This window comes from Nocardia sp. GP40, assembly GCF_050434125.1.
In the GTDB taxonomy this organism is placed as follows: Bacteria; Actinomycetota; Actinomycetes; order Mycobacteriales; family Mycobacteriaceae; genus Nocardia; species Nocardia albiluteola.
This window is the reverse complement of the sequence record NZ_JBNPVW010000016.1, coordinates 1-230686: the sequence shown is the minus strand read 5'-3', so window position 1 is coordinate 230686 and position 230686 is coordinate 1. Positions and strand designations below refer to the sequence as shown.

178 protein-coding genes, 4 pseudogenes and 1 riboswitch (1 of these 183 cut by a window edge) are annotated in these 230686 nt (G+C 68.4%); of the genes and pseudogenes, 80 read left to right on the top strand and 102 right to left on the bottom strand.

What is annotated here, in order from left to right:
• Positions 1-400, bottom strand: the 5' portion of a protein-coding gene (deoC, locus tag ABH933_RS37165) for a deoxyribose-phosphate aldolase (RefSeq protein WP_429424711.1). The gene continues 263 nt to the left of window position 1, outside the view; only the first 400 of its 663 coding nucleotides appear in the window; the start codon lies at positions 398-400; the stop codon falls past the left edge of the window.
• A 140-nt stretch (positions 401-540) separates the two neighbouring features.
• Between deoC and ABH933_RS37160 the strand changes: the two genes are divergently transcribed.
• Entirely contained in the window at positions 541-1020 is a 480-nt protein-coding gene (locus tag ABH933_RS37160; RefSeq protein WP_429424709.1) for a GNAT family N-acetyltransferase, read from the top strand.
• Positions 1021-1075: 55 nt separating this feature from the next.
• The gene (gene purU, locus ABH933_RS37155) at positions 1076-1957 is read left to right on the top strand and encodes a formyltetrahydrofolate deformylase (RefSeq protein WP_215915572.1); all 882 of its coding nucleotides are present in this window, start codon (positions 1076-1078) and stop codon (positions 1955-1957) included.
• Positions 1958-2069: 112 nt separating this feature from the next.
• On the opposite strand, the gene ABH933_RS37150 is transcribed toward purU, so the two are convergent.
• From ABH933_RS37150 to ABH933_RS37125, 6 genes are all read right to left on the bottom strand, one after another.
• Positions 2070-3083, bottom strand: coding sequence for an alpha/beta fold hydrolase (locus ABH933_RS37150; RefSeq protein WP_429424706.1), 1014 nt, complete (start codon positions 3081-3083; stop codon positions 2070-2072).
• A gap of 343 nt (positions 3084-3426) precedes the next feature.
• The gene (locus tag ABH933_RS37145) at positions 3427-4446 is read right to left on the bottom strand and encodes an alpha/beta fold hydrolase (RefSeq protein ID WP_429424704.1); all 1020 of its coding nucleotides are present in this window, start codon (positions 4444-4446) and stop codon (positions 3427-3429) included.
• 115 nt (positions 4447-4561) lie between these two features.
• Positions 4562-4861, bottom strand: a complete 300-nt coding sequence (locus tag ABH933_RS37140; protein ID WP_429424702.1) for a DUF2516 family protein — start codon at positions 4859-4861, stop codon at positions 4562-4564.
• Positions 4862-4934: 73 nt separating this feature from the next.
• Positions 4935-5594 (bottom strand): heparin-binding hemagglutinin, encoded by a 660-nt coding sequence (locus ABH933_RS37135; RefSeq protein ID WP_429424700.1) that lies wholly within the window; start codon positions 5592-5594, stop codon positions 4935-4937.
• Positions 5591-6136, bottom strand: a complete 546-nt coding sequence (locus tag ABH933_RS37130) for a helix-turn-helix domain-containing protein (protein WP_245400259.1) — start codon at positions 6134-6136, stop codon at positions 5591-5593. The genes ABH933_RS37135 and ABH933_RS37130 overlap by 4 nt, the downstream gene beginning before the upstream one ends.
• A gap of 77 nt (positions 6137-6213) precedes the next feature.
• Positions 6214-7476, bottom strand: a complete 1263-nt coding sequence (locus ABH933_RS37125; protein WP_429424821.1) for a DUF445 domain-containing protein — start codon at positions 7474-7476, stop codon at positions 6214-6216.
• 455 nt (positions 7477-7931) lie between these two features.
• Between ABH933_RS37125 and ABH933_RS37120 the strand changes: the two genes are divergently transcribed.
• From ABH933_RS37120 to ABH933_RS37090, 7 genes are all read left to right on the top strand, one after another.
• Positions 7932-8594, top strand: a complete 663-nt coding sequence (locus tag ABH933_RS37120; RefSeq protein ID WP_308166305.1) for a TetR/AcrR family transcriptional regulator — start codon at positions 7932-7934, stop codon at positions 8592-8594.
• A gap of 169 nt (positions 8595-8763) precedes the next feature.
• Positions 8764-10197, top strand: coding sequence for an ABC1 kinase family protein (locus ABH933_RS37115; RefSeq protein ID WP_429424698.1), 1434 nt, complete (start codon positions 8764-8766; stop codon positions 10195-10197).
• A 27-nt stretch (positions 10198-10224) separates the two neighbouring features.
• Positions 10225-11469: a saccharopine dehydrogenase family protein gene (locus ABH933_RS37110; RefSeq protein WP_429424696.1), complete on the top strand. Its 1245-nt coding sequence runs from the start codon at positions 10225-10227 to the stop codon at positions 11467-11469.
• A gap of 221 nt (positions 11470-11690) precedes the next feature.
• Positions 11691-12368 (top strand): ESX secretion-associated protein EspG, encoded by a 678-nt coding sequence (locus ABH933_RS37105; protein ID WP_429424694.1) that lies wholly within the window; start codon positions 11691-11693, stop codon positions 12366-12368.
• Between the two features lie 20 nt (positions 12369-12388).
• Positions 12389-13237 (top strand): polyphosphate kinase 2 family protein, encoded by an 849-nt coding sequence (locus tag ABH933_RS37100; protein WP_429424692.1) that lies wholly within the window; start codon positions 12389-12391, stop codon positions 13235-13237.
• Between the two features lie 101 nt (positions 13238-13338).
• Complete coding sequence (locus ABH933_RS37095) at positions 13339-14145, top strand: DsbA family protein (protein WP_429455228.1); 807 nt, start codon at positions 13339-13341, stop codon at positions 14143-14145.
• The gene (locus ABH933_RS37090; RefSeq protein ID WP_429424689.1) at positions 14142-14708 is read left to right on the top strand and encodes a vitamin K epoxide reductase family protein; all 567 of its coding nucleotides are present in this window, start codon (positions 14142-14144) and stop codon (positions 14706-14708) included. The genes ABH933_RS37095 and ABH933_RS37090 overlap by 4 nt, the downstream gene beginning before the upstream one ends.
• Positions 14709-14892: 184 nt before the next feature.
• Here the strand turns inward: ABH933_RS37090 and ABH933_RS37085 are convergent, their stop codons facing one another.
• Both ABH933_RS37085 and ABH933_RS37080 read right to left on the bottom strand, forming a co-directional pair.
• Positions 14893-16185, bottom strand: coding sequence for a S1C family serine protease (locus ABH933_RS37085; RefSeq protein ID WP_429424687.1), 1293 nt, complete (start codon positions 16183-16185; stop codon positions 14893-14895).
• Between the two features lie 136 nt (positions 16186-16321).
• Positions 16322-17059 (bottom strand): ZIP family metal transporter, encoded by a 738-nt coding sequence (locus tag ABH933_RS37080; protein WP_429424685.1) that lies wholly within the window; start codon positions 17057-17059, stop codon positions 16322-16324.
• 111 nt (positions 17060-17170) lie between these two features.
• Between ABH933_RS37080 and ABH933_RS37075 the strand changes: the two are divergent.
• Positions 17171-18220: pseudogene (locus ABH933_RS37075) on the top strand (NAD(P)-dependent alcohol dehydrogenase).
• 76 nt (positions 18221-18296) lie between these two features.
• On the opposite strand, the gene ABH933_RS37070 reads toward ABH933_RS37075, so the two are convergent.
• Positions 18297-21347, bottom strand: a complete 3051-nt coding sequence (locus ABH933_RS37070; RefSeq protein ID WP_429424683.1) for a helix-turn-helix transcriptional regulator — start codon at positions 21345-21347, stop codon at positions 18297-18299.
• 123 nt (positions 21348-21470) lie between these two features.
• Here ABH933_RS37070 and ABH933_RS37065 point away from each other — a divergent pair, with 123 nt between their 5' ends.
• Positions 21471-22613, top strand: a complete 1143-nt coding sequence (locus ABH933_RS37065; RefSeq protein ID WP_429424681.1) for an epoxide hydrolase family protein — start codon at positions 21471-21473, stop codon at positions 22611-22613.
• Between the two features lie 571 nt (positions 22614-23184).
• Here ABH933_RS37065 and ABH933_RS37060 read toward each other — a convergent pair.
• A complete protein-coding gene (locus ABH933_RS37060; RefSeq protein ID WP_429455226.1) occupies positions 23185-23454 on the bottom strand; it encodes a hypothetical protein in 270 nt (89 codons plus the stop codon).
• Between ABH933_RS37060 and ABH933_RS37055 the strand changes: the two genes are divergently transcribed.
• The 3 genes from ABH933_RS37055 (at position 23438) to ABH933_RS37045 (ending at position 27162) form a co-directional block, all read left to right on the top strand.
• Complete coding sequence (locus ABH933_RS37055) at positions 23438-23824, top strand: hypothetical protein (RefSeq protein ID WP_429455224.1); 387 nt, start codon at positions 23438-23440, stop codon at positions 23822-23824. The genes ABH933_RS37060 and ABH933_RS37055 overlap by 17 nt on opposite strands.
• 402 nt (positions 23825-24226) lie before the next feature.
• Positions 24227-26380, top strand: coding sequence for a PPE domain-containing protein (locus ABH933_RS37050; protein WP_429424677.1), 2154 nt, complete (start codon positions 24227-24229; stop codon positions 26378-26380).
• Positions 26377-27162, top strand: coding sequence for an ESX secretion-associated protein EspG (locus ABH933_RS37045; RefSeq protein ID WP_429424675.1), 786 nt, complete (start codon positions 26377-26379; stop codon positions 27160-27162). The genes ABH933_RS37050 and ABH933_RS37045 overlap by 4 nt, the downstream gene beginning before the upstream one ends.
• Here the strand turns inward: ABH933_RS37045 and ABH933_RS37040 are convergent.
• The 3 genes from ABH933_RS37040 to ABH933_RS37030 all read right to left on the bottom strand — a co-directional run bounded on the left by ABH933_RS37040 (position 27140) and on the right by ABH933_RS37030 (position 29146).
• Positions 27140-28051: an alpha/beta fold hydrolase gene (locus ABH933_RS37040; RefSeq protein ID WP_429424673.1), complete on the bottom strand. Its 912-nt coding sequence runs from the start codon at positions 28049-28051 to the stop codon at positions 27140-27142. The genes ABH933_RS37045 and ABH933_RS37040 overlap by 23 nt on opposite strands.
• A gap of 137 nt (positions 28052-28188) precedes the next feature.
• Positions 28189-28416 carry an antitoxin gene (locus tag ABH933_RS37035; RefSeq protein WP_429424672.1) on the bottom strand — a complete coding sequence of 76 codons (228 nt, stop codon included), beginning with the start codon at positions 28414-28416 and terminating at the stop codon, positions 28189-28191.
• Positions 28417-28519: 103 nt separating this feature from the next.
• Positions 28520-29146: a hypothetical protein gene (locus ABH933_RS37030; RefSeq protein WP_429424670.1), complete on the bottom strand. Its 627-nt coding sequence runs from the start codon at positions 29144-29146 to the stop codon at positions 28520-28522.
• 225 nt (positions 29147-29371) lie between these two features.
• Between ABH933_RS37030 and ABH933_RS37025 the strand changes: the two genes are divergently transcribed.
• Positions 29372-30052 carry an RNA polymerase sigma factor gene (locus ABH933_RS37025; protein WP_429424668.1) on the top strand — a complete coding sequence of 227 codons (681 nt, stop codon included), beginning with the start codon at positions 29372-29374 and terminating at the stop codon, positions 30050-30052.
• Here the strand turns inward: ABH933_RS37025 and ABH933_RS37020 are convergent.
• From ABH933_RS37020 to aceA, 5 genes are all read right to left on the bottom strand, one after another.
• Positions 30009-30437: a hypothetical protein gene (locus tag ABH933_RS37020; protein WP_429424666.1), complete on the bottom strand. Its 429-nt coding sequence runs from the start codon at positions 30435-30437 to the stop codon at positions 30009-30011. The genes ABH933_RS37025 and ABH933_RS37020 overlap by 44 nt on opposite strands.
• Positions 30434-31561 (bottom strand): molybdopterin-dependent oxidoreductase, encoded by a 1128-nt coding sequence (locus tag ABH933_RS37015; RefSeq protein WP_429424819.1) that lies wholly within the window; start codon positions 31559-31561, stop codon positions 30434-30436. The genes ABH933_RS37020 and ABH933_RS37015 overlap by 4 nt, the downstream gene beginning before the upstream one ends.
• A gap of 552 nt (positions 31562-32113) precedes the next feature.
• On the bottom strand, positions 32114-34420 hold the full coding sequence (gene metE / locus ABH933_RS37010; protein ID WP_429424664.1) for a 5-methyltetrahydropteroyltriglutamate--homocysteine S-methyltransferase: 2307 nt from the start codon (positions 34418-34420) through the stop codon (positions 32114-32116).
• A 169-nt stretch (positions 34421-34589) separates the two neighbouring features.
• Entirely contained in the window at positions 34590-35462 is an 873-nt protein-coding gene (locus ABH933_RS37005; protein ID WP_429424662.1) for a 3-hydroxybutyryl-CoA dehydrogenase, read from the bottom strand.
• A gap of 281 nt (positions 35463-35743) precedes the next feature.
• Positions 35744-37033: an isocitrate lyase gene (aceA, locus tag ABH933_RS37000; protein ID WP_215915547.1), complete on the bottom strand. Its 1290-nt coding sequence runs from the start codon at positions 37031-37033 to the stop codon at positions 35744-35746.
• Positions 37034-37580: 547 nt separating this feature from the next.
• Between aceA and ABH933_RS36995 the strand changes: the two genes are divergently transcribed.
• From ABH933_RS36995 to ABH933_RS36975, 5 genes are all read left to right on the top strand, one after another.
• On the top strand, positions 37581-38711 hold the full coding sequence (locus tag ABH933_RS36995; protein WP_429424660.1) for a lipase family protein: 1131 nt from the start codon (positions 37581-37583) through the stop codon (positions 38709-38711).
• A 247-nt stretch (positions 38712-38958) separates the two neighbouring features.
• A complete protein-coding gene (locus tag ABH933_RS36990) occupies positions 38959-39279 on the top strand; it encodes a hypothetical protein (RefSeq protein WP_429424658.1) in 321 nt (106 codons plus the stop codon).
• A gap of 50 nt (positions 39280-39329) precedes the next feature.
• Entirely contained in the window at positions 39330-39842 is a 513-nt protein-coding gene (locus ABH933_RS36985; RefSeq protein WP_429424656.1) for a YbaB/EbfC family nucleoid-associated protein, read from the top strand.
• On the top strand, positions 39843-71186 hold the full coding sequence (locus ABH933_RS36980) for a hypothetical protein (protein WP_429424654.1): 31344 nt from the start codon (positions 39843-39845) through the stop codon (positions 71184-71186). It abuts the gene before it with no gap.
• A 17-nt stretch (positions 71187-71203) separates the two neighbouring features.
• On the top strand, positions 71204-71503 hold the full coding sequence (locus ABH933_RS36975) for a hypothetical protein (protein ID WP_429424652.1): 300 nt from the start codon (positions 71204-71206) through the stop codon (positions 71501-71503).
• On the opposite strand, the gene ABH933_RS36970 is transcribed toward ABH933_RS36975, so the two are convergent.
• Positions 71489-72991: a hypothetical protein gene (locus ABH933_RS36970; protein WP_429424650.1), complete on the bottom strand. Its 1503-nt coding sequence runs from the start codon at positions 72989-72991 to the stop codon at positions 71489-71491. The genes ABH933_RS36975 and ABH933_RS36970 overlap by 15 nt on opposite strands.
• A gap of 309 nt (positions 72992-73300) precedes the next feature.
• Between ABH933_RS36970 and ABH933_RS36965 the strand changes: the two genes are divergently transcribed.
• Both ABH933_RS36965 and ABH933_RS36960 read left to right on the top strand, forming a co-directional pair.
• Positions 73301-73921 carry a nucleotidyltransferase family protein gene (locus tag ABH933_RS36965; RefSeq protein WP_429424648.1) on the top strand — a complete coding sequence of 207 codons (621 nt, stop codon included), beginning with the start codon at positions 73301-73303 and terminating at the stop codon, positions 73919-73921.
• Between the two features lie 14 nt (positions 73922-73935).
• Positions 73936-74937, top strand: a complete 1002-nt coding sequence (locus ABH933_RS36960) for an XdhC family protein (RefSeq protein WP_429424646.1) — start codon at positions 73936-73938, stop codon at positions 74935-74937.
• 8 nt (positions 74938-74945) lie between these two features.
• Here the strand turns inward: ABH933_RS36960 and ABH933_RS36955 are convergent, their stop codons facing one another.
• From ABH933_RS36955 to ABH933_RS36940, 4 genes are all read right to left on the bottom strand, one after another.
• Entirely contained in the window at positions 74946-76043 is a 1098-nt protein-coding gene (locus ABH933_RS36955; RefSeq protein WP_429424644.1) for an ABC transporter substrate-binding protein, read from the bottom strand.
• Positions 76044-76128: 85 nt separating this feature from the next.
• The gene (locus ABH933_RS36950; RefSeq protein WP_429424642.1) at positions 76129-76926 is read right to left on the bottom strand and encodes an ABC transporter permease; all 798 of its coding nucleotides are present in this window, start codon (positions 76924-76926) and stop codon (positions 76129-76131) included.
• Positions 76923-77672, bottom strand: a complete 750-nt coding sequence (locus tag ABH933_RS36945) for an ABC transporter permease (protein WP_429424640.1) — start codon at positions 77670-77672, stop codon at positions 76923-76925. Before ABH933_RS36945 ends, ABH933_RS36950 begins: the two co-directional genes overlap by 4 nt.
• Positions 77669-78505: an ABC transporter ATP-binding protein gene (locus tag ABH933_RS36940; protein WP_429424638.1), complete on the bottom strand. Its 837-nt coding sequence runs from the start codon at positions 78503-78505 to the stop codon at positions 77669-77671. Before ABH933_RS36940 ends, ABH933_RS36945 begins: the two co-directional genes overlap by 4 nt.
• A 352-nt stretch (positions 78506-78857) precedes the next feature.
• Between ABH933_RS36940 and ABH933_RS36935 the strand changes: the two genes are divergently transcribed.
• Complete coding sequence (locus tag ABH933_RS36935; protein ID WP_429424636.1) at positions 78858-79169, top strand: zinc-binding dehydrogenase; 312 nt, start codon at positions 78858-78860, stop codon at positions 79167-79169.
• Positions 79170-79181: 12 nt separating this feature from the next.
• Here ABH933_RS36935 and ABH933_RS36930 read toward each other — a convergent pair whose 3' ends face one another.
• A complete protein-coding gene (locus ABH933_RS36930; protein ID WP_429424635.1) occupies positions 79182-79523 on the bottom strand; it encodes a hypothetical protein in 342 nt (113 codons plus the stop codon).
• Between the two features lie 415 nt (positions 79524-79938).
• On the opposite strand from ABH933_RS36930, the gene ABH933_RS36925 reads away from it, so the two are divergent.
• Positions 79939-80205, top strand: a complete 267-nt coding sequence (locus tag ABH933_RS36925) for a hypothetical protein (RefSeq protein WP_429424633.1) — start codon at positions 79939-79941, stop codon at positions 80203-80205.
• A 76-nt stretch (positions 80206-80281) separates the two neighbouring features.
• Positions 80282-81088, top strand: coding sequence for a COG4705 family protein (locus tag ABH933_RS36920; RefSeq protein ID WP_429424631.1), 807 nt, complete (start codon positions 80282-80284; stop codon positions 81086-81088).
• A 2-nt stretch (positions 81089-81090) separates the two neighbouring features.
• On the opposite strand, the gene ABH933_RS36915 is transcribed toward ABH933_RS36920, so the two are convergent.
• The 5 genes from ABH933_RS36915 to ABH933_RS36895 all read right to left on the bottom strand — a co-directional run bounded on the left by ABH933_RS36915 (position 81091) and on the right by ABH933_RS36895 (position 86378).
• A complete protein-coding gene (locus ABH933_RS36915; RefSeq protein WP_429424629.1) occupies positions 81091-81915 on the bottom strand; it encodes a class II fructose-bisphosphate aldolase in 825 nt (274 codons plus the stop codon).
• An 11-nt stretch (positions 81916-81926) separates the two neighbouring features.
• On the bottom strand, positions 81927-82859 hold the full coding sequence (locus ABH933_RS36910) for a hexose kinase (RefSeq protein WP_429424627.1): 933 nt from the start codon (positions 82857-82859) through the stop codon (positions 81927-81929).
• A complete protein-coding gene (locus tag ABH933_RS36905; protein WP_429424625.1) occupies positions 82856-84016 on the bottom strand; it encodes an N-acetylglucosamine-6-phosphate deacetylase in 1161 nt (386 codons plus the stop codon). Before ABH933_RS36905 ends, ABH933_RS36910 begins: the two co-directional genes overlap by 4 nt.
• Before the next feature lie 397 nt (positions 84017-84413).
• Complete coding sequence (locus ABH933_RS36900; RefSeq protein ID WP_429424623.1) at positions 84414-85463, bottom strand: ROK family protein; 1050 nt, start codon at positions 85461-85463, stop codon at positions 84414-84416.
• A 3-nt stretch (positions 85464-85466) separates the two neighbouring features.
• Positions 85467-86378 (bottom strand): SIS domain-containing protein, encoded by a 912-nt coding sequence (locus tag ABH933_RS36895; RefSeq protein WP_429424621.1) that lies wholly within the window; start codon positions 86376-86378, stop codon positions 85467-85469.
• 155 nt (positions 86379-86533) lie between these two features.
• On the opposite strand from ABH933_RS36895, the gene ABH933_RS36890 reads away from it, so the two are divergent.
• From ABH933_RS36890 to ABH933_RS36865, 6 genes are all read left to right on the top strand, one after another.
• Positions 86534-87778 (top strand): extracellular solute-binding protein, encoded by a 1245-nt coding sequence (locus tag ABH933_RS36890; RefSeq protein ID WP_429424619.1) that lies wholly within the window; start codon positions 86534-86536, stop codon positions 87776-87778.
• Complete coding sequence (locus ABH933_RS36885; protein WP_429424617.1) at positions 87775-88686, top strand: carbohydrate ABC transporter permease; 912 nt, start codon at positions 87775-87777, stop codon at positions 88684-88686. Before ABH933_RS36890 ends, ABH933_RS36885 begins: the two co-directional genes overlap by 4 nt.
• Positions 88683-89603: a carbohydrate ABC transporter permease gene (locus tag ABH933_RS36880; RefSeq protein ID WP_429424615.1), complete on the top strand. Its 921-nt coding sequence runs from the start codon at positions 88683-88685 to the stop codon at positions 89601-89603. Before ABH933_RS36885 ends, ABH933_RS36880 begins: the two co-directional genes overlap by 4 nt.
• Positions 89600-90391, top strand: a complete 792-nt coding sequence (locus ABH933_RS36875) for a DeoR/GlpR family DNA-binding transcription regulator (protein ID WP_429424613.1) — start codon at positions 89600-89602, stop codon at positions 90389-90391. The genes ABH933_RS36880 and ABH933_RS36875 overlap by 4 nt, the downstream gene beginning before the upstream one ends.
• A gap of 57 nt (positions 90392-90448) precedes the next feature.
• Entirely contained in the window at positions 90449-90892 is a 444-nt protein-coding gene (locus ABH933_RS36870; protein ID WP_429424611.1) for a DUF4254 domain-containing protein, read from the top strand.
• Positions 90893-91599: 707 nt separating this feature from the next.
• Positions 91600-92874: a lipase family protein gene (locus ABH933_RS36865; protein WP_429424609.1), complete on the top strand. Its 1275-nt coding sequence runs from the start codon at positions 91600-91602 to the stop codon at positions 92872-92874.
• On the opposite strand, the gene ABH933_RS36860 is transcribed toward ABH933_RS36865, so the two are convergent.
• Positions 92871-94409, bottom strand: a complete 1539-nt coding sequence (locus tag ABH933_RS36860; protein WP_429424607.1) for an ATP-dependent DNA ligase — start codon at positions 94407-94409, stop codon at positions 92871-92873. The genes ABH933_RS36865 and ABH933_RS36860 overlap by 4 nt on opposite strands.
• Before the next feature lie 93 nt (positions 94410-94502).
• Between ABH933_RS36860 and ramB the strand changes: the two genes are divergently transcribed.
• Positions 94503-95912 carry an acetate metabolism transcriptional regulator RamB gene (gene ramB / locus ABH933_RS36855; protein ID WP_215915527.1) on the top strand — a complete coding sequence of 470 codons (1410 nt, stop codon included), beginning with the start codon at positions 94503-94505 and terminating at the stop codon, positions 95910-95912.
• A 118-nt stretch (positions 95913-96030) separates the two neighbouring features.
• Here ramB and ABH933_RS36850 read toward each other — a convergent pair whose 3' ends face one another.
• The gene (locus tag ABH933_RS36850; protein WP_429424817.1) at positions 96031-96561 is read right to left on the bottom strand and encodes a carboxymuconolactone decarboxylase family protein; all 531 of its coding nucleotides are present in this window, start codon (positions 96559-96561) and stop codon (positions 96031-96033) included.
• A 168-nt stretch (positions 96562-96729) separates the two neighbouring features.
• A complete protein-coding gene (locus ABH933_RS36845) occupies positions 96730-97182 on the bottom strand; it encodes a MarR family winged helix-turn-helix transcriptional regulator (RefSeq protein WP_429424604.1) in 453 nt (150 codons plus the stop codon).
• Between the two features lie 50 nt (positions 97183-97232).
• On the opposite strand from ABH933_RS36845, the gene ABH933_RS36840 reads away from it, so the two are divergent.
• From ABH933_RS36840 to ABH933_RS36820, 5 genes and pseudogenes are all read left to right on the top strand, one after another.
• Positions 97233-98156: an LLM class flavin-dependent oxidoreductase gene (locus ABH933_RS36840; RefSeq protein ID WP_429424602.1), complete on the top strand. Its 924-nt coding sequence runs from the start codon at positions 97233-97235 to the stop codon at positions 98154-98156.
• Between the two features lie 55 nt (positions 98157-98211).
• A pseudogene (locus ABH933_RS36835) lies at positions 98212-98850 on the top strand (substrate-binding domain-containing protein); the annotation flags it as partial.
• A gap of 35 nt (positions 98851-98885) precedes the next feature.
• Complete coding sequence (locus ABH933_RS36830) at positions 98886-99905, top strand: ABC transporter permease (RefSeq protein ID WP_429424600.1); 1020 nt, start codon at positions 98886-98888, stop codon at positions 99903-99905.
• Positions 99902-100678 carry an ATP-binding cassette domain-containing protein gene (locus ABH933_RS36825; RefSeq protein WP_429424598.1) on the top strand — a complete coding sequence of 259 codons (777 nt, stop codon included), beginning with the start codon at positions 99902-99904 and terminating at the stop codon, positions 100676-100678. The genes ABH933_RS36830 and ABH933_RS36825 overlap by 4 nt, the downstream gene beginning before the upstream one ends.
• Positions 100679-100819: 141 nt before the next feature.
• The gene (locus ABH933_RS36820) at positions 100820-101692 is read left to right on the top strand and encodes an LLM class flavin-dependent oxidoreductase (RefSeq protein WP_429424596.1); all 873 of its coding nucleotides are present in this window, start codon (positions 100820-100822) and stop codon (positions 101690-101692) included.
• Positions 101693-101845: 153 nt separating this feature from the next.
• On the opposite strand, the gene ABH933_RS36815 is transcribed toward ABH933_RS36820, so the two are convergent.
• Positions 101846-102700: an SDR family oxidoreductase gene (locus tag ABH933_RS36815; RefSeq protein WP_429424595.1), complete on the bottom strand. Its 855-nt coding sequence runs from the start codon at positions 102698-102700 to the stop codon at positions 101846-101848.
• Positions 102701-102813: 113 nt separating this feature from the next.
• On the opposite strand from ABH933_RS36815, the gene ABH933_RS36810 reads away from it, so the two are divergent.
• Positions 102814-103263 (top strand): winged helix-turn-helix transcriptional regulator, encoded by a 450-nt coding sequence (locus tag ABH933_RS36810; protein ID WP_429424593.1) that lies wholly within the window; start codon positions 102814-102816, stop codon positions 103261-103263.
• A 95-nt stretch (positions 103264-103358) separates the two neighbouring features.
• On the opposite strand, the gene ABH933_RS36805 is transcribed toward ABH933_RS36810, so the two are convergent.
• Positions 103359-104204: a hypothetical protein gene (locus tag ABH933_RS36805; RefSeq protein ID WP_429424591.1), complete on the bottom strand. Its 846-nt coding sequence runs from the start codon at positions 104202-104204 to the stop codon at positions 103359-103361.
• 183 nt (positions 104205-104387) lie between these two features.
• Between ABH933_RS36805 and sigI the strand changes: the two genes are divergently transcribed.
• Entirely contained in the window at positions 104388-105254 is an 867-nt protein-coding gene (sigI, locus tag ABH933_RS36800) for an RNA polymerase sigma factor SigI (RefSeq protein ID WP_429424590.1), read from the top strand.
• 59 nt (positions 105255-105313) lie between these two features.
• On the opposite strand, the gene ABH933_RS36795 is transcribed toward sigI, so the two are convergent.
• On the bottom strand, positions 105314-105973 hold the full coding sequence (locus ABH933_RS36795; RefSeq protein WP_429424588.1) for a Uma2 family endonuclease: 660 nt from the start codon (positions 105971-105973) through the stop codon (positions 105314-105316).
• A gap of 246 nt (positions 105974-106219) precedes the next feature.
• Positions 106220-107623 (bottom strand): dihydrolipoyl dehydrogenase, encoded by a 1404-nt coding sequence (gene lpdA, locus ABH933_RS36790; RefSeq protein WP_215915517.1) that lies wholly within the window; start codon positions 107621-107623, stop codon positions 106220-106222.
• 112 nt (positions 107624-107735) lie between these two features.
• Between lpdA and ABH933_RS36785 the strand changes: the two genes are divergently transcribed.
• Positions 107736-109790: a prolyl oligopeptidase family serine peptidase gene (locus tag ABH933_RS36785; RefSeq protein ID WP_429424586.1), complete on the top strand. Its 2055-nt coding sequence runs from the start codon at positions 107736-107738 to the stop codon at positions 109788-109790.
• 26 nt (positions 109791-109816) lie between these two features.
• On the opposite strand, the gene ABH933_RS36780 is transcribed toward ABH933_RS36785, so the two are convergent.
• From ABH933_RS36780 to ABH933_RS36755, 6 genes are all read right to left on the bottom strand, one after another.
• Entirely contained in the window at positions 109817-110677 is an 861-nt protein-coding gene (locus ABH933_RS36780; RefSeq protein WP_215915515.1) for an alpha/beta hydrolase family protein, read from the bottom strand.
• Positions 110678-110869: 192 nt separating this feature from the next.
• The gene (locus tag ABH933_RS36775; RefSeq protein WP_429424584.1) at positions 110870-112525 is read right to left on the bottom strand and encodes an NAD-binding protein; all 1656 of its coding nucleotides are present in this window, start codon (positions 112523-112525) and stop codon (positions 110870-110872) included.
• A gap of 22 nt (positions 112526-112547) precedes the next feature.
• Positions 112548-113153: a TetR/AcrR family transcriptional regulator gene (locus tag ABH933_RS36770; protein ID WP_429424582.1), complete on the bottom strand. Its 606-nt coding sequence runs from the start codon at positions 113151-113153 to the stop codon at positions 112548-112550.
• Between the two features lie 457 nt (positions 113154-113610).
• A complete protein-coding gene (dmpG, locus tag ABH933_RS36765) occupies positions 113611-114648 on the bottom strand; it encodes a 4-hydroxy-2-oxovalerate aldolase (RefSeq protein ID WP_429424580.1) in 1038 nt (345 codons plus the stop codon).
• A gap of 12 nt (positions 114649-114660) precedes the next feature.
• The gene (locus tag ABH933_RS36760) at positions 114661-115569 is read right to left on the bottom strand and encodes an acetaldehyde dehydrogenase (acetylating) (protein ID WP_429424816.1); all 909 of its coding nucleotides are present in this window, start codon (positions 115567-115569) and stop codon (positions 114661-114663) included.
• Between the two features lie 13 nt (positions 115570-115582).
• Positions 115583-116368: a 2-keto-4-pentenoate hydratase gene (locus ABH933_RS36755; protein ID WP_429424814.1), complete on the bottom strand. Its 786-nt coding sequence runs from the start codon at positions 116366-116368 to the stop codon at positions 115583-115585.
• 139 nt (positions 116369-116507) lie between these two features.
• On the opposite strand from ABH933_RS36755, the gene kstD reads away from it, so the two are divergent.
• Positions 116508-118196, top strand: a complete 1689-nt coding sequence (gene kstD, locus ABH933_RS36750; protein WP_429424578.1) for a 3-oxosteroid 1-dehydrogenase — start codon at positions 116508-116510, stop codon at positions 118194-118196.
• 153 nt (positions 118197-118349) lie between these two features.
• The gene (locus ABH933_RS36745; protein ID WP_429424576.1) at positions 118350-119213 is read left to right on the top strand and encodes a MaoC/PaaZ C-terminal domain-containing protein; all 864 of its coding nucleotides are present in this window, start codon (positions 118350-118352) and stop codon (positions 119211-119213) included.
• A gap of 52 nt (positions 119214-119265) precedes the next feature.
• Here the strand turns inward: ABH933_RS36745 and ABH933_RS36740 are convergent, their stop codons facing one another.
• Complete coding sequence (locus ABH933_RS36740) at positions 119266-119424, bottom strand: hypothetical protein (RefSeq protein WP_429424574.1); 159 nt, start codon at positions 119422-119424, stop codon at positions 119266-119268.
• Between the two features lie 270 nt (positions 119425-119694).
• Here ABH933_RS36740 and ABH933_RS36735 point away from each other — a divergent pair, with 270 nt between their 5' ends.
• The 3 genes and pseudogenes from ABH933_RS36735 (at position 119695) to ABH933_RS36725 (ending at position 120528) form a co-directional block, all read left to right on the top strand.
• The gene (locus ABH933_RS36735) at positions 119695-119940 is read left to right on the top strand and encodes a WXG100 family type VII secretion target (RefSeq protein ID WP_429424812.1); all 246 of its coding nucleotides are present in this window, start codon (positions 119695-119697) and stop codon (positions 119938-119940) included.
• Positions 119937-120185, top strand: a pseudogene (locus ABH933_RS36730) (WXG100 family type VII secretion target); the annotation flags it as partial. The gene ABH933_RS36735 and the pseudogene ABH933_RS36730, both read left to right, overlap by 4 nt.
• Positions 120186-120249: 64 nt before the next feature.
• Positions 120250-120528, top strand: coding sequence for a pentapeptide repeat-containing protein (locus ABH933_RS36725; RefSeq protein ID WP_429455222.1), 279 nt, complete (start codon positions 120250-120252; stop codon positions 120526-120528).
• Between the two features lie 140 nt (positions 120529-120668).
• Here ABH933_RS36725 and ABH933_RS36720 read toward each other — a convergent pair whose 3' ends face one another.
• The 7 genes from ABH933_RS36720 to zapE all read right to left on the bottom strand — a co-directional run bounded on the left by ABH933_RS36720 (position 120669) and on the right by zapE (position 126496).
• The gene (locus tag ABH933_RS36720; protein ID WP_429424572.1) at positions 120669-121118 is read right to left on the bottom strand and encodes a hypothetical protein; all 450 of its coding nucleotides are present in this window, start codon (positions 121116-121118) and stop codon (positions 120669-120671) included.
• Positions 121115-122389 carry a DUF58 domain-containing protein gene (locus ABH933_RS36715; protein ID WP_429424570.1) on the bottom strand — a complete coding sequence of 425 codons (1275 nt, stop codon included), beginning with the start codon at positions 122387-122389 and terminating at the stop codon, positions 121115-121117. The genes ABH933_RS36720 and ABH933_RS36715 overlap by 4 nt, the downstream gene beginning before the upstream one ends.
• Positions 122386-122637 (bottom strand): hypothetical protein, encoded by a 252-nt coding sequence (locus ABH933_RS36710; protein ID WP_429424568.1) that lies wholly within the window; start codon positions 122635-122637, stop codon positions 122386-122388. Before ABH933_RS36710 ends, ABH933_RS36715 begins: the two co-directional genes overlap by 4 nt.
• Positions 122634-123596: an AAA family ATPase gene (locus ABH933_RS36705; RefSeq protein WP_429424566.1), complete on the bottom strand. Its 963-nt coding sequence runs from the start codon at positions 123594-123596 to the stop codon at positions 122634-122636. Before ABH933_RS36705 ends, ABH933_RS36710 begins: the two co-directional genes overlap by 4 nt.
• Before the next feature lie 23 nt (positions 123597-123619).
• Entirely contained in the window at positions 123620-124141 is a 522-nt protein-coding gene (locus tag ABH933_RS36700) for a hypothetical protein (protein WP_429424565.1), read from the bottom strand.
• Positions 124138-125082 (bottom strand): DUF4129 domain-containing protein, encoded by a 945-nt coding sequence (locus ABH933_RS36695; protein WP_429424563.1) that lies wholly within the window; start codon positions 125080-125082, stop codon positions 124138-124140. The genes ABH933_RS36700 and ABH933_RS36695 overlap by 4 nt, the downstream gene beginning before the upstream one ends.
• 466 nt (positions 125083-125548) lie before the next feature.
• On the bottom strand, positions 125549-126496 hold the full coding sequence (gene zapE / locus ABH933_RS36690; protein WP_429424561.1) for a cell division protein ZapE: 948 nt from the start codon (positions 126494-126496) through the stop codon (positions 125549-125551).
• 81 nt (positions 126497-126577) lie between these two features.
• Here zapE and ABH933_RS36685 point away from each other — a divergent pair, with 81 nt between their 5' ends.
• Together ABH933_RS36685 and ABH933_RS36680 are read left to right on the top strand one after the other, a co-directional pair.
• Positions 126578-127150 (top strand): TetR/AcrR family transcriptional regulator, encoded by a 573-nt coding sequence (locus ABH933_RS36685; RefSeq protein WP_429424559.1) that lies wholly within the window; start codon positions 126578-126580, stop codon positions 127148-127150.
• Between the two features lie 213 nt (positions 127151-127363).
• Positions 127364-128305 carry an LppU/SCO3897 family protein gene (locus tag ABH933_RS36680; RefSeq protein WP_429424557.1) on the top strand — a complete coding sequence of 314 codons (942 nt, stop codon included), beginning with the start codon at positions 127364-127366 and terminating at the stop codon, positions 128303-128305.
• A 138-nt stretch (positions 128306-128443) separates the two neighbouring features.
• On the opposite strand, the gene ABH933_RS36675 is transcribed toward ABH933_RS36680, so the two are convergent.
• From ABH933_RS36675 to ABH933_RS36650, 6 genes are read right to left on the bottom strand one after another with little or no spacing between them, the layout of a single operon-like run.
• The gene (locus tag ABH933_RS36675) at positions 128444-129616 is read right to left on the bottom strand and encodes a lipid-transfer protein (RefSeq protein WP_429424555.1); all 1173 of its coding nucleotides are present in this window, start codon (positions 129614-129616) and stop codon (positions 128444-128446) included.
• Entirely contained in the window at positions 129613-130029 is a 417-nt protein-coding gene (locus ABH933_RS36670; RefSeq protein WP_429424553.1) for a MaoC family dehydratase, read from the bottom strand. The genes ABH933_RS36675 and ABH933_RS36670 overlap by 4 nt, the downstream gene beginning before the upstream one ends.
• Positions 130026-130970: a bifunctional MaoC family dehydratase N-terminal/OB-fold nucleic acid binding domain-containing protein gene (locus tag ABH933_RS36665; protein WP_429424551.1), complete on the bottom strand. Its 945-nt coding sequence runs from the start codon at positions 130968-130970 to the stop codon at positions 130026-130028. Before ABH933_RS36665 ends, ABH933_RS36670 begins: the two co-directional genes overlap by 4 nt.
• A gap of 10 nt (positions 130971-130980) precedes the next feature.
• The gene (locus ABH933_RS36660) at positions 130981-132150 is read right to left on the bottom strand and encodes an acyl-CoA dehydrogenase family protein (RefSeq protein ID WP_429424549.1); all 1170 of its coding nucleotides are present in this window, start codon (positions 132148-132150) and stop codon (positions 130981-130983) included.
• On the bottom strand, positions 132135-133199 hold the full coding sequence (locus ABH933_RS36655; protein ID WP_429424547.1) for an acyl-CoA dehydrogenase family protein: 1065 nt from the start codon (positions 133197-133199) through the stop codon (positions 132135-132137). The genes ABH933_RS36660 and ABH933_RS36655 overlap by 16 nt, the downstream gene beginning before the upstream one ends.
• 27 nt (positions 133200-133226) lie before the next feature.
• Entirely contained in the window at positions 133227-135470 is a 2244-nt protein-coding gene (locus ABH933_RS36650; protein ID WP_429424545.1) for an acyl-CoA dehydrogenase family protein, read from the bottom strand.
• Positions 135471-135620: 150 nt separating this feature from the next.
• Here ABH933_RS36650 and kstR point away from each other — a divergent pair, with 150 nt between their 5' ends.
• The 6 genes from kstR to ABH933_RS36620 all read left to right on the top strand — a co-directional run bounded on the left by kstR (position 135621) and on the right by ABH933_RS36620 (position 142504).
• Positions 135621-136292 (top strand): cholesterol catabolism transcriptional regulator KstR, encoded by a 672-nt coding sequence (gene kstR, locus ABH933_RS36645; protein ID WP_215915488.1) that lies wholly within the window; start codon positions 135621-135623, stop codon positions 136290-136292.
• Between the two features lie 295 nt (positions 136293-136587).
• The gene (gene otsB / locus ABH933_RS36640; RefSeq protein WP_429424543.1) at positions 136588-139161 is read left to right on the top strand and encodes a trehalose-phosphatase; all 2574 of its coding nucleotides are present in this window, start codon (positions 136588-136590) and stop codon (positions 139159-139161) included.
• 202 nt (positions 139162-139363) lie between these two features.
• Positions 139364-140272, top strand: coding sequence for a metal ABC transporter solute-binding protein, Zn/Mn family (locus ABH933_RS36635; RefSeq protein ID WP_429424541.1), 909 nt, complete (start codon positions 139364-139366; stop codon positions 140270-140272).
• Between the two features lie 446 nt (positions 140273-140718).
• Positions 140719-141492, top strand: coding sequence for a metal ABC transporter ATP-binding protein (locus tag ABH933_RS36630; protein ID WP_429424809.1), 774 nt, complete (start codon positions 140719-140721; stop codon positions 141490-141492).
• Positions 141489-141626, top strand: coding sequence for a hypothetical protein (locus ABH933_RS36625; RefSeq protein WP_429424539.1), 138 nt, complete (start codon positions 141489-141491; stop codon positions 141624-141626). Before ABH933_RS36630 ends, ABH933_RS36625 begins: the two co-directional genes overlap by 4 nt.
• Positions 141623-142504, top strand: a complete 882-nt coding sequence (locus ABH933_RS36620; RefSeq protein ID WP_429424537.1) for a metal ABC transporter permease — start codon at positions 141623-141625, stop codon at positions 142502-142504. The genes ABH933_RS36625 and ABH933_RS36620 overlap by 4 nt, the downstream gene beginning before the upstream one ends.
• Positions 142505-142636: 132 nt before the next feature.
• On the opposite strand, the gene ABH933_RS36615 is transcribed toward ABH933_RS36620, so the two are convergent.
• The gene (locus ABH933_RS36615; protein WP_429424535.1) at positions 142637-143554 is read right to left on the bottom strand and encodes an A/G-specific adenine glycosylase; all 918 of its coding nucleotides are present in this window, start codon (positions 143552-143554) and stop codon (positions 142637-142639) included.
• 347 nt (positions 143555-143901) lie between these two features.
• Between ABH933_RS36615 and ABH933_RS36610 the strand changes: the two genes are divergently transcribed.
• Both ABH933_RS36610 and ABH933_RS36605 read left to right on the top strand, forming a co-directional pair.
• Positions 143902-144525 (top strand): carbonic anhydrase, encoded by a 624-nt coding sequence (locus ABH933_RS36610; protein WP_429424533.1) that lies wholly within the window; start codon positions 143902-143904, stop codon positions 144523-144525.
• A gap of 139 nt (positions 144526-144664) precedes the next feature.
• The gene (locus tag ABH933_RS36605) at positions 144665-145345 is read left to right on the top strand and encodes a hypothetical protein (protein WP_429424531.1); all 681 of its coding nucleotides are present in this window, start codon (positions 144665-144667) and stop codon (positions 145343-145345) included.
• On the opposite strand, the gene disA is transcribed toward ABH933_RS36605, so the two are convergent.
• The 3 genes from disA to ABH933_RS36590 all read right to left on the bottom strand — a co-directional run bounded on the left by disA (position 145332) and on the right by ABH933_RS36590 (position 148687).
• Entirely contained in the window at positions 145332-146489 is a 1158-nt protein-coding gene (disA, locus tag ABH933_RS36600) for a DNA integrity scanning diadenylate cyclase DisA (protein WP_429424529.1), read from the bottom strand. The genes ABH933_RS36605 and disA overlap by 14 nt on opposite strands.
• Positions 146486-147880 carry a DNA repair protein RadA gene (gene radA / locus ABH933_RS36595; protein ID WP_429424527.1) on the bottom strand — a complete coding sequence of 465 codons (1395 nt, stop codon included), beginning with the start codon at positions 147878-147880 and terminating at the stop codon, positions 146486-146488. The genes disA and radA overlap by 4 nt, the downstream gene beginning before the upstream one ends.
• 81 nt (positions 147881-147961) lie before the next feature.
• Positions 147962-148687 (bottom strand): hypothetical protein, encoded by a 726-nt coding sequence (locus ABH933_RS36590; protein WP_308166289.1) that lies wholly within the window; start codon positions 148685-148687, stop codon positions 147962-147964.
• A 283-nt stretch (positions 148688-148970) separates the two neighbouring features.
• Here ABH933_RS36590 and carD point away from each other — a divergent pair, with 283 nt between their 5' ends.
• The 6 genes from carD (at position 148971) to ABH933_RS36560 (ending at position 153524) form a co-directional block, all read left to right on the top strand.
• Positions 148971-149459 (top strand): RNA polymerase-binding transcription factor CarD, encoded by a 489-nt coding sequence (gene carD / locus ABH933_RS36585; protein WP_019931623.1) that lies wholly within the window; start codon positions 148971-148973, stop codon positions 149457-149459.
• Between the two features lie 2 nt (positions 149460-149461).
• Complete coding sequence (gene ispD, locus ABH933_RS36580) at positions 149462-150202, top strand: 2-C-methyl-D-erythritol 4-phosphate cytidylyltransferase (RefSeq protein ID WP_429424524.1); 741 nt, start codon at positions 149462-149464, stop codon at positions 150200-150202.
• Between the two features lie 14 nt (positions 150203-150216).
• Positions 150217-150681: a 2-C-methyl-D-erythritol 2,4-cyclodiphosphate synthase gene (ispF, locus tag ABH933_RS36575; protein WP_215915934.1), complete on the top strand. Its 465-nt coding sequence runs from the start codon at positions 150217-150219 to the stop codon at positions 150679-150681.
• Between the two features lie 102 nt (positions 150682-150783).
• The gene (gene cysS / locus ABH933_RS36570) at positions 150784-152190 is read left to right on the top strand and encodes a cysteine--tRNA ligase (protein ID WP_215915478.1); all 1407 of its coding nucleotides are present in this window, start codon (positions 150784-150786) and stop codon (positions 152188-152190) included.
• Entirely contained in the window at positions 152190-153164 is a 975-nt protein-coding gene (gene rlmB / locus ABH933_RS36565; protein WP_429424521.1) for a 23S rRNA (guanosine(2251)-2'-O)-methyltransferase RlmB, read from the top strand. The genes cysS and rlmB overlap by 1 nt, the downstream gene beginning before the upstream one ends.
• Positions 153165-153221: 57 nt before the next feature.
• Positions 153222-153524 (top strand): DUF4190 domain-containing protein, encoded by a 303-nt coding sequence (locus ABH933_RS36560; protein ID WP_429424806.1) that lies wholly within the window; start codon positions 153222-153224, stop codon positions 153522-153524.
• Between the two features lie 2 nt (positions 153525-153526).
• Here the strand turns inward: ABH933_RS36560 and ABH933_RS36555 are convergent, their stop codons facing one another.
• Positions 153527-154336 (bottom strand): enoyl-CoA hydratase/isomerase family protein, encoded by an 810-nt coding sequence (locus ABH933_RS36555; RefSeq protein WP_429424519.1) that lies wholly within the window; start codon positions 154334-154336, stop codon positions 153527-153529.
• 114 nt (positions 154337-154450) lie between these two features.
• On the opposite strand from ABH933_RS36555, the gene ABH933_RS36550 reads away from it, so the two are divergent.
• A complete protein-coding gene (locus tag ABH933_RS36550) occupies positions 154451-155194 on the top strand; it encodes an alpha/beta fold hydrolase (protein ID WP_429424517.1) in 744 nt (247 codons plus the stop codon).
• A gap of 224 nt (positions 155195-155418) precedes the next feature.
• Positions 155419-156591 (top strand): acyl-CoA dehydrogenase family protein, encoded by a 1173-nt coding sequence (locus tag ABH933_RS36545; protein ID WP_429424515.1) that lies wholly within the window; start codon positions 155419-155421, stop codon positions 156589-156591.
• 36 nt (positions 156592-156627) lie between these two features.
• Here ABH933_RS36545 and ABH933_RS36540 read toward each other — a convergent pair whose 3' ends face one another.
• Together ABH933_RS36540 and ABH933_RS36535 are read right to left on the bottom strand one after the other, a co-directional pair.
• Entirely contained in the window at positions 156628-157338 is a 711-nt protein-coding gene (locus ABH933_RS36540; RefSeq protein ID WP_429424513.1) for a DUF6875 domain-containing protein, read from the bottom strand.
• A 3-nt stretch (positions 157339-157341) separates the two neighbouring features.
• A complete protein-coding gene (locus ABH933_RS36535; RefSeq protein ID WP_429424511.1) occupies positions 157342-163128 on the bottom strand; it encodes an amino acid adenylation domain-containing protein in 5787 nt (1928 codons plus the stop codon).
• A 277-nt stretch (positions 163129-163405) separates the two neighbouring features.
• Between ABH933_RS36535 and ABH933_RS36530 the strand changes: the two genes are divergently transcribed.
• Complete coding sequence (locus ABH933_RS36530) at positions 163406-163720, top strand: antibiotic biosynthesis monooxygenase family protein (RefSeq protein WP_215915471.1); 315 nt, start codon at positions 163406-163408, stop codon at positions 163718-163720.
• 158 nt (positions 163721-163878) lie between these two features.
• Here the strand turns inward: ABH933_RS36530 and ABH933_RS36525 are convergent, their stop codons facing one another.
• The 4 genes from ABH933_RS36525 to ABH933_RS36510 all read right to left on the bottom strand — a co-directional run bounded on the left by ABH933_RS36525 (position 163879) and on the right by ABH933_RS36510 (position 166680).
• Positions 163879-164322, bottom strand: coding sequence for an OsmC family peroxiredoxin (locus ABH933_RS36525; RefSeq protein ID WP_429424509.1), 444 nt, complete (start codon positions 164320-164322; stop codon positions 163879-163881).
• Between the two features lie 91 nt (positions 164323-164413).
• Complete coding sequence (locus ABH933_RS36520) at positions 164414-164866, bottom strand: SRPBCC family protein (RefSeq protein WP_429424507.1); 453 nt, start codon at positions 164864-164866, stop codon at positions 164414-164416.
• 90 nt (positions 164867-164956) lie between these two features.
• Positions 164957-165805 (bottom strand): ABC transporter permease, encoded by an 849-nt coding sequence (locus ABH933_RS36515; protein ID WP_429424505.1) that lies wholly within the window; start codon positions 165803-165805, stop codon positions 164957-164959.
• 47 nt (positions 165806-165852) lie between these two features.
• Entirely contained in the window at positions 165853-166680 is an 828-nt protein-coding gene (locus tag ABH933_RS36510; RefSeq protein WP_429424804.1) for an ABC transporter ATP-binding protein, read from the bottom strand.
• A 261-nt stretch (positions 166681-166941) separates the two neighbouring features.
• On the opposite strand from ABH933_RS36510, the gene ABH933_RS36505 reads away from it, so the two are divergent.
• Positions 166942-168135: a sensor histidine kinase gene (locus ABH933_RS36505; RefSeq protein WP_429424503.1), complete on the top strand. Its 1194-nt coding sequence runs from the start codon at positions 166942-166944 to the stop codon at positions 168133-168135.
• On the top strand, positions 168135-168797 hold the full coding sequence (locus ABH933_RS36500) for a response regulator transcription factor (protein WP_215915466.1): 663 nt from the start codon (positions 168135-168137) through the stop codon (positions 168795-168797). Before ABH933_RS36505 ends, ABH933_RS36500 begins: the two co-directional genes overlap by 1 nt.
• Positions 168798-168868: 71 nt before the next feature.
• Here ABH933_RS36500 and ABH933_RS36495 read toward each other — a convergent pair whose 3' ends face one another.
• From ABH933_RS36495 to ftsH, 20 genes are all read right to left on the bottom strand, one after another.
• Entirely contained in the window at positions 168869-169513 is a 645-nt protein-coding gene (locus ABH933_RS36495) for a VWA domain-containing protein (RefSeq protein WP_429424500.1), read from the bottom strand.
• A 126-nt stretch (positions 169514-169639) separates the two neighbouring features.
• Positions 169640-170416, bottom strand: a complete 777-nt coding sequence (locus ABH933_RS36490) for a phytanoyl-CoA dioxygenase family protein (RefSeq protein WP_429424499.1) — start codon at positions 170414-170416, stop codon at positions 169640-169642.
• A 146-nt stretch (positions 170417-170562) separates the two neighbouring features.
• Positions 170563-173109, bottom strand: a complete 2547-nt coding sequence (locus ABH933_RS36485; protein WP_429424497.1) for an ATP-dependent Clp protease ATP-binding subunit — start codon at positions 173107-173109, stop codon at positions 170563-170565.
• A 254-nt stretch (positions 173110-173363) separates the two neighbouring features.
• On the bottom strand, positions 173364-174326 hold the full coding sequence (locus ABH933_RS36480) for an esterase/lipase family protein (RefSeq protein WP_429424495.1): 963 nt from the start codon (positions 174324-174326) through the stop codon (positions 173364-173366).
• A gap of 90 nt (positions 174327-174416) precedes the next feature.
• On the bottom strand, positions 174417-174977 hold the full coding sequence (locus tag ABH933_RS36475; RefSeq protein WP_429424802.1) for an FHA domain-containing protein: 561 nt from the start codon (positions 174975-174977) through the stop codon (positions 174417-174419).
• A 304-nt stretch (positions 174978-175281) separates the two neighbouring features.
• Positions 175282-175650 (bottom strand): histone-like nucleoid-structuring protein Lsr2, encoded by a 369-nt coding sequence (locus ABH933_RS36470; protein ID WP_429424493.1) that lies wholly within the window; start codon positions 175648-175650, stop codon positions 175282-175284.
• A gap of 117 nt (positions 175651-175767) precedes the next feature.
• Positions 175768-177234 (bottom strand): lysine--tRNA ligase, encoded by a 1467-nt coding sequence (gene lysS / locus ABH933_RS36465; protein WP_429424801.1) that lies wholly within the window; start codon positions 177232-177234, stop codon positions 175768-175770.
• A gap of 297 nt (positions 177235-177531) precedes the next feature.
• On the bottom strand, positions 177532-177963 hold the full coding sequence (locus ABH933_RS36460) for a rhodanese-like domain-containing protein (protein WP_429424491.1): 432 nt from the start codon (positions 177961-177963) through the stop codon (positions 177532-177534).
• Complete coding sequence (locus ABH933_RS36455) at positions 177960-178577, bottom strand: cysteine dioxygenase (protein WP_215915459.1); 618 nt, start codon at positions 178575-178577, stop codon at positions 177960-177962. The genes ABH933_RS36460 and ABH933_RS36455 overlap by 4 nt, the downstream gene beginning before the upstream one ends.
• 227 nt (positions 178578-178804) lie before the next feature.
• Positions 178805-179599 carry a type III pantothenate kinase gene (locus ABH933_RS36450; RefSeq protein WP_215915458.1) on the bottom strand — a complete coding sequence of 265 codons (795 nt, stop codon included), beginning with the start codon at positions 179597-179599 and terminating at the stop codon, positions 178805-178807.
• 49 nt (positions 179600-179648) lie between these two features.
• Positions 179649-180068: an aspartate 1-decarboxylase gene (gene panD / locus ABH933_RS36445; RefSeq protein ID WP_429424489.1), complete on the bottom strand. Its 420-nt coding sequence runs from the start codon at positions 180066-180068 to the stop codon at positions 179649-179651.
• A gap of 55 nt (positions 180069-180123) precedes the next feature.
• The gene (panC, locus tag ABH933_RS36440) at positions 180124-181122 is read right to left on the bottom strand and encodes a pantoate--beta-alanine ligase (RefSeq protein WP_429424488.1); all 999 of its coding nucleotides are present in this window, start codon (positions 181120-181122) and stop codon (positions 180124-180126) included.
• Complete coding sequence (locus tag ABH933_RS36435; protein ID WP_429424799.1) at positions 181122-182078, bottom strand: Rossmann-like and DUF2520 domain-containing protein; 957 nt, start codon at positions 182076-182078, stop codon at positions 181122-181124. The genes panC and ABH933_RS36435 overlap by 1 nt, the downstream gene beginning before the upstream one ends.
• Before the next feature lie 323 nt (positions 182079-182401).
• On the bottom strand, positions 182402-183346 hold the full coding sequence (locus ABH933_RS36430; protein WP_429424486.1) for a DUF6779 domain-containing protein: 945 nt from the start codon (positions 183344-183346) through the stop codon (positions 182402-182404).
• A 73-nt stretch (positions 183347-183419) separates the two neighbouring features.
• Positions 183420-183887, bottom strand: a complete 468-nt coding sequence (locus ABH933_RS36425; protein ID WP_429424797.1) for a DUF3180 domain-containing protein — start codon at positions 183885-183887, stop codon at positions 183420-183422.
• A 19-nt stretch (positions 183888-183906) separates the two neighbouring features.
• Positions 183907-184443: a 2-amino-4-hydroxy-6-hydroxymethyldihydropteridine diphosphokinase gene (gene folK, locus ABH933_RS36420; protein ID WP_215915454.1), complete on the bottom strand. Its 537-nt coding sequence runs from the start codon at positions 184441-184443 to the stop codon at positions 183907-183909.
• A 150-nt stretch (positions 184444-184593) separates the two neighbouring features.
• Entirely contained in the window at positions 184594-184992 is a 399-nt protein-coding gene (gene folB / locus ABH933_RS36415; protein ID WP_429424795.1) for a dihydroneopterin aldolase, read from the bottom strand.
• A gap of 44 nt (positions 184993-185036) precedes the next feature.
• Complete coding sequence (gene folP / locus ABH933_RS36410) at positions 185037-185978, bottom strand: dihydropteroate synthase (protein ID WP_429424793.1); 942 nt, start codon at positions 185976-185978, stop codon at positions 185037-185039.
• 86 nt (positions 185979-186064) lie between these two features.
• Entirely contained in the window at positions 186065-186619 is a 555-nt protein-coding gene (folE, locus tag ABH933_RS36405) for a GTP cyclohydrolase I FolE (protein ID WP_429424791.1), read from the bottom strand.
• Positions 186620-186804: 185 nt separating this feature from the next.
• Positions 186805-189180, bottom strand: a complete 2376-nt coding sequence (gene ftsH / locus ABH933_RS36400; protein ID WP_429424483.1) for an ATP-dependent zinc metalloprotease FtsH — start codon at positions 189178-189180, stop codon at positions 186805-186807.
• 359 nt (positions 189181-189539) lie between these two features.
• On the opposite strand from ftsH, the gene ABH933_RS36395 reads away from it, so the two are divergent.
• A complete protein-coding gene (locus ABH933_RS36395; RefSeq protein ID WP_215915451.1) occupies positions 189540-190475 on the top strand; it encodes a hypothetical protein in 936 nt (311 codons plus the stop codon).
• 73 nt (positions 190476-190548) lie between these two features.
• Here the strand turns inward: ABH933_RS36395 and ABH933_RS36390 are convergent, their stop codons facing one another.
• Positions 190549-191370 (bottom strand): DUF1266 domain-containing protein, encoded by an 822-nt coding sequence (locus ABH933_RS36390; protein ID WP_429424481.1) that lies wholly within the window; start codon positions 191368-191370, stop codon positions 190549-190551.
• Between the two features lie 161 nt (positions 191371-191531).
• Between ABH933_RS36390 and ABH933_RS36385 the strand changes: the two genes are divergently transcribed.
• The 4 genes from ABH933_RS36385 (at position 191532) to ABH933_RS36370 (ending at position 195314) form a co-directional block, all read left to right on the top strand.
• Positions 191532-191783 carry a DUF2277 domain-containing protein gene (locus ABH933_RS36385; protein WP_429424479.1) on the top strand — a complete coding sequence of 84 codons (252 nt, stop codon included), beginning with the start codon at positions 191532-191534 and terminating at the stop codon, positions 191781-191783.
• A gap of 153 nt (positions 191784-191936) precedes the next feature.
• On the top strand, positions 191937-193538 hold the full coding sequence (locus tag ABH933_RS36380) for an aldehyde dehydrogenase family protein (protein ID WP_429424789.1): 1602 nt from the start codon (positions 191937-191939) through the stop codon (positions 193536-193538).
• Positions 193535-194365: an SDR family oxidoreductase gene (locus tag ABH933_RS36375; protein WP_429424477.1), complete on the top strand. Its 831-nt coding sequence runs from the start codon at positions 193535-193537 to the stop codon at positions 194363-194365. The genes ABH933_RS36380 and ABH933_RS36375 overlap by 4 nt, the downstream gene beginning before the upstream one ends.
• Positions 194366-194420: 55 nt before the next feature.
• Positions 194421-195314: a PfkB family carbohydrate kinase gene (locus ABH933_RS36370; RefSeq protein ID WP_429424475.1), complete on the top strand. Its 894-nt coding sequence runs from the start codon at positions 194421-194423 to the stop codon at positions 195312-195314.
• A gap of 75 nt (positions 195315-195389) precedes the next feature.
• Here the strand turns inward: ABH933_RS36370 and ABH933_RS36365 are convergent, their stop codons facing one another.
• Both ABH933_RS36365 and ABH933_RS36360 read right to left on the bottom strand, forming a co-directional pair.
• A complete protein-coding gene (locus ABH933_RS36365; protein WP_429424473.1) occupies positions 195390-196109 on the bottom strand; it encodes a nucleoside/nucleotide kinase family protein in 720 nt (239 codons plus the stop codon).
• 23 nt (positions 196110-196132) lie between these two features.
• Entirely contained in the window at positions 196133-198505 is a 2373-nt protein-coding gene (locus tag ABH933_RS36360; protein WP_429424471.1) for a serine/threonine-protein kinase, read from the bottom strand.
• Between the two features lie 215 nt (positions 198506-198720).
• Here ABH933_RS36360 and ABH933_RS36355 point away from each other — a divergent pair, with 215 nt between their 5' ends.
• A complete protein-coding gene (locus tag ABH933_RS36355; protein ID WP_429424469.1) occupies positions 198721-200091 on the top strand; it encodes an amidase in 1371 nt (456 codons plus the stop codon).
• 83 nt (positions 200092-200174) lie between these two features.
• Here ABH933_RS36355 and ABH933_RS36350 read toward each other — a convergent pair whose 3' ends face one another.
• The 5 genes from ABH933_RS36350 to dacB form a co-directional block, all read right to left on the bottom strand.
• Positions 200175-201050 (bottom strand): LysR family transcriptional regulator, encoded by an 876-nt coding sequence (locus tag ABH933_RS36350; protein ID WP_215915444.1) that lies wholly within the window; start codon positions 201048-201050, stop codon positions 200175-200177.
• A 627-nt stretch (positions 201051-201677) separates the two neighbouring features.
• On the bottom strand, positions 201678-202232 hold the full coding sequence (gene hpt, locus ABH933_RS36345; RefSeq protein WP_429424787.1) for a hypoxanthine phosphoribosyltransferase: 555 nt from the start codon (positions 202230-202232) through the stop codon (positions 201678-201680).
• Between the two features lie 49 nt (positions 202233-202281).
• Positions 202282-203259 carry a tRNA lysidine(34) synthetase TilS gene (gene tilS, locus ABH933_RS36340; RefSeq protein ID WP_429424466.1) on the bottom strand — a complete coding sequence of 326 codons (978 nt, stop codon included), beginning with the start codon at positions 203257-203259 and terminating at the stop codon, positions 202282-202284.
• Between the two features lie 137 nt (positions 203260-203396).
• Positions 203397-204515 (bottom strand): zinc-dependent metalloprotease, encoded by a 1119-nt coding sequence (locus tag ABH933_RS36335; RefSeq protein ID WP_429424464.1) that lies wholly within the window; start codon positions 204513-204515, stop codon positions 203397-203399.
• 14 nt (positions 204516-204529) lie between these two features.
• Positions 204530-206008, bottom strand: a complete 1479-nt coding sequence (dacB, locus tag ABH933_RS36330) for a D-alanyl-D-alanine carboxypeptidase/D-alanyl-D-alanine endopeptidase (protein WP_429424462.1) — start codon at positions 206006-206008, stop codon at positions 204530-204532.
• Between the two features lie 210 nt (positions 206009-206218).
• On the opposite strand from dacB, the gene ppa reads away from it, so the two are divergent.
• Entirely contained in the window at positions 206219-206710 is a 492-nt protein-coding gene (gene ppa, locus ABH933_RS36325; protein WP_215915440.1) for an inorganic diphosphatase, read from the top strand.
• A gap of 62 nt (positions 206711-206772) precedes the next feature.
• On the opposite strand, the gene ABH933_RS36320 is transcribed toward ppa, so the two are convergent.
• On the bottom strand, positions 206773-207645 hold the full coding sequence (locus ABH933_RS36320) for a crotonase/enoyl-CoA hydratase family protein (protein ID WP_429424460.1): 873 nt from the start codon (positions 207643-207645) through the stop codon (positions 206773-206775).
• Positions 207646-207820: 175 nt separating this feature from the next.
• Here ABH933_RS36320 and ABH933_RS36315 point away from each other — a divergent pair, with 175 nt between their 5' ends.
• From ABH933_RS36315 to ABH933_RS36305, 3 genes are all read left to right on the top strand, one after another.
• A complete protein-coding gene (locus ABH933_RS36315; protein WP_215915438.1) occupies positions 207821-208141 on the top strand; it encodes a 2-oxo-4-hydroxy-4-carboxy-5-ureidoimidazoline decarboxylase in 321 nt (106 codons plus the stop codon).
• Between the two features lie 40 nt (positions 208142-208181).
• The gene (locus ABH933_RS36310) at positions 208182-208655 is read left to right on the top strand and encodes a YbaK/EbsC family protein (protein ID WP_215915437.1); all 474 of its coding nucleotides are present in this window, start codon (positions 208182-208184) and stop codon (positions 208653-208655) included.
• A gap of 106 nt (positions 208656-208761) precedes the next feature.
• Positions 208762-209226, top strand: a complete 465-nt coding sequence (locus ABH933_RS36305) for a flavin reductase family protein (RefSeq protein ID WP_429424785.1) — start codon at positions 208762-208764, stop codon at positions 209224-209226.
• Between the two features lies 1 nt (position 209227).
• On the opposite strand, the gene ABH933_RS36300 is transcribed toward ABH933_RS36305, so the two are convergent.
• Positions 209228-209890 carry a LysE family translocator gene (locus tag ABH933_RS36300; protein WP_429424458.1) on the bottom strand — a complete coding sequence of 221 codons (663 nt, stop codon included), beginning with the start codon at positions 209888-209890 and terminating at the stop codon, positions 209228-209230.
• Positions 209891-209984: 94 nt separating this feature from the next.
• Positions 209985-210098: riboswitch (SAM riboswitch) on the top strand.
• A 47-nt stretch (positions 210099-210145) separates the two neighbouring features.
• On the opposite strand from ABH933_RS36300, the gene ABH933_RS36295 reads away from it, so the two are divergent.
• Positions 210146-211465, top strand: coding sequence for an aminotransferase class V-fold PLP-dependent enzyme (locus ABH933_RS36295; protein ID WP_429424456.1), 1320 nt, complete (start codon positions 210146-210148; stop codon positions 211463-211465).
• 269 nt (positions 211466-211734) lie between these two features.
• Here the strand turns inward: ABH933_RS36295 and ABH933_RS36290 are convergent, their stop codons facing one another.
• The 4 genes from ABH933_RS36290 to ABH933_RS36275 all read right to left on the bottom strand — a co-directional run bounded on the left by ABH933_RS36290 (position 211735) and on the right by ABH933_RS36275 (position 213975).
• Positions 211735-211923 carry a hypothetical protein gene (locus ABH933_RS36290; RefSeq protein WP_215915434.1) on the bottom strand — a complete coding sequence of 63 codons (189 nt, stop codon included), beginning with the start codon at positions 211921-211923 and terminating at the stop codon, positions 211735-211737.
• A 57-nt stretch (positions 211924-211980) separates the two neighbouring features.
• Positions 211981-212811, bottom strand: coding sequence for a DUF2752 domain-containing protein (locus tag ABH933_RS36285; protein ID WP_429424454.1), 831 nt, complete (start codon positions 212809-212811; stop codon positions 211981-211983).
• A gap of 113 nt (positions 212812-212924) precedes the next feature.
• Entirely contained in the window at positions 212925-213302 is a 378-nt protein-coding gene (locus ABH933_RS36280; protein WP_429424452.1) for a glyoxalase superfamily protein, read from the bottom strand.
• 40 nt (positions 213303-213342) lie between these two features.
• Entirely contained in the window at positions 213343-213975 is a 633-nt protein-coding gene (locus ABH933_RS36275) for a TetR family transcriptional regulator (protein WP_429424450.1), read from the bottom strand.
• 108 nt (positions 213976-214083) lie between these two features.
• On the opposite strand from ABH933_RS36275, the gene ABH933_RS36270 reads away from it, so the two are divergent.
• The 3 genes and pseudogenes from ABH933_RS36270 to ABH933_RS36260 form a co-directional block, all read left to right on the top strand.
• On the top strand, positions 214084-214872 hold the full coding sequence (locus tag ABH933_RS36270) for an SDR family oxidoreductase (RefSeq protein WP_215915431.1): 789 nt from the start codon (positions 214084-214086) through the stop codon (positions 214870-214872).
• Between the two features lie 10 nt (positions 214873-214882).
• Positions 214883-215947 (top strand): NAD(P)H-dependent amine dehydrogenase family protein, encoded by a 1065-nt coding sequence (locus tag ABH933_RS36265; protein WP_429424448.1) that lies wholly within the window; start codon positions 214883-214885, stop codon positions 215945-215947.
• A gap of 540 nt (positions 215948-216487) precedes the next feature.
• Positions 216488-230686 (top strand): annotated as a pseudogene (locus ABH933_RS36260) (hypothetical protein); the annotation flags it as partial.

The following is a 230686-nucleotide window of genomic DNA, read 5'->3' as shown; positions in this document are numbered from 1 at the left end:
TCAGGGCCGCCGCCTCGATGATCACCTTCAGCAGCGCCCGATCCCCGATCGCCTCGCGCACGGTGACGATGTCGGACAGCACGGCGTTGTAGTCCCCGGCCAGCGCCGCGCCGACATCGATGACCATGTCGACCTCGGCCGCGCCCTGATCCACAGCCAGGCGCGCCTCGCTGCCCTTGACCAGCGAGTGATGCTTGCCCGACGGGAATCCGGCCACGGTGGCCACCACCAGTCCGGGCGCGCGGACCGGAAGCATCGAGGGCGACAGGCACACCGCGAAGACGCCCAGCTCGCGGGCCTCGGCGATGGTCGCGGCGACCTCGTCCGGGGTCGCGGTCGGTGCCAGGAGGGTGTGGTCGATCATCGCCGCCACGTCCGCACGGGTGAGCACGTCAGCCATGAGCACAGAGTGTGGCACACCGGCGGTGCCCGGACCGAATGTCGTTGCGTCGTCGTCGGCTCGTCCCGCACACTCGTTGTGGTCGGTATGACGGCGGTGTCCTTACCTCGAGCCGCAGCCTCCCCGGAAGGTGTGCCACCGTGCTGATCCGCCGTGAACGGCCCGGCGACATCCCCGCGATCGACGCGGTCCATCGGGCCGCCTTCGCCCTCGAATACGCGAACGGCACCGACCCGCGGCCGGAGGTCCCGGACGCCTCGGCCGATCCGCCCGAGGTCGCGCTGGTCCATCGGCTGCGCAGCGATTCCGGCTGGATGCCGACGCTGTCGCTGGTGGCGCAGGACCACGAGCGCGTGGTCGGGCACGTGTGCCTCACCCGCGCGGGTGTGGGCCCGTTTCCGGTGCTGGCGCTGGGCCCGATCGGCGTGCTGCCCGAGCGGCAGGGTACGGGCGTCGGCGCGGGCCTGATGCACGCCGCGCTCGGCGCCGCCGACGCCCTCGACGAGCCGCTGGTCGGCCTGCTCGGCTGGGCTTCCCACTTCCAGGTCCGCACGCTGACCGCCTACGAGCCCGGCATCACCGGCGGGTTCCGCTACTGCGAGTCGTTCTACGGCGTCTGACGATTGTCCCCATCCCCTCGGACCGGCAGCGCCGCCACCTGGGAGGATGTCCGGCATGAATGTTGCTTCCGATGACCGGCGATTCGTGCTGACCCTGGGATGTCCGGACCGTCCGGGCATCATCGCCCGGATCACCTCGTTCATCGCGGGCTTCGGGGGTTCGATCATGGAGGCCGGGTACCACTCCGACATCGACTCCGGCTGGTTCTTCACCCGGCAGGCGATCACGGCCTCGACGGTTCCGTTCGGCCTGGACGAGTTGCGCGCCCGGTTCGCCGAGGTGGCCGCGGAGCTGGGACCCGAGACCGAATGGCAGCTGCTCGATTCCGGTGCCCGGCGCCGCGCGGTGCTGCTGGTCAGCCGGGACGGTCACTGCCTGCACGACCTGCTGGGCCGCGCCGCCTCCGGCGAGCTGCCCGCGACGATCGAGGCGGTGATCAGCAACCACCCGGACCTGGGCGAGATGACCCGGGCGCACGGGGTGCCGTTCCACCACGTGCCGTTCCCGAAGGATCCCGCCGAGCGCGGCCCGGCCTTCGAGCAGGTGCGCGAACTGGTCGACGCCCACGACCCGGATGCGGTGGTACTGGCCCGATTCATGCAGGTGATGCCCCCCGAGCTGTGCGGCCACTGGTCGGGCCGGGTGATCAACATCCACCACAGCTTCCTGCCCTCGTTCGTCGGCGCCCGCCCGTATCACCAGGCGTTCGCCCGGGGCGTGAAGCTGATCGGCGCCACCTGCCACTACGTGACCGCCGAGTTGGACGCGGGACCGATCATCGAGCAGGACGTCATCCGCATCGACCACGGCGACGAGGTCCGCGACATGGTCCGCCAGGGCCGCGACATCGAGCGCGTCGTGCTGGCCCGCGGGCTGCGCTGGCATCTCGAGGGCCGGGTCCTGGTGCACGGCCGCCGCACGGTGGTGTTCTCGTAAGAGGCAGAAGACACAGCAGCGGCGGGGCCAAGACCGGGCGCCCTTGACCGGCCTTGGCGAGCGACACGACACCGGCCGTGTCGCCGTCCTCCCCCGCGGCTAGCTCGGTGAGCTAGCTGGCAACCGCCCCGCGCCGACGCGCGAGGCGAATCATGCGATGCAGTTCGGCATTGAATTCCCGGGGCGCCTCGATGTTCACCAGGTGGCCCGTGGGCAGCACCGTGAAACGGTCCAGGTGGCCGGATCCGGCGAGCAGATCGGCGATTTCGCGCGAATGCACCGGAGGCAGCAGCTTGTCCTGCGCACCGGCGATCACGCTGGTGGGCACCGTGATGCTGGCCGCCGCGGTACCGAGGTCGAGCGTGGCGAGATCGCGGGCGACCGCGCCGCGCACCCCGGGGCGGCAGGAGCGGACGATGGACAGGCTGAAATCCGCACGGTCCGAGTCGGTCTCGGGGCTCATGATGCGCGATTTGAACAGCATGCGCGCCGGAGCCAGGCCCGGCAGCGGCACCGGGGCGCCGAATACGGTCTGCGCCAGCCATACCGGCGTCGGGAGGAAGTCACCGAGAACCGGAATGACCTTGGCACGGGCCGGAATCTGCCGCGCGGCGGTGGTCGCCAGCAGCACCGCGGACGCCCGGCGGACCACCTGATCCGCGTAGAGCTGCGCCCAGGCCTGAATTGTCATGCCGCCCATGCTGTGACCGACCAGGACCGCCCGCTGCCCGGGCCGCAGCACCGCGTCGAGCACCTCGGACAGATCGTCGGCCATCTGGTCCGGGCCGAATTTCCGCGTGCCGAGCCCACTTTCGCCGTGGCCGCGCTGATCGTAGGCGATCACGCGGTATTCGCCGGAGAAGGCGTTGATCTGCTGATTCCAGTATTCGATGCAGCACGACCAGCCGTGGATCAGCACGATCACCTCCCCGTGCTCGGGCCCGTAGGCGTGCACCCGCAGGCGCGCACCGTCGGCGGTGACGACCGGCACGACCTCGGGTGCGGGGTCGGCATTGAGCGAAGCGGTCCGATAGGTCCGGATGCGCAGCTGCGCGCGTTGGGTCTCGGTCAGCGCGTCGGCGGCGGAGAGTAATCCGGTCACCGACCTGGGCAGCTTTGCCAGCATGAGCACTCCTTTGTGTCCAATCGCACACTACCGCGCTAACCGCAGCGCTTGCTAGTGCAAGCAAGCAACCGACCGGTCGGAGACATCGTCGCCTTTGAGACATCCCACGGCGACCGGTCGGCACTGCAGCTCGCCGAGGTCGAATACCCACTCCGCCGCAACAACATTCATCCCCCTGACAACAGCCGGGCCCTGTGCAATACACATCGCCGCCGATCCCGCGGCAGATACCGATTCCCCCGTAACGAATTGCGAACGATCGGACGAACACGGCAACTCGACGCGAGAGCAGCAAGCACCTGCCCGTAACCCGCTGGCGCACAGCGGATTACCATGGATGGACCTACGCGGTGGCCCGCTGGGCGGTGAACGCGGTGGCCAGCACCCGGGACAGCTCGGCATTGAACGCCTCGACGGCCTCCAGATTGCCCAGATGCCCGGTGGGCAGGACCACGAACCGGTCGAGCACGCCGGCCCCGGTCAGCATCGCGGCAATGCGCTCGGCCTGCACGACCGGGGTCAGATCGTCGTTCTCACCCGCGATGACGGTGGTCGGTACGGTCAGCCCGGCCGCCGCGCGGCCCAGCTCGAGCGCCGCGAGCAGCACGCCGAAGCGGGCCCGCACCGTCCCGGGACAGGCCCGCACGATGTTGAACGCGAAGTCCGCGACATCGCCGGTCGACGCGAGGGTCATGACCCCGCGACGGAACCCCCACCGCACCGGCGCGATCGGCGGGAATGGCCCCGGCGCACCCAGGATGGCCCGGCCGATGGGCAGCCGCAGCGGCAACGGCAGCCGCCGCAGCGGAGGAATGACGGTGGTCTCGGCGATCAGGTCCCCCGCCGCGGTGTTGGTGAGCACCACGGCTGCCGCGCGCTCGGAGACGGGGACGCGGGTCCGCGCGGCCCACGCCTGGATCGTCATGCCGCCCAGGCTGTGCCCGACCAGCACGGCCCGCTGCCCGGGCCGCAGGACGGCATCCAGCACAGCCGACAGGTCGTCGGCCAGCAGATCGGTGCCGAGCGGGACGTTGCCCAGCTCGCTCTCGCCGTGCCCGCGCTGGTCGTAGGCGATGACGCGATAGCGCCCCGCCAGGGCGTTGATCTGCGGATTCCAGTATTCGATGCAGCACGTCCAGCCGTGCGCGAACACGATGACGTCGCCGTTTTCCGGACCGTACGAGTGCACTCGCAGGGTGGCGCCGTCGGACGTGATCACCGGGACGACCACGGGCGCTACGCGCGGCGGATCGAACCTGGCATCGGCGTAGTTCCTGGCGCGAAGCCCGGCGCGGCGCGCGCGCCGCAGGGCACCGACGAGATCGAGCAGACCCGTCATCCGGGCAGGCAGCATCGCATGCATCCGAACACTCCTTTGTGTGTTACCTAGAAATACGGTAACTCGGAGTATCAGGAACTGGCCAGAGCCGGGGAGTGTGACCGGCGCTACATCCGCGGATCGATGCGAATCGGCTTACCTACCAGCGCGGACCGCGCTGAATCTCGTCCACCTTGGGTCGCACGTCAGCCAGGTACACGCCGGTGGCGACCACACCCGCGATGAGCCCGATCATCCCCAGGCTGAACAGGCGCAGCATCGGTAAACCCAGCAGGAGCGCGGCGACGACCAGGATCGTGACCCAGATCGGCTTGGTGAGCTTGTCCACCGCGGTGAATGCGTCACGACGCTGCCGAACGGCATGCACGAGAGCGAAGAGGCAGGCCGCCAGCGCGGCGAGCTGAATCAGCAGCCAGAGAAGGCCGGACAGGGAGGACACACCTCAATGATATAGAGCGAAGCCCCCGCGCAGCCGGACAGCGCGCGGGGCCTTCGGTGATGCGGAGAAGCGGTTACTTCTTGACCTCGGCGGTGGCCTTCTTGGCCGGCGCCTTCTTCGCGGGGGCCTTCTTGGCGGGAGCCGCCGGCTCGACCTCGTCAACGGGGGCGGCCTCGGTGGTCACCTGCACGACCTCGGCGTCGACGACCGGGGCCGCCTCGGCCTCGGTGGCCTCCTCGCCGTTGCCCAGCAGACCGCGGGCCTGCTCGGACACCTTGCCGAACACGTCCTCGGCGCGGGTGACGACGTCGGAGTAGATGCCCTCGACGCGGTCGAAGCCCTCACCGAAGGAGGGGTTCGAGCGCAGGCGTTCGACGGTCTCCTCACCGCGCGCGGCCAGGTCCTGGTAGAGGTCCACCAGCTGGTGGTAGTACTGGTCGACGAGCTTGCGCAGCTCCTCGGAGGTCAGCTTCTCACGCAACTCGGCCAGGTCATCCGGCAGCTCGGCGGGCAGGCCCGTGAGGCGGTGACGCAGCGACTCGAACTGCCCCTGGGCGTCCGAGGGCAGGTTGGCCAGGCGCTCGCGCGCCTCGTCCACCCGGCCGTGGACATCGACGGTGGCGGTGCGCTCGCGCACCTTGCCGACCAGATCGTTGACGGCGGTGTAGAGGGCATCTCCGGCACCGACGGTGGCGTAGAGCGGTTTGGTTACGGTGGCGGTGGGCTCGGTCATAGTGTTTCGTTCTCCTGGCGTGGCGGAACTTCGGCAGTAGTGCGCGGAACCTCGTTGTCCCTGTCTCCCCCGGGAACGCCCCCTGTGGATTCGGATTCCGTTGCGTCCCCTCCGAAGTCGTTCCCCGCGTTTTCTCGGCGGAACGATTCGTAGATGTCCAGTAGCACCTGCTTCTGCCGTTCGGTGATCTCCAAATCGGTCAGCAGGGCGTCCCGGACCGGGCTGTGCGGCCTCTGTTCGAGGTACCCGGCCCGCATGTACAAGACCTCCGAGGAGACCCGCAGACCCTTGGCGATCTGCGCGAGAACCTCGGCGGACGGGTTTCGCAGTCCGCGCTCGATCTGGCTGAGATACGGATTGCTCACCCCCGCCAGCTGCGCGAGCTGTCGCAGCGAGACTTGCGCGGCCTCTCGCTGTGACCGGATGAAGCTTCCGATGTCGTGGGCCGCGCTGGCTACGCGGGCCACCTTGTCACCGAGATCCGCGGACGTCTCCACGGGTCCGTTGGTGGTCTGTTCGGAAACCTCGGGCTCCTGAGCCATGCAGTGCTCACCTTCCGGCGGTTGTGCGGTCAATTCTAGAACAGGGTGCTAACTATTGCAAGCACCCCAGTTAGCACTTATCCCAAGGCTCCCGGGAAGAGCAGGTGGGACGCGGCGTAGATCACCAGCCCGGCCAGCGATCCGACGACGGTTCCGTTGATGCGAATGAATTGCAGATCCCGTCCGGCCTGCAATTCGATCTTGCGACTCGCCTCGTCGGCATCCCACCGCGCAACGGTATCGCTGATCAGGGTCGCAATCTCGGAACCGTAGTTCGACACCAGATATCGGACGCCTCTTTCTACCCAAGCGTCCACTTTGTTTCGCATCTCCGGTTCGTTCACCAAACGCTGCCCGAGCTGCTGAACGTTCTCGGTGAGCTTGCGGCGTAGCGTGCTGTCCGGATCGTCGGCGGACTCCAGAATGAGCCGCTTCGCGGCGCGCCATGTCGCCCGGGCCATTCCGGTGATTTCCTCGCGGCCCATGATCTCAGCCTTGATCCGTTCCGCTTTCGCGATCATGGCCGGGTCGTGCTGCAGATCGTCGGCGAATTCGTCCAGAAATCGATTGGCCGCCAGCCGCACCTCGTGGTCGGGCTGCGAGCGGATCTTCCAGGTAAATTCGACCAACTCCCGGTAAATACGCTCCGACAGCAGGGTGCTGGCGAATTTCGGCGCCCACGACGGCGCATCGCGCAGCACGATCCGGTCGAGTGTCTCCTGACTGCCCAGCGCCCACTGATGGGCACGTTCGGCCAGCAGATCCAGCAGCGGCGCCTGCCGGTTCTCGGCCAGTAGCTCGGACAGTACCCGCCCGATCGGCGGACCCCACTGCGGTTCGGCGATCCGCCTGACGATGGTCTGGTCGATCACCTGCTCGACGTCTTCGTCGCGCAGCGCGTCGATGACCGCCCGCAGCATCGTCGAGGATTCCTCCGAGACCCGCGCCGCATGCTGCGCATCGGCCATCCAGCGACCCAGCCGGAACGAGATCTGCGCCGAATTCACCTTCTCCACAACGGTGTCGGGCGAAAGGAAATTGGTGCGCACGAAATTGCCGAGGCTCTCCCCCAGCTGATCCTTCTTCTTGCGGATGATCGCGGTGTGCGGAATGGGCAGTCCCAGCGGATGCCGGAACAGCGCGGTCACCGCGAACCAGTCCGCGAGCGCGCCGACCATGCCCGCCTCGGACGCCGCGCGCACGTACCCCACCCAGCCCGCGCCCCACCCGCGCGAGGCGATCCAGCAGCACACCAGATAGACCACCGTCGCGGCGGCCAGGAAGCCGGTCGCGACGAGCTTCATCCGGCGCAGATCGCGGCGCTTGCCCGACTCGTCCATCAGGTCCGCGAACGAGGTGGGCGGCTCGCGCCGGGGCGGTTCGCCTGTGTTGTTCCCCACTGCGAGCGCCGGCGCCGGGCCCGGATATCCATTGGTTCCGGGGGGACCCGCGGGTGGGGCAGACGGCCTGCCGGGGACGGCCCGCGTCATCGGATCCGGCCCCGTGGACACCGCATTGACCTCGCGGGAGGCCGCGCGGGAGGTGCTGCCGGGCGATTGCTCCATATTTCCATTCTGATACCCGCTCGTCGGGGAACCGCTCGCCACACCAGCCTAAGGGCAGGCCCGGCAGGCGGCTCCTGCGGCGCGTGCGTGGCAGGGACGACACACGCGGCCTCGGCGAAGTCGGAGCACCGCCGATCCGCAGGCCCTAAGCTGGAGTGGCCCCGGCCCCCACCTGAGGAGTCACCCTGTCCACCGAAGCCGCCCTCGAGTCCACCGCGCGCACTGGCCAGGTGGACGGTCGCAAGCGGCGCTGGCATCAGCACAAGATCGACCGGCGCGAGGAATTGGTCGACGGCACCCTGGCCGCGATCCGCAAGCGCGGCGGCGATGTCGGCATGGACGAGATCGCGGGCGAGATCGGCGTGTCCAAAACCGTTCTCTACCGATACTTCTCCGACAAGAACGATCTGACCCGCGCCACCATGGAGCGGTTCATCGAGACCACCCTGATGCCCCGCATCTACGAGGCCATCAGCAACGACCTCGACGAATATCAGCTGGTCCGCAATACCCTGGCCGCCTATGTGCACACCGTGGACGCCGATACCGACGTGTACCGGTTCATCATGGGATACGGCTCGTCCACCGATAAATCCACACTCGCCGATTTCGAGAAGCTGTTCGCCGACATCGTCGCCGCGGTGCTGCGCGACAAGGCGTTCAGCCGCGGCGTCGAGACCGAGGGCGTCGAGCTCTACGCGTATGTGCTCGTCGGCGGCGTCCAGTTGGCCACGGACTGGTGGATCAGCAACCGCGCCATGTCGGCGGACACGATGCTCGACCACCTGACGATGATGGCGTGGAGCGCGATCGACGGCATGGTCCGTGCGGGCGGATCGCCCGAGAAATTCAATTCCACCCCCCATCACCTGCCCGAGCCCGGCAAGAGCTGAGATACCCGCCCGTCGTCCTACCGGCGGGTACGCGCCGAAGGTATACCCCGGCAGGAGAGGCACGGTATACCCCAGCAGGATGGGCCGGATCGGCCCGGTTCGTTACCCTGAACTCGACGGGGCCCGGGAGTTCCACCGTCGCGCATGTCGGCACCAATGGAGGTATTTCATGGCCAAGGAGCTGCCGACATCACGGCTCGCCCGGGGGACCAAGCTCGGTGCCGTCGTCGCGGGAAATGTCCTGCGCGCCCAGAAGACTCGGCGCTCGATGCGCGGCCGCTCCGAGGAGGTGCGCGCCCGGATGGCCGAGGAATCGACGATCCGCGCCACCGAGCAGATGGTCATGGTGCTGGGCACCATGAAGGGCGTAGCGATGAAGCTGGGCCAGATCCTGTCGGTGCTGGATCTGGACATCGTGCCGCCCGCGCATCGCGAACGCTTCCAGCACCGGCTGGCGGTCCTGCGCGACAGCGCACCCCAGGTGTCCTTCGAGACCATGCGCGAGGTCGTCGAGCAGGATTTCGGCCGCCCGGCGGCCGAGCTGTTCGCCGAATTCGAGCCCGAGCCGATCGCCGCGGCCTCCATCGGCCAGGTGTACCGGGCGCGGCTGCACGACGGCCGCGCGGTCGCGGTGAAGGTGCAGTACCCGGGCATCGACGCGGCGGTGCGCGCGGATCTGAAGAATCTGGCGATGTTCCGCCGGATCCTGGCGACCGCGATGCCGTGGGTGACCCCGGCGGTACTGGACGAGCTGCGGCTGCACCTGGAGAGCGAGCTCGACTACGTCACCGAGGCCGCCACCCAGCGCCAGATCGCCGACCTCTACGCCGACCATCCGTTCATCGTCGTCCCGGCCAGCATGCCCGAGCTGTCGAGCACCCGGGTGCTGGTCTCGGAGTACTTCCCCGGCCGCAGCTTCACCCAGATCCGCGAACTGCCCGCCGCCGAGCGCAACCGGGTCGGGGAGATCATCTATCGCTTCTACGTGGGTTCGCTCTACAACTTCGGCGAGTTCTGCGGCGACCCGCATCCGGGCAACATCCTGCTCGGCGAGGACGGGCGGGTGGCGTTCCTGGACTTCGGGCTCTACAACCGGATGAGCTCGGACGATGTGCGGTTCGAGCTCACCTGCATCCGGGCCGCGGCTGAGGACCGCGCGGACGATCTGCGCCAGTTGATGATCGACCGCGGCATCATCGACTCGCCCGAGGAGGTGTCCGCCGAGGAATGCCTCGAGTACTGCCTGTCCGCGATCGAATGGGCGCTGCTGGACGAGGAATTGACGATAACCCCCGAATTGGCAAGCGGCGCAGCGGTATTGGCGATCGACCCGCGCGCCACCGAATACGCAGGCATGAAGCAGCAGTCGCTGCCGCCGGAGCACCTGTTCTCCCGCCGTGCGGATTTCATGACCTTCGGGGTGCTCGGGCAGCTCGAGTCCACCAACAACTGGCATCGCATCGCACGCGAATGGATCTACGGGGATGCGCCGGTCACCGAATTGGGCAAGGCCCACCAGGCCTGGCTGGCTCAACGTCCCGCGCCGCGACCGACCACCGCGGGCGCACGCAAGAAATCCGGAAAACGGCGTAGCAAAGCGTGATTCGGTTCACGGGATAGGAAGCATCAGATGGCGAAGGACACGACGGACCGGGAGTTCGATCTTGTGCTGTTCGGCGCGACGGGTTTCGTCGGCGTGCTGACCGCGCAGTATCTGCGGGGCGCGGCCCCCGAGGGCGCGCGGATCGCGCTGGCGGGACGGTCGGAGGCGAAGCTGGCGGCGGTGCGCGACGAACTCGGCGTGGATTGGCCTGTGCTGGTGGCGGATTCGTCCGATCAAGCGGCGCTGGATGCCATGGCCGCGCGCACCCGGGTCGTCGTCACGACTGTCGGGCCGTACCTGCGCTACGGCGTGCCGCTGGTGCGGGCCTGCGCCGCGGCGGGCACCCATTACGCGGATCTGACCGGCGAGCCGCTGTTCATCCGCGACTGCATCGACCGGTTCCAGGACGACGCGGTGCGTACCGGGGCGAAGATCGTGAATTCCTGTGGCTACGACTCGATTCCGTCGGATCTGAGCGTGTATCAGCTGTACCGCCGCAGCGTCGAGGACAACGCCGGCGAGCTCACCGACACCACCCTCGTGGCGTATCTCAAGGGCGGCGCGAGCGGGGGCACCATCGATTCCGGCCGGGCGATGATGGAGGCGATCGCCGCCGACTCGTCCAAGGCCTCGATCCTGGCCCACCCGTATTCGCTGAGCCCGGACAAGTCGATGGACCCGGACGTGGGGCGCCAGACCGATCAGGCGCTGCAGCGGGCCTCGACCATCGACGCCAGCCTCGAGGGCTGGGTCACGACGTTCATCATGGCCAGCCACAACACCAAGATCGTGCGCCGCAGCAACGGGCTGCTGGGCTGGGTGTACGGCAAGAACTTCCGGTATCGCGAGGTGATGAACGCAGGGAAATCGCCTGCCGCACCGCTGATCGCCGCCGGCATGGCGGGCGGCATCGCGGCCACCATGGTCACCGGCGCGCTGCTCTCGCGCGTCGCGGTGGGGCGGCGGCTGCTGGATCGGATGCTGCCCAAGCCGGGCACCGGTCCGAGCGAAAGCGCCCGGCGCAGTGGATGGTTCACGATGAGGACGTTCGCGGCCACCACCTCCGGCGCGAAGTACGTCTGCACCTTCGCCGGGCAGGGGGACCCGGGCTATCAGGCAACCTTGGTCATGCTGGGACAGGCGGGACTGTGCCTGGCATTCGACGATCTACCGGACCTCGCGGGCATCCTCACCCCGGCCGCCGCGATGGGCGATGCCCTCACCGAGCGGCTGCGCGGCGCGGACATCACCATCGAGGTCGCGCGGGCATGAGCATCCAAGAGCAGGTCCACGGCCTGCGGCAGTACGTGAGCGCCACCCGCCCGGCCCCTCCTGAGGCACCCGCAACAGAGGAAACCTCTCGGTCATCCGTCCAAAACACGCGTGTACCAGCTCTTGGGTAGCATTTCGCACAGACAGCCGGAGCGAAGCGAGGCAGGCATTACAACTCACGCGATCCCGCCCCGGCACGGGGGCCGCGCCTAGTGCAATGGGTGTTGACCCCGGACGAATTCGTGCACGTCTGGGCCACAGAAACCGGATTGGACTATCGTCCTTACCCCATAAATGGGCTGCGACCAAGCGACACCGACGCGCGACGGCCGCAGCGCATCAACACCGATCCCGATCTGACCGCCGCGCTGATGCTGTGCGCACGCCCCGACGCCACCACGCTCACCGTCTCGGGCGAGCGGGGTGAGGACGAACTCATCCTCGCCTTCGCCGCGGTCGCGCAGCAGCACGGCGTGATCCTGGTCGCGCGCGCCGAGTCGATGGCGGTGCAGCTCTGCCATGCGCAGGCGGTCGGCGAGCGACTGGTCGAGGTCATCGGTTCGGCGCCCGCCGGACGGCGCGGCGCGATGCGCGAGGCGACCGACGCGGTGCTCGACCAGGAACCGACCGCCGATCGGGACGAGCCCGGCCACCGCAGCCCACCGGACAGCGCGGCCCGGTTCCAGCGCGCGCTGCGCGCCCCGGTCGACTCCCGCGGCATCGTCACGGTGACGACCGCCCCGAACAACCCGGCCACGCCGCCGACCCGCCACCGCACCTGGCTCGACGTCGCGGGCGACGGACGCTACCTGCTCACCACCGCCGACCAGCTCGTCCTGACCCCGGTCGACGACGACGCGTTCGCGGATCACCTGATGCGCCTGGCCGGACTGATCTGAACCGCGAGTCATACTGCGGTATGCCCAATTCCCTCTGGTCGGTTCCGGTCACCACCGCGCTGCACGCCGAGGGCGTGAAGGTCGCGGGCCTCGACACGAACGCCACCCCCGGATTCCGCGGCGACAAGAAGGCCGGGGAGCTGCTGCTCGAGCAGCGCCGCGCGGAGCTGTCACGGCTGCAGGAAAAGCTTTACGCGAACGGCCGCTCCGGCGATCCGCGCAACATTCTGCTCGTGCTGCAGGGGATGGACACCGCGGGCAAGGGCGGGATCGTGCGGCACGTGATCGGCTCGGTCGATCCGCAGGGCGTCGACCATGCGGCGTTCGGGGTGCCCAGCGCCGAGGAACGCAAGCATCACTATCTGTGGCGGATCCGGCGGCAACTGCCGCGCGGCGGTCAGCTCGGCGTGTTCGATCGCTCGCACTACGAGGATGTGCTGGTGGTGCGGGTTCACGACCTGGTGCCGCCGGACGTGTGGGGCAAGCGCTACGACGAGATCAACCGGTTCGAGCGCGAACTCGCCGAGGCGGGCACCATCGTGATCAAGGTGGCAATGTTCGTCTCGCTGGACGAGCAGCGCAAGCGCCTGGCCGAGCGGCTCGACCGACCCGACAAACACTGGAAGTTCAATCCCGCCGACATCGACGAGCGCGCCTTCTGGCCCGCCTACCAGGACGCATATCAGGCGATGCTGGACCGCACCACCACCGAGCACGCGCCCTGGTATGTCATACCGGCCGACCGGAAGTGGTTCGCGCGGCTCGCGGTCACCGAACTGCTGATCGACGCCCTGAACAGCCTGCAGCTGGATTGGCCCACGGCCCAGTTCGATGTGGCCGAACAGCGCCGCCGCCTCGACGAGAGCTGATCTTCTCGAGCAGATCTCAGGTTCACCCGCGATCATGTGGTCCGGACACCCGGATTCCGGCGTCTGCCCGTACGATCGGGGCGGCACGGGTGTCGGACTACATGAAAGGCGTGGTTTCCAAGGTGAGCAACAACCCGCGTGGAAAGAACTCGCTGGCGGCAGTGAAGGGTACCGATCGCACCCGCACAATCCTCATCCAGGTGGGTGTCGCCGTGGTGCTTCTCGCGCTCATCGCCGCCATCGGGATCAGCATCGCGGTCAAGCACTCGAAGAAGACCAGCGACGCCAATGCGCGCCCCACGATCGCCGCGACCGCGCCCACCGGCCCGGGCGGCGTAGCCGGCTCGATCACCAGCAACGGGTCGATCCGCATCGGCAAGCCCGACGCCAAGGTGACCGTGCGCGTGGTCGCCGACCTGCAGTGCCCGGTCTGCCAGGGCTTCGAGGCCGCCAACGGCCAGACCCTCGAGGACGAGGTGAACAACGGCACCGCCGCGGTCGAGTACAACCTGATCGCCTTCCTGGACGAGTCCTCGATGGGCGCCCGCTACTCCTCGCGCGCTGCCAATGCCGCCTACTGCGTGGCCACCGCCGATCCCTCGAAGTTCCAGAACTGGGTCGCCTCGATGTACCAGCAGCAGCCGCAGGAGGGCACCACCGGCCTGCCGGACGGCAAGATCATCCAGATCACGACGGCCGCCGGATACACCGACCCCTCGGTCGCCCAGTGCATCACCTCCGACAAGTACGACGGTTTCGTGCAGAAGACCACGCAGGAGGTCATCAACAGCGGCATCCACGCCACGCCGACGGTCTTCGTGAACGGTAAGCAGGTCGACTCGAACGACCGCGCGACCCTGTTCAACCCCGGTGGGATCAAGGCCACGATCGAGGCCGCCGCAAAGTGATCGCCGCGCCCGCTCGTTCCGCGTGGACGCTGCTCGTCGGCAGCCTCGCGGGTTGGATCTCCGCGGTCATCCTGACCGTCGAGGATTTCAAGCTGCTGATGAATCCGGCCTACAAGCCGTCCTGCAACCTGAACCCGATCATCGCCTGCGGTTCGGTGATGGCCACCCACCAGGCCCGCGTCTTCGGATTCCCCAATCCGATCATCGGCGTGGTCGGCTTCTCGGTGGCGGTGACCATCGCGGTGCTGGCCGTGGCCGGGATCGCGCTGCCGAAGTGGTTCTGGGGCGGGCTGTGGCTCGGGCTGGTGCTGGGCATCGTGTTCATCTGCTGGCTGATCTTCCAGACGCTGTACCGGATCGGCGCGCTGTGCCCGTACTGCATGGTGGTGTGGGTGTTCACGCCGATTCTGCTGGCCGTGGTCACCGATCAGATCTGGGGTAATGCGCGCGGGTTCGTGCGCATTCTGGTGGAGTGGCGCTGGACGCTGGTGGTCGTGTTCTACGCGATCGTGCTGGTGATGGTGTTCCTGCGCTTCCAGACGTACTGGATGAGCCTGGTCTGAGTAGTCTCGCATCGAGGATGCCCCGTTCCGCCAGATCTCCTGGCCGAGCGGGGCATTCGCCGTTCGGGGCGTCGGAAGTGCACTCCCGCCGGACGATCTTCGGGCCGCGGATGCCGAACGAAATCTCGATCATCGCCTCGAAAGCGCTTGCAGAGAAGGTGTATTCGATCCGTCGCGCACGGTGTCAGTTGGGCGGCCCGGAGGCGAGGACAACGGCGACCTGACGCTTGGAACCGTCGGGATCACTGAGGCTCAGGGTGATCATGTCGTCGGGCTTGCGGATGTTCAAGGCGGCCTTCAGGGATTGGGTCGAGGAGATCGGGCGACCGTCGACGGCGGTGATCACTTCGCCCGCAAGAAGTCCGGCCGCGAAGGCGGGCATGCCGTAGACGCTCACGTCGATGCGGGCGCCGCCGGTGCTCGCGTCCGAGGTGAGCACGCCCAGCGTCGCGGTGGGCCCGATGTGCACGGCGTCCGTCGATGTGCCGGAACGGATTTGGCGCACGATGTCCATTGCCGTATTGATCGGGACGGCATAGCCGCTGGCGTCCCCGAGCGTTCTGCTGAGCTCTCCCGAGGCGGCGGTGACCACGCCGACGACGTCGCCGGACCGGTCGGCCAGCGCCCCGCCGGACTGGCCCGCCTGCACCGGCGCGCGCACCTCCAGCATTCCGGTCAGCGTCTTGGTACTCAGATCCGCGGCATCGCGGGCCACGATCGCGGTGTTCAGCGAGGTCACGGTTCCCGGGGTGGCGGTGGGCTGTCCGGTGCCCCCGGCATTTCCGATGGCCATGATCTCATCGCCCGGCCGCAGCGCCGACGAGTCGCCGATCCGCGCGGTCGGTAGGCCGGCGGCGGCGGTCAGCGACAGCAACGCGATATCGGCGGCGGAGTCGTAGCCCAGCACGGTGGCTGGGAACTGTGCCCCGGTGCCGATGTCGCCGACGGTGATCACGTCCGCACCCTTGACCACGTGATGGCTGGTCAGCACCTGTCCGCCGCCGGTGAGCACGATGCCCGAGCCCGCCGCGCCCAGCCCGGAGGGCTCGATCGTGACGGTGATGTTCACCAGCTCGGGCTCCACGGTCTTGGCGACCAGGACCGGATTCAGCGGCGGGGGTGGGGGCGGTATATCGAGCGCATCGCCGGAACCGGACACCCAGCGCGGCAGCCCGCCCTGGATTCCCAGGATCACGACCACCACGACCAGGACGGCCAGCAACCCGGCGCCGGTACGGGCGATCGGGCCGACGCGGCTTGCGCTGGTGGTGTCGGGCCGATCTTCCGGATACTGCCCGGTGCCGGGCGCATCGAGTCCTGTGCCGGATGCACCGAGCCCCGTGTAGGACGCACCGAGCCCGGAGTCGGACGTGCCAAGCCCTGCGCTGGACGCACCGAGGCCCGGGTTGGGCGTGCCAAGCCCGGTGTTGGGCGTGCCGCACCCGGTGTCGGACGTACTGAGCCTCTTGTCGTCCATGAGCACTCCCGCCTCCTGCGCCGCCCGCGGGCGTCGGCGATTGCACTTCATGTGTACCAAAATTCGGGCGTATCAACGCGTGAATCGTGTCGACGAGCTGCGCACGAGATCGTTGACGATGGTGCGAGCACTTCCGTCAGCCCTCGTGGTTCAGGACCGCGATCCCGAACATGAACGCACTGCCCGCGACCGTGCAGAGCAGGGTCAGGCGAGAGGGATGCCCGGCGTGCGCCTCCGGCAGGATGTCGGAGGTCGCCAGGTACAGCAGGAACCCCGCGAAGTAGCCCAGATACAGGCCCGTCGCCTCGGGGGGCACGCGAATCAGCGTGCCGATGATCGCGCCTGCGACCGGCGCGAGGGCGTCCAGGACGAGCAGCAGCAGCGCGCGCCGCCGGGCATTGCCGTACAGGGTGCTGATGGTGAAGGTGTTGAAACCGTCGGCGAAATCGTGGCAGATCACCGCGATCGCCACCGCGATGCCGACGCCGGACCCGGCTTGGAAACTGACCCCGATACCGACGCCGTCCAGGGTGCTGTGGAAGATCAGCCCGCCCGCCGCGACGACGCCCACCGATTCGAAACCGTGTGTGTGCGGGCCGTATTCGTCCTCGTGCCCGGTATGGATGGCGACCGCGCGCTCGATGACGTGGATGGTCAGGAAACCGATCGCCCCGGCCACCAGCGCGACCGGGATTCCGGCCACCTCCCACGACGACTGTTCCAGCGCCTCGGGCAGCAGATCGAACGGAACCACCCCGAGCATCACCCCCGCCGCGAGTCCGAGGATGGCGTGCCTGCGGTCGCCGATGCGCACCGCCATGAACCCGCCCACCAGCGTCGAACACATCGACACCAGTGCCAACAGAATCGCCATCGGTCCAGCATCTGACACCATTGAGAAGGCTCCGGACACATCGGACCGGCGAGTTGAAGTGCGCTCCGAGTACCTTTGCAAAGCAAACGATGCGAGAGTAGGCAGATATCCATGACCACTGCTGCGGCCTATTCCATCTCCGCCCCCGACGGCGGCTTCGAGACGACGATCGAGCGCCGTGAACTCGGCCCGCACGATGTGCTCATCGACGTCAAATAGGCGGGCATCTGCGACTCCGACATCCACACCGCACGAAACGAATGGCGCGGCACCCAGTATCCGTGCGTGCCGGGTCACGAGATCGCGGGCCTCGTCGCCGCGGTCGGGCCCGAGGTGACCAGGCACAAGGTCGGAGACCGGGTCGGCGTCGGCTGCATGGTCGACTCGTGCGGCAGTTGCGAGGCGTGCCTGGCCGGTGAGGAGTCGTACTGCACCGGCGGCGTCACCTGGACCTACAACTCCGCGTTGTCCGAGGAGATCCAGCCGGGGGGCGTCACCCTCGGCGGATACTCCACCCAGGTCGTCGTGACCGAGAACTTCGTGCTGTCGATCCCCGAGGGCATCGGACTGGACGTCGCCGCGCCGCTGCTGTGCGCGGGCATCACGCTGTTCTCCCCGCTGCGGCACTGGAACGCCGGACCCGGCAAGCGCGTCGCGATCATCGGCATGGGCGGGCTCGGGCACATCGGGGTGAAGATCGCCGCGGCCCTGGGTGCCGAGGTGACCGTGCTGAGCCATTCGCTGAGCAAGCGGGAGGACGGGCTGCGCCTGGGCGCGCAGCACTACTACGCCACCAGCGACAAGCAGACCTTCAAGGATCTGCGCGGCACCTTCGACCTGATCATCAACACCGTCTCGGCCAACCTGCCCATGGACGACTACATGCGGCTGCTGCGCCTGGACGGCTCCCTGGTGATCCTCGGTCTGCCCGACAAACCCCTTGCGGTGCAACCGTTCACGATCGCCACGCAACGGCGCTCGCTGGCCGGATCGATGATCGGCGGCATCGCGCAGACCCAGGAGATGCTGAACTTCTGCGCCGAACACGGCATCGGCGCGGAGATCGAGGTCATCTCGGCCGACGGGATCGATGCCGCCTACGAGCGCGTGCTGGCCAGTGACGTGCGCTACCGCTTCGTTATCGACGCGGCCAGCATGTAGCGAATTGCCCTGCCGGGCACGGCATCCCAGCGGTGTCGCCGATGCCGTGCCCGAGGCGACCGGAACGGCCTGCACATCACGGGTTTCCCGAGGTGAGCAGGCCGTGCTCGTGCGCGAAGGCGGCGGCCTCGGTGCGGGATGCCACACCGAGCTTGGTGAGGATGCGGGAGACGTGCACACCCGCGGTATTGGCGCTGATGAACAGTTCGGCGCCGATACCCCGGTTGCTCAGGCCGCGGGCGATCAAGCCCAGCACATCGAGCTCACGACGGGTCAGGCCGAAGGTCCGGGCGGGAGGTTCGCTCCAATCACGTTCGGCGGCAACGCTCTCGGAGAGAACCAGCCGGGCCCGCGCGGCGACCTGATCGATCGCGGCGGTCAGCGGTCCGGCACCGAGCCGCCCGGAAATCGCCCGCGCCTCTCGCAGCGCCGAACTCGCCACACCCCGATCCCCCTGCACCAGAACAACACTCGCCGCCTCCACCAGCGACTGCGCCAATTCGTACGGCCGCCCCAGCGCACGCCAGGCGCGCACCGCCCCACCCCATACTCCCAACGCCTCGTCGACGGGATGCACCGACCCATCCCCGGCGCGCTCGGTATCCACGTGGTCGGGCACGACCCTCCCAGGGGTACCCGCGGCCTCGCCCGGGCCACGCCCACACTTACCCCGATCACGCACAACCTGTCCGCTATCACCCGCGACCTCGACCGCGCCGGGCCGGCGCTCACCCCGGTCGCGCGCGGGCTCGTACTGATCGCGCGCGACCTCTTCGGCAGGGGCGTCGACCACGCCGAGGCGCGCACGGAGGGTTGCTCGGTAAGCGGCGTCGACCGGGGAGGCATGCGTGAGCGTGCTGGTCAATTCATCGAGGCCCGGCAGGTGATCGGGGAGGCGGGCGGCCAGGGCCAGTAACGGCCAGGCGTCGTGTGGGTGCGCGCGCAGGGCGGGGGCGTTCGTGGCGAACAGGTCGGCGAGAATGGCCGTTGCGGTGGATGATTCGGAGTGTTCGAGAGCCAGCAGGCATTCCAGTTCGCGCAGTTGCAGGCGGTAGGGGCGGGCCCACTCGCCCTCGCCGAGCAGGCCGGCGGATTCGGCGGTGAGTTTACCCGCCTCGGCGGAATCACCCTGGGCCAGAGCGATTTTCGCGTGGCACAACTGCAGCGCGGCCCGGCTCAGCGGCGGCATCGCGGCGAAGCGCGCCTCCTGCGCCAGCACCAGCACGTCGGGCCAGCGCCCCAGCGCGTGCAGTGCTTGCGCATATTTGACCAGCAGGATCGGCGCGGATTCGGCGAATCGAAATGTCTCGTGAGCCGTGCGCAGACCCTGCTGGACGACCTCCACCGCGGTCTCGTACCCGCCGGCAGCCACCAGCGCCGAGGACTCCCACACCGCGACATCGAGCAGCATCCGCGGATCCCCGGCCTCCCGGGCGGCCGCCCGCGCCCGGGCAAAGGACTCCATCGCGGCGCTCGAGTCGTCGGCCTCGGCAAGTCCGAGGTAGGCGTGGGCGCGCGCGGCGAGCGCCAGGGAGCCGAATCGCTGCGCCACCGCCAGCGATTCCCGGGCCGCCGCCGCTGCCCCCACCGGATCACCGTCGAAGACCCGGTTCAGCGCGAGCTCGGCCAGCACCTCGCCGCGCTCTAGGCCCGGCGGATCGGACGGCAGCAGGCGCAGCGCGTGATTCAGGTCCGCCCCCGGCCCGGCCCCGGTCGAACCGCGCAGACAGGCCCGTCGATAGTGCATGCGCGCGGAATGCAGCGGATCGATCGAATCGACCTGTGCGAGTGCGGTATCGGCGACCGCGATACCCCGTTCGATCGCGCCGGAGTCGGCACACGCGCGCACGAGCTGTTCCAGCACGGTCGATTTCGTCGTATCGGGCAGCACCTCGGCCGGCACCCGGTCCCACAGCTCGAGCACCCGTTCGAGCTCGCGCATGCGCACATCCGCACTCGTGGCCGCCGTCGCGGCCCGCCACGAAGCAGCCAGCGCGCACGGCAGATCGCCCGCGCACAGGGCGTGCAGCGCCAGCTCGCTGTCGCGGCGGTCGGCGGGCAGCAGCTCCGGGCGCGCCCGCAGCGCCGCGGCCAGCACGGCATGCAGCCGGGCCCGTTCCGCCGGCAGCACATCCTCGTAGACGGCCTGCCGGATCAGCACATGCCGGAACTCGTATGCGCTGCCCGCGGTTTCGAGCAGACGGCGCGCAATCAGTTCCCGCACGGCATCGTCCAGCTCCGTCGAATCCAATTCGACTGCCGTGGACAGCAATTCATGATGAACAGGAGATCCGATCACGGCGGCCCCCCGCAGCGCGGCCAGCGAAGCGGGCCGCAGCCCGGAGGTGAACCCCAGCAGCAACTCGGTCAGCCCGTCCGGAATGCGGCCCCGCGACCCGCTCAGCGCCTCGACGAACAGCGGGTTGCCCTGGCTGCGTTCGAAGACCCGGGAGATCAGCTCCGTATCGGCTTCCGCGCCCAGCAGCGCGGCGAGCTGCCGGCCGACCTCGTATCGGGTCAGGGGCTGTGGAAGAAGCTGCCGCACAGCGGGATTGCGGCCGAGCTCGGCCAGGAGCTCACGCAACCGCCCGGACTCCGCGGGGCGATGCGTTCCCACCAGCAGCACCCCGGCCTCGGCCAGATTGGTGATCAGGAACGACAGCAGGTCCAGGCTCGCGCGGTCGGCCCAGTGCAGATCCTCCAGCACCACGACGACGGGCCGGACCAGGGCGGTGAGTTCCAGTACGGTGAGGATCTCGCCGAACAGCCGGACCCGATCGGATTCAGCCGCGGGCGTACCGGCGCGGGCGGCCAGCGCCGGATGCCAGTGCGCCAGCGCGGGCCCCGGGGGCAGCAGCGCGACGAGCTCGTCGATCCCGATGCCGCGCACCAGATCTCGCACCACGCCCAGGAACGGCGCGAACGGCACCGAGTCGCTGCCGAATTCGGGACACCGTCCGGCCAGCACCAGCACGGTGCCGCCCAACCGGCTGGTGAACTCCCCGACCAGCCTCGACTTGCCGATCCCGGCGTCACCGCCGATCAGCACGGTGCTGGTGCGCTCGTCGGTCACCGCCTCCAGCAGGGTCGTCAGCTCGCCGGCCCGGCCGACGAGCACGTCACTCACGGGAAACCTCACCCCGTAGATACTGCCGGATGCCGCGCCTTTACCGGAACCACCTGCGGGAACGCCGGAAATAACGAGTTCTCGTGATTCGCCGGCCCCCTCTTTACCGGAAATGTCTTTCTCATGAGCGACAACGACATCACCCCCTTCCGCATCAGCATCCCGCAGGCCGACCTGGACGATCTGCACGAGCGGCTGGCCCGCACCCGCTGGATCGACGAGCTGCCCGGCGCCGGCTGGGAGCGCGGCGTGCCCACGAGCTACCTGCGCGAACTGGCCGGGTACTGGTCCGAGACATTCGATTGGCGCGCTATCGAATCCAGGATCAACGAGTACCCGCAGTTCACCACCGTCATCGACGGCCAGAACGTGCACTTCCTGCATATCCGCTCCGCCCGGCCCGGCGCCACGCCCCTGCTCCTGCTGCACGGCTGGCCCGGCACCGTGGCCGACTTCCTCGACATGATCGGCCCCCTGACCGCTCCCGATCCCGAATTGCCCGCGTTCCACCTGGTCATCCCCTCCCTCCCCGGACACGGATTCTCCGGTCCGATCACCGAGTCCGGCTGGAACGACGGCCGGATGGCCGCGGCGCTGGCCGAGCTCATGGACCGCCTGGGCTATGCGCGGTACGGCGTGCACGGCGGCGATCACGGTGCGTTCCTCGGCCCGAAGCTGGGCCGGATCGCCGGCGAGCACGTGCTGGGTGTGCACGCGAACGCGCTGGTGACCTTCCCCACCGGCGATCCGGCCGACATGGCGGCGCTGACCGAGACCGAGCGCCGGCGCCTGGGCGAGATGAAGCAGTTCCAGGACGACGGGTCGGCCTATATGCAGCTGGCCGGTTCGCGCCCGAATACGCTGGCGCAGTTGCTCGCCGATTCGCCCGCCGGTCAATTGGGATGGATCGTAGAGAAATTCAAGGAATGGACCGATCGCGGCCACGACCTGCCCGACAAGGCCATCGATCGGGATCGGATGCTGGCCACCGTCAGCATCTACTGGTTCACCGATACCGCGCGCAGCGTCGCCAACTTCTACTACGAACGCTTCCACGACGCCACAATGTTCACGCCCCAGCCGCGCGGCACGGTGGCGACCGGCGTCGCGGTGTTCACCACCGCCGATTTCGCGATCCGCCGCTTCGCGGAGAAGACGCACAACATCGTGCACTGGTCCGAGTTCGCCGCCGGCGGGCACTTCCCCGCAATGGAGGTCCCGGATCTGCTCGTCGGCGATATCCGAGCGTTCTTCGGCGCGCTGTAACGACGCGCACGGCCCCTCGGATGGATTTCGAGGGGCCCGGCCGCCGCGCATCGGTAATGCGGCATCGGGCCGAGGCGGCAGTCCGCACCGCGGCGTCGTCCGGCAATCTCCTTGGGACACAGCCGGTCAGCATCCATTACCGGCGATAGCTTCTGTCCGGACCGGCACGCGACCAGCGCCTGAAATCCGATAAAATCCCCAGGAAACACCGCCGGACGACAGGGACAGCAACCTTCCCACCAGCAGCAACCGCACATTTACCCCAAATATCTTTGAAATAAACAGATTTCACCAGGAGAATCCACCGCGACGCACCACCCACACTTCGACGAACACCGGACGGGTCGCGGAAAATGTCGCCATATAGCAGCACGCAACAACTCAGCTACCGCTCGCGCGGATACTTTGTAATCAACAGCTGCGCAATCGAATTGAATTTCATGTGAGCCTGGTCACACCATTTGCGTCCGGTCGAGCCGTCCACTAGGAATGAATCCGTTCGATTCGCATGAGCTGACGAACGATCGCACGGGGGGAGCCGAAATGCGGGGAGTCCCAGGCGCATCGGTGGTCAGGGAGGGAAATTCATCAGCATGAAGTTCGGAAAGATCACCGCCACCGTTTTCATGGCCATTGCCGCCGTGGGAATTACCGCCGGAACCGCCGACGCGGCCCCGGCATAGCAGCCGGCCGCGGCGCACAACGATGCGACCAGCGGCGTTGAAAACGGAATCCAGTACCACACCGTGGTTTCCCCGGTTACCCGGGCGATCACCACCACGGTTTCCGATGGCCATTTCGTCCTCGCGCCGAACGGTTCGTCCGTGGCGCTGGAATCCAACAGCGGCCAGCAGCTCGATCACGTGTCGCTGCGGCCGGAGCTGGCCGGGCACGTGTTCACGGTCGCTCAGCAGATCAGCGCGGACGGTCGTAGCCTGACCCTGATACCGACGGTCTCGCCGCAGGAGATCTCCCAGGTCAAGGACATCAACGCAATAAACAACCTGTTCGCCGAAATCAACAAGAATATTGTCGGTGTGGTCATCGGCGCCGGCCTCGGCGGATTCCTCGGTGGCCTCCTCGGCTTCGGCATCTTCAGTATCATCACCGGACCCGTTGGCGCTCTGCTCGGCGCCATCGCCGGTGGAACCGCCATGGGCGGTCAGGAGTTCCTCAACTCGGTCCAGGCCGCCGCAACCGGTCGACCGTAATCCAGCGCAGACAGGCCCGGGCGGGCGCGGCCAGCGTGATGGCCGCGCCCGCTCGTGTTTGTAGCGGTGTGCGGGCACCGGCGGAGCGGTTCCGCCGGGCGCGCACCCGCAGCGGAGCCCTCGCACACCCACGCGCGGGCGGTTGCCACCCCAGAAATTGGGGCACGGACACTGCACAATCCGAATCACCATGCGAGACTGTCGAAGTGTAGACGCGGATCCCGGAATACCAACCGGCCGCTTGCGGTTCAGTCAGCGGTCGCCTCCAGGCAACCGGCCGCGGCAACGATCCAGGCATCGGCACGGATCGTCCCTCCAGGTGGAACGTTTTCCGCCACGAGGGCGATTATCCGGAGTACGGTTTTTTGGTTGGCTTGCTCGGTCTCGTGGAAGTAAAGGGCTATGGGTGGTTCGAATCCTGTTCCAACACTTTCCAACGGGGCGGTCTCCATTCCGAGCGGCATCGGCAACTCGCTGGCTTCCGTGGTGGCCGAACTACTGGCCACGATCCAGGCCGGGCAGCAGGCCATGCAGTCCGCGAATCTGAGCAACGTCAAGCCGCTCAGCTCTCTGAACTCGGGAACCCAACTGGCGGACCGGTTCTCGAAGCAGGCCGACACGGTGTCCCAGCTGCTGGACAATCACGTATCGATTCTCGAGGCCCTGGGCCCGGCATTCATCGAGGCGGAGAAGATCTATCAGGGCGCCACCGAGGCGGCCGCGCGGGAGTTCCAGGCGATCCAGAAGAACGCCCAGTCGGGTACCTCCGGCCCACCGCCGAAATACAACCCGAACGCCACGAAGGCCCCCTCCCATCTGGGCCCGCCGGTCAAGTTCGTGCCCGGCCAGAACGGCGTGCCGAACAACCACGATCCGGTATCGGCCGAGCCGGGCTCCTCCCTGAGCCTGCCCGACATGAAGACCTTCTCGCAGCACGATCAGAACGTGCCCGCCTTCGAACAGGGGCAGACCTGGAACTGGCTGGGCAACGGGCTCGGCACGGCCGCAAACGATTTCATGACCGGGCTGCAGAATGCCAGCTCGGAATGGGCCGGAACCGGTAAGGACGCGGCCCTGGCGGCCTGTCAGGCCTACGCCCAGTCGCTGCAGCAATTGGCCACCGAGATCGGCCAGGTGGGCAATGCCCTGGAATTCGCCGTCCAGCAGATCGATCAGGCGATCTCCGCGATGGCGGCGGCCATGGCCGCCTGGGACGGCAAGAACGACAACACCGCGACCGCCGCGCGCAATGCCGGCATCAACATCATCACCAACACCTACGACCCGGGCGTGACCTGGTCCTCCGAGGGGCTCCCCCCGTCCCTGACCCCGGCGAAGAACCCGATGGCGAAGACGCACAAGCCCAACGACCACACGGGCGGCGGGAACGGCGGCGACGGCGGGTCATCCGGTTCGGGCTCGGGTACGAACGCCTCGGGCTCGGCTCCGAACTGGAACACCAAGAATTTGATCAGTACGGGCAAGGGCGGCGGCAGCGGCGACGGCGGCGGCCCGGGTTCCTCCTACGGTGCGGGCGGTAGTGGCGGCGGGTCGCAGTATCACCAGTCGGACACCACCACGAACAGTCCCTCGAACACGAACAGTCCCTCGAACACGAACAACCCGTCCGGAACCAACTCGTCCTACTACGGCGCCGCCGGCGGCCGGGGCGGCTCACAGGGTTCGGAGTACAAGTCCAAGTACGGCTCCGGTTCCGGCTCCGAAGAATCGGAGAAGACCCACAAGGGCTCGGGCATCGCCACCTCCGGCGGCACGGACGCCTCGGGCACCCTGCCCGTCCTTGGCTCGGGTGGCGCCTACATGTTCGGAAGTGCCAGCGGCACTTCCGCCATCAGCATCAGGGCGGGCAGCACCAGCGGCGCGCTGGGCTCGGGCTCGATCTATTACTCCGGCAGCGGTTTCGGCGCCGCGGGTTCGGGCAGTTTCGGCTTCGGCGGCGTCAGCGGATCCGGCACGGGGTTCGGCTCCTTCATCGGCGAGCTGGAGGCACTGGCGACCTCGTTTGTGCAGCAGGCCGCGAGCTTCGCGCCACAGCTGCTGCAGCAGTTGTTCGGTCAGGCTGACCCGAAGGCGGCCCTCGATGCGACCCAGCGAGCCGACGTCGCGGGCAATCCCGGCAGCATGTCCGACCTGTCGAAGCTGCTGGGCGCCGGGGGTGGCGGTTCCGGTGGTGGCGGTGGATTCGGGACCGGCGGGGCGGGCCCCGCCTTCGACACCCCGGCGTATCAGGCGCCCTCGAACCTGTTCCCGCGGGCCACGGCCGCCGCGTTCACCGCGGACGACCCGGTCGGCACAGCCGGGCCCATCGAGTCGGGGCTGGATGCGGCCCCGGGCGGCATGCCCATGGGGGGCATGGGCGGAATGGGCAGTGGCGGCACGGCCGGGGGCGGCGGGCAGTCCAAGGAGCACAAGACGGCGGAGAATCTGAACTCCACCGCGAACCTCGACGAGGCGTTCGGCGACCAGTTCCGGGCGACCAGATCGGTGATGGATGTGCCGGTCAAGGGCAGGCGGCGGAAGGACGAGGACGGATGACCCGGAGCCTCACCGATCTGGAGTTCGTGGTGATGTGGGAGGAGACCGGGCACGACACCCTCCCGCTGCCCCTGAGCTTCGCCACCGATCTGCGCGACCGAATCCTGTTCGACCAGGCCAAGTTCGAGATTCGCGAGCGCCTGGCCGCCGCGCGCGACGAGTATGTCGACCACGTGCTCCAGGCGCTGGCGCATCCGGATATCCACATTGCCGTGCACGCGCACGACAGCGCCGATCCCTTTCTGCCCGAGGGCAGCATCCGCATCTACGCCGCCCGGCGCGGCGACCAGGGTTACGTCGTGCGCCAGCTCCCGGGCAAAACCATTTGGCACAGTTCGGGATTCGTCGTCACCCAGTGCGACGCGATCGCACTCGCCGCGGCCGTCGTGCGGGAGCTGCCGGAGCAGCCCGCCGGTCGATACTCGAATATCCGTCTGGACCAGGATAATTCGGAGTCCGAGGCCGACCCCGACGCCTTCGCGATGTACGACTTCGTCGAGGACGACGGCGATTCTACCGATCACCTGGCCAACTACCTGCTCACCGCGCCCGCGCAACGCATCGGGCAGATCGACATCAGCCAAGGCAGTTCGCGTTTCGGCCCGCGCGGGATCACCCGGCGACGGCTGGGCTGGCGCGATCTGCTCGACGACGGCCGCTACACCATCACCGGCGACCCACCGGACATGGCCCACGGCACCGACAGCGCCCGCATGATCAACCTGATCAACACCGAGATCGCCGAGATCGTCCGGGCGATCAAGGATGAGCGCAACGACTGACCGCCGAGAAGCCCGGGTTCAACGCCCGCTCCACGATCCGGATCACCGTGGGCGACTGCGGCAGGTCGGAATGATCGGCGGTGTCGGTCGCGCACACCGCCTGGACCCAGATGTTGTCGACCACGGCCTGCGGCCCCGGGCTCAGAAAGGTCGACTCGGGCGGGGTGGTCACGTCGTCGACGCGGCTGGCGATGACGGTGTAGTCGACTCCCGGATCGGTGTCGCCGTCCGCGTTCAGGTGCGCCAGAAACCGGCTGCCGATGACCTGCTGCGCCGCGGCGACGCCGAGCACCTGCGCGACGGCGCCCGCGATCGGCCCGGACGAGCTGCCGGTGCTCGCCAGGAATCCCAGATCCTTGAAGGTCGTTCCGTGATTGGTAGCCCCGATCGTCACCAGCTTGCGCACCACATTGCGTCGCGGATCGGCACGATCGACGCCGCCGTCGAATCGCATGTACTGGCGCGCGACGACCCCGCCCTGTGAATGGGCGACCACATCGACATGCTCGGAATTCGTTGCGGCACAGACCCTCTGGACGAACGTTGCGAGTTCCAGCGCAGAATCGCGGATGTCGCCGGTGCCGTAGACGCCGGGCTCGGCGCCGATGGTACTGCTGACATCCCGGCCGTAATTGAGCGAAAAGACGCAGTAGCCTTGGCTTTTCAGCTTCGGCGAGAGGGCGTCCCAGTTGTTCTGATTCCCCCATGTGCCGTGCACGAGTACCACCGGATCGGGATGCGCGGACGTGGGCGCACAGTGCCAGTCGTCCGCCCCCAGCGGGGGCGAGCTACCGTCCGGCGTCGGTGCGGCCGGCTGCGCGGCGGCCCCGCCGAATCCGAACATCGTGCACAGCCCCACGGCGGCAAGAACCACAGCCAGCGAACGCATCAACCATCCCTCCTCACCCGAAGAGAAGTAACGAGACGTTTGCGAAATACTATGTGCGGAGCGACGGTTGACCATGCAACCGGCCCGCGAAACGCCAGTGGGGCGATACCGCGCATCGCCCCACCGCCGGAAAGATCCTATTCACCGGACTGATGCCCAGCCTGCTCCTGGCCACCGCCCTGTTCGCGCAGCGCCTTCTTCGCCGCGTCCGATGCCGCGCCGACCTGACCGGAGAATTTGCCACCGGTCTTCTCGTCGATCGTCTGCCCGGCCTTATCGATCAGCGGATCCACCTTGTCGGCCTGCGACCCGGCCGTACCCATGGCCCTCTCCGCCACATCCTTCAACCTGTCGAACATTCCCATGACGACCTCCTACTGGCGCCGGAATTGCGGTTCTCGACCAGCTAACCCGATCGGGCAATCATTTGGCTACCCTTGCCATGGAATCGTGATCCGACCGGCCGACTCACTCTCCGGCGAGCCGACGGCCCTCGGTGAAGAATTTCCGCATCCCCTCGGCATCCTTCAGCTCGGCGAGGGTGCGGGCCGCCCCGAACGACTTATTCCAGAACTCCCCCTCGCGCGGCGTCCACGGCCCGACATAGGCGTACGGCTCGGCGATGGCGGCGTCGCCCGGCGACACGCCGTAGTTGACCTCGTCGACGGATATCCCCATGTCGAAATGCTCGGGCCACAGCACCGGGGTCTGGCCGGGCTCGAACTGACGCAGCGCCCGATCCCCCAGCTCGAACCCGCGGGCGATCAGCCGCGCGGACTCCGGATCGACCCGCAGCGTCTCCTGCGCCGTGACCCCCGAACCGCCCTGGTACAGGCCCTCGGGCGCCCCCGCATCCACGCCCGCGGCCACCCCCAGCGCCGTACACGTGGCCCCGGACAGCTCGCCGACCCGCCGCCCGGCCGCGAGCAGCCACTCCCCGTCGACCGCCAGCTGGGGCGGCTGCACGGTCGCGAACCCACCCGCGGCGGCCGCCAGCCGGATCGTGCCACTGCGCCGGAACTGCGGTCCGGCCAGCAAGAGTTCGGCAACGCCGTGCAGGCTGTGCAGGGTGCTGGAGTAGTCCTTCGGGTCCATCGCGATCCTGTTCATCGGTCGGGCGACGTGGTGCGCCGTAGGGGAATCGAGAAGGTTCAGTTCCGTCCCCGGGCACGGCCGTTACACGCCGCAGCGACAGAGAACCGCATATGAGAACAAAGTATGACCACTGCGTCCGGGCCGGGGTCAAGCGGCGCGAACGCTATTAGCGTCGAACTCATCACCCCGCCCCGCCGGAAAGTCCCACCCGGCCAAGGAGGATCCATGGACCACACCGATGTTCCGAGCCCGCCGCAGGATCCGCTCGTCGAGCGCCTGCGACTCGGCGACGAGGCGGCGTTCGCGATGGTCCTGGACAGCTGGTCGCCCTCGATGCTGCGGTTGGCCCGCTCGTTCGTGTCCACCGGGGCATCGGCCGAGGAGGTCGTCCAGGAGTGCTGGCTGGCGGTGTTTCGCGGCATCTCCACGTTCGAGGGCCGTTCGTCGTTGCGCACGTGGGTCTTTCGCATCCTGGTGAACACGGCGAAGAAGCGCGGGATCGCCGAGAGCCGCACCATCCCGCTCGGCAGCCTGCTCACCCGGGACCAGGGTGACGCCCTCGATCCGAACCTGCTGCGCCTGGTCGGCGGCCGCGCGCCCGAGCACCCCGGTGTGGCGCCGCACCGCCGGTCCGAGCCGGAGGATGCCGCCGAGCACGCGGAGATCCTCCGGGTGGTCGAGCAGGCGATGACGACGCTGCCCGAACGCACCCGCACGGTGCTGGCGCTGCGCGATATGCAGGGCTACACCTCCGACGAGGTCTGCGCGCTGCTCGACATCACGCCGGGCAATCAGCGGGTGCTGCTGCACCGCGCCCGCGCCGTGGTGCGCGGGCGCCTGTCCGACTACTTCGAGGGCGACACTACCCACGCGGCACCGGCGCGACCGTCCTGCGACGTTGCGTAATGCGAATGATGGACAGCGCCACTGCAATCCAGACTATCGCCAGCGCAATCCCCAGTCCGAGAGGGTAATTGCGATCCACGACGGTGGAGTTGCCGAAGGTGTCGTGCGGCACCAGCACCGGCACCGCCAGCGCGCCCAGCACGACCGTCAGGGCCGAGCCGTAGGCCAGCGGCGCCCACCAGGACCGGGGCAGCAGGCGCCGCGCGCCCAGCCCGACGGCCACGCACAACGGGGCGAACACGAAGTCGTGCAACACGATTCCCCCGGCGAGCCAGATCACGACCGACCACAGGTCCGCGGGCGGGAACGACAGGAACAGCGAAATTCCGTAGTAGGCCAGCCACACTCCGGCCAGGCCGAGCAGTACTCGAATTGTCGCAATCATGCTGACAGCACCTCGATTTCGGACAGCCACTTGGTCTGCAACACCCCGGGCCGGGTCGGCGTGATCAGCCGGCAGGGATAGCCGTGATCCAGGTCCAGCGTGCTGCCGTTGACCGCGAGCGCGACCAGGGTCTGCGCGTCGACGGCGTGCCGCCGCGGCAGCACCGTGACCCGATACAGTCCGCCGCCCTCGAGCGAGGTGAAGCGCACATCCCCGCCGGATCCCGGATGCACGGCGGCGACCAGATCGCGCAGCCGCACCCCGGTCCAGGTCGCCGACACGCTCCAGCCCTCGACGCAGGCGATCGGCAGGATCGCGGTGGTCTGCGGCAGGGCCAGCAGCTCGGCCCGGCTGAAGGCGCGGGTGCGGCCGCCCGCCGAGACCGTCAGCCGGTAGCCCGGATCCATGGCCCGATCGTGCACCCCGGCCGCCGCGGCGGTCCGATTCACCGGCAGTCCCTGCGGCCCGTTGCCGCTGCGCGGGGCCAGCACCGACAGGTTCTTCAGCCACGGCACGCTCTGCCCGGCGAACACCAGCCCCGCCACGGTCGCCGAAACACCCGCGACGGACAGCATGGCGCGCCTCGAAATCCCCTGCTTCCCCTTGGATTTCGCATCCTCGATCGGACGGCTCAGCGCCTCCCGCACGATCGGTAGCTTGACCGCGAGATGTACCGCCAGCGCCCCGAACGCGACGTATGCCATCGCATAGTGGGTGGTGGTGAAGAAGAACTTCCACGGGTAGAACTGCGCGGTATTGAACAACCCGGTGACCAGCTGGAAGATCATCGACCCGACCAGCACCGCGATCGAGCCGCGCTCCAACAGCCGCAGCGGCGAGCCGATCACGGGCCGCTCGACCAACTTCGGAAACACCGACCACAGCTTGACCAGCAGCAGCGGAATCGCCATCACGCCCGACACGACGTGCAGCCCCTGGGTGAGCCGATACAGCCAGGGCGGATTCGCGGGCCAGTAGAACCAGCCCGGCGGATGCTGGATCCAGTGGCTGATCAGGCCGGTCACGAAGCAGATCGTGATGGCGATGCCGAGCGCGAGGCCCACGCGACTGGCGACCTCGGGCCCCCGCGCCGGGCTGGTGCTGTCGTTCACGGCCCGCTCGATCTCCGCGACCCGCCGTTCCACCTCGGCGACCCGCTCCTTGACCGCGGTGACCGGCCCGCGGGTCGTCGGAGATTGCTGGATTGTGCGCTTCACACACCACAGTGCCGACGGGAGGTCACCGCGTTACACGCGCCGAGTCGACCGATGGTTCCCGCCATCCGGATGCGGCCCGTCATGCCGCACGCACCCCGCGGTCCGGGCACGCGCGCCCTGGTCACCGTGCCGTGCGGCCCGTCATTTGCGCATGCTTCCCACCACTCCGGCGCACGCACCCCGGCCCCCTTGCCGTGCGGCCCGTCACTCCGGTGCGCTGTGGCCGGAATGACGGGCCTGGCACAGCGGATCCGACCATCGGCACGCCGGAACGACACCGCCCCCTACTCGCCCTGCTGTACGCGTCGCCGCATTCGCATGGCCGCGGCGGCCATGTTCCGCAGCGCGGGCGCGAGCTACCAGTAGTGCCTCGTCTCGAGCCCGCCGTCCGGGTTGGCCCGCAACCGCTCCGCGGTCAGCATCCGCGCACCCTGGATGACGCGCCCGCAGGCGGCGACGCTACTCGCTCTGCTGCGCCCGCCGCCGAACCCGTCGAGCGGCCGCGACCATGTTCCGCAGCGCGGGCTCGAGCTGCCAGTAGTGCCTCGTCTTGAGCCCGCCGTCCGGGTTGGCCCACAGCCGCTCCGGGGTGAGCGCCTGCGCGGCGGCCGTCAGCAGTTCGTCCAGCTCGTCGATGTCGGGGATGCGGGCCGAGCGACTCTCGTACACGCCAGGGCCGACGCCGTGGGACAGGCCGTGGCCCACCTCCGCATCCTCGGCCAGGGCCTTGAGCACCCACTCGATCGAGCGGGTCGCGACGATGGCGGTGACGTCCGCGTCGAGCTCCTCGATCGCGCGCACGATCTCCGCGCGGCCGGAATAGGCGATGTGCGTGTGGATCTGAGTCTCCGGCCGCACCCCGGAGGTGGCCAGCCGGAACGCATTCACCGCCCAGCGCAGGTATTCGCGGCTCTGGGTGCCCTCGCGCAGCGGCAGCAGCTCCCGGATGGACGGCTCGTCGACCTGGATGATCGACACCCCGGCCTTCTCCAGATCGGCCAGCTCGTCCCGAATCGCGAGCGCCACTTGGTCGGCGGTCTCGTAGAGCGGCTGGTCCTGTCGCACGAACGAGCGCGCCACCATGGTGACCGGGCCGGTGACGATGCCCTTGACCGGCCTGTCGGTCAGCGACTGCGCGTAGGTGGTCCAGTCCACCGTCATCGGCGCGGCGCGCGAGACGTCGCCGTACAGCACCGGCGGCCGCACGCAGCGCGAGCCGTACACCTGCACCCAGCCGAAATGCGTGGTGGCGAAGCCGTCGAGCAGCTCGGCGAAGTACTGGATCATGTCGTTGCGCTCGTGCTCGCCGTGCACCAGCACGTCCAGGCCGATGTCCTCCTGCAGCCGGATCGTCGATTCGATCTCGGCCTCGATCCGCTTGCGGTAATCGTCGTAGGAGAGTTTGCCCTCGCCGAGATCGTAACGGGCCTGGCGGATTCCGTCGGTCTGCGGGAACGAGCCCAGCGTGGTCGCGGGCACCAGCGGCAGATTCAGCTTCTCGCGCTGGGCCTCCCGGCGCACCTCGTACGGCTCGCGCTCGCGCATCTTCGGGGTGAGCGCGTAAACCCGCTGTCGCACAGCATGTTTCTGCTTGAAGTGCACCTCGCGCGGGCGGCCCTGCCACTTCTCCGACGGGCCATCGGTGAGGGCCTTCGCCAGCGAAACGACCTCGAGCACTTTCTGTTTCGCGAACGCCAGCCGATCGGCCACCGGGCCCTCGAGGTCGTATTCGACCAGCAGGTCGTAGGGCACGTGCAGCAGCGTGGTACCGGTCGAGACGACCATGTCCGGGCAGACCTTGGACAGCTCGTTCAGGTAGTCCAGGGTGACGCGGCGATCCGCGCGCCACACATTGGTGCCGCCGATCACACCCGCGTACAACCGCTTGCGTTTGATCCCGGGAATCTTCGCCAGCTCCTCGGGCCGCACCCGATGGCTGGCCAGATCCAGGCCGATCGCCTCCACCTGGGTCTGCGCCAGGATCGCCGTCGCCTCGCCGAAATCGCCGTACTGGCCGGTGACCAGGATGCGCGGGCGCAGCGGCGCGGTGGACAGCCGCTGATAGGTGCTCAGGAGGGCAGCCAGCTCGGCGGGGGTGCGATCGCCGGTGAAACACGGCTCGTCCAGCTGCACACAGGTCGATCCGCGCTTGGCGAGGATCTCGAACAGTTCCTCGTAGACCGGCAGCAGCTTGTCCAGCAGGCTCAGCTGGTCGAACTCGGTCTCGCCCGGCACCTGACCGGCCTTGGACAGCAGCAGCAGCGACAGCGGGCCCAGCACGACCGGGCGCAGCTCGATGCCGCGCTCCTTGGCCCGATCCCACTCGTCCAGCAGCGCCTCGGGATGCAGGGAGAATTCGGTGCCGGCATCGAGCTCGGGCTGCCGGTAGTGGTAGTTGGTGCCGAAGAGGCGCACCAGCTCGAGCGGCGGCAGATCCGGGCGGCCGCGCGCCATCAGGAAGTAGAAGTCCAAGGGGTGCAGGCCCTCCCGGAAGGGCTCGAACCGCTTGGGCACCGCGCCGAACAGCAGCGCGTTGTCCAGCACGTGGTCGTAGAAGGAGAAGGTGTTGCCCGGAACCTGGGTGAGCCCGGCCGCGGCCAGCTCGTCGAACTGGGTCTCCTGGATGTCCCGGCCGACCGCCAGCAGCTCCTCGCGCGCGAGGGTGCCGTGCCAGTAGGACTCGAGGGCCCGCTTGAGTTCCCGGTGCGGCCCGATCCTCGGATAGCCGAGAATGCTGGATCCGAAGCCGTCGGTGACATTGACCATGAGCTGGACTCCTCTCGCAGCTGCGGTCCCCGCGACCTGTTTGCAGCTTACGGCCGGTAGAGCTGGATGCCGCCGCACAGCGCGGCGACACGATCGTCGATAGAGGTGGATCCGGTGCCGACGCCGCCGAACCGGGCGGCGCGGGTCATCCGGGCTGCTATGGCGTCGATCAGGAGCGGTTGTACTGGTAGAAGCCCGCGCCGGTCTTCTTGCCCAGCAGGCCCGCCTCGACCATGCGCATCAGCAGCGGCGGCGCGGAGTACAGCGGCTCCTTGAACTCCGTGTACATGGAGTCCGCGATGGACTTGACCGTGTCGAGGCCGACGAGGTCGGTCAGCGCCAGCGGGCCCATCGGGTGGGCGCAGCCCAGCACCATCGCCTTGTCGACGTCTTCCTTTGTGGCGAAACCGGATTCGACCATACGGATGGCCGAGAGCAGGTACGGCACCAGGAGTGCGTTCACTACGAATCCGGAGCGGTCGGCCGAGCGCACGACCTGCTTGCCCAGGACCTCCGCGGCAAAGTTCTCCGCGCGCTTCGCGACCGCCTCGCCGGTCTTGAGCGTGGTCACCAGCTCGACCAGCGGCAGCACCGGCACCGGGTTGAAGAAGTGCATGCCGACCACGCGCTCGGGCTGGGTGGTGGCCACGGCGATCTTCATGATCGGAATGGAGGAGGTGTTCGAGGCCAGCACCGCGTCGGGATCGGTGACGACCTTGTCGAGCTCGGCGAAGATGGAGGTCTTGACCTCCTCGCTCTCCAGCACGGCCTCCACGACCAGCTGCCGGTCCGCGAAGTCGCCGAGGTCGGAGGTGAAGCGCAGCCGCCAGGCGGTCTGCTCGCGCTCGCGCTCGGTGATCTTGCCGCTGCTCACGCCGCGGTCGAGCGACCGCAGGATGCGGGCGCGGCCGGCGGCGGCCAGCTCCCGGGTCTGTTCGAACACGAGCACGTCGACGTGCGCGCGGGCGCACACCTCCGCGATTCCGGCGCCCATCTGTCCGGCGCCGATGATGCCGACGCGCTGAATCTTTTCGCTGCTCACGTCCCGCTCCTGCTGGTTGTGTGGCGATGGTTTGGGGTGAAGCCGCCGGGTTCCGGCGCTTCGATCAATCACGGTATACGGGAAGTACGACAGTGGCCCTCCCTGCCGGGGGCTGTTCCGCAGGGAGGGCCGGTCGCTGCCGTAACCCCGAGTGCCGCAGCCCTTTCGGGTGCAGCGGTCACGGTGTCGGCCGCCCCGCCGTCCGTTCCCCTAGCTGTGATGCGACGGGAGAACGAGCGGCGGGGCACCGGACTCGCGGTGTCTGGCGACACCGCAGGTCATCAGTGGAACTGGCCCTCTTCGGTCGAGCCCTTGAGCGCGGCGGTGGAGGTGTTCGGGTCCACGGTGGTGGCGATGGTGTCGAAGTAGCCCGCGCCGACCTCACGCTGGTGCTTGACGGCGGTGAAGCCACGCTCGGCGGCCGCGGCGAACTCGCGCTCCTGCAGGTCGACGAACGCGGTCATGCCCTCGCGAGCGTAGCCGTAGGCCAGGTCGAACATGCCGTAGTTCAGCGAGTGGAAGCCGGCCAGAGTGATGAACTGGAACTTGAAGCCCATGGCGCCCAGCTCGCGCTGGAACTTCGCGATGGTCGCGTCGTCCAGGTGCGCCTTCCAGTTGAAGGACGGCGAGCAGTTGTAGGCCAGCAGCTGGTCCGGGAACTCGCCGCGGACCGACTCGGCGAACTTGCGCGCGACCTCGAGGTCCGGCACGCCGGTCTCCATCCAGATCAGGTCGGCGTAGGGGGCATAGGCCTTGGCACGCGCGATGCAGGGGTCGATGCCGTTGCGGGTACCGAAGAAGCCCTCGGCGGTGCGGGTGCCGTCCAGGAACTCGCGGTCGCGCTCGTCCACATCGGAGGTGATGAGGGTGGCGGCCTCGGCGTCGGTGCGGGCGATGATCACCGACGGCACGTCGGCGACGTCGGCGGCCAGACGCGCGGAGGTCAGGGTGCGGATGTGCTGCTGGGTGGGGATCAGCACCTTGCCACCGAGGTGGCCGCACTTCTTCTCCGAGGCCAGCTGGTCCTCCCAGTGCACACCGGCGGCACCGGCGGCGATCATGGCCTTCTGCAGCTCGTAGGCGTTCAGCGCGCCACCGAAACCGGCCTCGGCGTCGGCGACGATCGGGGCCAGCCAGTTCTGGACCGAGGTGTCGCCCTCGACCTTGGCGATCTCGTCGGCGCGCAGCAGCGCGTTGTTGATGCGGCGAACCACGGTCGGCACCGAGTTGGCGGGGTACAGCGACTGGTCCGGGTAGGTGTGACCCGACAGGTTCGCGTCACCGGCGACCTGCCAACCGGACAGGTAGATGGCCTTGAGGCCGGCGCGCACCTGCTGCACGGCCTGGTTGCCGGTCAGGGCGCCGAGCGAGTTGATGTAGTCCTCGTTGTTGACCAGATCCCACAGGATCTCCGAGCCGCGGCGGGCCAGGGTGGCCTCCTCCACGACGGTGCCCTGGAGCTTCGACACCTGCTCGGCGGTGTAGTTACGGGTGACGCCCTTCCAGCGGGGGTTGGTGTCCCAATCCTGCTGGATCTCCGCAGCGGTCTTCGGGGTGCCGGTGGTCGACATTTCTGACTCCACTTCCTGTTTCGGTGCCCCCCATGCTAGAGCGGCAATTTGCAGGCTTGCTAGGCCCATCGGGTGTACTTCACCACGATTGCACACCCGAAAAGTGCCGTCTACCTGTTGCTACTGCAAATCTCGGCTAGCTTTGCCTCCCCATTTGCTAAGTCTGCAAAATTTGCGAGCGGATTGCAGGCCAGTAGCCTACCGGCGAGTAGGTCTGACATGCGGTTTTGCGTAACGCTCGTACTGTTTGCGTGATCCATACCACCGGACGAACGGGGGCGTCCGCATTCCCGTCTGTGACGACCTTCACAGCGTCCGAGCGGGGGATTTCGTGGCGCGGGTCACTGCCGGGAACGCATGCCCACCGGCGCTCGCCCGGCACCGACGCCGCGCTCCGGTCGAGACACGTGGTCCGGTGCGCCGCGACAACAGCCCATCACGGTCATAACCTGAGTCCGACCCGGCGTGAGTCGCTGGTCGGGCCGGTCGCGTCAGCGAACGGCCGCATCACACCCGCGAGCCGACGATCCCCACACCGAGGAGCACGATGCGAATCCTGCCGACAGTGACCGCGGTGGCCACCGCGCTGCTCACCGGCCTGCTGCAGCTGCCGGCCGCGCATGCCGCGCCCACCGGATCGTTCGCCTCGGCCGAGCCGCTCCCGGCCGTCGCGACGCTGCCGGGCTCGGCGCACGCGCAGCGATTCCTCTACGACACCACGACCGTGCACGACCGCCCGACCGTCGCCAGCGCGGCGATCTACTTCCCGCCCGGCGCGGCGCCCGCGGGCGGCTGGCCCGTCATCGCCTGGGCGCACGGCACGGTCGGGCTCGGCCACGACTGCGCGTACAGCATCGGCGGCCCGGCCGCGGTCGAGCGCGACTGGTCCTATCTGGGCACCTGGCTGCGGCAGGGATACGCGATCGTCGCGGCGGACTACGCCGGGCTCGGCACGCCGGGCGGGCATCCGTATCTGAACGGCCGCGTCGAGGCGCACAACGTCGTCGACGCGGTGCGCGCCGCGACCGGCCACTACTCGACGCTGTCCCGCAAATGGGTGGTCGTCGGCCAGTCGCAGGGCGCCGGCGCCGCGGTGAACACCGCCCGCTACGCGACCAGGTTCGGCCCGGACCTGGACTACCGCGGCGCGGTCGCCACCGGAACCCCCGCCTACATCGAGGACGTCATCACCCCGCTCGGCCCGGGCGTCCCGCCGGTGGCGGTGGGCGGCGAAACCACCGCGTACACGCTCTACATCCTCAACGGCCTCCGAACGACCTACCCCGAACTGAACATCGGCTCCTACCTGACCGATTCGGGCCGATACTGGCTCGACCGCGCGGCCACCGAATGCCTGGAACCGCTGGCCGATGCCCTGACCGCGGCAAAGGTGGTGGGCGGCAACCTCTTCGCCCGCCCGCTGGCCGACATCCCCGACTTCCACGGCGTCCTCACGCGCTACCTGGGCCTGCCCGAATCCGGTTACGACCGTCCACTTTTCATGGGCCAGGGCCTCCTGGACACCGACGTCATCACCCCCGAAACCCTCCGCTTCGCCGCGGTCCTACGGGCCAACCACCAGCCCCTGACCTTCAAGACCTACCCCACCGACCACAGTGGCACCGTCCTGGCCTCCCAGCCCGACTCGATCCCGTTCGTCCACAACCTTTTCGAGTAATACGTCACAGGACCAACCTCAATCGGCCGCACAACCTGCCCTACGCCAGACGCTCGCAAGGCTCGGCCGTGAGCATGAGCTGCTGAAACAGGCGCTCGAGCATGGCATCCGGCCAGCCCGAAGCCCCCACAAAATTGGTCTGACAGCCATGGGGCATTCATGAGATGATCGAACGGAGTTGTCTCGGAAAGGCTTTGTTGCCGTGGCCCACTGAGCACCTCGTCGACGAGTTGACAGGAGGGGCGACATGACGGACAAGGTTGAGGCCTACACCGACAACATGCGCAAGACCAGCGGGGATCTGATCGGCATCGCCGGGCGCTTCCAGGACCTGCTGACGAAGCTGGAGGGCGACGACGCGGCAGTCCACGGCAAGTGGGGCGACGACGAATTCGGCAACAACTTCGCGAACGGCCAGTACGGCTATGTCAGCTCCTACAAGAACCTGCACGACAATCTGAAGTCGAAAGTCGATCTGCTGCAGTCGTATGCGCAGGGCTTGTCGGATGGTGCGGACACGCTGGACAAGCAGGACGAGAACAACGGATCCGACATCGCGAGTGTTTGACCCGTGGCTACCGAGCAGGGTGCGGGGTGAGTTGAGGGAGGACCCCGGGAATGACGAATGAGGCGATGGCGGCGCGGCTCGCCGAACTCAAGGAAACAATGCAGGCGAGCATCGCCTCGATCCAGCAGGCTCAGCAGCAGTGGGCAACCTTCACTGCGACGGCGACCGCGGCGAGGAAGCGGGTCACGGTGGTCGTCAATGCCGAAGGCGTTGTGATCAAAACCCGGTTCACCGACGATATCGCTGATCTCACACCCTCCGAACTCGCCAACGCGGTGACCGCAGCCGCACAGGAAGCCGCGCTGACGATGCAGCGCCGCACCCGCGAAATGATCGATGGCCTGCGCGAGGAGCAACGGCGGCTGCCCAAGATGTCCGAATTCCTCCCGGACATGCCCGATCTCACCTCGATGATCCCCGCGCGTCCCACGGTATCCACCAGACCGCCGGGAGCACGGCCCGCCGAAGAGACCAGCACGGCAATGCCATTCACCGATGTTGTTTCCTGGGAGGACGGTACGCGCAGCCCGTCCGGCCCGAATGTGGCGGAACAAGGCTGGTAGATGTCATCCATCGGTGACGTATCCGACTGGATTCCCAGTTGGATTCTGCAAGCCCTCAACTTCGGTCAGGCATACCCGAAGGGCAAAGAAGACGCCCTGTTCACAATGGCCACGGCCATGCACGACCTCGCGGGCGAGCTTCGCCAGCTCGAGACCGACGCCAAGGCTGTCACCGACCAGGTAGCCAAGTACTACGACAGCAGCGGCTCCCAGCAGGTCCAAACGGAGCTCAACCAGCTGTACACCGGTGATTCTTCGATCTCGAAGACCGCCGACGCCTTCGACAATTTCGGCGATTACAACCAAAACGGCGGCATGCAGATCGAGTACTCCAAGGGCATGGAGGACATCTTCGCCATCATGACCGTCCAGATGATCTGGGCGCTGCTTCCTGAGCTGCCATGGAGTGCACCTTGGGAAACGATCGCGCTGGCATTCGGCCGTGAGGCGGTCGAGAGAGTCGCCACCGAGGCGGCGGAAAAGCTGGCGGCGGACGCCGCGGAGGCAGGACTCAAAGACCTGCTGAAGGCGTATTTCAAGAAGATCACCATGGCCGAGGCCCGCAAGGCTTTGGAAAAGGCCGCCCAGAAGTCGCTGTTGAAGAAGATTGCGTACGCCGGAGCCAAGGGCGGTCTGCATGGCATGGCCTTGGACGGCGGCTTGCAGGCATACCAGATCGCGGCCGGGCATCGCAGCAGCTTCGACTGGAAGCAATCGTTGAGCACCGGATTCGAGTGGGCCGCAGGCGGAGCCGTCGGCGTGCCGGTGGGTCATAACGTGGGGAAACTGCTCGAGCATTTCGCACCGGAAATGGCGCCCCGGCTGAGCGGCATCCTTACCGCGACGGCGGGTGGCCTCGCCGGCGGCGTCGGCATGTACGGCGCCGGCGTCGGTTTGAATGTTGCGGGCCAGCTGCTCGGCTCGGGCCACGTCGACTGGAGCAAGGTCCCCGGATTCAACCCCCAGATGTTGATCGCCGGCATGGCCATGGGTGGTCTGCACGGCGCGCGCGGGGAGGGTGGCGCGGGCGCGGTCACCGATCCCAGCACCGTCGTCACCGTCACGACGGACGGTACTACCGCCCATGAACCCGCCACTACGCCCGCGGCCGACACCACGCTCGAAAGCAGTGGGAAATCCGGCACAACGAACAACGAAATATTCAGTGACACAACCGATTCAGCGAGCAATCAGGCCACCAACCGGATCGGCGTGGCCACGGGCGAGTCCGGTGATCAGGCCGCAACCGGTGGTAGCCATCCCGAGGGTTCCACCACCAACGCCGACACCAAGACCACGTCGAGCAGCCCTACCGCCGCCGACTCCAGTACGCCCACCCCGGAATCCACTACGCACGACAGCGCGACGGGCGGCTCGTCGACCGCCGACACCCCGCATACCGACCAGCGCACCGGGGCCGGCCTGGCCGACGACAAGGGCGCGTCGCCGGAAAACGCCGGCTCGATATCGGCCGGAACAACCGATTCCCCAGCACCGCACAGCGATACCAGGGCCGTGGCCGATACCGGCCGGGTCTCGTCCACGCCGGATACCGGCACTACACCGGCGTCACCCCGCCCAGGCATCGAACCCGGACCGAAGGGTCCGGAAGCAACCGCCGACACCACCCGGCACCCAACCGGTTCCGACTCGACACGACCGGAAAACCGGTCCGGCGCGGCCGCCGACCCAGCAGAGGCCGCAGCACGCAAGGGTGTGCCCGCCAGCTCACCACGTCCGGAGAACTCCCCCAGGGCCGGCGCCGACACGACACGAACGCCGGGACGCCCCGAGGCGGACGCCAAGCCGATACGGGCCTCGTCACGTGACGAACCCGCCCCGTCGGACCCCACCACACCGCATGCCGGCGACTCGAATACCATCGAACCGGTCGTCGTCGTCGAACCTGTTGTCGAACCGGTAACGAATCACGCTGATTCACACCAGGAAAACACTAGGCCCGTCAACGATTTTCCCGCCGAATCCGGTCCCCCGAAGCGCGACCCCAAGGTACTCCAGCGCCGCCTCGATGCGCAGGATCGCGCCGAGCACGAGCAGCAACAGACCAAGAAGGCGATCGCCGACTCCAAGAAGAAGGTCGCCGAGGCCAAGCGCGCACTCGACGAGGCCGAGGCCGCACGCGGTCGCAACAGCGACGACCAGCGGGTCGCCGACGCGCGCGCGGCGCACGAGCAGGCCCAGGCGGAGCACCGGCGGACGGTCGAGGGCGCCGTCGACAAGCTCATGGACAAGGCCAAGGAGGCAGGCTCGGATACCTGGAAAGCCTTCCAGGACGGGCACATCGGCAAGGACGACGCCTTCCCGCTGGTGCGCAAGGAGCGAGTGACCGCCGCGAAGGCCGCGGCCGAGGCGATGCTGGAGTATTACGACCTCGAGGCCGGCTCGGACAAGTCGGGCCCCCTGGCCAAGCTCAGCAACACCGATCTGGAGCATCAGATGCTCCACGGTTCGGACAAGGAATCCCGGGCGGCCCAGATCGAGCTCTTCCGCCGGGGTACCGGCGGCGAGATCGGCGGCCCGGGCGGCAAGGTGCTGCGGTGGACGCAGCTGACCTCGGAAATCCTCCTGCACCACGGCCCCGTCGAAATGGACACCGGCGAGGGCAAGGAATTGACCGCCATCGCCGCGGCCACACGCAAGGCCATGGAAAAGGGCATCGCTCATGTGATGACCAGCAGCGATCCGCTCGTGGTCCACATGCAGCACGAATTCGAGAGCCTCGTGGCCGGCGATCACGGCCTCGGCATCGACGTGTATCACCTGGACTCGGACAAGCCATTCCCGACCATCGACCCGAACCGCAAGCTGATCGTCATAGGTACCGCCCAGGACTACGGTTTCCGCGCGGTCAAGGAGGCCCAGTCGGTCTTCGACAAGCTGAAGGAAAGCGGCATGTCGAAGGACGACCTGGCGCGCCTGCGCACGGACCTGGAAAACGCGCCGTCGATGAAGGAGTACAAGAAGCTCCTGGACACCGCAGCGGAGAACCGGAAATTGCCCGATCGTTTCGAGCCGTTCCCGGGCGGAGACCTGATCATCGACGAGATCGACGCCCAGCTCATCGACGAGCAGACCCATTACGTGTTGTCGCCCGGCTCGGCGGGCAAGGCCGACGAGACGTTCGCCGCGAACGTGCACGACGTCTGGAAGAACCTCCAGGATGCCAAGGAGTCCGGAGTGCTGGGTCCCGAGGACTTCGGCAAGGACATGGACCGGCGCGGCGTATTCAATTCCCAGCTCACCGCCGACGGCCGCGCCAAGCTCGAGGATTTCCTCGGACGGCCTATCGACGACAAGCAGGCCGAGGAGTATTCCCATGCGGCCCAAGCCGAATGGGGTCCCGAGCAGAATTCGGACTACCACGTCAGCGACGACGGAAAGATCAAAATTATCTCGTCCAAGACCAACGATCAGGTCATGGACGATCCCGAGAAGCAGAGCTCGAGCCGCTGGAACGGCTTTGCGAAGTATCTCGAGGCCAAGCACAACCTGGACATCACCGCCGATTCGGAATACTCGCTGTCCATCACCGGCAAGCAGCTCTTCAGCGGCGACCATTTCGACAGCATCAGCGGCCTGTCGGGCACCCTGCTCACCCCGTCCGAGGGCAACCCCCGGGGCGTGGAGGACGTCATGCACGAGGAGTTCGACACCGGGCCCATTTCCAAGGTCGACCGATTCTTCAAGTCGCAGCTGGACCTTACCGACGCGGAGCACTTCGCCAGCGGCGCGGAGAAGTTCAAGGCCATGGCGCACGACATTCTCGACACGGCCTTCGTCGAGGATCCCGAGACCGGGGAAATGGTGCAGAAGGGCAACCCACAGCTGGCCATCGCGATGGATAACGCCGACGTCGCCCGCCTGGCGGACGCGCTGGAGACCGCGGCCACCGAGCGCGGTCTGCCCGTCAAGTTCAACAAGCTCGATGTCGCCTGGGTCGACTCCCACGGCAGCAAGGACGTGGCCAACGAGGAAATGCAGAAAATCATCGCCAAGGGCGGTGAGATGGGCGCGATCACCCTCGGAAACAAGATGATGGGCCGTGGCGTCGACATCACCCCGGTCAAGGAGTCTTTCACCCAAGACCCCAACGGCGGCCCGCGCCAGGGCGGCCTCAAGGTGAAAATCAGTGGCGGCCCGGCCTATTCGGAACGGGTCAACCACCAGGCCGAAACGCGCGCCGCGCGCAGCGGCGACCCGAACGGAGACTGGGCCACAGGCGGCACCCCCGGCGAGGCCAAGCACTACATCTCCCCCGAGGACTACCGCAGCAGCTCCCCCGACGCCCGCGTCAAGACCATTATCACCAAGTACGAGAAGGCAGCCACCGAATACCGCGACGCCACCGAGGCCCTCGCCCAGCATGAGAGCGACGAGAACCGGACACACCTGCAGGAGGCCAAGGAGAATCTGACCGCGGCCGAGAACGACATGCGCACGAAGGCCACCCCACTGCAGAAGGCCGCGGTCGAGCGGCAGATCCTGAACTCCCGGCGCTCCGGCGACGCGTACGACGCGCACGCGCCTCCGCTCGACGACCACACCCAGCGCCCCGACCTACCGCCGCCCAGATCTGTCGACACGCCCAGCGAGGGCGAGCACATCCCGACGCCGGAGCAGCAGACTCCGGAAACCGCACCGGTGGTTTCCAGCGAACAGTCGCACGAATCGACGAGCTCGCGGCCGAGCCCGATCAGCGACGGCAGCAGCGAAAGCGACGTGCCGCCGCCACAGCAGCCCCGGACGCAGCCCGGAATCGATGCGCACCCTGGACTTCCGGCTACGAGTCAGGGCAATCAGCCGCACTCGTCCGAGTCCGACGCACCGCACACCGGCGGCGACAACAGCGTCAGGACCACTACCGAGGGCGCACCGACACCTACCCGCTCGGCTCAGCCGACGACTCCCACCCTGGAACAGCAGACCTCGAGCAGCACGCAGGCGACGCCCACCGTCGGCAGGCCCACCTCGAACTTCCTGCAGCCGACCTCGAGCGGCACACAACAGGACTCGAATCCCACCCCGACCTCGACCGAGTCACAACAGAACTCGACATTCGACCGACCGACACCGACTGGTACGCAATCGAATCAGAACTCGACCCAGCCGACCCCGGCCGGGGCACAACAGAACTCGACGTTCAACGAAACGACCCCAGCTGGCACACATCACGACTCGGCTCTGAGCCGACCGGCCCAACCCGGTACGCAACCGACCTCGAACGCCGTGAGACCGACCTCCACCGGCACGCAAACTCCGACCGTCGAACATCCCACCATCGACGGGTCGAATCCCGCCGCCGTCCCGCCACCGTTCCATCGCGACGAGAACAACGACGATGCCACGGCGCCGGAGGCCGCTCCTACTGCGGCGCAAGCTGATTCCGCTCGACAGTCGAATCCCTCACAGCAACCCCCCCTGGGCCTCGGTCCGGTCGCCGACGGCACGACTGCACGACCGAAGGCGGCCGCTCCCGCGGCCGGGGTCTCCGATGCCAGCCAGACTCCCGCAATCCCCGCGGGCCCCACACTGCAGCCGGCAACTGAACGGAGCGCACCCCGGTCCGGGTCACCGACCCGGTCCACCACAGCACCCGTCGCCGAAACGGCCGGCCTGACCGGCACGGTGCCCGACGGCACGACTTCCCGCCCGCCGACACCTTCCCGCCGAGCGCGGCCTACGCGTGTCCGACCGCAGCCCGCCCCGCTGGCGTCCGACGCCCTCGCCGGTCAAACCCCGATCCCTGCCCGCGCCGCGGCCGCGGCCGAACGCCGAGCCGAGATCGATCAGCTCACCACCGACTGGGCCCAGGCCTGGACGGCCCGCGAGGATGCCCGCGAAGCACTCGAACAGGCCATGAACGGGATGCCGCTCAGCGCAGCCGATCTCGTCCCTGCGACTGCCGAAGACGCAGGGACACTGGAGGAAACACTGCGTGGCCTCCGCGACCGCACCCCGCCTCTCGATCAGCAAACATCCTGGCACGACCGTGTCGACGCCCTGGAAAACGCCGCCCGCGCATTCCACCAGCTCGACGCCCGAACTACCCTGCTCGACAGCCGAATCCAGGCCGCCGTTGCCCGGGACGTCCAGCTGGCCGGCATCGACGACGCCCTGCAACGCGAGACCGCCGCCCTCGATGACTCCTTCGCCCGCAACGAAGCAGCTGCCGCGGCGGCACACCAGCAGACCATGGACCGGCTCGACGCGATCGCCGCAGAACTGGCCTCACCGCTCGGACCGCAAACTAATTCGGCAGCAACACAATCCGCGACGACGCCGGACGGGCAACAGCACACACCCGGCCCACTCCGTCCCGCCACCCCGAACCACCGGGAGGTTCAGGGCCTCTACCGCGATGCGCGAGGGCTGTATGCCGAGCAGGCCCGGCTGCGAGCCGAGGCCGAGCGGCTGCGGTCGCAGGCGGCGGACGCGACGCAGGCCGGCGACCACACCCGTGCGCTGGAGCTGTTCGATCGCGCCCGCGAACTCACCGACCGCGCCCAGAAACTACAAGCTCGTGCAAATGGATTACGCGCCAGGGGAATACGACTCGACCTGATCAGGCTGGCCCACGAACGACAGGACGCGCTGGCCCAGGCACGGGACCTGCACGACCAACTGGTCGATGCGCTCGGCGGTGACGCGCAGATCCAGCAATTCCAGTCCGATCTGGCCGCGCTCGATCGGCTCGAGGCGGCGCTGCACGATCGAGCCGGGGTCGATGCCGCCCTGCTCCGTGTCGCCGGTCTGCTGGCGGTCGCGCAAGAGCAGCTGACCGCCGGAAACGTGGTGATCAGCGACCTGCAGACCGAACTGCAGACACTCGCGCAGCAGGGCGCCGAGGTTCCGTCCGCGGTCCTGCGAACCGCGCACATTGCCCTGGCGCATGCGGAACGTGAACGCGACGGTTTGCTCACCTCGCTCGCCGAGCTCAACGACCGGCACGGCGCACTCCTCGACCAGCAGTCCGCGCTGGCGGTCGAGATCGCCGCCGGCGAGACGGCCCGCGACCAGCTCGCTTACGTCTTCGGGATCGCCGATCCCCAGGAACTGCACCCCTCCCCCGGGCGCATCCTCTCACCTGGCCTGACCGATCTGATCGCGCTGCGCGCCACCGCCGCCGCGGCCGCTGCCGCACAGGCGCGCGCCGATCAGCTCGCCACCCGGCGCACACACCTGCTGGCATTGAATTCCCGTGGTGCGGTGCCGGTTTCCGATAGGGTCGGGTTCGTACCGGCCGCCGGAACCGGTACCGGCGCCCTCTGGTACGAGGAGGTCGTCGTCGTCGGCGACGGCACCGATGTACTGTCCTACTACCGGGCGCTGCAGGCGGCCGTGGGTGATCGCGCCGATATCACGCTGCGGCTGGGCAAGTCGGCCACCTTCCCGCTCCATGTCGGCTATGCCGAGGTGGTCACCGACGCCGACGGCAACCTCAGGCGCCTGCAGCCATTGCCGTCCACCGATCTGCCCACCCGCGAAACGGTCGGACGCTCACCGGAGCATTCACGGCGGGAAAATTCCCCCCAGCAGCCGGTGCGCCGGCCCGGCAGCCGTCACCCGTGGGTTACGCAATTCCTGCGGAATCGGCCGTGGATCGCCAAATCGGTGCTGTGGGCGACGCGAATACTGCCCACCGACACCTCGCCCGGACGGGGAGCGAGTCCCGCTCAGTCCGCACAGTTCGTCGACGAGCATCCCCGGCTCGCCTTCGCCTTGGCCGGAGTCAGGCAATGGATCCCGAAAGTTAGTGCCGGCCAATGGATCCAACTCGTTCCCGACGCCCTGGACTCCCACACCGGTCTGCCCTATACCGGCGAGACCGGCCACGTCCCGCCGACCCTCGTCGCGCCGGGGCGAGCGGAACAAGACCCCGGCGCTACCGACCGACCGGATGCGACCGCGGAGTTCCGGAACGACTGTGTGGCACGCTCTTTCGATCAGGTCAATGCGCGCCAGGGCGATGTCGTCGAGACTTTCGAGCACACACCGGGCAAGCTCGCCGGCGTCTCTTGGGCCCAGACCCGGCCCCGGCTGCGCGGTGCCGTTCCGGCGGGCTTCGTCGGCACCCGCCGACCGTCCGTGCACGGACGGCACGGCTCCGGCACCCGGCGATCAGCATTCGACGTCCTCGTCGAACAGCTCATCGACACCCCCGCTTCCCCAGATCCTCAGGCAGCCAACCACACCGGTCCGGGCTCGACCGCCTGGGTGCTCGAGACCCGAGCCGTCGATGGGCAGGGGATCGGCGCGCACTCGGTCGCGATTACCTATATCGGCCGCACCGCCTCCGGCGATTACGAACTCGAGGTTGACGGCGTACGCGTCATCTATCTCGGTACCGACTCCGACGGCAACACCGTCTGCCGCACCGCGGACGGACGGTTCGCCTCGCTGGGCGAACTGACCGGCGGCACCGCGCAGGAGTACAAGCCGCTGCGGGCCGTGATCTGGCACAACGGCGCGAATGTCGACGGGATCGGCAATGCTCGCCTTGCGCCGCTGCCCGATGCCCTGCGCATCGGCCAGAGTCCTGGCGGACGAGAGAATCCGCTGAGCCGGCTCACCGACTTCTTCGAACAGCACGAACATCCCCGGCTGCGCCCCGGCCGGGGAGATCCGCTGAGCCGTTCCCAACGTGACTACGTCAACGCGCTCGCCGCATCCGTCGGAGTCGGCGATGCCTTGAGCGGGTTGCACTATCCATCGGGTCACCTGGCGGATCTGGCGCAGATGGCCTGGGTCCGTGGCTTTTTCGACACCTCACCGAAAGGCGCTGCCGCACAGCATATGCGGGCATCCGACCTGCACCCGCTCAGCGCCGATGAACAGTATCCGGGTGAGCAGTACTGGCGATTCATCGGCGATCCTCGGCAACGCGCCGAGATCGAGGCCGAGCTACAAGCGCAGGGCCGAACGACGGCCGGCGGAGTCACCCCACTGCGGCGTGCCGATCGAGAGTCACTGGGATTCCAGTCCGCTACAACGGCTTCCACGGGCACCACCGGCCAGGCCCGGACGCCTCGGCTGCTGTCGATGGATACCGCGCGCACCGAACTGGCAAACGAATTCGGCTGCACCCCGGACTCGCTCACCGCCGCGGAACTCCCATACACAATCGCCGATCTGCGCTACCGGGCACTGCTGCGCGCAGGCGCGGTGGAGGCCCTCGATGCTGTGCTCCGGCGCCTCGGCGGGGCAACCGATCCCGAACATCGCCGACAGCTCGCCGCGGTGCGGGATACCTGGATCGGGCTGCTGGGGGCCCGGCCGCACGAGCTGGCCGCGGACCCCTCGGGGGCGATCGCGCGGTTGCGCGCGGCGGCGCTCGACCACGCCACGGCGATCGCCGAACTGGCGGATGCGGTACAGGTGGTCGACCAGGAATCCGCGGCGGGCGGCACAACTGTGGAACCCGGTACCGAACGTCGCGTCGACATCAACGTCGACGGCACACGCGTCCCTGTCCTATTGACCGCCGATGAGTCCGACGGCTGGCAGGTACAGCAGGCGCAGCGGCAGCCGGCGCCGGAAATCGCCGAACGCAAGCCCGCTACCAAGCCCAGGAGGGTGAACTGGCTGGGGCGGCTGCGCAAACGCCCTGTCGTCGCTCCACCGGACTTCGCCACCGGGGATGCCTCGACGACGGGGGTCGCGTTGACGTACGACTTCTTCGCGGTAGTCACCTCCGAGCATGCGGATCCGTCCACCCTCGACTCGCACCTCGAGTACGGTGGGCACGCGAACAGCATGCTGACACTCGTCCGCGAGCTCTTCAAACACTGGCGCAACCGTCAGACCATCGTCGAGCAACTCATCTCACCGAAGCCGACGCCGTCGGACAGCGGACCGCCCACCCGCGACGGCTCGGAATACGAGTACTGGAACCTCGACGGCGATCCAGAGCTCCGGCAGCGGGTGCTCGACCGCCTCGGGCGCCTGCGGGCACCCGCCACCGATGCGCCCGCCCGGCCGGTGCATCCGGGCCCGGAGATCGATATCACCGGCTGGGCCAAGGACGACGTCCTCCCGCCGGTGCCGAACGCAAGTATTCACGAGCCGGCCGCGGCCGTGAGTGCCGAACTCACCGAATGGGGGGAGCAACTGGGTGATGCCGTCGACCTGAGGCAGGAATACGGCGAGACCCTCATCGCGCTGGCCGACCAGTATGGTGTCGACCTGCCCGACCTGAGCCCGGAGTCGATCCAGCGGGCGCTGGATGAACTGCAATACCGTGCGTTGCGGCATTCGGCCGCGGTAGCGGACCTGCTCGACATCGCCGCCCGGTTCGAAGCCGAGAACGGCTACATCGCCTATCGGGAAGCAATCTTCAACAAGACCATCAATCCGCTGATCCGGTTCGAACAGGAACTCTGGCACAAATCCGTCGGCGAGGACTCCACTCCGGGGACCTTTTGGGGAGGTATCCGGTCCGGGATCCGCACCGGATTCTTCGGCAACGTCAAGATGCCCGAGTGGCGCGGTGTCAACAACGGCAGCGATCCGCTGCCGCGCTGGTACGACCTGGCCAACAACGACACCCCCGCGGGCCGGAAGTTCTTCGACAACATGCTGCGCCGCGAACAGTTGCGCAGTCAGCTCGGCGACCTGGCCGACTTCCTGGAGGTCTCCCCCACCGACCTGTCGCCCGAGACGATCGAGGCCGTGCGCGCCGAGACCGCCGAATTGACAAACCAATTCAGCACATTCGAGGCCACAGCGCGGACGTTCCGGGCGGCGGACACCGAATTCGGTGACATCGCCGAGCTGATGGCACGAACCGCCGGTAACGAGTGGATCGACTCCCAGAACGGTGCGCTGCTGGATCGTCAGCGCTTCCCGGGGATCGGACTGGTCGGCGATAATCCGCTGCGCCTGGTCGTGTTCGACAACAACCTCGACCACGATCAGTTGCTCACGGCGGTCCTGTCCGACCCGGACAACGCCGACCTCGCCGAGGCATTGACACTCGGTCACATCGGCCTCGAGTATCGCGTCATCTGGGCCAGTCGGAACGGGCAGGTGCACGTCGCCGAAATCCCGGCACCGGATGTCCGACATCTGTCCGAGGTGCTGCAGGATAGACACCTCAACGCGACCCTGCTGCGGGACAGCGACGAGCCGTGGCGTGTCGTCGGCGACCGGGCGCCGTCGAATCCGGTAGCGCCGCAGGGTGAATCGGAGCCGCCCCAGCTGTCGGCGGACGAGCGTGAGGCCGCACTGGAGGAACTCGCCGACCGAGTGGGCTGCGCCCGCGCGGATCTCGAACCCGAGCGGCTGGCCGCGACGCTGGCCTCGCTGCGGCTCGAGAACGGACTGCGGGCACTGAGTGTCGAAAGGCTCGCCGACACTCTCCGCAACCAGGCCGAGGTCAACGCGTTCCTTACCTCCGACAAGCGCGAGATCCTGCACGAGAATCTGGCAAAGGCGCTCGGGCTGCGACACGATCAGCTGACACCTCAGCACGTGGCACACGCCTTGGCGGACCCGACGCTGTCGGCTTCGACTCGGCAGAAGCGGACTCAGGCGCTGGTCGACTACGCGGCCTCGCTCCGCGAGATCGATACCGCGGGCGTCGACGCGGCCCGCGATCGCCTGGCACATCAGCTCGGTGTCTCATCGGAGGACCTGGCGCCGACCACCTACGAGATCGACCCCGTCACCCAGCATCGTGGCGCCACCGCAGACCTGGCGAAGGTCGACCCGCCGGCGCTGAGCAAGGCGGTCACGAATCTGACGCACCGCCCGAACAGTTACGACCATCTGATCGACGCGCTGTCCGAATTCGTGCACGCCATCGACGTACTGGACCCGAACACCGCGGGCATGTTCAAGCTTCCGCTGACCGATCCGCGCCGGCCCGAGGGCCCTCTGCCCATGTACAGCCCCGACACCATGGAATATCTGCGTGAGGTCTTCGCGGATCACGATGCCCTGCTCGCCGCATTGCCGACGCGCGCCACCCCAGATGCGCCGGAAGTACCTGCGGCACACACAGATTGGGTGAAACTCGCCGGCATAGATCCCACCGATGTCACCCCGGAGAAGTTCGCCGAGATCTTCACTGCCATTCGCGACGGCGACTATCCGGATCTGCTGAACAAACGCGACCCCGCGGCCCTGGCCCGGATGCACGAACAGCTGCGCGAGGAGATCCTCCGGCAGGCCACCGATATCACCGCCCTCGGCGAGCTCGCCGAACAGCACAACCAGGCGCGCATACCGGAGGCTGCCGCCGCCCGCAACGCCGAAATAACTCAGCTCACCCGCGCCTGGTCCCGGGCCTGGAATGCCCGCGAAAACGCCCGTGCCGCAGTGGATGCGGCGATCGCGGCTGGGGATGCGGCCCGTGCCGCGGCCGCGGCCGACGACTTCGCCCGCTTCGACGCCGAGACCAACGACCTCGACGCCCGCGTGCGCGCGGCGGTGCAGCACAACCAGCGGATGACCACCATCGAGACCGGCCTGCAGGCCCAGTCCGCCGCGATCGAGGCGCTGACCCAGGCCGGGGCCGACGCCATCCGGCGCGAGGAGGCCGCGGCCGAGGCCGCTCACCTGCAGACCATGCTCCGGTTCACCGCGCTCCAACGCGAACTGGCGCAGGCGGCCTCCGACCTGGACCCGGGCAAGCCCATCGAACCGGGCGGCTGGGACCTCTACAACGAGATCGACCAGATGTACGCGTCGACACACGCTCCGGCCGTTGTGGATTGGCTGAATGCCGCCGGACACGACCTGTGGCGTACCCCCCGGGCACTGCCGACCGGCGGATTCATCGCACGCTGGAAGTACACCACCGACGCCGCCTGGATCGCCACACACGGCACCAACCGAGTCGACATCGCCAATCACCAGCACCAGGAACTTCCGGCCGATCACCGATCGGAGACCGACGCCTCGACCGAGGCCGCACTCCGCGCCGTCTCACAGAGTCTGCGCGACGGTAACGACCCGGACGACCCACGAGTCATCGAGGCGGCCAGCGAAGAAATCCACATGCGGTGGAACGAACGCAACTACACCACGGCCGTTCCCGCAAGCCTGCTGGAGCCCTACCAGGGCATGGTGCCCGGGGAGGGCATCTCCGAAGACGAGAAGGACAAGAGCCGGGTATTCGCACGTCTGGCCGTCCGGGCGCTGACGGGCAAACTCACCGAACTTGCCGCAGCCGTGGGGCAGCCGGCGAAACAGGCGGTCGACTGGGGAATCAACAACTGCGTCGCCAAGTCCCTCAATTACGTCAGCCGCCACCACGGTGCCGTGGATGCACCGCAACCCCGCAACGACTCCACCGGGACCAGCTGGCTCCAGGCCCGGCCGTGGCTGCGGGGTGCCGTACTACATGGATTCAGTTCCAGCACAACCTCTTCCGCCCACGCCACCATCGCCGACACACTCATCACCACCGGCCCCAAAGCCACCGCCTGGATCCTGGACCAACGCACCACCACCGACGGCTACGGCATCGGCGCACACAGCTCCTCACTCACCTACCTGCACCGCAACACCGACGGCACACACACCTTCGAACTCGACGACCAGGAAATCACCTACCACCCCAACAGCCAACCCGGCCACGAATGGTCCATCGGCAACGGCCCCCGCACCTCCTTCACCGAACTCACCGGCAGCACCGACGCCGAAACCGCAACCACCCGAGCCGCAATCTGGCACGAAGGCCTCCCTCACAACGACGTCGCCACCGCCGACCCCACCATCCCCCAACCCGCCGACGAACTCCGCATCGGCCAAAGCGCTCCACAGCAGCCGGAAGACGATTCGGCCGTATCACGCAGATACACACCGAGTCGGCCACGGTACGAGTTGGAACAGCCGGTGCGTCCGCTCCCCCATCAACCGGAGCTGGCCCGCCCCGGAGCCCACGTACCGATCACCGTCGACGCCGACGGAGTGATTCTCGGCCGGGACGGGTTGCCCTACAACAGCAATCCCGCGGGCGATTTCTTCCTGCTCGGCACACTCCCGGGCGATCTGCGCTCCATTGCCGACTGGGGCGCCGGGCACAAGGTGCTCTACAACAGTTACGCCAACCCCGCCGACGGGCCTGCCGCGTACGGGGTCTGGACTATCGAGAACGGTCGGCTGACCTCGGTGATTCCCTTCAACGGATCGTTCACCGACACCTTGAACCTGCCAGGCGAGTTGCGACCGACGGCGCAACTCCGATATGAGCTGACTCGCCTCGGAATCGACCTGACCACCGTCGATTTCGAAGACGAGCACCAGGGCCTGTTGTGGCAACCAGGAGCGCATGGGCAAGCGATCGATCGCCTGATCGAGCAGGGCGGCATCGGCGTCGCCCGCCTGTTCCCCGGATACGGCGATCACTTCTGGGTGGATATCCTCAGCGCCGATGTCACCGGGGCGCGGGTAACGGTAACGCTGTCGCTCAACCCGGTGCGTGGCGAGCCGGGCCGGGTAACCCTGACGATCGACCGCGACAATGGCGCTACCGCAATACATTATTCGGATCTCGAGCTGGGTGCGGAGCCGTTGCGGACCGCCGCCGTACTCGCTGAGCTGCACCGCACAGTGGTGGAACCATTACTGGCGGAGTCCGGCGTCGACACCGGCGCCCGTGTCCGCTGGACGTACACCGCCGGCGGGCCGGTGCTGTCGGACCGGTCGGACGATATACCGGACGGCGACTTCCGGGTGTCGGCCGACCGGGTGCGCGAGGTGCCGCTCGCGCGGCGCTGGGTCGGCGAGCAGCTGGCCGAAATCGGCTGGGGCACAGACGATCAACGACACTCGGTCATGCTGGCGGTTTCGGAGTTGACCGCCAACAGCCTCGAGCACAGCGACGGTCCGGTGCGGATCGTACTGGAGCGGCTCCCCGGCACCGATCAACTGCTCATTCAGGTGATCGATACGAATCCGGAGCATCCGCCCGCACTCGAGGCCGAGCCCCTGCCCGACGAACAGATCATTGCCCTGACCGCCGAGGCCGACCCCGCCCTCGAGTACGATCCCGACGCGGAGATCGACCTCGACGCCCTGCTCGAGGCATTCCCCGATCCGGCGCCGGACGAGGTCGTAGACCAGGTGCTGGCCACCGCCGAGACCCGCGGCCGCGGTCGCCAGATGGTGGACGAGGTGAGCGACGCCTGGGGTATCGCGGATCTCGCCGAGGGCCAGGGCAAGTCGACCTGGCTGCTGATCGCCGGATCCGCCGTACCGACTGCCGAAACCACGTCGGGAGAGGCGCAACCCGACGACCGGGTGCAGCCGAGCCGAGCCGGCTTCGAGGTGGTGCCGCCGAACACTCCGGGCCAGTTCGCCCCGGACCCGGATCAGGTCGTCGAATTCACCATGGTCCGTGGAAAGGACGGGCTGTTCGTCGGTTCCGACGGCGAGCCGTACACGACCCTCGATCCGGACGCGAACTACGAGACGGCCGATGTGCTGCTGCTCGATGCTGACGGCGGCATCCGCTCGGCCCCTGCCAGGGACACCGCACACATCGAGCTGTACCAGACCTACGGCGATGCCAGCCAGGGACCTGCCGGGTTCGCCACCTGGATACTCGACGAGCACGGGCGCCTGACCGGAATCGCGTTCGGCACCGACGGTTTCCGATATGCGCTGTCGGATCCGCGCTACGCGGCGCAGGTTCGATTCGCGCTGTCCCGGGCCGGGGTCGACCTGACCGCCGTCGAGTTCCACAACCCCTACGACGGCGAATTGTGGAAGGAGGGTGGCTCGGCAATCACCGCGGATGAGCTGATCACCCAGGGCGGCAAGCCGGCGCCCACGATGTTCGCCGGAGCCCGTGACGAGTTCTGGGTGAACGTGACCCGCGTCCGGAGCCGGGCCGACGGTGTATCGATCACGTTGTCGGTCAACCCGGTCCGTGGCAAACCCGGCAGTGTCACGCTGGACCTCAGCCGCGAAAACGGCGTCATCACAGCACGATACGGCGATGTGGTACTCGGCCCGGACGCGGTGCGGGTGGCCGCCGCGCTGACCGAACTCCACGACAGCGCGGTGGCGCCGTGGCTGGCCCGCTCGAATGCACTCGTCCGCGGTAACCCCGCCGAACAGACCGAACAACAGGTGGGCACGGCCAACGGAAATGCCGTCGATGCCGCACGGCAGTGGGCCGTTGATCGACTGCGCGAACTGGGCTGGCGCAACGAGCAGCAGCTCGACGACGTCGGGTCGATGGTCGCCGAACTGGTCGCCGATGCGATGGAACACGGCGCCGGTCCGGTGCGGCTGAAAATGGACCTGGTCGGAGAACCCCGCACCCTGCTCGTACAGGTGCTCGACAGCAATCCCGCGCATCCGCCCGCGCGCGCGGCCGGCCTCGCCGACACCACCGGCATCGCCGATCTCGGTCAGGGCAAGTCACGGTGGTTCACGCTGCGGGAGAAACCACCGGCCGCCCCCGCGGAAACACCCGTCGCTCCCGCCGATGCGCCCGATGCCCCCGCGATCCCCGACGGCATCCAGGGGATCCTCGATCGAATCGAGGCCGCCGGGGCATCGCCCGCGGCCACCGCGGCAGCCAAAGACCTTGTCCTGGAGCAGTATCGGAACCATCGGCAGGCCCGCGAAGCATCGTTGCACGGCGAGTACCTGACCAACAGGACGAAGGATCTGGTCGCGAAGGGCACGTCCGCGGCGGAGGCCGATCCGATTGCCCGGCGGCAGGCGGACGAATTCATCACCCGCAAGCGGGCACAGGCCGGGATCACCAAGGACGCGACACAGCGCGTGACGCAGTGGGCCGACAAGACGTCGATCGCCGGGGTGATCGCCGAGGCCGGAGGCCAGGACGCGGCTCTGCTCGCGCCATGGGCCGCCGACCCGGATCTACCCAAGGCCCTGCGAACACTGCTGAACCGGATCGGAAACTCCGATGCGGGGCAGGTGGCCAAGGAACAGGCCACGCGCCTGATACTCGAGCGCTACGAGGATTACCTGGAGGGGCCGACGGCGGGCGTCTACGCCGATTACGTTCGGGACAGGTCCGTCGAACTCACCGATCAAGGCACACCGGCTGCCGATGCCGAGCGCCTGGCCCGGCAGCAGGCCGATGCCTACATGCTGACCGCGCAGGCCCGGCAAGCGGTCGGCGCTACCGCGGCGAACAACACCGTGCAATGGGCCGACAAGGCCCGCGCACGCGCCGCGCGAGCGGGCGCCGATCTGGTCGACCGGCTGGCCCGAATCTATCGCTACGAGCATCTGCTGCCCTCCGAGCTGGATCCGAATCTTACTGCACCCCAACGCTTTGTCATCGGTCAGCTGGAGAATCTCGTCGCCGGACTTGCCGTGGCCGAGGCGGAACTCGCTGCGCTGCTGCACCGCATGCCGCATCTGACGGAGGCGGGCGCCGCGGCATGGGCGGCGACGATCAAGGGGACCAGATCGACGCTGATCGAGCTGTGCGCGGATTACTTCGAGGGGAAAACTCCTACCGGCGAACCGATTACCGAAAAGACGGCCGATCCGGCAATCTGGGCCGGTTACGAGGCCATAGTTCGCGGCCTGCTGGGCGAGATCCGGCTGGCCGCACAGTTCGATCATGTCGATGCGGTGTGCCGGCTCGTCGACCTCGACATGCCCATGGGGGCACGGATCGACGGCGAGATCGACGTGGTGACAGACGGTCACCGAACCTGGCGTGAAGTCAAGACGAACAGCCTCGAGGGGCAACGCAACGGGGGTCAGGAGATCGAGGCCCAGGCCCGCAAGCAACTCCTGATCGCCTACGAGAACCGGGAGTATTGGGTCGATGGGGCCCCACCGAAGATCGTGTGGCACTTCATCAATGGCGTGCGCCCGGCCGTGAGGGCCAGGCTGGAGGCGATCAGGATCGAGGACGAGACCGGACGGATCGTGCCCGGGCATCGGATCGACGTGGTCGATGAAACCTCGCGGTCGGCACCGGCCGGGGAGCCGGCGGGCTTCGAACTGTACGACGAGATCAGCCGGACGTACCGGGCGATGCACGACCCCGCCGCCGTCGACTGGGTGAACTCCACCGCGCACAACCTGTGGCGCAATCCCCGGGCGCTGCCGACGGGCGGATTCGTTGCCCGCTGGAAGGACACCACCGACGCCCGATGGATCGCCGAACACGGCACCACCCGGGTCGACATCGCCAACACAGACCATCGAGAACTGCCGGTCGATCACCAGGAAGAGACGGAGGCCTCGACCGAGACGGCACTGCGCGCTGCCGCGCAGCACCTGCGCGACGGTAACCATCCGGACAATCCTCAGGTCATTGAGGCGACCAGCGAAGAAATCCACCTGCGGTGGAACGACCGCAACTACAGGTGGGCCGCTTCGAGCCTGCTCGAGCCCTACCAGGGCATGGTCCCGGGGGAGGGCATATCCGACGATGAGCAGGAGAAGGACCGGCAGTTCGCGCGCCTGGCCTTCCAGGCGCTGACCGGTCGGTACGCCGAACACACGGCGGCTCAGGAGCAGCCGGCGCCGCAACAGGTCGACTGGGGCACCAACAACTGCGTCGCCAAGTCGCTGAACTACGTCTACCGCCACCAGGGACCGAACGACCCCGACGGTCCGGTGCTTCCGCCGGCGCCCAAGAACGATTCGACCGGAATGAGCTGGGCCGAAACCCGGCCGTGGCTGCGGGGTGCCGTACTACATGGATTCAGTTCCAGCACAACCTCTTCCGCCCACGCCACCATCGCCGACACACTCATCACCACCGGCCCCAAAGCCACCGCCTGGATCCTGGACCAACGCACCACCACCGACGGCTACGGCATCGGCGCACACAGCTCCTCACTCACCTACCTGCACCGCAACACCGACGGCACACACACCTTCGAACTCGACGACCAGGAAATCACCTACCACCCCAACAGCCAACCCGGCCACGAATGGTCCATCGGCAACGGCCCCCGCACCTCCTTCACCGAACTCACCGGCAGCACCGACGCCGAAACCGCAACCACCCGAGCCGCAATCTGGCACGAAGGCCTCCCTCACAACGACGTCGCCACCGCCGACCCCACCATCCCCCAACCCGCCGACGAACTCCGCATCGGCCAATCCGATCCGGGCGCCGATACGCCCGAGCAGCGGGCGGCGGACGCAGCCGCACAGCGGGCAGCCGCGTTGCGGGCCGCCGCGCAAGCCGACCCGGCCAGCTGGTTGAAAAACCAGCTGGCCCTGCAGGCCGAATGGACCGCCCGCGACCTCGCCGGCACCGCCGACTGGGTGCGCCGCATGTCCCAGACGCCCGAGGAGCAGCGCGCGGAGAACCGCGATCGGGCCGAACAGTTCGCGCACGACGCGACCGTGCGCGCCGAAGAGGCGCGCCGAGCATCCGACGCCGATCCGGACGACTGGCTCAAGCGCCGGCTCGCCGAGCAGGCCGAGTGGACCGCGGCCCAGTATCGCGACATGACCGACTGGATGCGGCAGATGTCGGGGCCGGAGACCGAGGCCGATCGGGTCGCCCGGGAGGCCCGCGAAACCGCCAGGTGGGCAGCGGATCTGCGGCGCGAGGCGCGGGAGAACCCCGACGACGAATTCCTGCGCCGGATGGCGGACATGGCCGAGCGGGCGGCCCGCAACCAGGCGGGGGTCGCCGAGGCGGTGCGGCGGCAGGAGGAATGGAACGGCGAGGAGAACGAGGGCGAGCAGGAATCGGAGGGCACAGCGGGCTCGGAATCGACAGGGTCCCAGCAGCATCCGGATCCCGGTACGGACCTGGCCCGCACCGGCGGTACCTCCGCCGACGAGGGGTTGCGCGCGGCCTTCGCCGAGGTGGCCGGGAATTACCCGCTCACGGAGGGCAACCTGGCCCGCCTGCTACTCGGGCCGGGACTGACCCGAGCGCAGCGGCGGACGCTGGTCGGCGCCCTGCTCGACAGCATGGGCGGTGGGCTGCACCGCGACAGCATCGCGGTTGCCATGACGCGCAGCCGCCTGCTGCGCGCCTTGGGCCTGACCGGTGTCCGGTTCCGGATGCGCCCGGTGCGGGTCGGGGGCAGGGTCCAGACGTATGTGGATCAGGCCAGCATCCGGTACGGCCGTGCCCGCGAGTACGAATACCAGGCCGTCGGGCCCAGCGCGCGCAGAATCGCCGCCGCGCTGGGGCGCCTGGCTCGGCGGGGCCGGGGCGACACCGCAGTCGAACCGCTGACCGAACTGATTCATGCGGTGCTGCACGGGGATCCGTCCTCGGTGCTGCCGCGGCCCCCCAGCGCATTGGTCACGGACGACGTGCATACGGACGAGAACGGCCGGGTCGTCACGAAGGCCACCGATATCGACGCCGCGAAACGGCGGCGTGTCGATGTCGCACGCACGCGCCTGGACGATCAGCGCGCGCAGCGGCTGATGGAGGCTCAGCGGGCCGCCGCCGATGCGGTGCGGCCGCGCGTGGAGGCCGAGCGGCCGCTGCGGGACGCGATCGATAAGGTCAACCGGCTCGAGGGGGCGGCGGCCGGACGCGGCGAGGGGCACACATCCGGGGTCGACTGGACACAGATGACCGATCCGCAGCGCGGGGAGCTCGTGATCGCCCAGCTACGCAACCAGACGATGCGTACCGCGGTGGGCGACGACACGCAGGAGGACTTCAACCAGGCCCGGCACGACGCGTACGCCGAGCTCGAGGCCGCATTCCGGGTGCATCGCGCCGCCGCCGAGCACGAGGCGGTGACATTCACCCATATGCAGGCGGTCGCCGAACAGGTCGCGCTGCGGACGGTCAATGCGACCTCGGTCCCCGGACAGCCGCGCGTCGGCGTCATCGACGGCCCCCAACGCCGAGTGGTCGTGGTGCTCTGGGACGATTCTGCAACAGCCGAGGATGTCATCGATCGCGCCGCCGAGCACTATCAGGAGATCGGGGAGCTGGCGGAGGATCGCTCGAAGGTGGTGGTGCTGCGCATCGTCCCCGACGATCACGGCAACCTCGCGGTGCAGCGCGAGGAACATCCCGATTCTGCTGTTGCACAGTCGGATCCGAATGACCCGACCGCGAACGATCCCGTCCGGACCCGGCTGCACGAGCTGAACAGGCGTCGTGTGGCGTTGGAGGAGGCCCGCACCGAATGGCTCGGGCATCGCAACGCGCTGGCCGCCGAGCTGGGCATTCCCTCCACCGGCAACTGGCGGGCGCTTCGCGACGCGAATTTCGGTGCGGCGCTTCAGGAGGTTCGCGAACGGGCCGGGGTGCAGGATCTCGAGGATCTCGAGACCGTACCGCAGCTGATCAGCGCACGGAACAACGTTCTCGAGCTCAATGAGCGGATCGCCTCGCTCGACCGCGAAGTGGAGGCGCTGCAGCGGGACCCGTCCCTCCAGTCCGAGCACGACCGGCTCGTCAGGCGGTGGCAGGGCCTGCAGGATCGGCAGCGGGCCGCGGAGGAGCAGCTCGCCGAGCTCGCCGGCAAGGTCCATGTGCACGACTACAGCGGAAGCGATTACGAGCAGGCGCTGCTGGCGCGGCTGCGCGAGGCGCAGGAACGCCGGATCGTCGTTCCGGCCACCCTCGACAATCCCGGCACCGTCGAGCATCGGGCGGCCTCGCCCGCCGAGATCGCGCAGCGCCGCCAGCAAATCCGGCGGCTGATGGAGCTGGTCGACGCCATCGACCACATCAAGAAGCAGAAGACGGTCCTCGAGGAACGGCTACAGGATCTGGCGATCGACGGCGTCGGCGAGGGCGTCCCCCGGGCCCCGGAGCTGGCCCAGGAGTTGCTGCGCCTGGACGCCGAACGCGCCGAGCTGCTGGAGGATCCGCACACCAGCGCGCAGCGGTCGCGGATGGCCGAGCTCCTGGATCGGCTGCGGCATACCGGTATCGATATCTCCGATGCGCAGGTGGACGGCGACGCCGACACCCTGCGCGAGGTGCTGGATGCGCATCGCGCGGCGGCCGCGGCCCGCACCGACGGTACCGGGGTGGATGCGCGGCGCCTGCTCGATGAGCTGCGAGAGGCCGCCGGCACATTGCGGACCGACCCCGGGGTGCTGCGTGCTCGGATGCTCGATCTGCTGGATCGGCTGCGGCGTAACGGTATCGATATCTCCGAAGCGCAGGTGCACGGCAATGCCGACACCCTGCGCGAGACACTGGACGAACATCGCAAACAGGCCGACCTCCGCACCGACGGCACCAAGGCGGACGTGCAGAACATGCTCGATGAGCTGAGCCGCACCGCCGATGCGCTGCGACCGGGCCACAGCGTGCTGCGCGCGCGGCTGGAATATCTGCTGGATCGGTTGCGGCATACCGGTATCGATATCTCCGATGCACAGGCGCACAGCGACGCCGATACCCTGCGCGAGGTGCTGGATGCGCATCGCGCGGCGGCCGCGGCCCGCACCGACGGCACCGGGGAGCACGCGCTGAGCATGCTCGACGAGCTGAACCGCACCGCGGATGCGTTGCGGCCCATAGAGAATGCCCTGGGCAGGCTCGAAGACGAGGTCGCTCGTCTGACCGGCCGGTGGGACCGGGCCCTGTCGGATATGGATCTGACCAAGACGACCGATCGCGTCGTCGTCCTCGACGGCCGCTCGGCCGAACCCGGTGCTGAGGGACCGGTCGTGCCGCCGCGGGTCATCGTGCTCGGGTCGCGGCTGGACTCCGCGGGCAGCCGTACCGAATTCGACGACGCGCTGCGGCGAGCAATCGAGACGAACCCGCGGGTCGCGCGCGCCATGCTCGAGGACCCGCACATCGAATACTGGCAGATGGTCTCGGGTCCCGCGAAGGTGCAAGCCGAGCCGCTGGACGGCCCGGGCCGGGCCGATCGCCGCTATTACAACGGCGATCCGGTCCGCGGCAATGCCGGAGTGCGACTGGGCGAATGGCGCGACAGCGCCGGTAAGTGGCATCCGATCGATCCGGGCAAGTCCGCATGGCGACGCAGTGACGATACGAACACTCCCGACGGTTATCGGGAAGGCGACCCGGACTGGTGGGGTGGCCTGGCGCATTTCATCAACACCCTGGACCTGCCGTTCGCACATATTCCGCAGGGCAAGTTCGCGGAGGATCTGTTGCCGTTCAATCCGATGCTCGTCGGACCCGGCCAAGCCTTCTTCACCGGGGACATCCCCGAGGAGGACCTGTACACGCCGCCCATCGCCCACCAATTCAGCGAGTTCTGGTTCGGGCAGCGCCAGATTCGCAACCTGATCATGGCCCTGAAGCATCCGCTGGTGAAGGAGTACATCCACAACCATCCGGAAATCGGGGACTGGATGAAGGAACGACCCGGGCTCCTGCGCAAGGCGCCGTTCTCCACCATCCTGGCCGGATACAAGTGGCATCGCGAAGCACAGTGGGACGAACAGCCGGTGTTCCCGAACCGCCACTACGGCGAGAATTCGGTCAACCCGCAGCGCGAGGAACTACCTGCCGGAGTGCAGCACCTGTACGAGCAGCTGCGCAGCCTGTCGCCGGAGGAATTCCGGCACGAGATGCAGGCCCGCGCGGGCCGCGCGGTGGTCGAGAAATTCCAGTCCGATATGGTCCGGGTCTATCTCTCGGGCGATCCCGATATGGTGGGCGCGCTGCACCACCATATCGAGGCCGCGGTCGAGGAATTCGGTCCCGTATTCCGCGCCGGTGATCCGGTGGTCGTCCGGGAAACGCTGACGGATCTGCAGCGAATTCTGACCGGATATCAGTCCGGCGGATGGGCGCCGCGTGAACTTGTCAACCGGATCGTCGAGACGCTCACCCCGCATATGAACAGCGATTTCGTCGGCGGCGATCCGATCTCCGATCAGTGGCGGCTGCTGTCGTGGACCGATCGGAACTACGAAATGTTCCGCGCCGACCCGCATCTGGCCGACAAGATCATGGCCGGGCTGCAGCAGCACGCCCACAACGAGCGGGTGCTCGCCGCCCGGACCGTCGTCGCGCGGATTCGCCAGGAATTGATCGAGGACGTGCCGCCTGCCGAGCGGGCACATCCCGAATTCGAACAGCGGCTGCGCGAGCGCGTCGATGCTCTCGTCGCCGGGCTGCGGGACGAGGATTTCCGAAATCTCAAGTACCGCACCGTCAAGGTGGTCGGCGATCTGACCGTCCCCGCGGACGACGGCCTATCGCGATTCGAGCGCATCTTCTCGAGCGCTCACACCACCAAGGTCGCAGAGCCGGGTGACACGCTCGTCGCGGTGCACGAACGGCTGACCGGGCAGAAACTGGCCAAGGGCGCCGTGCTGACCGTCGATGAGGCGCGCGCGGCCCTGGAGCATCTGCTCATCGGCGACCGCACCAGTCCGGAATACGCCGCGGACCTGCGGGAGCGGATCACGGACTACCTGTCCGGACTGCGCGACGATCAGGTCCGCGACCTGACCGAGGAGCAACTCCGCGCGCTGGGGGCCAGCACCGTCGCCCAGCATGGCGATCAGATGTTCGGCGAGTGGGCCAGATCCGGTGCGGTGCGGTTCAAGCGGATCTCCGACGCCTTCGATACAGAGGATCCGGAGGCGATCCGGGCCACCGTCGACGCGGTGTACCGCCAGCTCGTGCGTGAGGGGGAGACCGGCAAGATCACCGATCTGGTGGTCAACCGGATCGCCGAGGGCATCGCCGGCGACATGCGGGACGACTATGTGCGCCAGGACGATGTGGCGCCCATCGCCAAACCGCCGTCGCTGGACCTGACCCGCGAGAAGATCCAGATGGTGATCGACCACCTGCTGATCAACGAGCACTATGTGCACGATCATCTCGACCCCGACGGCCGGTTGATCAAACGGCGGATGGATCAACTCGTGGATGTCGCCGAGGCGATCAACCGGCTCATCACCGTGGAACCGTTGGGCGACACCGTGCTTCCGCGCCTGCGCCATCCGCGGACGTCGGATGTGATCTTGCTGCACGACGCCCTGGCAGAGGCCGTCTACGCCGCGGCCAACCCCTTCCGGACCTGGTATGACGCGAATGCCAGCGCCGCGGCCGACGGGTACGACTGGGACTCGGTTCGCCCGCCGATGACGGGCTGGCGCGCCAAGATCCGCTTCCGGTCCGATCTGGCGGAGCTGATGGAGAGCCTGCGCGCGACCGAGCGGCTCGAGCGCGCCTCGGTGGTATTCGACGGGGCCGCAAGGGATCTGGGTCGTGATCCGCAGGAGGTGCTGGACGCCCTGTCGCACGATCCGGTGCAGGACTTCCTGAATACGCTGCGGGAGCGGCAGAACGGGCGCGCGGGCCTGGATCGGGTCGATGCCCTCGGGGCCGCGATCGAGGACTATCGCTCGGCGGAGGTGGCGCAGGGCCGCAACGACAACGAGCGGGCACGGATGGCGGGCCGGGCGATGGACGACGCGGCCCGGGATGCGGGTGCGCAGCCGGACGAGGTGCGCGCGGCGGTGGCGCGGAATGCGCTGCAGGAGTATATGAATTCGCTCGGCGGCCAGCACGCCGACCCGGCGGGCGCGGCACGGGTGAAGGCGCTCGAGAACGCGATCCGCGAGCGCAACGAGGCCGTCGCGCGCCTGGCCCACGCCACCCGCGGGGGCGAGACGCCGTCCCGGCTGCACACCGGCCTGCATCCGCTGGACACCTTCCTGCCGGGCGATCGGAACCGCCAGGCCCTGCCCGCGGCCGAGGATCGGCTGATTCAGGCCTCGGAGGAGTTGCAGACTGCTGCCGTCGGGCTCGCCGACCCGCGGGAGGCGATCGGCAAGGGGCCGGACTATTTCGCCGCCCTGCGGGCGCGCCAGCCCGACGCCGCCGGGCGTGCCCGGGTGGACGAATTCCGGGAGGCGGTCCACGAATTCGAGTCTGCCGATCAGCATTTCACCGCGGTTCGTGACGGCGTCGCACGGGCCGAGCTGACCGCCTCGGGCCGGGCGGCGCAAGCACACGAGCCTGCGGGGCGGACGCTCGAGCCGCACAACCGGGCGTTGCGGGAGGCGCAGGACGCCCTGAACGGGCGGCAGGAAAACCTCGACCGGCAGCAAAACCTGGTGCGGCAGGCCACGAACCGGCGCAATGAGGCCGGTGCGGCCCTGGATCTGGACGCGGACATGCTCGCGGGTCTGACCAAGCGCAAGCGGGTCGATACCCTCGTCGATGAGCTGAACCGGCGCGCCGACAGCGGCGCGCCCGGCGCACCGGATCGCGCGGCGGTCAGGGAGTTCGCGGACGCGGCCCGCGACGTGGTCCGGCTGCGCCGCGACATGATGCGGGCGCAACGCGAACTGAACCAGGCCCACGCCCACGTGCAGGACCGCGCGCGGGAGCTGGAGGAGGCGCAGCAGCGGGTCGCCGCTCGGCAGCGCGACGCCGACGCCACCGAGGCGCGGGAGCTGATGCTGCAGCGGGAGCGGGCGGCGCAGCAGGCCGCCGCCGAGGTGCTGCCCGAACTGCGGCGGCAGCTCCGGGAGTTGACAGAGCAGGCACAGGGGGCCGCGGAGGCCGATCCGGCGGCGGCGACCCTGGCCTTCCAGCGGGCCCGCGGCGTGCTAGGGGAACTGCAGGATCGGCTCGAATCGGAACTGGCGCAACGCAGGGCGCTGCTGACCGGCGCCGAGACGGCCCGCGAGGGAGCGGCCGAGGCTGTGGGCGTCGATCGGACGGTCCTGGACGGCCTGACCGATGAGGATCACGTTCGGGCGCTGGCCGATCGGCTGCGCGCGGACCCGCCTCCGCGGCCCACGCACGAGCCCGTCGACGCCTTCCACCGGCGGGTGGCCGCGTTCGCCGACGCCGCCGCGGCGCACCTGCGTGCGCAGCGCGAGGTGACGCGCCTGGAACATGAGCTGGTCCGGGCGCGTGAGCAGGGCCGGGAACTGGCCGAGCTGCACGCCGAGCTCGATGCGCGGATCGCCGCCGCCGATGCGGACCGTACATCGCTGCTGTCGCGTGTCGCCGAGCATCCGGAACTCGAACCCGCCGAACAACATCCCGCGCTGCCGGCCGCCACCGGGCCGGGCCTGCGGGCCGCCCGCGAGGAGCGCGAGCGTCTGGAATCCGAACTGGCACACCAGCAACAGCTCGCGGATGCGGCGCGCCGCGCGGCCGAGGTGGCCCGCACGCGAGCTCTGAAAATGCTGCCTATCGAGCCGAACGAGCTCGCGGGGCTGGACGATCCGGAAATGACACAGCAGGCTTACGCCGCGGCGCAGCGTACCTGGCAAGTCGGGCAGACCGATCCGCGCCGGGCGGCGGTCGACTCGCTGCGGGACGCGGTGGGCCGGTACGCGCACGCCAAGGCCGAGGCGGAGCGGATCGCGCAGGAGTTGCGGCGGGTGCGGGAGGCCGAGCAAGCCGCCGAGGCCGCCGACGCCGCCGCCGTGCGCGCGGCGGGCGACGCGATCCTCACCGAGGGCGCCCACGGGCTGACCTACACCCGCCACTACAGCCCCGACGTCGCGTACGGCGTGCACGCCACGGTCGACCGCGACGGGGTGCTGCGCGCCGATATCACCGTCGGCCCCCGCACCCCCAGCGGCCGGACGATGTTCCGAGACATGATGGAGACCCTCGGCGACCGGGTGCGGCATATCGAGGCCGGGTGGCGAGGCGGGGACGGCTTCTCCGACGAGCTGACCGCCTACGCCGACTCCGTCCTGAACAGGCGGCTGAGCCCGCAGGACGCCGCCCGCAACACTGTGCTGGGGCGCATGGCGGGCGAGCTCGGATTCACCGAGGTAACGGTCCACACCGACGATCCTTCGCAGCCGGTCGGCGAAAACAACGGTGTCACAGTCCGTTTCAGCAAGCCCGACGGCACGCCGGGAACCCATCGGTCGCCGGGCGGCAACGATTCCGGCGACGACGGGCATCGGCCCGGTTCGGCCACCGGCAAAGCCGCCAAGAACCATCCCGCGCAGTCCGAGCAGAATTCGACGGGCAACGGTGTCAAGGGCACAGCGCCGCAGCCAGGGCCGGACTCGTCGGGGCCGCAGCAGCCGCCGGCCGTCTTCAAGGGTGAAAACGATGGGTCCGGCCAGGACGACATGCCGCTGGAATCCACCGAACCGGGATCGAATACGCCTGCGGCAACACCTGATACGCGTGCGGCAGCAAGTCGGACACACACCATGCCGTCCGGCGCCGCCGACCGGGAGGCCAAGCCCGAGGGTTCACGGACCAAGGTTCCCAAGAGCGACAGCCCGGACATGCTGACATTCCGGTTCAACAAGTTTCAGCAGAACAGAGCGGCCGAGCTGCTCGCGCGCGCGGGTTATCGAGTCGAGCAGATACCGCCCGCGCAGGGCATGGCGCCCCCTGTGTACCTGATCGAAGGCCGCCCCTTCGGCCACTTCGCCCCGCAAACCGGGCACCCCGGCAACATCGTCGACCGGATGGTGCGCCACGCGCGCAACGGCACCGACCGGATCGTGATCAGTATGAGCGAAACCGCGGTGACCCCGGCCGAACTCGCCGCGCTGCTGAACCGGGTGCGGCCGGCGGAGATCACCGAGGTCATCGCCGTCGACAGCAACGAAAATATCATCCATCTCTACGCCAGGGAGACGCCGGAATCCCCATGGGACGCCCGCAATTACCGGACGGTCGCCGAACTCACCGCGGCGTTCACCGCGCGGCACCCGATGTCCGTCACGGGCTTGGATGCCCCGGACCTGCCGTTGGACAATGTTCGCGAATACCTGCAGGCATTGCACGACCAGCTCACCAAGTACCCGTACCTGTATCTGCGTGAAATCAACATCGCCGATATCCGCCCGGCTGCGCGAGTACAGGCCGCGGTGACCGCCGACTCGACCGACGGCCCGGTGTATACCGAGCGAATCACCGTCAGTAGACGACTCGCTGCCGATGACTCGCTGCCCCCGGGACGGATATACCGGCTGACGGTGACCGCCATCGGGGAGGCACTCATCCACGCGGGCCGCTGGCGCGCCGAAGCGCAGGCCTTACCCGCGCTGCGCGAGCATTACCGCGCCCTGGGCGGGACACCGGAGGACGAGCAGCTGTTCACCCAGTGGCTGCGCCAGGAACTGGGGACGGCCGCTGTCGACAAGACGGGCAGCTTCAACGTCCGGCCCGCGTTGATCTCGTCGTTCCGGGCCGCGGAGAACGACCCGGCGCACGCGACCCCGGGCCAGCTCTTACTCCGCGACATCATGGTCGGGCAGGCGCAACGCTGGCATGACCGGGCCCCCAACTATCTGCCCACGCCGACTGCCGAGGAGGCCGCGAACATCGCGATCTGCGTCACAATCGGCGCGCAGCTCCAACGCGACCTCGGGATCACCACCTTCGGATTCGACCTGCCCGGCCTCGACGTCGCCACGGTGCAGGAATTCGTTACCACCGTCCGCGCGCTGCTGGAGCGGCATCCCGAGATCACCCTGGACTCGATCGGTATCGGCCCGCTGCCCGAAAATGCCACCGGCACCGCCACCCTGATGCTCGATGCCGAAAACCGTCCGCGAACGGGCTCGATCATCCTGCCCGAGCGGCACGCTATCAATCCGGCAGAGTTCCGCAGGACGTTCGGCCTCTCCGTCGACAGCAAGCACCGGGTTGGTTTCGCCAGATACCCGGTGGCCAGTGCTATCGCCCACGAAATGGCCCACGGACTGTATTTCGCAACCGGAGTGGCATCCACGGCCGAGGCGCTCGCCGCCGACCACGAGCAGGCAATGCTCGAACTGCTCGCAAAGTACCAGTCGCTCCCGAGCGCCGCCGGACGCCCGGTGGATCCCGCGGAATTCCAGGCCTGGCTCGACGAACAGTTCAGCGGCTACAGCCGCAATCCGGACGGCACCCTCAACTTCCCCGAGGCCTATGCCGAGTCCGGTGCTTCGGTATTCCTGCACGAGTACAAGGCAACCGACGGCGAAAAGGTCCTGTACGAACGCATGGCCCGACTCGCACGCGAGGCGTCCGAACGACGGCGCAACGAGGCGCCGCCCACGAGTCCCGGCACCGAAAATCGGCCTCCGCAAACATATTCCGGGCAGTTCGCACCCGATCCGGCAGCAGGCGCGGCAGATACCGACCCCTTCGCGAATCTGGGCACCGCAGCAGAGGTCGGCGAGGCCCTGGCGGCCAGGCGCGGCGTTCGGGTCACCGGATTCGGTCCGGCGGTGGACGTCGAAACCGCCCGCGAATACGCACGCGCGGTCGACCAGGTGCTCGCTGACCACCCGGGTATCGGAGTTCGCGAAATACAAATCGAGCTCCTGGACGACGGCGTGTTCACCGCGGTGGAGACGGAGACGGTCGGCGACCGGACCCTGACCAGGGAGATCGCGTTGAACCTCCGGTACGCCACCGACCCGGCACGATTCCACCAGGATTGGTCGACCAGCGATATCGGTACCAGCATCGCAGGCCTCGCCGATCGGCCCGCCTACGGCAGCGCGCTCTATGAATTGGGCTGGGCACTCGACGATGCCGGCGGTAACACTGCTCAGCAGTGGGCCATGTCCGCCCTGGTCGCGCACTACCGAGCCCAGCACGGTGGCACCGTCGAACTGGATGCGTTCACGGCGTGGCTCACACAGCAGTTCAGCCCGTACAGCTTCGGGAAAAACGGGAGCTTCTGGACGGCCGGAGCGGTGCCGGAGGCCTTCGCCGCGGTCGCCTGCGATCGTGCGAACGCGACCGAAGGCCAGCGAGTGCTGCACGACCTCGTGGTGCGGCAAGCCGACCCGCACACCTACCTCGAGCCCGACGTCGGCGACGAATCCTTTACCGAGTCGACGATCACCGACGAGTGGTCGAACCTGAGCACCCCGAGTGCGGTCGCGGCGGCGCTCGCCCAACGATTCAACCTGGTCGAGGCCGATCTGGATCGCCCCGGCGTCGGCGTCGAGACCGCGCGCGAGTTCGCCCGGGCCGTCGAACGGCTGCTGACCGAGCATCCCGAAATCGACATCCAGCGCGTCCGTATCGCACGGCTGAAGGACGCCCAGTTCGCGGAAGCCACCTATGCGGACGCAACCATCACACTGAACGAGACGTTCGCGACCAATCCTCTGCAGTTTCAACATGATTCGGCAGTATCAGTGCGCAGCGGATGGTTCCACGGCACGGTCGACCGTCCGGTTTACGACGCGATCATCCATGAGGGAGGGCATCTGTTCGATGCCGCCGGGAACTTCGAGGCGCGGCTGGAGGCGACGATGAACCTGGCTCTCTATGAGATGGCACATCCCGGGACCAACCTGAAAGATCTTCTCGCCAGCCAGATCTCTCGGTACGGTATCGACAAGAGCGACGGCCTGCTCAACCCCGCCGAGGCATTGGCCGAGGCCTTCGCCGCGGTGATGCACTACGGCAGGGCCAACGTCACCGAGATCACCGGCCTGATTTACGACCTCATGGCGGCGGCGGTAGCCCGCGCCTGAACAGGAAGAATGAACCCATGCCACGCACCGACTACCCCGACGACGACGAACTGCGCGACAACTTCGACACCGAATTGGCCTCGGTGCGCGCCGGCCGCGGACTGCACACCGAGACCGGACTGGACGCCGAAACCGATGCCGCGCTGATCGCGATCGCTCGCGCCTACCCTGCCGTCACCGACGAACTGGTCGCGGCCGCCCGGGCCGCATTCGCCGGACAGCTCGACGGGTCGAACGGGGCTGCGCGCCGGGCAGCGATGCAGGCGATCATTGCCGAACACAACCGCCGCGCGCAGTCCGGCTCAGACGTCCACTGATCCCTGCCGCTCCTGGAAACGCCGCTCGAATTCCACGACATAGCGCGACGGGGAGATCGATGACGACGACTGCTCCAGCACGCCGTCATCGGCGATGTAGAAGATGGCACGGCCGATGGAGATCTCGTCCGGCTGGGTGGGCACGAACACCATCCAGCCGACACTGATGCGGCTGGCGTGCAGCTCATCCAGCGGATAGTTGGTGGTGTCGAGGTCACGGTCCAGCACGTACTGGCGGACTCGGGCAATTGCCTCGTCCTCGAGCATGGGCTCCGGCATCGTCATCGCGACTCCCGCAAGTATCAGTTGGTAGAGGGCGGCGTCGACGTCGAAGGTCCCGTCGTCACCGAAGATCTCGACGAGAGTGTCACGAGTGACCACACCCACCTCGGCAGCCGATACCAAGGTCGCTATGGCGGCGCGCTGCTCGTCGCTCGGCTGCCGCGATATCAGTCCGGCAACGACATCGACCACCGTGTCGATGGTCCACACCCCCGGCACCGCGGTGGCCAGCTCGTCTGCGCCCGGCGACTCGCCGCGATGCCAGCGACCGCCCTCCCACCAATAACAGAACGACAGCAATCCGCCGGCTGCCCGAGGATTGAGCACCGGATTGGCTACCCACAGCGGGGCGCCGGCAAATATCTGTGGCATCGGGGCGCGGTTGTTGTAGGCGGCGTTCAGCGCGGGTGCGTTCCACACGCCTCCCGACAGCACCGCCCGTCCGCCCGGCACGGCGTACAGCGTCGCGCCGCTGCGCTGGGAACCCTCGAACCAGCCCAGCGCCGGCAAAACCCTTGGACCCCATTGCGATCCCGCCGCAACGAAGGCCGCAGCAAGTACTGCCCAGCGCGCCCACATCTCCGGGTAATCGGGAAAATCGTTCTCCGACACCACTGCTCGCACGCCTGCCTCGCGGTCGGTACGCACCTGCACCGCCGCGTCGTGCGCGCTGCGGGACTGCCGATCGCCGTGGACAAGGTAGGCGGCCAGCCATGTCGGCAGCGAATCGCGCGGAAACTCCTGCAGGTCAGCGACATACACCTCAGGCGGGAACAGCTGGTCATCGGGGAACGGCTCGTCGCCGTAGTCGTAGTCGACCTCGAGTTCGCCCGAGCCGGACAACGTCAGCAGCAGCCGCCACCACGGTCCGTCGGCGAGCCCGGCGGTGGTCCTCCGATGCTCACGCGCCAGCTCGAGGGCCGCCTCGGTGGGCTGCACACGCACCGCACGCTGCTCGGCGTCGGTGAACACCACCACCGCCACCTCGGCGGCAACGGTGCACGCGAACACCGATTCGAGCCGAGTCCAGCCCTGCGGCCCGGCAGCGGCCAGATCACGCGCCAGTCGGCGGATCAATTCCCGAGCCTGCTCGACCGGGGCCTGCTTCACCGGTTCTCCGGCGATCCGGAACCCCACATCGGCCTCGTCGGCGACCGGAATCTCGTCGCGGGCCTCCGGCTCACGGCCCTCGTCTGGACTCGTCACGTCGCAGGTGTCCCCTTCATCCACACACCGGCGCTGCCCGGCGTTCAGGCTTGATATCGGACCATCTTGTCACAGCGATCAGCCGGTGATCAGGCAACGGAAGACGATCCACGGCATCGTCGCCAGACGCTTGCAAGTCTGGGACGCGTGGTGGCGCGGCCCAGACGCGTGGTGGCGTGGACTCAAAGGGCCACGAGTCTCTCGTTCCCCGCATGGCCCAAGAGGGGGAAACTTCGGTTCACCAGGGCTTAAACGTGTGATGACATGCCGAATCGGCGAAGATAACCGCGCGCGGTTACCCTCGGCCGCATGGACTACGGACGCTGCGACGGGATCGTGCTGGCCGCGGGCGCCGGCACGCGGTACGGGCGGCCGAAGGTGCTGGTAGACGAGGGTGCGTGGCTGCGGGGCGCGATCCGCGCGCTGCACGACGGGGGATGCGAGCGGGTGTGGGTGGTCCTGGGGGCGACGGGTCCGGCGCGGGTTGGCCGAAATGGCCGATGGCTCATCTGTGACACTCCGGAGATTGCGATACCCGAAGGTGTGCAGTGGGTCTGGGCGCCGGACTGGGCCGTCGGGCTGGCGGCCTCGCTGCGGGCCGGGCTCACCGCGGTGGCGGCGGCACCGGATCCGGCGCGGTATGTCGCCATCATGCCGGTCGACACCCCGGATGTCCGATCCGACGTGGTCGCGCGGGTGCTCGCGGCCGGGCGCGCCGCCGCCAGCGGGCTGTCCCGCGCGGTCTTCGAGGATCGGCCCGGCCATCCGGTTGTCCTCGCTGCGAGGCACTGGGATGCGGTAATCGCTTCCGCTCGAGGAAATTCCGGAGCCAAGGGGTTTCTGGACAGTAGACCGGATATCGTGGCGGTACCGTGTGACGATCTGGCGACGGGACGCGACTACGACTATCCGCCCACTCGCGCACGCTGACTGGGGAGGTTGTGATGCGCGACATCGTCGACGACCTATTACGGGTCTGGCACAGCGGCCGAACCGGAGCCATGGCCACCCTGGTCCGAACATTCGGCCCCTCCCTGCTCCCGATCGGCTCGTGCATGCTGGTCGACCCCGACGGCCGCGTATTCGGCTCGGTGTCCGACGGGTGCTATCAGAGCGCGATCTACGACGCGGCCCTGTACTCCGCGCGCACCGGCCGCAAGGAATTGCAGCGTTTCGATCCCGCGAGCGGCATGGACAGCGCCGACTGCGGGACCATTGATGTTTTCGTGGAACCGTTCTCGCACAGCGACTTTCCCGAATTTCCCGCAGTCGCCCAGGATCTGGCGGGCGGGCGTGCGGTCACGGTGTTCACGGTGGTGTGGCACTCCGACGCAACGGTGATCGGGCAACATCTGGTAACCGACCGCCGGCACAACACCGAATTGGTGGCGTTGCCCGAATCCGACGTGTTCTGCTGCTCGTATACCGTGCCCCCGCGCCTGATCATCTTCGGCGCCAACGCATTTGCCTCCGCACTGTGCGTCCAGGGCAAACTGCTGGGCTACCGGGTCACCGTCTGCGACGCGCGCCAGACCTTCGCCGCGGAACAATCCTTCCCGGGCGCCGAGGTGGTCGTCGACTGGCCGCACCGGTACCTGAACCAGCAGTACGCGGAGGGGGCGATCGACTACCGCACCGCGCTGGTCACGGTGACCCAGGATCCGCAGGTCGAACTTCCGCTGCTCGCCACGGCGCTGCGGCTGCCCGAATTCGGTTACCTCGGCGCGCTCGGCGCCGGGCCGGCGCACGCCCAGCGCCTGGATGCCATGCGCGAGAACGGTTTCGACTCCGAGACCCTCTCGCGGCTGTACACCCCCGCCGGGCTGGACCTGGGCGCGGGCACCCCGGCGGAGACCGCGATATCCGTCGCCGCCGAGATACTCGCGGTCCGCGCCAGCACGCCCTCGCATCACACCGGGCCCTTTCCGGCGTTCACGACCCCCTGACCTGGTACCTACTTCAGCTCCGGATGCTCGGCGAAGAGCTCGCGCAGCACCGACAGGTCGAACAGCTGGCTCGCCTTGATGCTGATCTTGGCCTTCGACAGGGCCTCGATGTTGGAGGCGATCAGCTCATCGGTCATGGTGAACAGGCCGTTGGCCTTGGTGTCGGCGGACACCACGAGGCCGTTCTGCGCGGTGGCCTCGGCGGTCTGCTCCGACAGCTCCAGGCGCTGATCCTTGCCGTAGACGTCGACGGCCAGGTGGGCGCTGCCGGCCGGATCGGCGACCGCGTCCTTCCAGCCCTTGATCTCGGCGGTCAGGAACGCCTTCAGCTTGTCGCGTTCCTTATCGATCGTCTCCTGGCGGACGGTCAGCGTTTCCGCGGTCAGTGGTAGACCGTAGTCGGCGAACATGAAGTTGGTGTTCTGGAAACCCTTGGCCGCCAGGGTGATCGGCTCGTTGGTGACATAGCTGACCCAGCCGTCCACCTCGCCGTTGGCCAGCGGGGTCGGATCGAATTGGGCCTGCACGATGTGAACATCGTTGGGCGTCATATTGTTCGCCGCCAGCAGCGCCTGGAAGATGAGCTGATTGGTGTCCTGCACACCGATCTTGCGGCCCTTCATGTCCTGCGGGGAGTGAATCGGCTTGGCCGCCGAACTGACGATGCAGAACGGATTCTTCTGGTACGTCGTGCCCACGATCTTGGCCGGAAGCCCGCCGAGCACCGCGGGCGCCGTGGTCTGCGGGGCCGAGGTGCCGATCCAGATCTTGCCGGTGTCCAGGCCCGCCTCCACCGACGTGCTGGCGGCGCCGCCGGCGATCAGGTTGACGTGCCCGAATCCGGCGTCGCGGTAGTACCCCTTGCTGTCGGCGTAGTACTCGCCGGAGAATTCGATGTTCTTCAGCCACGACAGCTGCATCGCGACGGTGCCGAATTTCGAGCCGTCGGCGGAGCTGCCGTTGGCATTCGCCGCGGATGTGCTCTTGCCGCAGGCCGAAAGCGCCGCGGCGCCGCCGAGCGCGGCACCGGTGAGGGCCGAGAAACGAAGGAACGAACGACGGTCCATGGACGAGAACCGGGCCGCCGGGGGGATCACGCGTGTCATGCCGGAACGGTAGTTCGTTCGTATTGCCATTACCGGTCTTTCGGCGATTCGAATGTGTGCGGTGTGTAAACTCCCACGGCCGAGCTCAGCTCGCTCCCGCCTCCGGCCCGAACCTGGCCAGTACCAGGTTCTCGATCACGCCCACGATCGCGTAGAGCAGCACCGACACGATCGTCACCAGCACGATGGCGGCCCACAGCTGGTTGTACTGGAAGGTGGGAATGGCCCGGATCAGGCTGGCGCCCAGTCCGGTACCGCTGCCGAGCCATTCGCCCAGTAGCGCGCCGATCAGCGCTCCCGGCACCGAGATTCGCGCGGCGGCGAAGACCGCGGGCAGCGCGGCGGGTACCGCTACCATCCGCAGCCGGGTCCAGCGCGAACCACCGTATGCGGCAACGAGTTCCATCGCCTGCACCGAGGCCGAGCGCAGCCCGGTGATGATCATGACCAGCGCTGGGAAGAACACCACGATCGCCGCCATCGCCGTCACCCCGAGGGTGCCGCGGCCGAAAACCAGCACGATGATCGGCGTCAGCGCGACCAGCGGCACCGAGCGCAGCAGCATTGCCACCGGCATGAAGGCCTGCTCGACCGGGGGCAGGGTGACGAACAGCGCCGCGACGATCAGGGCCGCGGCCATGCCCACGGCGAATCCGGTGACCGCGTCCCCCAGGGTGATTCGCAGGTCCGACACGATAGCCGCCCTCGCGCTGTCCGCGGTCGGCCCGGTGACCAGGTACTGCCAGACATCGGCCGGTGTCTTGCCCACGCGCGGCCCCACCTGAGGGAAGGCGTAGAGGAAGGCGTACCAGATCACCACCATCAGAACCAGTGAGATCAGCAGGGGGAAAAGGAATTTCGCGATTCTTCGGATCACGTTCACGAGCGTGCCTCCCGGGCCGTCCAGGGTGCGGCCAGCCGGGCCGCCAGCGCCACCACCACGTAGCCCAGGCCCGCGAGCGCGGCCGCGGCCAGCGCCATTCCCCAGGTGCGGGGCACGTTGAAGGAGGTCTGCGCCGCGGTGAGCGCGACCCCGATGCCACTGTCCACCCCGCCTAGATATTCGCCGAGGATCGCACCGAGCACCGCGGAGGGCGCCGCGATCTTCAAGGCGGCCAGGGTATTCGGCAGCGCCGCAATCAGCTGTACCCGCCACAGCTGCTGCCAGCGCCCGCCGCCGTAGGCGCACACCAGATCCAGAGCGGTACGGTCGGCCGAGCGCAGCCCGGACACGGTGCCGACCATGGTGGTGAAGAAGCAGTACATCGCGGCCAGGAAGACCGTCGGCGTGCGGCCGCCGAAGACCACCAGGATGATCGGGCCGAGCGCGAGCAGCGGCGTGCAGTAGCTCAGGATCGCCAGCTGGGTGGCCAGCGACTCGATCGGCGGCGCCAGCATGACCAGCACCGCCAGGACGATGGCCAGCGCATTACCCCAGACGAAGCCCTTCAGCGCGCCCAGCGCGGTGATCTCGAAATTCGGCCCGTACAGCGCCCAACCGTCGGAGTACATGGTGTGCAGCACATTCCACGGACTCGGGACGGTGCCGCCGGCCACCCGCAGATCGGCCAGTATCCACCACACCGCGATCAGCAGCACCACGCCGATCGCTCCGCCGAGCCGTTTCATTGCGCACTCCCGGGAGCATTGAGCGCAGCCTCGGCCTCGGCCTCGATGCCGCCACGGCCGCTGCGGCCGAACAGCAGCTCGGACAGGTAGTCGTGCAGCCGATGGAATTCGGGACTGCGCATCATCTCCGGGGTGCGCGGGCGCGGCAGGTCGATCGGCACCATCTCCACCACCCGGCCGGGTCGCGGGCTCATCACCGCCACCACATCGGACAGGAAGACCGCCTCCGCGATGCCGTGCGTGACCATCAGCGTGGTGGCGGGCTTCTCGGTCCAGATGCGCAACAGCTCGAGGTTCAGGCGCTGACGTGTCATATCGTCCAGAGCGCCGAAGGGTTCGTCCAGCAGCAGCACCGACGGCTTCACCACCAGCGCGCGGGCGATCGAAACCCGTTGCCGCATACCGCCGCTGAGCTGTGCGGGCTTGGCCTTCTCGAAGCCCTCGAGCCCGACCAGCGCGATGAGATCCGCGATCGCCGCCGGATCCACCGGCAGCCCCGCGACCTGCAGTGGCAGTTTGATATTGGATTCCACGCTGCGCCACGGCAACAACGCCGAATCCTGAAAGGCGATGCCGAACTGATGCCCGCGGCGCAGCTCGGCAGGCGTGGCCCCGTTGATGCCCGCCGTGCCGGAGGTCGGTGTCTCCAGCCCGGCCAGGATGCGCAGCACCGTCGATTTCCCGCATCCGGACGGCCCCAGCAGCGACAGGAACGCACCCTGTTCGGTATGCAGGTCGACCGAATCCAGCGCCGGCACCGCGCGCCGACCGACTCGAAACGTCTTACTCAGATCGCTGATATGGATCCCCGTGCCCGCGACTTCTGTACTCACGACTGCGCCTCGCAGGCGCTCGGCTCCGTCGTGACCACGGCCGTGGCGGCGCCTATTTCTTCCTCGCTGCGCTCACTCATGACGACACACTAGGAGCTACCGGTTGCGCAGATATTGCGAATCGGCACAACATGTTTCAGAGGCGTTACGGACGGATGCCGGGCGAGGGTCGGGCATGTAGAGAGCGCATCACCGGCCTGCTGTGTTGTGTTCCGCCCGTTTCTCCCATGATCAGCCGGAACGGCCGAGCAGCACGAACTCCTCTGAGTGCGTTAGGCACTTTCGGGTACGTACTTCTTCTGAAAACCAGCTCTTCATAAGTCATGCAACATGTCGAATGAAAGGAGAATGCGTGCCGTCGAGCCTGGCGCCCGGCGGCGTGGACCGTGCGGTCGATGCCGCGGGCTCGGGAATCGCTGCCCTCGCGGCCGTGCGCACCCGCGGTGCACATGTCTCGGTGGTCGGCGGCCCGGCGCTGACCCCCTTGCGTGGCATAAGGATTCACCAGCAGTGGATCAGCGCCGACGGCCCTACCCTCGCAGATCTCGCGCGCCTCGATCTCACCCTGCGGGTGGCCGGTACCCTCCCGCTGGAGCGTGCAGCCGAGGCGCACGAGCGGCTGGAGAAGGGCGGTCTGCGCGGCCGATTGGTTCTCGTCCCCTGACGCTGATGGCGATCACATGCAGAACCAGTCGCGGGCCGAGCGGCGGAACAGCAGCAGGAGGATCAGAATCCCGCTGATCGGCCCCAGCCATCCCGGCGGATGCCCGACCGGGATGGAGGGCACGGTCCAGAGCATGGTGAGGGCCGCGAGCAGCACCGCGGTGATCCTGATGCTGCTCCCGACGGCGCCGAACCCGAGGGCGACCAGGCCCAGCAACCAGGTGGGCACGAAGAACAGGGCCGTCAGGGCCGCCGAGCGCGCACCGAACAACCAGCCCGCCGACACCACGCACACCAGCCCGACCGCCGCCATCGCCAGTGCCACCACCTGCGCCGCGCGCACCGCGATCGGCATCCGAGGAACCGCCTGTGGTCCTGGATCGGCTCGAACCCTGTTGTCGGCCATCACCTCTCCCATCCAGCACGACCCAACAGCCCGCCGCGGAGATCGATTCGAACCATACCTTTGGGCCTGGTAACTCGACGAACGACGCGCGCACTGGGATTCGGAACGAGAAAACCGTGATCACGCCCGAACCGCGTCAAGGGCCGTTACGATTCGCTCGATTGTGTTGTGTGTCATAGCAAGTGGAGAGGCGACGATGTCGATTCCGACCGAGCTGATAGGCAGCACATCCCTCGACCCCCATACCTTCTGAACGGCATGGCCGATCTCGCGTCGGGAAGGATCGGTCAGCCCGATCTCGACGCGCTGACCGATCGGGCGATCGGAGACCATTGCGCGCCTGGAAGCCGTCGGCTCACCGGTGGTGACCGATGGAGAGCAAACCAAGCCGAGCTTCGCCACCTATCCTCTGCAGGGCATCGAAGGGCTCGCCCCCGATGGCGTGGTGATCCCCTTCGCCGACGGGCACACCCGGCGACTGCCGCGGTTGACCGCCGGGCCGCTGCGGTACGGCACGTTCGCCGTGTCGTATCTCGACAAGGCCCGCACGATCGCCGCCCGGCCGGTCACGACCACGACGGCCTGCATCTCGGCACCGGACCGGTCGCACTGGCGACCACGATCGTCATAGTGATGCTCGTCACCGTCATGGCCCGGCGTGGCCCCGTCTCAGCGGAATCTCAGCGCCCGATCGTCACCGTGGACGCGTGATAGATCCTGCGCCGGTTGCCATCTCGCCCGCCAGAACGCTCGCGTCCAAGGTTCCGGAGATCACCGCCCTGTTCTGGGTGATCAAGGTGTTCTCCACCGGGATGGGCGAGACGTTCTCCGACTTTCTCGTCTCGCATCTGCCGCCGGGGATCGCCGTCGGCGGGGCCGTGCTGGCGTTGATCGTGAGCCTGATCGCCCAGTTCCGCAGCCGCCGCTACGTGGCGTGGATCTACTGGTCGGCCGTGGTGATGGTCAGCATCTGCGGCACGATGGTTGCCGATATCGTCGACTTTGTCGTCGGCATTCCGCTGCTGCTTTCCACGGTCATCTTCGCCGCGTTGCTCGCGGTGGTTTTCGGGGTCTGGTACGCCAGCGAGAAGACGCTGTCGGTGCACAGCATCACCACGGGCCGCCGCGAAGCGTTCTACTGGACCACGGTGATGGTCACCTTCGCGCTGGGCACCGTCGCGGGCGACCTGACCGCGGGCACGCTGCACCTGGGATATCTCGCGTCAACAGTATTGTTCGCAATCGTGATCGCGATTCCAGCGCTCGCGCACCGCTGGGGCGGACTGGGCGCGATCCCGGCCTTCTGGGCGGCCTACGTGGTGACCCGCCCGCTCGGTGCCTCGGCCACCGACTGGCTCGCCTCCAACCGAGCCGACGGGCTGCGATTCGGCACCGGCTGGGTGAGCCTGGCCGTGACCGTCCCGATGATCGCCCTCATCGCCGTGCTGGCGCTGCGGCCGGAGCTGTTCGGGGGCACACCCGCCATGGCAGCGGTGCGCACCGGCCGCCGCTAGCGTCAGGCCAGCACGTGCAGCAGGTGTTCGATCTCGTATTGGATCGCGGTGCGGCCCGGGCCCAAGTACTTTCGCGGATCCGAGAGGGCCGGGTGCGCGGCCAGTTCCGCCCGAACCACCTGCGCCAGTACGATATTCAGGCGGGTGGCGATATTGATCTTCGTCATGCCGTGCCGGACCGCCGAGGCCAGGCCCTCGTCCGGCACGCCCGAGGAGCCGTGCAGGACAAGCGGCACCGGAACCTTCGCCGCCAGGCGCGCGATCAGATCGTCGTCCAGGCGGGCGTCGCGGGTCTGCATGGCATGCGAGGAACCCACCGCCACGGCAAGGGCATTCACGCCGGTGGCCGCCACGAAGGCGACGGCCTCGTCCGGATCGGTGCGCACGCCCGGGGCGTGGGCACCGTCCTTCCCGCCGACCTCGCCTAGCTCGGCCTCGATGAACACGTCCCGCTCGCGGCACCAGCGGGCGATCTTGGCTGTGCTGGAGACGTTTTCGGCGTAGTCGAGCGTCGACCCGTCGTACATGACCGATTGGACGCCGAGTTCGACCGCGGCCCTGATCAATTCGTGCGAGGTCGCGTGGTCCAGGTGGACCGCGAGCGGCGCGGTGCTGTCCTGCGCGATCTGCAGGCAGGCCCGCACGAGCGGTTTCAGCCCGCCGTGATAGCCGGCGGTATTTTCCGAAATCTGCAGGATCGCAGGGCGTTTCGTGGACTCCGCGGCGGCGGCGATGGCCTCGGCATGCTCCAGGGCGATCACGTTGAAGGCGCCCAGTCCGCCGGGGGCGGCCACGGCGATCAGCTCGGGGACGGGGGTCGAAGGCACTGCGAAGGCTCCTACGGTGTGCTGAGTCTGGTGACGACGATGGTCGGCGCGAGCCGCACGCGCAGGGCGCGGTCGATCTCGCCTGCGACCGGTATGACGACCGCGGCCGCAGAGGTCGCGACCGCATCGGTCAGGATTTCGGGCCAGTCCGGTTCGGGATCGGCAGCCAGGCCCGCGATCACGGCGGCGGCCGCGGCGTCCCCGGCGCCAGTGGGGTTCCCGGACACCGGATCGGGCGCGGCGGCGGACCAGGCGCCCGACGCGGTGACCGCGACGATGCCCTCGATGCCGCGGGTGGCGATCACCGCGCGCACCCCCGCGTCCAGCAGCGGGCGAACCGCGGCCACGACCTCCTCCGGCGTGTCCGCGGCGGATCCGGTGAGTCGTTCGAGCTCGTCGCGGTTGGGCATGAGCACCACGCCCGGGACCTCGGCGGCCAGTTCCAGCGCCCGCCCGTCCACATCGCAGATCGTGGGCACCCCGGCCGCGAGGGCGGTGTGGGCCAGTTCGGCGGGCAGGCCGTCGGACACCCCGCCGGGCTGCGAACCGGAGATGACCATGCCGCCGGTGTCGGGGAGCATGCCCGCCACCCGCACCCTGAGCTGATCGATGGCGTACGGCTCGTTTACCCGGGCGCCGGGCTCCCACAGCGAGGTCGCGGTGCCGTCGCCGGATTCGCTGATCACCACGGTGCGGCGCACCCACGGCAGCGCATGCACGAAGTCCACAGGCAGCTCGAGTTCCGCGGCCGCGGAGAACAGATGGTCGGCGAAACCTGTGGCGCGCGAGTACTTGCCCAGCTGATTCAGCACCCGGGAGACGTTGATGCCCTTGCCGCCGATGCGCTGCTCCACCGACAGCACCCGGTGCTCCCGGCCCCGCTCGAAACGCTCGACCCGGTAGGTCATGTCGTATGCCGGGTTCATCGTCACGGTAAGGATCACGTCAACCACTGTCCCCGTCGCAGGATTCGGCGTAACCCCAGGTCCCGGTCGAGCACGACGATGTCGGCGTAATGGCCGGCACGCAGATCGCCGACCTCGTCCAGCCCCGCCGCGGCGGCAGGGGTGGACGTCGCGGCGCGCACCGCATCGATCGGCGCCACCCCGCATTCGCGGATCGCCCAGCGCAGGCCCGACAGCAGGGTGGACGTACCCCCGGCGATCGAACCGTTGGCAATCCTGGCAACACCATCGCTCACAGTTACCTCCTGCGGACCGAGCCGGTACTGGCCGTCGGGCAGCCCCGCCGCCTGCATGGCATCGGTGATCAGCGCGACCCGTTCACGGGCGGTCGCGAAGGCCAGCGCGCCGAATCCCGGATCGACGTGCACCCCGTCGCCGATGAGTTCCACCACCACCCGGCCGGCGGCGGCGGCGACCAGCGCGGCCGCGACCGGCCCGGGGGCGCGGTGATGCAGCGGGGGCATGCCGTTGGCCAGGTGTGTCACGAGCGTTCCGAAACCGCTGGGGGCCAGCGCATTTCCGAAATCGAGATAGTTTGCGTCGCTGTGGCCCAGCGCGATGACGACGCCGTTGTCGACCAGAAGTTTTGCGGCGGTAACGAACCCCGGTCGCTCCGGGGCGAGCGTCATCACTCGCAGGTGCCTGCCCGCGGTGTCGAGCAGCCGCTCGATCAGCGCCGGATCCGGGTCGGTGAGATATCTCGGATCCTGTGCGCCGCAACGCACTTCAGACAGGAACGGCCCCTCGGAGTGAATGCCCGAAATCACCCCCTCGGCAGCAAGCCCCGCAAGCGCCGCGGTCTGCGCCACCATGTCCTCGGGCGCGCCCGTCACGATGCTCGCCAGCACGGTGGTCGACCCCTGCCCGTGGTGATACTCCGCAGCGGCCCGCGCCTCGGCGGGATCGGTCGTATCGAACCGATGCCCGAACCCACCGTGATTGTGAATATCCACCAGCCCCGGAATCACGATCCCGGCGGGCTCCGGCGCCTCCCGTCCCGGATGCTCCCGGGCCCACTCCGCAAACGATTGCACCCCCGCAATCCGCTCCCCGACCACGGTGACGACCCCGTCGTCCAACTCCACCGAAGCAGCAACGACCCGCCCCCGCAGCACGATCTCCGACTCCCGCGTCACACCCTCACCTCGCCATTCCGCCACTCACGCCCGTTCGCACCGTACCCCGCCCCAGCCGCACCCATAAGCACAAGCGCGCCCGCTCCGGAGTCCGCAACTCCCGGGCTGCGGCTCACCCGCATTCCGCGCGATGGAGTGTCGATACCTCCACAGCGCGCCCTCCCGAGCGCATTCCCCGCAATCCAGCCCGGCCGAACCGCGAATACCCGCATCTCGCCACAGACCGTTGGCCGCACCACGCGCCTCGCGCCCACCGAGGGATACGCACCCGCCGAACTGCCGCACGCCCGGCCGGGCCACCGGACATGTCTGCATCGGATCAATGAGAATCGGCGCGCCCCATCTCCGAGCACGGGCCGGAAAAGCGACGCAGGCCGGCCGAGCACGCTGGCGGCGATCACGCGAGGGCACCGGTGCGGGCGTATTGGGCCGCGCCGACCAGGCCCGCGCGAGCGCCGAATTCGCCCAGGACCACGCGGGGCGCGGGGGCCACCCGTAGGAGTTCGGCAAGGCGGCTCTGGAGGGCGGTCGTCAGGACGACGCCGGCGCGGGCCAGGCCGCCGCCGAGCACGACCAGTTCCGGGCAGGCGGCGTGGATGACGCCGAACAGGCCCTCGGCGAGGGCGTCGATGGCATCGTCGACGACCGCGCGGGCATCCGGATCAGTGTCCAGAACCGCGAAAACCGCCTCCGCGCCGGGTATTTCGCGTCCAGTGCGGGCGGTGTAGGCGCGGGCGATGCTGGCGCCGGAGGCGACGGTCTCCACGCAGCCGATGTTGCCGCACGGGCATTTCAGCCCGTCGCGGTGGCGCACCGGAATGTGGCCGTACTCGCCCGCCTGCCCGGCCGCGCCGCGCACCAGCCGCCCGCCGATCGACAGCGTCCCGCTGATGCCGGTGCCCAGGATCAGCACGCACACGTCGTCGCAGCCGCGGCCCGCGCCGTACCGCCACTCGGCCCAGCCGGCGACCGCGACATCGTGCTCGATCAGCACCGGCATGCCCCATCGATCGGCAAACCGGTTGCCCACCTTGACATCTCGCCAGCCCACATTGCTACTGAACACCGCCAGCGAGCGCGCCGGATCGACGATGCCAGGTAGGACAACGGCCGCACGCGCCACCCGAAGTGGCTGCGAATCAGGCCGTTCGCGCCGCCCCGGGGACGGATCATCCGGCCCGGGCACGGCGCCGCCCTGTGCGGCGGGCAGATCCTGCGACGGACTCGGCTCCGGCCGCATCGTGGACAATTCGGCGAGCAGCCGGTCGCCGAGCTCGCCGATGGCATCGAAGGCGGCCTCGCCCTTCGGGGTGTCCACGATGCCGGAGCACAGCACATTCCCTGCGGCATTGGTGATTTCGGCCTTGGTGGTGGTGCCGCCGACATCGACCGCAAGTACCAGGTCCGTGTCGTCCAATACCCCGGGAGGGGAGATCGGCGCGCTCACCCGTCAGCCCAGAATCACCGAGCGGTTCAGGCTGCGCGGATGGTCGGGGTCCAGGCCCAGATCCGCCGCGCGCGCCTGGCAGAGCCGATGCACGCGCACCAGATCCGCCATGGGGTCGATATCGCGGTGCTCGAAATGCGCTCCGGTGGCCTTGATGTCGTCGGCGAGACCGGGCAGCAGCGGCCCGAACGCCCACACCGCACGGCCGGGCGCGGCGATGCTGATCGGGCCGTGCCGCCACTCGGTGGCCAGGTAGGCCTCGGTCCAGGACTGGCAGGATTCGCGCAGCTTCAGCCCGGCCTCCTCGGCGATGGCGGCGGCGAAACCCATTCCGACGAAACTGATCTGCTCGGCCGAGCGCACCGCCGCTACGGCGGAGTCGAGATCCTCGGCCAGGACCGCGCGGGCCTGCGCGATCACCGGAGCGAGATCCTCGCCGAGATGCCAGCGCAGGATGGCCAGCGCGGTGGTGGCGAAACGGGTCTGCACCACCGACTGCTCGTCGACCTGATCGATGAGGATCGGATCGGCCAGCTCGAGCACGGGCGTGCCCGGACTAGAGCAGATGACGGTGCGGGGCACGCCTTCCGGCAGCGCGCGCATCGCCGCGACCACCTCGGTGGTGGTGCCGGAGCGGCAGATCACCAGGTAGCGGTCGTAGTCGTGGCGGCGCACCTCACCGGCGGGCCAGGCGTCGGTGCTGCCGTGGCCCGCGGATTCGCGCAGCGCCGCGATGGCGCGTGACATGAAAAGCGAGGTGCCACAACCGATGACGGCCACGCGCTCACCCGGCTGTGGCAGCAGCGCGGCGTGGTCGGCGGCGATCGTGGCGGCGCGCGCCCAGTCGTCGGGTTGAGTGGCCACCTCGGTGGCCAGATGGGTTTCGGCAGGGATTCGATCGGCAGAGGTCGGCACGAGACCAAGAATCGCCCCGATGATCGTTCATGTCAACTTTACAATCAAAACGTGCACAAACGATCAATGCGTGAGCTAAATTCGGACCAATCGAATCACTGGCTCCACACTCGTCGGTCGAACCGCCGGGTGTGCACCATTGAAAGGCTCTTGTAGTGAAACGTCCACTCCGCGGCGCCCTCTCCACGGTCGCGCTCCTGTCCGGCCTGGCGCTCGTCGCCTCTTCCTGCGGGTTCGGCGGTAGCAAGTCCGACTCCAACGACCCGAACACCCTGACCTTCCTGGCCCCGATCTACAGCGACGGCACCAAGTCGGAGTGGGACAAGATCATCTCCGACTTCGAGAAGGCGAACCCGAGCATCAAGGTGAACCTGCAGATGGAGTCGTGGACCGACATCCCGAATGTCGTGCGCACCGACCTGCAGAACGAGTCGAGCACCCCGGACATCCTGAACATCGACGCGTACTCGACCTACGCCTCGGACGGCAAGCTCTATCCTGCCAACCAGATCGTCGACAATTCCGTTCTCAGTGATCTGCAGCCGAGCTTCATCAAGAACGCGTCGATGAACGGCACCCAGTGGGCGCTGCCGCTGTTCGCCTCCACCCGCACCCTGTTCTACAACACCGACCTGTTCACCAAGGCCGGCATCGCCGCGCCGCCCAAGACGTGGGCCGAGCTGACCGACGACGCGAAGAAGATCCAGGCCCTCGGCGGCGGCGTCTCCGGCTACGGCCTGCCGCTGGGCAGCGAGGAGACCCAGGCCGAGACCTCGCTGTGGACCTTCGGCGCGGGCGGCAACTGGTCCGACGGCACCAACATCACCATCGACACCCCGCAGAACGTCACGGGCGTGCAGGCGATCAAGGCACTCGCCAGTGCCGGTGTGACGCAACCGAATCCGGGCGCAACCAACCGTACCCCGCTGATCAACACCTTCATCCAGGGCCAGCTCGGCATGATCGAGGGCCTGCCGCCGGTGATCAGCATGATCCAGCAGAAGAACCCGAGCCTGAAGTACGCCACCGCGCCGACCCCGACCCAGGACGGCACACCCGTCACTCTCGGCGTCGCCGATCACCTGATGGCGTTCAAGAAGAAGGTCGACAAGACCGCCGCGATCAAGAAGTTCCTCGATTTCTTCTACCAGGGCGCCACCTACGCCTCGTTCGTGAAGGCCGAACACTTCATCCCGGTCACCACCTCCGGCGCGCAGGCCATGTCCGATGACCCGGTGGTCAAGGCCTTCGGCGCGACCCTGCCAACCGCCAAGTTCTACCCGAGCAACAACCCGAAGTGGGCCGCGGCCGAGGGCGCGATGAAGCAGCAGCTGGGCACCGTCACCACCGGCGCCGATCCCGCGACGGTCCTGAAGTCGATTCAGCAGGCGGCGAGTTGAGGGGCGCCGCCGGCGTAAGGACCGGTCACCGATCCACGGCAACGCTGCGCGCGCTGCCGTGGGTCGGCCCGGCCCTGGTCCTGATCGCCGTGATCGTCGCGTTCCCCGCGGCATACATGATCTGGACCTCGACCCGCAGGCTCACCTCCTACGGCCAGGACCAGGGATCCGCGGGGCTGGGCAACTTCCGAACCCTGTTCGCGCGGCCCGAATTGGGCAGCGTGCTGGTCCACACGATCGCCTGGGTGATCGCGGTCGTGCTGATCACCCTGGTGCTGTCCACGGCGCTGGCCCAATTCCTGAACAAGAACTTCCCCGGGCGCACCGCGGTCCGGATGTCGATCCTGGTGCCGTGGGCGGCCTCGGTGGTGATGACCACGACGGTCTTCTCGTACATGCTCGACCCGGACGTGGGCATCGCCAACAAGTTCCTGGTCGACATCGGCGTCCTGCACCGCGGTTTCGGGTTCACCAAGGAGGCGGGCCCCGCGTTCGTCACCGCGATCGCGGTCGCGGTGTTCGTCTCCATCCCGTTCACCACGTACACGATTCTCGCTGGACTGCAGTCGATTCCGGCCGAGCTGAACGAGGCGGGCCGGGTCGACGGCGCCAGCGCGTGGCAGCGCTACCGCTACCTGACGCTGCCGCAGTTGCGTCCGGCGATCGCGGTGGCGACGATCATCAACATCATCAACGTGTTCAACTCCCTGCCGATCCTGCAGGTGCTGACCGGCAGCATCGCGGGCTTCTCGGCGGACACCACAACCACGTTGACGTTCAAGCTGATTCAGCAGAATCAACAGCTGGACACCGCGGCCGCCCTGAGCGTCCTGAACTTCGTCCTGATCGTGGTGATCATCGCGATCTATGTGAAACTGATCCGCCCGACCGGTGAGGAGGCACGATGACCGCCTCGGAATCCCGGACCGCGACGGCCGCGGCCGGCACCGACGCCATCGATCCGCCGACGGCACAGCATATTTCGCCGGTACAACCGAAAAAGCCCAGGCGCCGTTGGGATCTCACGCTCGTCGGCATCGTGATCGCCGTGATCTTCCTGATCCCGTATCTGGTGATGGTGATCGGCTCGCTCAAGCCGCGTTCGGAGATCCTGCACATCCCGCCGAGTTACCTTCCGCACCACTGGAGTCCGGACAACTACGCCACCATGTGGCACACCCCCGAGACGCCGCTGCCGTACAACATGGTCAGCACCATCGTGATCTCGGTGGCCGCCACCGTGATCGTGCTGCTGGTGGCGATCCCGGCCGGGTATTACACCGCGCGGCGGCGCTTTCCGGGCAAGCTGGCCTTCCTCGGACTGGTGCTGGTCACCCAGATGCTGCAGCCGGTGGTGCTGGTGACCGGCCTCATCCGGGAGTTCTTCGCGCTGGGCATCAACGACACCTGGCTCGCGATGATCCTGGTCAACGCCGCGTTCAATCTGTCCTTCGCGGTGTGGATCCTGCACAGCTTCTTCGCCTCGGTGCCGGTCGAGATCGAAGAGGCCGCCCAGCTGGACGGGCTCAACCGGATTCAGATTCTGACCCGGGTGAGCCTGCCGCTGGTCTGGCCGGGCATCGTCACCGCGACGATCTTCGCGTTCGTGTCGTGCTGGAACGAATTCGCCGCCAGTCTCGTCATTTTGACCACGCCGGAGAATCAGCCGCTGTCGGTGGCGCTGACGAAGTTCATCGGGCAGTACGACACGGCTTGGCAGTACGTGTTCGGCATCTCTACTGTCGGCGTCGTGCCTGTCGTCATCCTGTTCGCATTCATCGAAAAGCGCCTGGTCGCCGGACTGACCGCCGGTAGCGTGAAATGACCGTCCCCGCGGATCGATCACTGCGCTGGAACCGGCTGCTGGAACTGCTCGCCGAGGCCGGGCGGCTGTCGGTGGAGGAGGCCGCCGAACGACTGGCGGTCTCCCCCGCCACCATTCGCCGCGACTTCACCTCGCTGGCCGATCAGCAGCTGGCCACCCGCACGCACGGCGGCATCGTCGCGACGTCGGTCGCCTACGATCTGCCCGCGCGCTATCGCGGCACCGGCGACGAGGCCAAGCAGCGGGTCGCCGAACGCGCCGCGGCCCTGGTCAATCCGACGGAGGTGGTGGGCCTGAACGGCGGCACCACCACCACGGCCGTGGCGCGCGCGCTGGCCGGGCGCCCGGATCTGCCTACGTCGGCGGACAATCCGATGACCATCGTCACCAATGCGCTGAACATCGCGGGCGAGCTGGTGCTGCGCCCGCACCTGCGCACCATCTGCATCGGCGGGCAGGCCCGGCGGGAGTCCTATGAGCTGCACGGCCCGATGGCCGAGCGCGCGATGTCCCAATTACATTTGGACACACTGATTCTCGGCGTCAACGCGATCACCGCGGCGGGCGGCGCCCAGGGCCGTCACCTCGACGAGTCCGGCGTCAACGCCGAGATGGTGCGTCGCGCCGACCGGGTCATCGTCGTAGCCACCGCCGAGAAGCTCGAGCGCACCGCGCTGGCCCAGATCTGCCCGACCGAGGACATCGACATCCTGGTCATCGATTCCGCCGCCGACCCGGACGCGATCGCGGCCATCCGCGAGGCCGGCGTCCGGGTGGATCTGGTCTGAGCGCGCCACCGACCTTCGTTGCCGTTCAGAAACATTGGGCGTGCAGGATGATCCGACGTGGAACCACTCCCACCAAAGAACCTGCTGCTGGACGCCTGCCGGGGCCTGCCGAATGAGGAGCACCTGGTGCTCAGATCCGCCTGCCGGCTCGCCGAGCTGCACGAGCAGCGGCTCGACGCGGCCACCCGCACGGTCACCGATATCGATCGGCACAGAGCGCACCTGGTGCACGACATCGACCGGTGGGTCGCCCGGGAGTTACCGCACGCCCACCGGGGTGTGCGGCTGCACACCGAGACGGTGGGCACGGTGATCGACCGGCTGGCGCAGTTCTCGGCGCTGGCCTATCTCGCGCTGACCAGTTCCCCGGAGTGGGTCATCAACGATGCGTGGCGCCGGCTGACCGAACTCGCCGTCGCCTACGACGACCTGGCGGCCGAGGTGACCGCGGGCAGATGCCGGCTTCCCGATCTGAGCGACCACCACGAGTACGAGGCCTAGCGGCGCGCACCGGCGGCCCGGAAGCGCCGCCATATGACACAGAGAAATGCTGCCGGCGCCGCGCCCAAGGTGCTACGACGCCGGCAGCGGGAAAATGGCCTGTCCCCCGCACCCGATTCTGCCGCGGCAACAGCGGCCCGACCACTGAATTCGCCTGAGAGCACCCTAATAGTTACCTCCGCAAACAAAGGCGGAAGACGCCGAACGGCGGCGCTGGCGAGGGAAGTTTTCAGCGCCGCCGATGGCTAGGGATGACGGATCAGGGCAGTTGATCCGTGCCGGTCGACCCGACATCACTGATCCTGCGCCTGTTACCTCGAGAAGTACCGCGATAAATCTGTGAACTCTCTGTCAGAGACCTGATCTTTCTTGCGACCCCTCTAAGCAATCACTCAGCTATATCAGTCGATCGGCTATATTGTGTCGCGGCCGCTGCATGGGGGAGCGGCGGAATCGACGTCGCGTCCTGTTCTGTTCGGGTAACAACTCACAGGTAGGTGCATCTTGAAACGACTGCGTGCCACCGTATTCGCCGTACTGACCAGCTGCATGCTAGCGGTCGAGGCGGCGACCGGCGCCGCAGTGGCCGATCCCGGTAAGACGCCTCCCCCGGCGAACTCCGGATCGGCCTATCCGCCAACGCATTCCGATCCGGGACCGACCCCCTACAGGAGTGGATCAATACCCATATTCCGTCGCCGTCCGAAGTGCTCCCCCATGCTCCCGCCGATAAGAATGGTCTTCCGCCGGATCTGGCAACACTGTGGCATGCGATCCAATCCAGCCCGACCGGCGATCCGCTCTTCGATAATTCCCCCGCGGACCTGGCGCGGTACCGGCCCGGCGACATCATCGAATCGCGGGATGTGACCTGGCCGGCGGTACCGATGGTGCTGACATCGGTAATGTCGCTGTTCCAGCGGGCCGTACTGCTGAAGTTCCGCACCACCGACGCCAACGGCACGCCCTCGTTCGGCACCGCGACCCTGCTGGTGCCCTTTAACCCGTGGACCGGGCCGGGCGCCCGGCCCGTGGTACTGAACGCGACACCGATCAATGCGCTCAATCGGCGCTGCACTCCGGGATATGTGCTGTCGCACGGATACAGCCTGGACGCGGTCAATGGCAACGACTTCGTGCCGTCACCCACCATGTGGGCCGTCAGCCAGAACTACGCGGTGGTGATACCGGACCACGAGGGCGCTCTGATGTCGTACGCCGAGCCGACGGTCGCCGGTCATACGATGCTCGACACCGTCCGCGCGGTCCGGCACGTGATGCCGGATCAGTTCGGTGCGAGCCGTTTCGCCATGACCGGCTATTCGGGCGGCGCGATCGCCACACACGCCGCGGCGATGCTGATCGACGAGTACGCCCCGGAATTGAAGCCGCAGTTGGCCGGAGCCGTGATGGGCGGCCTGGCCACCGACTACAAGTCCTTCGCTCGCACCTATGACGGCACGTATGTGTCGGGATTGCTGATGACCATCGCCCTCGCGATGGCCCGCGAACACCCCGAGATGCTCGGCCGCATGAATCATCTGGCGCAGTGGGCGGCAATGTCGCCGTACAAAGAGGTATGCAGCTCCCAGATGGCGACGCTCGGAGTGTTCGGCATACCGTTCGAGGCGCTGGCCAACAACGCCAACCCGCTCTACACCGAATTCGCCGAGAAGATGTTCCAGCGCCTCAGCCTGAAAGACCGCAAGGCCGGGATGCCCCTCTACATCTACAACGGCAAGCACGACATCTGGATGTCCGCCACGGGCGCCGAGGAGCTTTACGACAAACAATGCGCGCTCGGCGTACAGGCGGTGAAGAACATCGTGGGCGGCGAACACATACTCGCCTACTTCGGCGGGTACCTGGCGGCGATGGATTGGATGGGGCACCGCCTGCGGAACGAACCTGTACCCGGCGAATGCAATCCGGCACGATCAGGCTCGACGCCGCCCGCCACCGGCGGTGGGAGAGTTCACTAACCGGGAGGCAGGAGCGCCAGCACGGCGTCGATCGTGTCGGCGTCGGCGGCCTCCTTATCCGGGCGGTAGCGCACCACACGGGCGAACCGTAGCGCCGCGCCGCCCGGATAACGCGGGCTGACCTGTACGCCGTCCAGCGCGATCTCGACGACCAGCTCGGGCCGCAGATAGACCACGTGCCCGTCGCGGGCCCGTTCGTGCCGGGGAAATTCCTCGGTCTGCCAGGCCAGCAGCGCATCGGTGAGTCCCTTGAACGTCTTGCCGACCATGATCGGCTCGCCGCCCTGGGGATCGCGCGCGCCCAGGTGCAGATTGGACAGATAGCCCGTGCGACGGCCGTAGCCCCATTCCGCGCCGAGCACGATCAGGTCCAGCGTGTGCGTGGGTTTGACCTTCTGCCAGGCGCGGCCCCGGCGGCCCGCGGCATAGGGCGCGGACAGCGACTTGATCACGATGCCCTCGTGCCCGAGCGCCAGGGCGGTATCGAAATACTCGGCCGCGGCCTCGGAATCGGGCGTGATGAGCGCCGGAATGCTGTGTTCCGCAGCGACTTTCGTCAGCGCGGTGCGGCGTTGCGAGAGCGGCGCGTCGAGTAGATCCACACCGTCCAGGTGCAGGCAGTCGAAGAAGTACGGGTGCAGCAGCAGATCCCGGCTCGAGGTGGGCGGCGCGGAGTCGGGGTCGACGGTTGCGAAGCGGCTCATCGTCTCCTGGAACGGCCGCGGACGACCGGAATCGGTCAGGGCGAGGGTTTCTCCATCGAGAACCACGCTCTCACAGGGCAGTTCGCCGACCAGCCGCACCAGCTCCGGCACCCCGGCGGTGATGTCGCGCAGCGTCCTGGTGAACACCCAGACCTGGGAACCCTTGCGGTGCACCTGAATTCGCGCACCGTCGAGCTTGTACTCCACGCTCGCCTCGCCCTCGAATTCGGCGAGCGCATCGTCCAGCGTGGCGCCCGGCGACGCGAGCATCGGCTGGATCGGCCGGCCGACCTCGAGCCGGAATCCGGCCAGGGCCGCCGCTCCGCCGGTCATGGCCGCGACCGCCGTCACCGGCAGCTGCCCCGAGAGCATGTAGGCCCGGCGCACCTGCTCGACCGGCACCTCGGCGGCGCGTGCCACGGCCTCGGCCACCAGCGCGGTCAGCGCGCCCTGGCGCAGCTCGCCGGTCAGCAGCCGCACCAGGAAATCCCGCTCCGGCGCGGTGGCCGCCCGCAGCAGGCCCGCCAACAGCTCGCGCCGCCGGGCCGCACTGCCCGCCCCGGCGGTACTCGCGAGCTTCCCGAGGGTGCCCTCGACCGTGACGACCGTTAGCTCCGGTTCGGCGGCGGGCTCGGCCTCGACGGCGGCCAGCGTGCGCCAGCCGGTGCCGATCCGCCCCTGGGTGAGCTCGCCCGAGATCCACGCGACGACCTGGGCCAGCTCATCGGGCGCGGCCTCGGCCAACAATTGCGCTACGGCGGCGACCTTGAGCTTTCGCGAGGAGGTTGCGCGGACAACCTGTGATGCCTCGACTACCTGTGACAGCAACACGCACTCGACGGTAACGCGAGGGTGTGACAAAAAGCTCACGACGTGTGCTAATCGGCTATTGGCACTGCTGTAAATCCTTTTTAAACTGGCGACATGGCCAAGACTTACGTTGGGGCGCGGCTTCGGCAGCTGCGCGCCGAACGGGGCATGAGCCAGGTCTCGCTCGCCAAGAAGCTGGAGATCTCGGCGAGCTACCTCAATCAGATCGAACACGATGTGCGCCCGCTCACCGTGCCGGTGCTGCTGCGCATCAGCGAGGTCTTCGGCGTCGACACCAGCTTCTTCTCCTCACAGGACGACACCCGCCTCATCGCCGAACTCCAGGAAGTGGCGATGGACACCGAGCTCGGCATCGAGGCCGACGCCCACGAGATTGCCGACATGGTCTCCGCTCACCCGAGCCTGGCGCGCGCGATGGTGAACATGCACCGCCGCTACCGCAATACGACCGCGCAGCTCGCGGCCGCGACCGAGGACCGCTTCGCCGACGGCAGCGGCTCGGGCGCGATCTCACGCCCGCACGAGGAGGTGCGCGACTTCTTCTATCAGCGGCAGAACTACATCCACGAATTGGACACCGCCGCAGAGGAACTCGCCACCCGGATGCGCTTCCACGGCGGGGATCTCAAGCGCGAGATCGCCAATCGCCTCAGCACCGCGCACGGCGTGCAGATCATCGAGCGCATCGACCTCGGCGAGGGTGTGCTGCACCGCTTCGACGCCGAATCCCGGCGGCTCGAGATCGCCCCGCACCTCTCGGGCGGGCAGCGGGTGTTCAAGCTCGCCGCCGAACTGGCCTATCTGGAATGCGGCGACCTGATCGACAAGCTGGTCGAGGAGGGCAATTTCGCCTCCGCGGACACCCGGATATTGGCAAAACTGGGTCTGGCCAATTACTTTGCCGCCGCCACCGTGCTGCCGTACACGAATTTCCATGAGGTGGCCGAGGATTTCCGCTACGACATCGAGCGGCTGTCGGCATTCTTCACCCAGAGCTACGAGACCATCTGCCACCGCCTCTCGACGCTGCAGCGGCCCAAGTTGCGCGGGGTGCCGTTCTCGTTCGTGCGGGTCGATCGCGCCGGGAACATGTCGAAACGCCAGTCCGCCACCGGATTTCACTTCTCGTCCTCGGGCGGCACCTGCCCGCTGTGGAACGTCTACGAGACGTTCGCCTACCCGGGCCGCATCCTGACCCAGATCGCGCAGATGCCCGACGGACGCAAATATCTGTGGATCGCGCGCACCGTCGAGCGCCGGGCCACCCGATACAACGAACCGAGCAAGACCTTCGCGATCGGCCTGGGCTGCGAGCTGCGCCACGCCGGGCGCGTGGTCTACGCCGACGGCCTGGATCTCAACGACCCCAAGGCCACCCCGATCGGCGCGGGCTGCCGCGTCTGCGAGCGGGCCAACTGCCCGCAGCGCGCGTTCCCGCCGCTGGGCAAGTCGCTGGACATCAGCGAGCACCGCAGCTCGATCTCGCCATACGTGTTGCGCTAGTTACTCTTTCGCGTCACTCCCGGCACACCGCCGGCCGGATTCCACCGCGATATCCCGGCCGGCATCGCGCCGGGACGACGGTTCGCACCGCGCGGCGGGACGACGAAAATTCGACCGCTCAGTGGTCGGTCTGAATGCGCAGCGTCGTGATCGTGCTGGCAAGACCCTCGTATTGGTTTGCCAGCAGCACGATTTCGATGAGGCGCTGCTCGTCGTAGTGGGCGGCCAGGGCAGACCAAGCCGCGTCGTCGATGCCTCGGGTGAGCACGAGCTGATCGACCGCGGTGAGCAGCGCGCGCTCCTTGTCCGACCAGCCCGGAGCCTGCGGGCCCTCGCGCAGCCGGTCCAGGATTTCCAGGGTGACCCCGGCGCGCTTGCCCAGGCGGATGTGATGGTCGGTCTCGTACTCGCACTCGCGCAGGTGCGCCACGCGCAGGATCACCAGTTCGGTCTCGTAGCGGCGCAGCTTGCCGCCGGGCATCAGCCGCCCGGAGAAGTGCAGCCAGCCGCGGAACAGTCCGCCGGTCCGGCCCAATGTGCTGAACAGGTGGGCGTCGGGCGTACCGGCGGCACGCGAGAGCGCCTGCCACACCACCCAGTTCACGGGGCCGAGTTCGCGCAGGCGGCCCGGCTCGATACGTGGCTTCATCGTCACCGTGCTCACGCTAACAGCACGCCGCGACCGATCGCCACAGGTTGTGTACAAGCGTGTTCACAGATGGCTCCACATATCACCGCTTGCAGTTCGTGACACGAACTAATATGGTTCGTGTCACGAACTTATGGAAGAAGAGATATGAATCCGGATCCGCCGAATTCAACGGTCGCCGAACACCATCGGCACCCTGTTGTCCGTCACCACGCGCTCGAGCAGCGCCGCGAGCTGGGCGCGCTCGCGCGGGTTCAGACCTCCGGGGAGTTCATCGATCCGGCGGCAGGTCTCGTCGTAGAACCGCTCGGCCAGCTCCCGGCCCACGGGCGTGAGCTCGATCCAGACCGCCCGGGCGTCGTCGGGATCGGGCACCCGCCGCAGGAATCCGCGCTGCGTGGTGCGATCCACCAGGCCGGTCAGGCTCGACTTCGCCAGGCCCAGCACCGCGCCCAGCTCGGTCATGCCGTAGGACTGCGACATCAGCACGCACAGCAGCTGCCCCTGCTGCGCGGTGATGCCGTATTCGCGGGCCGACTCGGTGTAGACCGCACTGACCAGGAATGACGATCGCACCAACCCGGTGACGACGTCCATCCGCCCGCTCTTGCTCCCGATCACCCGCCCAGGGTAGCTGATTCGCATCACGAACTAAATGACAAGGATCGACCATGACACAGCGCACCATCCGGTTCGGCACCAGCGTGAGCACCGCGGCCGCCGACGCGGCCCGATCGATCAGCCTGGCCGTGCACGCCGACCGGCAGGGGCTGGACCTGGTGACGGTCTCGGATCACCCCTACTTCGGCGCGCGCCTGGACGCGTATTCGATCATCGGCGTCGCGCTGGGCGCGACCAGCCGGATCTCCGGGCTGGTCAGCGTCACCAACCTGCCCAGCCGCCCCGCGCCGATGCTCTCGCGGACGGTCACCTCGCTGTCCACGCTGTCGGGCGGCCGCATCGTGCTGGGCATGGGCGCGGGCGGACTCTGGGACGACATCGCCAAGCTCGGCATCGCGAAGCTGACCCCCGGCGCCGCGGTGCGCGCGATGGCCGAGGGGATGCGGCTGGTGCGGTTGCTGTCCGGCGGCGGCACGCCGGTCTCCTTCGAGGGCGAGTTCTATTCGGTGCACGATCTGGAACCGGCGGCCGCACCGGCACCGCCGATCTGGACCGGTGCGGTCGGACCCAAATCCCTTGCGGTGACGGGTGAATTGGCCGACGGCTGGATCCCCGGGCACGCCGCGGACTGGCTCAGCGACCGTTTCCGCGAATCCCGCCCGATCATCGATGCGGCGGCCGAGGCCGCGGGCCGCTCACCCGCGGACGTCGCCACGGTGTACAACCTGCCCGGACGTATCACCGCCGAACCGCTGCCCCGCACCCGCGACGAGCAGGGCCGCTGGATCGGAGGGTCGGTGCGGCAGTGGATCGACGAGCTGACCGATGCCGTGGTCCACCACGACGCCGCGGGCTTCGTGCTCTTCGCGCCCGGTGGCGCCGAGCCGGATTCCGAGATGCTCTCGCGCTGGGCACAGGAGATCGTCCCCGCGGTGCGCGAGGCGACCGGAGTGCGGTCGGCGGATCGCACGTAGACGTTTTGCTGGGGAGCATTCGCGAGTCCGGGCATGACACGTAGCGGCCCGCCGGACCATCCGGCGTGCGGCGGCGGCTGGTATCCCGGTGGTGACGACCAACTCGGGCGAATCCGAAAGTGCCGCCCTCGGCGCCATCGGCCACGTTGGCAACAATCAGCGCTCTGTCTCCGCGGCCATGGGTAAGCGTCTGCGTGATGCCGGTAAGACCAAGCTGCTGATCGTGAATCACATGGCCGGCCAGGTCAGCGGCGACGATTTTTGCCAGGGCACCGCGGAGGGTTTCGCCAAGCCGACCGCCACGGTGGTGGTCGACATCAACAACCCGACCGATGTGCAGTCCCGGATCAAGGCCGCGCTCGAGGCGGACCGGTCGATCGATGCGGTGGTGTCTGCCAACGCCCAGATCGGTGCCCGCTCGGTAGCCGCGGCGCAGGAAGCCGGTTCCACGGCAGCGATTGCCACCTCGACTCTCAACACCGAGGTGATCGATGCCATTCGAGCGGGCAAGGTGTTGTTCTCCGCCGACCCGCAACAGTATGAGCAGGGGTATCTGCCGATCGTGATGTTGCAGCTGTACCGGTCGAACCTCGACACCGTCGGGGGTGGGTTGCCGATCCCGACGGGGCCTGGCTTCATCGACAAGTCCAACGTCGATGCGATCGCCAAGCTTGTGGCGCAGGGAACGCGCTGAGACCCCCGGAAGTAAGTGTTGCCACGTCAGCTCCGGTGCACCCGCCCACAGCCCGAGCACCGTGGGTACGGCGGCTCGTCCTGCGTCCGGAAATCGGCGCGGCGCTGGGCGCGGCAGCGGTCTTCGTATTCTTCTCGATCGACACCGGCCAGTTCCTGAGCCCCCTGGGCATCTCGACGTGGCTGGACGATGCGTCCTCGATCGGCATCATGGCCATCGCCGTGGCCCTGCTGATGATCGGCGGTGAGTTCGACCTGTCGGCTGGTGTGATGACCGGGTCCACCGCGCTGGTCACCGCGCTGCTCGCAGTGCACGCGGGATGGAACGTGTGGCCGGCGCTGCTGGTCTCGCTGATCTTCGCCCTCGCCATCGGCGCACTCAACGGCTGGCTCGGGATGCGCACCGGGTTACCGAGTTTCATCGTCACCCTCGGCACATTCCTTGCCCTGCAAGGTATCAACCTCGGAGTGACGCGCCTGGTCACCGGGACCGTGCAGGTGGCGGGCATCCGTGAGTCCGGCGGCTATTCCTCGGCAGGCGCGGTGTTCGCCTCCACGATCGGCATCGGCGATGCTCGCATCCAGGCATCGACGCTATGGTGGATCGCGCTGACGACAATCGCCGCAATCGTGCTGGCGCGCACCCGATTCGGCAACTGGGTCTTTGCTCTGGGCGGATCGCCGGCGGGCGCACGAGCGGTCGGTGTGCCCGTCGCGAAAACCAAGATCATGCTGTTCATGACCACCTCGGCCGCCGGTTGGATGGTCGGCACGTGCGACATCCTGCGATTCGACAGCGTCCAGGCCAGCCAGGGAGTCGGCTCGGAATTTCAGTACATCGTCGCCGCTGTCGTCGGTGGATGCCTGCTCAGCGGCGGGTTCGGTTCCGTAGTCGGCGCTGCGATCGGTGCGCTGACCTTCGGTATGGCACAGCAGGGAATCGTGTTCGCGCGCTGGAACAGCGACTGGTTCATGCTGTTCCTGGGCATCCTGCTGCTCTCGGCGGTACTGGTGAACACGCAATTCTCCAAGCGCACGGAGAGGGCGCGCCGATGACCGCATTGATCGAAACACTGTCTGTCGGAAAGAGTTACGGCAATGTGGTGGCACTGCGGGACGTGTCGATGGTCGTCAATGCCGGTCAGGTCACCTGCGTGCTGGGCGATAACGGTGCCGGCAAATCCACCCTCATCAAAATCTTGTCCGGCGTGCACCAGCACGACACGGGTGAGCTGCGGATCGATGGTGCACCGACCCGGCTCGCCTCACCGCGAGCGGCCCTGGACCGCGGCATCGCCACCGTGCACCAGGATCTCGGATTGATACCGCTGATGAGCGTGTGGCGCAACTTCGTCCTCGGCCGCGAACCCACCACCGGGATCGGGCCACTGCGACTGCTGGACCGGCCAAGGGCGCAGAAGACCACTCGGGAAGCCCTGTCCGACATGGGAATCGACATCCCTGACGTGGAACAGCCCGTCGGCACACTGTCCGGCGGACAGCGGCAATGCCTGGCCATCGCACGGGCGGTGCACTACGGCGCCACCGCGCTCATCCTCGACGAACCCACCGCCGCTCTGGGCGTCAAGCAAGCGGGTGCGGTCCTGCGGTATGTCGTACAGGCCCGCGACCGCGGCCTCGGTGTCGTTCTCATCACCCACAACCCACATCACGCCTATCTCGTCGGCGACCGGTTTCTGCTTCTTGAACGAGGCACAGCGCTCGGCTCCTACGAGAAGCCCGACATCGAGCTGGCGGAGCTCACCCAGCAGATGGCCGGCGGCGCAGAACTGAACGCACTGCAACACGAACTACAGCGGGTGCCGTAGCCGGAGATCCTCGGCCCCAGGGTGATGGGATGTCCGGTCGATGACAGTGGCCAGCGCCAGGATCGCGCCCGGGCCAGGCCATCCGGAGATGCCGCACGGTACGTGCACACGATGTCGGACCACTCTGGTAACCATGTGCGTATGACGAACCTCGGTGCCGTACTCCTGCCACAGCAGCCCCCCGAGCGCCTGCGGGAGGTGGTGCGCGCGGCGGAGGGCGCCGGGCTCGAGGAGCTGTGGCTGTGGGAGGACTGCTTCCTGGCCGGTGGCATCTCCAGCGCGGCCGCCGCGCTGGCCTGGAGCGAGCGGCTGCGCGTGGGCGTCGGGGTGCTGCCGGTGCCGCTGCGCAATGTGGCGCTCACGGCCATGGAAATCGCCGCGGTGGAGCGCATGTTCGGCGGGCGCGCGATCTGGGGCGTGGGCCACGGCGTGCAGGACTGGATGGGCCAGGTCGGCGCGCGCGTCGCCTCCCCGCTCACGCTGCTGGGCGAATATCTCGCGGCCCTGCGCGGGCTGCTGGCGGGCGAGCGAATCACCGTGCAGGGCCGCTACATTCAGCTCGACGACGTCGCGCTGGACTGGCCGCCCGCCGCCGCACCCGAGCTACTGGCGGCGGCGACGGGCCCGCGCACGCTGGGGAGGGTCGGCGAGTGCGCCGACGGTGTCGTACTCACCTCCGCGACCTCGGTCGACGGGGTGCGCGAGGCGGTCGAGACGGTCCGGAGATACCGCGCGGGCGTCGGACGCACGGGCGTTCCCCGCGTCGTCGTGTACGTGGCGACGGCGACCGGCCCCGGCGCGGCCGACCGCCTGCACGCGGATCTGGCCCGCCAGGGCCGCGAGGATCTGGCAGGCATCGGCGCCGCCGGGGATGCCCGGGCGATCGCCGATGCCGTCGTCCGCTACGCCGAGGCGGGTGCGGATACGGTCGTCCTGCAGCCCACCGAGGACGCCGACCCGCTGGATTTCGTCCGGTTCGTCGCCGAACAGGTCCGCCCGCTGGTCCCCGCCTGACCGCCGAACTGGCTGTCCCCGTGGCCAATTCGTGCTCGATGACACCTGCCCTGCGGGTCTCGTGCGAATCGTTCCCCGGGGCAGCCCGCCTGAAGGTGCCTCGTCACGGTGGGGCGTGGATCCAGCGGCCGTGCGAAGTGCGGCTGCGCCGGATTATTGCGACAGGGCGGCGCGGTAGACCTCGGCGGGACCGGCGGCAGGGCGGCCGAGCAGCTTGGCGAGGTCACCCGTGGTGACCTCGAGCAGGCCGTTGCTGATTCCGGTGTCGGCGTCGGCGAGGCCCTTCGCCAGGTGTTCCGGCAACCCGGCGGTCTCCAGGGCCACGACGTAGTCGGCCTCGGGCAGATCCTGATAGCGGACCGGCTTGCCGGACACCTGCGAGATCACCTGCGCCAGATCGGCATACGTGAATGCCTCGTCGCCGCCGAGTTCGTAGACCTGGCCCGCGTGCCCGTCGGTGGTGAGTACCACCGCGGCCGCCTCGGCGTAGTCGGCACGCGCGGCGGCCGACACCCGGCCCTGCCCGGCGGCACCGTAGAGCACTCCGCCCTCGATCGCGGGCGCCAGCCCGCCCAGGTAGTTCTCCCAGTACCAGCCGTTGCGCAGCAGGGTGTGCGGCACGGTCGAGGCGGCCAGCGCGGCCTCGGTCCCGCGGTGCTCCTGCGCGAGGATCAGTGGGTTGTCGGTGGCGCGCGGAATGCTGGTGTACGCCACCAGTTGCACGCCGGCCCGCTCGGCGGCCCGGATCACGGTGGTGTGCTGCTCCACCCGCTTGCCGAATTCGTTGCCGGACACCAGCAGCAGCCGGTCTACCCCGGTCAGCGCACGATCGAATGCCTCGGCGTCGTCGTACGAGGCCTCGCGCACCTCCACGCCGCGCTCGGCCAGATCGGCCACCTTCGAACGATCCCGGACGATCGCGACGATCGGCCCGGCCTCGCGGCGCAGCAGCGCCTCGACGACGAGTCGGCCCAGCTGGCCACTGGCCCCGGTGACGGCGACGGTCATAACTACCTCCATGAGTATGTACGGAACATCATGCACTAACTATTTGTTAGTGCATGATATTCCAGCACTACTGAGCGCTCCGTCACTACAGCGCAGATGGGTAGCATCACCTCATGGCAGTTGTCGATGGCGCCGCTCCCCACCCCGCGCGGCCGGGCCACGCGGGCACGTCGGCGGACCACCACCCCGCGGACAGCGCCGATCCCACGCTGGAGGCCGACGTTTTCTCCCGCAACTGCACCTCGCGCCCGGTGCTGCAGAATGTCGCGAGCCGCTGGGGCGTGCTGGCGCTGGTCGCCCTGCTGGAGGGCCCCTATCGCTTCAACGCCCTGCGCCGCCGGGTCGACGGCGTCAGCGAGCGCATGCTCTCCCAGACCCTGCAAACCCTCGAGCGCGACGGCATGATCCACCGCGCGGTGCAGCAGTCCATCCCGCCGCACGTCGAGTACACCCTCACCCCGCTGGGCACCGAGGTCGCGGCGAAGCTGCACGAGCTGATCATGGTCCTGGAGTCCAACATCGACGACATCACCGAGGCCCAGGCCGCCTACCACCGCGAGTGAGCATCATCGAGGCCCGACCGGTACGCCCACATTGCCGTCACACGTGGCAGCGTGATTCCACCGCGCGGTGCGGCAGTCCCACTGCGCCCTCGGCGTCACGGCCGCGACAGCTCTCCGTTGGTGAGCAGGAACCGCGAGCCGTCCGGGTTCGTCCCCTCCATGATGGTGGTCTGCCGCTGCCCGTCCGCGGCGACGGACCAGAAGTCACGTGCGACCCCGTGGCAGGTCTGGGTGGGTGGCGACAGCTCGGCCGTGTTGCCGTCGGCGGCCAGCGTCCAGTCACAGCCGTCGTCGGTGCGGGCGACTATCGTATTGCCGTTTCCAGCACGGTAATTCAGCGTTCCGCTGAATGCCGTCGGCACCGGCACCGCTCCGGCGACCGTTCCGAGGTTGACCAGCCGCGCCGGATCCGGCGGATCGAACCGCCACGTTCCGGCGAAGTTCCGGACGGTCTCGGCCCTATCGGTGATTCCGGCCCGCGTGCGGCGTCCCTCGGCGAGGCCGAAGGAGAACGTCTGTCCCGCAAGATAGCTGTTGGCGTGCAACACCTCCCGCTCCCGGTTGCCGTCAATCTGCACCCGCCACCGGTCGATGTTGTACTCGGAGTTGATGATTCGATTGAAGCAGTGCTGATCGGCGGAGGCGAGTTCGAGCGCCCCGGGCTCGACGCGGAACCGCCACGTGCAGCCCTGGTCGGTATGGCCGAGCACCTCCCCGTTCGCTCCCCGGCTGAACGTCACGGTCCCGATCTGCGGGAACTGCGCGGTGTAGCCGAGCAGGTTCATGGTGGCGACGTCGGTCATGGTGGCCGCGTCGGGCTGATCGTAATTCCAGGTGCCCAGGTACGAGGCGGCGTCGTCCGGCGCGGCGGTCGCAACGCCGGCGGAGCCGCCGAGCAACCCGGTTACGGCGAATGCCGCGAGCGCCGTCCGCGATGTCACACCCCGGCACCTACCGGCTGCGAGTCCGAGCAGGCGACGCGTGCGCGATGTCCGAGGCCGGCCATCGGACGCCTCGGGTATGTCGGCTTCAAAATTTGTCATATCCGATGGACGAGACGGCGCCGAGCGAAGTTACCGGGCGCCGCGTGTAACTTTCCCGCCGCCCATCTCGTCCGGGACGATATGGAGATGACCCGCGATCTCGCCAACCCGTGGCGAGCACACCGCCACCACCTGGTCGGCTTGGCCCTGCGCATGCTGGGCGATGTCGGCGCGGCCGAGGATGTAGTGCAGGAGGCGTTCACCAGGCTCGCCCGCACGCCGGACGTGGAGGACGATCGCGCCTGGCTGACCACGGTGACCGCGCACCTGTGCCTGGACCAGCTGCGCAGCGCCCGGATGCGCCGCGAGACCCCGGCCGACCCGCTCGATCTGACCGACCGGATCTCGCTGACGCACCCCCCGGACACCGACCCTGCCGACCGCGTCACCCTGGACCAGGAGGTGCAGGGGGCGATGTTCGTTGTCCTGCAACGCCTGAGCCCCGCCGAGCGCGTCGCATTCATCCTGCACGACGTCTTCTCGCTACCGTTCGAGACGATCGCCGAGACCCTCGGCCGCCCGATCGGCACTTGCCGCCAGCTCGCTCGCCGCGCCCGCCAGAAGATCGCCGCCGCCGAGAGCTCCTCGAAAACCGTTGCGCAGGAACAGCATCACGAGGTCACTCGCACCTTTATCGAGGCCTGCGCCGGCGGAGACATCGTCGCCCTGGCGGCTGTGCTGCACGAGGACGCCTGGGGGCTGGCAACCTTCCTGCCCGGCACCGGCTTCGACCCCGTCCTGAGCCACGGCCCCCAGGACATCATTGCCAACCTGACCCGCTACTTCGACCCGGAAGTCACGATGGTCCCGCACCCGGCCTACGGCCGCCCTGCGATCCTCTCCTCTCGTGACAACCGACTGTTCGCCGTCCTGGTCCTGACCATCGACAACGGCTTGATCCACCGGATCGATGCCGTCGTCGACCCGACCGCGAATTCCCCACGGTGAGACTGTTCCGCTTCGTCAGCGACAACATCAGCGGCCGACACACTTCGGCGCCGCTGCATCTACTCCCAGGGCGTCCACTCGTCGGTATGGATTGAGATGCCGAACGGCTCCGGCAGCTCGATCGTCTCCCCGAACTTCCAGCTCACCGACTCCTGGTAGCTGCCGGATTCGCGATCCGGTTCGGTGTACAGCGTGGATACAGCCACCTTCGGGTCTCGATCGACGATCAGGTAATACTCGATCCCAACTCTCGCGTACCCGTTCCACTTGCTCGGGCGGGCCCGTCGGGGGCCAGGGCGGCGATCCTCGGCGGCAGTAGATGGCGAGGTGACCTCGACGGCGAATGCCAATTGATTTGGCAGGAGCTTGTGCACGTCATCGCGAACCGCCTGTCGCACGATGTCCCGGTCCATCACGCACAGGTCGGGGATGTACCCGTCATGAATATCGCTGAGATTCAGATCCTGCATCTGTACACAAATCCACCGGAACTCCGGATTGGTGGCCTTGGCCACCGCAATCACTTCGTGAATATCGCTCACGATCACGCTGTGCGCAAGCTTTGGTCCAGGTGCCACAACGATTTCCCCCCCGATGATCTCGGCCCGCGTGCCGTCGTGCGGCAGGTCGAGGATGTCCGCCAGCTCGTCTCGCATCCACAGGTCATAGGGATCTTCAGGCAACTCACTATGCCGGTGGACTACAGCCATAACGCTCATGATGTGTATCCCTCCCTCGTTCTGGGCACCGCAATCGTAAGCAGGACATCGCGAATAACACCAGCTCAACCCCGCATCCGCACCCTTTCCAGGGCGACACACCGACGAACACCCAAGACACGCAGTATCTGGAATTTCCAGAGTGGCGTAATCCAATTCGCTGCGTCGCAGCGACCCACGCACACAAAGGCGCCCTCCGGTCCGAAAACCGAAGGGCGCCTTCACGATACAGTTCAGCTGAACAACTCAGAAGTTGATCATGTGCCCGGCCAGCCCGTGGATCGCCTCCTGCAGCGCCTCGCTCAGGGTCGGGTGGGTGTGCACGTTGCGGGCCAGCTCGTTGACCGTCAGATCCCACTTCTGCGCCAGCGTCAGCTCGGGCAGCAGCTCGGAGACGTCGGGGCCGATGAGATGCCCGCCGATCAGCTCGCCGTACTTGGCGTCGGCGATCAGCTTCACGAAACCGGTCGGGTCGCCCAGGCCGTGGGCCTTGCCGTTGGCCGTGAACGGGAAGGTCGCGACCTTCACGTCGTAGCCCTCCGCGCGCGCCTGCTCCTCGGTCAGGCCGAAGCTGGCAACCTGCGGCTGGCAGAAGGTGGCGCGCGGCATCATCCGGTAGTCGCCCAGCGACTGGGTCTCCGCACCGGCGATGGTCTCGGCCGCGACCACGCCCTGCGCCTCCGCGACGTGGGCGAGCTGCAGCATCGCGGTGACGTCACCGATGGCGTAGATGTGCGGGACGCTGGTGCGCATGTAGTCGTCGATCGCGATGGCGCCGCGGTCGGTGAGCTGCACGCCGGTGGCCTCGAGGCCGAAGCCCCGCACCCGGGGCGCGAAGCCGACGGCCTGCAGCACCTTGTCGACGGTGACGGTCTCGACCGCGCCGGACTTGTTGTCCCTGATCGAGACGGTGACCTTGGTGCCGTTGTCCTCGATGGACTGCACCGAGGCACCGGTGGTGATGGTGACGCCCAGCTTCTTGTACGCCTTGGTGATCTCCTTGGAGACGTCGGCGTCCTCGTTCGGCAGCGCGCGGTCCAGGAACTCCACGATGCGCACGTCGACGCCGTAGTTCTTCAGGACGTAGGCGAACTCCATGCCGATCGCACCCGCGCCCACGATGAGGATCGACCCGGGCAGGTCGCGGGTGAGGATCTGCTCCTCGTAGGTGACCACGTTCGCCGACAGCGAGGTGCCCGGCAGCAGCTTGGTCTCGGTGCCGGTGGCGATGATCGCGTTGTCGAAGGTGATCGTCTCGCTGTTGCCGTTGCTCAGCGCGACCGAGAGCGTGTGGGAGTCGGTGAAAGTACCCTTCCCATCGAACTCGTCGATCTTGTTCTTCTTCATCAGGAAATGAACGCCCTTGACGCGGCCGTCGGCGACCTTGCGGCTGCGGTCGAACGCCGCGCCGAAGTCGAAGCTCGCCTCGCCGGAGATTCCGAACGTCCTGGCTTCCTTGGTGAAGATATGCGCAAGCTCCGCATTGCGCAGCAGGGCCTTGGACGGAATGCACCCGACGTTCAGGCACACCCCGCCCCAGTATTTCTGCTCGACGATCGCTGTTCGCAAACCGAGCTGAGCAGCGCGGATCGCGGCGACGTAACCGCCGGGCCCAGCGCCGAGAACGACGACATCGTAGTGGGAAGTCACGACCTCGAGCCTAACGCAGAGCGATATCCGCGGCAGGGGCAGGTTTGCGCACATCGGTATGCCGCGGCCGTTCGGTGCGAGGCGGGGCGGACCGTCGGTAAGAATGGCTCTTATGAGTCAGGAGCAGCAGACCGATCCGTACCTCTGGCTGGAGGAGGTGACCGGGGACCGGGCGCTCGATTTCGCCCGGGCACACAACGACGTGGTCGTCGAGCGGTTCGCCACCTCGGATCGGTTCAGCGCGCTGGAGCATCGCATCCTCGACCTGCTCGACACCGACGCCCGCATCCCGTACCCGGCCCGCCGCGGCGCCTGGCTGTACAACTTCTGGCGCGACGCCGAGCACTCCAAGGGCCTGTGGCGCCGTACCACGTTCGCCGAATACGCGACCGCGGATCCGGACTGGGAGGTCCTGATCGACCTCGACGCGCTGGCCGCGGCGGAGGAGGAGAACTGGGTGTGGGGCGGCGCGGCGGTGCTGCGCCCGGATCAGTCGCTCGCGCTGATCAGCCTCTCGCGCGGCGGCGCCGATGCCAAGGTGGTGCGCGAATTCGATATGGTGACCAAGCAATTCCGGGACGAGGCGGCCGGCGGTTTCTTTCTGCCGGAGGCAAAATCCCAGCTTCGCTGGATCGACGCCGATACCGTCTATGTCGGAACCGATTTCGGCCCGGATTCGCTGACCGATTCCGGATATCCGCGAATCGCCAAGCGCTGGAAGCGCGGAACTCCCCTCGAGGAGGCGGTGACGATCTTCGAGGGCGAGGCGGGCGATGTCTCGGTGTCCGCCGGCTACGACCGCACGCCGGGCTATGAAAGGCATTTCGTCTCCCGCGCCACGGATTTCTTCAACGAGATCGTCTATCTGCTCGCGGACGACGGCTCGCTGATCCACCTGGACGCGCCCACCGACGCCTCGGTGTCCTGGTACAAGGACTGGTTGCTGCTGCGGCTGAAGACGCCGTGGGAGGTGGGCGGTCGAACCTATCCCGCGGGCGCGCTGATCACCACGGATCTGAACGAATTCCTCGACGGCACACGCGATTTCGAGGTCATCTTCACCCCCGACGAGCACACCGCCCTGCACGGTTACGGCTGGACCGAGCACCACCTGCTGCTCATCACGCTCGAGGACGTCCAGACCAAGCTGTACGTGCTGACCCCGGGCCAGGCCTGGACCCGCGAACCGCTCGCCGACACCCCGGCGATGTCGACCACCAACGTCATGAATCTGGATCCGCTCGAGGGCGGGGACGAATTCATGCTCACCACGAGCGGTTTCACCACCCCGGCCACGCTGCTGTCCGGTGCGGTGGGGAAGTCGGCCACGCTGCTCAAGCAGGAGCCCGGCTTCTTCGACGCCGAGGGCATCGAGACCGAGCAGTTCTTCGCCACCTCCGACGACGGAACGCGGGTGCCGTACTTCGTGATTCGCCACCGCGATCACCGCGACCGGCCGATCCCGGCGGTGATGTCCGGCTACGGCGGCTTCGAGATCTCCCGGACCCCCGCCTACAGCGGCGCCTCGGGCATGGGCTGGCTCGAGCGCGGCGGCGCCTGGGTGATGACGAACATCCGCGGCGGCGGCGAATACGGGCCGCAGTGGCACACCCAGGCGCAGAAGGCCAACCGGCACCGGGTCTACGAGGACTTCTCCTCGATCGCGAAAGACCTTGTCGCACGCGGGATCACGACCGCACCGCAACTGGGAGCGGTGGGCGGCAGCAACGGCGGCCTGCTGATGGGCGTGATGCTCACCCGCTACCCGGAGCTGTTCGGCGCCATCGTCTGCCAGGTGCCGCTGCTGGACATGCGGCGCTACCACCTGCTGCTCGCGGGCGCCTCCTGGGTCGCCGAGTACGGCGACCCGGACAAGCCCGAGGAATGGGAGTACATCTCCCGGTACTCGCCCTATCAGAACACCCGCGCCGAGGCCGCCTATCCCCCGATCCTGCTCACCACCTCCACCCGCGACGACCGCGTCCACCCCGGGCACGCCCGGAAAATGGCCGCGCTCCTGGAGGAACAGGGCCACACCGTCTGGTACCACGAGAACATCGAGGGTGGGCACGGCGGCGCCGCCGACAACAAGCAGATGGCGTTCCAGGCGACCCTGATCTACGAGTTCTTCACCCAGATGCTGATCGAGAAACGCACGACGGCCTGACCGCCCCACGTCGACCCGCCGGGCGCTCACCGATCCCGCAGCCACCGCTCGATGCGGTCGACGGTGGTCTGCGGATCGGTGATCCATCCGTTGTGGCCCAGCGGTTTCGGCTCGTGCCAGGTGGTGATGGCCGCGTCGGGCAGCTTCTCCAGCAGGTGCTCGGCCGCGCCGCGCGGGGTCGCCTCGTCGCCCTCGACCGTGATCGACAGCACCGGCAGCTTCAGCCGGGCGATGCGCTCCTCGTAGTCGATATCGGCGCCGACGGGGACGAATCGCCCGGTGCGGGCCAACCGCGCCCAGTCGGAGATCAGCACCCTGGACTGCCGGCCGAAACCGCCCGCGGTGACGCGGTCGCCGGGCCAGAACCCGGCCAGATGGGCGGTCAGCGAGACCGCGGCGGGGCCCAGCAGCATGCCCGAGCGGGCGATGCCGCTGTAGCCGCGGTAGTACGGGGTGCCCGAGGCGACCAGCACGATTCCGCCGAGGCGCCCGCGAATCCGCGCGGCGTACATCACCCCCAGCTGCCCACCCATGCTGTGCCCCAGCAGAATCGGCGTACTGTCCGGGAAGCGGTCGCGCACGACCTCGAACATCGCCGGGAAGTCGACCGAGACGAGTTCGTGGTACCCGTAGGCGCTGTCGGCGTCCGGTTTGGGCCGGGAGTCACCATTGCCGCGCAGCTCCCCGATCGCCACGTCGACGCCACGTCCGGCCAGCTCCTTGGCGAAATCGCTGTAGTAGATCGCGGGCACCCCCAGGCCCGGAATGATCACCACGACCGCGCGCGGCGCATCCGCCGTGATCGGGTGTCGATGCTTCCCCCATGCCGGAATCAACCGCACCGGCACCGTGCTGCCGTCGGGCACCTGGATCGGAACAGTCTCCATGTCCGAACGCTACCGCGCGAAGCTCACGGTGATCCGCACCCCTATGTCCGTCCGTCGGTGCGGGCCGCACGGCTGCCACCACGATCGGCGGCAATCGCGGCGACCGTGCCATCGGCCGGCAGGGCGGGATCGCGGTCCGGCCGCATTCACCCACCCCACCGGCTCCGCAAGCTCCGCCGACTTGCGATCCCCCTAGGGGCCGAGCCGTTCGGGAGCGCTCTCGGTGCGGGCGAGCAGGTCGTCGAGGCCCGTTCTGGTCGTGACGACGACCAGCTGATTCCCCTCGGCCAGCACGGTTTCCGGGCCGGGTCGCCATTCCAGCACCGCACCGGCGTCGCGCTGCAGGGCGAGCACCCGGACGTATTCGGGCAGGTTCGCGGTGCCGATGGGCTTGTCCACCAGGTCCGAACCGGCCTGGACGGGCACCTCGGCCACCATCAGGGTGGTGTGGTCGACCGCGAGCGTCGCGATCACCCGGCGCTCGCTCATCGCCGCGGCGAAACCGTCGGCGGCGAGCTGAAAGACGCTGCGCACCACCGCCTTACGTAGCGTGCGCTGCACCCGGTCGGCAAGGTCGTCGTCGGACAGGCGCAGCACCACCCGCAGATCGTCCCGATAGGACTGGCCGAGCATCGCGGCCTCCAGATTCACCGCATCGCTGCTGGTGGCCACCACCAGCGCCCGGGCCCGCGCGATCCCGGCCGCGCGCAGCGAGTCCTCCCAGGTAGCCTGGCCGATCACCACGGGCACCCCGAGCGTGCGGGCCAGCGGAACGCCGCGGGCGTTCTCGTCGTGGTCCAGCCCGACCACCCGGACCCCGAGGTCGCTGAGCTGCTCGAGCACGCGCATGCCGACATTGCCGAGCCCGGCCACCACGACGTGGTCCTCGAATCGCGCCGGATCCGGGATGGTGAAATCGGCCAGCTGCGCCCGCAGTACCCCGCCGACCACCAGCGCGGTGACCACCGGCGTCATCGTCAGCCCGAGGAAGGTGATGGTCAGCTGCAGCACCTTGAACAGCGCGGACTTCTCCGGCTCCGGCGCGGCCGCGCCCGCCGCGTCGAGCATCGTCTCGTATGCCGCTGCGCCCCAGCCCGTTCCGATCAGCACCAGCAGGCAGCAGCCGAGGGCGATGAGCGCCACCAGGCCCAACAGCAGGCGAATCAGGTCGTGGCGCACCAGATATCGGAGCAGGCTCAGCCACAGGCGCGGCCGGCCGGGCGAATACGACGCGCGCCCGGACAGCGCGAGCACCCGGCCGTCCGCGGCGGCGGGCGGCACCAGGGTGATCTCCTCACCCGTTTCGACGGCCAGCCCGCACACCACCCGCTCCGGCGGCGTCTCCGGGGCTTCGGCGACGTAGAGCGTTCGATCGCTCAGCCGCAGATAGTCGACCGTCCGCTCGCTGATCGCGGCCGCGAGGAACGACGGCGCCGCCTCCGCCGAGATGGACATCACGACGCAGTCGGCGAACAGCGTCCGGATCCGAAAGCCCAGGCTGGTGTTGAACATCCGGATCACGAGCCGAATCTGCGGATTCAGCTCGTGTGCGCGCAACGCCGAGTGGAAGTTCGCCACATCGCCCTGATCCACCAGCGCCAGCGCCCGTGCCTCGGCAACACCGGCCGCGCGCAGTGTCGCCTCATCGATCCGCTCGGCACACTGGATCCGCACGCGTTCGAGCTGTTCGAGCTGCGGGACGTAACCGCCGTTGCGATTGGGCAGCACGACCGTGACGGTCCCGTCCGCGAACCGAGTCACCAGGCGCAGCGCCAGTTGATAGACCAGCGGATTGTTCCCGCAGACAACGAAACTCGGGCCCGGCTCGGATACCTCGTCGGTGCTCACCCTTGCGATGCTAGCGGCCTACCTAGGCGCTGACAGCGCCTAGGATGATGCGCCGCAACACCCGGATCACATCGTCGAGGGCCGGTCGCGGATCGGTACCGCTCCAGGCATCCACGACGTAGTTGACCGCGCCGATGATCGCCAGCACCCGCATCTCGTAGTCGCCGGGCGGGATTTCTCCATGTAGCGCAGCATCTTCCGCGGCGCCGGCAAGGAGCGCACCCCAGGCGCGGCGCAGCTCGAGGCGGAACTTCTCCACCTTCGGGCCGGCGCCGACCACCTCCACCAGCGCGACACGCGCCTTGCGTGGATCGCGGCCGATGGCTTCGATGTAGGCCCGCACCGCGGCATCGATGGTGTCGACCGCCGACGCGTCGGCGCGGTCGGCGAGGACGGTGGCCACGGCCTCGCGCGATTGCCGGTCGATCTGTTCGTATAGCTCCAGTAGCAGCGATTCGCGTCCGGTGAACTCCTCGTAGAACTGTCGAGACGAGAGCCCGGCGTCCTTGCAGATTGCGCCGACCGAGCTATTGCCATAGCCGTCGCGCGCGAACACCGTTAATCCCGACTCCAGAAAACGCGCACGTCGTTGCCGCTGCCGGTCTTCTACGGGCTGCCCGGCGTACATTCTGCCCGCATTCGTCTCCTGTGACATTGCGCCAGACAATACAGAAGGGCCCGATCCCCTCGTCATGGATCGGGCCCTTCGGTTACGCTTCCAGCTAACCCGACATTAGCCGGAAGTTGGCTGAATTACCGACATTCCGGATGACCTACCGCATCCAACCGGCAACCAGCCATTAGCTGATTCGGACCACCCCGAATCTGCCTCGGCAAGCATATCCTTTTTACAGGATTTTTCTAGTCCAAAATCGCTTCGCTCCGCACCCGGCGGAAACGGGCAGCGGAAACCGCCCCACGATCGTCCAATCGGCCATGCGCCGATAGTCGTTACGTCCGAGAGGTACTTCTGTGAACGGGCGTAGCACCTACCGGACGAAGCGAGAATTCGGCGGGACTACCCGGCCCGCAAACGGCAAAGGGCCGCGGACGGTTTCCCGTCCGCGGCCCTCCCACACCGAATATCAGGCGGTGACGGCCTGCTGCTCCCGCTGCAACTCCAGCGCGATGTCGATCAGCTGATCCTCCTGGCCGCCGACCAGCTTGCGCTTGCCGGCGCGCACCAGCATCTCCGCCGCGGAGACCCCGTACCGCTCGGCCTGGCGCTCGGCATGCTTGAGGAAGCTGGAGTACACGCCCGCGTAGCCCATCATCAGGGCCTGGCGATCGAGCAGGCACTCCTGCGGCATCACCGGGCGCACAACGTCTTCCGCGGCGTCGGCGATCGCGAAGAAGTCGATGCCGGTCTTGATGCCCAGCTTGTCGCAGACACCGACGAACGCCTCGACCGGGGTGTTGCCCGCGCCCGCGCCGAAACGCCGTGCACTGCCGTCGATCTGCTTGGCGCCCGCCTTCACCGCGTACACCGAGTTGGCCACGGCCAGGTCCAGGTTCTCGTGACCGTGGAAGCCGACCTGCGCGTCGTCACCGAGCTCGGCCACGACCGCGGCGATGCGGTCGGAGACCTGATCCAGCACCAGCGCGCCCGCGGAATCGACCACGTACACGCACTGGCATCCGGCGTCGGCCATGATGCGCGCCTGCTTGGCCAGCACCTCCGGCGGCTGGGAGTGCGACATCATCAGGAAGCCAACGGTTTCCAGTCCCAGCTCGCGGGCCAGTCCGAAGTGCTGGATAGACACGTCGGCCTCGGTGCAGTGCGTGGCGATGCGCACGATCGAGGCGCCGTTGTCCTGGGAGACCTTGATGTCCTCCTTGACCCCGACGCCCGGCAGCATCAGCACCGCGATCTTGGCCCGCTTGGCCGTCTGCGCGGCGATCGTGACCAGTTCCTGCTCAGGGGTTTTGGAGAAGCCGTAGTTGAACGAGGAGCCGCCCAGGCCGTCGCCGTGGGTCACCTCGATCACCGGCACGCCCGCGCCGTCCAGCGCGGCGACGACGTCGCGCACCTCGGTCGCGGTGAACTGGTGCCGCTTGTGATGCGAACCGTCGCGCAGCGAGGTATCGGTGACGCGGATGTCGAGTTCTTGCGAATAAGGCATGTCTATTCCTTCCTACACCCGAGCCGAGAGGATCCGGTCGGCCAGAACTTCGCCCACGCGGGTGGCGGCGGCGGTCATGATGTCGAGGTTGCCCGAGTACGGCGGCAGGAAATCGCCCGCGCCCTCGACCTCGACGAAGATCGAAACCTTGGCCATGCCACCGGAAATCACCGAGGGCTCGTCGAACTGCGGCTCGTTGAGCAGGCGGTAGCCGGGTACATACTGCTGCACCGACTTCTCCATCCGGTGAATGGATTCGGTGATGGCGTCGTGGTCGGCATCCTCCGGGATCGCGCAGAAGATGGTGTCGCGCATGATCATCGGCGGCTCGGCCGGATTCAGGATGATGATTGCCTTGCCGCGCTGCGCGCCGCCGATGGTCTCCACACCCCGGGACGTGGTCTTGGTGAATTCGTCTATGTTGGCGCGGGTTCCGGGGCCGGCGGACACCGACGACACCGAGGCCACGATCTCCGCGTAGGGCACCGGCACGACGCGCGAGACGGCCGCGACCATCGGAATCGTCGCCTGGCCACCGCAGGTGATCATGTTGACATTCGGTGCGTCCGTGAGGGAGTCGAGGTTCACCGAGGGAATCACGGCCGGTCCGACCGCGGCCGGGGTCAGGTCGATCGCCTTGATGCCGGCGGCCTCGTACTTGGGCGCGTACTCGCGGTGCACGTACGCCGAGGTGGCCTCGAACAGCAGGTCCGGTTTCTGCGGCAGCGCCAGCAGCCAGTCCGCTCCCTCGTGCGAGGTCTCGAGGCCCAGGCCCCGGGCCCGCTTCAAACCCTCACTGTCCGGGTCGATTCCGACCATCCAGCGCGGCTCGATGCTCTCCGAGCGCAGCAGCTTGTACAGCAGGTCGGTGCTGATGTTGCCCGATCCCACGATCGCGGCGGTGACTTTCCCCACGGTTATCTCCTACGGGCTTCTAGCTGAATTGCAGACGGACAGAGCCGAGTCCGGCGAACTCGGCGTGGAAGACATCGCCCGGACGGGCATCGATGGCGCGGGTGCACGAGCCGGGCAGCACGATGTCCCCGGCCTTCAGGCGCACGCCGAACGAGGCGACCTTGCGGGCCAGCCAGGCCACCGCGATGGTCGGATCGCCCAGCACCGCGTCGCTGCGCCCCTCGGCGACGACCTCGCCGTTGCGGGTGAGCCGGGCGTCGATCTTCTTGATGTCCAACTGATCCGGCGCGACGCGCTCGGGTCCGAGCACCCACCCGCACGACGACGCGTTGTCGGCGATGGTGTCGCACAGCGCGATCTTCCAGTCCTTGATGCGGGTGTCGATCAGCTCGATCGAGGGCGCGTAGGCGACCGTCGCGGCCAGCACGTCGGCCTCGGTGCAGTCCTCGCCGGGCAGGTCGGCGCCGAGCACGAAGCCGACCTCCACCTCCACCCGCGGGTACAGATACTTGGAGGTGTCCACCGGAACGTCCTCGAAGACCTGCATGTCGGCGAGCAGGTGCCCGTAGTCGGGCTCGTCCACGCCCATCATCTTCTGCATCGCCTCGGACGACAGCCCGACCTTGTGGCCGACGACCTTCGCGCCCGCGTCGAGACGCTTACGGATGTTGATGAGCTGGATCTCGTAGGCATCGACGACGTCGATCCCGGGATGCCGCACGACCAGCGGGTCGATCGGCACCCGGTCGCGTTCGGCGGCCGCGAGCTCCGCGGCCAGTTCGCTCCGTACCGCGTCGGACAGCACGCTCATTCCTTCCACTGGGGCCCCGGTCGGTGGCCGAGACAGAAACTGAAACGAGTTTTCCTGCGAAAACCTGCCTCAGCAGCACCTTCTGCCAGACCAATATAGACCAACCCGGGACTGATTCTATAACGTGTTCTACATGACTGATCGGGAATACGACGTGGTGGTGGTCGGCAGCGGCGCCGCCGGGATGACCGCCGCCCTCGCCGCGGCGCACCACGGCCTGCGCACGGTGCTCATCGAGAAGACCGCGCACTACGGGGGGAACACCGCCCGCAGCGGCGGCGGTGTGTGGGTCCCGGGCAACAAGGCGCTGCAGGCCTCGGGACGCCCCGATGACCGCGAGGACGCGCGCACCTATCTGCACAGCATCATCGGCGATGCCGCGCCCGCCGACCGGATCGACACCTACATCGACCGCGGCGCCGAGGCGTTCGACTTCGTGCTGGACCACACCCCGCTGAAGATGCGCTGGGTGCCCAACTACTCCGACTACTACCCGGAGGCCCCCGGCGGCCGGTCCACGGGACGCTCCTGCGAGCCGAAGCCCTTCAACGCCAAGATCCTCGGCGCCGAGCGGTTCAACCTGGAGCCGCCCTACGCCAAGGCGCCGCTGAACGTCGTGGTCACCCAGGCCGACTTCGTCAAGCTGAACCTGATCAAGCGGCACCCGGTCGGCATGCTGCGCGCCATGCGCGTCGGCGCGCGCACCTACTGGGCCAAGGCCACCGGCAAGCATCTGCTGGGTATGGGCCAGGCGCTCATCGCCGCCATGCGCAAGGGCCTGCTGGACGCGAACGTGCCGCTGCTGCTGAACACCCCGCTGACCGGGCTGGTCGTCGAGGACGGGCGCGTCGTCGGCGTCGAGGCAACGCAGGACGGCGAGCCGGTCACCTTCCGCGCCCGCTACGGCGTCGTGCTGGGCTCGGGCGGCTTCGAACACAACGCCGAGATGCGGCACAAGTACCAGCGCGAGCCGATCACCACCGAGTGGACCACGGGCGCGGCCGGCAACACCGGCGACGGCATCACCGCGGGCATGGCCGTCGGCGCCGACATCGACGTCATGGAGGACGCGTGGTGGGGACCGACCCTCTTCAAGGGCGGCCGGCCGTGGTTCGCGCTGGCCGAGCGCAATCTGCCCGGCAGCATCATGGTCGACGCGGGCGGCAAGCGATTCGGTAACGAGTCCGCTCCTTACGTCGAGGCCGTGCACACGATGTACGGCGGCAAATATGGACAGGGTGAGGGCCCGGGCGAACACGTGCCCGCGTGGCTGGTGTTCGACCAGCGCTACCGCAACCGCTACATTTTCGCCGGATTGCAGCCCGGCCAGCGCATTCCGTCCCGCTGGATGGAAAACGACCTGATCGTCAAGGCCGACACCCTGCCCGAGCTGGCCGAGAAGATCGGCGTGCCGGCCGACGCGCTCGCCGAGACCGTCACCCGCTTCAACGGCTTCGCCGAAAAGGGGAAAGACGAGGACTTCGGGCGCGGCAACAGCGCGTACGACCGCTACTACGGCGACCCGACGGTGAAGCCGAATCCGAGCCTGGCCGGGCTGGTGCAGGGCCCGTACTACGCGGCCAAGATGGTGCCCGGCGACCTCGGCACCAAGGGCGGCCTGGTCACCGACACCGCGGGGCGGGTGCTGCGCGAGGACGAGACCGTCATCGAGGGGCTGTACGCCTCGGGCAACTGCTCCGCGCCGGTCATGGGCCACACCTACGCCGGACCGGGCGCGACCATCGGCCCCGCGATCGCGTTCGGGTACCTGGCGATCAAGGACATCGTCGAGCGGGTGCAGCCCCGCGCCGCGGCCAAGTAGGAGATATTCGGTGAGCGGGATCGGCGACGGAATTGTGAACAGGTTCGTCCACGATGGAGACGATCCGGTCGATCCCGCGGCCCCGAGTTCGTGCGGGCGCGCCGAAACGAACTTCCGGCTGCCGACCGCAGCCGTGACCAGCTAGGAGAACAGATGCCGATCGACCCGACCGTGGCGCTGGGCGCCGAACTCCCGACCCAGGAGTTCGCGTGGACCCCGTCCGACGTGCAGCTCTACCACCTGGGCCTGAGCGCGGGCGCGCGCTGGACCGACCCGGGCGAGCTGCGCTACCTGCACGACACCGCCCCGCAGGTGCTGCCGACGTTCGCGACGGTCGCGCCGACCATGCGGGTCACCGAGCCGCCCCGGGTGAGCTATCCGGGCGTGGAGATCGACCTGGCCAAGGTCGTGCACGGCAGCCAGGAGGTCGTGGTGCACCGGCCGATTCCGGCCGCGGGCAAGGCCAGCAGCACCGGGCGCATCACCGAAGTGTGGGACAAGGGCTCGGCGGCGGTGATCGCGCACGAGACCACCGTCACCGGTTCGGACGGCGAATTGCTGTGGACCGCACGCTCATCGATCTTCGCCAAGGGCGAGGGCGGCTTCGGCGGCGAGCGCGGGCCCAGCAGCAAGATCGAATTGCCGGACCGCGCGCCGGATTTCGACATCACCACCCCGACGCTGCCGCAGCAGGCGCTGCTCTACCGCATGTGCGGCGACCGCAACCCGCTGCATTCGGATCCCGAATTCGCCCGTGCCGCAGGATTTCCCAACCCCATCCTGCACGGGCTGTGCACCTACGGCCTGGTCTGCAAGAGCGCGGTCGACACGGTGCTGGACTCGGACGCGAGCCGCGTCACGGGATTCCGGGCGCGTTTCGCGGGCGTGCTCTACCCGGGGGAAACAATTCGGTCCCGAATGTGGTTGAAAGGTAATGAGCTCGTCATCGCGGCCACCGTGGTGGAGCGCGACGAGGCCCCGGTGCTCGGCGACGTGAGGCTGACCTTCACCTCCTGAGCCCCCCAGACCCCGCCGCCCCGGAGCCGGAAGGCTCGGCAGTGCCCCCTCATCACACTGCCGGGCCCGACCCGCCGGGGCGGTGGGCCGTACTTTCGGGGGTGTCGCCGGACTTCCACACCGAGCCAGGGTTCGCGGCGGAGTTCATGTCTGCGTCCTGGATCTGCACATCATGGCGTCGGTCGGCCGCCGAGAACAGATCCCAATCCACCGTTACAACAGCTCCTCCTTTGGCGCACAACCGATTCGAGCACATCGGCCGCCACATTCACCGTCGTGCCTACCAGGGCTTTCAAAGCGAAAATATCTCTGGTGCGCGTCATACCGACCAGTAGTAGCGTGTCGATTCTGACGTGGTTGTCAACACGCAGCCGGAGCCGGACTTGTGTCAGCGTCGAATTTCATGAGTGTGAGTGGGGGAAATTCGGACCTGTCAGTAGTCCCATCCGATGTCTCGGCGCTCGGGAAGTAAGCCTACGACCTGGCCGAAATTCTGCGGTCATCGCTGGCCGACGCGGGACGCGAGGTAGATGCTCTGACTTCGGGCGGCTGGAGCGGCTCGGCGGCGGCGAGTTTCGGCAACGGGTGGAACGAGTGCCGCGACGGTGGCACGAAAATCATCGACGCACTCACGACGATGGCATCCTCACTCGGCGTTACAGCGGACGCATACCGTGCTCAGGACAATCAATTCGCCTCCGAGGTATCCAGCCTGGATCTGCCGTGACCGGCGAGTACAGCGTCGACCTCGAACAACTCGACAACATCGTCACCCGCCTGTCGAGCCTGGCGGGATTCCTCACCGAACACCTGGACACCCTGGATCACAAGAGCGCCGCCGTGCACTCCGGCTCCTGGACCGGCGCGACCGCGACCGCACACGAGACCGCGCACCGCGAATGGGCCTCTGCCGCACGCGAACTCGTCCAAGGGGTCAGGGACATGAGCACCGCCGCACGCAACGCACACACCCAATACACGGCCGTACAGTCCGCGAACACCCGCATGTTCACCAAATCTGTTTCGGGCATCCTTCATGAATTCGAATCTTCGGCGCGCGAACCTGCGACGCTGTCAGCTCAGCTCTACAAGCCTCCGGGGAGCAGATCTGCGCGATTCGGATTTAAGAGGTTGTCAATTCGGGCCCAGTCCGGCTCGCTTGTCGGAGGCGCTGATGTCGGGCTCAAATTTCAGCGGCTCCGAAGGTCAGGTTCGAGGTCCGATTCGCATATCCGATGACAACGTCTTGGATGGCGCCGATCTTCAGGAATGGTTCGCCCTGAATGGAGCGCCTGGCCTTCACGTCATCGTTTGACGACGAGATTATTTATCCGGCGGTGCTTTTATCGAGGTGATCTCATCGAAATTTATGTGAGCCCGCCGTGTTCGTAATGAGTGAGGCGTGTGTGGCCTTGACAATGGTGCCGCGAGGGCGCGCAGCTCTGGCCACGGACGTCACCGTTCAGGCGCGGCATCCGACTCGGTGCGGGTGAGCGCGAGACCGCGCACCACCGCGGCGTACAGCAGCACCACCAGGACCGGGGCGGCCAGGGGGACCCAGGCCAGGTGGCCGGGGACCACGGCGGCCAGGACCGCGGCGCCTGCGAAGGTCACCGCGCCCGCCACCGAGGGCACCGTGGTCGGGACCACCCCGTGCGGTGCGGAAACCGTCGCGGTGTTCAGCAGATAGGTGGTCGCCACCAGTCCGGTCGCCGCGGCCTCCACCGCGCCGGTGTCGGACCAGGCCAGCGTCGCGAGCGCGAGCAGGACCGCGCCCACCGCGCCGAGCCGGTAGCGCCAGCCCGCGACGACCAGCGCGAGCGCGGGTATAGCGGCCCAGGGCAGCATGATTCCCGCCGCGAGGGTCAGCAGCAGGCCGGACAGGACCGCCAGGAATCTCGTCATCGCCGCACCCGCATCACCCGGCGACGATCCGGAAGCACCCGCATCACCTGATCCAGCCGGGCGCCCTCGGTCCAGGCCACGATGTCGACGCCGACGGTGCCCATGTCACGGTACATCGACATCCGCTCGAGCTGCCACATGCGCGCCAGCGTGGGATTCAGGTGCTCGTGAAACGGCGTGCCCCGCAACACATCCACGACCACCACCACATGCCCGCGCTTGCGCAGATCGATCAGCGCCAGGGCGAACTGGGTGTCCAGCAGCGTCGAGAACGCCACCACGATCGCCCCGATCGGCACCGCGGCGTGCGGAGCCAGCGAACCGGAGGTGCTCAGGTGCTCGTCGCCGACGTCCAGCACCGTGTCCACGATGCGGTAGAACTGCCGGCGCCCGATATCTGCGCGCAGCCAGCGGGGCGCCTGCCCCAGGCAGACCACCGCGGTGCGATCCCCGGCCTGTAGCGCGGACTGGGCCACCTGCGCCGCACCGCGCACCGAGAGCTCCATGGACTCCGAGGCGGGACCCGGTGCTTGCAGCGAATTATCCACCAGCACAACGACATCCGCCGCGCGATTGATGAGCCGCTCGGTCACGAAGAGGCGTCCCCGACGTGCGCTCACCGGCCAGTTCACCGTCCGCAGCTGATCCCCGGGGGTGTAGGCGCGGATATCGGCGTACTCGACGCCCGGGCCGTGCCGCGAGGTCAGATGGGTGCCGATCCGCTCGGGATATTCGGTGCGCGGCAATCGCATAGGCTGCGGGTCGGCGATCGGATACACGTACACCTCGCCGGCGGGCAGGCTCAGCGCCGCGACGGCCAGTCCGGCCGGGTTCAGCGCCGTCACCCGCATCGTCACCGGATAACGACCCCACCGTGCCGCCGACAGCGCCAGGCGCACCCCGGCCGGGGCCGCGCCCGAATCCGCCGCGTCCTCGAGGCGCATCTCGAGACCGGGCGACGGTTCGGGCCTGCAGCGCAGCAGCGCGTGCCCGTCCTCGACGAAGGCGGCCGCGCTCAGCACCACCTCCTCGGATTCGAAGCAGCGCAGCTCACCCGCGCCGTCCACCTGAATCCTGGTGCGCGCCAACTGAAGCGGTGCGGTGACAAGCACGCCCAGCATCGGCGCGGCGAAGACCACCAGCTGCCAGCGGCCCATGATCACCGCCGCCGCCAGCGCGACGGCCGCACAGACGGCCAGCATGTACACCAATGCTGCTGGCCGCCACTGTAATTCGGCCTCGACGACGGACTTCGCATCCCGATGCCTCATCGCCCGGGGTTCCCGTCTGCCGCCATCGCGGCGGGTTCTTCTGTCGTCACCTCGGCGAGTTTCCCGGCCGCCATCCCGGCCGGTTCGGCCGCCGACATCCCGGTGGGCACTCTGGTCACGACCTCGATGGATTCGCCTGCCGCCCCGGTCGGTTCGGCTGCCGACATCCCCGCGCGCATGCGGCCGGGATCTCGCGTCGGAGCCCGCCCGGGCGCATGCCGGACCGACGAGTGCGAGGCCTCGCTCATGTTGCCGACCCGCGCGGAACCGGCAGGCGGCGCAGGAGTTCGGCGATCACGTCCTCACCGCGGATGCGGCGCACCCACATCTCCGGGCGCAGCGTGATGCGGTGCGCGATGGCCGCGACGGCCAGGGCCTTCACGTCCTCGGGGACGACGTAGTCGCGGCCCAGCAGCAGGGCGCGGGCGCGGGCCATCTGCACCAGATCCAGCTCCGCGCGCGGACTTGCGCCCACCTCCACCTGCGGATGCCCGCGGGTCGCGGCGGCCAGGGCGACCACGTACGTCACGACATCCGGGTGCACGGTGACGAATTCGACCGCGTTGCGCATCTCCATCAGGCCCGCCGCGTCCACCACCTGGCCGACCTGCGGGGGCACCGCGCCGCGCTCGAGGCGGCGGCGAATCATCTGGGTCTCGTCCTGCTCGGACAGGTAGCCCAGGCGCAGCTGCATAGCGAAACGGTCCAGCTGCGCCTCGGGCAGCGGATAGGTGCCCTCGTACTCGATCGGATTGTCCGTGGCCAGCACGATGAAAGGCTGTGGCAGCGGGAAGGTTTCGCCGTCGATGCTGACCTGGCCCTCGGCCATCGCCTCGAGCAGCGCCGCCTGCGTCTTGGGCGGGGTCCGGTTGATCTCGTCGGCCAGCAGCATATTGGCGAAGACCGGCCCCTTGCGGAAATTGAAACGGCCGGAATTCATGTCGTAGATGGTGGAGCCGATCAGGTCCGCGGGCAACAGATCCGGCGTGAACTGCACCCGCGTGAAATTCAAACCCAATGCGGTGGCGAAGGACCGGGCGATGAGGGTCTTGCCCAAGCCGGGCAGATCCTCGATCAGGACGTGACCGCCCGAGAGCACGGCGATCATGATCAGCTGCAGCTCGTCGCGCTTGCCGACCACGACCCGCGATACCTCCCGCAGCACCGCCTCGGTGCGCTTGACGGTCGCGTCCAATGGTTTCGTCATAACTGCACGTGTTTCCAAATCTGTCACATTTCCTGAAGCCGGCGCAGGATCTCGTCCAGCGCGGCACGTCCCGGTGCGCGTGATTTATCGTCCCGCAGTGCGGAATTGGCCGGATCGACCCAACGCCACAATTCCGGGCCGAATTGCAACTGTCCCGCGGTCTCGGTGGCGCGCCGGTTCTTCGCGATCCGATGACCGCTGGACAGCTCGAATTCCTTGGCCAGCAACGGCCGCAGATGCCGGTCCCAGTCCGCCCGGGTGCCGTCGGCGCGATCGGCCAGCATTTCCGCGCGGGCCAGCCAGCGCTGCAGCATGTCCGCCGGGCCGTTCGCAATGTCGTCATCGGCCGGATCCACCCTTTCGGGGCGGTGGGTGCGTGCGGCCAGCGACCACACCAGCAGTGCCAGTGCCGCAACCACCGGGACGCCCGCCAGCACCGGCAGCAGCGAGCGCCGGGCGTCGATGCCGATGGTCTCGACCAACAGGATCACCGCGATCGCGAGGCCCACGATCGCCGTGCGGGCCGGGCCGGCCAATTCGTTCATGCCTGTTCTCCCTGCAGATCCCGCAGCACGATCCGCAGCAGCTGCTCGGCGCGCATGCGCTGCCACTCCAGCATCGAGTGTGGGCTGAACCGCGCCTCCTCGAACAGGGTGACCAGCTCGCGGGCCGATGCGTCGCGCAGGGCCCCGCGGTCGAACGCGCGCGCCAGCACCTCCGAGGGGGTGTCGGAGATCAGGGGTGCGACCTCGCGCGCTACGGCGAGGCCACTCTCCATAGCGACATAGCAGGCGATGATGGCGGTGCGCGCGTCCCGCCCCGAGGCCATCATGGCGGCCAGGCCCATCTCGGCGACCTGGGCCAGCGAGACCGCCGGGTCGGCGGTCACGGAAGGGGTATCCACCCCGGGCGCGGCGCCCCGCCGACGGGTGCCGACCGTGACGACGGCCAGTCCCACGACCGCGACCATGAACAACCCGCCCGCCGCCACCCCGGCGACGAACAGCGCGGCCCCGGTCAGGTGCGGTTCCACGGACGGCGTCGGCGTGGGCTGCGGCGTCCCGGACGCGGGCGCGGCGGTGCTCGGCTGCGCCGCGGCATGCTGCGCCGGGGGCGCCGCGTGCCCGCCCGTGAGCAGATACACCACCAGGATCAGCGCAACGACCAGCGCGATTCCCGCCAGCGCGAGCACCACGTACAGGCCCAGCCGACTGAGGCGAATGGGCTGGCGGTCCCGGGCGCGCTCACGCCCGGAATCGGGCAGGGCCAGCGGCAGCCGATGCTGGCTGGTGATCACTCCCGCCAGCAGAATCACGATCGATACCAGGCAGAGCACCGGCATCAGCGCGACGGTGACCAGCGAGGGCGGCGAGACGCCGAGCGGCCGACCGCCGCCGGGGATGTATCCCCGCAATGCGACGACGGCGAACACCAGCAGCGCGATCGACGCGATCGCCCGTGGTATCGCCGAACCCACCCCGATCATGGGCCTCTCTCCGGAACCTCGCACTGCTCGAAACAGCCATATGGTTGCATGCCGGACGGTACGTGAGGACCGGAATCGAAACACGTATCAACTTTTGCCCCCGTATCTGCCCCCATCCCCAATTACGGCGCGATCCACTTGTGATGAGTGATAGACCGCGCGGATATCCGACGCGGGGACGCCGGAGTCCCGAACGCGGTGGGCGCAGCGTGCGAAAGCAGCGAAAGGCCGGGCGGGACGATAAGCCGACTGCCCGTTATAACCGCCCGCCACCTGCGGTGATGCTGCACACACTCAGACGTCGTTACCTACTACACATTGTAGTGTGGGGGCCATGTGGATCATCCCCGTCGTCTGTGTTGTCTGTGCCGTTGCCATTGGTGTCATCTTCCCCCTGGGCTTCCCGAAGGACTGAATCCACATCCGGGTCGTGACGCCGACCCGGAAAATCATCGGTAATCACGACTCAGCACACGCTGCCCGTCACTTCACGCAGTTCGGCGAGGCGGCTCGTGGTGCGAGCGAGATCGGGGACGTCGGAGACCCCGCGGGCCAGTGCCGACAGCGGGGCGGCGGCGCGGATCGTGAGTGGCAGGTCGGCGTCGTAGAGGACATCCACGAGGTTGACGAAGCGGGTCGCCCAATCCATCGGGACCCGGTGCAGCTCCGGGACATTGCCGACCGTCCAGCGGCGGTAGGCACCGGTCAACTCGAGGTAGTCCGCCGCCGACAGCGGGGTTCCGCACAGTTCGGCGAAATCCGCGGCAAGGCAGTCCGGTTCACCGATATCGGCGGCCACACTGCGGTGTGCGATGGGAATTCGTGACGCCGCCGGAATTTCGATCGCGGGGCCGATGATGTACTGCCCCTGGGCGAATCGGCCCGTACGAGCGCCGAGGGCGCGATAGTCCCGCGGGCCATCCACCGCGACCACGTCCAGCCGGCGGCGAATCTTCTCGATGACCGGCTCGAAGCGCTTGTGCATCAGCGGATTCGGGAGCAGACCCTCCGGCGGATAGTTCGAGGTCAGCACGAGGGTGATGCTGCGCGCGAAGGCGGCCTCCAGCAGCCGGCCGATGAGCATGGCGTCGCCGATGTCGTGGACGTGAAACTCGTCGAAGCAGACCAGCTCGGCATCGCCCAGCATCGCCGCGATCGCGTCGTCGATCGAGCGGTATTCGCCCACCGCGGAATGCAATCCGGCGAAGAAGCCGTGAAAGTGATAGCGGCGCTTGCGATGCCCGGCGACGTCCGCGAAGAAGGCGTCCATCAGCATCGTCTTGCCCCGGCCCGGCCTGCCGTACAGATACACCCCGCGCGGCCGATGCCACCGGGCGCCCATCCGCTCCCCCACCGCCCGCAATCGCGCCCGCGCGGCCATCTGATCCGCGTCGAGAATCGGTGATTCGTTCATCTCGCACCTCCTCCTCTACACATGTAGAGGTTCATCTACACTTGTAGAGGATTACCGTGCTGACCGCGAGAAAAGGTGACCATGTCCACAGCCGATCGACGCACCCTGATCGTGGACGGCGCGACCGACCTGATCGCCACCCGCGGCCTGCGGGCCCTGACCCACCGCGCCCTCGATACCGCACTGGAGCTGCCCGCGGGCTCGACGTCGTACTATTTCCGCACCAAACGGGCCCTCGTCGAGGCGATCGTGGACCGGATCACCACCCGCTCCCACACCGACTTCCTGGCCGCCGACCTCCCCGCCTCCGAACCCGGCGAGATCGCGCACGCCATCGCCGTCTGGCTGGATCGCCTACTGGCACAGCGCCGCAACCAGCTGATCGCCCGGCACGCGCTGATCATCGACCTGCTCGGCGACGCGGATATGCACGTCCGCCTGACCGCGTCGTTGTTCTCGCACGATCATGCGACCCGTCTGTTCGCGGGGCTCGGCTCGGTCGAACCCGCCACCGCCGCAGCCGATTTCATCGCGGTGCTCGAGGGGCTGGTTTTCGATCGCTTCGCGGGCATGCGAAGCACGACAGCGACCGGAAATTCCGCGCGCATCGCCGAGCTGACAAGAGTGATCGAGGCTCAGCTTGCCTGTGCGTAACGAGCCAGCCGCCGAACGCGGCGCACTGCCCGGCGCTGTGAAAAGCGGGTGGCAGGGAATGCCGCATACCTGTAACGTGTCGGCCATTGTACGGGGACCCTCGGGGGACTTTGCCGAATCATCAGCGTGTGAACGCTATTGAGGCGTGCACAAACATGCGACGCATGTTTCACCGATTCCCTTGGTGGACATAGAGATCACAGGAAATAGCGAATGCAGCCGCAGTTCCCGCAGGGCCAGCCCAACAATCCCCAGGGGCAGCCCGGGTATCCGCAGCAGGGCCAGCCCGGCTATCCCCAATCCCCCGAATATCCTCAGGGACAACCCGGTTACGCCGCCGCGAACCAGCCCGCGCCGGGACAGGCGGGGTATCCGCCTCAGGGGCAGCAGCCCGGCTATCCGCCCCAGGGGCAGCAGCCCGGCTATCCGCCCCAGGGGCAGCAGCCCGGCTATCCGCCGCAGGGACAGCAGCCCGGCTATCCGGCGCAGGGACAGGGGCAGGCCGGATACCCGTCGCAGCAGCCAGGCTATCCGCAAGGCCCGCAGGCGAATCCGGGCGTGGCGCCGAACGCATGGCCGAACGCACCCATCGGCGGGCAGATGATCGGGTCCTCCGGGCCCGGACCGGGACTCAGCAGCATCGGAGGACGAGTCGCGCGCGGCGCGGGTTTCGGGGTGATGCGGCTGGTCATCTCGCTGATCGTGCTGGTGGTGCTGGCCGTGGGCGGCTGGGGTTTCCATCAGCTGACCAAGTCCGACGCGGAGAAGGTCCAGGTGGGCCAGTGCGTCAATCTGTCCGGCACCTCGACCGATCCGAAGTTCAAGATCACCTCGTGCGACGGCATGGAGGCGAACTACAAGGTCGTCGACAATCAGAACGGCAGCACCTGCGCGGACGAGGCCGACGCGAGCGCCTGGCAGACCGGCAAGTACAGCTACCACCTGTGCCTGCAGCTGAATGCGAAGCAGGGCGACTGCATCCACAACGGCGCGGACTACCACACCAAGGTGGACTGCAGCTCGTCCAATGCCGACACGAAGATCGCCCAGGTGCTCAACAGCACAGACGAAAACGGCTGCCCCGACAGCGCGACGAAGTACCTCAAGTACACCAAGCCCGCCGCGATCGTGTACTGCCTGGGACCGACACACTGATACCGCAACGCCCCCGCGAGCGAGCTTGCGAGTGAGCCATCAACACAGCGCATTATGCTCAGCGGAACCGAGCGCCAGCGAGGTGTAGCTGAGCATGGCGCGGCTCGCGGGGGGTGGGGTTCGGACCTGGAACCGGAATCAGTTCGTGCTGAGCACCAGGCCCGAGGTCGGCACGCCGGTGCCGGCGGTGACGACGATATTCCGCAGGTCGGCAACGGGATTCACCGAGGTGCCGCGGATCTGGCGCACGCCCTCGGCGATGCCGTTCATGCCGTGAATGTAGGCCTCGCCGAGCTGACCGCCGTGGGTGTTCAGCGGCAGCCGCCCACCCATCTCGATGGCCCCGTCGGCGATGAAATCCCGGGCCTCACCGCGCCCGCAGAAGCCGAGTTCCTCGAGCTGCATCAGCACGAACGGGGTGAAGTGGTCGTACAGGATCGCGGCCTGCATGTCGTCGGGGCGCAAACCGCTTTGCGCCCACAGCTGTTCGCCGACCAGTCCCATCTCCGGCAGACCGCTCATCGCGTCCCGGTAGTAGCTGGTCATGACGTACTGATCGGCGCCGGAACCCTGTGCGGCCGCGGCGATCACGGCTGGCTTCTGTGGAAGATCCCGTGCCCGTTCGACACTCGTGACCACGATCGCCACGCCGCCGTCGGTCTCCTGGCAGCAGTCCAGCAGATGCAGCGGTTCGGCGATCCAGCGCGAATTCTGGTGCTCCTCCAGCGTGATCGGCTTGCCGTAGAAGTGCGCCGCCGGATTCACCGCGGCATGCTTGCGATCGGCCACCGCGACCCGGCCGAAGTCTGCACTGGTGGCGCCGTAGACGTGCATGTAGCGCCGGGCCACCATCGCCACCTGCGCGGCCGGGGTGCCCAGGCCCTGCGGATACGACCAGGCCGCGTCCACGCCCGAGGAGGTGGGGGCGGCGGCGAGCTGGGTGGAGAACTGCCCGAATCGATGCCCGGAGCGCTCGTTGAACGCCCGGTACGCCACGACGACGTCCGCGACGCCCGTGGCCACGGCCATCGCCGCCTGCTGCACGGTCGCGCACGCCGCGCCGCCGCCGTATCCGATGTGGCTGAAGAACTTCAGCTGCGGGATGCCCACGGCGCGGGCCACCGCGGCCTGGGTGTTGGTATCCATCGTGAACGTCGTCAGGCCGTCCACGTCGGCCGGCTTCAACCCGGCGTCGTTCAGCGCCGCGGTGACCGCCTCGGCGGCCAGGCGCAGCTCGCTGCGCCCGGAATCCTTCGAGAAATCGGTCGCGCCGATGCCGACGATGGCGGCCTTACCACTCAGCTCGCTCATGCCTGCTCCCGCAATTCGATGACGGCCTTGGCCGTGATGTGGTCGCCCAGGCTGTCCCGCCCGATCACATCGATGTCCACGCGCGTGCCCTCGACAGCGGTCACGGTGCCGGACAGGGTCAGCGTGTCACCCGCGTACAGCGGCACACCCAGCCGCAGCGCAAGGGATTTCACGATCGCCCCGGGCCCGGCCCAGTCGGTGACGAGCCGCTGAACCAGCCCGGTATCGGTGAGGATGTTGACGAAGATGTCCTTCGAACCCCGCTGCACGGCCTTGTCGCGGTCGTGGTGCACGTCCTGAAAGTCCCTGGTGGCCAGCGCACTGCTGACCACGAAGGTCGGATCGGCGTGAATGGCCAGCTCCGGCAGCGTCGTTCCGACCTGCACGGAGGACGCCGAAAGCGTCGTTGTCATCGAACCGCCTTCCAATACGGCACAGTGCTGTCATCGTCGAGCTTTTCGAAGGCCACCTCGACCGGCATGTCCACGCGCACCTGATCGGGCTCGACCCCGCGCAGCTCGCCGAGCACGCGCACGCCCTCCTCGAGCTCCACCAGCGCCACGACGAACGGCAGCGTGCGCCCGGGCACCTTCGGCGCATGGTGCACCACGTAGCTGAAGACGGTGCCGCGGCCGGAGGCGACCACGTAGTCCGTGTCCTTCGCCTTGTCCTGCCACAGCGCCGGGATCGGCGGATGCCGCAGCGTACCGTCGGGCAGCCGCTGGATCCGCAGCTCGCCGAGTTTGGTGCCCTCCCAGAAGAATTCGGTGTCCTTGGAGACGATCGGCCGCACCCGCTTGCTCAGGTCGTCCTGCGGCGCAGCGGGTTTGCTGGTCCCGGGCGCGAATTTCAGCATCCGGAACGACATCTCGGTGACCGGCTCGTCACCGACATACCAGGTCAGCAGGTAAGTCGCGAACCATCCCTCGCCGAGGGCGGTGCGCTTGGGTCCGGTGAGGTCCTTCAGACGCGTACGCGCATAGGGCTTCTCGCCCAGTCGCAGGTACCGGTGATAGGTCTGCTCACAGTTGGTCGCCACCACCGAGGTGTAACCGGCGGCGTCGAGCAGGTCGTTGACCTCGTTCATCGGATCGTCCGACGGCCGGGCCCCGTGCAGCCCGGGCATCGTCCACACCTGCGCCATCGCGGGCGGCGCGACGATACCGGGATGCCCAGCGGCCCTGGCGGCATCCTCGTCGACATAGATCGGGTTGGCATCGCCGATGGCCTCGACCCAGTTGTTGATCATCGGCTGGTTCACCGGATCCCGGCCGTGGCGGGGGGCGCACTCTCCCTTCGCCAAGATCCGTTCTCCGGCAGCGACGATCTCGTCCGCCGATATGGTTTCCGGCACTGCTCGACTCCTATCTCGGTACGCGCGGCAGCGACAGCCCTGCGGTGGCGATGAGCTCGCGCATGATCTCGTTGACCCCACCGCCGAAGGTCACCACCAGGTTCTGCTTGGTGCGCCGGTCCAGCCAGGTCAGCAGCTCCGCGGTCGCGGGATCGGCCGGGTCGCCGTAGCGGCCGACGATCTCCTCCACCAGCCGCCCGGCCTCCTGCAGCGATTCGGTCGAAAAGACCTTGGTCGCGGAGGCATCGGCGATGACACCGTTGGGATCGGCGTCCGCCTGATCGTGGTTGGCGGCCACCTGCCAGTTCAGCAGCTCGTTGAGCCGGACCATCGCGTGCAACCGGCCCAGCGACCGGCGCACGTCGACCTCGCCGAGAACCCCCTGCCGCAGCGCGAATTCACGCGCCCGGTCGTAGAGCTGCTCGATCTTGCCCGAGGGCCCCAGGCTCACGCGTTCGTGATTGAGCTGGGTGGTGATCAGCTTCCAGCCGCGGTTCTCCTCGCCCACAAGCATGTTCGCGGGCACCCGCACGCTGTCGAAATACGTGGCGTTGGTGTGGTGCGCGCCGTCGCAGGTGATGATCGGCGTCCACGAGTAGCCCGGATCCTTGGTATCGACGATCAGGATCGTGATGCCGCGGTGCCGCGACTCGGTCGTGCCCGTGCGGCAGGCCAGCCAGACATAGTCGGCCTCGTGCGCGCCCGTGGTGAAGATCTTCTGCCCGTTGACGATCCAGTCCCCACCGGCGTCGCGCACCGCGCTGGTGCGCAGCGCCGCCAGGTCGGTCCCGGCCTCCGGTTCGGAATAGCCGATCGCGAAGTGCACGTCGCCGGACAGGATCGGGGGCAGGAACTTCTGCTTCTGCTCCTCGGTGCCGAACTGCTGCAGCGTCGGGCCGACGGTCATCAGCGTCACCAACGGCAGCGGCACGTCCGCGCGCACCGCCTCGTTGTAGAAGATCTGCTGCTCGACCGGACCGAATCCCTGCCCGCCGTACTCCTTCGGCCAGCCCACGCCGAGCCAGCCGTCGTGGCCCATGCGGCGCACCACCGCACGGTAGGCATCGCCGTGGCGATTGATCGCCATCTCGGCCTCCTCCTCTGGAGTGACGAGATCGGCGAAATACGAACGCAATTCGGCGCGCAGCACGCGCTGTTCAGGCGTCAGATCGATGAACATCGGGCTCCCAAACGGTCCAGCCGGAACGACGCGCCGCCGAGCCAGCGGGCGAGGTCCTTGGCCTGTGAGTAGTAGCGATGCAGCGGGTGGGTCACGTCGACCCCGATGCCGCCGTGCAGGTGATGACATCTCTGCATGGCCGCGGGCAGATCCGAGGCGACGGCGTAGGCCAGCACCTCCAAATCGTCATCGATCCGTTCCCGATGCGCGGGGCTGTCGTCGTCCTGCGCCAGGGCCCAGTTGGCCGACAGCGCCGCGGCGTGCAGCGTGCGCGACACCACGTACACATCGGCGATTTCCTGTGCGACGGCCTGGAATTCGGCCAGCGGCCGCCCGAACTGATGCCGGGTGCGCACGTGTTCCGCGGTCAGCGTCAGCACGCCCTTCAGCAGCCCGTCCGCGACCGAGCCGATCGAGGCCAGCGCCAGCCGGTGCAGCTCGGCGATCCCGCCGGGCAGCAGCTGCTCCGCGGGGATCGCGACCTGATCGAAATGCACGGAGAATTCCGGCGTTCCGTCCGACGAGGGGCTCGCCGTGCGAGTGATCCCCTGGGCATCGCCGTCCACGACCGCGATGCCGGAATCGGTCGGCACGAGCATCCACTGGGCCTGCTCGGCATACGGCACGGCGATCTTGCGGCCGGTAACGCGCACCGCATCGCCGTCCCGCACCGCGACGGTCTGCGGTTCGGCCGTGAACGGCGAGCCCGGCTCGTGCAGCGCCGCGGTGAGCACCGCACCCTTGGCGACGGCGGCGAATATCTTTTCCGCCAGCGCGTCGGGAGTCCGGTCGATCAGCGGCAGCGCCCCGAATCCGAGGGTGGCCAGCGCCGGTGTCCGCACCGCATCCGTGGCCAGTTCGGTCAGCATCGCCGACACCTCGAGCAGGCCCATTCCGTCGCCGCCGAAACGCTCCGGCAGCGCCACCGCCAGCAGACCGCTCTCGATCAGGGTCGGCCATAGTTCGATATCGCGCGCGCTATTGCGTTCTAGCAAACTTACGACAACCTCGGCGACAGCGTCCTGACTCTCGTCCCTGTTGAAGTCCAATTCATAGCTCCCGATTGAGGTGTGGACCTAGGCCTGCGTTTCGCGCGGGAGCCCGAGAATCCGTTCGCCGGCCACGGTCAAGAGGATCTGCTCGGTGCCGCCCGCAATCGACAAACAGCGTGTTAACAGGAATTCTTTCACCACTTCCGTTTCCCGCGCGCCCGCGACACCGGCCAGTTCCACGGCGAATTCCGCCACCGCCTGGCGGTGCCGCACGCCGACCAGTTTCCTGACGCTGCTTTGCGGCCCGGGGTCGATGCCGGCCAACATGCGCTGCGCGGCCCGGGTTTCCAGCAATAGTCCCGCAACCGCATCCGATACCAGCGCGCCGATGCGGTCGGCAATCAGTTCCGCACCGGTCCCGGAATCCGGCGCGGCCGCAATGAGCGACTCGAGCTCGTTACCGATTCCGCTGCCGCCCATGGCGACCCGCTCGTTGGACAACGTGGAGCGCGCGATTTTCCACCCCGCGCCCAGTTCGCCGACGAGACATTCATCCGGGACGAATACCTCGTCCAGGAATACCTCGGAAAACTTCGCCTCGCCGGTGATCTGGACCAGCGGCCGAACCTCGATTCCGGGGCTGCTCATATCCACGAGGAAATAGCTGATGCCCTTGTGCTTGGGCACATTCGCATCGGTGCGGGCCAGGCAGATCCCCCAGTTGGCGACGTTCGCCAGCGAGGTCCACACCTTCTGCCCCTGCAGCCGCCAGCCGCCCTCGACGCGAGTTGCGGTGGTGCGCAGCGCCGCCAGATCCGATCCGGCCCCCGGCTCACTGAACAGCTGGCACCAGATCACCTCGCCGCGCAGCGTCGGGCGCACGAAGCGCTCGACCTGCTCGCGGCTGCCGTGCTGCAGCAGGGTCGGCACCGCCCAGTTGCCGATCTGGATGTCGGGCACCGTGATTCCGGCGCCCCGCACCTGCTCGTCGATGAGCGTGCGCAGGATCGGGCCCGCGCCGCGGCCGTACGGCCGGGGCCAGTGCGGGGCGAGAAGTCCGGTGTCCACCAGCGCATCTCGCTGCTGCGCGAGCGGGAGTGCGCCGATCCGGGCGAGATCCGCGGCGAGCTCGGTCGCGTCGGCGGCGTCGAGGCCGACGGCCTCCCAGGCCTGCGCGTCGCTTCGGGCGCCCGCGCCGAAGCCCAGATCCAGGCCCACCGTGCGGCGCTGCCCGGCGCGCACCAGCTCGGTCACCCGCGCCCGCCAGGGGGCCGAGCCGCCCATCAGCTGCCGCAGCGCGACCGCCCGGCGCAGGTAGAAGTGCGCGTCATGCTCCCAGGTGAAGCCGATGCCGCCGAGCACCTGAATGCAGTCCTTGGCGGTCTCGACGACCGCGTCCAGCGCGATCGTCATCGCGATGGCGGCGGCCAGGGGCAGCTCGTCGCTGCCGGCGTCCACGGCTCCGGCGGCGTCGGCCGCGACCGCGCGAATGAGCTCCGCACGGCACAGCATCCACGCGCAGAGGTGCTTCACCGCCTGAAATTCGCCGATCCTGCGTCCGAACTGCTCACGGACCTTGGCGTACTCGGTGGCGGTCTCCAGGCACCAGCCGGCGATCCCGGCCGCCTCGGCGGCGACCAGCACCGCGGCCAGATCCCGTACCGCGCAGGCCGGTTCGAAGACGTGCTCCGCCGGTACCCGCACGCCGGTGCATTCCACGCGCGCCAGCGGCGTGCTGCGGTCCAGCGGCTCGAGGGTGTCCACGCGCAGGCCGGCGGCCTCGGGGGCGACCAGGCACCACGCGTCGCGATCGTCCCGTCGCACCGGCAGCAGCACGGCGGTTCCCGCGGCGGCGCCGATGACGGTCTCCCAGGCTCCGGTGAGTTCGAGATCGCCGGAACCGTTGCCGGGCACCACGACCGGCTCCTCGAGGGATACCCCGCAGGGGGTGTCCTCGGCCACGGCCGCGCCCGTGACGAGTCCGGCCAGCGCCGTCGTCAACACCGGACCGCCCACCAGATCGTGTGCCGCCTGTTCGATCAGCACGGCCAGATCGCTCACGGAACCGTCTGCGTCCTCGGCGCCTTCGGCGACGGCGACGCGGAAGACGCCGAGCCCTACCAGGCTCGGCCAGAACCCGCGCCAGAAATCGGCGGCCGCAGGCTCATTGGAACCGCCAGGGGCGCCCGCGTGCTCGCGCTGCGCTGCAGCCGCCGGCTCCGCCCCGGCAAGACCTGCGCGCATTGTTGCAATCGGGCCGACAGTCGCCGCCCATCCGCGCATCGACTCCTGGACGGCTTTATGCTCGTCACTGGTGGCGATGGTCACACTCCGTACCGCCTTCCCGGCGTGACTGCCACACCTAGAACATGTTCTAATATCTAGGTCGGGCGGAAGTCAAGCGCCGATCCCGGCTACCGCAACGCCAAACGCACCGGCCCGACGGAACACGGCTTGTGCAGGAAAGGACTTACACCGATGGCCAGCCCCTCCCGAGAGCAGGCAGCCGACGCGAGTGGGCAGAACGGCAACCGTTCGCGCACCACGCCGGTGTCCACGCTCAGTGAGGACGAACTCAGCTCGACCGCGCAGCGCGAGCGCCGCAAGCGGATCCTCGACGCCACCCTGGCCCTCGCCTCCAAAGGCGGGTACGACGCGGTGCAGATGCGCGCGGTGGCCGAGCGTGCCGACGTTGCGGTGGGCACGCTGTACCGGTACTTCCCGTCCAAGGTGCACCTGCTGGTGTCGGCGCTGGCCCGCGAGTTCGAGCAGTTCGAGAGCAAGCGCAAGCCGCTGGCCGGGCAGAACGCCCGCGAGCGCATGCATCTGATGCTGACCCAGGTCACCCGCGCCATGCAGCGCGACCCGCTGCTCACCGAGGCCATGACGCGCGCGTTCATGTTCGCCGACGCGTCGGCCGCGGCCGAGGTCGATCGCGTCGGCCGGGTGATGGACCGGTTCTTCGCCCGCGCGCTGAGCGACGACGAGCCCACCGACCGCGAGCTGGCCATCTCCCGCGTGATCAGCGACGTGTGGCTGTCGAACCTGGTGGCCTGGCTGACCCGGCGCGCCTCGGCCACCGATGTCGCCGAACGCCTCGAGTTGACGGTCGACCTGCTACTCGGCTCGGCAACCGACTTCCCGTCCTGACACCCGCCGCCGCGTTCCGCCGAGGCATGGCCAGAAATTTGCTAGAGTTCCCGTCCCGGACATTCCGGGCGGCGGACACGCGGCGAATCCGACGTCGACACACCGATTCCCCCCGGGTTGGCCGATACGCTCGGAGGGCAACTAGCTAACGTACAGCAGCACTTCGCGCAATCGGGGATGCGCACGGCGAGGCAATCGTAAACATCTTGTATCACTGCGCGAACGCACGAGCTATCCCCACCAAGTAAGGTTTCCCGCGCCCTGAAAATCTCCTCCGATCACCTAGGTTGGATGCGTGAGCGCACAGGATTTGCCCATCGAACTTCGCCGTGCGTTGGCGGCGGTAGCCCGTATGCCACGGCTACTAGTCGCCTCGGACTACGACGGGACACTCGCACCCATCGTTTCCGACCCGGCGAAGGCCTACCCCCAACGTGAATCGGTGAGCGCACTGCGCGCGCTCGCCGGTCTGACCGCCACCACGGCGGCCGTCATATCCGGCCGGGCTCTGCGAGATCTCGCGGCTCTGTCTCGCCTCCCGGTCGAGGTACAGCTAATCGGAAGCCACGGGTCGGAATTCGACGTCGGCTTCGTCCACGCCATCGACAACGACGCCAAACAGCTGCTGCAGGAAGTGCAGAGCGCGCTGACCCGGATCGCCCAGGACAATCCGGGCGCCTCGGTCGAGGTCAAACCGGCCAGTGTCGCCCTGCACGTCCGCAATGCCGCCCCCGAGGTGGGCCGGCGCGCGCTGCAGCAGGCCGGCCAGGGCCCGGCCAGCTGGGTCGGGGTGCAGGTGACCGAGGGCAAGGCCGTCATCGAGCTGGCGGTCATCCAGACCGACAAGGGCGCCGCCCTGGACGTCATCCGGCATCAGGAGGGCGCCTCGGCCGCGGTGTTCTTCGGCGACGACGTCACCGACGAGAAGGCGTTCGCGCGCCTGGCCGGACCGGACGTCGGGATCAAGGTCGGCGAGGGCGAGAGCCAGGCCGACTATCGGGTCGCCAGTACCGAGGAGGTGTCCATGGCCCTGGCGTTCCTGCTCGAGGAGCGCCGCACCTGGCTGGCCGGTTCCTCGGCCCCCCGAATCGAGCGGCTGACCATGCTGGCCAGCCCCCGCGCCAAGGCCCTGGTAACCCCCGACGGCACCATCACCTGGTTCTGCCATCCCGAACCCGATTCGGCGGCGGTGTTCGCGCACCTGCTCGGCGGCTCGGAGTCCGGGCACTTCACCGTCGTGCCCGAGCGGCCCGGGCTGCCGCTGTCCCAGCGCTACATCGACGGCACCATGACCGTCGAAACCCGCTGGGCCAGCCTGCAGGTCGTGGACTACCTGCCGCACGACACCGCGCCCGAGCGCACCGACCTGACCCGCGTGATCACCGGCGACGCCAAAGCCGTGGTCACCTTCGCACCGCGCCCGGAATTCGGGCAGGTGCCCGTCACGCTGGTACAGGAATCGTCCGGGCTGCGGGTGCACGGCACCAACGACCCGATCGTGCTGCGGTCCCCGGGCGTGCAGTGGACGATCGCCGAGGAGGGCATCCACCAGTTCGCCACCGCCGTTATCGATCCGTCCCGCGGTCCGGTGGTGCTCGAAATGCGGTGCGGCACCTCGGATCTGGCCCCGGCCATGGTGAGCGAGCCGGACCGGCGTCGCGAGGCCGAGCTGTACTGGCGCGACTGGTCCGAGCAGCTCGAGCTGCCACCACTCAAGCCCGACCTGATGAAGCGTTCCGCGCTGACCCTGCGCGGGCTGGTACACGCGCCCTCGGGCTCCATCCTCGCAGCGGCGACCACCTCGCTGCCGGAGGAGATCGGCGGCGTGCGCAACTGGGATTACCGCTACTGCTGGCTGCGCGATGCCTCGCTGACCGCGCATGCACTGGTGGCGCTGGGCTCGCTGGACGAGGCCGAGAACTTCCTGGCCTGGGTGCACCGGGTGCTGGAGACGCTGGCCGGGCCGGAGCGCCTGCACCCGCTCTACACGCTCTACGGGGAGACCCTCGGCCCCGAGGCCGTGCTGGACCAGCTCCCGGGTTACGCGGGCTCGCGGCCGGTGCGCGTGGGCAACGCGGCCAATATGCAGGTGCAGCTCGACGTGTTCGGCCCGATCGTGGATCTCATTGCCGCGCTGGCCGAGGCGCGCGAACACAAGGGCATCACCGATCCCGCCAAGGTGCTGCCGGATCGGGACTGGGAGCTGGTGATCGCCATGGTGTCGGCGGTGCAGCGGCGCTGGAACGAGCCCGACCACGGCATCTGGGAGATCCGCGGCAATCCGCGCCATCATGTGTACTCCAAGGTGATGGGCTGGCTGACCGTCGACCGTGCGCTGCGGCTCGCGGGCAAGTTCGGCCGGCTGGCCGATCCGGCCTGGGCCGAGTTGCGCGAGACGATCTCCGACGAGGTCAGGGCCAAGGGCTGGAACGACGACGTGCAGTCCTTCACCGCCGCCTACGACGGCACCGATCTGGACGCCGCGACCCTGCACATCGGGTTGAGCGGGCTGATCGATCCGTCGGATCCGCGGTTCGCCGCCACCGTGGTGGCCACCGAGGCGGAGCTGCGCAGCGGCTCTACGGTGTACCGGTACCACCACGACGACGGGCTGCCCGGCGGCGAGGGCGGATTCCACCTCTGCGCGGCCTGGCTGGTGGAGGCGTACCTGCTGATCGGCAAGCGGTCCGACGCGGAGGCGCTGTTCGCGCAGCTGATCGACGTGGCCGGGCCGACCGGGCTGCTGAGCGAGGAGTACGACCCGGTTGCCGAACGCTCGCTCGGCAATCATCCGCAGGCGTACAGCCACCTGGGTCTGCTGCGCTGCGCCCAGCTGCTGAGCCAGCCGGTGGCGGCGCTGGCGCAGTGATTCGCTAGGCCGCTTTACACCTACCCTGATCAGCCCCCTCGACCGTTTCGCCGGTCAAGGGGGCTGGTTCGGTTCCGGCCGGGGTGTCGGGTGTCACAGGACAAAGCGGACAGATCGATACCGGCGGTTCTGGACGCGTGAGCTACATTCAAATGGAAATCGTTTCCGTTTCCGTTATGCAGTAGCGCCAGGAGAACGTCGCGTGCCCCGAAGCCTCACCACCCGGATTGCCGTCATCGCTCTGGGGGTCGCGACCGCCGCGACACTGGCCGCCTGCGGAAACTCGACGAACGAGTCGAACGGGAAGTCCGCCTCCGGCAAGCCCGAGATCGTCGCCTCGACGAACGTCTGGGGCAGCGTCGCGGCCGCCATCGCGGGCCCGGACGCGGAGGTCACCTCGATCATCAACGGCCCCACCGACGATCCGCACTCGTACCAGACCACCCCGACGGACGCCGCGAAGATCCACGATGCGGCCCTGGTCGTCTACAACGGCGGGCACTACGACGAATTCGCCGAGAAGGCCGCCGCCGGGCGCGCCAAGCCCACCATCAACGCCTTCGACCTACGTCCCGCCCCGCTCGCGAGCGATGCCAACGAGCACATCTTCTACAACCTGGACACCGTCAGCGCGGTTGCCGCCAAGATTGCCGGCGATCTCGCCGGCGTCGACGCCGCGCACGCGCAGGCCTACAACGACCGCCTCATCCAGTTCCAGTCCCGGCTCAAGAACGTCAGCACGATCACCGACGAGATCGCCGTGACGCACCCGAAGGCCCCTGTGCTGCAGACCGAACCGATCGCGCACTATCTACTGCTGGCCGCCGAGGCCGAGGATCGCACCCCGCACTCCTTCGAGGAGGCCATCGAGCAGGGCACCGATCCGGCCCCCGCCGATGTGGCCGCCGTGCGAGGCCTGTTGACCGGCAAGCAGGTTCACGCCCTGGTCTACAACATCCAGACCGAGGACAAGACCACCCAGGATGTGGCGGCTACCGCGAAGGCCGCCGGCGTTCCGGTCGTGAACGTCACCGAAACCCTGCCGCAGGGCACCGATTACGTCGGCTGGCAGACCCAGAACGCCAAGGCACTGGCCGCGGCCCTGAGCTGATCGCAGGAAACACCATGTCCACCAGCACCTCCCGCGTCACCGCCGAATCCGCCGAGCCGCAATCGGATACCGATACCGACGCCCCGGCAACGGCCGGCCGGACCGCGTCCGAGAACAATCGAATGCCGGACGGCTCGAGCCACCGCAATGCCACTCGGCTTGACGACGAAAAACCCCCTGCCGCAGCGTCGCTCGACCACGCGGAGGGCGGCGAACCTGAGCTGACAGCATCGAGTCCCGGGCCGGTCGACCTCGAGGACAGCCCCGGCGCGGGCGCACCCGCCGGACTCGACGGCCCCGCAATCGACGATTCCGTAGGTGAGAAATCCCCTGCCGCAGATTCGACCGCATCGGAATCCGAGAGCCTCGTCGGCAGACTTGCAGGCACGGCCGCGCACACCACGCCTGCGGATCGGCAGGGCTCGGCGCCGGGCGGTACACCCGCGGTGCGACTTCGGGGAGCGCGGCTGTCCTACGGGGAGCGGACGCTGTGGGAGGGGCTGGATCTGGAGGTCGCTCCCGGGGAGTTCATTGCGATCCTGGGGCCCAACGGATCCGGGAAGACCTCGTTGCTGCGGATGCTGCTGGGGCAGCTGGCGCCCAGCGCGGGCAGCGTGGAGGTCGCGGGTTCGCCCGCTCGGGTGGGTAATCCGCATATCGGCTATGTGCCGCAACAGAAGACGATCGATTCCGGGGTGCCGTTGCGCGGGGTGGATCTGGTCGGGCTCGGCGTGGACGGGCATCGCTGGGGGCTGGGCTGGCGCGGGCGCAAGGAGCGCAAGCGGAAGGTCGCCGACGCGATCGCGCAGGTGGGCGCGCAGCATTACGCGCACGCACCGCTGGAGTCCATGTCCGGCGGCGAGCAGCAGCGGCTGCGGGTGGCCCAGGCGCTGGTCGGCGATCCGCGGGTGCTGCTGTGCGACGAGCCGCTGCTGAGCCTGGACATGGCCAATCAGCGGCTGGTGGCCGAGCTGATCAACGCGCGCCGGCGCAGTCACGACACCGCCGTCATGTTCGTCACGCACGAGATCAATCCCGTGCTGCCGCTGGTGGATCGGGTGCTGTATTTGGTCGAGGGCGAGTTCCGGATCGGCACGCCCGACGAGGTGATGACCTCCGAGGTGCTCTCGGAGCTGTATCGCACCGAGGTCGACGTGCTGCGGGTGCGCGGTCGGCTGGTCGTCGTCGGCACCGGCGACGCGGCGGGAGACCAGGCATGAGGGACAAGTCATCCGGCCAAGCCACCCAGCGGCTCTACCGGCACACCACCGCCGACTCGATTCCGAGACGTCCGATTCGACTGGCCGTCTTCGGTATCGGACCTGCCGACCGCGGGAAGGACACCATCTCGTGAAGGACAACACGCTCTCGGACATCTTCACCAAGCTGCTGGACTTCCACACGACCGCCGACCTGCTGTCCTACGACTTCGTCCAGCAGGCCGTGCTGGCCGCTGCGCTGCTGGGCCTGCTGGCCGGGGCGATCGGGCCGCTGATCGTGAGCCGCCAGATGTCGTTCGCCGTGCACGGCACCAGCGAGCTGTCGCTGACCGGCGCGGCGGCCGCGCTGCTGGCCGGGATCGGGGTGGGCGCCGGGGCGATCATCGGCTCGGTGGTGGCGGCCGTGTTGTTCGGCCTGCTGGGATCGCGTGCGCGGGAACGCGATTCGGTGATCGCGGTGGTGCTCTCGTTCGGCCTCGGCCTGTCCGTGCTGTTCCTCTGGCTGGGCCCCACCCGCGCCGGATCCAAGTTCTCGCTGCTCACCGGCCAGGTGGTGAGCGTCGGCAACACCGGCCTGTCGCTGCTGTCCATCTGCACGGTCGGCGTGCTCCTCGTGCTCGCCTTCGTCTACCGCCCACTGCTTTTCGCCAGCACCGACCCGGAAGTCGCCGTGGCGCGCGGAGTTCCGGTGCGCGCCCTCTCGGTCGTCTTCGCGGTCCTGCTCGGCATCACCGCAGCATTCGGCGTCCAGATAGTCGGCGCCCTCCTGGTCCTGTCCCTCCTGATCACCCCCGCCGCGGCCGCCGCCCAACTCACCGCGAGCCCCCTGCGCGCGGCCATCCTCTCGATCGTGTTCGCGGAGATCGCCGCCGTCGGCGGCATCGTCCTGTCCCTGGCCCCGGGCGTCCCGGTGTCGACATTCGTGACAACAATCTCGTTCGCCATCTACCTGATAGCCCGACTCGTCGGCTCGAAGACCCGAGGTGCCCGACGCGTCCCCGTCCCGGCTTGACCCTCGAATGCGCCGCTGGCCCACCCGCCACCGGCCCGTCCCGTACGTGATGAGGTAGCCGAAGCCGCCGTAGCGGCGGCTGCCCCCGCAAGGCGCACCTGACTGGCTGTGGCTGGTTCGATGTCGCCCGGGTCAGCCACCCTCACCGGCGAGGGCGAACAGACCGTCCGGGGTCTGCTCGATCAGGCCGTCGGTGAGCAGGGAGTCCAAAGCCCGAGCCCGCTGGCCGGGGTCCCGGGTCCAGGCCAGGTCCAGCGCGGTGCGCTCGACGGGGCCGGAGGCCGCGCGCAAGACGTCCAGGAGGCGGCCGCGGGCCTGGCGGTCCGTGCCGTCGTACTTCTGGGTGCGGCGCACCACGTCCGAGGCGGGGCGACCGGCGACGACCCAGGCGCATTGCGGCAGCGGGCAGCCGTCGCAGTCGGGTGTGCGGGCGGTGCATACTATTGCGCCCAGTTCCATCAGGGCCGCGGAAAATGTTGCGGCGCGGTCGATTCGAGCGGGTAGCAGTGCTTCGGTTTCGACGAGGTCGCGCGCGGCCGGGTTACCGGCCTCCGCCCGGCCGTGCACCGCGCGCGCGACGACGCGGCGAACATTGGTGTCCACCACCGGAACTCGCTGCCCATAGGCGAAACAGGCCACCGCCCTTGCGGTATAGGCGCCGATGCCTGGCAGCCCCAGCAGCACCTCGACATCCCCCGGCACCTCGTCCCCGTGCTCGGCCGCCAGCACCTGCGCGCACTCGTGCAGCCGTAGCGCCCGCCGCGGATATCCGAGCTTGCCCCACGCCCGCAGCACCACCCCAGGCGCGGCCGCCGCCATCGCCGAGGGCACAGGCCACCTCGCCACCCACTCCCGCCACACCGGCTCCACCCGCACCACCGGCGTCTGCTGCAACATGATCTCGCTCATCAGAATCTGCCACGCCGACACCCCCGGCCGCCGCCACGGCAAATCCCGGGCCGTCTCCCCGTACCAGTCGATCAGCACATCGGAATCGATACTCACGCGCCCACCACCCGCTCGAACGACCGCACCGTCGCGCCGACACATCCGAACGAAACCCGCTGCCACACCATCACACCGACCATGATTCACCTCGCCCATCGTCCATCGAATCCGGAGGTACCCCCGGGCCGCGGCGGCATACGACGGGTCAGCCGCAGCATGAGACCATGAGTAGCATTTGAGGGTCATCCAGCAGAAAGTGCGGTCACTTCCCAGCCACATGCGAACAGCGCGGCCCGACACCACCCCGAGCCCGCGCCTGCGCGTAGCATTTCGCCAGCGCACAGCGCCGATCGCCGCACCGCGGCGGCCGGGGGCGGCTGGGCGGATATTTGCCCGGCCGTTACTTGCGAGACTGGCCGGTAACCATCGTCGTATGGAAAATGGGACACATGCCTCATGCCAACCCGATCACAGCCTGGAAGTCCCTCCGCGAGGGCAACGACAGGTTCGTCAGCGGCTCGCTGGAGCATCCGAGCCAGGGGGCGGCCGACCGGGCGAAGCTCGTCAGCGGTCAGCAGCCCACGGCGATCCTCTTCGGGTGCGGTGACTCCCGGGTTGCCGCGGAGATCATCTTCGACCAGGGGCTGGGCGACATGTTCGTGGTCCGCACCGCGGGCCATGTCATCGACTCCGCGGTGCTCGGCTCGATCGAATACGGCGTGGACATCCTGAACGTCCCGCTGATCGTCGTGCTCGGGCACGACAGCTGCGGCGCGGTTGCCGCGACCATCGATGCGCTGGATGGCGGCAACGTTCCCGGCGGTTTCATCCGCGACCTGGTCGAGAAGGTCACCCCGTCCGTGCTGCTCGGCCGCCGTGAGGGCCTGACCAGCGTCGACGAACTCGAGGCACGGCACGTGGTGGAGACCGGACGGCTGCTCATGCAGCGGTCGATGACGATCTCCAACCGCGTGGCCACCGGCGAATGCGCGATCGCCTGCGTCACCTACAAGCTCGAGGACGGCCGCGCGCAGTTGCGCCGCTCGATCGGCAATATCGGCGAAACGGTCTGAATCGGCGAGTCCCGCACCGCGCGCATGCCGCACCCCGGTGCGGCGAGTCCGCGCAATGTACCGCACACCATAGTTCACACATACCGACACGCCGCGGCCGTGAACCGGGCATACCCGATCGTGCCCTTACCGTTGTGGTGTGCTGGAACCGAATGGACCACTGCCACCGGAGATCTATTGGCGGCGCCGCGCACTCGCCATCGGGGCGATCGTCGTCGCGCTCGCCCTGGTGATCTGGCTGGCGATCATGCTGCTACACAGTGGCGGAGGTAAGGCCGCGTCCAAGGCCGCCGCCACCTCGTCGTCCGCATCCGCAACCTCGAGCGCGTCCGCCACCAGCTCGGCGGCCGCCACCACCTCCGGTACCGCGGCCGCCGGGACCCCAACGCCGTCCGGTTCGGTCAACGCCACCGCGGCCGGGACGCCCGCGCCCTGCCCCGATCAGTCGCTGGCGGTGAAGGTCACGGTCGGCCAGCCCACGTACAAGGCCGGTCAGCAGCCGGTATTCGGCATCGTCATCACCAACATCTCGACCGCGGCCTGCTCCCGCGACATGGGTTCGGGCCTGCAACAGGTCTCGGTGCAGTCGCTGGACGGGCAACGACGCCTGTGGACGAGCACCGACTGCGACTCCGGCGGCGCGCCCGACGTGCGCACCCTCAACGGCGGCCAGCAGGCGGCATTCACCCTGACCTGGTCGGGCACCACCTCCCAGGCGGCCTGCGCGGGTGAGCGGGTGCCGGTGCCGGCGGGGGCCTACGCTGTCAGCGCACAGTTCGGATCGATCCACAGCGCGCCCGAGCCGTTCAATATCGGGTAGCTACACCCCCGCCCGATTCGGCCATGCGGGACAACCCCTCCCGGATCTGGCGCGCCAGCTGCGGGTCGATACCGTCGAGGGCCGCGAGCTCCTCGGCGGTGGCCGACAACAGGCTGGACAGCGAACCATACACCTCGACAACCGATTCCACGCGGGACAGCGACAGCCGCGGAATCTCGGCGAGCAGCCGGTACCCGCGCGGGCCGACCGCGGTGTCCAGCGCCTCGAGCGTGGCCGGAAAGCCCAGCGCGGGAGCAAGATTCACCAGGTCGAGCAGGTCCACCTCGACCAGCGCGTCCAGCTCGGCGAGGGCGGCGTCGAGTTCGGCCTCACCCACCGGATGCGCTCGCAGATAGTCGCGCAGGATGAGCCGCCGCAGCGTATCGGTCTCGCCGATCACCTCGGCCAGCTGCAGCGCCAGCTGACGGCCGTCGACACCGAGTTCGCCGACATCGGAATCGATCTCGCGACCGATGCGGCGCACCAGCTCGAGACAGTGCACGGCGGACAGCACATCGCGCAGCGTCGTGAAGTCCTCCAGCTCGACGACCGACAGCTGCCGCGTGGCCTCGTCCAGCCGCGAGCGGTAGCGCTCCAGCGTCCCCATCGCCTGGTTGGCGCGGGACAAAATCGCCGAGGAGGGCTGGACGAGATGCCGGAAGCCGTTGAGGTACACCGTGACGATCCCGGTCGAGCGGCTCACCGACACGACGGGATGACCGGTCTGGGCCGCGGTGCGCTCGGCGGCCTTGTGCCGGGTACCCGACTCCACCGTGGGCAGCGCCGGATCCGGGACCAGATGCACATTGGCCCGCCGGATGTACTTGCCGTCGGTCGAAAGCACCACGGCCCCATCCATTTTCGACAACTCCCGCAGCCGCGTCGGGGAGAATTCGACATCGAGCTCGAAGCCTCCGTCGCAGATTCGCTCGATCGCCTCGTCGTGTCCCAGCACGATCAGCGCACCGGTCCCCGCCAGCAGGATGCGATCGACGCCGTCACGCAGCTCGGTGCCCGGCACCAGCCGCGACACCACCTCGCTCAGCCTAACGCCGGCGGCCTGCGCGGCGGCCGAATTCCCCCGTGTCACGGCGCCCGGACCGGGCTTGCCGAGCAGACTGCTGACCCAACGGCCAGGATTCATTCGGCGGCCTCCGCACGCTTGCCTCGTTGTCTCTTCAGACCGCTCAATGCCACTGCCGCATCGACATCGGTCACTTCACGCACCTTCATGGCGAGCCCGGAGCAGTCCACCCCCGGCGGTACCAGCGCCTGTGTGAAACCTAGTCGTTCGGCCTCCGCGAGGCGACGCCCGATTCCTGTGACGCGCCGCACCTCACCGGCCAGGCCGACCTCGCCCAGGATCACCATTCCGCTGGGGAGCGCCCTTTCCTGCACCGCACTCGTAATGGCAAGGGCGATGGCCAGATCCGCGCCCGGCTCGGTCAGCCGCATGCCACCGACGGTGGCCGCGTAGACGTCGTGCTTGCCCAGCGACACACCGCACCGGCTCTGCAACACCGCCAAAATCATCGAGACCCGGTTGTAGTCCAGGCCGCTGACCGCGCGGCGCGGCGCGGGCACGGCGGTGCCGACGGCGAGCCCCTGCACCTCGCCGAGCAGCGGGCGCTTACCGTCCATCGCCACGGTGATCGCCGTACCCGGCACCGATTCCGAGCGGTGGTGCAGGAACAGCCCGGACGGGTCGGGCACGCCGGCGATGCCGTCCTCGTGTAGTTCGAAGCAGCCCACCTCGTCGGCGCTGCCGAAGCGATTCTTCAGCCCGCGCACCATGCGCAGCGTGGAATGCCTGTCGCCCTCGAACTGCAGCACAACGTCCACCAGATGCTCGAGGGTGCGTGGTCCGGCCACGCTGCCGTCCTTGGTGACGTGCCCGACCAGCAGCACCGCGATTCCGCTCGCCTTGGCCAGCGAGGTCAGCGCGGCGGTGACCGCGCGCACCTGGGTCACGCCGCCGATCACCCCGTCCGCGTCCGCGACCAGCATGGTCTGCACCGAGTCGACCACGACCAGCGAGGGCCGCACCTGCTCGACATGCCCGAGGATGGTGGCCAGATCCGATTCGGCGGCGAGATAGACCCGCTCGTGCACCGCGCCGGTCCGGTCGGCGCGCAACCGCACCTGCCCGGCGGACTCCTCGGCGGTCACGTACAGCGCCCGCTCGTCGCGCTGCCGCGCCCAGCGATGGGCCACCTCGAGCAGCAGCGTCGACTTGCCGACCCCGGGCTCCCCGGACAGCAGCACCACCGAGCCGGGCACGACGCCGCCGCCCAGGACCCGATCCAGCTCGCTCACCCCCGTCGGGCGCGCGCGGGTGGTCTGGGAGTCGATGGTGGAGATCGGCGCCGCCGCCGTCGAGGGCAGCAGCGCGCGCCGCCCGGCCGACACGCCCGAGGGTGCGGCCGCCATCTCGTCGATGGAACCCCACTCGCCGCAGCCCGGGCAGCGGCCCACCCACTTGGCGACCTCGTGAGAGCACGCGGAGCAGCGATACAGCGATTTCACCTTGACCACGTGGGCAGCCTAAGGATCGCCTCCGACAGAATTCGCATACTTCGCCGGAGCCTGCCGTTCAGGGGTGTTGACAGCCGCTGTTCAGCCCTGTTTGCGAGGCGTGGTGCCCGCGTCGACCGGGATGTTGACCAGCACGGTGCCGGCTTCCTTGAAGTTGAAGGTCACCGGGTAGGTCAGGCCGGGGGTGATGTCCTTGCTCAGGCCGTCGATCTCGACCACGATCGGCGTGGACGCCCCGGCGGACGGCTTCTGCGCCGAGGTGGTGGCCGCGGCCTGCGGGGTGGCGCTGCCGGTCGGCGCAGCGGTGCTGGTGGCGGCGGCAGTGCTGGTGGCGGCGGCGGAACCGCTCGTCGGGGTGGCGCTGCTGGTCGGCGCGGCGCTGGTCGAGGCGCTCTGCGGCATGGCCTTGGGCGCACCGGCGACCAGGACCCGGCCCGGGGCCAGCGCGGCATCGGCCGGGGTGATGTTCACGGTGCCCAGATCGGTCGTGATGCTGCTGAGCTCGTCGGTCTTGTCGGGTGCGGAGTTGACCGCGCTGAAGGCCAGCAGCGCCTTGCCGCCCTTGGTGTTGGTGTAATCCGCGGACTGCGGCAGCAGGATCCGCACATCGCGCAGGGCGACGGCGCCGACATTGGCGGTATTGCCGTTCACCGCCGAAACCTGCTCGGCGGTCTGCGAGATCTGACCGGCGCCGCATCCCGACAGCACGAGCGCCGAGCCCGCGGCGAGCGCGGCAACTGCAACAGCACTGCGCCGCACGGCGCGACGGGGCGCCTTGGACGCGGTGTTGGCTTTCAGGGCAGTCACGGGTTGTCCCTCCATGTCGACCGGGCTCACTCCACGATGCAGAGTAGTAGTACGGAGCGTAATAGTTGGCCGGGCGCGCGGATCCGCAGGCCCCCTCCGGGTACCCGTGTCGTACCCGGCCCGCGACCGCCCGGCCGTAACTCCTTCTGGCACAACAGGATGCACACGAGTTTCGTTCTGTCAACCCCCACCGCGCGGCTGTTGTGGCCCTGACCTGCGTCGTTGATCGCGCCGTTACCGAGTCGCATGTTAAACTGTGAGCATCGAAAGGGGCACGGGACACATGATTTTTAAGGTCGGAGACACCGTCGTTTACCCCCACCACGGAGCGGCGCTGATCGAAGCTATCGAGACACGCACCATCAAGGGCGTGCAGAAGGAGTATCTGGTCCTGAAGGTTGCCCAGGGCGACCTGACCGTACGGGTTCCCGCCGAGAATGCCGAGTATGTCGGCGTCCGCGACGTCGTCGGTCAGGAGGGCCTCGATCGGGTCTTCCAGGTGCTGCGCGCGCCGCACACCGAGGAGCCGACGAACTGGTCCCGCCGTTACAAGGCCAACCTGGAGAAGCTCGCCTCGGGCGATGTGAACAAGGTGGCCGAGGTCGTGCGTGATCTCTGGCGGCGCGAACAGGACCGCGGCCTGTCCGCCGGCGAGAAGCGCATGCTCGCCAAGGCCCGCCAGATCCTCGTCGGTGAGCTCGCCCTCGCTGAGGGCACCGACGATGTGAAGGCCGAGACCCTGCTCGACGAGGTTCTCGCAGCAGCCTCCTGACCGTGAAGAATCGACACGACGTCAGTCGTGTTGTGGCGCTGGTGCCTGCCGCCGGCCAAGGCGTACGCCTGGGTGAGTCCATGCCCAAGGCCTTCGTCCCGGTCGGCGGCAGCCCCATGCTCACACTCGCAATAGACGGACTGATCGCGTCCGGGGTCGTGGACCATATCGTGATCATGACGCCCGCCGAACTCGTCGGCGAGGCGCAGGGCCTGCTCGTGGGCCACCTCGGACCGGCATGCCCCGTGCCGGTCGACGTGGTCCCCGGCGGCACCGAGCGCACCGATTCGGTGCGCGCCGGAATTGCCGCCGCACCGCAGGCCTCCCATTTCCTCGTGCACGACGCGGCGCGCGCCCTGACGCCGCCGACCCTGATCGCCCGGGTAGTGGCCGAGCTGCGCGCCGGTCACTCCGCCGTGGTACCCGGCCTCCCGGTCACCGACACGATCAAGTCGGTCGACGCGCAGGGCGATGTCACCGGCACCCCCGACCGCGCCGGACTGCGCGCGATCCAGACCCCGCAGGGCTTCGAGGCGGATCTGCTGCGCCGGGCGTACGCCGCCGGGCTGCAGGCGACCGACGACGCCGCCCTGGTCGAGGCGTTCGGCGCCCGGGTGCGAGTGATTCCCGGCGAACCGATGGCCTTCAAGATCACCACCCCGCTGGACCTGCACCTGGCCCGCACCCTGCTGGCCGAACGGGATGAACCGGGACAGACACTGAGCACCGGAGCGATGCGGTGACCGATCCCGCCACCATGCGGGTGGGCATCGGCAGCGACGTGCACCCCATCGAACCCGGGCGGCCCTGCTGGATGGCCGGGCTGCTGTTCGAGGGCGAGAGCGGATGCGCCGGTCACTCCGACGGCGACGTCGCCGCGCACGCGCTGTGCGACGCGCTGCTGTCCGCGGCCGGACTGGGCGACGTCGGCGCGGTCTTCGGCACCGGACGCCCCGAATGGGCGGGCGTATCCGGCGCGGCCATGCTGACCGAGGTCCGGCGTCTGCTCGACGACGCCGGCTTCGCGGTGGCCAACGCCGCGGTCCAGGTCATCGGGAATCGGCCGAAGATCGGGCCGCGGCGTAGCGAGGCGCAGCGGGTACTGGGAGAATTACTCGGTGCGCCGGTTTCGGTATCCGGCACGACCACCGACGGTCTGGGTCTCACCGGCCGCGGCGAAGGTATTGCGGCGGTCGCCACCGCGCTGCTGTGTTGTCGGTAGCCGATCCAACGCCCCGACCGATTTCTGAGCTGCCGGATACCGTTCGCTTCCCGGCACCCGCCCGTACCTTCCGCAATCGCACTGACAGTAGGATGGCTGGTCGTGACTCTGCGCCTGTTCGACACCGCGACGCGGACCCTGCGTGATTTCACGCCGCTGGTCCCCGGCCGAGCGTCGATATACCTGTGTGGCGCCACCGTGCAGGGTGAGCCCCACATCGGACACGTCCGCAGCGGAGTCGCGTTCGACGTCCTGCGCCGATGGCTGCTCGCGGGCGGATACGACGTGGCCTTCGTCCGGAACGTCACCGATATCGACGACAAGATCCTGAACAAGGCCGCCGCCGCGGGCCGCCCGTGGTGGGAATGGGCCACCACGCACGAGCGCGCCTTCGATCGCGCGTACGCCGCGCTCGGCGTGCTGCCGCCCTCGGTGGAGCCGCGCGCGACCGGGCACATCACCCAGATGGTCGAGATGATGCAGCGGCTCATCGATCGGGGCCACGCGTACGCCTCGTGCGGGAACGTCTACTTCGACGTGCGCAGCTACCCCGAATACGGCGCCCTGTCGGGCCACAAGCTCGACGACGTGCACCAGGGCGAGAGCGCCGGGGAGGGCAAGCACGACCCGCGCGATTTCACGCTGTGGAAGGCCGCCAAGCCCGGCGAGCCGACCTGGCCCTCGCCGTGGGGTCCCGGCCGCCCGGGCTGGCACCTGGAGTGCTCGGCCATGGCCGGGTACTATCTCGGCCCCGAATTCGACATCCATTGCGGCGGTATGGATCTGGTGTTCCCGCACCACGAGAACGAGATCGCCCAATCCCGTGCCGCCGGTGACGGTTTCGCGCGCTACTGGCTGCACAACGGCTGGGTGACCCTGGGCGGGGAGAAGATGTCCAAGTCGCTCGGCAACACGCTGGCCGTGCCGAATGTGCTCGAACACGTTCGCGCCGTGGAACTTCGGTTCTATCTGGGCAGCGCGCACTACAGCTCGATGCTGGAGTACTCGGATCAGGCCCTGCGCGACGCCGCGGCGACCTATCAGCGGCTCGAGGCGTTCGTCCGGCGGGCGACCGAGCGGCTCGGCGAGATCCCGGTCGGCAAGTGGACCGATGCCTTCGCCGAGGCGCTGGACGACAATCTCGGAATTCCCAAGGCGCTGGCCGAAATTCACAGCGTCGTGCACGAGGGCAACAAGGCGCTGGAGTCCGGCTCGGGCGATACCGCGCGCGAGCTGGCCGGTCAGGTGCGTGCGATGCTCGGCATCCTCGGCGTGGATCCCCTCGATCCGCACTGGGCCGGCGCCCAGGACTCCTCCGCGGCCGACGGCGCGCTCGAGGTGCTGGTCGGGGCCGAGCTCGACCGCCGCCAGCAGGCCCGCGCGGCGAAGAACTGGGCCGAGGCCGACGCGGTGCGCGACCGGCTGCAGGCCGCCGGCGTAGAGGTCACCGACACACCCGACGGCCCCGAATGGTCGCTGGTGTCACCACAGACACGGAGGGCCGACTGATGGCAGGAAACTCGCAGCGCCGCGGCGCGATTCGCAAGGGCGGCAGCAAGAAGGGCCAGACGGTCGGCTCCGGCGGTCAGCGCCGCCGCGGGCTCGAGGGCCGCGGCGCGACCCCCAAGGCGGAGGACCGCAGTTACCATCCCGCGCACAAGCGGGCGGTCGCGGCGGCCAAGGCCGCGGCGAAGGGCGGGGGCCGCGCGCCCGCGGGCCGGACCGCCGGACGCCGCAACGAGGACTCCCCCGAGCTGGTGCTCGGCCGCAATCCCGTGGTGGAGTGCCTGCGCGCCGGGGTCCCGGCGACCGCGCTGTACGTCGCGGTGGGCGCCGAGAACGACGAGCGCCTGACCGAGTCGGTGAAGATCGCCGCCGACACCGGCATCTCCATCCTCGAGGTGCCGCGCACGGACCTGGATCGGCTGAGCTCCAACGGATTACATCAGGGCATGGCGCTGCAGGTGCCGCCCTACCGCTACGCGCATCCCGACGATCTGCTCGTGGCCGCCCGCGGCTCGGCCGAACCCGCGCTGCTGGTGGCGCTGGACAACATCACCGATCCACGCAACCTCGGCGCGGTGATCCGCTCGGTCGCCGCGTTCGGCGGCCACGGCGTGGTCATCCCGCAGCGCCGCAGCGCCAGCGTCACCGCGGTGGCCTGGCGCACCAGCGCCGGCGCGGCGGCCCGGCTGCCCGTGGCGCGCGCCACCAATCTGACTCGCACGCTGAAGGATTGGGCGAGTACCGGGGTGCAGGTCATCGGCCTGGACGCGGGGGGCGACACCACCCTCGACGAATTCGACGGCACCACACCGACAGTCGTGGTGGTCGGCTCGGAGGGCAAGGGACTGTCCCGGCTCGTGCGCGAGAACTGCGATCAGATCCTGAGCATTCCGATGGCCGGCCCCGTCGAATCGCTGAACGCCTCGGTGGCCGCGGGCGTCGTGCTCGCCGACATCGCCCGCCAGCGCCGGGCGTAAAGGCCTGCGCGTCAACACGCTTTCCTCCGGCAACCCCCGTAGACTCATGGGGTGGCCATGTGGAACCAGGGTCCCTACTACGGGGATCTGCCCGACCAACCGATCGGGCAGCCGATCGAGCACCCGCACGCGACGACCGTGCTGCTGCTCGGTGCCCTGAGCGTGTTCTGTTGCGGCGCACTGGGTCCCATCGCGTGGGCGATGGGTAAGCGGGCCCTGGATCAGATCGAGCGTTCCGGCGGCGCCTTCGGTGGACGCACGCAGGTACTGGTCGGATACATCCTCGGTGTCGTCGGGACCGTACTCATGTGCATCGTCGCGGTGATCTACCTGATGATCCTCGTCGGCGGACACGCATAGCGTCAGTCCAGGCTGGGCCGCTCCGGTTCGGCCCGTACCTCCCAGGCGGGCCATTCCTCGTTGACGCTGCCGGTCCACCGGGGCTGGCGACGGTCCTTGAACGCCGCCATGCCCTCGCCGCCGTCGATGCTCTTGGCGACAAAGGAGTTCAACTCGGTTTCCAGCTGGCCGACCGCCTCGGGGGCCATCCCCAGTCCCTCCCAGAGGAGTCGCTTGGACAGCCCGGCGGGTAGCGGCGCCGAACCGCCCGCGATGTCGTGGGCGACGGCCATGGCCGTCGGTAGCACCTCACCGGCGTGCAGGCTGTCGTTGGCCAGGCCCATGGCCTTGGCCTCCTCGCCGTCGAAGGTGCGGCCGGTGAGCATGATGTCGGCCGCATTGGCCATCCCGACCAGCCGCGGCAGCGTCCAGTGCGCGTAACCGTCGGCCATCACGGCCCGGCGCACCTGGTTGAGTCCGTAGACCGCGTCGCGGGCCATATAGCGCAGGTCGCACTGCAGGGCCAGCGCCAGCCCGATGCCCACGGCGTGGCCGTTGACCGCCGCGATGACAGGCTTGCGCACCCGCCACGGCGGGGGATCGATGGTGCCGCTGACCTCTCCGACCCGATTGGACAGGTCGGCGCCGGCGCAGAATGCGGGCGGCGTGCCGGTGATGACCACCGCCCGGACGGCGTCCTCGACATCGCACCGGCGCAGCGCGGCACTCAGTTCCGCGGCCATCGCCGGGGTGAACGCGTTCTGCTGGGCGGGACGGTTGAGCGTGAGCACCGCAACACCGGCGGAGACATCGACGTGCAATTCCGAACTCATGCTGTTGTCTCCGGGCCGAGCCTACTCATGCGAGAACATCCTAGGCGATGCACAGTGGCGAGGTTTGCCGAGCCGCGGCGTGGGTACCGGCGGCCGGGCCGTATGGTCGGGGCGATGGTGATCGACGAGGGTGGCGCCGGTGCGCCGATTCTGCTGCTGCACGGCCTGATGGGCAGCGCGCGGACCTGGCGCGGGCAGCTGGACTGGCTGCGTGAGTTCGGGCAGCTCTACACCTTCGACGCCGCCGGGCACGGCCGCCCCGCCCCGCTCGAGCTGACCACCGAGGCGTTCGTGGCGGATCTGGCCGCAGCCACCGCCGCGATCACCGGGCCGATGGTGGTGATCGGCCACTCCATGGGCGGGCTGCACGGCTGGATGTTCGCCGCACGCCATCCGGAGCGGGTGCGCGCGCTGGTGGTGGAGGACATGGCGCCGGACTTCCGCGGGCGGACAGCACGGGACTGGGCGGAGATGATCGCCGGGTGGCCACAGCCCTTCCCGGACGACGACGCGGTGCTGGAGTTCTTCGGTCCCGTGGCCGGGCGCTACTTCCTCGACTCGTTCACCCGCGGCCCGGACGGTTACCGGCTGCACGGCGAGGTGTCGACCTTCCGCGATATCTCCGAGGAGTGGGGCACCCGCGATTTCTGGACCGAATGGAAGTCGCTGCGGGTGCCCGCGCTGCTGCTGGAGGGCGAGCACACGATCACGCCGCCCGGCCAGATGCGGCGGATGGCCGAGATGAATCCGAACGCCCGGCACGTGCTGGTCCCCGACGCCGGGCACCTCGTCCACGACGATCAGCCGCTGGCCTACCGCACCGAGGTGTCGGCGTTCCTGCGGTCGGTCCTCGGCTGATACCGCGACGGGCCGGATTCCGGGGCATTTGAGGTCGGGTGCCTTCAGTCTGCCCCGGGGTGCGTCGTATGCTCGGCTGTGCCCGCCGAGCAGGGACCGAGCCGACCCGCTCACGACTATGCCTCGCTAGCGCTCGGCTCCGTCGTGCGCGGGGGCGCGCTGTGTCCATGGTCTGCTCGCAAGCTCGCAAACGCCGTGTTTCACGAACGAAGGTGACCCCACCGATGATCGACTTCTCGATTCCCGACGACCTCGCCGCCGAACGCGATCGGGTGCGCCGGTTCATCATCGACAAGATCGTTCCCTACGAGCGCGATCCGCGGCTGACCTCCCACGGTCCCAGCGACGAACTGCGGCAGGAACTGGTGGAGCTGGCGCGGGCGGAGCAGCTGCTGACCGTGCAGGCCCCGGTGGAACTGGGCGGGCGCGGCCTGTCCCATCTCGAGCAGGCCGTGCTGTACGAGGCCGCGGGGTGGTCGACCCTCGGCCCGGTCGCGATGAACTGCGCCGCGCCCGACGAGGGCAACATGTTCCTGCTGTCCAGGGTGGCCGACGCCGCGCAGATCGATCGCTACCTGATGCCGGTGATCAACGGTCAGCAGCGCTCGGTCTTCGCGATGACCGAACCCGACGGGGCCGGATCCGACCCGGGCCAGCTGGCCACCACCGCGACCTTCGACGGCGAGAAATTCACCATCAACGGCCGAAAGTGGCTCATCACCGGCGCGGACGGCGCCAAGACCTGGATCATCATGGCCCGGCTCGAGGCCAACCCGCATCTCCCGGAGGGCCCGACGCTGTTCCTCACCGAGGGCGGGGATCCGGGCATCGTCATCGAGCGCACCATGAACACCATGGACCGCAACTACGTCGGCGGGCACGGCGTGGTGAGCTTCGAAAACCTCACACTGCCAAGGGAATCCGTCCTCGGCGAGACCGGTCAGGCGCTGCGGTACGCGCAGCTGCGCCTGGCCCCGGCGCGCCTGACCCACTGCATGCGGTGGCTCGGCGCGGCCGAACGGGCGCAGCGCATCGCCGTCGAGCACGCCCGCACCCGCACCGCCTTCGGTAAGCCCATCGGGGAGCACGAGGGCGTCTCGTTCATGTTGGCGGACAACGAGATCGCGCTGCACCAGTGCCGGCTGACCATCTGGCATGCCTGCTGGCTGATGGACAACGGCCACAAGGCCCGGCACGAAAGCTCGATGGCCAAATCCTATGTCTCCGAAGAGCTTTTCAAGGTCGCCGATCGCTGCGTGCAGGTGCTGGGCGGCATCGGCATCAGCGACGAGACGGTCGTGGAGATGATCTTCCGGGACATGCGCGCGTTCCGCCTGTACGACGGGCCCACCGAGGTGCACAAGTGGGCGATCGGGCGGCACGTGCTGCGCGGCTGACGGCTGCGGTCCGGCCGCGGTCGCACGCGCACGACCTCACGCGCTGCCGGCGAACTCACCGACATCGTGCGCGCGATGGTCGGTGATGGCGACCGCGGACGGACCGTCGGTCAGGTGCGACCGTTCGGCCATCGTGCGGCGCAGCTTGGCCGGGAGTCCGCGGGCGAACTTGGTGAGATACGCGTACACCCAGTCCGGATCCCCGACCAGAAAGGGGTAGTCGGTGTTCATCATCTCCCGGACCACCAGCATCGGCAACGGCGCGTCGAGCGGGCGGAAGTCGCTGTTCCACAGGCCAGGCTGGCCGCATCCGGGATAGAACTGCCCCAGCATGAGCCCGTTGCCGACGAACAGGTCCTTGTGCGCGGCGTGCACGCTGTCCACTCGCCCGACGTCGGACAACTCCGGGAACACGGTGATCACCACCTGCGGTCCGCGGCGATCCGGGGTCGCCGCAACGAGTTCGGCGTGAATGTCGAAGGCGTCCAGGACGATCGAGCGCATGCGATCCTCGGTGAGCTCGGCCGCGCCCGGCACGAACGCCGCCACCATGCTGCGGTGGGTGATCGCGGGCCGGACGTAGGGGCAGACCGGGCCGCCGCGGCCGAGGTCCTCGTGCGGACGGGTGAGGTAGTCGCCGATCCAGTCCGCGAGCACGCGCTCGTGACCGTCCGGACGGATCTGCTCGTCGAACAGGCTGCGCCAGAGGACATCCGAGCGAGTCCCGACGAAGGAACGGGCGGTCACGGGCTAGTCCTCTCGAGCGGGACGCGCACCCGCCAGGGTCTCGGTCAGCACCGCACCGATCCGTGCTAGGGCCGCGCCGGTGGTCATGTGCCAGTGGGTGACCGCGACCGGATGATTACGGATGCCGCCGAGCATCGCGCCGGTCCACGTCGATGCGCCCGCCACTCCGGTCGGATCGTCCTGCGAGGCAGTGAAATAGACCAGATCGCCCGCCACCGGGACCGGATGGTATTCGGCCTCGAGCGAACTCACCGCTGCCTCGAGCACCCGGGAGATCCGGTCGGCGCCGAAGGATGCGAACGGCTCGGGCAAACGGGACAGGTACTCGACCAGCTGCGGCACGTCGTGGATCTCGGGGGCCGGGGCATCGTCGAACGACCGCCCGAGCAGCCCGCTGAGCAGCTCGATCGGTTCGGGACCGGCGACCGCGCCGGACTCGTGGACCAGGCGGCTGTCCATCATCGCGAGCAGCCCCACCTGCTCGCCCTCGGCCTGCAGCAGGGCCGCGATCGCATGGGCGATCACACCGCCCTGCGACCAGCCCAGCAGATGGTAGGGCCCGGACGGCTGGACCGTCCGCATTTCCCGCAGGTAGCGACGGGCCCAGTCCTCGATGGAGGCGGGCGGCGGCTCGTCCGATGCCAGCGCCGGTGACTGCAGTCCGTAGAGGGGCCGATCGGGGTCCAGGTGCGCCGCCAGGCCGGCGAACGACCAGGCGATACCGCCGATCGGATGGACGCAGAACAGCGGCGCCGACCCGCCACCCGGGCGGATCGGCAGCAGCACCTCGAACGCACCGGCCGCGTCGATCCGGCCGGCCCGCAGCCCCGCGGCCAGGGCCCCGGGTGTCGCGGCGGTGAACAGCGCCGTGACCGGTACCCGGTGTCCCAGTACGGAACTCAGCCGCGCGGCCACCCGGGTGGCAAGCAGCGAACTGCCGCCGCATTCGAAGAAGTTGTCGTCCAGCCCGATTCGATCCGCTCCGAGCACCTCGGCGAAGATCTCACACACCATCCGCTCGTCGGCGGTGACCGGCGGCCGATAGTCCCCGGTCGCGAATACCGGTGCGGGCAGGGCTTTGCGGTCCACCTTGCCCATCGGGGTGAGCGGCACCCGGTCCAGCATCATCAGCGCCGCCGGGATCAGATGCCGGGGCAGGCGGGCGGTGAGATCGGCGCGCACGGCGGCCGGGTCGAGTGGGTGGCCCGGCGCCGCCAGCACGTACGAGACCGGAACGAGCGCACCGGCGCCGTTGCGGCGGCCCACCGTGAGGGCGAAATCGATGCCGGGGAGTGCGCGCAGTGCGGCGTCGATCTCGCCGAGTTCGACGCGGATGCCGCGGATCTTGACCTGAGAGTCCGTGCGCCCCAGGTATTCCAGTTCAGGAGTGCCGGCGGGTCCGGTGGTCCACCGCACGAGATCACCGGTCCGGTACATGCGCCGCCCCGCCGGTCCCCACGGATCGGCGAGGAAGTGCTGCCCGGTGAGGCCGGGCCTGCCGTGATAGCCCCGCGCCAGTCCGACCCCGGACAGGTAGAGCTCGCCGACGACGCCGGGCGGCACGGGCCGCAACCGGGAGTCCAGCACCATCGTGGTGATGCCGTACTTCGGGGTGCCGATCGTGATCTTCCGGCCCGCCACGACGCAGACGCCGGTCGAGCCTACCGTCGCCTCGGTCGGACCATACGCGTTGACGAACCGACGACCCGGCTGCCATCGAGACACGAGATCTTCGGTCAGCGCGTCGCCGCCGGAAACCACGACCCGCAGCTCCGGAAGTCCGCCGGGGTCGACGGTCGCCAGGACCGCCGGAATGCTCATCCAGTGCGTAATCCGTTCGGCGCGAGCCAGTTCCGCGAGGTCTTCGCCGCCGATCAGGTCGGACGGCGCGATCACCAGGGTGGCGCCGGTGCTGAACGTCATCAGCCACTGCTGCACGGTGGGATCGAAACTCGGTGTGGTGTGATCCAGCACGCGATGTCCGGCGTCGACCTGGAGCGCCTCGCGTGCGTACTGGGTCAGCGCCGCGAGCCCCTCGTGCGAGACCACCACGCCCTTGGGTGCCCCCGTCGATCCGGAGGTGTAGATCAGATACGCCGGATGCGAAAGCCGCAGCGGCGCAAGCCGATCCGCATCGCCGATCGGATCGCTCGACTGCCCCGCGCATGATGCCTCGGTCGCCGGATCGTCCAGGATCAGCCATGTCGCCCCCACTGGCAGCCGATCGGCGAACGCGGCGATGCTCACGCCGAGCACGGCGCCGGAATCGGCCAGCATGTACCGCACCCGATCCTCGGGATACGTCGGATCCACCGGAACGTACGCACCACCGGCCTTGGCCACCGCCCAGACCGCGGCGACCATCTCGTACGAGCGCGGCAAGGCCAGGGCGACAACATGTTCGGGTCCCACACCGCGTTCGATCAGGACACGGGCCAGCCGGGAGGAGTACGCGTCGAGTTCGCCGTAGCCGACCGATACCCCGCGATGGCGGATCGCGGTGCGGTCGCGCCCGAGGGCAACCCCGCGCGTCAGCAGGTCGGGCATGCGACCGGACAGCGTCGGCGCGCCACCGGACGCCGTGGTCAGCCGATCCCGTTCGGCCGCGTCGACCAGGTCGATTCCGGCCAGTCGCAGGCCCGGGCGCCGGGCGAACTCGTCCAGCACGCGCAGCAGCCGATCGGCCAGATCCCGGACCGATTCCTCGCTGAAAATGTCACTGCGGTAAGGAAATTGGATTCGAATCTGCGCATCCACGGTGACCACCACGGTCAGCGGGTAGTGACCGTAGTCGGCCTCCCGGATGTCGGCGATCGCGAGACCGTCGACATCGCCTGCCGCGCTGCGCAATCCAGCGGCATCGACCGGGAAAGACTCGAAGGCCACCAGGGTATCGAACAACTCGTCGGCGCCCGCGGCTCGTTGCATCTCGGGCAGTCCGAGGTGGTGGTGGTCCAGCAGCGCGGCCTGCTCGCGCTGCAGCCGGGCCAGCAGTTCGGTCACGGTCTCGTGCGGATCGATGCGCACCCGCACGGGGATGGTGTTGACGAACATGCCGACCATTTCGTCGACACCCGCCAGGGAGGCGGGCCGCCCCGAGACGACGGCGCCGAACACCACGTCGGCGTGACCGGTGGTGGCCGACAGCACCAGCCCCCAGGCCGCCTGGACCAGGGTGTTCACCGTTACCTCGGCCGCCGCGGCGGCGGCAACCAGCGCCGCCGTGTGCGGGGTGGGCACCACGACCTCGTGACAGCGAAATCCCGTGACCGGCGTGCCGGGACGCTCGAGTGCGGCGGTGAGCGCGGTGGGCGTCGCACCGGTCAGCGCCGTGGCCCACACACGGCGCGCGGCAGCGCTGTCCCGAGCGGCCAGCCATCGCAGATAGTCACGGTAGGGGCGTGGGCGGGGCAGCGCGGCCGCCGCACCGTGCGCGGCGTACAGCGCCAGCAGATCCCGCACCAGCAGCGGTATCGACCAGCCGTCGATCAGGATGTGGTGCGCGGTGATCGCGAGGTAGGTGCATCCGGACTCCGTGCGGCACAGGGTGAATCGCGCCAGGGGCGGCCGCGCCGGATCCAGGCGCTGCGCGGCGGTCAGCAGTGCGGGCAGGTCGGCATCGCGGACGCCCTCGTGCTGCTGCCACGGCAGGTCGATGGGGTCGATGACGAGCTGTACCGGAGTCCCATCGGCGGTGCGCGCGAACGCGACCCGCAGATTGTCGTGCCGATCGAACAGGGCCCGAACCGCCAGACGCAGCCGGTCCGCATCGACGACGCCGGACAGTTCCAGCACGAACTGGCCGAGGTAGTCGTCGACCACCCCGGCCGCGAGTTCCAGATGGAACAGCAGACCGGCCTGCATCGGCGCGAGCGGCAGGACCTCCGAGATGTGTTCGTATCGCTGTCGCCAGGCCGCCAGGTCCTCGTCCGGCACCTGGACCAGCGGCGTATCCGAGGGAGCGGTGTCAGCCTCGGGCTCGACACGGACCGCGATCCGTGCGAGCGCCGCCACCGTCCGGTGCTCGAACACGTCGGCGGGACCGAACGCCAGCCCCGCCGCCCGGGCTCGCGACACCAGCCGCAGCGACGTGATGCTGTCGCCGCCGAGTGCGAGAAACGAATCGTCGGCCCCGACCGTGGGTACTGCGAGCAACTCGGTGAACAGCGTTGCGAGGGTCCGCTCGTCGGCGGTCTCCGGCGCGCGGTACGGGCGAGCGAAGACGGGTTCGGGCAGCGCCGCCCGGTCGATCTTGCCGACAGGCGTCAGCGGCAACTCGTCCAGGACCGTGATCAGCACGGGCACAAGGTGATCCGGTAGCCGACCGGCGGCAAAAGTGACCAGTTCCCCTGCATCCGGGGTGGTTCCGGCACGCCCTACGATGTAGGAAACCAATCCAGTTGCACCCGAAGGTAATTCAGATCCGACCGTCAACGCGACATCCACGTCCGGGTGATCGGACAGCACCTCGTCGACCTCGCTGGGCTCGACGCGAATTCCGCGGATCTTCACCTGGAAGTCCGCGCGGCCGACGAACTCCAGTTCCCCGTGGTCACGCCGTCGTACCAGGTCACCGGTGCGGTACATCCTGGAACCCGCAGTCCCGGCGTACCCCGGCGCGGCCACGAAACGCTGCGCCGTCAGGCCGGGCCGACCGAGATAGCCTCGCGCCTGGGCCGGACCCGACAGGTACAGCTCACCGACCACCCCGAAGGGCACGGGCTCGAGCCGCGAATCCAGCACCCACGCACCGACTTCCGGAAAGGGGGCGCCGATCGTGATCGGCTCGCCGGGCCGGATCGCGGCGCTGCCGGTCGCCAGGATCGTCGCCTCGGTCGGCCCGTATCCGTTGTGGAAGGCCCGTGCACCGCTCCAGCGATTCGCGAGCTCCGGGCCGAATCGGTCTCCCGCAACCACCACGACCCGCAGGTCCGGCAGGTCGGTAGCGTCCACCGATTCCAGCGCGGCGGGCGTGATGAGCAGGTGGGAGATCCGTTCTCGCCGTATGAGATCCGCGAGATCGGCGCCACCGACCACACCGGGCGGCGCCACCACCAGGGTCGCACCCGAAGCAAACGCCAGCAGCAGCTCGAGCACCGACACATCGAAGCTGAGCGAGCAGAGCTGCAGCACCCGCGACGCGGCGTCCACCCCGTATCTCCGCTGCGCCGCGGCGACCAGCGGGCCGAGGCCGGAATGCGTGACCACGACCCCCTTGGGCCGTCCCGTGGAGCCCGAGGTGTAGATGACATACGCCGGATGCTGGTCGTGAATCCTGCGCACCCGATCCAGGTAGGTCACCGGGTCCGCCGGACGCCCGGCAATCGCCCCGGCCTGTTCCGGCTCGTCCAGCTCGATCCAGGGGATACCCGCGCCAAGTGCCCCGCGATGCCGGGTCAGCGTCACCCCGAGCGCTGCTCCGGAGTCGGCGAGGATGTGGCCGATACGTTCCGCGGGGAAGGCCGGGTCCACCGGGAGGTACGCCGCGCCCGTTTTCGCGACCGCCCACACCGACACCACCGATTCGATGCCGCGGCCCAGGGCGACGGCCACCACGTCCCCCGCGCCGACACTGCGATCGATCAGCTCCCGCGCCAGCCGCGTGGAGGCCCCGTCCAGGTCCGCGTAGATGATGTCGCGGTGGTCGTCCGGCTCCCCGGTGGGATCGAACCGGATCGCCACCGCGTCGGGGCGATGGTCCACGGCGGCGGTCAGTAACTGCCCGAAGTGCGGGACACGCGGGCGGCGACGATCGCGCAGCGCCCGACGACCCTCGAATTGCACCGTCATGACCGCATCGCGCTCCCTGCTTCTCCGCCCGAGCGCGGAAGCCTGCTCCGCCTCGGCACGATGGAGTATCGGGAGTGCGGTGGAGGATCCGCAATCGCGGGACCGTTCACTGCCGGGAACGTTAGGCGGCCCGCGGACTTATCGCACAGGCGCCGGCGATCTCGTTCACCTGGAGTTTGCTGAACGGTGCCGGGCCGCCTCGAGGGCTACTCGGTCCACCGCGTCATCCACCAGGCGGTAGGGGCGCCCGCGTCGGCCCGGCGCTAGCCTGGTGCGCATGGCTGTCGTAAAGATCAATGCAATCGAGGTGCCCGAGGGCGCGGGACCCGAGCTGGAGAAGCGGTTCGCCCATCGCGCCCACGCGGTGGAGAACTCGCCGGGCTTCCTCGGGTTCCAGCTGCTCCGCCCGGTCGCCGGTGACAACCGGTATTTCGTTGTCACGCAGTGGGATTCGGAGGAGTCCTTCGCCGCGTGGCGGGACGGCCCGGCCAAGGAGGCCCATGCGGGCGACCCGAGCCGCAAGCCGGTGGCCACCGGGGCCTCGCTGCTCGAGTTCGAGGTTGTGCTCGACGTGACGAGCAAGACGAACTGACCCTCGTTGCCCGGCCGCCTGACCTCACGGTGCTCGTGGCCGGGACCGGACAAACGATCCGGCCACGAGCGCGTCGGGCAGACTGGACTCTGCGAACCGGTGAAGGCGGCCGCGGCCCCTTCATCAGGTTCGGAGAGTCCAGTGGTCCGCGTGACGTGTCAGGCCTCGAGCGCGGCGTCCAGCTCGATGGTGTCGACCCCGGCGAGCGCCTTGCTGACCGGGCACCCGGCCTTGGCCTCTGCCGCAGCGGTCTGGAATGCCGCCGCGTCGATACCGGTGACTCGGCCGCGGACGGTCAGCTTGATTCCGCTGATGCGAAACCCGCCCGCCGGATCCGGCCCCAGGGTCACATCGGCGTTGACGTCCAGGCTCTGCACGGTGCCGCCGGCATTGCCGATCTGCGCCGACAGCGCCATCGCATAGCATGAGGAGTGCGCGGCCGCGATCAGCTCCTCCGGGCTGGTCGTGCCGTCGGCGTTGTCGGCCGCGCGCTTGGGGAACGACACGTCGTACTTGCCGACGCCGGAGCTGACCAGCTCGACCTGTCCGGAACCGTCCTGCAGGCCCCCGCTCCATGCGGTGCGCGCGCTACGTGTTGGCATCACTGTCCTTTCGCCGTTGGAATAGAACGCCGTCCGACCACGAACCTACCCGTTCGCCGCGACCGATCACCATGCTCGAGCCGTAAACGATCTACCAACCCCTGGTGCGCTCGTCGAGCTGTTCGAGCACCATCGGCCAGGCCTGGCTGTGCCGGTCGCGGGCGGCCTCGCCGGCGAATCCGCGGTGGTTCAGGGTCAGGTGGGTGCCCTCCCCGGCCGGGGCGAGCTCGACGGTGACGACGGTCTCGGCGCCCTCGGTGCCCCCCGCGCCCGTCACCCACGTCAGCTCGACCAGCCGCGCGGGCTCGAGCCGCAGGAAGCGGCCGTAGTGCGGATGCCGGGCCCCACCGCCCTCGGCCTGGAAGAAGAAGGGCGCGTTCACCGCGGCCCGCATGAGCACCGAATCCGGTGCGGCGAACCAGTCGCCGAACCGCTCGGTCCAGGCGCTGTACAGCGCCTGCGGAGATGCGGCCATCGTCCGCTCGGCGGTGAGATCGAACGGCCGCGCCGACAGATCGGGTACGCCAATCGGCTCATCACTCATGCCCGGACGATACCGCGGGGGCCCGACACATCCGGCCCACGTGAGCCGGTTTCGGCCGACGCCGTTCCGGGGCGCACTCGTCCGAAACGCTCAGGCCATGTCGCGACGACGCACCAACCACACGGTCCCCATGGCGAAAACTACGATGTAGATTCCGAGCACCACGAATGAGGCCGGGCGGGACAGAATATCCAGCACCCCGGGCGTCGCGGCGCCCTTGACCGTGCGCATCGCGCCCGCGAGCGATCCCGCCGCCGTGCCGGGGAGATGATCGGTGATCGACCGGATCGGCGAGAAGATGGACGCCACGCCGCGCAGCAGATTCTCCACCACCAGCACGTAGACCAGCCCCAGCCCCACGGCCAGCGCCGGACCCCGGGCCAGCACACCGATCAGCGCGCCCGCCAGCGTCCACATCGCGAGAATGACTGTGCCCGTGACGATTCCGAGCACGATCCGCCCGAATCCGGGCAGCGCCAGCGCCTGATGCTGGACCGCGCCGATCAGCGCGGCGACCCCGGTGTCGACGACGAAGGCGGTCAGCACCAGCCCCACCACGATGCCCGCCAGCGCGATCACCGTCCCGCCGATCACCCGCACGCGCGACGGCCCCTGGGTGAGAACGGTTTTCCAACTGCCCCAACCATATCCGCTACCGGTCACCAGCGCGCCGAGCACCAACATCAACGCCCCGCCGAACATCGCCATGCCCTGGGTGAACACCTCCGGCACCGCCGCGGGCAGCATAAGCTGCAACAGGATCGCGCGCGGCTGGCCGTCGGACATCCGCGTATTCGAACCCGTCGTGTAGGCAAGATAATTGAACAGATACGCGAAGACGAGATTGAGCACGATCCAGGCGCCGAGAATTGTCCAGAACGCGGGCCATTTTCGCAGCCGCGTGAATTCCGCTCGCGTGCAATCCAATAGATCTCTCATAGCGCGTTGTCCCGGTCGCACTTCCCGGACAGTCGACGATGATTCGGTCATGACGCGTCCTCCGTCTTGGTCATTTCGAAAAAGACCTCCTCCAAGGACTTTTCATCGGTGCGCAGTTCCAGCAGGTCCGCGCCCGCCTCGATCACCGCACGCGCCACCTTCGGCGCCGTTGCCGTACCCGCATCGACTCTGATGCCGGCGGCGGTCAGCAGTGCGGATCGCTCACCCACCACCGCGCGCACCGCGGGGAAGGCGAGTTCGGCGGGCTCGGCCCGCAGGAAAAGGGTTGCCGCGCCACGCAATTCACTCACCGTGGACTGCGCGAGCAGGCGCCCTCGGGAGATGACACCGACGCGGTCGCAGATCTCCTGCACCTCGCTGAGCAGGTGGGAGGACAGCACGACGGTGTGCCCGTCGGCGGCCAGATCGATGATCAGCTCCCGCATCTCGGCCATTCCGGCCGGATCCAGGCCGTTGGTGGGTTCGTCCAGAATCAGCAGGTCCGGGCGGCCCAGCAGGGCCGCGGCCACGCCGAGGCGCTGCTTCATCCCGAGGGAGTAGGCGCGGAAGCGGTCGTTGCCGCGCTCGGACAGGCCCACGCGTCGCAGCACGTCCTCCACGTCGTCGCGGGTGCTGCCCCGGTACCTGGCGAGCACGCGCAGATTGTCGCGGCCGGACAGGTACGGATAGAAGCCCGGACCCTCGATCAGCACCCCCGTGCGACGCAACACCCGCGGATCGCCCGGATGGTGGCCCAGCACGGTGGCCGTGCCCGACGTCGGGCGGATCAACCCGACCAGCATGCGTAGCGTGGTGGTCTTACCGGCGCCGTTGGGGCCCAGGAAGCCGTAGATCTCGCCGCGATGCACCGTCATGTCGACCGCGTCGACGGCGACCTGGTCGCCGTAGCGCTTGGTCAGGGCCTCGGTGTACACGACCGCGGCGGCCGAGTCGGGTCCGGTGGGCGCCTGCGCAACCACTGTCCCGCCGGTGGATTCCGAATCGTTCATGCCTTCGAGAATCCGCGCGATGCCCGCGCGATACATCCGCCGCCGGGCGCGATCGGCCGTACGTATCCCGACGTAATTCGCGGTGCGCAGGGCGCATTTCCGCCGGTGTGGCGCTACCGTTCGGGAGTGGAATCACGTATGCGCCCGGGTCGCGGCACCGTGCTGCTGGCGCTGATCGTGGCCTTCATCCAGGTGGGTGCCGGGCATGCGGCGAACCTGCACTGGCACCACCACGGTTCGCGGGAGCTGAACGCGTTCGGCTACGCGCTGCTGCTGGCCGGTCCGCTGCTGCTGGTGGCGCGACGGCGATACCCGGTGCCGGTGCTGGTTGGCACGCTGGTCGTCACCCTGACCTACCTGCTCGCGGGTTTCGGATACGGTCCCGTCTTCATCGCCCTGGCCATCGCGTTCCTGTCCGCCGCCACGCGCGGCCCGCGCTGGTACACGTATCCGGTCGTGCCCCTCGGCTTTCTACTGATGGTGTGGCCCGCGCCCGGGATCGCCGGGCATCCGTCCAACTACTGGCAGATCCTCGGTCTGCTGGCCTGGCTCTCGGTGCTGGTCGCGCTGGCCGAGGGCGCGCGGCAGCGGCGGGTGGTACATCAGGCCCGGCGCCAGCGCGCCGAATCCGCCCGCCGCAACCGGCAGGCCGAACAGGCCCGGGAGGCAGCGCAGCGCGAGCAGCGCGCGACCCAGGAGCGCCTGGCGATCGCCCGCGAACTGCACGACGTGCTCGCGCACAGCCTCTCGCTGATCAATGTGCAATCCTCGGTGGCGCTGGAACTGCTGGACCGCCGGCCCGAGCAGGCGGCGACCGCACTGGCGGCGATCAAATCGGCCAGCCGCGACGCGCTCGGCGAGGTGCACGCACTGCTGCAGTCGATTCGCGCGGGCACCGAACCCGTTGCGGCGCCGACGAGTCCGACGGTGCGGGTCAGCGAGCTGGATGCACTGCTGGAACCGGCCCGGGCCGCGGGCCTGGTGGTGCGGGCCGAGGTCAACGGCACCCCGGGACGCCTGCCCGCAGTGCTGGACGTGGCCGCGGCCCGCATCGTGCAGGAATCGCTGACCAACGTGCTGCGCCACGCCCCGGGCTCCGAAGCGATTGTCGGCGTGAACTATTCCCCCGGCGAGCTGCTGCTGTCGGTCGAAAACACCGCGCCGCCGAACGCTCCACAACCATCCACAACCCCGGGCGGCAATGGCATCACCGGAATGGTTGAGCGCGCACACGCCCTGGGTGGCGACCTGTCCGCCGTCCCGCTGCGCACCGGCGGGTTCCGCGTCACCGCCCACCTCCCGATCCCCGAGGAGAGCTGATGAACATTCGAGTCGTGGTTGCCGACGATCAGGCGCTGGTGCGGGGCGGGTTCGCGGCGCTGCTGGACGCGCAGGAGGGGATCGAGGTGGCCGGGGAGGCTGCCGACGGGGAGCAGGCGGTGCGGCTGTGCCGGGAGTTGGTGCCGGACGTGGTGCTCATGGACATCCGGATGCCGGTGCTGGATGGGCTGGCCGCCACCCGGCAGATCGCCGCGGATCCCGCGCTGGCCGAGGTCCGGGTGGTGGTGCTGACCACCTTCGAGCTCGACGAGTACGTCTTCGAGGCGATGCGTTCGGGCGCAACGGGATTCCTGGTCAAGCACACCGAGCCCGCGGACCTGGTGAAGGCGGTGCGGGTGGTGGCCGGGGGCGATGCGCTGCTGTCCCCCAGCGTCACTCGCCGCCTGGTCGCGGAATTCGCCTCGCGCGCAAAGCCCGCGCCCGCGGCCGAGCTGACCGAGCTGACCGATCGGGAGCGCGAAGTGATGACGCTCGTCGCGGAGGGCCTGACCAATGCCGAGATCGCAGAGCGGCTGTTCCTGAGCCCGGCCACCGCCCGCACCCATGTGAGCCGAATCCTGTTGAAGCTCAACGCCCGCGACCGGACGCAGCTCGTGGTAATGGCGTACGAATCAGGACTCGTTCGCCCCGGCTGGCAGTGAGTCACCACCGCTCCACGCACGCGCTCGCCAGTGAAATCCCGTGGGGCACACCCGGGTCGGCTTGCTCACGCTCAACGCCCCGGATCGGCTTGCTCGCGTTCGGAGTCCGTGAAACCCCGAGACGCGCCGGCCGGATCGGGAACCTGCAAGCGCTCGGAATATGCGGCCGCAGCGCGGAATACCCCCGCAACGGCCTCCGGCGCGGCGGCGTACGTAATCGAATCCTGCCTGCGGAATCCCATCCGGCTACCGGTCTCGACCGCGTCCATATTCGCGCCCAGGAAGAGGAAATTCCAGCTGTACAGCTCCTGCTGCTGGGTGATCAGCGCCCGGACCGCCTCGTGCGTCCATTCCCGGCTCGAATTCTCGTGCCCGTCGGTGAGCACGACGACGATCACCGTTCCCGGCCGCTCGTTTTCCGGGCACCCCGCCAGTTCCGCGCCGACATCGGTGATCAGCCGCCCGACCGCGTCGTACAGGGCAGTCATCCCGCGCGGCTGCAAATCCAGTGGCGGCACCTGCGCGATCGGCCGATTCGCGTAGATCGGCTCGTATTCGGTATCGAACCGGGCCAGCGTGACCTCGATTCGTTTCGGCACCCCGCGCTGCTGCTCGATATACGCGTCGAATCCGCCCTCGGTATCGGATTTGATCGATTGCATCGACCCGGAACGATCGAGTAGCGCGGCAATCAATGTCAGGTCGGCATCGGTCATGGGAATACCCCCGGTCGAATCTCGTGTACCCGTAACCCACGGTACGCGCGGCCATCCACCAGACGAGACCCCATTTTTCCCTGCACTCCCGCCCTTTTTCTCCCCCGGCCGCACCCGGCTGCGGGTTCAGCCGGTCGCCGTACCGAGTCCGAGCCGGATCGCCCGCTCCAGCGGCGAGTACGCGCCGTCCGGCCGGTCGAGCACACACGGCTCGCGCAGGGGCAGCGGCGGCTGCGCCATGAATTTCGGCCGCCCCGTCCGGTTCGGCTGCGCTGCATGGACGAGAAAGGGATGACACAGGTACACGTCCCCGGCCCGTCCGGTGGCCAGCGCCTCCGGCAGGTCGGCCGTGGCCGCGTAGGTGTCCAGCATTTCGAGCAATGTCCGGCCCGCTTCCCCGGCCGACGCCAGCACCGACGGCAACCGCAGATGTGAACCGACCCTGATCCGGGTGGGCGCATCATCGGCGTCCACGTCGGAGAACAGGAAGAGCATCAACAGCGCGCGGCCCTGGGACCACAGGTTGACCCTCCAATTCAGGTAGTCCGTCCCCTCCCCGAAACTGGCGTCCACATGCCAGCCGTCGTCACCCGGTGCCACGGCGCTCGGAAACCGAATCGGCCAGCTTCCCAGGCTGTCTCGGGGCGCCCACCGTCCCGCCCCGACAAGTTGATCGAATGCCTCGCGCAACGCCGGGGCATTCGCGGCGGTCCGGAACGGTTCCTGCGCCATGTCCCCCAGCCGGACCACCGGCTGGGTCCACGTTGACGCGTCGTCCGGATCGCAACCCGTTGCCCGCCACAGGATTTCCCGCCCGGCGGCGGCGGTCTCGCGCGAAAACGCCTGCTCCACCTTCACGAAGCCGTCGGTGATGAAGGTATCGATCCGAGTCTCGGTCAGCATGGGGTTCCCTTCGCCGCACATTGTCAATGACCATGAACGACGGCTTACGGTTCCGCCACCGAATTTCTCCCGAATCGTTGCCAGGAGAATGCCGACGGCCCCCTCTCGCGAGTGCGAGAGGGGGCCGTGCGGTGAAACCTTCCGGACTACTCCCCGGACGCCGTCGCGGTCTCGCCCGCGAGCGCCGCGACCGGCTTCTCCTCGGTGTCGACCGGGGCGACCGGCTTGGGCCGGCCGACGAAGGTGAACTTCGCGTCCTCGCCGGTGCCCTCGCCGTCCCAGCCCTCGACATCGACCGCGACGATCTGACCGGGGCCGACCTCGCCGAAGAGGATCTTCTCCGACAGCTGATCCTCGATCTCGCGCTGGATGGTCCGGCGCAGCGGGCGGGCGCCCAGCACCGGATCGAAGCCGCGCTTGGCCAGCAGGCTCTTGGCCTGGTCGGACAGCTCCATCTCCATGTCCTTGTTCCGCAGCTGGTTGCCGACCCGGTTGATCATCAGGTCCACCATCTCCACGATCTGATCGGTCGTGAGCTGGTGGAAGACGATCACGTCGTCGATGCGGTTGAGGAACTCGGGGCGGAAGTGCTTCTTCAGCTCGTCGTTGACCTTGAGCTTCATCCGCTCGTAGTTCGAGCCCTCGGCGTTGCTCTGGGTGAAGCCCAGGCCGACGGCCTTCGAGATGTCCGACGTGCCCAGGTTCGAGGTGAAGATCAGCACGGTGTTCTTGAAGTCGACCGTGCGACCCTGGCCGTCGGTGAGGCGGCCATCCTCGAGGACCTGCAACAGGGTGTTGTAGATCTCCTGGTGGGCCTTCTCGATCTCGTCGAACAGCACGACCGAGAACGGCTTGCGGCGCACCTTCTCGGTGAGCTGGCCGCCCTCCTCGTAGCCGACGTAGCCCGGAGGGGCGCCGAACAGCCGCGAGGCGGTGAAGCGGTCGTGGAACTCGCCCATGTCGATCTGGATGAGCGCGTCGTCGTCGCCGAACAGGAAGTTCGCCAGCGCCTTGGACAGCTCGGTCTTACCGACACCGGACGGACCGGCGAAGATGAACGAGCCCGACGGACGCTTCGGATCCTTCAGGCCGGCGCGGGTGCGGCGGATGGCCTTGGACACGGCCTTGACCGCGTCCTCCTGGCCGATGATCCGCTTGTGCAGCTCGTCCTCCATGCGGAGCAGACGGGTGGTCTCCTCCTCGGTGAGCTTGAACACCGGAATGCCGGTCCAGTTGGCCAGCACCTCCGCGATCTGCTCGTCGTCGACCTCGGCCACGACGTCCAGATCGCCGGAGCGCCACTGCTTTTCGCGCTCGGCCCGCTTGGCGACGAGCTGCTTCTCCTTGTCGCGCAGGCGCGCGGCCTTCTCGAAGTCCTGCGCGTCGATCGCGCTTTCCTTCTCCCGGCGCGCGTCGGCGATCTTGTCGTCGAACTCGCGCAGGTCCGGCGGCGCGGTCATGCGGCGGATGCGCATGCGCGCGCCCGCCTCGTCGATCAGGTCGATCGCCTTGTCCGGCAGGAACCGGTCGTTGATGTAGCGGTCGGCCAGCGTGGCCGCCGCGACCAGCGCGGAATCGGTGATCGAGACGCGGTGATGCGCCTCGTACCGGTCGCGCAGGCCCTTGAGGATGTTGATGGTGTGCTCGACGGTCGGCTCGCCGACCTGCACCGGCTGGAACCGGCGCTCGAGGGCGGCGTCCTTCTCGATGTACTTGCGGTACTCGTCGAGGGTGGTCGCGCCGATGGTCTGCAGCTCGCCGCGGGCCAGCTTGGGCTTGAGGATCGAGGCCGCGTCGATAGCGCCCTCGGCCGCGCCCGCACCGACCAGCGTGTGCAGCTCGTCGATGAACAGGATGATGTCGCCGCGGGTGTTGATCTCCTTGAGCACCTTCTTCAGGCGCTCCTCGAAATCACCGCGGTAGCGGCTGCCCGCGACCAGGGAACCCAGGTCGAGGGTGTACAGCTGCTTGTCCTTCAGCGTCTCGGGCACCTCGCCGTTGACGATGGCCTGGGCCAGGCCCTCCACGACGGCGGTCTTACCGACGCCGGGCTCGCCGATCAGCACCGGGTTGTTCTTGGTGCGGCGCGAGAGCACCTGCATGACGCGCTCGATCTCTTTCGCGCGTCCGATGACCGGGTCGAGCTTGCCCTCGAGCGCGGCCTGGGTCAGGTTTCGGCCGAACTGGTCGAGCACCAGCGAGGTGGACGGGGTGCCCGACTCGCCACGCGAGCCCGACTCCACCGGCTCCTTGCCCTGGTAGCCCGACAGCAGCTGGATGACCTGCTGACGCACGCGGTTGAGATCGGCGCCCAGCTTGACCAGCACCTGGGCGGCCACGCCCTCGCCCTCGCGGATCAGACCGAGCAGGATGTGCTCGGTACCGATGTAGTTGTGGCCGAGCTGCAGCGCCTCGCGCAGGCTCAGCTCCAGCACCTTCTTGGCGCGCGGGGTGAACGGGATGTGCCCGGACGGGGCCTGCTGGCCCTGGCCGATGATCTCCTCCACCTGGCTGCGTACGCCCTCCAGCGAGATGCCGAGTGACTCCAGCGACTTGGCCGCGACGCCCTCACCCTCGTGAATCAGCCCCAGCAGGATGTGCTCGGTGCCGATGTAGTTGTGGTTGAGCATCCGGGCCTCTTCCTGGGCCAGGACAACGACACGCCTCGCGCGGTCGGTGAACCTCTCGAACATCGCTCCCTCACTCTCCTGCTCCGACATTCCGGCATCCGGCGCTCAGTCGACTGAGAGCAAGCCTGCCATGAAGCCTTGGGGTTGCATCCCCCGCCTCCACTCTAGTTGGCGAGGGTCGCGGTCGCCCTCCGTCCACCCTAGGCGAACAGATCACAACCCGACTTATTCATGCACAACGTGCCCCTGGCCGTAATCGTTTCCACCCCGACTATGCCGAGAGCGAACAATCCGCTTCCCAGTTGCGGCGGTCACCTCTATCCCCCCGCGAGCGGGGAGACGAAGTGACACGGCACCGGGACCGGGTGCGCCGGGTCCAGGGCGTTGAGGGCGTAGGCGGCCGCGCGGGAGTCCCCTGCCAGCCCCGCGTGCTCGGAGTAATCGGCCTGGCAACCGTCCTGGACCAGGATGTTGGTGACGCCCGGGCCCGGGGTCACGCCGACCGTATAGGGGACGATCGCCTCGTCGTAGCGGGTCTCGATAGTGGTGTAGGTGACATGCGGGTCGTAGATGCCGTCCGCGTTCAGGGCGCGCATGAACTCCGACTGACCGGCCATCTGGCCGCACGGGATGCACATGCCGGCCGAGAGCAGCGCGTCCACGGCGGGTTCGGCGCCCAGCTGCCGGGCGAACATCCGCACCGGATCCGCCACCGGACCGAACGTGCCCACCCACGGCGCGGCCAGGCCGACGAACCGATGGACCTCGCTGTCCCCGCCGAGCCGCTTGATGAAGTAGTTGCCGACCGTATTGCCCTGGGAATGGGCGATCAGATCGACCCGCGCCGCCCCGGTCCCCGCCAGCACCCGATGCACGAACGCGGCGAGCTGCGCCGCGCTGTCCTGGATGGGCCGCATGCCGCCGATCGCCGAGACGGGCCAGGGCAGATTGTCGTAGGCCCCATAGGTCAGCGAGTAGACGCAGTACCCGGCATCGGCCAGCAACGGCACGTAGGTGCCCCAATTGGTTTGCGCCCCACCGCCGGTGCCGTGCACCAGGACCACCGGATCCGGATGCGCGGCGGTGGGCCGACACGAGAAATCGTTGGATCCCGGCAGCGATCCGCCCGGATGCTCGAGCTCGTTCGGGATGCCCGAGAAGAAGTTGTAAACGATCGGATAATCCGCCGAGGCGGTTCCGACGGCATCGCTCAGCAGGGCCATCAGAACGGCCATGACCAGCAACGATCCGGGCAATCCGCGTCGCAAAAGCTTCCGCATGGACCCTCCCAAGTTAGTACACGTTCCGGGAAGGCTAGTTGGAACACGTTTCATTCGGAGCGGAATCGGCGAACGCCGTCGCGGAACCGGCTACAGATCGCGGTCGGCGATGATCCCGCTCTGCATCGCCAGGCCCGCCAGCCGCACCCGCTTCTGGTTCTGCGGCAGATCCTCCACCCCGAACTTCGAGAACAGCGTGCGCAGATGGGTCTTGATGGCGTCCACGCTCAGGAACAGTTCGTCCGCGATCTGCTGATTCGAGGCGGGCGTGGCGAATCCGGCATTGTTCTTGTACGGGCGGCACAGCGCGATCAGCACCGAGCGCTGGGTCTCGGTCAGCGAGCGCAGCGTGGGAAACGAACCGGAGGAGATACGGGTCGCATCGTCGGCGACGCCGCCGAAGTCGTGGAACGACACCATCGAGCTGCCCATCCGGATCCGGTCGCCCGGGGCCAGCCGCCGACGGCCCACCAGCCGCTCACCATTGACGAAGGTGCCGTTGCGCGAGAGGCCGTCGTCGATGATCGTCCATTGCGCACCCAGGTATTCCACCGCGGCGTGCAGCCGCGAGACCTCGGCGTCCCAGGACAGAGTCAGATCCGCCTGCGACGACCGCCCGATGGTGATGCGCTGCACGTCCGGGGTGAGCATCAGTTCCTGCTGCCGGCCGGTGTCGTCGGCGAAGCGCAGGAACGATCCGTGAAATCCCGTCACCGCGCCGACACCCCTGTGGTCCGCTCGACCAGCGACGTATATTGCACGGTTTCTATGGTGCCGCGCCACGCAGCGCCTAGCAAGATCGCTAACCGCTATCGGCGCACAACACCCGTCACTGGTTATATCTAATACGCATGAAAACGCCGCAGCTGTCCGGGTGTCGCACGATTTCTCCGGACGGCTGCGGCAAATGGAACAACCGGTCGTTCTTCACCATCGACCGGTGCCCGTGCCGGTACTAGTTGGCGCGCCCGACTTCCTTGTTGTACGCCTCGGTAATATCCGCGGAGATGCGGCCGCGGGCGGAGACCTTGTGACCCTTGCGGCGCGCCCATTCCCGAATTGCGGCGCTCTGCTCGCGATCCATCGACACGCGGCTCTTGGGCGCGCCGGCGCTAGGCCCGGCGGCCTTGCCAGTGCGACGGCGGCCGCTCACCCGGCGCGCGCTGGCGACCCAGGTTTCCAGACCGTCCCGCAGCTTCGCCGCGTTTGTCGTGGACAAGTCGATCTCGTATGAAACACCGTCGATCGCGAACTCGATGGTCTCCTCCGCGATGGACTCACCGTCGACATCGTCGATCAGGCTAACGGTGACCTTCTTTGCCATGAGATGAACGTCCTCTCGAAATCGTGCGACCCGAATACTAGGCCGATACCCGAGTCGAGAATACCTCGAATTTCGAAATTTCCAAGCCGGAGGTTCGAGAATGAATCCGAACTGCACTCAACGAGACGCGGGACGCACAATTGGGAACAGTATCGTTTCCCGGATTCCGTGCCCCGTCAGTGCCATCAGCAACCGATCGATTCCCATACCCGTACCGGTAGTCGGCGGCATGCCGTGTTCCATCGCGGCCAGGAAGTCCTCGTCCAGCCGCATCGCCTCGTCGTCACCCGCCGCGGCCAATCGAGCCTGATCGACGAACCGCTCCCGCTGAATCACCGGATCCACGAGTTCCGAATAGCCCGTTGCCAACTCGAAGCCGCGCACGTAGAGATCCCACTTCTCGGTCACGCCCGCCTTGCTGCGATGCTGCCGCGTCAGTGGCGAGGTCTCCACGGGGAAGTCGCGCACGAAAGTCGGCGCGTAGAGCTTGTCACCGTAGACGTGCTCCCACAGTTCCTCGACCAGTTTGCCGTGTCCATAGCCCTTGTCCTGCGGAATTTCCAGACCGACGCGATCCGCGAGAGCCAGCAATTCCGGCACCGTCGTTTCCGGAGTGACCTGCACACCCAGCGAGTCCGACAGCGAGGGGTACATCTCGACGGTGTTCCACTCGCCGCTCAGGTCGTATTCGGTGCCGTCGGCCAGCGTCACCACCTGGGTGCCGAAGACCTCCTGCGCGACCTCCTGGATCAATTCCCGCATCATCCGCGCGGAATCGTCGTAGGTGCCGTACGCCTCGTAGGTTTCCAGCATCGCGAACTCGGGCGAATGCGTGGAATCGGCGCCCTCGTTGCGGAAGTTGCGGTTGATCTCGAAGACCTTCTCGATGCCACCGACCACGCAGCGCTTGAGGAACAGCTCCGGCGCGATGCGCAGGTACAGGTCCATATCCAGGGCATTGGAATGGGTGATGAACGGACGCGCCGCGGCGCCGCCGTGCAGGGTCTGCAGCATCGGGGTCTCCACCTCGAGGAAACCCCTGCGCTCCAACGCATTTCGCAGCGCGAGCACCGCCTTCACCCGGGTGCGCGCCATTTCCCGCGCCTGCGGGCGCACGATCAGATCGACATACCGCTGCCGGACCCGGGCTTCCTCGCCCATCTCCTTGTGCGCGACCGGCAGCGGGCGCAGCGACTTGGCGGCCATGGACCAGGAATCGGCCATGACGCTCAATTCACCCGTACGCGAGGAGATCACCTCACCGTGCACGAATACGAAGTCTCCGAGGTCGACATCGGACTTCCAGGCGGCCAGCGCATCGGCACCGACGCCGTTCAGGCTGATCATCGCCTGCAACTGCGTGCCGTCGCCCTCCTGCAACCGCGCAAAACACAGCTTGCCGGTATTGCGCACAAATATGACACGTCCCGCGATACCGACCGTCAGGCCGGTCGAGGTATCAGGTTCGAGCTCGGGATAGGTCTCACGAATTTCCGCGAGCGTATGTGTGCGCGGCACCACAACGGGATACGGTTCCACACCGCCGGCGAGCAGGCGCTCGCGCTTCTCCCGGCGAATCCGCATCTGCTCCGGGGCGTCGACTTCCGCTGCGGCAGGACGGGTTTGCCCCGTGGGATTGCCGCCCGCGGAGCTACCGGTGGAAGGGTTGTTCGGGGTGCTCACATCCACACCCTATCGTGCGCGGAGAAATGGTTTTACTCCGCCCGAGCAGTGCCCCGCGGCGCCGAATCGGCCGCAATTAGGCGCACCCGCTCGACCGGCCTTCCACCCCACACCGAATCCCGCCCGTAAATGCCGTAAACCGGGCAGATTTGCGAAATCGGCTGTGCCGCGCGGTCATTCACGACCGTGCGGCGGCAATTACGCCGAGACGAGCGCGCCGACCTCGCGCACGAAGTGAGGTGCGCCACTGGCCACCGACAGCAACCCCGCCGCCTTGAGGGCCTGATATCCGCCGACCAGATCGGTGGCCCGAGACAATCCGAGCTGCTGCAGGGACGCCGCGGCCAAGCTCGAGGTATATCCCTCGGAGCAGACGACGATCCATTCCACATCGGGTCCGGAGGCCAGGGCGACGCGGGCGGAGCTGGTCGGATCCAGGCGCCATTCCAGCACATTGCGCTCGACGACCAGCGCACCCGGCAGGGTGCCCTCCTTCACCCGCTGCGCCTGCGGCCGAATATCGACCAGCAGCGCGCCGCGGGCGATCGCGTCGGGCAATTCGAATGCGTAGATGCGCTGCAACCGGGCGCGGGCCTGGTCCAGCATGCGATCGATCGTCGACTGGGTCATTTGACATCGCCTTCCGGCTGATCGGTCAGGACGGTCCGGTTGCGGCGCAGGGTGCCGTGGCCGGTGACCTCGTAATAGGACATGGCGGTGAGCGGTGGTGAATAGGCATGCACGGACAGTGTCGGATCCAGCGGGCCGGGCACCGCGTTCTCGGGTGCGCGCACCACGTCGTGCACCCAGCCGAGCGGGAACGACGCCTGATCGCCCGCCGACAGCGTGCGTTCGCGCAATTCCCTGCCGTTCCAACGGAATTCCGACAGCGCACCACTGAGCACGGTGAGCGCGCCCAGCGAGCCGGCATGATCGTGCAGTTCGGTCGAGCGGTCCGGCACCCAGCTGATCAGCCAGACGTCGACCTCTTCGTCGGCGGACAGCCTTGTGGCCCAACGCTCTTCGCGGGGCCAGGCACCACCGGGTGGCAGGAGATGGTCGTACCGGCCCGCCAGCACGTCCTCGGCGCCCTCATCGGTCAGGCGCAGCAGATCCGCCGGGCGGAGGCGAGTGGGCAGGGCCGAGGCGATCGCGCGATCGGTGACGTCGGCGGACAGGCGGGAGGTCGCGGGCACGTGCGAGGACAGCGCGCGAGGGGAAAGGGTGAGTGCAGAGGAACGCATGAGCGAGGCTCCAGGGGAAGTGTGCTGACCGGGGGCGGATACGAAGCCCCGACATCAGCCGAGGCGAATCAGCCTCGACAACACTCCTGGATGCTCACGCGGTACGACACGTCGGCGAGTCTAGCAGGCGAACCGGCCGATGCAAGAACTCGGCCGCCGCACCGGGCATCCGGCGCCGGCCCCGCGGGCCACCGATCGTCGCGATCGGCTCAGGCGGGGCGACGAATTCACCTGCGCCGCTGCTGATTCCGCTCGTACACCACACGAAGGCCCTCGTGGGTCAGATGCGGTTCGAAATGGTCGATGGTCTCGGACTCCGGCACGATCAGCGCCGCGCTCGCGCCGGTTGCGACCACCGCGACGTCGTTGCCCGCGAACGCGTCCATCTCGTCGCGGATGCGATCGATCAGGCCGTCCACCAGGCCCGCGAAGCCGAAGATCGCCCCGGACTGCATGCACTCCGCGCTGTTCTTGCCGACCACCGAGCGCGGGCGCGCCAGCTCCGCGCGGCGCAGCGCGGTCCGTGCGACCAGCGCCTCCATGGAGATCTCCACGCCGGGGGCGATGGCGCCGCCGAGGAACTCGCCCTTGGCCGACACCAGATCCACGCAGATGGCGCTGCTGCCGAAATCGACCACGATCGCCGCCGTGCCGTACCGCTGGAAGGCCGACAGGCAGTTCACGATGCGGTCCGCGCCGACCTCCTTGGGGTTGTCGACCAGCAGCGGAATGCCCGTGCGCACCCCCGGCTCGACCAGGACGTGCGGCACGTGGGCCCAATACCGGCCCAGCATGTCGCGCAGCTCCCGCAGCACCGGCGGCACGGTCGAGAGCGCGGACACCCCGACCACCTGCTCGATCCGGTCCCCGATCAGCCCGCGCACCTGCATCGCGAATTCATCGGCCGTCAGCAGCGGATTGGTGTGGGTACGCCAGGTCTGCACCAGCTTCGAATGCTCGCCGCTGCCGGAGAACAACCCGATCTCGATACTGGTGTTACGGACATCGATGGTCAGCAGCATCGGATGCACCGATTCCTTTCACGCATGGTTGGTGCGCCGCGACCGACGCTCACGCCGGGGTGAGCGAGCGCGGGGAGGTGAGCCCGGACCCCGCGGGCGCGTGCGCCGGATCGCTGCCGAGATCCACCTGACGGTTCTTCTCGTCGACGAACACCACCCGCGGCGCATACTCGCGCAGTTCGGTCTCGTCCATCATGCCGTAGGCGATCAGGATCACCAGATCGCCTGGATGAACCAGATGCGCTGCGGCGCCGTTGATTCCGATCACACCCGAGCCGCGCTCGCCCGCGATGACGTAGGTCTCGAGGCGCGCGCCGTTGTCGATGTCGACGATGCAGACCTGCTCGCCCTCGAGCAGATCCGCGGCGTCCATCAGATCGGGGTCCACGGTCACCGAGCCGACGTAGTGCAGATCGGCGTGGGTCACGGTGGCGCGGTGGATCTTCGACTTCATCATGGTGCGCAACATCGGTGTACTTCCTAACTACGGCAGTGTGCCTGCGATGCCGGTGGGGTGGGTAAGTTCAACGCGCCGAAGCGCTTTCGGGGGTCGCTGGGTGGCCGTCCATCGATACACCGACGGTGAGCGGCATGTTGTCGATCAGCCGGGTGCTGCCGACGCGGGCCGCGACCAGCAGGCGAGCGTTGCTGCTCCAGGGCGTCTCGCCGCCGCCCTCGGCGTCCTGCCCTGCGCCCTGCGCCCGCGCGATCAGCGCCGCGGCATCGGGCAGCACCAGCGGACCCAGATTCGCCGCACGCAATTCCAGATAGTCGACCTCGATGTCCGCGGCGGTGTCGAGCACGGCCCGCGCCGCCGACAACACTGCCTTCGGGCCCAGGCCCGCGGCGTGGCGCCCCGCGGCCAGCGCCGCGGACAGCGTCGTCGCGAACTCGCGCTGGACCGGATCGAGGTACCGGTTGCGCGAGGACATGGCCAGGCCGTCGGCCTCGCGCACGGTCGCGACCGGGACGATCTTGACCTCGAAGTTCAGGTCCCGCACTAGCTGCCGGATCAGGGTGAGCTGCTGATAGTCCTTCTCGCCGAAGAACGCCTCGTGCGGGCGGGCGATCTGGAGCAGCTTGCTCACGACGGTCAGCACGCCCGCGAAATGCGTTGGGCGACTGGCACCCTCGAGCTCGGCGCCCAGCGGACCCGGCTGCACGCTGGTACGCGGACCGTCCGGGTACATCTGCTCGGCGCTGGGCGCGAAGACCAGTTCCACACCCTCATCGCGCAGCAGTTCCACGTCCGCGTCTAGGGTGCGCGGGTAGGTGCTCAGGTCCTCGTTCGCCCCGAACTGCAGCGGATTGACGAAGATCGAGACGATCACGACCTGATTGGTGCGCCGCGCCTGCCGGACCAGCTCCAGATGGCCCTCGTGCAGCGCGCCCATCGTCGGCACCAGCGCTACCTTGCGGCCAACCGACCGCAGGGCGGTGGACACGGCGGTCACGGTGGCCGGATCGTGCAGGACGGTCAGCTCTCCCGGCCGGTACGCGCCGCGCAGCTTCGGATCGAACATCAGCCGTGCCTTTCTTCCGAACGACCCTGCTCGGTCGAGCGGTCATTCTCCAGCAAATCAATGAGGGCGGGGTTGGTCCGCGCCCGCTGGGCCGTACGCAGCGACAGCGCGCGATATCCGGCGGCCAGGCGCGGGTCGGCGGCGGCCAGCGCCGCGAGATGCGCAGACACCGTCTCCGCGTCGCCGCGCGCCACCGGACCGGTCAGTGCGGACTGACCGCGGCGCAGCGCGTTGTCCAGCGCCGCGGACGCGAGCGGGGCCAGCATCCGCTCGGCCAGGCCGTTGGGCTCGTCGTCGACCGCCTGCTGACCGAGCAGGCCCGGACCGGCCAGCGCGGACCGCAGCGCGGCGACCGCATCGACGATCAGCGTGACCAGGTGATTGCTGCCGTGTGCGAGGGCGGCGTGATATAGCGTGCGGTGTTCCTCGGCCACCCGGACCGGCTCGCCGCCCATCTCGATCACCAGCGACTGTGCGATCGCGTAGCCGATCTCGTCGGCCGCGGTGATGCCGAAGCACGCGTTGCCGAGGCGGGCCAGGTCCTCGTCGTGGCCGGTGAAGGTCATCGCCGGATGGATGGCCAGCGGCAGGGCACCCGCGGCGGTGAGCGGCGCCAGCACGGCGATGCCATTCGCACCCGAGGTATGGGCCACGATCGTGCCCGGCCGCACCGCGTTCGCGGCCGCCAGGCCAGCGACCAGCCCCGGCAGTTCGGTATCGGGGACGGCCAGAATCAGCAGCTCACTGCGTTCGGCCACCCGCTCGGGCGGCAGGATCCGCGAATCGGGCAGCCGCGCGGCGGCGCGATGGCGGGACGCATCCGAGATCGCGGAGACGCCGAAGACGATGTGCCCGACCCGTTCCAGCGCCGCGCCCACCGCCGAGCCCACGCGTCCCGCCGAGACGATTCCCACCGTCAGGCGTGCGGGCGCAGGGTCGGCCCCTGCGACAGGCATGTCCGAGGTCACAGCTGCGCCTCGCCGGCGCTCGGCTCCGCTGCGCGCATGGTGCTGTGCCTATGGATCCCCTCGCTGCGCTCGGGCATCGGTGTCCTCTCGAAGTCGTTCCAGTCCCGCGAGTGCGCGGGTACCGGACGTTACGCCCCGAGAATAGGGCCCGGCCCGGGACGCGACCAGAGCCGGGCCGGGTGACGTTGCTTACTGGACGTCGGGTCCGCGACTGCCATCCGGCGTGCATGCGGCCGGTATCCGATGGCGTGCGGCGACTCCGGCCGGATCCCGGCCGCAGCCGGGCCGGGGCGGCGGCACCACCGACGCGATCAGCGCGCGCTCTGCTCCGACTTGAGATTGGCCATGATCTCGGCGACGGACAGCTTGCGCCCCGGGTAGTCGTCGTCGGACTCCGCGCGGCGACGGCGGCGTGCGCCCGCGCTGACCGCTGCGGCCGGCTCGCGCGGCGCCGCGGCCGGCTCGGGCGGGGCGTTCGTGGCCGCATTCAGGGTCGCCCCATGGGTATGCGGCCCGGACACCGCCGCATCGACCGTCAGGATCTCCGTGTCGTGCTGCGCGTCGGCGTCGGCCTCCGCGGCGGCCTCGAGATCCTCGCTCGTCACGACCTGCGTCTCAGCGGTGACCGGCTCGTCGAACGGGCTGGCGAAGGCCGGGGGCTCGGGGTGGTCGGGCTCGAAGACCGGGGTCACCGGATAGCGGGCCGCTGGTGAGCTCCAGGCATCCCAGGTGTCCGTTTCCTCCGGGTTATCGTTCGCGGGATTCTCCGGCGCGGCATCCACACTGGGCAGCTCCTGCAACCGAATCGCATCAGCGCGCAGCGCGGGACGGTCGTTGGCCAGATTTCCGTCGAACAATCGCTGCAGGCTCTCGCGTAGCACGGTGAGTTCGGCGCGCAGCGCGGCCATCTCGCCGGCGTCGGCGCCGACCTCTGCGCGGATCCGGGCCTCGGCGGCGAGCTCGAACTCGCGCCGCGCGGACATCTCGCGCTCGAGCTGCAGTTTGTGGACCGCCTGCAGCTCCCGCACCCTCGCCTGGCCGGCTGCGGAATCCCGGCGATATCGAGTGACGGCAACCGCCCCGATCACCGCGGCCCACAGCGCCGCAACCAGGCCGACCCGGACCAATTGCACACTGCTGCTGAATATCAGGAACACGCTGGCAATCAGACCGAGCAGAATCAAACCGCCGATGATCAAATTGCCCGCGTCATCCCGCCGACGGCGGGAGGTACTGCTACGGGCGGGTGACACCATGCCCGCCAGGGTAGCTTGCGCCGTGAGATCTGGCTCGCAGCAGTTTCGGTGATTCGAGCTAACTATTTTGCCACTAGATTGCTGGTTCGTCGGGCGGCTCACTGGGCGCGCGACAGCAATACTCCAGCCACAGCGCCGCCGCCACCAGCAGGACGCCCGCGATCAGACCCACGATCGCCCCCGGCGTGTCCGAGGCCGCCGCGCGCAGCGTCGAGCGCTGTGGCATCACCCAGATCAGGAACCCGAGCCACACCCCGGCGGCGAGCGAGCCCACCTGCGCCGAGGCCTTGGCCAGCGCCGCGGCCCGCGCGGCGGTGATCGGATGCAGCTGCTTGGGGCCGTCACCGATGCGGCTGTCCCCGACCCGGGCCCGAATCACGAAGGCCAGCACCGCCTCCAGCGCGGCCACCGGATACAGCGAGGCGCCCGCGATCACCGTGATCGGCGGGAAACTCGAATACGCCCAGCGCGTGGCGACCCACGCGACCACCGCGGCGATCAGCACATTCGCGGTCAGGTCCAGGATCTTCGTCGGCTTCATGACATTCATGCCGGGGCCCTCACGATGCCGCCCGTCGCAGCGTCAGCTCGGTCAGCCGAACCCCTTCGCGCTCGGCCGGATCCAGCGCCGCCAGCAGCTCGCGCACCGGGCTCGGGCTGCCCAGCACCTCGAGCACGGCATCCGGCTCGATCTCGGCCCAGGGCAGCAGCACGAAGGCCCGGTTGTGTGCCTGCGGATGCGGCAGCGTCAGCGTCGGGTCGGTGCTGCGGCACACCCGCAGCCCCTCCGGGCGATGCTCGGCGCACCACACCACGTCGACGTCGAGAGTCCTTGCGCCCCAGCGCACCTCGCGAACCCGCCCGGCGGCCTGCTCGAGTTCCTGCCCGCGCCGCAGCCAGTCCCGCGCGTCCGCGGCCGGATCCTCCACCAGCAGTACGGCATTGAGATAGTGCTGCTGGGGCACGCCGCCCCAGGGCGCGGTCGAATACACCGAGGACACGCCGGCCAGCCACGGCGACATCGCATCCACGACGCTGCGCAGATGGGCCAGGCGGTCGCCCAGATTCGATCCGATGGACAACACCGCACGACTCATGCCTGCACCTCGCTGGCGCTCGGCTCCGGCATGCGCCGGGCACACTGGCACATCGATTCGGTCGCAAGCTCCCTCATACCTGCACCTCGCTGGCGCTCGGCTCCGGCATGCGCCGGGCACACCGGCACATCGATTCGGTCGCAAGCTCCCTCATACCTGCACCTCGCGGCTGCGGGTGGCAACCACTCGCACATCGGCGAAAGTGTGCGGAATCGGGGCCGACGGCTTGTGGACGACCACCTCGGCGGCGGTGACCTTCGGATCGGTCATCACCTCGTCGGCGATCTCGGACACCACCGTCTCGATGAGGTTGCGGGGCGGGCCCTGCACGATCGCGACCGCGCGCTCGGCCAGCTCGCCGTAGTGCACGGTGTGCGAAAGATCGTCGGTCGCAGCCGCTTCGGTGAAATCCAGCCAGAGCGTGATGTCCACGACGAACTCCTGGCCGTCGCGGCGCTCGAAATCGAAGCAGCCGTGATACCCGTAGGCCCGCAACCCGCGTAGCTCGATGCGGTGCTGACGGCCCGGCGCCGCACTCGGCGGCCGCATCGCGCCGGATCCGGAAAGGGACTGCTCCGCAACGGAATCGGTCGTCAACTCTGGTCTCCTAACGCGGGCGATTCGGCCACGTCGGCCGGGGTGTCACCTGGTTCGGTTGTGCCGGAACTGTTTTCGTGCTCGCCGGCGCTCTGATACTTCCGGTCCAGCGCCCGCGCGGCGCGGCGGCAGGCGTCCACCACCGCGATCGCGTCCAGCGACGAGCGCACATCGTGCACGCGCACCCCCCAGGCGCCGTGCTCGGCGGCCAGCGCCGAGATCGTCGCGGTCGCGACCTCCCGGCCGTCCGGCGGCCGGGGCACGGGGCCGTCCGAACTCGGTTGCGCCAGCAGCGATCCGAGGAAACGCTTGCGGGACGCGCCGATCAGGACCGGGAAGCCCCCCTCGGTCAGCTCGATCAGCCCGGAGAACAACGCACCCAGCAACTCCCAGTTGTGCTCGGCGTTCTTGGCGAAGCCCAGGCCCGGATCCAGGATCAGCCGGTCGGGTGTGACACCGCCCGCCATCGCCAGATCCACCTGAGCGCCGAGCTCCCGCCACACCTCGGTGGCCACGTCCTCGTAGTGTTCGGCCGCGCCCAGGTGGCGGTAGTCCGCCTCGGCCCGCCAGTGCATGAGAATCCACGGAATCTCCGCCGCGGCAACGACCTTCACCATGTTCGGATCCGAGCGGCCACCGGAGACGTCGTTCACCATCGACACGCCCGCATCGATCGCCGCCTCGGCGACGCTCGCACGCATGGTGTCCACGCTCGTCGGGACTCCGGCCGCGGCCAGCGCGCGAATCACCGGGACGACACGCGCCGCCTCGATCTCCGGATCGATCCGGATCGCACCCGGACGGGTGGACTCCCCGCCCACATCGATGATGTCCGCACCCAGCTCGAACAGTTCGAGCCCGTGGGCGACGGCCAGGCCGGGATCCAGATAACGGCCGCCGTCGGAGAACGAATCGCTGGTGACGTTGACCACACCCATCACCACGCAGGAACGCCCGTCGCGCGGGCGCACGAACCCGGCGCCCGGACCGGACGCCTGGCCGCCTGCGGACATCTGCGAGCGGTTCACTTGCGCAGTATCAGATCCAAGGCCTCCGCACGCGAGGAGGCACTGGTCTGCAACAGGCCGCGCACCGCCGAGGTCGTGGTGCTGGCGCCGGGTTTGCGGATGCCGCGCATCGCCATGCACAGATGCTCGGCCTCGACCACCACGATCGCGCCGCGCGGATCCAGCTTGCGCATCACCGCGTCCGCGACCTGGCTGGTCAGCCGCTCCTGCACCTGGGGCCGCTTGGCGTACAGGTCGACCAGGCGCGCCAGCTTCGACAGGCCGGTCACGCGCCCGTGCGGGCCGGGGATGTAGCCGACGTGCGCGACACCGTGGAACGACACCAGATGATGCTCGCAGGTGGAGTACAGCGGGATGTCGCGCACCAGGACCAGTTCCTGATGGCCCTCCTCGAAGGTGGTGTCCAGCACCCGGTCCGGCTCGGTGTACAGCCCGGCGAACATCTCCCGGTAGGCGCGCGCGACGCGGGAGGGGGTTTCGATCAGGCCCGGGCGGTCCGGATCCTCGCCGACCGCCAGCAGCAATTCGCGCACGGCCGCTTCGGCGCGCATCTGATCGAAGCGGCGCCCGGTTTCGAGCGCGACCAGACCGGCGGATGCTCCATCGGGACCCGCTCCGTTGTTGTTGGCCGACACTCGAGAACACCTCCACACATTTGGATCACTCACGCCCGACGGGCGCGAACGGGGCGCGGATAAATCCCTGCGCCCCGATCGTCGAGCCTAATCACCGCCGGTTAGTGGCGGCCGTTCGGTCCGTCCCACTCGGTACCGTCGCTCTCGGTGGGCGTGCCGAGCTGGCTCCCGCCCTCGGCGTCGTTCGGCTGCTGATGTCCCGGGCGGCCGTAGCGCTGGCCGCCCGCGGGCGCCCAGCCGCCGTGGTTCTGCGGGCCGCCGTAGCCGGGCTGCTGCGGCTGTTGCGGCTGCTGCTGGGATTCCTCCTGCGGCGGCCAGCCCGGGGCCGACCAACCGGCCGGGGCGCCGTAATCGGGCCGGGAACCATGCGTGCCGCCCTGCTGCGGGTACGCCGGAGCTGCACCGGGCACCGGGTAGCCCGGCCGCGGGGCGCCGTAGCCCGGCTGCGGCTGTGGCTGCCGGTAGGCCTCGGGCGGATAGCCGTTGGCGACGGGGGCAGCGGCCGGTTCCAGCACCGGTGCGGCCTCCTCCTCCGGCCACGGCTCGCCGCGCTCGGCGGCCAGCTCGCGCGGGGTCTTCACCGGCGGGCGATCCGACGGGACGCGCTCGCCGAAATCGTTGAAGGCGGTGATCCGCGGGCGCTTGTCGACGGTGGCGAGCACCTGCTCGAGATCCTTGCGGTGCAGGGTCTCGCGCTCGAGCAGCGCGGTGGCCAGGGAGTCCAGCTCGTCGCGGTACTCGTTGAGGATGGCCCACGCCTCGGTGTGCGCGGCCTCGATGAGGTTGCGCACCTCCTCGTCGATCTCGCGCGCGACCTCGTGCGAGTAGTCCGAGGCCATGCCCATGGACCGGCCCAGGAACGGATCGCCCTGCTCCTGGCCGTAGCGCACCGCGCCCAGCCGCGCACTCATGCCGTACTCGGTGACCATCGCGCGGGCGATCTTGGTGGCCTGGTCGATATCCGACGACGCGCCCGTGGTCGGCTCGTGGAACACCAGCTCCTCGGCGGCGCGGCCGCCCATCGCCATCACCAGGCGGGCGATCATCTCCGAGCGGGTCATCAGGCCCTTGTCGTCCTCGGGCACGGTCATGGCGTGGCCGCCGGTGCGGCCGCGCGCCAGGATCGTCACCTTGTAGACGGGCTCGATGTCGGGCATCGCCCAGGCCGCCAGGGTGTGGCCGCCCTCGTGGTAGGCGGTGATCTTCTTCTCGTGCTCGCTGATGATGCGGCTCTTGCGCCGCGGGCCACCGATAACGCGGTCCACCGACTCCTCCAGGGAGGCGCCGGTGATCACGTTGCCGTGTTCGCGCGCGGTGAGCAGCGCGGCCTCGTTGATCACGTTGGCCAGATCCGCACCCGACATGCCGACGGTGCGCTTGGCCAGGCCGTCCAGATCGGCCTGCGGCGCGATCGGCTTGCCCGCCGAATGCACCCGCAGGATCGCGCGACGACCGGCCAGGTCGGGATTGCTCACCGGGATCTGCCGGTCGAAGCGGCCCGGGCGCAGCAGCGCCGGATCCAGGATGTCCGGCCGGTTGGTGGCCGCGATGATGATGACGCCGGTGCGGTCGCCGAAGCCGTCCATCTCGACCAGCAGCTGGTTCAGCGTCTGCTCGCGCTCGTCGTGGCCGCCGCCCAGGCCGGCGCCGCGCTGGCGGCCGACCGCGTCGATCTCGTCGACGAAGATGATGCAGGGGCTGTTCTGCTTGGCCTGATCGAACAGGTCGCGCACGCGCGAGGCGCCGACACCGACGAACATCTCGACGAAGTCCGAGCCGGAGATGGTGAAGAAGGGGACGCCCGCCTCGCCGGCGACGGCGCGCGCGAGCAGGGTCTTACCGGTACCGGGCGGGCCGTACAGCAGCACACCCTTCGGGATCTTGGCGCCCAGGGCCTGGTAGCGAGCCGGATTCTGGAGGAAGTCCTTGATCTCGTAGAGCTCCTCGACCGCCTCGTCGGCGCCGGCCACGTCCGCGAACGTCGTCTTGGGCATGTCCTTGGACAGCTGTTTGGCCTTGGACTTGCCGAAGCCCATCATGCCGCCGCGGCCACCGCCCTGCATGCGGGCCATGACGAAGACGAAAAGCCCCAGCAGCAGCACCATCGGCAGCACGAACAGCAGCACCTGGGTGAGCCAGCTGTCCTGCTTGACGGAGGTGTTGTAGGGCGCGCCCGAGCTCTGGACGTCCTTGAGGACCTCCGCGGACACCTCGCTGCCGCCCGGATACTTCGCGATGATCTGGGTCTGGCCGCTGGTGGCGTCGTTGCCCTTGTTCAGCGTGATGCGGAGCTGCTGCTCCTTGTCATCGATCTGAACCTGCTTGATGTTGGACTTGTCGGCAAGCTGGGTGAGCGCCACCGAGGTATCGACGTTCTTCCAGCCGCGCGTGTCGTTGCTGAAATAGCTGACCAGATAGATCACGAGCAGGATGCCCGCGACTATGGCCAGGTTGCGAAACACTGTCTTGCGGTTCATAGAGCGTCGGCCGGCGGGCCAGTCCTTTCCGGTGATTCCGGGGTGTGCCTACGATGCGATCGGGCGCTGCCCACTTCGGTTCCGCACGCCCCGGTCGGAGCGAACGGATGCGGACAAGCCACGTTACCGCGTACGGTCTATCCGTTACATCGCACAGTTCGGCAGCTAATGCAGTTCAGTACCTAAACGGTCGGGGAACGCAGGTGGTTCCCGTCCCAAGCAGTCACAATCATGGCATGCACCACCTATTGTGAGCGACAACACAACACCGCGGCGTGAGCAATGGGCCCTGGAGCGGTAGCTTGCGTAACCACCCAGGGCCTGGCGAAGCACCGCACACCCGACAGAGCGCAGGGGGTATGGACATAGTCGAGCTACGGACACCCACAGCGATACTGCGCCACGGCGGCGGCCGAGTGCAGGTTCTGCGGCCGGGTGCCGACGGCGAGCGTGTGCTCGACGTTCCGGTCTCCGACCTGCTGAAGGTCAGGCTGAACCGGCGAGCCGACGACGCGGTCGTCATCGAGATATATCTTCGTTATCCCAGCCCGGTGCTGACCGGCGTGCCGGCCGACCGCACCCCACTGCCGGTGCTGATCGCCGAACACGACATGCCGACCGCGATCGTCATCGTGGAGCGGATCAACACCCAGATCCTGGCCACCCAGCGCATCGATATGTCGGTGCCCGATCTCACACCCCCGGCGCCCGCATGGGGCAAGTCCGGACCGACCCGCGCCGATGTGGACCGCGCGGTGCGGCGGATGGCGCCCCGGCGCGAGACCCGGGCGGCAATCGGCGCGTTGCACCGCATGATCGGCCCCGAGGAGTTCGCCCTCGAGACCGCGCTGGCGACCGCCCAGCCGCCCGTCGGGCGCGGGCGCGGCCTGCTCGCGGTCACCACCGAGCGATTACTGTTCTTATCGATCGGCCCGGGTGCCCGACAGGCCTTCGAGGTGCCGGTCGCGGCGCTGCTGTCGGCGCGGTCGTCCGGGGAGGAGTCCCCGCAGCCCGAGGGCGACGAGCCCGGCGCCTACGGCATCAGCGTCTTCGACGGCAGCCAGAGCATGGGTTTCACCGGCGCCGACCGCGCCGACACCGACCGTGTCATCGGCGCGCTCAACTTCGCCATCCAGCGCGAGGCGGCCGACGGCGCCGTCGCACCGCCTGATCCGGGCGTGGCCCAGCTGTATTCGGAGTGGGAGCTGCTGGTGGAGCGGCACTCGCTGGGCATGGTCGACGACTCGCAGTTCCAGCGCTACGGCCGCGGCATCCTGCGCTCGCTGCCGGACTAGCTGTATTTCCGGCCTCCGCTCCGGCGTGCACCGGCACGCCGGATCAGCCGGGCCGCAGAGACATCGCTCGGGATCATTCGGGCTGCAGGGAGATTCGCCGCCACGGCGAGGTCTGACGCTGCCACAGCCGGATCAGTTCCAGCCGCCGGTCCACGCCGCCGGACTTGAGTTCGGCCAGGTCCTCGCAGGCCTGCCAGTAGGTCCAGCCGGTGAGGTAGGCGTCGCCGAACTGCCGCCAGTTGCGGTAGCGCCGCTGCGCCGGGGTCAGCGCCCGCATGACGTAGTCCCAGGACACGTCGGCATCGAGGTATCCGGCGGTGAACGCCATCCGCGCCACCGCGACCACGCGCGCCAGATCCCACGCCTGGATATCCGAGGGCAGCGGCTGCACCAGATGGTCGACCAGGCCCAGCTTGATCGCCTGGGACCAGATGTCGTAATCGCGCACCAGCGCCTCGGGGTTGTCCATCCCCCGAAACGCGCCGACCTGCCGCAGGAAGGCCCGGTGCCGATCGGCCCGCTCCCCGAAGCGGTCGCGTTCGGGCGAGTTGATCGAGGCCATCACCAGCGGATGCACCATCGCGTACAGCGGGCCGTGCATGCCGTCCAGCAACTGTTCCATCGACGCCATCGCCTCGGCGCCGTCGGTGATTCCCCAGGCGCCCGTCAGCGTGTCGATGGCCAGTTCGCGGCGATCCCCGAGCGGATGCTCGCGCTCGGGGCCCAGCAGCAGCGCGTCGTGGAACGCGTCCCAGCGCGCGGAATAGAACGCACCGAGCGAGAGGGCGCGCAGTTCGTCGTCGGAAACCTGCGCGCCGGACCAGTGATCGTCCTCGCGGCGGTCCAGCTCCTCGTAGGGAAATGTGGTCAGCGTCGGCAGGTCGCGGGCAGCCATGCCACCGATTGTGTCCCATCGATCTTGGTCGGGTTCGCTATTCCGCGCAGACCGTGTCGGACAGTCGGTCCGGGCGCACGGCGCACATGAGACACACAGTTTTCGATTCTGCCGAATTGTTGCTCTGTCGCGACGCCGCACCCAGGACTAATGTCGGCGCCATGTGTAGGAACATCACCGTCCTGCGTGGGCTCGAGCCAGCTGCCACCGAGCAGGAAATCTACGCGGCCGCACAGCAATACGTGCGGAAGGTCGGTGGCCTGACGGGCCTGTCCTCGACGACGAAACCGGCGTTCGACAAGGCGGTCGAGGCCGTGGCCGCGGCGACCACCACTCTGCTGGCGGAGCTACCCGACCGCCGGGTTCCCCCGTCGACCGAGCCGCCGCTGCGACGCCTGGCGAGCACCGACTGAGCCATCGGTCGTAAAGCTTGACCGATAGTGCCGACTGCCCGGCGCCGGACTGTGCCACGATCGAATCTCGGTGACTTCATTCACAGTCGCATCGCAGCGCAGGTGGGAGAGCAGATCGTGTCCGATAGTGAACCGAGCAAGTCCGCCCCGAGCATGGCCGCACCCCGTCGAGCGGCGCACACGCCGGAGCCCGGCCCTTCGACCCCCACGGAACCGCCGGCGCCCGAGATCGCGGTGCACAACCCCGCGACCGGCGAGGTCGTGGGCAGTGTCGGGGTCGATTCGGCGCACACGGTGGCCGACGCGGTCCGAGAACTGCGCCGGCATCAGCCCGCATGGGAGGCCATCGGCGCGCGGGGCCGCAAGGAGTGGCTGCTGAAGCTGCAGGACTGGATCCTGGACAACACCGACCGGCTCGCCGACGTATTGCAGTCCGAGACCAGCAAACCGCGGGCCGACGCCCTCATCGATCCCAGCTATGCCGCGGATCTGCTGGGCTATTACGCCCGCCGCGCCGAGAAATTTCTCGCCGACGACCATCCGTCCCCACACAGTCCGCTGGCTCGGGTCAAGCGCCTGACCACCGTCTACCGGCCCTATCCGGTGGTCGGGGTGATCACGCCGTGGAACTTCCCGCTCGCCATGCCCGCGATGGATGTGATTCCCGCGCTGGCCGCCGGGGCCGCGGTGCTGTTGAAACCCTCCGAGGTGACACCGCTCTCGGCCGTCGAGCTTGCGCGCGGATGGGCCGAGATCGGCGCGCCACCGGTGTTCACGGTCATCACCGGGGCCGCGGAAACCGGTGCGGCAGTGGTGAACAACGTCGACTTCGTCCAGTTCACCGGCTCCACCGCGACCGGCAGGCGGATCGCGACGGCCTGTGCCGCACGACTCATTCCCTACAGCCTGGAGCTGGGGGGCAAGGATCCGGCCATCGTGCTCGCCGACGCCGATATCGACCGTGCCGCATACGGAATCGCGTTCGGCGGGCTGTTCAACGCCGGTCAGGTGTGCGTCTCGGTGGAGCGGGTCTACGTCGAGGCGCCGGTGTACGAGGAGTTCGTCGGCAAGCTCACCGCGCACGTGCGCGAGCTGCGCCAGGGCCTGGACGGGCGCAGGTTCGAGCACGATCTGGGCGCGCTGGCCAACTCCGCGCAGCAGGCCATTGTCACCCGGCACGTCGAGGAGGCGATCGCCAAGGGCGCCAAGGCATTGACCGGCGGACAGGCGACCGGGGTCGGCACCTTCTTCGAGCCCACCGTGCTGGTCGACGTCGATCACACCATGACGTGCATGACCGAGGAGACCTTCGGGCCCACGCTGCCGGTGATGAAGGTGGCCGACGAGGCCGAAGCCGTTGCGCTGGCGAACGACTCGGAATACGGACTGTCCGCGACGGTGTGGACCGGCGACAAGGCGCGTGGGGAACGCGTTGCGCGGCAATTGAATGCGGGCGCGGTCAATGTCAACGACGTCTTCTCCAATATCTTCAACTTCGCGCTGCCCATGGGCGGCTGGGGGCAGTCGGGCATCGGCACCCGTCTGGGCGGTCCCGAGGGCCTGCGCAAGTACTGCCGCAAGCAGGCGCTCACCGTCCCGATGCTCCCCACCCAGCAGAAGGAGATGTTCTGGTTCCCGTACAGCGCGGCCAAACTCGGCATCGCCCTGACCACGATGCGGGCCGCCGGAGCGCGCGGCATGCGGCGCCTGGGCATCCTGGACGTGATCAATACCGTTGGAGGTAAGGGCAAATGACCGGCACCGGCACCATCCGCGGCAAGGTCGTGGTGATCACCGGCGGCGCGCGCGGCATCGGCCTGGCCACCGCCACCGCGCTGCACCGGCTGGGCGCGGTCGTCGCCGTCGGGGACGTGGACGAGGCGGCGGTCAAGAATTCCGGCGCCGCAGGCGATTTCGGGCATTACGGTCGCCTCGACGTCACCGATCAGCAGTCCTTCGCGAGTTTCCTGGACGAGGTCGAGCGGCAGCTGGGGCCGATCGACGTGCTGATCAACAATGCGGGAATCATGCCCACCGGCCGGGTGGTCGACGAGCCCGACGCGATCACCCGGCGCATCCTGGACATCAACGTGTACGGCGTCGTGCTGGGCTCCAAGCTGGCGCTGGCCCGGATGCTGCCGCGGCGCAGCGGCCACATCATCAACATCGCCTCGCTCGCCGGCGAGACCCACCTGCCCGGCCTGGCCACCTACAACGCCAGTAAGCACGCCGTACTCGGCTTCACCGACACACTGCGGGAGGAGTACCGCGGCAGCGGCGTCTCGGCGTCCTCGGTGCTGCCGACGCTCACCAACACCGAACTGGGTTCGGGCGTGAACGCACCCAAGTTGCTGCGCGCGGCCGAACCGGAGGAGATCGCGGCCGCGGTGGTCAAGCTGCTCCTCGCGCCCCGGGCGAAGGTGCGCGTGACCACGACGGCCGGGGTGATCTCGCAGGTGGTCGGGATGCTCCCGCAGAGCTGGGGCGATGCCATCGGCCGCGCGCTCGGCTCCCAGCGGGCGTTCCTCGACGATGTCGACGCCGCGGCGCGCAAGGCGTACGAGGACCGGGTGCGCGAATAGCCCGCGCGGCGTCGTCCCGGGCGCGGCCGGCCCGGGCCCGGCTAAGGTCGAGCGCATGGCAACAGCGGTCTTCGTCGGGCTGTCCACACTCGATATCGCCTACACGGTGGAGAGCTATCCACAGGAGGACACGAAAACTCAGGCGCAAGACCAGTTCCTCGGCGCGGGCGGCCCCGCGGCCAACGCGGCGGTCGCCTACGCGGCCCTGTCGGGGCGCACGCCGACCCTGATCACCGCGCTCGGGGAACATCAACTGGCGCACGTCATCCGGCACGACCTGGACGAGTACGGCGTCGCGCCGCTGGACGCGACGCCCGGCGCCCGGCATCGCCCGCCGATATCCTCGATCGTCGTGGCGACCGCGGCGGGCACGCGCACGATCGTCTCGCTCGACGGGTCCACCATCGCCGCACCCTTCGACTCAACGCATCTGGGACCGCTCAACGACGCCGAGGTGGTCCTGGTGGACGGGCACTATCCGGAGCTGGCCTTCGGCTTCGCGTCGGCCGCCCGCGCGCGCGGCGTACCCGTGGTCCTGGACGCGGGGCGCTGGCGCGATTCGCACGCGGCACTGCTGCGCCTGGTCGACATCGCCATCTGCTCCGCGGCCTTCGCGCCGCCGCATGCCGAGCCGGGGACCGAGGGGCTGTTCGACTATCTGCACGAGCGGGGCGTGACGTCGGCCGCGATCACCCACGGCGCCGGACCGATTCCGTATTCGACGACGGGCGAGCGCGGCACGGTCGAGGTCATCGCGTGCCCCGTGGTCGACACGCTCGGCGCCGGGGACATCATGCACGGCGCATTCTGCCACTATCACGTTGCAGGACAAACTTTTCCGGAAGCACTGCGCAGCGCGGCCGGGATCGCCTCGCTGGCCTGTGGCTCCCTGGGCACCCGCACCTGGATCTCGCAGCTGCCGGATACCGATCATCCGACATCGGCCTGAATCGACCGGCTCCGAAAGGAATCACCCGCGCCAGACCGGACCGGCCGACCTGGCGAATCGGCTCATCCGGACCGATCAGATCACGGCGAACTTCCGGCCCTCGGCGCGCAGCACGAGGTCCGCGCTGTCACGGGTCCCAGCGACCAGTTCGGCATTGCGCAGATCGCTCTGCGCCACCTTGGTTTCGGCCGTCGCGACGCTCTTACCGCCGCGGATGTGCCTGCGCAGCAGCCGTTTATGCAGCACGGTCACCGGAACATCCAGGTACCAGGCCTCATCCAGATACTGACGCACCTGCGACCAGCCACCGGCCCCGACGTCGAGCAGTAGATAGTTCCCCTCGGTGATGACGATCCGCTGCCCGTCGAACACCACGCCCCCCGGCACGGGCTCGTGCCGTACGCGGTCGTACACCGGCCACAAAACCGGCTGTCCGAGCGGGGTTTCCCGCAGCCTGCGGAGCGCGGCGAGGTATCCCCGAACATCGAAGGTATCCGGTTCCCCCTTGCGCGCCAGCGCACCCGCGGCCCGCAGTTCGGCGTTGCTCAGGTGGAACCCGTCCATCGGCGCCACCTCCGCCACGCCCGCCTCGAGGGTGTCCCGCAAAGCCGCTGCGAGAGTGGATTTCCCGGCGCCGGGCGGCCCGGCGATCCCCAGCACGAACCGTCCGCCGTGGCCGCTCGCACGCTCCCGTACCCGCTCGGCAAGCATATCCAGCGACATCCCAGCATCATTGCGGATCATCCCGCCGACCTTACCGGCGACGGCGCCGCCGATCGGCAGGATCGGATTCATCGCCCCGTCGCGTCCGCCCGCAATTACCGCAGACGCGGATCGGTCACTCGCACCAGCGCCTTCAGGTCGTCCTCGAGCGATCTGAACATCGCGTACACCCCGACGAACCCGATGATGCAGCCCAGGCTCAGGAACCGCACCGGGACGATGACGCTGGATATCTCCGAGATCGGAATGAAGGTGACCGTCGCGATGGTCAGCAGGGGCACCGCCGCCGCGATGGCCACGGACAGGCTGGCGTGCCGATTCAACCGGCGCAGCCAGACCACGTCCTCCTCGCTCACATGCCCGCGGTGCAGGAACATCGGGTAGATGCATCGCACCCCGTAGAAGGTGATGAGGAAGAACGGGTACGCCGTCGCGATCGCCCCGCACAGCACGTGGGAGGCGATCAGATGCGTCGCGGACCAGGCCGGAATGCCGCCGGCGGTGAGCCACAGCCCCACGACGAATGCGGTCCCCGAGAGGATCCAGAGCGAAAAGGCCATGATCACCGCCCACTCACCGACCCGCAGCAGGTCCCTGCGTGCGCGCCGGAGAGTATCGGCGTCATATGCGCGCCCGGTCTCCAATCCGCGCAGGACCGTGATCACGCGCCGGCACAGATACACGAGTATCACCGTGCCCAGCGGAAACAGGGTGGCGTTGACCAGAGTGGTGATCACCGCGAACTGATGACGCGGACGGTCCGGCAGCAGGTTGATCACCTGCATCTCGTTGTAATAGATGTTGTAGAGCGAGGCCGACGCATTGGGAATGATGATCGCGAGCGCGACGATGACGATCCGCCACGGCCGGAGCCGGCGCCGCCAGCTGTGCTCGGGAGGATCCACCAGATCGCGGGCGATCGGATCCAGGCACAGCTCGAATTGCTTGGCCAGCACGGCCCCGTCGCTCCACCGGCGCTCGGGCTCCGATTCCAGGCACATCAGCAGGACCCGGCGCAGGGCGGCGGGGCAGTCCGGCGGCAGCCGCCGCAGCGCATCAGCGCCCACGCCCCGCTCGCGGGCGTCCAGCATCGCCTGCAGCATCTGTCCCTCGCTCCGGCCCGTTTCGGCGGCCGGGGGATCGTCGAACGGCTTCTCGCCGGTGAGCAACTCCCACAGCACCACCGCGAGCGAATAGATGTCGGAGCGGGTATCCAGATCGGCCGCGCTGCGGTCATATTCGGGATGACAGGCCGCGAGCTGTTCGGGCGACATGTACGACAGCGATCCGCCGAAGTAGCTGGTGGGGCTGGAGTCGTCCTGATCGCGGTTGTAGCTGATATTGAAGTCGGCGAACTTGGGCACCGCCTCGGCGGTCAGGAGAATATTGGCGGGTTTGACATCGCGATGCAGCACACCGTTGGCGTTGGCGTATCCCAGCGCCTCGGCGAGCCGGCGACCCAGCCAGGCCACGGTCTCCGGCCAGCTCAGCGCCGAAATCTCGTCACGCACACTGGAATCGGTCAGCCGGATCTCGCCCTTCTCCTCCATCGCCGCGTCGACCGCGTCCAGCAGCAGCTGCCCGGAACGCTCGGCGGGCGGCGTCACCCGCACCCAGCGCAGCACATTCAGCAGGGTGCCGCCCGGCAGAAACTGCATGTACAGCAGGCGCAGGGCGCGGGAGCCGCGTTCGGCCGAGGCGTCGTGCAGCAGCCGCTGGTCGTAGACGCGCACGATGTAGTCATGGTCGAGCTGGGCCAGCGTCTGCGGCTCGCTGCCGCGGTCCGCGGAGATCTTCACCGCCACCAGCCGCCGCATCGAGCGCTGCCGGGCCAGGAACACCCGCGCGAAGGCGCCGCTGCCCAGCTCGGTCAGCAGATCGAAATCGTCTATGTGCTGGCCGATTTCGATCCGCTCCAGGCCGTCCGGGGTGTACGGCGCGGTGAGGTCGGCGGTGGTCCGGGTCGCCTCGCTCAGGGTTCCCGACGATTCGACGGCGGCCAGGCCGGGCCTGCGGGTGCTCTGGTCCTCGTGGTCGGCATTGAGCAGCCCGCGCAGCTCGGTGGCGTGTCCGGGATACTCGCGCAGGCAGTCCCGGGGGTCCACCCGCTCGCCGCTGTGCCGCCGGATGACGAATTCCTCGTACACGAGGTCCGCGGGCAGCGATTCCGGCGTCAGCTCCGGGAATTCGGAACAGTAGTCGTACAGCCGCTTGGGCGAGGTCGAAGAAACGTTCTGGTCGGTCGCTCTTCTACCTGCGGGGTGGCGCAGCCAGCGATGACGCAGATCCACCCGGATCAGATCGATGAGGGCGCCCAGCCGAAGGGTCTGCGCGTCGGGTAGATAGTCGGCGATTTCCGGAGGATGAGCGGCCATCTCCCAGGCGGCGGCAAATTCGGCAGCGGCGCCGAATTCCGTTCCGTCCGCTGATTGCCCGAACCTGTCGCCCGGGTCGAGACTCTTGCTCATCTGTGCACCTAACACGTGGGCGAGCAGTGCGATTCCGCCACGCCTCCCACCATCATCCCCTAGCCGTTGCCGGAATGATAATTTGCGCACCAGCACCTATTCGGCCCATTTCGACCACGACGCGACGGGGGCTTGACAGTATGCAGAACGAGGGCGCCGCAATCAGTGGCGCATTTTCGACCACATCAGTGTCTCCCGCCGCTCAGGAGGTTCCGGTGAGCGCGAACGACACCCCGGCCGCGGACTCGCCGGGCCCGCTCACGGCCGTGGCCATCGCGGCCGCGGTCCGCGACGGCGCCGCCCGGCCCGAAGGGATCGTCGAGGCCGCCCTCGAACGGATCGGGCTCGGGGATCCGAAGATCAATGCTTTCAGTCTCGTTCGCACCGAGCGCGCCCTGGCGGAGGCGCACGCGCTGGCCAACCGTCCCGACCTCGACGCGCTGCCGCTCGCGGGCGTGCCGATCGCGGTGAAGAACAACATCGATGTCGCGGGCGAGGTGACCCGCGGCGGCTCGCTGGCGGGCCCCGACCGTCCCGCCGCCGCGGATCATCCGGTGGTGCGCCGGCTGCGGCAGGCCGGGGCGGTGGTCGTCGGGCTCACCGAACTGACCGAACTCGGCCTGTTCGGCACGACCGACACCCCGGAGCGGATCACCCGGTCCCCCTGGAACATTCGCTACAGCGCCGGTGGCTCCTCGGGCGGGTCCGGGGCGGCGGTCGGGGCCGGACTGGTGCCGGTGGCGCACGGCAACGACGGCCTCGGTTCGATCCGTATTCCCGCCGCGGCCTGCGGGGTCGTCGGCATCAAACCGGGACGGAGCGTGGTGCCCTCGGAGGTCGGCCTCGACTCGTGGGGCGGCATGATCGAGAACGGCGTGCTGGCCACGACCGTCGCCGATGCCGCACTGGTGCTCTCGGTGCTGGCCGATCAGCCCGCGCTCGCCGACCTGGAACCGGCCAGCGGATTGCGGATCGCCCTGGCCGCCGGATCGCCGTCGCCGCTGATCCGGGTCGATGGGCAGTGGGCCGGTGCGGCAGCGCTGGCGGCCGCGAGCGCCGCGGCGGCCGGACATACCGTGCGCCAGGCGCCGCTACCCTATGCGGGCGCCACCATGGCGCTGGCGCTGCGCTGGGTCGCGAATGCCGCGCGCGAGGCGGACGCGACCGCGCATCCGGAACTACTCCAGCGCCGCACCCGCACCCATGTGGCCATCGGCCGTGCGGTACTGCGCGCGGGATTGATACGTCCGGGGCAGGTCGACCGCATCGAGGCCCGACTATTGGACTACTTCGATCAGCACGATGTGGTAATCACACCCACCCTGGCCGGCCCGCCGCCGCGCGCGGTGGCCTGGCACCGCACCGGCTGGCTACCGAATGCCCTTGTGAGCGCGCGATATTCGCCGTTCACGCCGTTGTGGAATCTGGTCGGCTGGCCCGCGATCAGCGTGCCGATGGGGATTCATCCGCGCACCGGCACGCCGTTGGCCGCGCAGCTGGCCGGTCCGCCGCGGAGCGAGTCCACGCTGTTGCGCCTGGCCGCGCAGCTCGAGTCGGCGCGGCCGTGGAGACGCACCGCGCCCTAGGCGTACCTCCGCATTCGCTCCGGCCATGCGCGGTTTCGGACGGCTTCGCCGACTGCGCCCATCAGGGGACTCCCGCAGCGGTATCAGGCGGCCAGCTCGTTGAAGCCGCCGGTGATGACGCGGTTCGCGAAGTCGAGGATGGTGGCGCGATCGTCGTCGGCACGCCACGCCACGGCCAGCTCGCACGGCGGCAGGCCGGAGACCGCGCGCGCGGACAGGCCGGGCCAGCGATACATGGGCACGTTGCTCTCGGCCAGCAGGCACACACCCAGGCCGAGGCTCACCGCCTCGAGGCGCTCTTCCGCGGTCGCGGCCTCGCCACCGATCCGGGGCTGACGCCCGCCGCGGGCATCGCCGCCGAGCCAGAACTCGCGCGCCGCACCGGCTTCGGCGGGCATCGCGATGAACGCTTCGTCGGCCAGGTCGGCGAAGTCGATGGTCTCGCGATCGGCCAGCGGATGGCTCTCCGGCAACAGCACCCACCGCGCCTCGGCGCGCAGCACCTGCCAGCGGTAGCGGCCCGAATCCGGGACCGGCAGCCACATCAGCGCCAGATCGGCCTGGCGGCTGGCCAGACCGCTGGAGGGATCGGTCCAGGACGCCGAATGCATCGCGAGCCGATGCCCGCTCGCGCTCTCGAGGTCGGCGATCAGGCCACGGCCGATCGAGCTCTGAATACCGATGCGCAACACCTCGCCCGCCTCCTGGAGGGCGACGTTGGTGACCTCCCAGAGCTCGAGGATCTTGCGGGCCCCCTCGAGCAGCTCCTTACCGGCGACGGTGAGCGCCACACTGCGCTGATTGCGATCGAACAGCACCACGTCGAGCTGGCGCTCGAGCTGGCGAATCTGCCGGGACAGCGTCGGCTGCGCGATATGCAGCCGCTGAGCGGCGTTGGTGAAGTGCAGTTCCTCAGCGACGGCGACGAAATACCGCAGGTCGCGCAAATGCGGGTCCATAGCCCCTTGCTATCAGAATCGGTGTTGGAAATCCAGCCGTATCAAGCCCTCAGGTCTTGAATCTAGGTTCGAAACAGCCATGAAGTTTGTTAACGACAGCATATTGCCTTCGCAAATCGGACGCGCACCCACCTCCGCGAACTGCCAGCCACCCCCTCCGCTTGTCAATTCGACCGCCAAGACGACCGAGCAACCAGCGACAACCGCCACCACACCCCCTCGGCATCACCGACTCCCCCTCCACCAACCAGCCGATCGCCACTCCCAGCAACAACGACCCCAACAGGACATGCAGCACATCTGATCAAACTGTGAATTTTGTCACATTTTCAGCCAAAGCCGGTTCGACCATCGGCATCAGCCGCAAGTAGACATCGTGGGCCGCGCTCGTTATCTCGGTGATGGCGTCCGCGAGTTGCGCCCAACATTGGACGGTGCCGCCATCCGCATCACCTATTGGCTATGAGCTCCACCGTCGGCGGCCTATTCATCTCCCGCCCAGGTAGCGACCAGCGCGGCCAGCAACCGATCGAATGCCCTTGCGGTGGAAGGGATACGAATCTTGTCCCCGGTGCTTACTCGCAGCGGGCCGACTCGTGGTCATGCTTTTGCCTCATGGCGTCAGGATCAGCTGCTGTACACCTTCGGGTCCAGCGTCCCGATGTACGGCAGGTCCCGGTACCGCTCGGCGTAGTCCAGCCCGTACCCGACGACGAATTCGTCGGGAATGTCGAAGCCGACGTGCGCCACGTCGACGTGGGTGCGCAGGGCGTCGGGTTTGCGTAGGAGGGTGACCACCTCGAGGGAGGCCGGGTTGCGGCTGGAAAGGTTGCGCTTGAGCCAGGACAGGGTCAGGCCCGAGTCGATGATGTCCTCGACGATCAGGACGTTGCGGCCGGCGATGTCCTTGTCGAGGTCCTTGAGGATGCGGACCACGCCCGAGGACGAGGTGGACGAGCCGTAGGAGGAGACGGCCATGAATTCCATCTGGGTGGGTATCGGCAGGGCCTGCGCCAGGTCCGTCATGAAGAAGATCGCGCCCTTGAGCACCCCCACCAGCAGCAGGTCACCCTCCGGTGCGTCCGCGGGGTATCTCTTGGCTATCAGTTCGGCGAGCTCGCCGACCTTCGCCTGGATCTGCTCCTCGGTGATCAATACCGACGCGATGTCGTCCCCATACACGTGCGCGGTTCCCTTCGGTGACGATCCGGCGATGATCCCGACCACCGGATCACTGTGGTGTAAACGCCATTGTCAGCTTCCCATGTTCACGCCGGGCAACCAACCTCGTCCCCGGTTTCGCGCCGCCGACGGCGACCCCGCCCTGGCCGCGCCAGTCGGTGACGAGCGCATCGATCGCTCGTAAATGCTTGTCTGTCAGCGCTTTTGCACCACCGGCCAGCAACCAGGCCCGGATGGCCCGGCGGCGCAGGGCGGGCACGGCAGTGGCGAGCGTCTCGACAGACAGCGCACTGCCATCAGTCGCGGAGATCAGCAACTTCTCGGCAAGCTTGTCGAGGACCGCGCCGTCCTCGCGCAGCTGCTCCGCGGTGCGGGCCAGCGCCGGGGCGACCGCACCCCCCAGCACCTCCTCGAGCAGCGGCAGCACCTCGGTACGCAGCCGCACCCGGGCGAATTCCGGCGAGACGTTGTGCGGATCCTCGTGCGGCCGCAATCCCAGATCCGCACACAGCTCCCGGGTAGCCGTACGCCGCACCCTCAGCAGCGGCCGCCCCCAGGGATCGGCGAATTCGGCCATCCCACGAATGGACCGGCCGCCGGACCCCCGGGCCAGGCCGAGCAGCACCGTCTCGGCCTGGTCGTCGAGGGTGTGCCCGAGCAGCACCGGTAGCCCCCCGCGCGCGGCCGCCAGGGCCGCATACCGAGCCTCGCGGGCCGCAGCCTCGAGCCCGCCCGCACCACCGACCTCGACGGTCAGCACCCGCGCCGAGCGGCATCCCAACGACCGCGCCGCCACGGCGGCCGCGACGGCCACCGCATCCGACCCCGCCTGCAACCCGTGATCCACGATCAGCGCATCGACGACCTCGGCCTCCGCAACGGCCGCCGCGGTCAGCGCCAGCGAATCCGCACCCCCGGACAACCCGACCGCAACCACACCCGTCGGCGCATACCGTGCCAGCCAATCCCGCACCGCATGCCGAACCTCCAGTGCCGCTGGCGTTTCAGGCAACCGTGTGGCGAACATTTCGTGAACCTCAGCCGCGCTCGGCGAGTCGGAAACCACGTCGCGTCCGCTCGACATCACGGACGGTTCCCCGGACGTCGCGTCGCGACCACTCCCCGGACGATCCACCCGCGCCCCGCCCGGCGGCCGTCCCATCCTCAGCCCAGCACCCGGTCGACCCACCGCTGCGGGTCGGCGATCTCATCCGTCCGCGGCAGCGTCTCCGCATCGGTCCACACGGTGTTGAACCGCTCCATGCCGACCCGCTCGACCACTCCGTCCACGAACGCCTTGCCCCGGACGTACTGGGCCACCTTGGCATCCACGCCGAGCAGCGCGCGCAGCAACCGCTGAATCGGATTCGCCGGACGACGCCGCCGCTGATCGAATGCGCGCCGGATCTGCTCCACGGTCGGGACGACCGCCGGGCCCACCGCATCCATGACGTGGTCAGCGTGGCCCTCGAGCAGGGTGCCGAGCATCAGCAGCCGGTCCAGCGCCGCGCGCTGCGGCGGGGCCTGGGTGGCGCGCAGCAGGCCCAGCACCCCGCGATTGGCGGGATCGGAGTCGTCGGCGCCCGTGCGACGGCGCTCGCGCACCTCGTCCAGCAGGCGGGTCAGCATCTCGTTGAGCGGCTCGTCACCCACATCGCCGAGCACCTCGACGTTCTGCTTCATGTACCCGGCCAGCCACGGCGCCGAGGAGAACTGCACCCGGTGGGTCACCTCGTGCAGGCACACCCACAACCGGAAGTCGGCGGGCGAGACGCCCAGGGCGCGCTCCACCATCACGATGTTCGGGGCCACCAGCAGCAGCGTGCCGTCAGGCCCGCTGAACGGGTCGTACTGGCCCAGGATGGCCGTGGACAGGAAGGCCAGCATCGCGCCCGCCTGCACCCCTGCGGGTTTGCCGCGCAGCCGCCCGCCCTCGCCGAGGCCGGTGAGCTGGGACATCGAATCGGCGGCCGCGTGGATCCAGCCGGGCCGGTCCACGATGCGCGCGGCGGGCACCGGCCGGTCGTCGGTGAGCAGACTGACCTCCCGCACCGGCCCCTCGGCTCGCGCGGAGGCCGAAACGAGTTCCGCGACAACCTGTTCGGCCGAATAGCGCGAGGTCCGGGGACCCGCGGGCACCAAGGCCGCGCCGGCGCGGGCGGCGAGCTGCCAGTCGACCGCTCCTGCCAGCGCCGAGCGCCTGGGCCTATCGGTCAGCCCGCCGGTCGCGGCCTCGACCAGCACCTGTTCGTGCCGGTCGGCGGTGTCTTCGGGTCCGGTCATAGGTCATCCACCCGTCAGGAGCATCCACAGTTGCGCAGCGTGGCAGTGACGGCGTCCAGTGCCGCCCGGCTCGCATCCTGCGGCTTGTCATTCGACATCAGCGCGAAGGTCAGCACCCTGCCGTCCTTGTCCAGGACATACCCTGCCAACGCGTTCGAGACCGACAGAGTTCCGGTCTTGGCCCGCGCCCATCCGGCCGCGACATTGCTCGGGGGCGTGGTGTACCGGTAGGCCAGCGAGCCCGTGCCCCCCGCGACCGGCAGGTAGTCCAGCAGCGGACCGAGCGGATTGCCCGAACTCGGGGAACCGCCGGTGCTGACGACGGTGGCGCTCGGGGTGCCGTTGGCCGGGGCGACGCCCTGCGGCCCGGCGGCGGCCTGGGCGACGATCTTGTCCAGCAGGCGGGACGGAATGCGGTCGTCGGTGGACAGCCCGCTGGTGTCACGCAGGACCGTCCCGGCGGTGTCGAATCCGGCGGCGTTCAGGGCGGTCAGCACGGCCTGCGCGGCGCCCGCGAAGGACGGCGGGCCGCCGGTGGCCGCCGCGATCTCACGGCCGATCGCCTCGGCGACGACGTCGTCGGAGTCGGTCATCATCTGGGTCAGGCGCTCCCACAGCGGCGCGGACTGCACCTGCGCGACCGGCGTCGCGCCGGCCGGGGCCTTGCCCGCGTGCACCTTCGCCGGATCGATGCCCAGTGCGAGGGCCAGCCGCCGCCCGGCGTCCAGCGCGGGAGTCGGGGTGCGCGGGGAGTATTCGACCATCGGGTTCAGGCGGCCGCCCTCGAGCATGACCGGTTCGATCGGCGCCCACGACCCGCCCGCGATGTCGGCCGGGTCCCAGCCCGGCGCCTGCGACGGTCCGGCGTAGGCGGAGGTGTCGACCACGACACTGCCGAAGGTGCGACCGGAGGACTGGACCTGGGACACCAGGTCCGAGAGCTTGGGCCCATCGGGGTAGTAGCCCTTGCCGTTGGCCTGCGCGGTCAGGGTCGGATCACCGGCGCCGACGAGCACCAGCTCGTTCGAGTCGGGGCTCGACACCACCTTCGTGGTGATGCGATGATCGGCGGGCAGTACAAGCAGCGCCGCCGCGCCCGTCAGGACCTTGGTGGTCGAGGCCGGGATGATCGCCTTGTCCGAATCCTTCTTCCACAGCACCGTGCCGGTGGCGGCGTCGGTCACCGAGCCGCTGAACGCGCCCAGGTCCGGGTTCGCGACCACCTGGGCCAGCGCCGAGGCCAGGCCCGTCTGGGACGGTGCGGGTGCGGTCGACGACGCGGCGGACAGCCGCGGCGAGGGTGCCTGCGGTGCGGGTGCGGCCGCGATCTTCAGGCCGCCGTGCCGGAACTCCTCGGTCCATGGCTTGACGATGACCAGCGCCGTCGCGGCCGCGGCCACCACCACGACCAGTCCGGCGCTCACCCCGATCCAGACTTTGCGCCGCCGCCGGGTCGCGAGACCACCGATGTTCTTCCTGCTTCGACCTGCCACCTGACCGTAATCTCCCTAAGCTGCTCGCGCCGCGGCCGTAGTCGGCTGAGACGTGGCGAATCGAGTCCCTGCCGCACCCCAGCGCCCACCGACCACACTATCCTCACTTCGCCAGCGTTCTGCCGAACGAGTTGGCGAGTCGAAGCCTGCCTGCGGTAGCCGAGGGAGGCAGCCGCCAGTTGAATACGAGCATCAGACGAAGGAGATGACGTGGAGTTCGATGTCACCATCGAGATCCCCAAGGGTCAGCGCAACAAGTACGAGGTCGACCACGAGACCGGCCGGGTACGGCTGGATCGTTATCTCTACACCCCGATGGTCTACCCCGCGGATTACGGCTTCGTGGAGAACAGCCTCGGCTCCGACGGCGATCCGCTGGACTGCCTGGTGCTGCTGCCGGAGTCGGTGTTCCCGGGCGTCATCGTCGAGGCCCGCCCGGTCGGCGTGCTGCTGATGAGCGACGAGGCCGGCGGCGACGAGAAGGTCGTGGCCGTGCCCGCGGGCGACAAGCGCTGGAACCACATCCAGGACGTCTCGGACATCCCGGAGTTCGACCGCAAGGCCATCGAGCACTTCTTCGAGCACTACAAGGACCTCGAGCCCGGCAAGTGGGTCAAGGTCGACGGCTGGGGCGATCGCGCCAAGGCCGAGACGCTCGTCGAGGAGGCCTTCGCCCGCCTGAAGGAGCAGGGCGGGCACTGAGTGCCCCCATCGGGCATGCCCGCGACGACATCCGGTCCCCGGACCGGATGTCGTCAGCGGGTCTATTTCCCCTGATAGTTCGGGGGACGCTTCTCGAAGACGGCCTGCAGCGCCTCGGTCAGATCCTCCGAGGGCAGGAAGGCCGCGTTCCACGCCGAGACGTAGCGCAGCCCGTCGGCCACCCGCCCCGCGCGCGGCTGATCCAGCACGTCCTTGATGCCCTGCACCACCAGCGGCGGATTCGCCGCGATCTCGGCGGCCAGCGCGTGCGCGGCCTCGAGCACCGCGTCCTGATCCGGATAGACGTCGTTGACCAGGCCGATCTTCTCCGCGCGGGCGGCGTCGATGTCCCTGGCGGTCAGGGCGAGCTCGCGCACGTGGCCCTCGCCGATGATGCCGGGCAGCCGGTGCAGCGAGCCGATGTCCGCGACAATGGCAACCTTCGCCTCGCGCAGGCTGAACTTCGCCTCGGCGCTGGCCAGCCGGATGTCCGCGGCGGCGATCAGATCCAGGCCGCCGCCGATGCACCAGCCGCTGACCGCGGCCACGACCGGCTTGCGGCAGTCGGCGACCGCCGTCACCGCGGCCTGCATGCGGCGGACCTCGCCGAGGAAGGCGGTGCGCGGGGCCGCGAGGGCGCGCTCGCCCAGCAACGGCCCGAACGTCGGGGCCATCGCGGGCAGGTCCAGGCCGTAGGAGAAGTGCTTGCCCGATCCGGTGAGGACCACCGCGCGCACCTCGGGGTCGGCATCGAGCTCGGCGAAGATCAGCGGCAGCTCACGCCAGAAGTCCGGGCCCATGGCGTTGCCCTTGCCCGGGCCGGTCAGCGTGACCCGCGCAACCTGGTCCTTGCGATCGACGGTGAAGGCCTTCCAATCAAGCCCACCCGTCACCCGACCGCCGACCCTCATCGAATCGCCTTGCGATGCTGTCATATCCCCAGCGTAGCGGCACTGTTCGCGGCCGCCTCAGCGCGTCGCGAGAGTGTGTGAAGGGTGTGCTGAATATGCTGTGCCGCAGTGTCTTACCCCTGCCCGTCCGGCGCAGGATGAAGATCGTCAGTCCCCGGTTCTCGCCCGGAGCCGGCCGGTTGCCGAACGGAGGCAGGTCATGTTGATGTACAGGGGCATCGGCCTGGAGCGCTTCAACTCGCTCCCCCGCGCCCGAGCCGTCCACGCCCTCTTCGCATGCTGTTCCAGCGTCACCTGGGCGAACAAGCTCGCGGACGAACGGCCCTACGCCGATCGCACGGCCCTGCTCGCCGCGGCCGACCTCGAATTGTCCGCGCTATCGCCGCACGACCTGCAGCGATCCCTCGATTCGGTTGTGCGCGAGCCGGTTTCCGGACGTACCGCCGACGAGCTGGCGCGGATCACCCGGATGCGCATCGACCGGATGCTCGGGCCCACCTTCGGCTATCCGGAATACTGATCCCCCGGCAGTGCGCCGAAATCGGTTCTACCCTGGTGCCATGGCTAGGTCGTTGCCCGCCGTCGCGGCTCGGGTGTCCGATACTCTCATCGCCCGCGGTCACCACGGCGTGATCGTCACTCAGGACGAGCCCACCCACACCGCCGCGCAGGCCGCGCAGGCGCTCGGGGTCGAGGTGGGTGCGATCACCAAGTCGCTGCTGTTCCTGCTCGACGAGGATCCGGTGTTGCTGCTGGTGTCCGGTGAGCACCAGGTCGACCTGGAGCGCACCGGCGAGCGGCTGCAGGGTACGCTCACCCGCGCCCCGGCCGAGGTCGTGCGCGCGGTCACCGGGCAGCCGATCGGCGGGGTCGCGCCCGTCGGGCATCCGACCAACCTGTCGACGTATGTGGACAACGCGCTCTCGCGCCACCGCGAGCTGTGGGCGGCCGGTGGGCATCCCAATACTTTGTTCCGGACCTCGTTTTCCGAGCTCGTGCGGATCACCGCGGGCCTGGCGATCGACGTGGACTGATCGGTGAGTGGCATATGCCGGAATACCCGCCGGGCCCGCGACGTAGGTTGGGACTGTGAGTGAGCTAGATCTGAGCGGTATCACCGCGGCGGAGTTCCGCGCCGCCATGCGGCACTACCCCGCCGGGGTGACGATCGTCACGCTCGAGCAGGACGGCCGGCCCATCGGATTCACGGCCACCTCGTTCGCCTCACTCTCGGCCGAGCCCCCGCTGATCTCGTTCAATATCGCCGAGACCTCGTCGAGCATCGAGGCCATGCTGTCCGCCCGGTCGCTGGTCGTGCACTTCCTGGGCGAGCACCAACTGCATCTGGCACAACGGTTTTCGCGCAGCGCGGAGGAACGGTTCAGCGACTCCGCGCTGTGGACGACGCTGGAGACCGGCGAGCCGGTGCTGCACAGCACCCCGCTCTGGGTGCGCGCGTCGGTGCACCAGCTGCTCCCGATCGGCGATCACACCCTGGTCATCGGCCTGGTCACCCGCGTGCACGACAACACCGACGACGCGCCCATCGCGACGCCGCTGCTGTACTACAACGGGTCCTATCACCGCCCCCGCGGACTGGAGTGATTCACCCGGCGGACGCGATGGTCCCGATACCGAGTGCCGCCAGTATCCCGGCGCTGATCTGCTCCAGCCGATCTCGTACGCGTGGGCGCCGCAGCAGGGCCACCGCGCCGGCGGCGGCCAGGGCCACGATCACCATTTCCGTTGCGGCGATGCTCGATTCGATCGCACCGAGGGTCAGCGTGCCGGTGAAGGTGACGTGGGTCAGGAACTGCGGGAGCACGGCGAGATAGAACAGGCCCACCTTCGGATTGAAGAGGCAGGAGACCAGCCCTGCGGTGAATGCCGAACGCGCAGAAGCGGTTCCGCGCGCGGAAATCGCCTCGAGGGCCGGCTCAAGCGCCGAATCGGTAAGCAGCTCTTCTGTTTTCCCTGCCCTCGTCCGGCGATGCTCGCGCAATGTCCGAATTCCCAAGTACAGCAGGTAGATTCCTCCGATCACCTTGAGAATTCGGTAGGCCGTCGCGGACTGCTCCAACAGCGTGGCGACCCCGGCGGCGACCACAACCGCCCAGGCGATGCCGCCCAGCGCCGACCCGAGCGACGCCGCGATCGCCGGTCGTCGTCCGGCCATGGCGTAGCGCAGGACCAGGAACGTATCGGGCCCCGGGGTGATGGCCAGCAACAGGCACAGGCCGACGAAGCCGAGTAGCAGGGAAGGACTCACCGGACTACGTAACCGCAGTTCATGGCGGATGGCAAGGGAATATGACGCGGCCGGGAGTTGACAACGGCGGGCGGCGTCTGCCAGTCTCGGGACAGGTCATGAGTACCAGCGTCAAGCCCCGGCTAGCTGGTCGGCAACCCTCCTCCGCGGCGGGGTGCTCCGGGTGACGACCGGGCCGTAGCCCGACCGGGCACGGCAAGCGCGGACTCCGTTCACCTTTCCCGGGGTCCCCTTGGTCCCGAAGGGATTTGTGTGATGACTGCTGTACTCACGTCCAGCTGTGCCCCGATCGCCCGCGTTTCCGGATGCGATCTGCAAGTTCCCTTGGTACAGGGCGGAACTCGCGAATATGCCAACTTCGACTACGCCGCCAGCGCGCCGGCCCTGGCCCAGGTCGCCGACCGGGTGAGCGAGCTGCTGCCGTACTACGCCAGCGTGCACCGCGGCGCCGGATACGCCTCGCGCATCTCCACCGACTGCTACGAGAATTCCCGCACCGCGGTGGCCCGCTTTCTGCACTGCGCCGACGACCAGGTGGTCGTCTTCACCCGCAACACCACCGATTCGCTGAACCTGCTGGCCTCCTGCGTGCCCGGCGACACCGTGGTGCTCGACATCGAACATCACGCCAACTTCCTGCCCTGGACCCGGCACGGCCGCCGCGTCGTCCCGGCCGCGGACACCGTCGTGGAGACCATTCGCCGGGTCGTCGCCGAGCTGTGCACCAAACCCGCTGCGCTGCTTGCCGTTACCGGCGCCTCGAACGTGACCGGCGAGGTGCTGCCGCTGCGTCGGCTGGCCGATATCGCGCACCAGTGCGGCGCACGGATCCTGGTCGACGCCGCGCAGCTGGCGCCGCATCGCCGAATCGACCTGTGCGCCACCGGAATCGACTATCTCGCATTTTCCGGCCACAAGCTGTACGCGCCGTTCGGCGCGGGCGTGCTGGTGGGCCGGCGCGACTGGCTCGATGCCGCCGACCCGTATCTGGCCGGGGGCGGAGCGGTGCGCGAGGTGACCACGACCGGCGCCGAATGGGCGCCCGCGCCGCAGCGTCACGAGGCCGGATCGCCGAACGTGCTGGGAGTCGCCGCCCTGGCCGCGGCCTGCGACGCACTCGGCGCGATCGAGGAGCGCACCGCCGTCGAACACGAGCGCGCGCTGGCCGATCGGCTACGCGCCGGCCTGAATGCCATTGCGGGAGTGAACTTCCTGCGCATCTGGCCCGACAGCGAGGACAGCGTCGGCATCGTCGCGTTCACCCTCGACGGATTCGAGCCCGGACGCGTCGCGGCGCATCTGTCGGCCGAGCACGGGATCGGTGTGCGCGACGGCCGCTTCTGCGCACACCCGCTGCTGGCCCGCCTCGGAGTCGACGGCGCGCTCCGAGCCAGCATCGGCCTGGGCACCTCCGCCGCGGACGTGGACCGCCTGATCGAGGCCGTCGCGACCCTGGTCGAGCAGGGCCCCGCCTGGAATTACGCCTACACCGAGGGCCAGTGGAACCCGGTACCGGAGACCCGCCCGGGCCTGGCCGCTGCGGCCGCGGCAGGCGCGGCGCCCTGCACCTTCTGACCGCCTGCCAGCGGCGGAATTGGCGCGGTCCGCGGGGTTCCGGTCCCGATTGCGCATGCTCGCCGCGCCGGGGCGGAACAGGCGCGATCCGCGGCGGGTTCCGGTCACGATTGCGATGCTCGCCGCGCCCGGCGGATCGGCGGTGAGCTCCGGTGGGCGCGGCACGAGGCACCTGGCCGCCAGCTCCTCGACCTGCGGGTCGTCCTCGGTGAGCGCGTCGAGCGCCTCGAGATCGGACTCGACCGCGAGTTCCGAAGTGCCCGAGCCTGTTACGGCACGAGATACCGGGCGGCCAGTTCCTCCACGAGCGGATCGTCCTCGGTGACCGCGTCGAGCGCCTCGAGATCGGACTCGACCGCGATCTGCCGGGGATCGTCCCACTCGGGATCCGGGGTGCCGTCCTCGGTCAGCTGGCGCAGCAGCTTCTCGCGGATTCGAGCCTTCAGGGAATCGGCCATAGTCCCAGCATGCCGGACCGTGCGGCCGGATCCCACTGCAGCAAATACGCCGTCGTCCTAGACCGGCGCCAGCCAGGCGCCCCAGGGGGTGTTGCGCAGCACCGTGAACGCCGCGAGCAGCGTCAGCACGATCGCCAGCGTGGTGCGGCTCATCGTGAACGAACGTCCCGGACGACCACGCCAGCGGCGCACCATCCAATCGCCCCACCACAGCGTGAATCCCAGGATCAGCGGCAGCAGAAAGACATTGCTGTGCACCGCGTCCAGGATCCGGCCCTCGGTCAGATTGTGCATCGCCCGCAGCCCCCCGCACCCCGGACACCACCACCCGGTCAACGCATAGAACGGGCAGACCCCGTAGGAACCCTGCACATGCGGATCGTGGAAATGCACCAGCACCGCCGCCGCAAACCCGACACCCCCGACCAGCGCCGGCGCGCCGAGTGCCCGCCAGCCGGATGCCTTGTCTACGGTGCCGACCACAGTCGGCGGACCGCCCACCCGGTCTCGCCGCGATTCACCCGCCCGAAGTTCACCGGTCTCGGCTACGCGATATGCACTCGGCCCTACCGCAGAATGTCCGCCCGTCCCGGCCGCCCGATGCCCACCCGGCGCGGCCGCGCGTCGGCCGCCCGTCCCGGCCACGCCATGCTCGCCCGCTGAGAGCCGGTTGGGCTCACCAGCCAGAGAATCGCCCGCCGCGCCGACGAACGATCCGCTCGGTCCACCGGCGCGGGCTTCACCCGGCTCCACGATCCGCTGCGCGCCCGGCTTGCCCGCCCAGGTTCCGGCCGGCCCACCGACCGAATGTCCGGCGGGCTCGCCGAACCTGCGGTCGTCCAGCTCGCCGCCGCCCGTCACGTCCGGATGCCCTCCCGAGTTATCCACATTTCTCACGGTAGCGGCCCGCCGCGGCGATTCGCCACGTCAATCCGGCCGTGCGTGAATGCAGCACAGTCACGTCACGTCGAAAATGCCGACGGCGGCAGTGATTCGACCGATCACTCCGGCTGGGCGAAGCGGAGCTGGTTGCCGAAGGGGTCGGTGAGGTCGAAGCCCGGGCCGCCGGGGCCTTCCTCGGGTGTGCCCGGGCGGGCGAAGGGGTAGTCCTTCGCGGCCAGTTCGGCCTGCAGGCCGTGGATGTCGCCGACGGCGATCCAGACGACGGAACCGGGGGTGCCGTCGCCGTGGTGTTCGCTGAGGTGGATCACCGTGCAGGAGCGGGACAGCTGCGCGTACAGCGGCAGCGCGGTTTCGAAGCGATGCTCCCAGTCGACGACGAATCCCAGGTAGCCGCAATAGAACTCGTACGCCTTGGCGATGTCGAAGATGCGTAGCACGGGAATCGGGGCGGCGAGGTGGATCGAGTCGGCGGGCATGGGCTCGATGCTGGCACAGTCCGGGGTCGGGATCCGTTATTCAGCGGATAGGGGCGCGTTCGACGACGGGGGCGGTGAGCAGCCCGGCGAGCATGTCGATGGTCTCCGCCCACGCGGTCACGTCCCCCGCGTCGACGATTCCGTCCTCCACGGCCCGTTCGTGGTCGGCGAGCAGCGCGAACAATGCGGTCGGCAGCCGCCGCAGCCGGCGCACCCGCAGCGGCGGGGCGAGTTCGGGCAGGCCGCGCTCGAGCCGGTGCATGATCACCCGCACCGACGTGCGGCGTTCACCGTTCAGATTGGCCTCGTCGGTGACCGCCGGATGGGTGCGGATCTGTTCGAGAAACCGCGCGTAGTGGCCGATTCCGTGCCGGGCGACCAGCTCGAACATCGGCACTACCAGCACCTCCAGCATGGCGTGCACATCCTCGGTCGCGTCCCGGCCCGCGCGCTCGGCGAGCAGCTCCAGCCGCCGCACCTCGAGGGTGGCCATGCGCCGTTCGACGACGGCCTCGATGAGCCCGTCCCGGGAACCGAAGTGGTATTGGACCGCGGAGTTGTTCCGCTGCCCCGCGGCCGCGGCGATATCGCGCAGGGGGACCTGCGGCCCGCGTTCGGCGATCAGCCGCTCCGCCGCGAGGAGGATCCGATCACGCGCCGTTGTCTCTGCCACGAGTGCACAGTACCAGGCATTAAAGAACGATCTCTTGACAATTAAGCGACAATTCTTAAGACTACTGTGACGCAAACCACTGCATTCACCCACTCGAAAGAGCACCTGATGATCCTGGACATGTTTCGACTCGACGGCCGCGCCGCCGTCGTCACAGGCGCGGGGCGCGGCATCGGCGCGGCCACCGCGCTGGCACTCGCCGAGGCCGGGGCCGACGTCGCGATCGCGGCCCGCACCACCGAGCAGTTGGACGAGGTCGCGGGCAAGATCCGCGCCCTGGGCCGCAAGGCCGTCACCGTTCCCTGCGATCTGTCGGACCTGGCCGCCGTCACCGCCTTCGCCGAGACGGCCGCCTCCGAACTGGGCCGCCTCGACATCGTCGTGAACAATGTCGGCGGCACCATGCCGAACACCTTCATGACCACCACTCCGGACTTCCTGGAGGAGGCCTTCCGCTTCAACGTGTCCACCGCGCACGCGCTCACCCAGGCCGCGGTACCCCACATGCTGCGCAACGACGGCGGCTCGGTGGTCAACATCTCCTCGATGATGGGCCGCACCGCCGGGCGCGGCTTCCTGGCCTACGGCACCGCCAAGGCCGCGCTCGCACACTGGACCCGCCTGGCCGCCACCGACCTGTCGCCGCGGATCCGGGTCAACGGCATCGCGGTCGGCTCGGTGCTCACTTCGGCCCTGGATGTCGTTGCGCAGCAACCGGAAATCAAGAAGAAGATGGAGGACGCGACGCCGCTGCACCGGCTCGGCGAGCCGTGGGAGATCGCCGCGGCCATCGTCTACCTGAGCTCGCGTGCGGGCTCGTACGTCACCGGCAAGGTGCTCGAGGTCGACGGTGGCATCGAACACCCGAATCTCGAACTCGGACTTCCGGATCTGTGAGGAGCAGCCGATGACCTATCGCGTAGTGCAGTGGAGCACAGGCAATGTCGGGCACTGGTCGCTGCGATCCATCATCGCGCGTCCCGAACTCGAGCTCGTCGGGGTCTGGGTGTCCGGCTCGGCCAAGGCCGGTAAGGACGCGGCCGAACTGGCCGGGCTGGACACCCCGACCGGCGTGCTGGCCAGCACCGACGCCCAGGCGCTGATCGCGCTGCAACCGGACTGCATCGTGCACACGGCCATGGCCGACGACCGGCTGATGGAGGCGGTCGAGGATCTGAAGATGTTCCTGCGCGCCGGCATCAACGTGGTGTCCAGCAGCCCGGTCTTCCTGCAGTTCCCCTACGGCACACTGCCTTCCGAGGCGATCGATCCCATCGTCGAGGCGGCCGAGGCCGGCGGTGCCTCGCTGTGGGTCAACGGCATCGACCCCGGCTGGGCCAACGACTGGCTGCCGCTGCTGCTAACCAGCGGCAGCGAGCGGATCGACCGGGTCGTCTGCTCGGAGCTCATGGACTACTCCACCTACGACAATCCGAAGGTGCTGTTTGAAATCATGGGCTTCGGCAGCGAGCTGGACGAGCTGCCGCTGCTGCTGCAGCCCGGCGTGCTGACCCTGGCCTGGGGCAGCGTCGTCCGTCAGCTGGCGGCCGCGCTCGATGTCGAAATCGACAGCGTGACACAGGATTTCGAGCGGCTCCCGGCCATCGAGCCGCTGGAGGTGGCGGGCCGGAAGATCGCCCCGGGTACCGCCGCGGCGCTGCGCTTCCGGGTCAGCGGAATCCGCTCGGGGCGAGAGGTTTTCGCGCTGGAGCACATCACCCGGCTGCACCCGGACCTCGCCCCCGACTGGCCCCAACCGGCCGGAAAGGGTTGCTACCGGGTCGAAGTCGAGGGCGAGCCCGATTATCAGCTGGACCTGCAGCTGTACAGCGGCGGCGACCACGCCCGCGCCGGGCTGGTCGGCACCGCGGCCCGGCTCGTCAGCGCCGTGCCCGCGGTGGTGCAGGCGCGGCCGGGGCTGCTCACCGCGGTCGACCTCCCGCTCACGACCGGGCGCGGACTGGTGTCCTGAGCGCCATCAAGCAAATCGACAGCGACCGAACGATCTTGGTCTGGGCCGCGGCCGGGCGGTGTCGCCGCGTCGGGCGCGACGTACCGACCGACCGGACGGTCCGTCCATGTTGCTCGTATATCAACGCATTTCGTTAACGTGACCGACACGTCATCAATGCCGGGCGGAACCGGGCTTCGTCGGCGACCGGTTCCACCTGGCATTTCTTCCTGAACCGCACGCTGTTTCATTCCGCGCAGCAGCAGCCCCGGAGTTCACTTCTCGAGATCCCCGGCGTTCCTGTGAAATTGCGGTACCGTTTACCCGAGGGCCTTTACGGGTTTAGGGCCGGGCAGGAGTGCGCATCGTGAACAACGCCGGAGCGGAGGCGAACCCAGCAGATTTGCAGGCTTCGGCGAGCGCGCGTGTTGGTTCGATCGCCGCGCCCCAGCCGCAGTCGGCCGCGCCCGCTCCGACGACCGCCGCCCGGAGCGCCCGGACTCGAAGTCCGTTCGCGTCCGCACGCTGAAATCATCGGCAGCACAAGAGGTTTGCTGAACGATGAGTCTCGAGATCCCCCCAGGGTTGCAGTGGTTGTCCTACCTGGCGGGTTCGTCGTGGCCGAAGGGTGACGAGGACAAGCTCTTTGCGCTGAGCAAGGTGTGGGGTGCCTCGGCCACGGATCTGGAGAACATCCTTCCGGCGCTGCACGGCGCGTGTGATACGGCGCTGGCCAATTACACCGGTGGCGGCGCGGATCAGATGAAGTCGCAGTTCGATCAGTTCTTCTCCGGGGACAACTCGATCGAGAACATGGTCAAGGGGTTGCAGCAGATCGAGGGGTCGGTCTACGACTGCGGTACCCAGACCGAGTACGCGAAGCTGCAGATCATCATCACCCTGGCGATCATGGCCGCGGAGATCGCGTATGCGCTGGCCACGTTGTGGGGGGCATGGGCGGTCGGGGTGATCGAGGCCGAGGGCGCCGGCATCATGCGGATCATCGCCTCCAGACTGGCCTCGGCGCTGGCCAATCAGGCCGCGAAGATCGCCGAGAAGCCGCTGTGGAAGCTGGCCGCGATCGAGGCGCTCAAGCAGGGCGGCATCGGCATGGGCGCGGATGCGTTGGCGCAGGGGATTCAGCTGAGCAAGGGGCATCGGCACGGTTTCGATACCAAGCAGATGTTGGTTTCGGGGGCGGTGGGTGCGGTGTCGGCGGGTGTGGCCACGCCGGTGGGGCATTACCTGGGGTCGTATCTGGGTAAGTGGGTCGCGGGTGAGAAGGGGATGACCTGGTGGAAGGCGGGTCTGGTCGCGGTCGGTTCGGGTATCCCGGCCGGTGTCGTCGGCGCCGGTGCGGGGTTCGTGACCAGTGGGGTACTGACCGGGCAGTGGGAGTTCGATCCCACCTCGCTGCTGGGCGGTGTCGGCGGCGGCCTGGTCGGCGGCGTGCACGGGGTACTCGGGCACATGACGGGCCACTACAACGCGCAGAACTTCGGCGGGCACGAGGAACCACCACCGGCCTACAGCAACGACCGGCCACCGGCGTACGGCGACGGCACCTCCAAGACGGACCTGAAAAACAACGCCTCGACGTTTCCCGCGTCCTCGAAGGGGCAGGACACCAGCACCGAGAGCCAGACCAACGGCAACGGTCGTAATGGCAACTCGGGCAACGGAAACGAGCGCAGCAGCAGCCCTGTCGAGGGCAACGGCAACTCGGGCAACAACGGCAGCGGGCGCAACGGCAGCACGGCGAACGACAACGGCCGCAGCGGAACTCCTGCCAACAACAACGAGCGCAATACCGGCCAGTCGAACGGCAACGGGTCCAGCAACGCGAATCGCAACTCGACCCCCATGCGAGATCCGGCGAATCGGCAGACCCCCGAAGGCTCGAACCAGACCGGCCCGCGGGCCTCCTCCTCCCCCTCCTCGATCGGCGAACACAACCAGCCCAACCCGATCGCGCAGCACACCGGACAGACGGTCACTCCCGAGCACTCACCGCTCACCGCCTCCCACAACGACCAGACCACCGCCCCGGGCGCGCACAACCAGGTCGGCGGCAACGGCGAGCACCAATTCGGCGGTAACGCCGAGCACAACCAGACCCAGCCCGAGAACCAGAATCAGAATCAGAATCAGCCTGAGACACAGGCACAATCGAGCACCAACTCGAATCGACCGCCGCAGACGCCCCGCACCCCCGGATCGAACGTCCCGGACGGATCGAGCAACCCGTTCCAGAGCAACACCCCGGAGCAATCCCACACCACCCCACAGGGAAATCTCGGATCCAACAACCCGTACCGCGACCTCGTCACCGCGGGATCCGACCAGAACCCCGTCACACCGGAATTCAAGTCCAACAACCCCTTCCAGGACCTCGTCTCCCATCAGGAGTCGAACACACCCACCCCGTTCTCCTCGTCCGAGAACCCGTTCGGCCTCGGCTCGAACGACCGAATCAACCAGGACCAGAACGACTTCAATCCCCTCGCACCGCGCGGCGACACCAACCCGTTCCGCCGCGACTCGACCCTGGGCAGCGAATTCGGCGACCAGCAGAGCTCCCCGATCACCCCCGGCAGTCCGCGCCCCCCGAGCCGCGATTCCGGTTACGGCAGCGACAACGAGCAGAGCTCCCCGCTCGGACCGAACAGCAAGGACAACAACAACCCGTTCCGCAGTTCGAATGCCGGAATCGATTCCCGGACAACCAAATCCGAGAACGATCCGTTCTCCAAGCTCACCGCGGAGCGGCAGACCCCGATCGATCGCCCGCAGGCCGGGAACGCGAAATCGGAGCACACGCAGCTCACCGGGAAATCCGCGCAGAACGATCAATCCCGCACCGCGACACCGGAATCCAACGAACACCTCACCGGCGGACCGCGAGCGGGCACCCCGCCCAAGGGCATGGAGAAGCTCTTCGAGCACCTGCCGCACAACACCCACCTGAGCACCGAGGAAAATACCGGCAAGACGCTGCTCAACGACTGCGGCCGCCAGTCACTGCAACACCTTGCCGAGGAATTCCCCCACGCCGGAATCCTGCCCCCCAGCGAACCCGTCGGCCTGCACGGCATGGGCGCGGAGGACTTCCAGGCCCGCGCGGGCGGACCACTCCAAAGCTTCAAGGACCCCAAGGAAGTCGGCGCATACCTGCTGGGACTCGGCGACGGCGCCGCGGCCACCGTCGTGGTCGCCTACAAGGGCCCCACCGACCACAACAACATCGGCGCCCACGCCTACGTCCTGCACAACCACGACGACCGGATCCACGTCTGGGACCCCACCACCGGCACCGAAGTCCCCTTCGAACAACACAAGATTCCCGACATCGCCAGCACCAGCGCGGTGCTCTACAACCCCGCCACCGGCCACTCCGAGCACATCGAGGACCGCCCGAATACCGGTGTCGCGATCATCGGCGATACTCGCATCGGCCGAATCGCGCCCACCCGTATGCCGGACCTGACCGAGTTCCACACGATGGCGGACGACGCGACGCACAACGCGACGAAGCCGCCCGGGCATACGGACACGCCGCAGTCGCGTCAACGCGACGACGTACCCGCCGCCGCGGGCGATCAGCGCTTCGGCGGCGCGGCGGGCAAGGCCTGGGACGACGTCACCGAGCTCGGCAACGATCCGCGTCAGATGTCCAAGGTCGAGTTCGGCAGGGGCTCGCCGGACGCGCACGATGTGGTGGCGTTCGGCGACGAGTCCGGCGCCCGGTACGTCTGGTCGAAGTCCGACGGGCTGACCCGCACCGACGGACGACCGCTACGGGACTCGGAGACCCTGGACTCGGTGATGGCCGACCCGAAGACCACCCGGGTCGGGGTTCCCGGCGCGTCCGACCGGCCGCCGGTGCGGCAATCGGGACCGGACGATGTGCGGCCGCACGACGACTCCACCGGCTCGGGCACCGGAACGCGACCGCACGACGACAGCGCCGCGTCCACCAAGTCCGATACCCCCGCCGAGGTCAGGGCTCCGGCGCACGACCCCGAGATCTACCAGCGCCACCTCGACGCACAGGAGCGCGCCGAGCACGAGCAGCAGCAGACGAAGGAGACAATCGAGAACTCCAGAAACCACGTCGAGGAGACCAAGCGCGCGCTCGACGAGGCCGAGGCAACACACGACGACAAACGCATCGCCGAGGCGCAGGCCGCGCACGACCAGGCGACCGCACAGCATCGGCAGACCGTCGAGGAATCCGTCGACAGGCTCATGGACAAGGCCAAGGAGGCGGGCACGGCGACCTGGAAGTCCTTCCAGGACGGGCACATCGGCAAGGACGAGGCCTTCGATCTGGTCCGCAAGGAGCGGGTGACCGCGGCGAGGGCGGCGGCGGATTCGCTGCTGGAGTTCTACGACCTGGAAGCCGGGAAGGATAAGACGGGTCCGCTGGCGAAGCTGAGCAACGAGGATCTGGAGCATCGGATCCTGAACGGTTCGGACAAGGAGTCCCGCACCGCGCAGATCGAGCTGATGCGCCGGGGCACCATGAGCGACGGACTGCCGGGCGGCAAGGTGTTGCGGCACACGCAGGTGACCGCGGAGATCCTGATGCATCACGGACCGGTCGAGATGGACACCGGCGAGGGCAAGGAGCTGACTGCCATCGCACGCGCGACCCGCGCGGTCATCGAGAAGGGCATCGCCCACGTGATGACCTCCAGCGACCCGCTGGTGGTGCACATGCAGCACGAGTTCGAGAGTCTCGTCGCCGGGGATCACGGCCTGGGCATCGACGTGTATCACCTGGACTCGGACAAGCCGTTCCCGCCGCGGGATCCCAACCGCAAACTGATCGTGGTGGGCACCGCCCAGGACTACGGCTTCCGCGCGGTCAAGGAGGCCCAGGCCGTCGTGGACAAGCTGAAGGAAAACGGCATGCCCGCCGACGAGCTGACACAGCTGCGGGCCTCGCTGGAGAACGCACCCTCCCTGCAGGAGTACAAGAAACTCCTCGACGCCGCCGCCGAGAAGCGGGGCATGCCCGATCGATTCGAACCGTTCCCGGGCGGGGACCTGATCATCGACGAGATCGACGCGCAGCTGATCGACGAGCAGACCCACTACGTGCTCTCGCCCGGTTCCGCGGGCAAGGCCGACGAGGGGTTCGCGCAGAACATTCACGACGTCTGGCGAAACCTGCAGGACGCCAAGGAGTCCGGCGTGCTGGGTCCGCAGGATTTCGGCAAGGACCCGGACCGGCGCGGGGTGTTCAACTCCCAGCTCACCGGTCCCGGCCGGGCCAAGCTGGAGGACCACCTCGGCAGGACGATCGACGACAAGGAGGCCGAGGAGTTCGCGCACGCCGCCCAGGCCGAATGGGGTCCCGAGCAGAATTCGGACTACCACGTCAGCGACGACGGCAAGATCAAGATCATCGCCTCCCAGACCAACGATCAGGTCATGGACGACCCGGAGAAGCAGAGCTCGTCCCGGTGGAACGGCTTCGCCAAATACCTCGAGGCCAAACACGGCCTGGACATCACTGCGGATTCGGAACACTCCCTGTCCATCACCGGCAAGCAGATCTTCTCCGGCGGGCACTTCGACCACATCACCGGCATGTCGGGCACCCTGCTCACCAGGCCGAAGGCCGACCCCGCGGGTGTCAATCCGGGCGAGAGCGTCAAGAGCGTCGAGAACGTCATGCACGACGAGTTCGGCACCGGACCGATCTCCAAGGTCGACAGGTTCTTCAAATCCCAGCTCGAACGCCCCGACGACCTGCATTTCGAGAACCGCGACCAGAAGTTCGCGGCCATGGCCAAGGACATCCTGGACACCGCGTTCGTCAAGGACCCCAAGACGGGGGCATGGGAGCAGAAGGGCTCGCCGCAGCTGGCCATCGCCATGGACAACGCCGACGTCGCCCGCATCGCCGACGCCCTGCACACCGAGGCCGCGGCCCGGAACCTGAAGGTCAAGTTCGACAAGCTCGATGTCGCCTGGGTCGATTCCCACGGCAGCAAGGACAAGGCCAACGACGAACTGCAGAAGGTCATCGCCGACGGCGGCGAGATGGGCCGAATCATCCTGGGCAACAAGATGATGGGCCGCGGCGTCGACATCACCCCGTCCAAGGAGGCCATCAAGGCCGGGGGCCTGAAGGTCAAAATCAGTGGCGGCCCGGCCTATTCGGACCGGGTCAACCACCAGGCCGAGACCCGCGCGGCGCGTAGCGGCGACCCGAAGGGAGACTGGGCGACCGGCGGCACCCCCGGCGAGGCCAAGCACTACATCTCGCCCGAGGACTACCGCAGCAACTCCCCCGACGCCCGCGTCAAGACGTTCATCACCAGATACCAGAAGGCCGCGACCGAACACCGCGAGGCCACGGAGGCACTCGCAAACGATCACAGCAAGGACAACGAGACCGCGCTCGAGCAGGCCAAGAACGATCTGGCCGCGGCCGAGAAGGACATGCGCGACCAGGCCACGCCGATGCAGAAGGCCACCATCGAACAGCAGATCCTGAACTCCCGCAGCGCGGGCGAGGACGCCTTCGACGCGCACGCACCCCCGCTGGAGCAGGAGACCGAGCGACCCGCAGCGCCGCCGCCCAGATCGATCGAGGGTCATGAGATCCCGACCCGCGACGGCCAGGAGACCCCCACTCCCGAGGGCCACGAAGCATCTACACGCGAGACCCAGGAAACCCCCGAGAGCCGCGCGACATCGACTCCGGCACAGCGCGATCCCTGGACCGCGCAGGCGGTCACGCCCACGACGACGGCGCCGTCGCACGAGTCGACGACCTCTCGGCCGACCCCCGTCACGGACGGCACCGGCCGCGCCGGCGTACAGGAGCCACCGCCGCAGCGGCCCCGCCCACTGCCCGTGTTCGCACCGACCGGCGAGACCCCCGGATCGCACCCGTCCGCATACCAGCCGCAACGCGACATCCCCTCCATAGCAACGGTTCTCGGCACCCAGCGCGCGGCCCCCACCCCCTTGCCCGCGCAGAGCTTCGGCACCCGCCCCGACGCGACCAACCAACCCGCCACCGACGACGGAAGCCACCGGAACACCAGCGGAGATTCGGCGCCCACCGTTCCGACCCGGTCGAACGATCCCGCGACGACCCCGACCCTCACGCGGCCGACCTCGTCCACGGACACCCCCTCGACTTCGGACACCCGGGGCAACGCACCGCAGGTGCCGGTGCGGCCGGGACAGAACGAGGCCGAACCCTCGACCGCGCCGACCAGTTCCGCGAATCCGTCCGATATCGGGGCCGCTAGGCCGCAGGACGATTCGACCCCGACCGCGCCGCAGGACCGACCGCAGCAGAACCGGCCGCAGACCGAATCGCAGGACCGTCCGCAGACTCAACGGCAGAACCAGCAACAGCCGCTCAGCGACCGTCCGACGGCGGCGTCCCCGACCCAGCGTCGGCAGGGGTCCTGGCTGGGCAGGCTGTTCCAGGGAATCACGCGCGCGACACCCCAGCAGCAGACGTCCGGACACCAAACCCCCGAGCAACAGACGTCTGGGCACCAAACCCCCGAACAGCAGACATCTGGGCACCAAACCCCCGAACAGCAGACATCCGGACACCAAACCCCCGAACAGCAGACGCTCCCGGCCGAGAACTCCCCCGACTACAACACCGCCCAGCGCGCCGCCGACCTGCTCGCCAACTGCGCCGTCGCATCGCTGAATCTGTTGTCCGCGTTCACCGGTAGGCCCCGCGCACACGTCCCCGCGAACCAGTCCGGCACGGCCGGAATGTCGCCGGCCGTACTCCAGGCCAACGCGGGCGCGCCGCTGCGGAAGTTCCTGAACCACGACGACATCGCGGAGCAGCTGAAGACGATCGGCCCGGGCGCGGTGGCCCTGGTGGTCGACGACTATCGGGACTACACGAACGCCAAGGGCGTTGGCGCGCATGCGTATCTGTTGCGCGTCGGCCCGGACGGCACCTCCGTCCAGGTGCACGACTCGTCCAACCCCAAGAACCACGCCTTCCCGCCCGCCGTCCCGCGCGAGCTGGCGGGCACGCACGCGGTGCTCTACAACGCCGAGGGCGCACCGGCGCACATCGTTCCCGCCCATTCGGACGAGCTGCCCGCGGCGACCCTGATCGGCGAGCTTCCGCTGAGCGATCCGGTCAAGAATTTCGGCGCGCACCGGCGCGGCGCCGAGGACCTGATCAACATCAGGCCGATTCCGCAGCGCACCATCGAGTGGCTGCGCCGGCAGGTCGTGCACGCGGTGGAGACCAAGGGCGGCAAATCCGAAGCCGCACAGTGGGTTCAGCAGATCCGCGCCGCCGATCCGAAGGTGACCGACGACCAGATCAACACGACACTGGACGAATTGGGGGTCGACCAGAAATTCAAGGACGACGTCAACCGGATCCTGACCACCGGACCGGTCGCCGCCAAGGTCAACGACCTGGTGGGCAAGAAGCCCGAGGGCGTACCGGATTCCGCGTTCCGCGCCGCGGTCGAGAAGACGCTGACCTCCCGCCTCACCACCGCGGAGATGTACCGCCTGCTGAGCGAGTCGGGCATGCCGCTGGGCGTGGAATACCAGGGCAGATCGTATCCGGTGTTCCTGCGCCTGAAATTGCGGGCGCGCGACAAGTCGCGTCCGTACACGGGCCCGGCGGTGAGCACCCAGAAGTGGACCTACGGGTCCTCCGAGACCAGCGACTCCGCGGGCAGCCACGATCTGCGCTCGACCGGGCTCACCGGCAGCCACCTGCGGGATGCGTTCAGCACCAAGCTCCTCAACTGGGGCTTCAACTGGCAGCTCAACCTCAACCACAATCAGCTGGCCTCGAACACCTCGATCTTCTCGACGATCCAATCCGTCATCAAGAAGCGCAGCACCGAGGCCGCCGCCGTACCGCACGACTTCGAGATGCAGTGGGAGTACCGTCTCAACGACGACGGCGTGGCCGGTCTGCTGAAGCCGGATCTGCCGACGGCGACCGACTGGACGCCGATCGAGGAGCCGACCCCCGACGATCTGACGGCCTTCTTCCCGAAATACCTGCACGAGAGCCCGGGCCTCCCGACGCCCACGGACGACGCCAGCACCCCCGCGCCCTGGCAACGCCCCCTCAAGCAGGTGCAGCCCGCCGCCGCGACGCCCTCGAGTTCGACGGACCCGAACGCCACCGCCCCGGCGCCGCAGTACGTCGAGGACGACCAGACCATCTCCCAACAGCAGTTCCCGTTCTACGGGCCGCTGGATTTCCCGCATCACGACCGGCTCTTCGCCGATGTGATGGCCTCGTTCCCCAACCAGACCAGGGGCATCTCGAAGAGCTCCGCGGTCGCACTGCGGGAGTTCTTCGGCGACAACTTCCGCGGCAACATCCCGATGATGCACGGCGGCGCGGTGCAGTCACCGACCCTGTACACCGCCTCGGGTAAACCGCTCGGGTTCTTCGAGGTGGAGATTCCCGGCTTCCACGGCGGTGACACGCTCACCGGCCCCACCACCACCCCCAACGCCTCCCGGCTGGAATACAACGTGGTGCGGGCGCTGCGCACGCAGGCCAGTTCCACGATCTCCAACATGCTGGGCGGGTCCCTGGCGCTGACCTTCGGACTGGGTAAGGGCAAGTCCGACAAGAAGACCGGCTATTCGCCGATCGGGGCGACCCTCACCCCCCTCAAGGTCGGGGCCTCTCACCAGAACAGTCATTCGCTGAGCTACGGCACCCGGGCCTACACCTCGCGCGCGCTGCGCCTGGTGTCCCATCTGCTGCACACGACACCCGAGATGGAGGTCCGGGTCAGGTTCGTCCGGCCCGACGGCCCGGTGATCGAGCCGCAGAAGGGCACGCCGCTGGCCGCGAAGACCGACGGCGGAACGCCCGGAAAGCGCTACCCGATCAACATGCTGGTGCCGTCGAAGAAGTCGCTCGGCGTTCCGGCCACGAAGGACAACCGCCGGTATCCGCGCTCGGACATCCTGCACCTGCAGCAGTTCGGACTCATGACCACCCCGGTCAAGATCGACATCCCCGACGACGTCTTCGATCGGATCGAGACCTTCGTCTCCGATCACGGATTCCTGCCGCCAACGGCGGAGCAGTCGAACTTCCTCGACCAGGATTCGACCAGGAATCAGCGGCTGGAGAACTCCCGCAGGCTCGCGCAGATGAAGGCGCGCATGGGGCTGCTCGGGACCGCGGACGAGATGATCCAGAACGGCGCCCGCACCGTCTTCGAGAAGTCCAACGGGCTCGATACCGAGCGCATCACCGTCACCATCAAGGCCGCACGGGACTACGGCACCGAGGACGGCAAGTACGACCCGAAGGCCGACCCGAACCAGAACGTCACCCACGAATGGGTGATCCCCGACGTCCAGACGATGAACTACACCGGCATCATCCTGTCCTCCGGTGAGCAGTCCCAAAGCACGCCGTTCGCATGGGATGTCGGCGCCAGTGCCGCGCTGACCAATCCGTTCGACGTCGAGGGCAGCGAGGGGGTCTCGAGCATCGGCGGCTCGTACGACCGGACCGGCGGCACCGCGACGACCACCCAGAGCGACCACAACCTCGCCGAGGAGAACTACACGTTCAGCCCGGGGCCCAAGGCGGACAAGCCCGGCCTGCAGCTGTTCGGCGTGCCCACCCGCTACTACGTGGAGATCGCCTACAGCCACGGCCGCGGGCCCGACCCGATCGAGGCCAAGGGCAACTTCCACCTGGCCGTCCCCACGTATCTGACCAGCGACAAGGCCGACACCACCCCCCTCGTCGAGCCGACGATGCGCAACGATCTCGACTCCCACGACGCGCCCCCGGCCGAGTTCACCGAGCGCCTCGGCTTCGCATCGAAGACATCGATCGAGAACGGCGTCGGCAGGCTGCCGCTGGCCGCGGTCATCGCCGGTCACCCGGTCGGCGAGATCCTGCACAAGGCGACGATGGGTCTCATCGGCGACATCGAGCGCGATGCCGCCGCCGAGGCGAGCGACCTGCTGGACAAGGGCCAGCCGCTGCCAATCCCGGGCGCGTTCCCACAGCTTGCCGACGCCGAGCTGCCGTTCTCCCAGCCGAGCGTCGAACCGGACACCCAGACCCGCCCCTCCCTGCGCAGCCGGCTCGGCGCATTCGTGCCGGACCTCAGCTCATTCACCGGTTCGTGGTTCAAGTCGTCGGCCCCCAAGGACGAGAGTCACGAACTCACCGAGACCGGCAAGAAATCCGGCACCACCGCACCGACGGACCCCGCGCACACCGCCATCCAGATCGACGCCCCCGAGGTGCCCACCGAGGCCGACATCACCGACCAGGGCATGCCGAAGGTCCAGGATCCGACCGAGGACGAGAATCTCCCGAAGGTGCCCGGCGCCTGGCCGGACGGCAAGAAGACGGCCCCGGCCGACGACGGCAAGAAACTGACCTGGTCCGACGTCGGCAACTGGGCATGGGACAAGGTCGCGGGCGCCGGAAAGTGGGTCTGGCGCAACGCATTCGGTGATCCCGCGCTGGACCCCACCTCCACGGTGAGTTCCGTCGTGCACACCTCGTACTCACCGCAGCACATGACCTCCGTCGCGCCGCAGATCTTCCGCGACTCGTACAAGTTCGAGACCGAGATCCCCGGCGGCGTGGCCGGCACCGATTACAGCGTCGACGTGCGCGGCTACTTCGACAACATCACCGCGCTCGAACCGACGCCGATCGACACCGAGCACTGGCTGGAGGCAACCAACAACGCCGCACGGACCGTCGCGGTCAACCGCGGCAACCAGGGCGGGGTCACCGTACAGGGCATCTACGGCGATCACTCGGACCCCAGCTTCCGCCCGAGCGGCGGCTGGCAGGGCAGCGACAGCACCAGCAAGCACGTCACCTCCGGCGATGCCACCGACACCATGCGCGTCACCTCCGACTACGGCGGCAAGGTGTACCGGTTCTCCGCGGACGCGCACTACGCCGTCACCGTCAAGGTCGGCCTGCGCAACTATCTGACCGGATGGCTGCGTGGTAAGCCGTACGGCACCCGCACCCGCATCGTCGACGCACCCCAGCGGCTCGAGTTCTTCCTGACCGATAACGACCTGCACGACAACCCCGAATACCTCGCACTCGTCCGGCAGGCGGCCAAGGCCCGCGGCGAGAAACTGGACATCATCCCCGAGGGGATGGAGATGAAGGACGGGAAGTGGACGCCCACCGAGCGCCGTCTGCTCTCCGACGCCTACACCGAAAAACGCCCCGACGACCCGGACACGGCCAAGGGCCTGCTGTCCTTCGGCGCCGTCACCGAGGTCATCTTCGACGACGGGCGCGGCGCCCTGGAGGACGCCGCCACGAAACTGGTGGAGAAGTTCTCGCCCGGCGCGACCGTCGTCGGCTCGAACAACTACCACCCCGGTGTCGCACCGCTGATCAACGAGCACACCACCAGCTTCGGCGTGCGGAACCTCGCCAACGTCGGCTCCGAGGGCAATCACTCGTTCCACTTCGTCGACCGGACCGGACTCGTGCCGCGCCTGGTGGGCGTCACGTTCACCTCCCGCCCCCGGCCGAACAAGGATCTGCCCGACGGGCAGACCCTGGAAACCCTGGAGGGCAAGCAGGTCCCGCGCACCGCGGCCCTGGACAACGTCCACCGCCACATCGGCGCCGACGGCAACGCCCTGCTCGAACCCGGCGCGACGAACGTCGGCACCAGCCGCTCCAAGACCAACCGGTTGAACGTGACCCTGGGGGGCCAGGAAAACAAGCACCGTCCCGCGGGCACGCTCGCCGTCTCGCGCACGGGTACGCACAGCGACAACCAGAACTCCACCCGGGACCTCAGCGCGTGGCAGCGCAGCAGCGACGCCCAGTACGAGTTCAAGGTTCCCACCGAGTACACCGTCACGGTCGACTCGCGGCCGATGGACGAGACGTTGTCGGCGTACCTGGCCGACAAGCTCGGCGACGCGCTCATCATGGGCGGTCAGTGGATGGGAGTCGCGCAGGGGCTGCCCATCAGCGAACTCCCGCCCCCGGGCAAGTCCGAGTCCGACTCCCTGAACGCCATTTCCCATGTGCGGGCGCATATTTCGGATACCAAGCCGATTCCGAAGGCCGGGGAGGCAGCCGCCGACCAGGTCCCCCATACCAGGCCGCGGATCTACGCCTTCGATCCATCCGCGCCGACGCTCCGTCCCGCACGGATCAGCGCCAACGCCCCCAGCACGGGCGATATCGACCTGGAGGCGAACACCCACGTCGATCCCGCGGACGACGTGTCCCCGGACGTGCGCAAACTGCTGTCCGTGCCCCCCTGGCAGCCCGAGCACTCGTTCGGCATCAACGAATTCGACGCGGCACAACAGCTCGCCGAGGCGCTGCTTGCCGTCGATCCGTCGCTGAACACGAACGACCACACCCGCTCGCCCGAGGCCATGTACAACCGACTGGTCACGCTCGTGCGGAAGGGCGACCTGACGTTCCTCGGACCCCAGTCCACCGCACCGTTCCTCAATGTCGAGAAGTCCGGCAACGCACCCACCCCGCAGCAGCACGCGGCGGAGGTCACCGTCGACGGCACCCACATCAAGCTGAGCCTGTACTCGCCGCGTTCCGAGCACGCCACCAAGTCCTTCGCCGTCGACGAATTCGTCTTCTCCAACGACAGCGTGAGTTCCGCGGAGAGCAAGAGCACGACCGTCGCACCGTCCTTCGGCTACAACGGCCCGGTCAGCGAGGACGGCAACCACCGCCTGGGCTTCAGCGGCTTCCCCCTCGGCGGCCAGACCGCCACCAAGGGCGGCAGCAGCGCCAACGCGAGCACCCGACGCGACCTCCACCGCACCAACGCGCCGACCGACGGACACCGCCTGCGGGCGGTCGCGCTCCTCGAGGTCCGCGGCCCCAAGGGGACCGTCTGGGTCACCGGCGATATGGTCCTGCGCACCATCGAGACGCCGCCGGAGAGCGCGAACGTCAAGGATCCTACGGTCCCGTCGGAGGGCCAGGACAAGACCGATTCCGAGGCGGCGGCCAAGGCGGCCGCGGAGAAGGCCAAGAAGGAAGCCGAGGACAAGGCGGCCGCCGAGAAGGCCAAGAAGGAAGCCGCCGAGAAGAAGGCCGCCGAAGACAAAGCCAAGAAGGAAGCCGAAGACAAGGCGGCCGCCGAGAAGGCCAAAAAGGAAGCCGCCGACAAGAAGGCCGCCGAAGACAAAGCCAAGAAGGAAGCCGAAGAGCGCAAGGCCGCCGAGGAGAAAGCCAAACGCGAGGCCGAGGAACGCAAGGCCGCCGAAGAGCAGGCCACACGCGAAGCCGCACAACGCAAGGCCGACGAGGAAAAGGCGAAACGCGAAGCCGAGCAACGCAAGGCCGACGAGGAGAAAGCCAAACGCGAAGCCGAGGAACACAAGGCCGCCGAAGAGCAGGCCACACGCGAAGCCGCACAACGCAAAGCCGACGAGGAGAAAGCCAAACGCGAAGCCGAGGAACGCAAAGCCGCCGAAGAGCAGGCCACACGCGAAGCCGCACAACGTAAAGCCGATGAAGAGGCCGCGGAGAAGGCTCAGCAAGAGGCCGCCGGGGAAGGTGCCCAGCAGGAGGCCAACGAACGCAAGGCCGCCGAGGAGCAGGCCAAGCGCGAAGCCGACGAGCGCAGGGCCGCCGAAGAGCAGGCCACACGCGAAGCCGAGGAACGCAAAGCCGCCGAAGCAAAAGCCCAACAGGAAGCCGACCAACGCAAGGCCGCCGAAGAGCAAGCCACACGCGAAGCCGAGCAACGCAAAGCC

What these genes read in the sequence shown, in the direction of transcription:
- purU (WP_215915572.1), top strand. Translation starts at nt 1,076, where the DNA reads ATGAATGTTGCTTCCGATGACCGGCGATTCGTGCTGACCCTGGGATGT.
- ABH933_RS37150 (WP_429424706.1), bottom strand. Translation starts at nt 3,083, where the DNA reads ATGCTGGCAAAGCTGCCCAGGTCGGTGACCGGATTACTCTCCGCCGCC.
- ABH933_RS37145 (WP_429424704.1), bottom strand. Translation starts at nt 4,446, where the DNA reads ATGCATGCGATGCTGCCTGCCCGGATGACGGGTCTGCTCGATCTCGTC.
- ABH933_RS37135 (WP_429424700.1), bottom strand. Translation starts at nt 5,594, where the DNA reads ATGACCGAGCCCACCGCCACCGTAACCAAACCGCTCTACGCCACCGTC.
- ABH933_RS37130 (WP_245400259.1), bottom strand. Translation starts at nt 6,136, where the DNA reads ATGGCTCAGGAGCCCGAGGTTTCCGAACAGACCACCAACGGACCCGTG.
- ABH933_RS37125 (WP_429424821.1), bottom strand. Translation starts at nt 7,476, where the DNA reads ATGGACGAGTCGGGCAAGCGCCGCGATCTGCGCCGGATGAAGCTCGTC.
- ABH933_RS37115 (WP_429424698.1), top strand. Translation starts at nt 8,764, where the DNA reads ATGGCCAAGGAGCTGCCGACATCACGGCTCGCCCGGGGGACCAAGCTC.
- ABH933_RS37110 (WP_429424696.1), top strand. Translation starts at nt 10,225, where the DNA reads ATGGCGAAGGACACGACGGACCGGGAGTTCGATCTTGTGCTGTTCGGC.
- ABH933_RS37100 (WP_429424692.1), top strand. Translation starts at nt 12,389, where the DNA reads ATGCCCAATTCCCTCTGGTCGGTTCCGGTCACCACCGCGCTGCACGCC.
- ABH933_RS37095 (WP_429455228.1), top strand. Translation starts at nt 13,339, where the DNA reads ATGAAAGGCGTGGTTTCCAAGGTGAGCAACAACCCGCGTGGAAAGAAC.
- ABH933_RS37085 (WP_429424687.1), bottom strand. Translation starts at nt 16,185, where the DNA reads ATGGACGACAAGAGGCTCAGTACGTCCGACACCGGGTGCGGCACGCCC.
- ABH933_RS37080 (WP_429424685.1), bottom strand. Translation starts at nt 17,059, where the DNA reads ATGGCGATTCTGTTGGCACTGGTGTCGATGTGTTCGACGCTGGTGGGC.
- ABH933_RS37065 (WP_429424681.1), top strand. Translation starts at nt 21,471, where the DNA reads ATGAGCGACAACGACATCACCCCCTTCCGCATCAGCATCCCGCAGGCC.
- ABH933_RS37050 (WP_429424677.1), top strand. Translation starts at nt 24,227, where the DNA reads ATGGGTGGTTCGAATCCTGTTCCAACACTTTCCAACGGGGCGGTCTCC.
- ABH933_RS37045 (WP_429424675.1), top strand. Translation starts at nt 26,377, where the DNA reads ATGACCCGGAGCCTCACCGATCTGGAGTTCGTGGTGATGTGGGAGGAG.
- ABH933_RS37040 (WP_429424673.1), bottom strand. Translation starts at nt 28,051, where the DNA reads ATGCGTTCGCTGGCTGTGGTTCTTGCCGCCGTGGGGCTGTGCACGATG.
- ABH933_RS37035 (WP_429424672.1), bottom strand. Translation starts at nt 28,416, where the DNA reads ATGGGAATGTTCGACAGGTTGAAGGATGTGGCGGAGAGGGCCATGGGT.
- ABH933_RS37030 (WP_429424670.1), bottom strand. Translation starts at nt 29,146, where the DNA reads ATGGACCCGAAGGACTACTCCAGCACCCTGCACAGCCTGCACGGCGTT.
- ABH933_RS37025 (WP_429424668.1), top strand. Translation starts at nt 29,372, where the DNA reads ATGGACCACACCGATGTTCCGAGCCCGCCGCAGGATCCGCTCGTCGAG.
- ABH933_RS37020 (WP_429424666.1), bottom strand. Translation starts at nt 30,437, where the DNA reads ATGATTGCGACAATTCGAGTACTGCTCGGCCTGGCCGGAGTGTGGCTG.
- metE (WP_429424664.1), bottom strand. Translation starts at nt 34,420, where the DNA reads ATGGTCAATGTCACCGACGGCTTCGGATCCAGCATTCTCGGCTATCCG.
- aceA (WP_215915547.1), bottom strand. Translation starts at nt 37,033, where the DNA reads ATGTCGACCACCGGCACCCCGAAGACCGCTGCGGAGATCCAGCAGGAT.
- ABH933_RS36995 (WP_429424660.1), top strand. Translation starts at nt 37,581, where the DNA reads ATGCGAATCCTGCCGACAGTGACCGCGGTGGCCACCGCGCTGCTCACC.
- ABH933_RS36990 (WP_429424658.1), top strand. Translation starts at nt 38,959, where the DNA reads ATGACGGACAAGGTTGAGGCCTACACCGACAACATGCGCAAGACCAGC.
- ABH933_RS36985 (WP_429424656.1), top strand. Translation starts at nt 39,330, where the DNA reads ATGACGAATGAGGCGATGGCGGCGCGGCTCGCCGAACTCAAGGAAACA.
- ABH933_RS36980 (WP_429424654.1), top strand. Translation starts at nt 39,843, where the DNA reads ATGTCATCCATCGGTGACGTATCCGACTGGATTCCCAGTTGGATTCTG.
- ABH933_RS36975 (WP_429424652.1), top strand. Translation starts at nt 71,204, where the DNA reads ATGCCACGCACCGACTACCCCGACGACGACGAACTGCGCGACAACTTC.
- ABH933_RS36965 (WP_429424648.1), top strand. Translation starts at nt 73,301, where the DNA reads ATGGACTACGGACGCTGCGACGGGATCGTGCTGGCCGCGGGCGCCGGC.
- ABH933_RS36960 (WP_429424646.1), top strand. Translation starts at nt 73,936, where the DNA reads ATGCGCGACATCGTCGACGACCTATTACGGGTCTGGCACAGCGGCCGA.
- ABH933_RS36955 (WP_429424644.1), bottom strand. Translation starts at nt 76,043, where the DNA reads ATGACACGCGTGATCCCCCCGGCGGCCCGGTTCTCGTCCATGGACCGT.
- ABH933_RS36945 (WP_429424640.1), bottom strand. Translation starts at nt 77,672, where the DNA reads ATGAAACGGCTCGGCGGAGCGATCGGCGTGGTGCTGCTGATCGCGGTG.
- ABH933_RS36930 (WP_429424635.1), bottom strand. Translation starts at nt 79,523, where the DNA reads ATGCCGATCGCGGTGCGCGCGGCGCAGGTGGTGGCACTGGCGATGGCG.
- ABH933_RS36880 (WP_429424615.1), top strand. Translation starts at nt 88,683, where the DNA reads ATGACCGCCTCGGAATCCCGGACCGCGACGGCCGCGGCCGGCACCGAC.
- ABH933_RS36875 (WP_429424613.1), top strand. Translation starts at nt 89,600, where the DNA reads ATGACCGTCCCCGCGGATCGATCACTGCGCTGGAACCGGCTGCTGGAA.
- ramB (WP_215915527.1), top strand. Translation starts at nt 94,503, where the DNA reads ATGGCCAAGACTTACGTTGGGGCGCGGCTTCGGCAGCTGCGCGCCGAA.
- ABH933_RS36850 (WP_429424817.1), bottom strand. Translation starts at nt 96,561, where the DNA reads ATGAAGCCACGTATCGAGCCGGGCCGCCTGCGCGAACTCGGCCCCGTG.
- ABH933_RS36840 (WP_429424602.1), top strand. Translation starts at nt 97,233, where the DNA reads ATGACACAGCGCACCATCCGGTTCGGCACCAGCGTGAGCACCGCGGCC.
- ABH933_RS36825 (WP_429424598.1), top strand. Translation starts at nt 99,902, where the DNA reads ATGACCGCATTGATCGAAACACTGTCTGTCGGAAAGAGTTACGGCAAT.
- ABH933_RS36820 (WP_429424596.1), top strand. Translation starts at nt 100,820, where the DNA reads ATGACGAACCTCGGTGCCGTACTCCTGCCACAGCAGCCCCCCGAGCGC.
- ABH933_RS36815 (WP_429424595.1), bottom strand. Translation starts at nt 102,700, where the DNA reads ATGACCGTCGCCGTCACCGGGGCCAGTGGCCAGCTGGGCCGACTCGTC.
- ABH933_RS36810 (WP_429424593.1), top strand. Translation starts at nt 102,814, where the DNA reads ATGGCAGTTGTCGATGGCGCCGCTCCCCACCCCGCGCGGCCGGGCCAC.
- sigI (WP_429424590.1), top strand. Translation starts at nt 104,388, where the DNA reads ATGGAGATGACCCGCGATCTCGCCAACCCGTGGCGAGCACACCGCCAC.
- ABH933_RS36795 (WP_429424588.1), bottom strand. Translation starts at nt 105,973, where the DNA reads ATGAGCGTTATGGCTGTAGTCCACCGGCATAGTGAGTTGCCTGAAGAT.
- ABH933_RS36785 (WP_429424586.1), top strand. Translation starts at nt 107,736, where the DNA reads ATGAGTCAGGAGCAGCAGACCGATCCGTACCTCTGGCTGGAGGAGGTG.
- ABH933_RS36780 (WP_215915515.1), bottom strand. Translation starts at nt 110,677, where the DNA reads ATGGAGACTGTTCCGATCCAGGTGCCCGACGGCAGCACGGTGCCGGTG.
- ABH933_RS36770 (WP_429424582.1), bottom strand. Translation starts at nt 113,153, where the DNA reads ATGTACGCCGGGCAGCCCGTAGAAGACCGGCAGCGGCAACGACGTGCG.
- dmpG (WP_429424580.1), bottom strand. Translation starts at nt 114,648, where the DNA reads ATGCCTTATTCGCAAGAACTCGACATCCGCGTCACCGATACCTCGCTG.
- kstD (WP_429424578.1), top strand. Translation starts at nt 116,508, where the DNA reads ATGACTGATCGGGAATACGACGTGGTGGTGGTCGGCAGCGGCGCCGCC.
- ABH933_RS36745 (WP_429424576.1), top strand. Translation starts at nt 118,350, where the DNA reads ATGCCGATCGACCCGACCGTGGCGCTGGGCGCCGAACTCCCGACCCAG.
- ABH933_RS36725 (WP_429455222.1), top strand. Translation starts at nt 120,250, where the DNA reads ATGAATTCGAATCTTCGGCGCGCGAACCTGCGACGCTGTCAGCTCAGC.
- ABH933_RS36720 (WP_429424572.1), bottom strand. Translation starts at nt 121,118, where the DNA reads ATGACGAGATTCCTGGCGGTCCTGTCCGGCCTGCTGCTGACCCTCGCG.
- ABH933_RS36715 (WP_429424570.1), bottom strand. Translation starts at nt 122,389, where the DNA reads ATGAGGCATCGGGATGCGAAGTCCGTCGTCGAGGCCGAATTACAGTGG.
- ABH933_RS36710 (WP_429424568.1), bottom strand. Translation starts at nt 122,637, where the DNA reads ATGAGCGAGGCCTCGCACTCGTCGGTCCGGCATGCGCCCGGGCGGGCT.
- ABH933_RS36705 (WP_429424566.1), bottom strand. Translation starts at nt 123,596, where the DNA reads ATGACGAAACCATTGGACGCGACCGTCAAGCGCACCGAGGCGGTGCTG.
- ABH933_RS36700 (WP_429424565.1), bottom strand. Translation starts at nt 124,141, where the DNA reads ATGAACGAATTGGCCGGCCCGGCCCGCACGGCGATCGTGGGCCTCGCG.
- ABH933_RS36695 (WP_429424563.1), bottom strand. Translation starts at nt 125,082, where the DNA reads ATGATCGGGGTGGGTTCGGCGATACCACGGGCGATCGCGTCGATCGCG.
- zapE (WP_429424561.1), bottom strand. Translation starts at nt 126,496, where the DNA reads ATGAACGAATCACCGATTCTCGACGCGGATCAGATGGCCGCGCGGGCG.
- ABH933_RS36685 (WP_429424559.1), top strand. Translation starts at nt 126,578, where the DNA reads ATGTCCACAGCCGATCGACGCACCCTGATCGTGGACGGCGCGACCGAC.
- ABH933_RS36680 (WP_429424557.1), top strand. Translation starts at nt 127,364, where the DNA reads ATGCAGCCGCAGTTCCCGCAGGGCCAGCCCAACAATCCCCAGGGGCAG.
- ABH933_RS36675 (WP_429424555.1), bottom strand. Translation starts at nt 129,616, where the DNA reads ATGAGCGAGCTGAGTGGTAAGGCCGCCATCGTCGGCATCGGCGCGACC.
- ABH933_RS36670 (WP_429424553.1), bottom strand. Translation starts at nt 130,029, where the DNA reads ATGACAACGACGCTTTCGGCGTCCTCCGTGCAGGTCGGAACGACGCTG.
- ABH933_RS36660 (WP_429424549.1), bottom strand. Translation starts at nt 132,150, where the DNA reads ATGTTCATCGATCTGACGCCTGAACAGCGCGTGCTGCGCGCCGAATTG.
- kstR (WP_215915488.1), top strand. Translation starts at nt 135,621, where the DNA reads ATGGCCAGCCCCTCCCGAGAGCAGGCAGCCGACGCGAGTGGGCAGAAC.
- ABH933_RS36625 (WP_429424539.1), top strand. Translation starts at nt 141,489, where the DNA reads ATGAGGGACAAGTCATCCGGCCAAGCCACCCAGCGGCTCTACCGGCAC.
- ABH933_RS36615 (WP_429424535.1), bottom strand. Translation starts at nt 143,554, where the DNA reads ATGTGTCGGCGCGACGGTGCGGTCGTTCGAGCGGGTGGTGGGCGCGTG.
- ABH933_RS36610 (WP_429424533.1), top strand. Translation starts at nt 143,902, where the DNA reads ATGCCTCATGCCAACCCGATCACAGCCTGGAAGTCCCTCCGCGAGGGC.
- disA (WP_429424529.1), bottom strand. Translation starts at nt 146,489, where the DNA reads ATGAATCCTGGCCGTTGGGTCAGCAGTCTGCTCGGCAAGCCCGGTCCG.
- carD (WP_019931623.1), top strand. Translation starts at nt 148,971, where the DNA reads ATGATTTTTAAGGTCGGAGACACCGTCGTTTACCCCCACCACGGAGCG.
- ispF (WP_215915934.1), top strand. Translation starts at nt 150,217, where the DNA reads ATGCGGGTGGGCATCGGCAGCGACGTGCACCCCATCGAACCCGGGCGG.
- rlmB (WP_429424521.1), top strand. Translation starts at nt 152,190, where the DNA reads ATGGCAGGAAACTCGCAGCGCCGCGGCGCGATTCGCAAGGGCGGCAGC.
- ABH933_RS36560 (WP_429424806.1), top strand. Translation starts at nt 153,222, where the DNA reads ATGTGGAACCAGGGTCCCTACTACGGGGATCTGCCCGACCAACCGATC.
- ABH933_RS36555 (WP_429424519.1), bottom strand. Translation starts at nt 154,336, where the DNA reads ATGAGTTCGGAATTGCACGTCGATGTCTCCGCCGGTGTTGCGGTGCTC.
- ABH933_RS36550 (WP_429424517.1), top strand. Translation starts at nt 154,451, where the DNA reads ATGGTGATCGACGAGGGTGGCGCCGGTGCGCCGATTCTGCTGCTGCAC.
- ABH933_RS36545 (WP_429424515.1), top strand. Translation starts at nt 155,419, where the DNA reads ATGATCGACTTCTCGATTCCCGACGACCTCGCCGCCGAACGCGATCGG.
- ABH933_RS36535 (WP_429424511.1), bottom strand. Translation starts at nt 163,128, where the DNA reads ATGACGGTGCAATTCGAGGGTCGTCGGGCGCTGCGCGATCGTCGCCGC.
- ABH933_RS36530 (WP_215915471.1), top strand. Translation starts at nt 163,406, where the DNA reads ATGGCTGTCGTAAAGATCAATGCAATCGAGGTGCCCGAGGGCGCGGGA.
- ABH933_RS36525 (WP_429424509.1), bottom strand. Translation starts at nt 164,322, where the DNA reads ATGCCAACACGTAGCGCGCGCACCGCATGGAGCGGGGGCCTGCAGGAC.
- ABH933_RS36520 (WP_429424507.1), bottom strand. Translation starts at nt 164,866, where the DNA reads ATGAGTGATGAGCCGATTGGCGTACCCGATCTGTCGGCGCGGCCGTTC.
- ABH933_RS36515 (WP_429424505.1), bottom strand. Translation starts at nt 165,805, where the DNA reads ATGAGAGATCTATTGGATTGCACGCGAGCGGAATTCACGCGGCTGCGA.
- ABH933_RS36510 (WP_429424804.1), bottom strand. Translation starts at nt 166,680, where the DNA reads ATGACGGTGCATCGCGGCGAGATCTACGGCTTCCTGGGCCCCAACGGC.
- ABH933_RS36500 (WP_215915466.1), top strand. Translation starts at nt 168,135, where the DNA reads ATGAACATTCGAGTCGTGGTTGCCGACGATCAGGCGCTGGTGCGGGGC.
- ABH933_RS36495 (WP_429424500.1), bottom strand. Translation starts at nt 169,513, where the DNA reads ATGACCGATGCCGACCTGACATTGATTGCCGCGCTACTCGATCGTTCC.
- ABH933_RS36490 (WP_429424499.1), bottom strand. Translation starts at nt 170,416, where the DNA reads ATGCTGACCGAGACTCGGATCGATACCTTCATCACCGACGGCTTCGTG.
- ABH933_RS36485 (WP_429424497.1), bottom strand. Translation starts at nt 173,109, where the DNA reads ATGTTCGAGAGGTTCACCGACCGCGCGAGGCGTGTCGTTGTCCTGGCC.
- ABH933_RS36480 (WP_429424495.1), bottom strand. Translation starts at nt 174,326, where the DNA reads ATGCGGAAGCTTTTGCGACGCGGATTGCCCGGATCGTTGCTGGTCATG.
- ABH933_RS36475 (WP_429424802.1), bottom strand. Translation starts at nt 174,977, where the DNA reads ATGCTCACCCCGGACGTGCAGCGCATCACCATCGGGCGGTCGTCGCAG.
- ABH933_RS36470 (WP_429424493.1), bottom strand. Translation starts at nt 175,650, where the DNA reads ATGGCAAAGAAGGTCACCGTTAGCCTGATCGACGATGTCGACGGTGAG.
- lysS (WP_429424801.1), bottom strand. Translation starts at nt 177,234, where the DNA reads ATGCGGATTCGCCGGGAGAAGCGCGAGCGCCTGCTCGCCGGCGGTGTG.
- ABH933_RS36460 (WP_429424491.1), bottom strand. Translation starts at nt 177,963, where the DNA reads ATGACCCAGTCGACGATCGATCGCATGCTGGACCAGGCCCGCGCCCGG.
- ABH933_RS36455 (WP_215915459.1), bottom strand. Translation starts at nt 178,577, where the DNA reads ATGCGTTCCTCTGCACTCACCCTTTCCCCTCGCGCGCTGTCCTCGCAC.
- ABH933_RS36450 (WP_215915458.1), bottom strand. Translation starts at nt 179,599, where the DNA reads ATGCTGCTGACCATCGATGTCCGTAACACCAGTATCGAGATCGGGTTG.
- panD (WP_429424489.1), bottom strand. Translation starts at nt 180,068, where the DNA reads ATGTTGCGCACCATGATGAAGTCGAAGATCCACCGCGCCACCGTGACC.
- panC (WP_429424488.1), bottom strand. Translation starts at nt 181,122, where the DNA reads ATGTTCGATCCGAAGCTGCGCGGCGCGTACCGGCCGGGAGAGCTGACC.
- ABH933_RS36435 (WP_429424799.1), bottom strand. Translation starts at nt 182,078, where the DNA reads ATGCCTGTCGCAGGGGCCGACCCTGCGCCCGCACGCCTGACGGTGGGA.
- ABH933_RS36430 (WP_429424486.1), bottom strand. Translation starts at nt 183,346, where the DNA reads ATGGTGTCACCCGCCCGTAGCAGTACCTCCCGCCGTCGGCGGGATGAC.
- ABH933_RS36425 (WP_429424797.1), bottom strand. Translation starts at nt 183,887, where the DNA reads ATGAAGCCGACGAAGATCCTGGACCTGACCGCGAATGTGCTGATCGCC.
- folK (WP_215915454.1), bottom strand. Translation starts at nt 184,443, where the DNA reads ATGAGTCGTGCGGTGTTGTCCATCGGATCGAATCTGGGCGACCGCCTG.
- folB (WP_429424795.1), bottom strand. Translation starts at nt 184,992, where the DNA reads ATGCGGCCGCCGAGTGCGGCGCCGGGCCGTCAGCACCGCATCGAGCTA.
- folP (WP_429424793.1), bottom strand. Translation starts at nt 185,978, where the DNA reads ATGGGTGTGGTCAACGTCACCAGCGATTCGTTCTCCGACGGCGGCCGT.
- folE (WP_429424791.1), bottom strand. Translation starts at nt 186,619, where the DNA reads ATGCGCGCCGAAGCGGCCGTGCGCGAATTGCTGCTGGCGGTCGGCGAG.
- ftsH (WP_429424483.1), bottom strand. Translation starts at nt 189,180, where the DNA reads ATGAACCGCAAGACAGTGTTTCGCAACCTGGCCATAGTCGCGGGCATC.
- ABH933_RS36395 (WP_215915451.1), top strand. Translation starts at nt 189,540, where the DNA reads ATGGACATAGTCGAGCTACGGACACCCACAGCGATACTGCGCCACGGC.
- ABH933_RS36390 (WP_429424481.1), bottom strand. Translation starts at nt 191,370, where the DNA reads ATGGCTGCCCGCGACCTGCCGACGCTGACCACATTTCCCTACGAGGAG.
- ABH933_RS36385 (WP_429424479.1), top strand. Translation starts at nt 191,532, where the DNA reads ATGTGTAGGAACATCACCGTCCTGCGTGGGCTCGAGCCAGCTGCCACC.
- ABH933_RS36380 (WP_429424789.1), top strand. Translation starts at nt 191,937, where the DNA reads ATGGCCGCACCCCGTCGAGCGGCGCACACGCCGGAGCCCGGCCCTTCG.
- ABH933_RS36375 (WP_429424477.1), top strand. Translation starts at nt 193,535, where the DNA reads ATGACCGGCACCGGCACCATCCGCGGCAAGGTCGTGGTGATCACCGGC.
- ABH933_RS36370 (WP_429424475.1), top strand. Translation starts at nt 194,421, where the DNA reads ATGGCAACAGCGGTCTTCGTCGGGCTGTCCACACTCGATATCGCCTAC.
- ABH933_RS36365 (WP_429424473.1), bottom strand. Translation starts at nt 196,109, where the DNA reads ATGAATCCGATCCTGCCGATCGGCGGCGCCGTCGCCGGTAAGGTCGGC.
- ABH933_RS36360 (WP_429424471.1), bottom strand. Translation starts at nt 198,505, where the DNA reads ATGAGCAAGAGTCTCGACCCGGGCGACAGGTTCGGGCAATCAGCGGAC.
- ABH933_RS36350 (WP_215915444.1), bottom strand. Translation starts at nt 201,050, where the DNA reads ATGGACCCGCATTTGCGCGACCTGCGGTATTTCGTCGCCGTCGCTGAG.
- tilS (WP_429424466.1), bottom strand. Translation starts at nt 203,259, where the DNA reads ATGTTCGCCACACGGTTGCCTGAAACGCCAGCGGCACTGGAGGTTCGG.
- ABH933_RS36335 (WP_429424464.1), bottom strand. Translation starts at nt 204,515, where the DNA reads ATGACCGGACCCGAAGACACCGCCGACCGGCACGAACAGGTGCTGGTC.
- ABH933_RS36320 (WP_429424460.1), bottom strand. Translation starts at nt 207,645, where the DNA reads ATGACAGCATCGCAAGGCGATTCGATGAGGGTCGGCGGTCGGGTGACG.
- ABH933_RS36315 (WP_215915438.1), top strand. Translation starts at nt 207,821, where the DNA reads ATGTTGATGTACAGGGGCATCGGCCTGGAGCGCTTCAACTCGCTCCCC.
- ABH933_RS36310 (WP_215915437.1), top strand. Translation starts at nt 208,182, where the DNA reads ATGGCTAGGTCGTTGCCCGCCGTCGCGGCTCGGGTGTCCGATACTCTC.
- ABH933_RS36305 (WP_429424785.1), top strand. Translation starts at nt 208,762, where the DNA reads ATGCGGCACTACCCCGCCGGGGTGACGATCGTCACGCTCGAGCAGGAC.
- ABH933_RS36295 (WP_429424456.1), top strand. Translation starts at nt 210,146, where the DNA reads ATGACTGCTGTACTCACGTCCAGCTGTGCCCCGATCGCCCGCGTTTCC.
- ABH933_RS36290 (WP_215915434.1), bottom strand. Translation starts at nt 211,923, where the DNA reads ATGGCCGATTCCCTGAAGGCTCGAATCCGCGAGAAGCTGCTGCGCCAG.
- ABH933_RS36280 (WP_429424452.1), bottom strand. Translation starts at nt 213,302, where the DNA reads ATGCCCGCCGACTCGATCCACCTCGCCGCCCCGATTCCCGTGCTACGC.
- ABH933_RS36270 (WP_215915431.1), top strand. Translation starts at nt 214,084, where the DNA reads ATGATCCTGGACATGTTTCGACTCGACGGCCGCGCCGCCGTCGTCACA.
- ABH933_RS36265 (WP_429424448.1), top strand. Translation starts at nt 214,883, where the DNA reads ATGACCTATCGCGTAGTGCAGTGGAGCACAGGCAATGTCGGGCACTGG.